Origin of the sequence: Arthrobacter oryzae (assembly GCF_031454875.1) — a bacterium.
GTDB classification, from domain to species: Bacteria; Actinomycetota; Actinomycetes; order Actinomycetales; family Micrococcaceae; genus Arthrobacter; species Arthrobacter oryzae_D.
Map to the genome: position 1 here is coordinate 112,694 of NZ_JAVDRQ010000003.1, position 226,673 is coordinate 339,366.

Consider the following 226,673-nt stretch of genomic DNA (forward strand, 5'->3'; position numbering starts at 1 on the left):
CCCGCTTCTTCTCGCCGCCGGAGAAGCCTTCGTTGACGTTGCGCTGGGCGAAGTCGGCGTCGATGCGCAGCTTCTGCATGGCTTCCTTGACTTCCTTGGTCCAGGTGCGCAGCTTGGGTGCCTCGCCGTCAATGGCGGTCTTGGCGGTCCGCAGGAAGTTGGTCATGGTGACACCCGGAACTTCAACGGGGTACTGCATGGCCAGGAAGACACCGGCACGGGCGCGCTCGTCGACGCTCATGGCCAGGACGTCTTCGCCGTCCAGCGTGATGGAACCGCTGGTGACGTTGTAGCGCGGGTGGCCGGCGATGGTGGACGCCAGGGTGGACTTGCCTGAACCGTTGGGGCCCATGATGGCGTGCGTCTCGCCGGTCTTGATGGTCAGGCTGACGCCCTTAAGGATCTCCTTGGTGCCCTGCTCCGTCTCAATGCTGACGTGCAGGTCCTTGATCTCAAGAGTAGACATGTGTCTTGTTCTCCTCTGCACCGTGCCTTCCGGCGGCGGTGCGGTTTCTCGGCTGAAAGTTTTCTAAAACGGGGTGCGGACTGCCTTGGTGGCCGGGCAGTCAGCTGAAGGTCGGGGCTTCGGCACCGTTCACCACATTGGTGACGTCCACGTAGACGTCATCGCCGTGAACGGCCACGGCAAAAACAGGCACGGGATCGTAGGCCGGCAGCTGGAGCGGCTGGCCGCTGCGGAGGTCGAACTGGGAGCCGTGGCCCCAGCATTCGATCTTGCAGCCCTCGATCTCACCTTCGGAGAGCGAGATGTCCGCGTGCGAGCACGTGTCACCGATGGCATGGATTTCGCCCATGGAGTCCTTCACGATGGCTACGGGGTAGTCGTCGATCAGGATCCGCAGCGCCTGCTTGAGTTGGATCTCGCTGGCATTGCAGACAAGCTCGCCTTTTGGCTGGTCAGTCATCTGGTGTGTCCGTTTCCTCTACTGCTGCACTAGTTATTGGTTGCCGCGAGTTCGCGCTCAACGGATGCGATGAGACGCTCTTCGATGGCCGGCACCTTGATGTGCTGGATGATTTCGTGCAGGAATCCACGGACCACGAGGCGGCGGGCCACGTCTTCCGGGATACCGCGAGCCATCAGGTAGAACAGGTGCTCGTCGTCGAGGCGACCGGTGGCGCTGGCGTGGCCGGCACCCTTGATCAGGCCGGTCTCGATCTCGAGGTTCGGAACGGAGTCAGCACGCGCGCCGTCGGTGAGCAGCAGGTTGCGGTTCGCCTCGTAGCTGTCGGTGCCCTCTGCCTCCTTGCGGATCAGGACGTCACCAACCCAGACGGCGTGGGCGTTGCGGCCCTGGAGTGCGCCCTTGTAGAGGACGTTGGACTTGCAGTTGGCCACTGCGTGGTCAACGAACAGGCGCTGCTCAAGGTGCTGGCCGGCGTCGGCAAAGTAGAGGCCGAGCATTTCAACTTCGCCGCCCGGGGCGGTGAACCGAGCTGAAGGCGTGACGCGGACCAGGTCCCCGCCGAGGCTCACCACGATGTGCTTGAACTTGGCGTCGCGGCCGATTTTGGCCTGCTGCGAGGAGGCGTGCACGGCGTCGTCGTTCCATTCCTGGAGCGAGATGACGGACAGTTCGGCGCCGTCCTCAACCACGATCTCCACGTTTTCGGAGACAACCGCGCTGCCCTGGTGGTCCAGGACCACAACGGACTTGGAGAACTTCTGCGCCACGATCACGAGGTGCTGGGCGGAAGCGTCCGTTCCCTGTCCGGTCAGGACGACGTTGATCTCGCCGTCAGATTCGAACTCTGCGGGCACGGTGATGACCGTCGCTTCGCTGAAGTTTTCCCAGGCGTTGGCGGAAACGCGGTCCTCGGGGATCGCTGCGGAGCCGATGCGCTTGTCGTCGCGGCCCACGGTCTCAACAATCACGGCGTCCGGCGCGGTGACGCCCACGCCGGGAGCCGTGCCGTTGAGGACAGCCGAGTGCAGTCCTCGCAGGCGCTTGAGCGGGGTGAACCGCCAGTCTTCCTCCAGGCCGGTCAGCGGCTTGAAGTCCGCCAGCTTGTAGGAGGTCAGGCGGCCGGCGCGAGAGCTGTCCGGGATGCCGACGCCGCCGCCGTGGGAGTGGCGCTTGACTGCCTCTCCCGCGAGCGGTGCCTTGGAGTCGGCGGCGTTGATGGGCGAAAGGCTTTCGCCTTCCTCGGTGAAACCGTTGATGAACGGCTGGGCTGACGGCGCGCCGATGCGGGCCTTTTCAGTAGTGATGTCAGTCATTAACCGACCGATCCTTCCATCTGCAGTTCAATCAGGCGGTTCAGCTCGAGGGCGTATTCCATCGGCAGCTCACGGGCAATCGGCTCGATGAAGCCGCGGACGATCATCGCCATGGCCTCGTCTTCGCGCATGCCGCGGGACATCAGGTAGAACAGCTGCTCTTCGCTGACGCGCGAAACAGTTGCCTCGTGTCCCATGACCACGTCATCCTCGCGGATGTCGATGTACGGGTAGGTGTCCGAACGGCTGATGGTATCCACCAGCAGCGCGTCACAGCGGACCGTGTTGGCCGAGTGCTTTGCGCCTTCGCGGACCTGGACCAGGCCGCGGTAGGCGGCACGGCCGCCGCCGCGGGCCACCGACTTGGAAATGATGGAGCTCTTGGTGTTCGGTGCGATGTGCACCATCTTGGAGCCCGTGTCCTGGTGCTGGCCTTCGCCGGCGAACGCGATGGACAGGGTTTCACCCTTGGCGTGCTCACCCACGAGGTAGACGGCCGGGTACTTCATGGTCACCTTGGAGCCGATGTTGCCATCGATCCATTCCATGGTGGCGCCTTCTTCGCAGATTGCGCGCTTGGTGACCAGGTTGTACACGTTGGTGGACCAGTTCTGGATGGTCGTGTAGCGGACGCGGGCGCCCTTCTTCACGATGATCTCCACCACGGCGGAGTGCAGCGAGTCCGAGGTGTAGATCGGCGCCGTGCAGCCTTCGATGTAGTGAACGTAGGAGTCCTCATCGGCGATGATCAGGGTGCGCTCGAACTGGCCCATGTTTTCCGTGTTGATGCGGAAGTAGGCCTGCAGCGGAATATCCACGTGGACGCCCTTGGGGACGTAGACGAAGGAACCGCCGGACCAGACGGCCGTGTTCAGCGAAGCGAACTTGTTGTCGCCCACCGGGATGATGGTGCCGAAGTACTCCTGGAAGATCTCCGGGTGTTCGCGCAGTGCGGTGTCGGTGTCCAGGAAGATGACGCCCTGGGCTTCGAGGTCCTCGCGGATCTGGTGGTACACAACCTCGGACTCGTACTGTGCGGCGACGCCGGAAACAAGGCGGCTGCGCTCGGCTTCCGGGATACCCAGCTTCTCGTAGGTGTTCCGGATGTCCTCGGGAAGGTCTTCCCAGGTAGCGGCCTGCTTCTCAGTGGAGCGCACGAAGTACTTGATGTTGTCGAAGTCGATGCCGGAGAGGTCTGCACCCCAGGTGGGCATGGGCTTGCGGTCGAAGTACTTCAGGCCCTTGAGGCGAAGGTCGAGCATCCATTCCGGCTCGCTCTTCTTGGCCGAGATGTCGCGGACGACATCTTCGTCAATGCCGCGGCGGGCATTGGCGCCGACATCGTTCTTGTCGGCCCAGCCGTATTCGTAGGTGCCAATACCGTGGAGCTCGGGATTCTTCTCCAGAATCTCCGAAATCACAGTAGTCTCAGCAACCTTGTTCTCTGATAGTTGGTCCGTCATCACGGCCTTTCTTGCAGATGGTTGGATACTTCGCCCAGGCTGTCCGTGGTGTGTCCGGGACCGTCAGGCCCCTTGGCGGCCGGACGGCCTGTAGGTATGTGGGTGGTGCAGACGTGACCGCCGCGTGCCAGCGTGGAGAGCCTGCGCACGTCGACGCCCACGAGCCGGGAAAACACTTCGGTTTCCACGTCGCAGAACACCGGGAACTTGGTGGCCAGCTGCTGGATGGGGCAGTGCCCCTGGCACAGCTGGACGCTGGAAAGTGCGGCGGGGAGCGGAGCTTTGGCCTCGATGGAGGCGGCGGAGGCCACGAACCCGTCCCGGCTTAGCGCTGCGGACAGTGCCTGTGCCCGGGCAGTGATATCGGGTCCGGCGGCGTCGATCTCCGGCGCGTAGCGGCGTTCCATGTCGGCAAAGCGCTCGACGGCGAACTCACGGACGGCGTCCGGTCCGGCGATCTCGCCGAGGCGCTGCAGCGCCAGGCCGGCAATGTCGAGGTAGTCGTCGCCGAGCGATGATTGGCCCTGTGAACTGAGGACATAGCGACGCGCCGGACGTCCGGCGCCGGTACCGGCCTTCGCCACACGCTTGACTTCGATCACGCCGCTGCGCGACAGGTGGTCCAGGTGACGGCGGACGGCTGCGGGAGTGAAACCAAGCAGGTCACCCAGTTCGGCAGCGCTGACCGGCCCATGCTCCAGCACGGCGCCCAGGACACGGTCCCGCGTGCGCTCATCCGAGTCGACGGCGGATACGTGCGGCGCCGACGTCGACGGCCGGAACGGACCGGAGGCGCCGGTGGGCGCGTCGGACCCGGTTCGGGGCGCAGAAAGTCGAGTGCTCATGGAATACACAACACAATCATGTCGTAATTTACTCCCCCGTTCCAGTAAGGTGAGGCTGGCCTACGGTCACATCGGGGGCGGGTGGCGGGCGTACTACATCGCGTAGAATGCTTTGGTGCGATCTCCCGATTCTCCCGTCCTGTCCATCACAGGACTCATTAAGGATGTTGGCCCGCTGGCCTCCCTTGACGGCAAGATGCTCCGGGTGGTCAGCGGAGTCTCCCTCGCCGCCGAACGCGGGCAGGTCACCGCCCTGCTGGGAGCCAATGGCGCCGGTAAGACTACCACCATCGAATGCGCGCAGGGACTCCAGCGCCGGTCCGGGGGTTCGGTTTCCCTCTTGGGCCAGGACCCCGACACCGCAGGTGCTGAACTCCGTTCCCGCGTCGGCGTCATGCTCCAGGACGGCGGGCTGCCGCCGTCTGCCCGGCCGATTCCGTTGCTGAAGCACATCGCCGGAATGTACCGGGACCCTTGGCCCGTTGACGAGCTGATCGAGCGCCTGGGCATCGACACTTTCAGCCGGACCACGGTCCGGCGCCTTTCGGGCGGCCAGCGGCAGCGGCTGGCGCTTGCTGCAGCCCTCGCCGGAAACCCCGAGGTGCTGTTCCTCGACGAACCCAGTGCCGGCCTGGACCCGCAGTCGCGGCAGCTGGTGTTCGAACTGATTTCCGAACTGCGGAACGCTGGCATGGGAATCGTCCTGACAACCCACCTGATGGACGACGCCCAGCGGCTGGCCGACTATGTATACATCATCGACGCCGGCAGGAACGTCGCCGAAGGCACGGTGGCGCAGCTGCTGCAGCGGAACATCGGCACTGACTCCGCCCAGGAACACGTACGGACACTGCTCTTTGAGTCGCAGCCCGGCCTTGACTTCACGGGCGTCCTGCCCGCCGCCGTCGATATCCGGGAGGCGCGGGCCGGGAGCTACGCCGTCACCGGAGTGCTGACGCCGGAAGACCTGGCCGCGCTGACAGCCTGGTGGGCTGCGCACGGCATCATGCCCGGTTCCATGAGCCTGGAGGCACGGAGCCTGGAAGACGTATTTTTGGACATTTCCGGAAGGGAGATCCGATGAGCCGGGTTCTCGGCAGCGCTCCCGCCCCGCTGCTCCGCCGCATTCTGCTCCAGGGCAAATACGAAGCACTCACGATGCTGCGGAACGGGGAGCAGCTCATCCTCGCCATCGTCCTGCCCCTGATGGCCCTGGTGGGCCTGACAGTCACCCCGTTGCTGGACGGCCTCGGCGGAAGCCGCGTTGACGTTGCGGTACCGGGCATCCTCGCCCTGTGCGCCATGTCCACCGCCTTCACCGGCCAGGGCATCTCCACGGGCTTCGACCGCCGCTACGGAGTGCTGCGCTTCCTCTCCACAACTCCCCTGGGCCGGGCCGGACTGATCGCCGGCAAGATCCTGGCCGTTCTCGCCGTGCTCCTCCTCCAGGTCCTGGTGGTCGGCGCGGTGGCTTTCGTGCTGGGCTGGCAGCCGACGACGGCGGGCTGGGTCCCGGCGCTGGGGCTCCTGGTTTTGGGGGCGGCAGCTTTCACTGCCCTGGGGCTTCTGGTCGCAGGAACAGTCCGTCCGGAGGCGACTCTGGCGATCACCAACCTCCTGTGGATCCTGCTCGGTGCCCTGGGCGGCATTGTCATCCCCGCGGAACGTCTGCCCGGCCCCGCCCAGGGACTGGTCCACTTCCTGCCCTCCGGGGCGCTGGGTGAGGCCCTCCGGGATGCTTTCCTCGCAGGCACCCTCAATGGCGGCGCCACCCTAATCCTGCTTCTCTGGACGGCACTCGCCGGCGCAGCAGCCATCCGTTGGTTCAAGTGGAATTGAGAAAACCGTGAGTACGGCATCGCGCCTCCCCCAGATTCTCGGACGGATGACGTCCAAGCTCCCCGTAACGGTTGATGCGACCGTTCGCCGCCTGGCTGTCCTGTCGCTCATCGGGCAGACGGTGCTCGTTGTGACCGGCGGGGCCGTCCGCCTCACCGCGTCCGGACTCGGTTGCCCCACCTGGCCCCGCTGCACGGATGCATCCCTGGTCAATACCCCCGAAATGGGCATCCACGGCTTCATCGAATTCGGAAACCGGCTCCTGACGTTTGCCCTGGCGGCCATCGCGGCCCTCATGCTGGTCTACCTGTGGAACCTCCGCAGGGAGCGCAGGGACCTCTTCCTCCTGGCTTTGGGGTTGCTGGCGAGCATTCCGGCGCAGGCCGTCATCGGCGGCATCACGGTGCTCACTCAGCTGAACCCGTGGGTGGTGGGGCTCCACTTCCTCGTCTCGATGGCCCTGGTTGTGTTCGCCACCCTGCTGGTCAACCGGGCTTACGGCCGGACGGGTCGTTTCCGCACCGTCGGGCTTGACGCTCTGCCGGGCGCCGCCCGGCCGGTGATGGCCGCCGTCGCGCTCTTTTCCGCACTGGCTGTGACCCTCGGAGTGGTGGTCACCGGCGCCGGCCCGCACGCCGGCGATGCCGATGCCCCGAGGAATGGGCTGGACTGGGACCTCTTCTCGCATATCCACGCCGTGCCCGCTTACCTGGTAACGGCCGGCGCCCTCTTCGGCGTGTTCCTCGTGTTCCGCGACCGGATCAGGGGCCCGTTCCGCACCGCCGTCCTGTTGCTGCTGGGAGTCACGCTGCTGCAGGCCGTGATCGGTTTCACCCAGTACTACAACGGCATCCCCGCGCTGCTGGTGGGGACCCACATGCTGGGAGCCGCGCTGCTGATGAGCGCAGCCACCAACGCCGCCGACGTCGCACGGTTCAGCCCTGTTAAGTAGGCGCGTTAAGTAAGCGCGCGTTAAGTAAGCGCGCGGCCGCGAAGCAAGACGCGGCCGCGAGGTAGGACCGTTCCGTCAACTAATACAGCCCCGACCCACGCACCCCGGCCCGCAGTTCAGAGGGACCGGGGTGCTTCGCTTTGCGGGCCGACGCTCTCGCAGATCCCGGGGGCTTTTCCCCGACGCTCTCGCAGATCCCGCACGCTTTCGGCCGGCGCTCTCGCAGACCCTGCGATTAAAGGGCAACGCTCCTTCACAAGGTGTGAAGGAGCGTTGCCCGATTCGTTGCGAAAGCTGAGAGAGCGTTGGCGGTTTTACCGCCGGAAGTGAGAGAGCGTCCTGAGGGGCGGTTGGTGCTAGCCCATGATGGCCGAGCCCACGAAGGGATCAACAGCCAGGGCGATGAAGAGCAGGGTGAGGTAGCTGATGGAGCCGTGGAAGACCTTCATGGCGCCCTTGTTGGAGACGTCGCCACCCTGCGCCCGGTTGTAGAGGGCATGTGATTCGTACAGGAACCAGGCGCCGGCCAGGACGGCCGTGACCGTGTAGACCCAGCCCGCGCCGCCCGCGGGTACCAGCAGCAGCGAGCACGCCACCATGGCCCACGCGTAGAGGACCACCTGGACGGAGACGACCTTCGCGCCGGCGATCGCACCCAGCATCGGCACGTTGGCGTTCCGGTAGTCCTCGCCGTAGCGCATGGACAGCGGCCAGTAGTGCGGCGGGGTCCAGAGGAAGATCACCATGAACAGCACAATGGCCGGCCATTCAACCGTGTTGGTGACCGCAGCCCATGCGATCAGCACGGGGAAGCATCCTGCCGCTCCGCCCCAGACAATGTTCTGGGCCGTGCGGCGCTTAAGGATCATGGTGTAAATGACCACGTAGAAGACGATGGCTCCGAGGCCGAGCCAGGCCGACAGCGGGTTCGCGCCAAACCAGAGGATGGCAATGGCGGCCGCCCCCAGCAGCCAGGAGAAGACGAGCGCTTCGCGCGGAGTGACCTCACCGGTAACGAGGGGTCGCTTTTCCGTGCGATGCATAAGTTTGTCGATGTCGCGGTCGATGTAGCAGTTGAACGCGCCGGCGCTGCCCGCGGCGAAGGCTCCGCCCACGAGGGTTGCCAGGATCAGCCCGATGGACGGGAATCCGCGTTCGGCGTAGATCATGGTGGGCAGCGTACTCACGAGGAGCAGCTCGATGACCCGCGGTTTCGTGAGGGCAAGGTACGCCTTGGCTTTGCGGGCTATCCCGATCTTTCCGGGGAGCCGGGAGGCGTTCAGCGGCGTATCTGTTGTGCTCACGGTGGCAGTCACTCTGTTCTGTCTGGCTGTTCAGTCCGGCTGGTTCTCGCAGCGGCGGGGGCCCAAAGCGGGCCCGCTCCCTCCGGCGGTGGCCTCCGAATATCATACCGTGGCTCTCCGGCCGCCAAAGCCTGCACAATTCCGGCAGGTTAACCGAAGCTCACAACCATAGCCGCGACGCGGTGATTCATATAAGAAAATTCAGTCCACTTAGTGAGATACACGCTGACCAGCCCTTGGAATGGGGCTAAGCTATCTGCAGATCAGCACGTAAGGAATGCCCATGGAATGCGCATTCCCGGAAACTCACACGCGACTGAATGATAGATCAACGTTTCAATGGTGAACGGCTGGTACACACCGCAGCGGCGCCATTGCGCGCCTCCGCTGCGGCCTGTCCGTACCACCTGCCGTCAGCACAGAGAGGGGCCCGGTTTTCGTGCCACATTTGGAAGAGCAAGAACTGTCATGGACCAGTTTGGACCAGCGCGCCGTTGACACGGTCCGCATTTTGGCCGCGGATTCGGTCGAAAAAGTAGGGAACGGTCACCCGGGCACCGCGATGAGCCTGGCCCCGGCCGCGTACCTTCTCTTCCAGAAGCTGATGCGCCATGACCCGAAGAACCCGGACTGGATCGGCCGCGACCGGTTCATCCTCTCCCCCGGCCACACGTCCCTGACGCTGTACATCCAGCTGTTCCTCTCCGGCTACGGCCTGGAACTGAATGACCTGAAAGCCCTGCGCACCTGGGGCTCGCTGACCCCGGGACACCCGGAGTACAAGCACACCGCCGGTGTGGAAATCACCACCGGCCCGCTGGGCCAGGGTCTGGCCTCCGCTGTCGGGTTCGCCTACTCCCAGCGCCGCCAGCGCGGCCTGTTCGACGCCGATGCTCCCGCCGGCGAGTCCCCGTTCGACCACACCATCTGGGTCATTGCCTCCGACGGCGACCTCCAGGAAGGCGTGACCTCCGAGGCTTCCTCGCTGGCCGGCCACCAGGAACTCGGCAACCTCGTGGTGGTCTACGACGAGAACCACATCTCCATCGAAGACGACACCGACATCGCGTTCACCGAAGATGTCCTCAAGCGCTACGAGGCCTACGGCTGGCATGTCCAGCGTGTGGACTGGACCAAGACCGGCGATTACAAGGAAGACGTGCAGGAACTGTACGCCGCCCTGCTCGCGGCGAAGGCCGAGACCTCCAAGCCCTCCATCGTGTCGCTGCGCACCATCATCGGCTACCCGGCCCCGAAGAAGCAGAACACCGGCAAGATCCACGGCTCCGCCCTGGGTGCCGAGGAAGTCGCCGCGCTGAAGAACGTGCTCGGCTTCGACCCCGCGAAGACCTTCGAGGTTGACCAGGACGTCCTGGCGCACGCCCGTGCAGTCGTGGACCGCGGTGCAGCCGCCCGCGCCGAATGGCAGGAAAGCTTCGAGGCATGGCAGTCCGGAAACCCGGAAGCCGCCGCCCTGCTGGAGCGTGTCGAGGCCCGCAAGCTTCCCGTGGAGCTCGACGGCGCCCTGCCGGTCTTCGAAGCCGGTAAGGACGTGTCCACCCGCGCCGCATCAGGCAAGGTCCTGAACGCCATCGGCCCGGTCATGCCCGAACTCTGGGGCGGCTCGGCCGACCTCGCCGAATCGAACAACACCACCATCGAAGGCTCCCCGTCGTTCGTGCCTGCCTCCAAGCAGACCGAAGCCTGGAAGGGCAACCCCTACGGCCGGGTGCTGCACTTCGGCATCCGCGAGCACGCCGCCGCCTCGATCGTGAACGGCATCGCCCTGCACGGGAAGACCCGCGCGTTCTCCGGCACGTTCCTGATCTTCTCCGACTACCAGCGCCCGGCCATCCGCCTCGGCGCCCTGATGGGTGTGCCGTCCCTGTATGTCTGGACGCACGACTCCATCGGCCTGGGCGAAGACGGCCCCACCCACCAGCCGGTGGAGCAGCTCGCCTCGCTCCGCGCCATCCCGGGCCTGGACGTTGTCCGCCCCGGCGACGCGAACGAGGTAGCCGCTGCCTGGAAGGTCATGCTGGAGAACCACGAGAACCCGGCCGGCATTGTGCTGACCCGCCAGAACATCCCGACCTACGCCCGCGGCGAAGGCGACGCCGAGGGCGACACCTTCGGTGCCGTGACCGGCGTCGCGAAGGGCGGCTACGTCCTGGCCGAAGCGTCCAAGGACGGCAAGACCGCCGAGGCCCAGGTCATCCTGATCGGCACCGGTTCCGAGGTCCAGCTGGCCGTGAACGCCCGCGAAGCCCTCCAGGCCGACGGCATCCCCACCCGTGTGGTGTCCATGCCGTGCGTGGAGTGGTTCAACAAGCAGGACGCCGCCTACCGCGACGCCGTCCTGCCCCCGGCCGTGAAGGCACGAGTTTCCGTGGAGGCCGGCCTGGCCCTGGGCTGGCGCGAATTCGTCGGCGACGCCGGCCGCTCCATCAGCCTGGAGCACTTCGGTGCTTCCGCCGATTACAAGCGCCTCTTCCAGGAATTCGGCATCACGGCAGAAGCAGTCGCCGCCGCGGCCAAGGAATCCCTCGCCGGCCTCTCCAACTGATCCACCCACGGTTCCGGGGGACCCCGGTCCCCCGGAACCCATGACTTCAAGGAGTTTGACATGACTACCCCCACACAGCAGCTCTCCGACGCCGGCGTCTCGATCTGGCTCGATGATCTTTCCCGCGGCCGCCTGGCCACCGGAACACTCCGGAAGCTGATCGAGGAGAAGAACGTCGTTGGTGTCACCACCAACCCGTCCATCTTCCACGCCGCCATCACCACCGGTCACGACTACGACGCCGTCATCGCCCGGGAAGCAGCAGCCGGCGCCACCGTCGAAGAGACCGTCTTCGAAATCACCACCACCGACGTGGCCGACGCCTGCGACCTGTTCGCCCCCGTCGCCGCGGCAACCAAGGGTGTTGACGGCCGCGTGTCCATCGAGGTGGACCCCCGCCTGGCCTGGGACACCGCCGGCACCATCGCCGAAGCCAAGCACCTGTACAAGAAGGTCGCCAAGGACAACGTCCTGATCAAGATCCCGGCAACCCTCGAAGGCCTCGAAGCCATCACGGCCACCCTGGCCGAGGGCATCAGCGTCAACGTAACCCTGATCTTCTCACTCGAACGCTACCGCGCCGTGATCAACGCCTTCCAGTCCGGCCTGGAGCAGGCCAAGGGCAACGGCCACGACCTGTCCAAGATCCACTCCGTCGCGTCGTTCTTCGTCTCCCGCGTGGACGCCGAAATCGACAAGCGCCTCGACGCCATCGGCACCGAGGAAGCCAAGGCCCTCAAGGGCAAGGCCGGCCTGGCCAACGCCCGCCTGGCCTACCAGGTCTACGAGGAGCTCTTCTCCACCGAACGCTGGGCACTGCTCGCCGAAGCCGGCGCGCTTCCCCAGCGCCCGCTCTGGGCCTCCACCGGCGTGAAGGACCCGGCCTACCCGGACACCCTCTACGTCACCGAACTCGTCGCACCCGGCGTGGTCAACACCATGCCGGAAAAGACCCTGGACGCCACGTTCGACCACGGCACCGTCACGGGCGACACCGTCACCGGCACCTACGCCGACGCCAACGCCACGCTCGACGCCCTGGAAGCGCTCGGCGTTTCCTACAACGACGTTGTGGCACTGCTCGAATCCGAGGGCCTGGACAAGTTCGTGGCCAGCTGGAAGGAACTCCTGGGCGACGTCGAAGGCGCCCTGGCCTCTGCACGGAAGGCTTCCTAACCCATCATGAGCACACTCAGCTATGACGCCAGCGGCGCAGCCCGCCAGGCACTTGAGCAGCACCTCCCCGCCCTGCTGGAAGACCGCGTCGCCACACGGATTTTCGCCAAGGACCATACCCTGTGGGGTCCGGACGCGGAGCAGGAATCCGCTATCCGGCTGGGCTGGGTCGAGGCGGCCACCGTCTCCCAGCCCCTGGTCAGCGACATCCTGGAACTCCGGGACGCGCTGAAGGCTGACGGCGTAACCCGCATCGTCCTCTGTGGGATGGGCGGCTCTTCGCTGGCGCCTGAAGTCATTGCGGGCACCGCTGGCGTCGAGCTGACTGTGCTTGACAGCACTGACCCCGAACAGGTCAGTGCCGCGCTGATGGACCGCCTTGCCGAAACAGCGATCGTTGTTTCCTCCAAGTCCGGCTCCACCGTGGAAACCGATTCGCAGCGCCGGATCTTCGAGCAGGCATTCACCGATGCCGGTGTCGACGCAAAGAGCCGCATCATCATCGTCACCGACCCGGGTTCGCCGCTTGACAAGGCATCCCGGGAGGCCGGCTACCGTGCCGTCTTCAACGCCGACCCCAACGTCGGCGGCCGGTTCTCGGCGCTGACCGCGTTCGGCCTGGTCCCCTGTGGCCTCGCCGGAGTGGACATCCAGGGTTTCCTGGATGAAGCCGAAGAAGCAGCCGAGATCCTCAACGAGGACGCCCCGGAGAACATCGGCCTTGCCCTTGGCACGGCCCTGGGCGGCACCAACCCGTTGCGCAACAAGATCGTCATCGCCGAGGACGGCTCCGGGATCGTCGGCTTCGCCGACTGGGCCGAGCAGCTCATCGCCGAATCCACCGGCAAGCTGGGCACCGGCGTACTGCCGGTCGTAGCCGGTCCGTCAGCACCGGAGGTCACCTCCGGCGCAGCCGACGTCCTGGTGGTGCGGCTGGTAGCAGCCGACGCCGACGACGTACAGCTGGGCGAAAACGAGGTCGCCATTGCCGGCGGCCTGGCAACCCAGATGATGGTGTGGGAATTCGCGACCGCAGTAGCCGGGCGGCTGCTGGGCATCAACCCCTACGACCAGCCCGACGTCGAGGCCGCCAAGGTGGCCGCCCGCGGCCTGCTGGACGCACAGCCGGAGCCCACCCCCGCCAATTTCGTGGACGGAGCCATTGAGGTCCGCGGCGGAGACTGGCTGGGCGACGCCTCCACCGCATCTTCTGCCGTGTCCGCACTGCTCGCACAGCTCGCTGATGACAGCTACCTCAGCGTCCAGGCTTACTTCGACCGGCTGGCGTACGCTCCGTTCGAAAGTGTCCGTGACCAGCTGGCCGCCGTCAGCGGACGCCCGGTGACCTTTGGCTGGGGCCCTCGCTTCCTCCACTCCACAGGCCAGTTCCACAAGGGCGGACCCGCTATCGGTGTCTTCCTGCAGGTGACGGCAGCCTCCGCCACGGACCTGTCCATCCCGGAGCGGCCGTTCACCTTCGGCGAGCTGATCTCTGCGCAGGCCGCCGGCGACGCCCAGGTTCTGAGCGATCACGGTCGTCCGGTCCTCCGCCTGCACCTGACGGACCGCGCCGCCGGCGTCAAGCAGCTGCAGGACGTCATTTCAGCGCTTGCCGGCCAGGCAGCATCCCACACTGAAAGCTAAGGCACCGAAGCAACCATGCCAGAAACTGAAAACGGCAGCAGGAAGTCAGCAGGGCGGGGCCGCAACCCGTTGAGGGATCCGCGGGACCGCCGGCTGAACCGCATCGCCGGCCCCTCTTCGCTGGTCCTCTTCGGGGTGACCGGCGACCTTGCCCGCAAGAAGCTCATGCCTGCCGTGTATGACTTGGCCAATCGTGGACTGCTGCCGCCGAGCTTCGCCCTGGTGGGCTTCGGCCGGCGGCAGTGGGACAACGAGGACTTCGCCGCCGAGGTGAAATCATCGGTCCAGGCGTACGCCCGTACCCCGTTCGACGAGGCGGTCTGGAACCAGCTGTCCGAGGGCATCCGCTTTGTCCAGGGCGAGTTCGACGACGACGATGCCTTTGAGCGGCTCGGCGACACGATCGATGAACTGGACGAGCAGCGCGGAACGCGCGGCAACCATGCCTTCTACCTTTCGATTCCGCCGAAGGCGTTCGAACAGGTCTGTCGCCAGCTGTCCAAGCACGGCCTGGCTCAGGCCGAGGGCGACAAGTGGCGCCGGGTGGTCATCGAGAAGCCGTTCGGGCACGACCTCGAGTCGGCCCGGCAGCTCAACGACATCGTGGAGTCTGTCTTTCCCCCGGACGCCGTTTTCCGGATCGACCATTACCTTGGCAAGGAAACGGTCCAGAACATCCTGGCCCTGCGCTTTGCCAACCAGCTGTTCGAACCGCTGTGGAATGCGAACTACGTGGACCACGTCCAGATCACCATGGCCGAGGACATCGGGACCGGCGGCCGCGCAGGGTACTACGACGGCGTGGGCGCTGCCCGCGATGTCATCCAGAACCACCTGCTCCAGCTCCTGGCGCTGACGGCTATGGAGGAACCCATTTCCTTTAACGCGGACGATCTCCGTGCCGAAAAGGAAAAGGTCCTGGCTGCGGTCAAGCTCCCGGACGATCTGTCCACCCACTCGGCCCGCGGGCAGTTCGCCGGCGGCTGGCAGGGCGGCGAGGAAGTCCAGGGATACCTGGAGGAAGAGGGCATTCCGGCCGACTCCACCACGGAAACCTACGCGGCCATCCGGGTGGACATCCACACCCGGCGGTGGTCCGGTGTGCCGTTCTACCTGCGCGCCGGCAAGCGCCTGGGCCGCCGCGTGACGGAAATTGCCGTGGTCTTCAAGCGCGCACCCAACCTTTTGTTCCGGGATCACGCCGACGACGACTTCGGGCAGAACGCAGTGGTGATCCGGGTGCAGCCGGACGAGGGTGCAACGATCCGCTTCGGCTCCAAGGTGCCCGGCACGCAGATGGAAGTCCGCGACGTGACCATGGACTTCGGCTACGGGCACTCGTTTACGGAGTCCAGCCCCGAAGCGTACGAACGGCTCATCCTGGACGTACTGCTGGGTGAACCGCCGCTGTTCCCGCGCCATGCGGAAGTGGAACTGTCCTGGAAGATCCTGGATCCCTTTGAAGACTACTGGGCCAGCCTCGGCGAACAGCCTGAGCCCTATGCGCCCGGAAGCTGGGGCCCCGCCTCCGCCGACGAGCTGCTTGCCCGCGACGGACGAACCTGGAGAAGGCCATGATCGTAGATCTTCCCGACACAACCACATCGAAAATATCCAAGAAGATCATGTCCCTGCGCGAGCAGGGCGGCGTGATCGCCCTTGGCCGGGTGCTGACACTCGTGGTGGTCACCAAGTCCGGGCTGGAAGAGGAGGCCATCGAAGCGGCCAACGACGCCAGCCGGGAACACCCCTGCCGGATCATCGTTCTGGCCGACGCCGGCGCCCAGGCACCCACACGGCTTGACGCCCAGATCCGTGTAGGCGGGGACGCCGGGGCCTCCGAGGTCATCGTGCTCCGCGGGTACGGGGAACTGGCCGAGGAAAGCGAATCCCTGGTCGCGGCCCTGCTGCTGCCCGACGCACCGATCGTGGCCTGGTGGCCGCACGGTGCACCCAAGAGCGCTTGCGAGACCTCCATCGGCCGGATCGCCCACCGCCGCATCACCGACTCGGCCAACGAGGAGGACCCGCAGCGTGCCCTGGATAACATCCGCAACACGTACAAGGCCGGCGACACCGACCTCGCCTGGACCCGCCTGACCAACTGGCGGATCCAGCTGGCCGCGGTGCTGGACCAGGTGGACTCCTCGCCCGTCACGGCAGTCGCCGTGGAAGGCGCCTCGGACTCCCCCAGCACCCTGCTCCTCGCAGCGTGGCTGACGCTGTCCCTGGACGCCCCCGTCACCATCGTGGCCGACCCGGCCGGCACCGGCATCCGCCGCGTCCGGCTGTCGCGTGCCAGCGGTGATGTCCAGCTGTTCCGTCCGGGGCTGTCCGTGGCTGAACTGACCCAGCCGGGCCAGCCGGCGCAGCGCATCTCGCTGCCGCGCCGCAGCCTCCGGGACTGCCTCGCTGAAGAACTGCGGCGTTTGGATCCCGACGAAGTCTTCGGTGAAGTGATTACTATTGGACTGCCCCGCACAAACCTAAGGAGTGTCCGTCCCAGTGAGCGCTGATCCCAGAGTAAGCATCCACCCTGACTCATCCGTACTGATGGCGGCCATCGCGGCGCGGCTCATCACCAAACTCGTGGACGTCCAGGACAAACACGGTGAGGCAACGGTGGTGCTTACAGGAGGCACTGTGGGCATCGGAACCCTCAAGGCGGTTGCTGACTCGGCAGCGGCGCCGGCCGTGAACTGGTCGAAGGTCAACTTCTGGTGGGGCGACGAACGCTTCGTTGGGAGCACCGACGATGACCGCAACACCCTCCAGGCCCACGAAGCCCTGCTCTCCCGCATCCCTGTGGACCCGGAACGGGTGCACCAGCCGGGCTCCACGGACGACTTCGACAGCCCGGAGGAGGCTGCGGCGGACTACGCGCGCCGCCTCGCCGAGGCCGCAGCCGCCGAGCACGCGGCCGACATGTCCGATGACCGACCGGAGGACCCGGGAGCACTGCCCCGGTTTGATGTGGTCCTGCTCGGTGTGGGTCCGGATGCCCACGTGGCCTCGCTCTTCCCGGAGCAGGCCGGTATCCGCGAAAAGGAACTCACCGTGGTGGGTGTGCGGAATTCGCCCAAGCCGCCCCCGGAACGGATTTCCCTGACCCTTCCCGCGATCAACACGGCCAGTGAAGTCTGGATGGTTGTTGCGGGTGAGGACAAGGCCGGTGCTGTGGGCCTGGCCTTGGCGGGGGCAAACCCTGTTCAGGTCCCGGCGGCAGGACCGACCGGACGCTCACGGACGCTGTGGCTGATCGATGAGAACGCCGCTTCAAGGGTTCCGGAGCAGCTAGTCCGTAAAGGTCCCGCGGGCTCTTAACCGTTCCAGCGCTCCAGCCAGTACGTCTTCGGCGTCCTGGCTGGAGCGTCGTTCTTTAACGTACTCAAGGTGACTTTTGTAGCCCTCATCGGGATGATGCGGGAGCTCCACCGGGGACTCATCGCGCGTCGCGGTGCCTCCGCAGCGGCGGCAGTCCCAGACGACCGGGATCTGGTCTTCCGGGAGCTTAATGAAAACGGGCCGCGTCTCGTGTCCTTTGGCGCACCAATAGGAGACACGAATACGCGGCAACTGTTCACCGACGACGTCGCTTGGCTGAATTTTGGGGCCTGACCCCTCCGTTACACCCACGCGGGTTCCCCGGAACCCTGAAGTAGCATGCACCATCGGGAACTCCTGGCTACTCGACTGACGGACTGTTGCAGGCAACAGCGCCAGTTTAGTTCGGAGTTCCCGACGGCGGCAGGGCCGTTAGTACCGGTCGTGTAAATTCCCGGGAAATTCCCGGCGCGGTTCTGTTTCCGGCAGGAACTGCTAGGAGTCCCCGCCTGAGGAAAAGCGCATCAGCAGGCCGAGGGCGATGATGACAACGCCCCAGGTGACGCCGAGGATGACAGTGAACCTGTTAAGGTTACGTTCTGCCACGCCCGACGAGCTGAGGCCCGAGCTCATGCCTCCGCCGAACATGTCCGACAGACCGCCGCCCCGTCCCTTATGGAGCAGGATGAGCAGCGTCAGCAGGAGGCTGGTGATGCCCAGGAGGATCTGCAGAATGACATGAAGAACGTCCACGACGGCCTTTCAGAAGTTGATGATTGCGGAGGTCAAGCCTGGTGTCCGGACTAGTCCGTCAGCAGGTGACTCTCGAACCTGACAATATTAGCAAACTCGGCGGGATCGAGGCTGGCGCCGCCCACCAACACGCCGTCCACGTCGGGCTCATCCAGGATGGCCGCCACGTTGTTGGCTTTGACCGAGCCGCCGTAGAGCAGACGGATCTTGGCAGCAACGTCTTCGCCGAACAGGGTGGTCAGTTCAGCGCGGATGGCCGCGCACATTTCCTGCGCATCCTCGGGGCCGGCCACTTCGCCGGTGCCGATGGCCCAGACGGGTTCGTAGGCAACCACGAGAGCGGCTGCCTCGTCGGAACCAAGGCCTTCGACGTCGGCGCGAAGCTGGTCCAGCGTGTGCTGGACGTGAGTGCCCGCCTGGCGGATTTCCAGGCCCTCGCCGACGCACAGCACCGGGGTGACACCGTGGCGGTACGCGGCTTTGACCTTGGCGTTCAGGACGTCGTCCGTCTCGTTGTGAATGGTGCGCCGTTCGCTGTGGCCCACCAGGACGTACTTGCAGCCCAGCTTATTCAGGAACTGGCCGGAGATGTCACCGGTGTAAGCGCCGGAATCGAACTGCGACAGATCCTGGCCGCCGTAGACGACCTCCAGCTCATCGCCCTGGACCAGGGTCTGGACGCCGCGAAGGTCTGTAAACGGGGGGAAAACAGCAACTTCAACGCGGCTGTAGTCGTGCTTGGCATCGGACAGGGTCCAGGCCAGCTTCTGCAGCAGCGTGATGCCCTGGACATGGTCCATGTTCATCTTCCAGTTGCCGGCAATGAGGGGCGTGCGGTCGAACTTGCCATTCGTTGACGTTGTCACGTGTTCTCCAAAAGGTGCTTGTCATGTGAAACAGCCGGCAGGGCGCCCGACTTTTCGTGCGGACGCCCTGCCGGCTGGAGGATCTAGCGGTCCAGGACGCTGAGGCCCGGCAGTTCCTTGCCTTCGAGGTACTCCAGGGAGGCGCCGCCACCGGTGGAGATGTGGCCGAACTGGTCGTCGGCGAACCCCAGGGTGCGGACAGCAGCTGCGGAATCGCCGCCGCCTACCACCGTGAAGGCATCCGCTTCGGTCAGTGCCTGGGCGATGGCACGGGTGCCGCCGGCAAAGGCTTCGAATTCGAAGACTCCCATGGGTCCGTTCCAGAACACGGTCTTGGCACCCTTGATCCGGTCCGCGAACGCCGCGGCCGACTCGGGTCCGATGTCCAGGCCGATGCCCTGCGCGCCAAAGCTGCTGCCTTCGATGGCGTCAGCCCTGACCGTCTCGTGGTCAGCATCAGCGGCAAACTTGGCTGCGACTTCAACATCCGTGGGCACGATGAACTCCGTGCCGGCGTCGGCCGCCCGCTTCAGGTAGTCCTGAACCACGGGGATCTGGTCTTCTTCGAGCAGGCTGCCGGCCACCTTGTGGCCAGCTGCAGCGAGGAAGGTGAACAGCATGCCGCCGCCCACCAGAATAGTGTCCGCCTTGCCGATCAGGTTGTCGATGACAGCGAGCTTGTCCGAGACCTTGGAGCCGCCGAGGACCACGACATAGGGCCGCTGGGTGTCTGTGGTGAGCTTGCGCAGCACCTCAACCTCGGTGTGGACAAGGTCGCCCTGGTAGGACGGCAGCCGGGTGGCGACGTCGTACACGCTGGCGTGCTTGCGGTGGACGGCGCCAAAGGCGTCGTCCACGTAGGCGCCGTTGTCGCCCGTCAGGGCAACCAGCTCATCCGCAAAGGCGCCGCGCTCGGCGTCGTCCTTGCTGGTTTCGCGGGCATCGAACCGGACGTTTTCAAGGACCAGCGCTTCGCCGTCCTGCAGCGAAGCGGCAAGCTCCTTCGCCGAGGCACCGACGGTGTCCCCGGCAAGGGTCACCTTGAAGGCGGCCAGCTCGGCCAGCCGCGTGGCGGCAGGCTTGAGGGAGTATTTTTCCTCCGGGGCGCCCTTGGGGCGTCCGAGGTGGGCTGTGACCAGCACGCGGGCACCGGCGTCCGTGAGCTTCGTCAGTACTGGCAGGGAGGCCTTGATACGGCCGTCGTCAGTCACTTCAGAGCCGTCGAGCGGCACATTCAGGTCACTTCTGACCAGAATGTACCGCCCGCGGACACCATCAGCGATCAGTTCGTTGAGGGTGTGGAATGTCATGTGTCTAACCCTAGCCCAGCTTGGATGCGACGAGCTCCGTGAGGTCGACGAGCCGGTTGGAGTAGCCCCATTCGTTGTCATACCAGGAAACAACCTTGACCTGGTTGCCAATGACCTTGGTCAGTCCTGAGTCGAAGATGGAGGAAGCGGGGTCGCCAACAATGTCCGAGGAGACGATCGGAGCGTCCGTGTAGGTCAGGATGCCCTGCAACGCGTCCGAATCGGCTGCCTTCTTCAGTGCGGCGTTGACTTCCTCGACGGTGGTCTCGCGGCCAACGGTGACCGTGAGGTCGGTGGCGGAGCCGGTGGGCACCGGTACGCGGATGGCATAGCCGTCCAGCTTGCCCTTGAGCTCCGGGAGTACCAGGCCGATGGCCTTGGCCGCACCGGTGGAGGTGGGGACCATGTTGATGGCGGCGGCGCGGGCGCGGCGGAGGTCGTTGTGCGGGCCGTCCTGCAGGTTCTGGTCGGCGGTGTAGGCGTGGACCGTGGTCATCAGGCCGCGTTCGATGCCGAATTCGTCGTTGATGACCTTGGCCAGGGGGCCGAGGCAGTTCGTGGTGCAGGAGGCGTTGGAGATGATGTTGTGGGCTGCGGGGTCGTACAGCTCGTGGTTCACGCCCATCACGATGGTGATGTCCTCGTCAGAGGCCGGGGCGGAGATCAGGACCTTCTTGGCGCCGGCGTCGATGTGCTTCTGCGCTGCGGCGGCCTTGGTGAAGAAGCCGGTGGACTCGATGACGATGTCAACGCCGAGCTCGCCCCACGGGAGGTTGGCGGGATCGCGCTCTGCCAAGACCTTGATGACGTTGCCGTTGACAACGATGTTGCCGTCCTTGACCTCAACGGTTTCGGTCAGGCGGCCGCCGACGGAGTCGTACTTGAGCAGGTGGGCCAGCGCTTCGGGGCTGGTGAGGTCGTTGACGGCAACGATCTCAAGGTCCGCACCCTGTGCAAGCGCAGCGCGGAAGTAGTTGCGGCCAATGCGGCCGAAGCCGTTGATACCAATACGGGTCGTCACTTTTTAGTCTCCTTGGTGCTTGAAGAAGCACAACTAGTTAAGCGGGCGTTCAAGCCAACTAACAGATCCCGCACGCCATTGGGCAGAGATGATTACCAGATCGGAGGGCGACCAGCCACATTGCTGAAGGCTAACCGCCTTCCGTGATCCATCTTACGTTTAAGAAGGTCCGCCCCCGCAAGTGCGGGGGCGGACCGTCCACGATTCGGCCCAAAACAGGCTAAATGTGAACTTTGTTACACGTGGATGTCTTCCACATCACACCTGAGCGGACCTGGCCGACGCAACTGGCCGAACGGAACTAAAGGGTAATGAGCCCTGTTGCGTTCTTGCGTGCACCGTCGAAGCGCTTGGCAACGTCGGCCCAGTTCACGATGTTCCAGAAAGCCTTGACGTAGTCGGCCTTGACGTTGACGTAGTCCAGGTAGAAGGCGTGCTCCCACATGTCGAGCATCAGCAGCGGGGTGGTGCCGAGCGCCACGTTGCCCTGCTGATCGTAGAGCTGCTCGATGACAAGGTTTCCACCGATGGGTTCGTAGGCCAGGAAGCCCCAGCCCGAACCCTGCAGGCCGAGTGCTGCGGCGCTGAACTGAGCGCGGAACGCGTCAAAGGAACCGAAGGCGTCGTCGATGGCTGCCGCCAGCTCACCCTCGGGCTTGTCCCCGCCGTCCGGGGACAGGTTGTTCCAGAATACGGAGTGGTTGACGTGGCCGCCGGTGTGGAAGGCAAGGTCCTTCGAAAGGCGGTTGATGTTGGCGAAGTCGCCCTTTTCGCGTGCCTCGGCCAGCTGCTTCAGCGCGTTGTTGGCGCCGGTCACATAGGCAGCGTGGTGCTTGCTGTGGTGCAGCTCCATGATGCGTGCGGAGATGTGGGGCTCCAGCGCTGCGTAGTCGTAGCTGAGTTCAGGCAGTACGTACTCGGTCACAAAATCCTCCAATGTCGTGGACAGGTTGTCCGGTTTGGTAACTCTCGGATTGTGCATCCGGATGACGGATCACCCGGAAATCTGTAGGGACGGGATCCAGCGCGGCTCCGGCCTTGGCTCCCAGGGGGCACAACCGCCGGTGACCGCGAGGTATTTCCGCCACCCGGTCTCGATTCTAGGGGCGCCGTTACTCGTCCAGCATTTCCGGCGTCACATTGGCCTCGGTCCCGGGAACGCCCAGGTCCAGGGCGCGTTTGTCGGCCATTGCCAGGAGCCGGCGGATCCTGCCGGCGATGGCGTCTTTGGTCATGGGCGGGTCAGCCAGCCGGCCAAGTTCGTCAAGGCTGGCCTGCTTGTGGGCCACCCGAAGCTCACCGGCATATTTGAGGTGGTCAGGGACATCGTCACCAAGGATTTCGAGGGCACGGTCCACGCGGGCGCCGGCGGCGACTGCGGCCTGGGCTGAACGGCGCAGGTTGGCGTCGTCGAAGTTGGCCAGTCTGTTGGCGGTGGCCCGCACTTCCTTGCGCATGCGGCGTTCCTCCCACACCATGAGCGCGTCATGGGCACCCATCCGGGTAAGGAGGGCGGCGATGGTGTCCCCGTCCCGGATGACCACGCGGTCCACTCCCCTGACCTCGCGCGCCTTGGCCTGGATGCCAAGCCGGCGGGCCGCGCCAACCAGGGCAAGGGCGGATTCCGGTCCCGGGCAGGTCACCTCCATGGCGGAGGACCTCCCCGGCTCGGTCAGGGACCCGTGGGCCAGGAAGGCGCCGCGCCACACGGCCTCGGCGTCGGCTGCCGAGCCGTTGACCACAGCCGACGGCAGGCCCCGCACGGGACGCCCGCGGGCGTCGAGCAGCCCGGTCTGGCGGGCCAGGGCTTCGCCGTCGCGCACCACCCGCACCACGTACCGGTTGCCCCGGCGAAGGCCGCCGCCGGAGACGACGATGATCTCGCTCTGGTGGCCGTAGACCTCGGCGATGGCTGCCCGCAGGCGGCGTGCCGTGGAGGCGAGATCGACCTCGGCCTCGATAACGATCCGGCCCGAGATAATGTGCAGGCCGCCGGCGAAGCGCAGCATTGCGGAGACTTCAGCCTTGCGGACCGAGGACTTCTTTATGTCCAGGCGGGACAGTTCTTCCTTGACTGATGATGTCAGTGCCATGGCACCTTCCTAACTGTTCCCGAAAATATCGTGGTACGCCGTTGCCAGACGCAGGGGGTCGTGGATCGGACGGCGGCTCGACGCCCCTACTTTACCCAACACCACCTCGGCACCGAGCATCCCCGCGGCCCGCTTGAACTCCTCCACGTCGGGTACGGACACCGGGTCCGCGAGCACGACGTCGACACTGAAGTCGGGCGCGTAGCTTCGCAGCACATTCAAGTGGTCGGCCGCGGACATCCCGGAAGTTTCCTTGGTGTCCGTGGCCAGGTTCATGGTCAGGCATCGTTTCGCCGGGGTGGCCGACAACGCCTGGCGCATTTCCGGCAGCAGGAGGTGCGGCAGCACCGACGTGTACCAGGAGCCCGGGCCGAGGATGACCCAGTCGGCCAGTTCGATGGCCGTCAGGGCTTCGGTGCAGGCCGGGGCCGACTCCGGCAGGAGCCGGACGCTCTCCAGGGAACCGGCCACCGCACATTTGGCCTGGCCCCGCACGGTCTCCACCGTGAAGCCTCCGTCCGGTCCCGGGATGCGGACATCGCCTTCGATGGTCAGCGGGACACTGGACATGGGAAGGACCTGCCCGCGGGCACCAAGGAGGGCACCCGCCCACTTCAGGCCGCCCACGGTATCGCCCAGCAGTTCCCAGAGGGTGACGATGAGCAGGTTGCCCATGGCGTGGTCGTCCAGGGAGCCGCCCCGGCCTTCTCCGGGCCGGAACCGGTGTTGCATGACGTCCCGCCAGGTCCTGCCCCAGTCGGTGTCGTCGCACAGGGCGGTGAGCGCCATCCGGAGGTCGCCGGGCGGGAGGACGCCGTACTCCTCGCGGAGCCGGCCGGAAGACCCGCCGTCGTCCGCAACGGTAACGATGGCGGTCAGCTCGGAGGTCAGCAGCCTCAGGGCTGACAGTGACGCTGACAGTCCGTGGCCGCCGCCGAGGGCGACGACGGACGGACCTTTGTCCAGCTGCCCGCCGCCGCTGGCCGGCGGTACCAAGGGCAGCGGTCCGGTAAGCAGTCCCATTATTCGCGGCCCAGGTCCCGATGGGTGGTGGTCACGGTGACGCGAGGATACTGTGCCAGCTTCTTGGACAGCTCCATGGCCACGGCCACAGAACGGTGCTTGCCTCCGGTGCACCCGACGGCAACTGTGGCATAGTGCTTGTTTTCCCGGCGGTAGCCGTCCAGGACAGGCTCAATGGCGAGTACGTAGCGGTCCACGAAGCTCTTGACGCCTTCGGCTTCCAGGACGTAATCGCTGACATCCTTGTCCAGGCCGGTGTGCGGGCGCAGCTGCGGAACCCAGTGCGGGTTCGGGATGAAGCGCGCATCGACCACAAAGTTCGCGTCCACCGGAAGCCCGTACTTAAAGCCGAAGCTCATGACGTTGAGCCGCAGGGCTACGGGGCCGGTTTCGCTGAAGAGTTCCGTGATGGCCGTGGCAAGGGCGTGAACGTTGAAGTCGGACGTGTCCAGAACGATGTCCGAGGAATCACGGAGTTCGTGCAGCAGTTCCCGCTCGGCGGCGATGCCGTCGAGGATCCTCCCGCCTTCCTGCAGGGGGTGCGGACGGCGGCCCTGCTCAAAGCGGCGCACCAGGACATGGTCGTTGGCGTCCAGGAACAGGACGCGGAACATCACGCCGCTTGCCTCAAGCGTTTTCAGCGCCGTGCGGATATCGGTAAAGAGGGCCTTGCTGCGGACATCCACCACCACCGCGAGCTTGGGAATGGACTGCGGGGCGTGGGACACCAGTTCGGCCAGCGTGCCGAGCATCTGCGGCGGAAGGTTTTCAACGACATACCAGCCATGGTCCTCGAGGGCGTCCGCGGCCGTACTCCGGCCTGCGCCGGACATCCCCGTCACCACGAGCAGCTCCGCTTCAACGGGCTTGACGGGCGTCATGCCGTCCTGTTCCGCTTCGGATCCTGCCGTTGACTCTGCCATGAGTAAAGCCCCATTCCTGCTATGTAATTCGACGCAACCGCGCGTTCCGCTTCCGGTCCTTACCCTAGCTAAGTTTCAATGATTTCGCCGGTCGTCATGTTGATGGCGGGCACGTCCGCACCGGAGGCCGGGCCGCCGCTGCCAAAATGACTGACGATCGCATCCGCCAGCGACGGGCCGATGCCCTTGGCCGTGGCCAGTTCGGCTGCGCTGGCGGTCCGGATGCTCTTGACCGAGCCGAACTGCGCCAGCAGGGCCTTCCGCTTGGCCTCGCCCAGCCCCGGGACGCCGTCCAGGGCGGACACCGTCATGGCCTTGCCGCGCTTCTGCCGGTGGAAGGTGATGGCGAACCGGTGTGCTTCATCGCGGATGCGCTGGAGCAGGTAGAGCCCCTCGGACGTCCGCGGGAGGATCACCGGGAAATCACTGTCCGGCAGCCAGACCTCTTCGAGGCGCTTGGCCAGGCCGACGACGTAGACGTCCTCGATGCCAAGTTCCGCCAGCGCGCGTGCCGCGGCGTTGACCTGCGGCTTGCCGCCGTCCACCACCACGAGGTTGGGCGGGTAGGCGAATTTGGCGCGGGGCGCCGGTGTGGTGGTGTCCTGCACGGAGGCCACCGCCATGGCGTCCAGCGCGGCCTGATGCCCCGGCAGCTTCGCCGCTTCCGCCTGCGCCGCCTTCTCCTGCAGGTAGTTCCGGAAACGGCGCGTGAGGACATCGTGCATGGCCGCGGTGTCATCCACGGCCGCGGCGCCGGTGATGGAGAACTTGCGGTAGTCGGACTTCTTGGGAAGCCCGTCTTCCACCACCACCATGGACGCCACAACGTTCGTCCCCTGAACGTGGGAGATGTCGAAGCATTCGATGCGCAGCAGTGCAATGGGAAGGTCCAGGGCCTCCTGGAGTTCCTGAAGTGCGAGGGACCGGTTGGTCAGGTCCCCGGCGCGGCGCGACTTGTGCAGTTTCAGTGCGTGCTCGGCATTTTCCCGGACGGTGGACATGAGCGCTGCTTTGTCCCCGCGGCGCGGGACCCGGATGTCCACCTTGGCGCCGCGCAGGCCGGAGAGCCACTGCGTGAGTTCGGTGGCGTTGCTCGGCTCTTCCGGAACCAGGACTTCCCGGGGCATCCGACCCTGGCTCTCGCCTTCCTCGCCGTAGACCTGCTGGAGCAGGTGTTCCACGAGGTCGGGAGTGGTGAAGTCTTCGACCTTCTCCACCACCCAGCCGCGCTGGCCCCGGACGCGGCCGCCGCGGACATGGAACACCTGGACGGCTGCCTCCAGCTCGTCCTCACGCAGCGCGAATACATCCGCGTCCGTGTCCTCGGCCAGGACCACGGCATTCCGTTCGAAGACCTTCCGCAGGGCGATGATGTCGTCCCGCACCCGGGCGGCGCGCTCGTAGTCGAGCTCGGCAACCGCCGCCGCCATGTCCTTCTCCAGCCGTGCGATGAAGCGCTTGGCTTCGCCGCCCATAAAGGCGCAGAAGTCCTCCGCCAGTGCCCGGTGCTCCTCCGGCGTCACCCGGCCGACACACGGTGCGGAACACTTGTCGATGTAGCCGAGCAGGCACGGCCGTCCGCTGGCCTGCGCCCGCTTCAGGACGCCGGGACTGCAGCTGCGGACCGGGAACACACGCAGCAGGGTGTCCATTGTTTCGCGGATGGCCCCGGCCGTGTACGGGCCGAAGTAGCGGGTGCCTTTCCGGCGTTCTCCGCGCAGCACCTGGACCCGCGGGAACTTCTCCCCCATGGTCACGGCAAGGTACGGGTAGGTTTTGTCGTCCCGGAACACGACATTGAACCGCGGCTTGAATTCCTTGATCCAGGTGTATTCCAGCTGGAGCGACTCCAGTTCGCTCCCGACGACGGTCCACTCCACGCTGCTGGCCGCGTGGACCATGGCGTAGGTCTTGGGCAGCAGGCCGCCGGGGTTGGCGAAGTAGGAGTTCAGCCGGGACCGCAGGCTTTTGGCCTTGCCGACGTAAATGACGCGGCCGTGCGGATCCCGGAAGCGGTACACGCCAGGATTGGTTGGAATTTCGCCCGTTTGGGGCCGGTAACTAGCTGGATCTGCCACGATTCAAGTCTACTGAGGATGCAGGCGGGTCCCTGACAGGTAGCCCAAGCAGGGGCTTCCCGGCAGACACCTGACAGGGAACGCCCCCGGCGCTACTCGGCTACCTTGCTCTGGTTGTAGCTGGTGGAGCGCTCCTGGCCGCTGAGCTCGGCGATGGCATCCATGATCCGGTCCGTCACCTGGCGGCGGGCGGGCAGCGAGTGGTCGGGGCCCGTCTTCTCGAAGTAAAGCGGTTCCCCCACCTTCATGGTGAAGTGCTGCGGCTTCACACCGTTCTGGCCGGCGGGCTGCAGGTTCTCGGTACCGATCAGGCCGACGGGAATGACGGGCGCGCCAGTGGTCAGGGCGAGCCAACCGACGCCGGTGCGGCCACGGTACAGGATCCCGTCGCGGGAGCGCGTGCCCTCGGGATAGATGCCGATTCCCTTGCCCGCTTCGAGGATGTCCAGCAGCGTCTTGAGCGCCGCCACGCTGGCAGCCTGTTCGCCGCGCTCCACGGGAATGGAGCCGACGGATTCGAAGAAGGATTTCATCACCTTCCCCTTCACACCGCCCGTGGTGAAGTATTCGGCCTTGGCGAAAAACGCCACCGGCCGGGGCATCAGGGCCTGGACAATCACGCTGTCCAGGAAGGAAAGGTGGTTCGGCGCGACGATGAACGGCCCGTCCTTGGGAACGTTCTCGAGCCCGATGACCGTCGGCCGGCAGCTTCCGGAGATCAGCGTGCGGGTGGTCCAGCGGATTGCATCAAACAATGCCATCGTTGTGCACCTCGCTCAGGACTCCGGTCCGGACGGCGTCCATGCCGTCAATGGCTGCCGCAAGCTCGATGGTGGAGTGCACGATTGCCGCGGCGCCGGCTACGTGGAGCTCGCCGTCGGGGGCAAATCCCCAGCTGACGCCGATGCAGTCGATGCCGTTGGCCATGGCCCCGGCCACATCCTGGGCACGGTCACCCACCATCACTGCGTGCTGGGTGCCGAGGTCGGACAGGGCTGCTGCCACAATTTCCGTCTTGCCGAGCGGTGCTGCGGCGGCGCCGGCTTCATCGGCGGCCGAACCGCGGATGAACCGGAAGGAGCCGGCGATGCCGTGGTGCTCGAGCACAATTTTTGCAAGCCCTTCCGGTTTCTGCGTCGCCACAGCAATGGGCCGGCCTGAGGCGGCGTAGCCCTCGACGAGTTCCCGGATGCCCGGGTACAGGCGGCTCTGGGCGATACCGGTTTCAAGGTAGTGGGCCCGGTAGACACGGATGACCTCGGCAAGCTGCTCGGGCGGAACGCCGGCGATATTCAGGAGGGAGTCACTGAGTTTCGGACCGATCATCGCGTCCAGTTGGGCCGGGGCCGGGACCCTGATGCCGAGTTGGGTAAGGGCCGCGGAGATTCCGCCCGTTATTCCCCCCGCCGGATCGACAAGAGTGCCGTCCAGGTCGAAGATCACGGGCACTGTTGAAAGGGTCACCGGCTTAGTTTCTCACGAGGACGCGAATGGCTGAAACTCGCATTCCCCGACGGGAATACTTCGTCCCGCCGGATCAGCAAGCTCCAGCCATTCGGTGCGCGCGGGGTCCGGACTAAGCCAGGATCTCCGCCAGGAACGTGGCCGTATAGCTCCGGGTGGACTTCGCCACCTGTTCCGGAGTACCTGTGGCGATGACCTGTCCGCCGCCGGAACCGCCGTCCGGCCCCAGATCCACGATCCAGTCCGCGCTCTTGATGACATCCAGGTTGTGCTCGATGGTGATCACGGTGTTGCCCTTGTCCACCAGCCCCTGCAGGACCATGAGCAGCTTGCGGATGTCCTCGAAATGCAGACCCGTGGTCGGTTCGTCCAGAACATAGATGCTGCGGCCGTTGGACCGCTTCTGAAGCTCAGCGGCCAGCTTCACGCGCTGCGCCTCGCCGCCGGACAGCGTGGTGGCCGGCTGGCCCAGCCGCACATAGCCCAGGCCGACGTCCACAAGCGTGCGCAGGTGGCGGGCAATCGGCGAGAAGGCGGCAAAGAACTCCGCGCCTTCCTCGATGGGCATGTTCAGGACATCTGCGATGGTTTTGCCCTTGTAGTGGACTTCCAGGGTTTCCCGGTTGTACCGGGCACCGTGACAGACCTCGCAGGGGACGTAGACGTCCGGCAGGAAGTTCATCTCGATCTTCAGCGTGCCGTCACCTGAACATGCTTCGCAGCGCCCGCCCTTGACGTTGAACGAGAACCGGCCCGGCTGGTAGCCGCGGACCTTGGCCTCGGTGGTCTCGGCGAAGAGCTTCCGGATGTTGTCGAACACGCCGGTGTACGTGGCCGGGTTGGACCGCGGCGTCCGGCCGATGGGGCTCTGGTCGACGTGGACCACCTTGTCCAGGTGCTCAAGGCCCTGGATGGACTTATGCCGGCCGGCCACCTGCTTGGCGCCGTTGAGCTTGTTGGCCAGCACCTTGTACAGAATTTCGTTGACCAGGGTGGACTTGCCGGAACCGCTGACGCCTGTCACGGCAGTCAGCAGTCCCAGGGGGAAGGCGGCATCCACGTTGACAAGGTTGTTTTCCCGGGCGCCGACGACCTTCAGCTCCCGCTTTTTGTCGTACTTTCGGCGCTTCTTGGGGATCTCAATCTTTTTCCGGCCGGAAAGGTAGTCGCCGGTCAGCGATTCGGTGTTCTCCAGGAGCTCCTTGTAGGACCCGGAGTGAACCACTTGGCCGCCGTGCTCGCCGGCGCCCGGTCCGATGTCCACGATCCAGTCGGCCTCCTGGATGGTGTCTTCGTCGTGCTCCACCACAATCAGGGTGTTGCCGAGGTCGCGCAGGCGGGTGAGCGTCTCGATCAGCCGGCGGTTGTCGCGCTGGTGCAGGCCGATGGACGGTTCGTCGAGGACATAGAGCACACCGACCAGGCCGGAACCGATCTGCGTTGCCAGCCGGATTCGCTGGGCTTCACCGCCGGACAGGGTGCCGGAGGGGCGTTCCAGGTTCAGGTACTCGAGGCCGACGTCGAGGAGGAAGGTGAGGCGGGCCTGGATTTCCTTCAGAACCTGGTGCGCAATCTGGGCTTCCCGGCCGGTGAGCACCAGGGTGTCCAGGAAGTGGGCGCATTCACGCATCGGCATCGCGGCCACTTCGGCGATGGACTTGCCGTTGATCAGCACCGAGAGTGAGGCCGGGTTCAGGCGGGCTCCATTGCAGGCGGGGCACGGGATCTGCCGCATGTACTCTTCGTACCGGTCCCTGGCCGAGTCGGAATCCGTTTCCAGGTGCTTGCGGTGGACGTATTGGACGACGCCTTCGAAGCCGGTGCTGTACTTACGCTCCCGGCCGAAGCGGTTGCGGTACTGCACCACCACCTTGTGGTCCTTGCCGTGCAGCACGGTCTGCCGGATTTCGTTGGGGAGTTTCTGCCACTGCGTCTTCATCGAGAAGTCGAGTTCCTTCGCGAGCCCGGACAGCAGCCTGTTCCAGTACTCGCTGGTGGCCGTACCCAGGGACCAGGGTGCAATGGCGCCCTCGCCCAGCGAAAGCTCCGGGTTAGGAATGATGAGTTCCTCATCCACCTCCAGCTTGGTGCCGATGCCGCTGCACGCGGAACAGGCTCCGAAGGGGTTGTTGAACGAGAACGAGCGGGGCTCGATCTCATCGATGGCGAGGGGATGTTCGTTGGGGCATGCGAGGTGCTCGGAGAACGCCCGGATGCGTTCTTCATCATCAGCTTCGAGGTCGACGAATTCGGCAAGCACGCGGCCCTCGGCCAATCCGAGCGCGGTTTCGACGGAGTCGGTCAGCCGCTGGCTGATGCCCTCCTTGACCACAAGCCGGTCCACCACCACTTCGATGGTGTGCTTGAACTGCTTGCCGAGCTTGGGCGGATCGCTCAGCTGGATAAGGTCGCCGTCAACCCGGGCACGCGAATAGCCCTTGGCCGTCAGTTCCTTGAAGAGGTCGACGAATTCGCCCTTGCGCCCGCGGACTACGGGAGCGAGCACCTGGAAGCGGGTACCGGCGGGCAGCTCGAGCAGCTGGTCCACAATCTGCTGCGGGGTCTGCTTGGCCACCGGCTCGCCGCAGATGGGGCAGTGCGGACGGCCCACACGGGCCCAGAGCAGGCGCATGTAGTCGTAGATCTCGGTGATGGTGCCCACGGTGGACCGGGGGTTCTTGCTGGTGGACTTCTGGTCGATGGAAACGGCCGGGGACAGGCCCTCGATGAAGTCCACATCCGGTTTGTCCACCTGCCCCAGGAACTGGCGGGCATACGCGGACAGTGATTCGACATAGCGGCGCTGGCCCTCGGCGAAGATCGTGTCGAACGCGAGGGATGACTTGCCGGACCCGGACAGACCGGTGAAAACGATCATGGAGTCCCGCGGCAGGTCCAGGTCGACGTTCCGCAGGTTGTGCTCCCGTGCCCCCTTCACCACGAGGCGGGAAAGGTCTGGGCGCGCCGGTTTGCCTTGGTTCAGGGGGACAACGGCGGGGCGGGCATCAACGGCTGGTTCTTCAGCTACGGCTTTAGGCACCCACTAATGCTAATCGAAAACTTCTTCGAATTTCCATGCCGGCGTTCATTCGGCGTCGTAGGCCGCCGCCAACAGCTGCACTGCCTCTGCAAAGCTTGCGCCCTGGGCCTTGGCCGCGGTGGCGAAATCAGCCGCGGCCGCCGTCAGCGAGGTCCACGCCTCGTCCCTGGCGCAGACGACGGTGCCGTGCCGGCCGCGGGTGGCCACAATCCCGGCCGCTTCCAGTTCCTTGTAGGCGCGTGCCACCGTGTGGGGGGCGACGCCCAGTGCCGTGGCAAGGCTCCGAACTGCGGGCAGCCGGGTACCGGGGGCAAGGGCACCGCTGTCCGCCCGCTCGATGATGTTCAGCCGCAGCTGCTCAAAGAGCGGGACCGAGCTGGCTTGGTTCGGCTTCCAGGTCCCCGGAAACTGATTCACGCCGCTCACTGCCCGGACTCCCCCGCGCGCAGGGCATCTTCCCTGCCGGAGAACTGGGCATCGTACAGCCTGCTGTAGTGCCCGTTGGCTGCGAGCAGCTGCTGGTGGTTCCCGTGTTCGACGATTCGTCCGTGGTCCATGACGAGAATTAGATCAGCGTCCCGCACCGTGGACAAACGGTGCGCGATCACGAAGCTCGTCCGGCCCCGCCGCAGCCGCTGCATTGCCTGCCGGATTTGCACTTCGGTACGCGTGTCCACTGAACTTGTTGCCTCATCCAGGACAAGGATGCTCCGGCCGGCAAGCTGGGCCCTGGCGATGGTGATGAGCTGCCGCTGGCCCTGGCTCAGGGTGTCGCCGTCGTTTCCCAATACAGTGCCGTAGCCGTCAGGGAGGGACCGCACGAAGTGGTCCACGAGCGTGGCTTCGGCTGCGGCGAGGATCTCGGCATCGCTGGCACCGGGCCGGCCGTATTCGATGTTCTCCCGGATGGAGCCGGTGAACACCCAGGCGTCCTGCAGCACCATCCCGATCATGGAACGCAACTCGTCACGGCTGCGCCCGGCAATGTCCGCCCCGTCGATCGTAATCCGGCCGGAATCGAGCTCATAGAACCGCATGAGCAGGTTCACCATGGTGGTTTTGCCCGCCCCCGTGTGGCCAACGATGGCCACGGTCTGCCCGGGCTCAGCGGTAAAGGACAGCTCCCTGACAACGGGCAGTTCGCTGTTGTATCCGAAAGTGACGGCGTCGAACACCACACGGCCGCCGGTTACCGGGGGATCCTCCGGGTCCGGCCCGGCCGGGTCCGCCACCCGGCCGTCGTCGTCGTGGCCGGCTTTGGACGGTTTGACCCGGGACCGCCCCGGCTGCACCCGCTCCGTGCCGTCGCGCGGAATCTCCGCCGCGTCCAGCAGGGCGAACACCCGTTCAGCCGACGCGAGGCAGGACTGCAGCAGGGTCAGCATGCCACCGATCTGCCCGATCGGCTGGCTGAAGAGCCTGCTGAACTGGATGAAGGCCTGGACCCCGCCGATGGTCATGGCACCGGCGGTCACCTGCAGAGCGCCGACCACGGCCACGGCAATGTAATTGAGGTTGGAAACGAAGACCAGGAGCGGCTGGACGGCGCCGGAAACATACTGGGCCCGTGCGCTGGTCCGGGACAGCCTGTCGTTGCTGTTGGTGAACGTTTCGGTGGCCATTCCCTGCCGGCCGAAGGCCTTGAGCACCTCATGCCCGGTGATGTACTCCTCGAGGTGCGCATTGAGCTCGCCGGTGGTGCTCCACTGCTCGGAAAAATGCGCCTGCGACTTTCGCGCCACGAGGAGGGTGACGACGGTGGAAAACGGCACGGTCACCAAGGCAATGACCGCCAGCAGCGGGGAAAGCCACAACATCATGGACAGGGCGCCGAGCAGCATCAGCACCGAAAGGATCAGCTGGTTCAGCAGCTGGTTCAGTGCCTGCGAGATGTTGTCGACGTCGTTGGTGGCGCGGCTGAGGACGTCCCCGCGCCGCTGCTCGTCGAAATGCGCGGACGGCAGCCGGTGCAGTTTGTCCTCCACCGAGGCGCGCAACCGGTAGCTCACCCGTTGTACGGCGGTGGCGGTGACGGCCCCCTGAATCCAGCTGAGGACTGAGGCGCCGATGTACATCAGGGCCACGAGCAGGAGCAGGGCGGCCAGTTTTTGCTGGTTGAAGGTCCCTCCGAAAACACCATCAACCACAACGTCGGTGGCGTCGCCCAGCAGTTTGGGGGCGGACACGTTGAGCGCCACAAAAGCACAGGTGGCCGCCACGGCAGCAAGCATCCGCCACCTGACGGGGCGCAGCAGTCCCAGAAGCCGCTGGCCGGTGGCCCAGGCGGAGGGCCCCGGGCGGGCGACCGCCGCCGTCGTCGTTGCGGTTTTTTTGGCGGTCGTGGTCATACCCTGCCTCCCAGCGCGAGCTGTGAGGCGGCGATTTCCTGGTAGACCGTCGACGTGCGCATCAGTTCACTGTGCGTGCCCTGGGCAACGAGCCTGCCCTTGTCCAGCACCAGGATGAGGCCGGCGTCGAGGATCGTCGCGATTCGCTCGGCCACGATGATGACCGTGGACCGGCGCGTGAGCGGGGTGAGCGCGACGCGGAGGCGGGCATCCGTTGCGTAGTCCAGCGCGGAGAGGCTGTCGTCAAACAGGTACACCGGGGCGTCGCGGAGCAGTGCGCGGGCAATGCAGAGCCGCTGGCGCTGTCCGCCGGAGAAATTCGTCCCGCCCTGGCTCACCGGTGCGTGGAGGCCGTGGGGCAGGTCGCGCACGAAGTCCTCCGCCTGGGCGGTACGGAGCGCCCGGCGTAGGTCGTCGTCGCTGGCGTCAGGGGCCGCAATCCGCAGGTTCTCGGCCACCGTGCCGGAAAAAAGGTAGGCGCGCTGGGGCACCAGCGACAGGCTGTTCCGGAGGAAATGCAGCGGAAGGGATTTCACGTTGTGGCCGCCGATCAGGACCTCCCCTGACGTTGCGTCCAGGAACCGGGGCAGCAGGTTGAGCAGTGTCGACTTTCCGCTGCCCGTCGAACCGATGATCGCGGTGAACGTGCCCGGCGATGCGGTAAAGCTGATGCGGTCCAGGACAGGCGCCTCTGCCCCGGGATAGGCAAAGGTGACGTCGCGGAATTCCACCGTGCCGCCCGCCGTGCGCTGTGCGTGCGGCAGCCCTGCCCGGGAGATCTCCGGATCCGCGATGGCGGGGCGGGTGTCCAGCACCGCCTGGATCCGTTCTGCGCAGGCTGCGGCGCGGGGCGCCGTCATCATGACGTACATGGCCATCATGATGGCGATGAGGATCTGCAGGATGTAGGCGATGAAGGCCGTCAGCGCTCCGAGCCTCATGTCCCCGGACTGGATCCGGTGACCGCCGAACCACACCACCGCCACCGATGACAGGTTGACCACGATCATGATCAGCGGCAGCATGCCGGCCACCAGCAGCGCGGACTGCAGGTTGTTGCGGGTCAGCTCACGGTTCACGACGGCGAACCGCCGCGCCTCGTGCGCCTGGCGGACGAACGCGCGAATGACGTTGGCCCCGATGATCTGCTCCCGCAGCACCCTGCTGATGCGATCGATCAGGATCTGGCCCTCCCGGTAGAGGGGCACCAGCCGGCGCACGATGAGGTACATGATGAGGACCAGCACGGGGACAATGGCCACCACGATGCCGGAGAGAACCACATCCTGGTTCAGGGCCAGGACGATCCCGCCAATGCCCATGGCGGGCGCCGCCACGAGCATGGTGAACACCAGCACGGCCAGCGCCTGGATCTGCTGAACGTCGTTGGTGGCCCGTGTCACCAGGCTTGGCACGCCGAAAGTACCCACCTCCTGGGAGGACAGTGCCTGGACCTTCACGAAGAGCTCCTGGCGCAGCTGGCGGCCAAGCTTCATAGCCACATTGGCACTGAAGTAGCCGGCGGCGAGGGCCGCCGCTACCTGCACGGCGGCAATTCCCGCCATCCAGCCGCCCAGCCGAAGGATGGTGCCCGTGTTCCCCGCAACGATTCCGTCGTCGATGATGGCGGCATTGAGCGTGGGAAGAAGGAGGTTGGCAGTGGTCTGCAGGAGCTGCAGGACCACTATGGCCAGCACCGCCGGCTTATGCGCGGCGAGCAGCCGCATCATCAGGCCTGGGAGCATAGAGCCTCCCTCTGCGGTAACGGCATGGTCAGCCCCGTTTCCGCGCGACTGCGAAAATCCTCCGGAACGGAAAGACAGTGCCGTGGGCAGACGCGGGGTAGGCGTCGTTGAGCAGCACCGAATACTCCGCGTCGAATTCCGCAGCCTCCTCCGGCGGGAGCGCTGCCAGAACCGGCCGCAGTCCTGCCCCCCTGACCCACTGCAGCACAGGATCGGGACCGTGCAGCACCTGCTGGTAGGTGGTTTCCCAGGCGTCCGCGTCGCAGCCGGCGTCGAGCATGATGTTCAGGTATTCGGCGGGTTCGGCGACGGAGTCGTCGTGCCGCAGGACGCCGTCAAGGGCCTCCCGCCAGCGGACGGAGTCTGCGAGCTGCCGCATCAGCACATGCGAGGGGGAACTGAAATTGCCCGGAACCTGCAGGGCGAACCAGGCGCCGGGCCGGAGGGCCTCAAGCCACCCCGGCAGCAGGGCGGGATGGCCGGGGACCCACTGCAGTGCGGCGTTGGTCACCACCACGTCGGTCCGGTCCGATGGCATCCACCCGGCGATGTCCGTCAGTGCGAAGGAGAGGTTGGCAGCCTCCGCTGCATGGACCTCCGCCTTCTGCAGCATCTCGGCGGAAGAGTCGATCCCCTGCACTTGGGCGCCGGGCCAGCGCTCCGCGAGGGTCGCTGTCAGATTGCCGGGTCCGCAGCCGAGGTCCACCACGTGCCGGGGACGGTCCGCATGGATGCGCGCAGTGAGGTCGAAATACGGCCGGTCACGGTGGTTTCCGAACTCCACATACTTAGCGGGATCCCATTTCAAGGACGTCCTCCAATGGCTCGAGCGGTTGCCGTCAGGGCGAGCCTAGCCCGGGCAGGCCCAGCGACCAAGGACCAACCACCCATTGGCCGGCTGGCACTAAGCTTGAAAGCAATGAAACTCGTTGAGCAGCTCCCTGTCCCGGCCAAACGTACCTCCAGCGGGACGGACCACGATCCGGATGGGCTCTACACCCGTTTCGTTGAGTGGACGGAAAGCCGCGGGCTGTCCTTGTACGCCGCACAGGACGAAGCCATTATGGAACTGGCTTCCGGGGACAACGTCATTCTGGCCACTCCGACAGGGTCCGGCAAGTCCCTGGTGGCCATCGCCGCCCACTTCCAGGCCATGGCGCGAGGGGACCGCAGCTACTACACGGCACCCATCAAGGCCCTCGTCTCGGAGAAGTTCTTCGCCCTGTGTGACATCTTCGGGGCCGAAAACGTGGGGATGATTACCGGCGACTCCGGCGTCAACCAGGACGCGCCCATCATCTGCTGCACCGCAGAAATCCTGGCCAACATCGCGCTTCGTGAAGGCGCCGGGGCGGACCTGGGTGCGGTGATCATGGACGAATTCCATTTTTACTCCGACCCGCAGCGCGGCTGGGCCTGGCAGGTGCCGTTACTCGAGCTCCCCCAGGCGCAGTTCCTGCTGATGTCCGCGACCCTGGGCGACGTGAGCCGCTTTGAGGCCGGCCTGACGGAACTGACAGGACGCCCGACGACGACCGTCAGTTCCGTTGAACGTCCCATTCCGCTGCATTACTACTACGAGCAGACGCCTGTCCACGAGACCCTCGAGGAGCTGCTCTCCACGAAACAGGTCCCCGTCTACGTGGTCCACTTCAGCCAGCTCGAGGCAATCGACCGGGCACAGAACCTGATGAGCATCAACGTCTGCACCCGCGAAGAGAAGGACAGGATCGCCGAGCTGATTGCCGGCTTCCGCTTCGCGGCAGGCTTCGGCAAGACTCTCAACCGGCTGGTGCGGCACGGAATCGGGGTACACCACGCCGGCATGCTGCCCAAGTACCGGCGGCTGGTGGAGCAGCTGGCCCAGGCCGGGCTGCTCAAGGTCATCTGCGGCACCGACACCCTGGGCGTGGGCATCAACGTGCCGATCCGCACCGTGCTGCTCACCGCCCTCAGCAAATACGACGGCGTCCGCACCCGGCTGCTGAACTCGCGCGAGTTCCACCAGATCGCCGGCCGTGCAGGGCGGGCCGGCTATGACACCGCCGGTACGGTGGTGGTGCAGGCGCCCGAGCATGTGACCGAGAACGTCAAGGCGATGGCAAAGGCCACCGCCAAATTCGGCGACGACCAGAAAAAGCTGCGCCAGGTGGTCAAGCGGAAGCCGCCGGAGGGCTTCGTGTCCTGGGGCGAACCCACCTACAACCGGCTGGTGGGTTCCGTGCCGGATCCGCTGAACTCCAGCTTCACCGTCACGCACGCCATGCTGATGAACCTGATGGAGCGCCCCGGCGACCCCTTCAAGGCGGCCCGCCGGCTGCTCACCGAAAACCATGAACCCCGCGCCTCGCAGCTGCAGCTGATGAAGAAAGCGCTGGGCATCTATCGGGAACTGCTGGCCGCAGGCGTTGTGGAACGGATTCCACCCGAGGAACAGGGCCCCGACGGCAGGACCGTCCGGCTCACGGTCCACCTGCAGGCCAATTTCGCCCTGAACCAGCCGCTCTCCCCGTTTGCGCTGGCGGCGCTGGAACTCCTGGATCCGGAGTCGCCGTCGTACGCCCTTGACGTGGTGTCCGTGATCGAATCCACCTTGGAAAAGCCACGGCAGATCCTGTCCGCCCAGCAGAAGAAGGCACGCGGCGAAGCCATCGCCGCCATGAAGGCCGACGGCATCGAGTATGACCAGCGCATGGCCATGCTGGAGGACGTGACCTACCCCCAGCCGCTCGCGGAAATCCTGGGTGAGGCCTTCGACGTCTACCGCAAGGCCGCGCCCTGGATTGGTGACTTCGAGCTTGCCCCCAAGTCCGTGGTCCGGGATATGTACGAGCGGGCCATGAACTTCGGCGAATTCGTCCAGTTCTACGGCCTGGCGCGCTCCGAGGGCATTGTGCTGCGGTACCTCGCCGATGGCTTCAAGGCGCTCCGCCAGACTGTCCCGCAGGACTCCCTCCGGGAAGACCTCGAGGACCTGATTGCCTGGCTGGGTGAACTGGTCCGGCAGGTGGATTCCAGCCTCCTGGATGAATGGGAGGAGCTGACCTCCGGAGCCGCGCCCACCCCGCACGACGCTCCCCCGCCTCCGCCGCCGTCGCTGACGTCCAACATCAGGGCGTTCCGGGTCATGGTCCGGAACGAGATGTTCCGGCGCGTGGAACTGTTCGCCGACGAGGCGGCCACGGAACTCGGCGAGCTCGACGGCGGCACGGGCTGGGATGCGGACCGCTGGGAAGACGTCCTGGATGACTACTTCGACGAACACAACGACATCGGCACCGGCCCGGACGCGCGGGGGCCCGGGCTGCTGATCATCACCGAAGAGCCGGGGACATGGAAAGTCCGCCAGATCTTTGACGATCCTGCCGGGAACCACGACTGGGGGATCTCGGCGGAAGTGGACCTGGCGGCGTCGGATGAAACCGGCACGGCCGTGGTCCGGGTGACCGACGTCAACAGGCTCTGACCCGAGGCCGAACGCCCGTCTCCGGACACCCGCCGTCAGCCCAGGGCAGCAGCCACCGTGTCAGCCCACAACCGCTGTCCCGCGGAATTCGGGTGGACATCGTCCGTCAGCAGGTCCGGCAGGCCTCGGTGGACGCGAAACGCTTCGTTGACATCAATGGTCGGATAACCGGCGCCAGGCGCCCAGGACCGAAGGGCGGCCACGCTGTCCGCTGTCTGCTTTTCCCACAATCCCTCCGACGGGTTCTGCAGCACAATCGCTGCCGGGACCCGGGCGGCCCACTTGGCGTCAGCAGCTGCCAGCAGTTCCGCCGCACCCCGGTCGGCCCGTTCCGGGGCCGGATTGTGTCCGAAGCTGAGCACGGTAAACGAAGGTCGCGAGGGCTGGATGCGGTCCAGGTGCTCCAGCGGATAGGCATGGCTGGCACCCGAACGGGAACCGTTCCAGACCGTGATGGCGCGATCCGGTCCCGGATACACGATCGGATGCGCTTTCCAGTCATTGGTGGCTGCGTCCCAGAAGTGCAGCGTAACGGTGCCTCGCTTCGAAAGGTGCCGGGCCCATAAGTCGACCCATTCGCCCGGCTCATCGCCGGTCGAATCCCCCAGAACGCTGATGGTCAGCGCGTCGGTACCGCTGACCATAGTCTGCAGGTCCCGAACCGTCACGGCGTCTTCGGGGGCCGCCTGGGGCGGGACCGCGGCGGATTCCGACGCGGTTCCGGCCGGCTGTACCGGCGACTTTCCGGCATCCAGCACCTGAAGCAGCGCTATGCCTGCCAGCACGGCTAGCCCAACTGCCAACACGATGACGAGGAGGCCAACCCCCCGGATATTCCGCTGCTTTTGGCCGTTCATTGCTCCCCGTCGGTAGCTGTTGCGGGACTGCCTGGATCCCGCGGCGCCGAGCAGCGTGCCCGCAGAAGTCAGTAGAGTGGACATCAAGCCAGAGTTTCCAGAAATACCCTCGAGCAGGGAGAGACGAGAACCCAATCATGAGTGTAATCCGGCCAGCCACTGTAGATGACGTCCCCGTGATCCTCCAGATGATCCACGAACTGGCCATCTACGAAAAGGAACCCCACGCAGTCCGGAACACGCCGGAAATGCTGACGGACGTCCTGTTCGACGAAAACCCCCGGGTTTACGCCACGATGGCCGAGAACGAAGCCGGCGACGTGCAGGGATTCGCACTGTGGTTCCTCAACTACTCGACGTGGGAGGGTGTACACGGCATCTACCTCGAGGATCTGTACGTGACTCCGGCGGCGCGCGGCGAAGGCCACGGCAAGGCCCTCCTGCAGCACCTGGCCGCAATCGCCGTCGAACGCGGTTATGCGCGCGTGGAGTGGAGCGTCCTGGACTGGAACGAACCGTCCATCAACTTCTATAAGAACCTGGGCGCCTTCCCCATGGAGGAATGGTCCACCTTCCGGCTGACCGGGGAAGCGCTCGAATCCTTTGGAGCCGTCCGGGAGGCACACGTCCGTGGCTGACCTGCCGATGACCGGCCTGACCGCCATAGCGATGCTGGAGGCCGGGTCCAGCCTTGCCAAAGTTGTTCCGCACACCATCCGGGCACGGCACGAATACCGCGGGATGCGCACGGCCGAACACTTTTTCCAGGTGCCGCTGGACCACTTCAATGGCGGTGCCGGGGAGACCATCACCGTGTTTGCGCGCGAGTACGTCTCCACGGACCACAGCCAGGAGGAGGCCGCCCAGCTGCCCTGGCTGCTGTACCTGCAGGGTGGGCCGGGCGGGCGCGGCAACCGGTTCCCCGCTCTGGGCGGCTGGAGCAAAGCAGCCGCCAGGGACTTCCGCATCCTGATGCTGGACCAGCGCGGTACCGGACTGTCCACTCCGATCGACCGCAACACACTCCCGCTGCGGGGAAACGACACGGCACAGCTGGACTATCTGACGCATTTCCGGGCCGACTCCATCGTCGCGGACGCCGAGGCCATCCGGCACGCCCTGGGATCCGGGCCGTGGACCATCTACGGCCAGAGCTATGGCGGCTTCTGCGCGCTCAGCTACCTTTCGTTCGCCCCGGACGGCCTTCGTGAGGCGCTCATCACCGGCGGCCTCGCGCCGCTGCACGGCCCGGCGGACAGGGTGTACCAGGCCACTTTTGGCCGGGTCGCCGCCCGCAACGCCGAATACTTCGCCTCATATCCCGAGGACCGCGCCACCGTCAGCCGGATCGCCCGCCACCTGCGCGGGACCGAGGAGCACCTGCCCGACGGCGAGCGGCTCACCGTGGAGCGCTTCCAGATGGTGGGGTCGTTCCTTGGCGGCAACACCAGGGTGGACGCACTGCACCACCTGCTGGAGGACGCCTTTGTGCCGACGCCCGACGGCGAACGCCTCTCGGACACGTTCCTGGAACAGGTCCGGAGCATCGTCTCGCGGGCCGCCAACCCGCTGTATGCCCTCATGCACGAATCCATCTACGGCCAGGGTGGCGCCACCGACTGGGCGGCACACCGTGTGCTCCAGGAGTTCCCGGACTTCCGCCCGGACGCCGCCGAGCCGCTGCTGACCGGCGAGATGGTCTACCCCTGGTACTTCGAACAGGACGCTGCGTTGCGCCCGCTGCGGGCCGTTGCCCGGCTCCTGGCCGCGAAGCCGGACTGGAAGCCGCTGTACGACAGGGAACGGCTGGCAGCGAATACCGTCCCCGCGGCCGCTGCCGTTTACAGCGATGACATCTACGTTGACCGGGACCTGTCCCTGGAAACGGCCTCCGCCGTCCGCGGGCTCCAGGTCTGGGAAACCTCGGATTTCCACCATGACGGCATCGCGGACGACGGTGAAGGCATTTTCGGCCGTCTGCTGGGAATGGTGCGCTCAGTCCGCAATTGAGCGGCTGCCGGGCTTGCCGGACACCCCGGCGGTGCCGCCGCCTGCCCTTGCCGGCAGGAGGGCTGTAACCGCCGCGCCAAGAACAACCGCGGCCACCAGGCCGCCCGCGAGGTTAAGCCCCGGGTAACCCGCCCAACTCAGGATGAGGCCCGAGAACGCGCCGCCCACCGCACCGGCCGCGCCCATCAGCATGTCGGAAACGCCCTGGACCACCACGCGGTCCTCCTGGCGCACGCTTTCGGCCAGGAGCGTGGATCCGGCGATGGTGGCGGCGGACCACCCGAGCCCCAGAAGGACCAGCCCCACGGCCACAGCAGTGGTGGACCGCTGGCCGAAACCTGCCACTGCAACGGCTGCCACCAGCATGGCGAAGCCCAGGACAATGGTCTGCCTGCGTCCGGCCTTGTCCGTCAGCCACCCGAGCACGGGCGACAACGCGAACATCCCCGCGATATGCAGTGAGATGGTGAAACCAATGATCACCAGGACGTCGCCGGCTGCCGTGTGACTGGCGTGGGAGGCGCTGCCGGGGCCGGCAACGAGTTCCTGCAGATGCAGCGGCGTCACGGACATAACACCCACCATGACGGCATGCGCACCGACCACGGCGGCCAGCGCCAGGATGGCGGACGGTGAATGGCGGGCGGCACGCAGTCCCCGGCGAAGGGCTCCGCCCCGGGATGCCGACGGCGGCTGGTGCCCGCCCGCGTGGGCGTCGCTTACCGGTATCCCGCTTTCAGGGGCCCCGCTTACGGGTGGCCCGCTTACGGGGGCCTCACTTGCCGGGGCCGCACCGGCAGCGGGACCTGCCGGGTCGTCCCGCCGGGCCTCCCGGACGGCACCGACGGCGTCCGCTGCAAGTTGCCTGGCGTAGAGCAAGGGGTCGGGGCGGAGTCCCGCGAGCAGCAGGGCGCAGGCAAGGACCAGACCGGCCGCAGAAATGACGAAGGGACCGGCGATAGGGGGCAATCCGACGGACTGGCCCACCACGGCGCCCGGCTGGATGAGGTTGGGCCCCGCCACTGCGCCGATGGTGATGGCCCACACGACGGCGGACAGGGCCCGGCCGCGGTGTTCATCATCCGCAAGGTCCACAGCGGCAAAACGGGCCTGCAGGTTGGATGCTGTGCCCACGCCCACACCGGCGGTCCCCAGGAGCAGCAGCACGAAGATTCCGGAGACCACGGAAACCACGATCAACACCACACCTGCGAGGGCAGCGGCCAGGCCCGTCACCAGGCCCGTCCGGCGGCCTCGGCGTTCCGCCAACGAGGCCAGGGGCAGGGCCGAGAGCGCCGCCGCCAGCGTCATGACGGTAGCCACCGAGCCTGCCCAGGCGCTGGAACCGGCAAGGTCCACCGCAAGCAGCGAACCGATGGAAACGGTGGCCCCGGTGCCGATTCCACTGAGCAGCTGCGCCGACCCGAGGAACACTACTGTGCGGCGCTGGACGGCATGGCGTTGCAGGGGGCGCCGCGGATCGTGGCGCACACCGGGCTCCGCCCCGGAAGTGTTTGCCATCCTCAGAGCATAGCCCTGCACGTGTCCGCGAAGACAGGGCTCATGAACGGGCTTGACTGGGCGGATGGCCCGGTGAACGCAGACAACCCCGGCCAACGGTGCGGCCGGGGTTGCCTGGTGCGTGCTTGAAGCGGTGCGGGTGCCTAGTCGGCGTCGCTCATGCTCTTGCGTGCGTCCTCTTCGAGACGGGCATCCACCTTCGCCTGGGCGGCTTTCGAGCTCACCAGGCTGGCGATGACGGCCACGATGATGGTGCCCACGATGACAGCCAGGGATACGAAGGTGGGGATCTCGGGAGCCCACTCGATGTGGTGGCCGCCGTTGATGAACGGGAGCTCGTTCACGTGCATCGCGTGGAGTACCAGCTTGACGCCAATGAACGCCAGGATGAAGGACAGTGCGTGCTTCAGGTAGATCAGGCGGTTCATCAGCCCGCCCAGCAGGAAGTACAGCTGGCGCAGGCCCATGAGGGCGAAAAGGTTCGCGGTGAAGACAATGAACGGGCTCTGGGTCAGGCCGAAGATCGCCGGAATGGAGTCAACAGCGAAGAGCAGGTCGGTCAGGCCGATGGTGACGAAGACGATCAGCATCGGGGTGAAGACCTTCTTGCCGTCCACCACCGTGCGGAGCTTGCCGCCGTCGAACTTCTCCGACATCGGAATCACCTTGCGGAGCTTGGCGATCAGCGGGTTTTCCTTGTCCTCTTCGTCTTCGCCTTCATCCTGGGCCTGCTTCCAGGCGGTCCAGAGCAGGAAGGCGCCGAAGATGTAGAAGACCCAGCTGAACTGCTCGATCACGATGGCACCGAGCAGGATGAAGATGCCGCGCAGGATAAGCGCAATGATGATGCCCACCATCAGCACTTCCTGCTGGTACTTACGGGGCACCGAGAAGCGAGCCATGATGATGATGAAGACAAACAGGTTGTCGATGCTGAGGCTGTATTCCGTCACCCAGCCGGCAACGAACTGTCCGCCGAACTCCGGGCCGGTGAAGGCAAACATCGCGCCGGCGAATACCAGGGCAAGGGTGACGTAGAACGCCACCCACAGGCCGGCTTCCTTCATCGACGGTTCGTGGGGGCGCCGGATAACCAGGAGGAGGTCGATGGCGAGGATGAGGCCGAGGACGACAAAGGAGCCGACCTCGAACCATACGGGCAAATCGAGCACAGGGTGGCCTTTCGCAGGGTACGGAACAGTGGTGTAAGTCTCTCCGACCGCCAGTGCACTTTGTGCTGAATCGGCGGCCCGCTACGCCCGGCAGGGCATCAGTGCCGTGCGTGTTGACGATCGTAGCGCTTGGGATACTCCCCTACGTGACAACAACCATACCCTAGGCATGGCCCGCGGCCTGCATCTGGCGCAGTTCCTTCTTCAGATCCCCCACTTCGTCACGCAGCCTTGCTGCCAGTTCAAACTGCAGTTCGCCGGCCGCGGCGTGCATTTGTTCGGTCAGCTGTTCGATGAGACCCACGAGATCCTCCGCCGGTGCGGCCGCAAGACCGTCGGCCCGCACCGTGGCCGCGCCCTTGCCCTTGCCGCGTGTCTTCCCCGCGGTGGCGAGCAGTTCGCGGGTGTCCGCGTCTTCCTTGGCAAGCTGGTCCGTGATGTCCGCGATCTTCTTGCGCAGCGGCTGCGGGTCAACGCCGTTCTCCGTGTTGTAGGCCACCTGGATGGCGCGGCGCCGGTTCGTTTCGTCGATGGCGTGGGCCATGGAGTCGGTGATGCGGTCCGCGTACATGTGCACCTGCCCGGAGACGTTACGGGCGGCGCGGCCGATGGTCTGGATCAGGGAAGTCGACGAGCGGAGGAAGCCTTCCTTGTCCGCATCCAGGATGCTGACCAGGGACACCTCCGGCAGGTCGAGGCCTTCGCGGAGCAGGTTGATGCCCACCAGGACGTCGAAGGTGCCCATCCGCAGTTCACGGAGCAGTTCCACCCGCCGGAGGGTGTCCACGTCCGAGTGCAGGTACTCCACTTTGACTCCGTGGCCCAGCAGATAGTCGGTGAGGTCCTCGGCCATCCTCTTGGTGAGGGTGGTGACGAGGACACGTTCATTCTTCGCCGTCCGGGTGCGGATCTCGCCCAGCAGGTCATCGATCTGGCCCTTGGTGGGTTTGACGACGATCTCGGGATCGATCAGGCCGGTGGGACGGATGATCTGCTGCACGAAGCCGTCAGCCTTGCCGAGTTCGTACTTGCCCGGAGTGGCGGACAGGTAGACGGTCTGGCCGACGCGTTCGAGGAATTCGTCCCATTTGAGCGGCCGGTTATCCATGGCTGAGGGCAGGCGGAAGCCGAAGTCCACGAGGTTCCGCTTGCGGGACATGTCGCCCTCGTACATGGCGCCGATCTGTGGCACGGTGACGTGGGATTCGTCGATCACCAGCAGGAAGTCGTCAGGGAAGTAGTCCAGGAGGCAGTGCGGAGCGGTTCCGCGGGCGCGGCCGTCAATGTGCGACGAGTAGTTTTCGATGCCGTTGCAGAAGCCCATCTGCTGCATCATTTCCAGGTCGTAGGTGGTGCGCATCCGGAGCCGCTGGGCTTCCACGAGTTTGTTCTGGCTTTCCAGGACCTGGAGCCGTTCGGCGAGTTCGTCCTCGATCCGCTTGATTGCACGGGCCATCCGCTCGGGCCCGGCCACGTAGTGCGAGGCCGGGAAGACGTACATTTCCTCTTCGTCCCGGATCACCTCGCCGGTCAGCGGATGAAGTGTATGGATGTTCTCGATTTCATCCCCGAAGAATTCGATCCGGATGGCCAGTTCCTCGTACATGGGGATGATTTCGACGGTGTCGCCGCGGACCCGGAAGGTGCCGCGGTGGAAGTCCATGTCGTTGCGCGCGTACTGCATGGCGACGAATTTCCGGAGGAGGTCGTCCCGGTTCATCTCCGCCCCCTTGCGGAGCGTGACCATGCCGGCGATGTACTCCTCCGGCGTGCCCAGGCCGTAGATGCAGGACACTGTGGCAACCACGATGACGTCGCGGCGGGTCAGCAGGGCGTTGGTGGCGGAGTGGCGGAGCCGTTCAACTTCCTCGTTGATGGAGGAGTCCTTCTCAATGAAGGTATCCGTCTGCGCCACATACGCCTCGGGCTGGTAGTAGTCGTAATAGGAGACGAAGTACTCCACCGCGTTGTTGGGCAGCAGTTCACGGAACTCATTGGCCAGCTGGGCAGCGAGGGTCTTGTTCTGCACCATCACCAGCGTTGGCCGCTGGACCTGCTCGATGAGCCAGGCGGTGGTGGCGCTCTTGCCCGTACCGGTGGCACCGAGCAGGACTACGTCCTTTTCACCGTTTTTGATCCGTTCGGTGAGGTCAGCGATGGCGGCCGGCTGGTCGCCTGCCGGCTTGAACTCACTGATGACCTCGAAGGGAGCCACGACACGGTTGATTTCCTGGGCAAGACTCATGAATATAATCTACCGCCGGGCACTGACATCGTGGTCCGATTCAGCTTTGGGCGGTAGCTGCGGCAGCTCCGGCGGCTGCCAGCCGGTGCGCTGCACCCACGCCTCCATCCGGACGGCGGCGTACTCGTTGAACCATGCCTCCTTGTCCGCGGCGTACCCGGCCGTCGACTTGTCCACGCTGTGGAGGGCTGCGACCCTGCGCTTCTCCAGAAGGTAGTCGCTCCTCGCTGCCGCGTCATCACGCAGCCAGTCCCGGAAGCACAGGGCGAACCGCCACCCGGGCGAACCGGCGGCCCGGACGTGCAGGTTCACCGGACGGCCCGGGTCCGCATTCCCGTGCAGGCGCTTGGCCCAGTCTGCCGGGTCGGGGTGTGAGGGTTTCGGGTTGTCCGCCACTACCCCGGGCCACAGCGGGAACCCGGCAGCTGCAAGCAGCGGCGCGATCCGGTCCGCGGTCGCCAGGTCGGCAACGGTCAGCTGGAGGTCGATGATGTCCTTGGCATCGAGTCCGGGAACCGCGGTGGAGCCGATGTGGTCAACCGCCAGGATCCCGGCCGCGGCCGCTTCGAGGCGGGCGGCCAGCCGCGCTGCCTGGGCCGCCCACGTCGGGTCGGCCTGGGCCAGCACGGGCCCGCCCCTGCGGGGAGCCGTCCGTTCGTGGCTGATGTTGCTCGCAAAGGGTGCCAAACGGTGGCTCCACAGGGCGTCCACCGAATCCCTCAGCTCCTGCACGGTGCCGACGTTGTCCAGCACCACGTCCGCTGCGGCGAGCCGGACATCCCTCGCGGCCTGCGCCGCCATCCTGGACAGGGCCTGCTCTTCGGTCATGTTCCGCTGCTCCACCATGCGCTGCACCCGCACGTCATCCGGAGCATCCACCACGACAACCAGGTGGAAGTTGCTGCCCTGGCCTGTCTCCACCAGCAGTGGGATGTCCTGGACGACGACGGCGCCGGCGGGGGCGGCGGCGATCATCGCCGCGGCCCGCTCCCGGACGAGGGGATGAACGATGCCGTTGAGGGCCGTGAGCCTGGCGGGGTCGCCGAAGACCAGGGCGCCAAGCTTCGCCCGGTCCAGCCCGCCGTCGGCTCCCAGCATTTCCGCGCCGAAAGCCTCCACCACCTGCGCGAGCCCGGGGGTGCCCGGTTCCACCACTTCACGGGCGAGTGCGTCGGCATCGACCAGCACCGCCCCCAACTCCCGCAACCGTGCGGCGACAACTGACTTCCCCGAGGCGATTCCGCCCGTCAACCCAATCTTCAGCACCCCACCAGACTAGTCCCCACCGCCCCCCTGGCCTCGCTCCGCTCGCCCAGGGAACCCTGGCGGCGTGGGCCCATCCACCGCCCCCCTGGCCTCGCTCCGCTCGCCCAGGGAACCCCGGCAGCGTGGGCCCATCCACCGCCGCTTGACCTCGCTCCGCTCGCCCAGGGAACCCTGACGGCGTGGGCCCATCCACCGCCCGGACTAGACTTGTGCGGTGCAAGCGCAAGAGAGCAGGGCAACTTCCTACACCACCCTTGCTGACGGGCCTGACTTCCGCCATGAGCTGGAGGTCAAGCGGTCACGGTTCATCACCGTGATCCGTCGCACCGGGGATGAGGACGGCGCGAGGGCGCTGGTGGCCGGACTGCGCAGGGAATTCCACGACGCCCGGCACCACTGCTCCGCTTTCGTCCTGGGACCGGACCGTGACATTCAGCGTTCCAGCGATGACGGTGAACCGTCCGGAACCGCCGGCATCCCGATGTTGGAGGCCCTTATCCGGCGGGAAACAGCGCCCGGGGTGACCGACCTCAGTGACGTCAGCGCCGTCGTCGTCCGGTATTTCGGCGGGATCCTCCTGGGGGCTGGCGGACTGGTGCGGGCGTATTCGGAATCCGTGTCCTCTGCGCTGGAACTCGCGCCGCTGGTCCGGCGCAGCCGGCTGCGGGTGTGCTCCATTGAGGTGGCGCATTCGGGGGCAGGAAGGCTGGAGAATGACCTCCGCGCGGCCGGCTACGTGATGGCGGAAACCAGCTACGGGGCCAGGAATACCGTCCTCAGGATCGCCCTGCCGGACCGGGCCGATGAACTGGGCCGCGCCGCCGAACGGCTCGCGGCCATGACAGCCGGCAATGCCGTCCTCGTCACGGGGGGAACGGAGTGGATCGATGTCCCCTGCTGACCACACCTTCCCGGCAGGCCGCGTGCAATTGCTCGACGTCACCGCCGAGATCCTGGAGGAGCTGCTCGACGTCGCGGTCACGGACGCCGCGCCCGACGACGTCACTCCCCCGCTGGGGGATGCAGACGGCTGGAACCCGGAACGGATCCGCTGGTTCCGCGACTACCACCGCGCCGCTGCCGCCGGGCTGGACGGCCCGGCAGCCCAGAAGGCGTGGGCGATCAGCTGCGACGGGCAGATTGCCGGATCCATCCGGCTCAAGCGCCCTGGAACGGCACCGACGGCGGGCAGTCCGCTGGAGACCGGGGTGTGGCTCGGCCGCAGTTTCCGTGGCCGGGGAATCGGCCGGGAGGCGCTCACGCTGGTCCGGAACGTGGCAGCACGCGCCGGCGCCTCGATGCTGCAGGCCGAGACAACTGCCGGCAACCTGGCCGCACAGGCACTCTTGCGCTCAGCGGGTGCCGAGTTGGAGGACGAAGCTGGGGCATCGGGGGTGACAGCGCGGATCAGCCTGTCCTGACGCCGGCCCTCGTCACGCGGCGGGGCCGGTGGTTGGATGGAAGAGTCCAACCGACATGAGGAGGCAAGCCGATGGAAGATCCCTTCGACCTTGAGCGGTTCGTCCTGGCCCAGGACGCCGGTGGAACCTACCACCAGGCCCTGGAAGAGCTCCGCAACGGGTTCAAGCAGACCCATTGGATGTGGTTCGTCTTTCCCCAGGTGGCCGGCCTCGGGCAAAGCCCAACCTCCAGGAAGTACGCCATCACGTCGTTGGCGGAGGCGGAAGCCTACCTGCTGCACCCTGTACTCGGTCCGCGGCTGGTGGAGAGCGCCGAGGCCGTTGCCGCCCACGCCGGGCTCAGCGCCGTAAGGATTTTTGGCGGGACCGACGCCCAAAAGCTGCGGTCATCCATGACCCTGTTCCTCCGCGCCGCTCCAGCGGAGCCCGTGTTCCAGGAGGTCCTCGACCTGTTCTTCGACGGCAGCCCCGACGCCGCGACCGACCGGCTGCTGGAGTAGACAAAAAGGTGGCCGCCCCCTTTCGGGGACGGCCACCTTCAGCGTGCTAACTTCCCAGGTCCTGAGGACTCACGCCCTCGGGAACACCGGAAATTAGTTGCCGGTCAGCTTCTCGCGCAGTGCTGCAAGAGCCTCGTCCGAAGCAAGCGTGCCTGCACCGGTCTCGGCTGCAGCCGGCTCGGAGGAGTAGCTGGTGGTGCCGGAATCGCTGTCACCGGACGTTGCAGCTGCAGCGTCGTCGGCAGCGTGCTGGGCAACCTGCTTCTTGTGTGCTTCCCAGCGGGTCTGGGCGTCAGCGTACTGCTGCTCCCAGGCTGCGCGCTGGTTCTCGTAGCCTTCAAGCCACTCGTTGGACTCCGGGTCGAAGCCCTCCGGGTACTTGTAGTTGCCCTCTTCGTCGTACTCAGCGGCCATGCCGTAGAGTGCCGGATCGAATTCGGTGCTGTCGGCGTCAACGCCCTCGTTAGCCTGCTTGAGGGAGAGGGAGATGCGGCGGCGCTCGAGGTCGATGTCGATGACCTTGACGAACAGCTCGTCACCAACGGAGACAACCTGCTCAGCCAGCTCAACGTGGCGGACAGCCAGCTCGGAGATGTGAACGAGGCCTTCGATGCCGTCTTCGACGCGAACGAACGCACCGAACGGAACGAGCTTGGTGACCTTACCCGGAACAACCTGGCCGAGGGCGTGGGTGCGGGCGAAGGTCTGCCACGGATCTTCCTGCGTAGCCTTGAGCGACAGGGAAACACGCTCGCGGTCCAGGTCGACTTCGAGAACCTCGACGGTGACTTCCTGGCCAACTTCGACAACCTCGGACGGGTGGTCGATGTGCTTCCAGGACAGCTCGGAAACGTGAACCAGGCCGTCTACGCCGCCCAGGTCCACGAATGCACCGAAGTTGACGATGGAGGAAACGACGCCGGGACGGACCTGGCCCTTTTCCAGCTTGTTGAGGAACGTGGAGCGGACCTCGGACTGGGTCTGCTCGAGCCATGCACGGCGGGAAAGCACAACGTTGTTGCGGTTCTTGTCCAGCTCGATGATCTTGGCTTCGATCTGCTGACCGATGTACGGAGCAAGGTCGCGCACACGGCGCATCTCGACGAGGGATGCGGGCAGGAAGCCGCGCAGACCGATGTCGAGGATAAGACCACCCTTGACAACCTCGATGACGGTACCGGTGACGACACCGTCTTCTTCCTTGACCTTCTCGATGTCGCCCCAGGCGCGCTCGTACTGAGCACGCTTCTTGGAGAGGATCAGGCGGCCTTCTTTGTCTTCCTTGGTGAGCACCAGGGCTTCGACCTGATCGCCAACGGAGACGACGTCTCCGGGATCAACGTCGTGCTTGATGGACAGCTCGCGGGAGGGGATGACACCTTCGGTCTTGTAACCGATGTCGAGCAGAACTTCGTCGCGGTCGACCTTGACGACGGTACCTTCGACGAGATCTCCGTCGTTGAAGTACTTGATGGTGGCGTCGACTGCTGCGAGGAAGTCCTCAGCGGTACCGATGTCGTTAATCGCGACTACGGGGGTACCGGGCTTCTCGGTGGAGGTGATGGTCATGTAGTAGGGGCTCCGTTGTGGATAGTTAGTCGGTCAGGCGGACCGCCGCACACCCGTATGGACGGGGGCGCGGGTGATGACAGACCACATGGATCTGCCAGGTTCATCCTGATTTGTGGATTCTAGATACGTGCACGTAGTACACGCCCGTTCATTCTAGTCGTACCCTCCAACGCCGGTCAAAGCGGCCGGCATCCGTGCCGGCTGCGTTCATGCAGGTCAGGCCGCCGGACTGCCGGCCGGGTGTCCGGCCTAGAAGTGCGTCAGGCAGTGGGGTGACCGCTCGACGGCGAACATCAGCTGCGCCTGGAGCGCGGCACCGGGTTTGTGTTCCAGGATCCGCCCGGCGGCCTTCAGCGTCACGGGACAAACGGCGCCGAGGTAGATGGAGGCGAGGTCAGCCACGTCCATCGACAGGTCCGGCCGCGTGTCCGGAGAAGCCGCCGAGACGCTGGCCTCGCCGTCTTTGACGTCAACCAGGAACGTGCCGCCGGCGAAGCCCAGGGCATCCTCTATGCCCAGGACCAGCGTCCCGTCCGCCGAGTAGCGCCGGGCACCCAGGGCGCGGACGCTGTCCAGGATCCTGAGCCAGAGCATGTCCCGGTGGTCGGAAGCTTCGACGCAGCGAGGGTCCGACAGCGCCCAGACCAGCGGATCGTCCACCGGCGCATCCGCCCAGCTGATCCGCTGGATGAGGTCGATGCTGCCGAGGAACTGCCAGAGCTCCAGGTAGGCCGCGTCCGTTCCTGCCACGAGGTCCACGAGCTCCACCGTGTAGGGCTTGGTGTCCCAGCCGGCAAATTTGTAGGAGGCGTATCCGTCCACCGTTCCGTCGGCGTCGTAGTGCAGGGCGCACTTGATTGCTTCATCTTCCTTGCCGTCACGGCCTACGGTTCCGGACACGTTCTGCCGGTAGGCATCCTGCCGGACGATGGACCCCGGGGTGTGCCGGTGGACGCGTTCGAAGATCTCCGGGGCAAGTTCGAGCAGCACCTTGCGGTCCGCGATCTCCACCGTCCCGGACGGCTGGTGACGGAGACCGAACCGGGGCCCGGTGTCCACCTTGACGCTGCGCTCAAAGGTTGCCACGCCGTAGCCGAACCGGCCGTAGATGGAGCCTTCCGACGCGGTCAGTGCGGCCATGGCGAGGCCGTCAGCTTTGGCCGCGGCGAGGTCCTCCGTCATCATGCGGCGGAGCAGGCCCTGGCGCCGGTGGGTGCCGCGCACGGTCACCGCCGTGACCATGTGCGTCCGGAGCTGGCGGCCATAGCCGACGTTCAGGTCCTTGCGGAGGGTACCGAAGGTGGCCACGGGAATGTCAGCGCCCAACGAATGCTTCGCGACCTCGCCTGTCTGGTAGACCCCTGTCAGCTCGCGGTCATCCTGCCGGTACATGGCCATGATCTTGTCCACGAATTCGTCATCCCGGCGGGTGTCGTGGAAGCCGAAGCCTACGGCCTGAATCCAGTCGGTTCCCCGGGCGTAATCGGGCGCACCCTTGTCCGCTGCCCTGAACCGCCTGATCTCATACTTGTCTGCCACGTACTGCTCCCCCTTGAACTGAATGAATGACACGCGCAGGGCCCCAGGTCCTGGCGCCCTGCGCGTCGTGCAACTGCTAGTGGCCGGCGTCGTACCAGCTCGGACCGACGCCGATCTGGACTTCCAGCGGAACGCTGAGGTCCGCGGCGGAGCCCATCTGTTCGGTGACAAGCTTCTCCACCGCCTCGCGCTCCCCGGCCGCGACTTCGAGGACCAGTTCGTCATGGACCTGCAGGAGCATCCGCGATTTGAGGCCCTGGGCCTTCAGTTCGGCATGCACGCCAAGCATGGCCCGCTTGATGATGTCGGCCGCCGAGCCCTGGATGGGCGAGTTCAGCGCAATGCGTTCCGCGTTCTCCCGCAGCTGCCGGTCCGTGCTGGTGAGGTCCGGGAGGTACCGGCGGCGTCCCTCGATGGTGGCGGTGTAGCCGTCCACCCGGGCCTGGTCCACCACGCCGCGAAGGTAGTCGCGTACGGCGCCAAACCGGTCGAAGTACTCCTTCATGAGGGTCCGCGCCTCGTCGACGGAAATCTCCAGCTGCTTGGAGAGGCCGAATGATGTCAGGCCGTAGGCGAGGCCGTAGGACATGGCCTTGACCTTGGAACGCATGGCGCTGGTCACCTGGTCCGTGGGCACATGGAAGATGTTGGAGCCCACGAACCGGTGGAGGTCTTCGCCGTCCTTGTACGCCTGGATTAGGCCGGCGTCCCCGGAGAGGTGGGCCATGATGCGCATTTCGATCTGCGAGTAATCCGCCGAAAGCAGGCAGTCATAGCCTTCGCTGACCACAAAGATGCCGCGGACGCGCCGGCCTTCCTCGCTGCGGATGGGGATGTTCTGCAGGTTGGGATTGTTGGAGGAGATCCGGCCCGTGGCCGCGACGTTCTGAGCATACGTGGTGTGGATCCGGCCGTCCTCCGTGACGGATTTCTTGAGCGTCTCCAGCATCTGGCGCAGCTTCGACGACTCGCGGTGCGCCATCAGCTGGACCAGGAATTCGTGCCCGGTCTTCTCCAACAGGTTCTTCAGTGACGCGGCATCGGTGGTGTAGCCGGACTTGATTTTCTTGGTCTTCGGCAACTGGAGTTCGTCGAACAGGACGGTCTGCAGCTGTTTAGGCGATCCGAGGTTCACCTCGTGGCCGATCGCCGCGAACGCAAGCTCCTGGGCGTTGTCGATCACCTTGGCCAGGTCCGCCAGCTGCTCGTCCATGCGCGGCATGTCGATGGCGATTCCCGCGAGTTCCATGTCGGCGAGAACCCGGCTGACGGGCAGCTCCAGGGTGGCCAGCAGGTCCGCGGCTTCGCGTTCCTTCAGTTCGGATTCGAAGTATCGGCTGAGGGCCTGCACGACGGCGGCCACCCGGACCAGTGCGCCAGCCGCGGCGGCGTCGTCACCGTCGAAGGACAGCTCCAGCTGGCCTGCCTTGGCGGTCTCGGGCGAAATGCTGATGTTGAGGTGGTGCTGGGCCAGCTCGGCGAGCTCGTACGTGCGGCGGTCCGGCTGGATGAGGTATCCGGAGATTGAAGTGTCATCCACCACCCCTTCCAAGCCCAGGCCCCGGCTGGACAGGGCCTTGATGGCAGCCTTGTACCCGTGCATGACCTTCGGTGCTTCCCGGTCCTGCAGCCAGCCCGCCAGGACATTTTCGGCTGCGGCGTCCTGAGTGGCGAGGTCGATGTAGACGGCGGCATCGTCACGGACGATCGCCACGGCTGCGGCGTCTTCGCCGATACGTCCCGGAACGAGGTCGACGGCGACGGCGGACCGCTGGCCTCCGCCTGCGGCCAGGAAGGCGCTCAGCTCCGTTGCATCGGCGGGGGTGACGAAGTCCGGCGTGTCGATACTCTCGCGCTCAGCGGGTTCCAGTTCGTCACTGCCGTAGAGGGCAAAGAGCCGGGTGCGGATGGTTTTGAATTCAAGGTCGTCGAACAGCTGCTCCAGGGCGGCCTCGTCCGGCCGCGGTTCCGCGAGTTCGTCCAGGGTAACGGGGAGGTCCAGGTCGGTGTGCAACCTGTTCAGCCGCCGGTTGCGCTTGACGTCCTCCACGTTCTCGCGCAGGGCGTCCCCCACCTTGCCGCCGATGGCGTCAAGGTGCTCCAGAACCCCCTCCAGCCCGCCATACAGGTTGATCCACTTGGCCGCCGTTTTGGGGCCGACGCCGGGAACGCCGGGGAGGTTGTCCGCGGACTCCCCCACCAGCGCGGCGAGATCCGAGTACTGCGGGGGCGTCACAAAATACTTCTCCTGGATGGCGGCAGCGTCCAACCGGGGAATGTCGCTGACGCCTTTCCGTGGGTAGAGCACAAACACGTTGTCGGTGATGAGCTGGAAGGCGTCGCGGTCGCCTGTGACGAGAAGGACCTCGTAACCGGCCTTCTCACCCATCGTGGAGAGTGTTGCCAGGATGTCATCGGCTTCATAACCGGGCATTTTGATGGTCTTGATGCCCCACGCCTGCATGACTTTGTCGATGAGGTCGATCTGACCGCTCATCTCCCGCGGCGTTTCGTTCCTGCCGCCCTTGTACTCGCTGTACTCGGCCTTGCGGTGGGTGGTTTCATCCGAGACGTCGAAGGCCACAGCGATGTGGGTGGGCTTTTGCTCCTTGATCAGGTTGATCAGCATGGACGTGAAACCGTGGATCGCGTTGGTGTGCTGCCCATTTGCAGTGGAGAACTTGTCCGCCGGCAAGGCGAAGAAGGCGCGGAACGCCATGGAGTGCCCGTCCAGCACCAGGAGGCGAGGCTGGTCGGTGATGGGAATCACGGGGGCCTCGGTGGCGGAAACCGACTCTGCGGTCCGACTGGTTTTGCGGGCTGTCGTGGCAGCAATCACCGATTCGGACTCAGTCGCCGGGAGGATGTCTGCTGCAGTGTCTGCAGAAAGGGGGGCTAGGGCCGGTTTGGTAGTTTCACTCACAGGTGCCAGCCTAGTTCCCATGATGGACAATTTCACGCCCGGCCGGTTCGCTGACGAACTGGAGGCCGCCGGCATCCCGGCAGAAATGCATGAATGGCTCGGAGAGTACGGTGTTGGGGCGCTGGTGGTGAAGATGGGCATCCACTTCCTCGAAATGAGCCCGGAACGCACTGTGGCCACCATGCCGGTGGAGGGCAACACCCAGGTGGCCGGGATCCTGCACGGCGGCGCCCACGTGGTGCTGGCCGAGACCCTCGGCTCCTTTGCTGCGGGGATGCACGCCGGACCCGGCCGGCAGGCGGTCGGAATCGAGGTGGGGGCGACGCATCACCGCGCGATTTCATCCGGCACCGTGACAGGAACCTGCACGGCGATCCACCTTGGCCGGACGCTGACCACCCACGAAATCGTGATAACCGATGAAAAGGGGCGCCGGCTATCCACGGCCCGCATCACCAACCTGATTCGGGACATGGCTTCCTGAGCACGGCTGCTTGACCAGGGGCGGCTTGACCAGGCCGCCCGGGCGAGGCTCAGCCCGACGCTGCGTCGCCGGGTTGAGTGCTGTCCGACGGCGCGTCCTCGGAGGGCGCGGCGCCGAGCCGGTACCGCAACTCGACGATTCCCCTGCCCATGGCGTTGGACGCCACCAGTTCCATCGGGCGGGTGGGGCCGGCCTTGATCGGCAGCACGGGCTTACCTGCGCCCAGCACCACCGGAATGATGGAGATGATGATTTCGTCCAGCAGGCCGGCGTCGGCGAACTGGGCCGCGAGCTCTCCGCCGCCCACCAGCCAGACGTTCTTCTCCCCAGCCTCTGCGGTGAAGTCATCCATGAACTCGCTGACGGCACCCCGGACGAACGTGATGTTGGCCCCCCGCGGCGCGGAGTGTTCGTGATGCGTGAAGACCCAGCACGGCGTGTCGGGATACGGCCAGTTGCCGGGCTCGTGCTCCATCAGCCAGGCGTAGGTTTCCCCGCCCATCACGATGCAGCCGACCTCGGCCATGAACGCTTCGTAGCTTTCCCGGCCGCCTTCGAATCCGTCGAACTCGAGGAGCCAGGCCAGGTTGTCGTCGGACGTGGCGATGTATCCGTCAAGGGATGAAGCCACGAAGTACTGAAGACTGGACATGGCCCCAGCCTAGTCATTTCGACTCGGGGTTCCCATACTCCACACGCATGCCCGGATCATCACGGAGCACCACCACCTTGCCGCTCCGCAGCGTCCAGCCCTCGTTGAGCAGGAAGATGCGTCCGCCGCTCACCACCAGGAGCCGGAGCCCGGTGTACTGGTAGACAGGCTGCTCTGCCGTGCCGCTGGACTGTTCGCGCACATTGGGGGCACTGATACCCAGCCGGTCCTTGCTGTAGACAACCGCTGTAGGCAGGAGCATGGACCGCTGCTCATAGCTCACCGCCAGTCCCCGGCCCAGCGCCTGGGCGTAGTCTGACGTCCCCCAGAAGAGCAGCAGGCTAACCAGGCAGAAGATGAGCGTCTTTTCGGATCCGCGGGAAAGCGCGGCAATGCTGCGTCCGGGCCCCTCCGTTGAACGCCTCCACAGGCTCAGGCCCCACGCGGCCAGCAGTACCCCGGCAGCCATGATGTAGGGGACGAACAGCACGGTCCGTTCCGGCTGGAGGATCACCACCAGCCACATGGCCGCGGCACAGCCTAGCCCCGCAATCAGGATCACTGCGGCTAGCCGCCGGATGCCCGCGGCGCGGCCGGCTGCGAGGTGGCCGTCCAGGAACCGGTCCAGGGCAAGCCAGAGGACCGCCACAATCAACAGCCAGACCAGCGGGATGAACAGTGACGGAATACTCCGGAGGACAAAATCCTGCACGGTGTAGCCAAAGAGGCTGACGTCCAGCCCCATGGCCTTTGCCTGGGCGTCCGTCCGCGCCCAGCCGAAGTAAACGAGCAGGGCCGTCGAAATGGTCAGCGGCGGGCCGATGACCGCCAGCATGTCGACGGCGCGTTTCCAGCGGGGATCCGCCACCGGTTCGCTGCTCATGACCGCGCTCATGACGACGGCGACAGCGGCGCTTGGTCTGCCGGCGGGCCGACCGTAGGCAGTCCGGTTTCCGCCGGCGGGGACGTGGTCGGAGTTGTAGGCGTGGGATCCGGGGGCGGGGCAGCATATAGCAGCACGGCTTCACCGGATACCGGGGGTGTCGCCTCCACCGTCACGCTCGCGGACACGAAGCCGGCTGCGGGCGGGGCGTAGAACACGAATGGGCCGAACTGCGGGCCCTCGAATTCAACCGGTTGGCCGTTCACCAGAACGTTGTCCACTCTCACGAAGAACCCCTCCAGCCGGACCGGCGTTCCGCCGCCGGACGGCACCGTCGGAGCGGACGCACCGGTGTGGGGCCCGCCGAGCACGGTGAGTCCGGTCAACTGACGGGGGCAGTCATCGCCGGCGCCTGCGGCGTTCACCAGGAGCTGGACTCCCGGGTGTGCTGCCCGCAGATCCACGGCCTGTTGCAGGGATTCCGTGACCTTGATTTCCCAGCACCTTCCGGGCGGCAGGCTGGGGACACCGGCCAGCGCCGCCTGTGCCCGTTGCCAGTCCTGGGGCAGGTCTGTGGCCAGTGCCGCGCAGGTCGCCTCAGCGGCGCTCCACACTGCAGGGAACGCCGTGTTGAGGGTGGAGTCCCGCAAACCTGAACAGTCCCGCTGGCGGAGGAGCTCGTAGAGCGTTCCCTCGGGCGGGTCGGTGGGGGCAGCGGGTCCGATGGGGATCCAGCGGATGACGGGGGCGGCCTCGGGCGGCGGTCCATCGCCCGGTCCCGGCAACGGCGCAGCCGTTGGTTCTCCGTTGGCCGAGGCACTCTCCGAAGGCTCCGTGGCGGAGGGGGACGACGCCGTCGTCGTGGTTTCCGTGGGTGAGGGGGCCGGCGGAGCGAAGCATCCACTGGTGAGGAGCAGCAGGCAGACGGCCACCGCGGTTCTTACTGTTCGGGCAGTCGCCCCGGTTTGACTGTGCATGACAGACCCACCTGCTTGCGGTTCCCGGCAGGGGAACCGGCCTGGATAGAACCCTTCGGGATGGCTCCCGGCATGGACCGGCGGCGGAGCCGGACCAAACGCGCTGAAACAGTGTTAACTATTCCCCCGATGGGCGATATCCGCCAGAGCCGCCATTGCGCACCAGAGATCAGCCCCGGCAGCTATTTGCTGAAGTACGGAATGATCAGGTAGAGCCCGAACAGCACCGCGAGGCCGCACAGGCCGAAGCAGACGTACGCGAAGGATTTGATCCACCGGGGCGTGGCCTGCTCGGGATCACCGGCAATGGCGGTAAAGCGGACCCCCACGGAGTAGAGCACCACTACCGTGACAGCTGCCACCAGGGTGGCTCCGGCCACCTGGATCAGTTCGATCCACTTCATGACTGGACATCCTTCGACTTGTTGGCGCGGCCGGCGGCCATTGCTTTCTTCTTCCGGAAGCGGACCGCCTGTCCGGCTTCTTCGACTTCGACGGCGTTGTGGTGGCCCACATGGGATTTGCGGGACTGGAAGAACATGAACAGGACTGCGCCGGTTCCGGCTACGGCGGCGATCAGAACGCCCACAATGCCGGTCTTGACCAGCAGGGCGGTGAGGGCGCCGACGATCCCGGCCGCGGGGAGCGTGAAAAGCCAGCCGATGGCGATGCGGCCGGCAGTGCCCCAGCGCACCGAGGTGCCCTTGCGGCCCAGTCCGGAGCCGATCACGGATCCGGATGCAACCTGTGTGGTGGACAGCGCGAAGCCCAGGTGCGAGGAAGCCAGGATGGCTGAGGCCGTGCTGCTTTCCGCTGCGAAGCCCTGGGCCGGTTTGACGTCGGTGAGGCCCGAACCCATGGTGCGGATGATCCGCCAGCCGCCGGCGTAGGTGCCGATGGCGATGGCGAACGCGCAGGCTGCGATCACCCAGAACTGCGGGCCGGAACCAGGCTGCTGCGTTCCGGCGGCGATCAGCACCAGGGTGATGATACCCATGGTCTTCTGCGCATCGTTGGTTCCGTGCGCGAGTGCCACGAGGCTGGACGTGAAGATCTGGCCGGTGCGGAAGCCGCCGCGCTTCTGCGTGAGCTTGCTGCCGGTCTCCGGGTCGTGCCGGGAGGTCAGCGCGTAGGCAAGGCGGGTGCAGATGTAGGCCACGCCGGCCGCGATGAGCGGCGCAAAGATGGCCGGGAGGATGACCTTCTGCATCAGGGACTCGAAGTTGACCGAATGAATGCCGATTCCGGCGATGGCCGCGCCGATCAGGCCGCCAAAGAGGGCGTGCGACGAACTGGACGGGAGCCCTTTCAGCCACGTGATCATATTCCAGAGGATGGCGCCCATCAGGCCGGCAAAGATGATGTCCGGGGTGATCTGGATGCCGTCGGAACCTTCCTTGATGATTCCGCCGGAAACGGTTTTTGCCACTTCCGTGGACAGGAACGCTCCGACCAGGTTCAGGACGGCTGCAAGGGCAACTGCCGTCTTGGGCTTGATGGCACCGGTGGCAATAGGCGTAGCCATTGCGTTTGCGGTGTCATGAAAGCCATTGGTGAAGTCGAAAAATAGTGCCAGCGCTATTACCAGCGCCACCATGAAGGTGATTTCCACCTGTTGCCCAATCTGCAGAGTCGACGGTCAGCAGTTCCACTTTCCCCGTGCCCCGGCCGCACGCAGCGTTATTCCGGTGTTTGCCGGAATTTCAGGTGGTGTTGTTCGGAAGGGGCTTGAAACCCTATCGATCGTACGCGTCAACGCCGTAAGGACAAAACACCGTGCGCTCACAGGAAAGCCCGCACTGCGTCCAGCTCCGCCCTGGACAATCCCATCCTGGGATGCGGTGAAATCAGCAGCAGTCGGGTGCCGATGATCGATGCCCAGGCGCGGGCCTCGGCTTCGTAGTCGAGCTGGTCATCGATCCACACCGCACGGTCCGGCTCTGACGCTTCAATGTCCCGCTGCAGGGCCTGGAGTTTCCACCAGCTTCCGCCGCTGGCCAGTCCATCACTGGCCAGGACGGGCCATTCGTGCCCTGCGAGGCCGATCGCCGGGCACAGGTATTCGGGCGCCATCTCCTCCCAGCTCGTCAGCCAAACACACCGGAGGCCGGGTGTCCTGGACAGCGTATTGAGGGACTCGACGAGCTCCGGGGCGTAGGCCACCTCAAGCAGCCCGGCGTCGGAAACCTGCCACCGGCTCCCCCAATCAGTGACGCCTGTCGCCCCGAAAGGGCAGATCACACCGTCCACGTCGAGGTACAGGGAGACATTCATCACTGCGATGGTCGGTTCCGGAGTGCCGGCACGATTCGGCTGCAGCCGCTATTCCTCGTGCTTGACCTTGCGCACCAGGGTGACAACCGTCGGGCACGGAACGCGCAACAGGACTGCGTGGGCTGTGGAACCGAGCAGGAGCCTGCTGAACCCCCCGCGTCCCCGGCTGCCAATCACCAGGAGCCGGGCGCTGGCCGCCGCCTCAACGAGGGCCTTTGCCGGATCAGTGTCTTTATCGAGCCGCTGATTCACCACGAGGTCCGGATACCTGTCCCGCAGGCCCGCGACTGTTTCCGCGAGCACGATTCTGTCCTCTTCCTCAATGACTTCTGCCAGGCCGCTGGCGGGCAGCCCGCTCTGGACCCAGCGGGCGGGGCGCCGGAAGGCCAGCAGCGCAGTCAGCTCGTCCCCCTCGCGGTCCGCCTCCGAGGCGGCAAATGCAACAGCCTGCAGGGACTCCTCCGAACCATCCACGCCGACCACCACGCCGCGGCCCTCGGGCCCTTGGCCCTGCGGAATAACGGCCACCGGGCTGTCCGAAGCGGTAACGATCTGAAGTGCCCGGTCCGTCATCGGCCCGCCGTCGGCCCAGTGGCGATGATGCGACCCGATGACCACCATGGACGCGTCCTTCGACATTTCCTTCAGGGCCGAGCCCGCGCTGCCGTGCCGCAACTGCACGTCGACCGCCACGCCGGGCTCCTTTTTCGCGGCGTCCTCCTGCACCTGGCGCAGCAGTTCCATGCCTGATTCCCGGATGAGTTCGTGATACTGGAAGTCGGGCGACATCCACCGGTCATCCACCGCGTGGACACCGATCACAGGCAGCCTGAGCCGGGACGCCCGGTGAAGTGCCCAAGACATCGCGGCCTCGCTGCCGGCGGAGCCATTAATGCCGACGACGATTGGTTTGCTCATTCTGGGTCCTGCTCTTCTCCATCGAATTTCCCGGGATCAGCACGCCCACCCGCCGCTGACACCTTCAGTGTGCTCCGAGGGAAACACAGGGGTTAGGGCCTTAAGGCCCCGCAGGAACGCGGGGAGGATCCGTTCAGGCGCCCACTTCGCTGCGATGGAGTAGGTGCTGAACGGATCCTGCTGCCGCCGGTTTTGCTTACTGCTGGGCGCCGGCGATGTTCACGAGCCAGGCGACACCGAACTTGTCGGTGCACATGCCGAAGGTATCGCCCCAGGGCGCCTTTTCGAGCGGGACTGTCACGGTGCCGCCGTCGGACAGCTTCTCCCAGTAACCGCGGAGTTCAGCGTCGTCCTCGCCGCTGAGGGACACGGAGAAGTTGTCGCCCGGGCTGTAGCTCATGCTGTTGGGCGTATCGGCCCCCATGAGGACCAGTCCTGATTCGGTGGTCAGCATGCCGTGCATGATCTTCTCCTGCTCGGACGCGTCTTCGCTGGCGTTGAACTCCCCGAAAGTGCTCAGTGCCAGTTCGCCTCCAAAAACGGACTGGTAGAAGGTCATGGCGTCCCGTGCATTGTCCTTGAAGCCGAGGTAGGGATTGAGCCTGGTGGTCATAGTCAAGTGTCCTCTCGTACCGGTTAATACCCGGACCGCCTGCGGTTCAGGGGCCACCCGGGCTTGGAACACTTCATATGTTGCCCCAGTCCCGCAGCACTGCATAGGGGCGGGCCGCGTGGTCAAGTGCGCAATTCCCTGCCGGGCCATAAGCTCAGGGCATGGCGAGATATTTTGATGTGCATCCCGACGATCCCCAACCCCGCGCGGTAGGCCAGATAGTGGAGCTGGTGCGATCGGGCGGGCTGATCGCCTACCCCACAGACTCCTGCTACGCCCTTGGTGCGCAGCTGGGCAATCGTGAGGCCCTGGACCGCATTCGTGCCATCCGGCAGCTGGACAGCAAACACCACTTCACCCTGGTCTGCAAGGACTTTGCGCAGCTGGGCCAGTTCGTGCAGATCGACAACGACGTGTTCCGCAGCATCAAGGCGGTGACGCCGGGCAGCTACACGTTCATCCTTCCTGCCACGAAGGAAGTGCCCAAGCGCCTGCTGCATCCGAAGAAGAAGACGGTAGGTGTCCGGATCCCGGACAACGCCGTGGTTCAGGCGTTGCTGGCCGAACTGGGCGAGCCGCTGCTCTCCAGCACCCTGCTGCTGCCGGACGAGGAGGACCCGCTGACCCAGGGCTGGGAAATCAAGGAACGGCTGGACCACGTAGTGGACGGCGTCGTTGATTCCGGTGACTGCGGGGCGGAGCCGACGACGGTCATCGACTTCTCCGGAGGATCGGCGGAAGTGGTGCGGCGCGGCATGGGCGATCCGTCCCGGTTCGAGTAGCCGCCTTTTAGGTGGCAGGCGTCCCCGAGCGGGCGCTGCCCCTGTCAGTTCGCCTGCGGTCAATCCTTCTTGCGCGCGCGGCTCGGCTGCACGCGCGGCGGTTCGCCGGGCATCTTCGGGTAGTCGGGCGGGAACGGCAGCTCCCCCAGCCCCGAAGAGACATCGCGTTCCCACCACTCGAGCAGGACGTCGATTTTTCCCGGTTTGGCGTTCATGTCCGCCCACGGGTCCCCGACGGACTTCAGCCTTTCCGGGACGGTAAGAATGGTGAAGTTCTTCGGATCGGCGCTTCCCAGTTCATCCCACGTGATGGGGCAGGAGACGGGGGCGTGCGGCAGTGCCCGGGGGCTGTAGGCACCGGCTATGGTGCGGTCGCGGTTGGCCTGGTTGAAATCCACGAACACCCGTTCGCCGCGCTCTTCCTTCCACCACGCCGTGGTGACCTTGTCCGGCATCCTCCGCTCCAGTTCACGGGCGGCGGCGATGACGGCGTGGCGCACCTCCAGGAATTCGTGGGTCGGTTCCACCGGCGCATAAACATGCAGCCCCCGGTTGCCCGAGGTCTTGATGAACGTGGTGAGGCCCGCTTCCGCGAGCACGTCCCTCAGCGCAAAGGCCGCCGGGACGGCGTCGTCGAAGTCCGTTCCGGGCTGGGGGTCCAGGTCGATTCGCAACTGGTCGGGATTGTCCGTGTTTCCGGACCGCGACGGCCACGGATGGAAGACCACCGTGTTCATCTGCACTCCCCAGACCGCGGCGGCCGGCTCGTCGAGGACCAGCATGGGATGCGAGCGCGCGCTCGGAAAGACCACCTTCACGGACCTGATGAAGTCCGGGGCGCCCTTCGGCGGATTCTTGGAGAAGAACTGCTCTCCGTCGACATTGTCCGAAAACCGCTGCAGCGCCACCGGCCGGTCACCGTTCGCTGCTATGAACGCCTCCCCCACCTCCGCCATGTAGCGCGCCAGATCCAGCTTGGTCAGGCCGGCATCCGGCCAGAGGAGACGGCCGGGACTCGAAATGCGCATGTCGCGGGGGCCGTTCGGACCGTCAACGGTGAGAGTGGTCGCTTCGCTCGCCATGGGGACAACCTACCCCGCCCGTCGCGCGGCGTCAGCAGTTGGCGCCCGAAACGAAGAAACAAGTTCCTTTTCACTGGGCACGTTCCGGTCCGTCTGTAAGGATGTGAACGGACCGGACGCCGCACGGCTCCCGGCATAACGTCGAAGGAGACCCGTTTCATGGTTGAAGCCGCTGGTGTGGACCAGGCATCGAGGCAGCACGCTCTGAGCGCATTGGGTGAGCACGCGGACCTCCTGCCACGGGGGCGGGGAAACGCCGAGTTCCAGCAGCGCTTCGACCGTCATTTCCCGGACCTGCACCGGCTCTTCCATTCCCTGTACGGCATGCGCCCGGACTTCCAGGAGCAGCTGACTGCGCTTGTCCTCCAAGCCGCCCGCTCGTGGAACGAACGCCCGGCGGAACTCAAGGCACTGGATGCCGAGCGGGAGCACAACACCGGCTGGTTCCAGTCCAACAGCATGCTGGGCGGCGTCTGCTACGTGGACCGGTATGCGGAAGACCTGGAAGGAGTCCGCGCCCGGATCCCTTATTTCAAGGAGCTCGGCCTCACCTACCTGCACCTCATGCCCCTGTTCCTGGCACCGGAACCCCATTCCGACGGCGGGTATGCGGTCTCCAGCTATCGTGACGTGAACCCGAAACTCGGCACCATGGACCAGCTGCGGGACCTCGCTGCAGAGCTGCGGGCCAACGGCATCAGCCTGGTGGTGGATTTCATTTTCAACCACACCTCGGATGAGCATGTCTGGGCAAGGCGTGCTGCCGAAGGCGACCCCGAGTTCAGCGATTACTACTGGATCTACCCGGACCGGACCATGCCGGACGCCTTCGAAGAAAACGTCCGGGAGATCTTCCCGGACGACCACCCCGGCTCCTTCGTGCAACTCCCCGATGGACGGTGGGTCTGGGCCACGTTCCATACCTTCCAGTGGGACCTGAACTATTCCAACCCGGACGTCTTCCGGGCCATGGCCGGAGAAATGCTCTTCCTGGCCAACCAGGGCGTGGAGATCCTCCGGATGGACGCCGTCGCCTTCATCTGGAAGCAGCTCGGAACCCCGTGCGAGAACCTTCCGGAGGCCCATACCCTGCTGCAGGCCTTCAACGCCGTCTGCCGGCTTGCGGCGCCGTCGATGCTTTTCAAGTCCGAGGCGATCGTCCACCCGGACGAAGTTGCCCTGTACATCGATCCCGCAGAGTGCCAGCTGTCGTACAACCCGCTCCAGATGGCCCTCATCTGGGAGGCCCTGGCCACCCGCGACGTATCGCTGCTGTCGCAGGCGCTGGAGCGGCGGCACAACATTCCTGCGGGCACGGCCTGGGTGAACTACGTGCGGAGCCACGACGACATTGGCTGGACCTTCGCTGACGAGGATGCCGCGGAGCTGGGCATCAACGGTTTCGACCACCGCCGCTTCCTCAACTCCTTCTACGTCAACCGCTTCCCGGGCAGCTTCGCCCGCGGAGTCCCCTTCCAGGACAACCCGCGGACGGGTGACTGCAGGATTTCAGGCACGACGGCGTCGCTCTGCGGACTGGAGGACGGCACTGCCGAATCAGTCCGCAGGATCCTCCTGGCGCATTCCGTGACGGTCAGCACCGGCGGGATCCCGCTGCTGTACCTTGGCGACGAAGTGGGGCAGCTCAACGACTACGGCTACGCCCTCGAGGAAGGCCACGGAGCAGACAGCCGGTGGGTGCACCGGCCACACTACCCCGCAGACCGGTACGCGAACCGCCACGATCAGGCGACCCCTGAGGGCGCGGTCTATGAAGGGCTGCGGTCCTTGATCGCCGCGCGGGCCCGAACTCCGGAATTCGCCGGAACCCGCCTCGTTCACTTCGACACCAACAACCGGAGCGTCCTGGGCTACCAGCGGCCCGGAAGCAGCACACTCATTCTCGCCCTTGCCAATTTCAGCGACCAGGACCAAACAGTGACCGCCGAAACTGTCTCGGGATTCGCAGCGCAGGCGGTGGACATCCTGACCGGCAAGCCGGCGCGCATCAGTGAAGGAATCATGCTCCGGCCGCAGGAGTTCGTCTGGCTGCGGGTCACTCCGGCACGCAGCTAGGTGCTGGCATCATTGACTCATGCCCGTTCCCGAGTCCCCCGTAACCATCAGCGTCGGAGATCTCCAGGTCTCCGGCCTCTATGCCCGACCGGACAACCCGTTCGCCACCCTCGTCCTAGCCCATGGGGCCGGGGCCGGAATGGAGCATCCCTTTATGGGCGGCTTCACCCAGGCATTGAACGACGACGGCGTGGCCACCTTGCGCTTCAACTTTCCCTACCGCGAGGCGGGACGGAAGTTTCCGGACAGGCCGCCCCTTGCGATCGCCACATGGCGCGCGGCCATGGAGGAGGCCTCAGCCAGGGCGGCAGCGCACTCCGACACCGGCCCGCTGTGGGCGGCGGGCAAGTCCTTCGGGGGCCGCATGGCCTCGATGGCTGTTGCCGAAGGAATGCCGGCGGCTGGCCTGGTCTATCTCGGCTACCCGCTGCATCCCCCGGGTAAGCCGGAAAAGCTTCGTGATGAGCACCTGTACGGCCTGACCCTGCCGATGCTGTTCCTGCAGGGAACCCGGGACACGTTCGCCACCCCTGAACTGCTGGAGGGAGTGGTAGCCCGGATCGGGCCTAACGCCACGCTTTCCTGGTACGACGGCGGCGATCATTCGTTTGCGGTTGCGGGCAAGAAGCGAAGCGCCGACGAGATCGGTTCCTCCGCGGCGGCGCCGGTCACGGCGTACCTGCGCTCCCAGGCTGCGGCTCCACCGTGGCACGGAACGCACAGCTAGCCAACGCCGGGGCTACCAACTCACTGCCGCGGCGCGGTGTGGGCCATATTAGGGGGCAGCGGCTCATGGCGCAGGTAGGTGCGCCGGAAGCGGCCGGTGCCTGCCGTCAGTGCGCGGAGTTCCACTGCGTAGCGCAGCAGTTCCTGTTCCGGTATCTCTGCTTTGATCTCGGTGCCCGTGCCGTCCGCCGATTCGGTTCCCGTCAGTCGGCCGCGCCGGGAGGACAGATCACTCATCACCGCTCCCACGTATTCGTCGGCGACGCTGATGGTGACCGCCAGAACGGGTTCCAGGAGCTGGATCCGCCCCGCCGCTGCCGCCTCACGTAACGCCAGGGCACCGGCGGCCTGGAAGGCCGCATCCGAAGAGTCCACGCTGTGCGCCTTGCCGCCGGTGAGCGTCACACGGATGTCCACCACCGGGAACCCTGCTGATACGCCCTTCTGCATCTGGGCCCGGACCCCTTTCTCCACGGAACCGATGTACTGCCCCGGGATAACCCCACCTACGGTTTTGTCCACGAACTCGAAGCCCGCGCCGCGCGCCAGGGGCTCGACGTCGATGTCACAGATGGCGTACTGTCCGTGGCCGCCGGACTGTTTGACGTGCCGGCCGTGGCCGGACGCGGGTGCCACGAACGTTTCCCGCAGCGGCGTGATCACCGGTACGGTCTGCAGCTTCACCCCCTGGTCGCGCAGCCTGTCCAGCACCACTTCGCCGTGGGCTTCGCCCATGCACCACAGGATCAGCTGGTGGGTTTCGGAGTTCCGTTCCACCCGCAGCGTCGGATCGCCGGCCGCCACCTTGCCCAGGCTCTTGGCGAGGGCGTCCTCATCGCTGCGCGAGGCCGCCTCCACCGCCAACGGCATCAGCGGTTCCGGCATGTCCCACGAAACCACCAGCAGAGGTGCCTCTTTGGCGGACACGGTATCGCCTGTCTCCGCGCTGGCCAGCTTGGCGATCGCGCAGATGTCCCCTGCAACGCAATGGGGAACCGACTTCAGGGTGGACCCCACCGGGGAGTAGAGGTGCGTCAGGCGCTCGTCGCTGTCGTGGTCCTCATGGCCGCGCTCGGACAGCCCCCGCCCGCTGACGTGAACGGCGGAATCTTCCCTTAGCGTGCCGGAGAAAACCCGGACCAGGCAGACCCTGCCCAGGAACGGGTCTATGGTTGTCCGCACCACCTCGCCGGCCAGGGGACCCTCGGGATCGCAGGCCAACGGGGCTGCCGGTGCGCCGGAAAGGCTGGTCACCTGCGGCAGGCTGCGCTCCAGCGGAGAGGGAAATGCGCGGGTGAGCATTTCCAGGAGCTCGGCCACGCCCAGGCCTGTCTCGGCGGACGTGGCCAGCACGGGGAAAAAAGTGCCGCGGGAGACGGCGGTCTCCAGATCGCTGACGAGGGCGTCGACGTCGATCTCCTCACCGCCGAGGTAGCGGTCCATCAGGGTTTCGTCCTCGCTTTCCGAGATGATCCCCTCAATGAGTGTGCCGCGTGCGCTGTCGGCAGCAGCGAGTTCCTCCGTGCTGGCTGCGCGCACGTCCGGCGTCGGGGAGCCGGCGGAATAGTCCGAAACTGTTTGCGAGAGCAGCCCCAGCAGCCCCGTGGTGGCACTCCCGGTGCGTACGGGGAGATAGGCCGGCACCACGGAGTCCCCGAACGCACGCTGGCAGCCGGCAACTGCCGCCTCGAAGTTCGCGCGCGGGTGGTCCAGCCGGCTGACTACCACCGCCCGGGGCATACCCACCTGGTCGCATTCGGCCCACAAAGCCGTGGTGGCGGCGTCGATGTCGTCGATGGCGGACACCACGAACAGGGCCGCGTCAGCGCCCCGCAGGCCTGCCCGCAGTTCACCGGTGAAGTCGCCATAGCCCGGTGTGTCGAGAATATTGACCTTGATGCCGTCCACCACAAGGGGCGCTACGGAGAGCACCACCGAGCGCTGCTGGTGCACCTCGGAGGGCTCGGCGTCACTGACAGTGGAGCCGTCCTCGATCGAACCCATCCGTGAGATGACGCCGGTTGCGGCCAGCAATGCCTCGAGCAACATCGTCTTTCCGGCACCGGAGTGGCCCACAAGAACCACGTTGCGGACTTTCTCCGGTGCGTCGGCAGCAGCCCCGGCGGTGTCCGCCCGCCGGGAATCAGAGGTGCCGCGGGCGGGGCTCTTGGCCCTGCCATTAGTGCTTTTTACCGACATGAGCAACTCCAGGCGTCTTAGTCGTGAGCCGCCGCGCGGCCTCTGTAAGACGATTCGACACCCTGAGGCTGCCGAACTTCAAGAGGAAGACGTGTCGCCCTTGCTTGTATGGCTAGGGTTCGTCGTGCCACCACCCTTCCCAGGGGGTGGAGGAGAGCTGGCCGCTGGGGAATACGCCCATGGAACCGGCCCCGCCAACGTGCGGATCCTTGTCCTTCCAGCCGGCATGAAGGGAAAGTGTCATAGTGCTCAGAAGCGTCATCATGGTGTGTCCTTTCGTTCGCTGCGTGGACCCCGATGTCCAGGTAGGTATGAGCGTAGCTGCGCAATGTTTCACCGCTACGACACAACATTTCCGGCGTGTATCAGTTACCTCACATGGCCGCTTCGAGCCTTTTACTCCTTCCCCCTCCTGTCACTCCGCGAGGATGAGGTACAGCGCCCGGCGGGCCTCATCGATCTTGTCGACAGCGGCCAGGCGCTGTTCGTCGGTCGCGGCGACCCTGAACTGATGAATGACGCCCATGAGCTTTCCCACGCTCTGATGAAACACGGGCACGGAACCCTCGGGATCGTTGTTCCAGGCGTTGCCCAGCTCCTCGGCGTGCCCTTCCACGTACGCTTTGCCGGCATCGGTGAGTGTGAACTCGGTGCGCCTGCCCTCACCCACAGGTGTGATGAGGTCTTCGTCCACGAGCTGCTGCAGCGTCGGGTAAACGGAACCGGGGCTGGGACGCCAGGCCCCGGAAGTTTTTTCCGCGATAGTGCGGATCAGCCCGTACCCGTTGGACGGGGCTTCGGCGAGCAAGGAGAGGATAGCGGCGCGAACGTCGCCCCTGTTGGCGCGGCGCGGGCCGCCCGGGCCGAACCCTGGCCCGAATCCCGGACCAAAGCCCGGTCCGAACCCCGGACCAAAGCCGCGCCCGAAGCCGCCCCCGCCGTGTCCATGGGGCCCTCGGCGGCTCCGGCCTCGCTCGAAGCGGCCCCGTTCCGGGCCGTTGTCTGAGAATTTGTCGTGAATGCCTCTCATGGTGGCATCGTCCTTCCGAATATGGCTGTCGCCGACCATCGGCGATACTTAACGATATATCGCTAAGTATCGCCGGTCAATGGCCAGCCGTTGTCCAACGGGGGCATGAGTTTCTTGAGCTTGTCCCAGGCGAGCAGGTGAATCTGACCTGGCACGAGGCGATGCAGGAAGAATTCTCCATCGTTGCCGACCGCATCGAACGCGTCCAGCGAACCTTCCGGGGCGCCGGAATCTGAGACAACGGATGACGGGGCCCAGGCGAGGCAACAACGGATCGAGTAAATCCAATATCGTTGAGCGGGTGATTGATCAGCGCGCGGCGACGAACAGCGGGTGGGTGGACGTACCCCGGGCGAAGATCTACTGGGAAGCCACAGGAAATCCAAAAGGTGTGCCGGTCCTATACCTGCATGGAGGCCCTGGCGGGTCCCTCGGCAAAGGCGGTTACCGCACGCGACACGACTCCTCCCGGTTCTGGACGGTGGGCCTTGACCAGCGCGGATGCGGCAAAAGCACTCCGTTAGCTCAGGACGACCTCGAAGGCCTGGCTCAGAACACCACGCAAGCGTTGATTGACGACCTCGAGGCTGTGCGAGAGCACCTGGGCATACCGAAGTGGATTGTTACCGGTGTGTCCTGGGGCAGCACACTCGCTCTGGCCTATGCCCTCAAACACCCGGACCGGGTGCACGGAATTGCCCTCGTGGCAGTAACAACAACAAGCCGCGATGAGGTCCAGTGGATCACTGAAGACGTCGGACGCATCTTCCCCGAAGCCTGGAAGGATTTCTCGGATTCCGCCAGGGCAAACCCGGGTGAACGTCTGGTCAACGCCTATGCCCGGCGGCTGTCTGGAGAAGACCGCGACGATGCCCGCCAAGCCGCACTTGCCTGGGACCGCTGGGAATCCACGCACATCGCCCTGGACCCGCTGTGGCAGCCGGGTGCGATGTTCGACGACGAACGCGAACGTATGACCTTCGCCCTGCTCGTCACGCACTACTGGTCCAATGACGGATTCCTGACCGGCGGGCAGGAAATCCTGTCCCGGATTCAGGAGTTGGACGGGATACCCGGCTACCTCATTCATGGCCGCCGGGATATCAGCGGACCAGTTGTTACTCCGTGGACGCTACACCGGCGATGGAAAAGCAGCCACCTCATCGTTGTTGAGGACGAGGGGCATGGAGGCCCTAAATCCATGCAGGCACTGTCGCGGGCGGTCGAAGAAATCGCCGCCGAACTTTGACTGGGCCGCGGTGCCATAGCCGCTGACCATGTCCCCGCTGACGCAGCCGTTCGACCGCCCCTACATCCGGTTCTTGGTCCGCGCGGTGGCCGGCGCCGTCCACGGGTCCTCCGGCCAGGGATGCTTCGGGTAGCGGCCACGCACCTCCGCCCGCACCTGCGCGTACGGCCCGGACCAGAAGGAGGCAAGGTCGTCCGTCACCGCGAGGGGCCGCCTCGCCGGTGAAAGAAGGTGGAACAGGACCGGAACCCTGCCGCCCGCCAATCGTGGTGTCTCGGCCCACCCGAAGCACTCCTGCAGCTTGACCGCCACAACCGGCCGGCCGTCGTCGTGTTCTGCATCCGGGTAGTCGATCCTGACTCGCGAACCGCTCGGTACTTCCAGCGCCTCCGGTGCCAGGTCACCCAGCCGGGCGGCCTCCGGCCACGGCAGCAGCCGGCGCAGCGGTTCGGTGAGGTCCACGCCGGCCGTGGCAGCGCCGCCGGCAAGCGCTTCGAGTTCGGGAGCCAGCCAGTCGTCAAGCCGGGACAGCAGCGCCTCCTCGGAAACGTCCGGCCACGGATCGCCCAGTTCCCGGCGCAGCAGCGCGAGGCGGCGGCGCAGGGCATCCGCCGCCGTCGACCACCCAATGGTCCCCAGCCCTTCCTTGGCCAGAGCCCGGGCCACAGCTGACCGTCCCTCAGCAGCTGACGGTCGCACCGGCGTCGAAGAGAGCACGATGGCTCCCAGCCGGCGTTCCCGCCGGGCCGTGACCCGTCCCTGGCTGAAGCCGGCTTCCACAGCGTCACTTAGCAGGTGGCGGGCTGCGGCTTCCGCCGTGTCAGCGGTCAGCGGCGCGGCGGACCGGATGACGGCGCCGGTTCCTGCGGCGTCGCGGCCCTCCGCGCGTGAAACCTCCGCGACTGCCAACCATTCGCGCCCCGACAACGGACTGCCGGCCGGAAGGCCTGCCCGCGTGCCTGAGGACAGCAGATACCGCTCCCCCGCGCCGGGGACACGGCGAGCCACACGGTCCGGGAACGCAAGCCCGACGACGAAGCCCACCGCCTCGGCAGCCGTCACCGGCGGAACCGTTTGGGGACGTACGACGGCGGCATCGCCCTTGCGGACGATCGCCTCCATCCGCCGGACGTCCTCCTTCCAGCGCCGGACTGCCGGGTCCTTGCCGGAACGCAGCGAAGCCAGCAGGCGCGTCAGGTCGGCGCCGGGAGCGCGCTGGTCACCAGCCACGACGGCGACCGTCTCGGCAGCAAGCCGGTGGCCCACGGTTGCGGCGCCGTCCAGCAGGGCACGGGCCAGCCTCGGGTCGGCGGGAACCCTGGCCAGCGTCTTACCCAAATCAGTGGCGAGGCCGTCCGGTCCCACCGCACCCAGTTCGCGGAGGACCTCCACAGCATCACTAATCGCTGCCGCGGGCGGGGCGTCGGGAAGCGCCAGGCCGCGTCCGCCGGGCGATCCCCAGCAGGCCAAAACCAGCGCTGCGCCTGTGAGGTCAGCCACCGCGATTTCCGGGGTCTGATGCGCGGGGGCGGCACCAAAGGTCCTCTGGTCATAGCAGCGGACCACCCTGCCCGGCCCCTGACGTGCGGCGCGCCCGGCACGCTGATCTGCAGAGGCGCGGGAACAGGACACCGTGACGAGGCCGGACATGCCGCGGTTCGTGTCGCGCCGCGGCTCGCGGGACAGTCCTGAGTCAATGACCAGGCGGACTCCCGGGACGGTCAGGGATGATTCGGCGAGCGCGGTGGAAACAATAATCCGGGCACGTCCGCCAGGTTCCCGTCCGGAGACGGCATGGTCCTGTTCTTCCGGGGTTGCCTGGCCATGCAGCTCCAGCACCTCGGCGGACACCCGGCTCCGCAGGCGGGCGGCGACATGGGACACCTCCCACGCCCCGGGAACGAACACCAGGGCGTCCACACCCGCATCCGCAGTAAGCGCTTCGGCATGTGACGCCGCCGCCATGTCCGCCACATGGTCAAGGAAGGCTCGGGTCACTCCTCGGGTATCCAGCCTCGCTGCCGCCGCCGGCGCCCACTCCGTTTCCAACGGGTACAGCGCGGACGGACAGTCGACGACGGGGGCCGGGCCGCCGCCGTCGTGCTTGCCGCCCTGTCCCGAGCCGATCAGCGCGGCGAATCGGGGCGCGTCCAGGGTGGCGGACATAACGACGAACGTGAGGTCCCCGCGCAGCTCGCGGACTTCGGCGAGCATGCCGAGAAGCAGGTCTGTCTCAAGCCCGCGTTCATGCACCTCGTCGAGGATCACGGCATCCGCTGTCTCCAGGCCCGGATCCGTGAGGAGCCGCTGCAGCAGGATGCCGGGGGTGACGAACTCGATCATGGTCCCGGCACTGCAGACGCGTTCACCGCGGACTGTGTAGCCGATCCGGTCCCCGAGCCGGCTCCCGTCCAGGGTGGCCAGGCGCCGCGCGGCCGAACGGGCGGCGACGCGGCGGGGCTGGGTCACCACGACGCGCGGGCCGCGGTCGGCCGCCATGCTGGCGACCAGCGCCATGTTGGCGACCAGCGGGGGAACCAGGGTGGTCTTGCCCGTGCCCGGAGGTGCCTGGACCACGGCGGTCCCCGCAGCGCCTCCATCACGCAGTGAGTCGGCCAGTTTCCCCAGTGACTCGGCAAACGCCAGGCCCGCGCCGATCACAGCCAAGTCGAAGGGCCCGTTGGGGCGTGCGGCGGCCGGAGGGAGGAGCGGAGAAGTCACGCCTCCATTGTGCTTCAATAGCACCCGGGAGCACGCGCTCCCACGGCTGATCAGCTGTCCCCGGCCCTTAGCTCACGGCCCTCTTCACGAGCGCGCTGATCCTTGCCTCGTCGGCGGCGGTCAGCTCCTTGAGTGCGAAGGCGGCCGGCCACATGGTGCCGTCGTCGAGGTTCGCCGAGTCGTTGAAGCCGAGCGTTGAGTACCGTGTCTTGAACTTATGCGAGCTTTGGAAGAAGCAGACCACCTTGCCGTCCTTGGCGTAGGCGGGCATCCCATACCAGGTTTTCGGGGTGAGATCGGGCGCGCTGGCCTTGATGATGGCATGGAGCCGTTCGGCAATGCGCCGGTCGGATTCCGGCATCTCGGCGATCTTCTCGAGAACGTCGCTTTCCCCGTCAGCTTTGGCGGCCCGCGGTCCGCGGCGGGCCGTCTTCTTGAGTTCCTGTGCGCGCTCCTTCATCGCGGCCCGTTCTTCGTCCTCGAATCCGTCGTATGTCTTGGTGCTCGTGCCGGTCTTTTCCGTATCGGTCATTGCGCGTTCCTTTCCGGGCGATCTGATGGGACTACCCCAATGCTAGGGAGCGACTGCCGCGGCGGCTTCTCCAGAGCTGCTCGATATGCCTATTTCCCGCCTTGACCAAGATACCCCTAGGGGGTATATTCAGCAGTGTTGTCAGTGAAGTGGTATGTCCCGGCAGTGCTCAGCACGCCTTCACAGCCGTTCAACCCCAGCACCCATTGATCCTTCCCAGGAATGGAAACTGACATGTGTGGAACTGAAAACCCAACCCAACTGCCTCTCGTCCCGTCTGCCCCGGGATGCAGCTGCTGCTCAACGGATATGTCCTCCGCCCCCGCCGGACCTACGGCCGCCGATGCCGCTGAGCTTGGCGTTGAAGGCCTGACCTGCGGGCATTGCGCCCAGACTGTTGAGAAGGCCGTCTCGGCCGTTGACGGCGTGGAATCAGCTTCGGTCGAGCTCGTCCCGGGCGGCCGTTCACGTCTGGTCATTGGCGGCAGTCCCGATGACGCTGCAGTGCGTGAGGCTGTCACCTCCGCCGGATATACCCTCATCAGCCACTGACCCCCTTTACGCCTCCTCTGGCAGGCCTTGGCGCTTACAGGATTGGCGTCTCCTTTAAGGAGGAACCATGGAAGACCACACGCAACACCACCTAGGCAACACACGCGCCGCCCACGACAACCTGCCCGCCCCCCACAGCGTTATCACTGCTTCGGGACCGGCGGTCGCGGACCACCCGCACAGCCACCATGAGGTCCATACCAGCCACGTCGGGCAGGACGACCACGCCGTGCACAGCCATGGCCAGCACGCCGGACACAGCACCGCCATGTTCAAAAACAGGTTCTGGCTGGCGCTGGCACTGTCCGTCCCGGTCGTCTACTTCAGCCCCATGGTCGGCCACATCTTGGGCTACATGCCGCCGATGTTTCCCGGCTCGAGCTGGATCCCGCCCATTCTGGGCACGGTGATCTTCCTCTACGGCGGACAGCCGTTCCTGAAGGGCGGGCTGCAGGAACTGAAGAACCGGCAGCCGGGGATGATGCTGCTCATCGCGATGGCCATCACTGTCGCGTTCGCCGCGTCCTGGATCACCAGCCTGGGCATCGGCGGATTCGACCTGGACTTCTGGTGGGAACTGGCCCTGCTGGTCGCGATCATGCTGCTGGGCCACTGGATCGAAATGCGTGCCCTCGGCTCAGCGCAGGGCGCTTTGGATGCCCTCGCCGCGCTGCTGCCCGACGAAGCTGAACGCGTCACCGACGACGGCACCGAAGCGGTCCCCGTCTCCGAACTGCGTGCAGGGGACACAGTCCTGGTCCGCTCGGGTGCACGGATGCCTGCCGACGGAACGATCATCGGCGGGCAGGCCGAGTTCGACGAGTCCATGATCACCGGCGAATCCAAAACTGTACCCCGCACCGCTGGCGACACCGTGGTAGCTGGTACGGTCGCGACCGATAACAGCGTCCGGGTCCGGGTCACCGCCGTCGGCGATAACACGGCCCTGGCCGGTATCCAGCGGCTGGTGGCCGAAGCCCAGGCCTCCTCCTCAAAGGCGCAGGCACTGGCGGACCGGGCAGCTGCATTCCTGTTCTACTTCGCCGCCGGCGCCGGAATCATCACCTTCATAGCCTGGACACTCCTGGGCAGTGTTCCGGAGGCCGTCACCCGGACCGTCACCGTCCTGGTGATCGCCTGCCCGCACGCCCTGGGCCTCGCCATACCCCTGGTCATCGCCATCTCCACCGAACAGGCTGCCCGGGCCGGGGTGCTGATCAAGAACCGGATGGCACTCGAACGGATGCGCACCATCGACGTCGTTCTGTTCGACAAGACAGGCACCCTCACCACAGGTGAAACGGACCTGAAAGACATCACCGCAGTGCAGGGCGTGGATGCCGACTCACTCCTGGCCTTGGCCGCAGCTGTGGAGTCCGACAGCGAGCACCCGGTGGCACGCGCCATCCTCCGGGCCGCCCGGGAAAGGGACCTAACCATCCCTCACGCAACGGATTTCAACTCCCTGACCGGGCGCGGGGTTCGGGCCACCGTGGACGGCCGGACCGTCCACGTCGGCGGGCCTGCGCTGCTGCGCGAGCTCGGCGCCGTCGAACCCGATGCCGTGGCCCGGTCCACCGAGGCCTGGATGGACCGCGGGGCCGCAGTGCTGCATGTCATCGACGAAGGACGCGTCCTGGGGGCGGTCAGCCTCGAAGACAGCATCCGGGCCGAATCACGGCAGGCCGTCGCCGCGCTGCAGAACCGCGGCATCAAGGTCGCCATGGTCACCGGGGACGCCCGGCAGGTCGCCCAAGCCGTGGCCGAGGAGCTGCACATTGATGGGGTCTTCGCTGAAGTCCTACCAGCGGACAAGGACAAGAAAGTCGCTGAACTCCAGGCACGGGGGATGAGGGTCGCGATGGTCGGTGACGGGGTGAACGACTCACCTGCGCTGGCAAGGGCCGAGGTAGGCATCGCGATCGGTGCCGGCACCGACGTGGCCATGGAGTCCGCCGGGGTGGTCCTCGCGGGAAATGATCCTCGGGCGGTGCTGTTGATGGTGGACCTGTCCCGGGCCAGCTACCGGAAGATGTGGCAGAACCTCATCTGGGCCACCGGCTACAACATCCTGTCCGTTCCGCTGGCCGCCGGGGTCCTGGCCTTCGCCGGGGTCGTCCTGTCGCCCGCCGCGGGCGCTGTCCTAATGTCGGCGTCCACGATCGTGGTGGCCTTGAACGCCCAACTGCTGCGGAGGGTGACACTCAATCCCGCCCAGGTACGTTGAGCCAGAAGCGCCGACCGGACCGTCCATGCCCGGCCGGTAGCCTTGACACACCACACGAAGGAGGAACGCCATGACCGCAGTATCCCGCGGCCCCGTCCCGGCGCTCCTCCTTCGTACCGGCATCATCGCCGCGGTCCTGGCCATGATCGCCGGGATCTTCGGCATGCACGTCATGACCGCCAACCACACCATGCACTCCCCCGCCGCCGCGCAATTAGCGGCCACGCTAACGAGCCCGGGTGACGGACACACCGGCCACCAAGGCGGGGCCGATGACGGCGTACCCGGCTCAACACAGGAGGCCGCAGGGAAGCCCGTCCCCGTTGGCTTAGGGGCAGGGGCAGCGGCGGCGTGCGCATGTTCGGCTGGATGCGCCGGCGCCGAGACGGGCGCCGCCTGCGTCCCGTTAGCCAAGGGAGGGACATTGGCCGCCCCCGAGGCCGGACAAGGGACCGTGGCGACGCGGAACCGGCGCGGGCTCCCGGACCGGATGAGTGTGACCTACTCCACCCTGTCAGGCAGTCCTTCACCGGGCGAGCTATCCATCAGCCGGACGTAAAACCGGGCACCTAGCCCCCACAGGGCGCAGCCCCGTTTTGAAGCGCGACTACAAGGCGCTTCCCGGCATCCTCCAAGATGCCCGCCCCCATTCACCGGCCAATGCGGCCGAGACCTCGAAGGACCAATCTCCCATGAACAAGAAATTCTTGGCCCTCTTTACAACGGCCATCGCAGCGGCCATCGCCCTGGCCGGGTGCGCATCCGGCGCCGGTTCCGGCTCCGAAAGCATGCCCGGCATGAACCACGGCAGCTCCAGCAGCGCACCGGCCGCCTCGGCCGAGCATAACTCCGCCGACGTGACGTTCGCGCGGATGATGATCCCCCACCATGCCCAGGCCGTGGAGATGTCCGACATGATCCTCGCCAAAGAGGCCATCCCCGCCCCCGTCACCGCACTGGCCACCCAAATCAGGGAAGCCCAGGGCCCGGAAATCCAGACCATGACGGGCTGGCTGAAGGACTGGAATGAACCGACCGAAATGGCTCCGGGCCACTCAATGACCGGCATGGTGGACGACGCTGGAATGAAGGAACTCGAGGCCGCGCAGGGCACAGAGGCAGCGAAACTGTTTTTGACGCAAATGATCGCCCACCACGAAGGGGCCATCATGATGGCCAACACCGAAACCAGGGACGGCAAGGACCCCAGGGCACTGGAACTGAGCAAGGACATCGTGTCGGCACAGGAAGCGGAAATCAAGGAAATGCAGGATCTCCTGGCCACGCTCTGACCAGACCCACCACCTGGCAGACCGTTGACGTGGGCTGCTTTCCCCGATGGGAACAGTGCCTCCACAGACGGACGGATGACCTTCCAACCCGCTGCTGCCCACGGACCTCTCAATCCGGGATAAAGGTCCGGGCTGTGGAACCTACGGTGGCGGGACTAGGGTGAAGGGGACGGCCGGGAACGGCCCGGCCGCCCTCTCGCCCAGCGACAGGAGCCGCACCATGAGCCACCACATCAGCGCCATGCTCAACGCCCATCCCCGGGGAGAGGCTGCGCCGAGCAAGGACAAGCTGGCTGAATGCATCGCCGCCTGCTTCGAGTGCGCCCAGACATGCACCGGCTGCGCGGACGCCTGCCTGGCTGAAGACATGGTCGCCGAACTGGCCAACTGCATCCGGACAGACCTGGACTGCGCCGATGTCTGCACCGCCACAGGAAATGTCATCACCAGGCAGACCGGCGGGCAGACCTCCATCACGTTGGCGGTACTGGAAGCTTGCCAGGCAGCGTGCGCCACCTGCGCTGAAGAATGCGAAAAGCACGCCGAGATGCACGAGCACTGCCGGATCTGCGCCGAGGCCTGCCGCCGCTGCGAAGCCGCCTGCGGGGTCCTTCTGGCCACCGGATAGGTCGTGCAGTGGGACTGGAGTCCCTCGGCAGGGCAACATGGGGCTGCAAGGCATTCGCACCCGGCAGTAGAGGTTCGGGCAATAGAGTGTCGAGCATGGACAAAGACCCTTGGGCATCCACTGAACTGGCCGAAGCACCCAGCGGGTGGATCCGTGCCACGGAAAACGGGTGGGGCGCACTGGTTGTGTGGGCAGCAGGGCAGGGAAACTTTGTGCGCGTCCCTGCAGCTGCCGGCGATCGGTACGGCAGGGCGGTCCACCGGCTTCCGGACGGCAGCGAACGATCAGAACCGTTCGTCCTGACAGACGCAGATCTGGACTCGATCGATGACGACATCGATTCCTACTTGGCCGACGCCGGACTTCCTCCCAGGCCCCGGGGGTACGACTGGTTTATCCGTCGCCTGCCCAACACCGAGGCCGGAGAAGATGCGTTCTGGAGTGCAGTCTGGGCCGCCGCCACGGCAACACTTCCCGACGGCGGCGTGCGCCCATCGGCGATTAAGGGCCTCGCCAAGGAGGCACTGGCCCGCATGTATCGGGGCCAAGGGTAGAGGCCGGCGGCAGCCCGGCCACGAGCGAGCCCTGCAGCCCAGGATCGTTTGCCCGCGACTAGAGTTGCATCATGGATTTACTGATAGTACTGGTGGCGGTGCTGGGGGCTCCGACTTTGGTGGCCGGCCTCTGGTTTTGGGCTGCGCGGGGGAACCGCCGCGGCGGAAGGCTGCGCGGTGCCGCCGGCGGCATGCTGGGCATCGCGGACGAGGTCTTCCGCCCGCAAACCCACCAGGCACAACAGGTCCAAATAACCCAGCAAGGGCTGCGCGCGCCGGCCCCGGCTCCCGGCGATTCTCCGCGTCCCGGTGTCTTCGGGGACTGAACGGAGCACTCCGCGATAGCCTTTTCGGATGCCAGTTGATCGTCTCGAGAATGTCCGGTCAGCCTACGACGCGGTCGCTGAGAGCTATGCGCGCTTGCTGCCTGACGCCAGTTTCGAGGCACCGGCGGACCGCGGGATGATCGAGGCTTTCGCCAGTTACGTGAAGGAAGGACATGCCCTGGCGGTCCTTGATGCGGGCTGCGGCACCGGGCGGATGACCAGGCTGCTTTCCCATCTGGGAGTCGATCCGTCAGGGATCGATGTCTCCGCCGGAATGGTTGACGTGGCCCGGAGGACCTCTCCCGGCCTCCGCTTTGAAGTAGCTGAGCTGCGGAATCTTCCCTATCCGGACAAGCACCTGGGCGGCGTTTTCGCCTGGTATTCCATCATCCATTTGGCCCCGGCCGATCTCACGGGCGTGTTTACCGAATTCTTGAGGGTCCTCGCACCAGGCGGCTATGCCATGGTTAGCTTCCAGGTGGGTGACGGTCCGCGCCACATGGCCCGCGCCTATGGGCACAACGTGTCTATGGACGCCCAGCTCTTCATGCCGGCGACGGTCGTCGAACACCTGACCCGCGCCGGACTCACCACGGTTGCCCAGATGTTACGCGAACCGGGACCCCGCGAGACCTCACCCCAGGCAGTGATCCTTGCCCAACGGCCCGCCGGCAACCGGCGCGGCGCATCGTCCCGTTGACAACAAAAGTGCAAAAGTGCCCGCCATTGCTTACCTGAAGGTGCCTATTGCACTTCAAAGTGCGTCATCGGGAGACGGAATTGTTCCCCCTGGAGGGCGGTTGGCCATTACGGAAGGCGCCGCTCCGGGCGCCCGGTAATCAAGGAGAATCACATGTCCATCGTTATTGCGGGAGCCACCGGCCAGCTGGGTCGTCTCGTCGTCGGGGAACTGCTGCAGCGCGGCGTGCCGGCCGGCCAGATCGTCGCCGGCGGAAGGTCCAACGAACAGCTTGCGGATCTGGCGGGCCTCGGCGTCAGGACCGCCTCGGTCGACTACAACGATCCGGCCAGCGTTGATTCAGCGTTGGGGGAAGGCGACACCCTGCTGCTGATTTCCGGCAACGATATCCAGAATCGCACCGCCCAGCACGAGAACGTCATCGATGCGGCCGTGCGGGCCAAGGTCGCCCACATCCTTTACACCAGCGTCCTGGCAGCGGACACCACCCCGGTCATTCTCGCACCGGACCATGTGAAGGCTGAAGAATACATCCGCGCCAGCGGCCTGCCGTTCACCTTCCTGCGCAACGGGTGGTACACCGAAAACTACGCCGCTGCTCTGGCTTCGGCGCGTGAGACCGGAACGTTGCTGGGGAGTGCCGGCGAGGGGCGCGTGGCCAGCGCCACCCGTGCGGACTACGCCGCTGCCATCGCTGCCGTCCTGACCACTCCGGGACATGAGGGCCGGGTCTACGAACTCTCCGGCGACCACGCCTGGACCTACGAGGAACTGGCATCGGCCTTCTCGACGGTCCTGGGTCGCACGGTCAGCTACCGCTCGGTGAGTTCGGCAGAGCACGCCCGTGCCCTGGAGGCTGCGGGCCTCGACCCCGCAACGGCCGGTTTCCTGGCGGCCCTGGACGGGAACATCCGGGAGGATGCCCTTGCCCTGACCACCGGCGACCTCGCCCGGCTGGCCGGCCGGCCCACGACTCCCCTGGTTGAGGGCTTGCGTCCCCTCGCAGGGTGACACAGCCCGTGGGCGGACTGCGGCCCTGCGGCGGATAATGGCTCCAGAGCCAACAGTCAGCGGGTCAGGAGGGGCCGGATGGAAACAGTTCCCCGCATTACGGTAGAAGCGCCGGTGCTCAGCATCGGGTCCGGCCCCTCGGATTATGAGGAACTGGGCGACTACGTGCACGCGTTGCGCAGGCAGCGGGGACTACACATGACCCTGCTCCATCTCGGGGTCCTGGACGACTTCTCCGAAGACGTTGCGGAGTGGACCAACGGGGTGACCAGCGCTGCGGTTGCCGCGCGCGGCACGTCCGCCTGGTTGCGGGAACTGCCGGCGCTGGACGGCTTTTCCGGCAGCGCCGAACGGCTGATCACCCTGGGCGGCGGCCGGGTGTCGGGGCTGGAAGTCAACGTCCCGGAGCACGTACATGGCTATCAGGTCTCCCTGGTGCAGGCCCTGCACCAACTCCTGGACGGCTTGCTGGTGGACAACGTGGATGACTTCATCCTCAGCTCACGCGCCTTGGGCTTCAGGTCCCCGCACTGGTTACCGCACGTTGCCGTGGGCAGCCCGAAATCGCGGGGCGGCGGAATTTGGGAAATTGAGCCACTGGTAATTCAGTTCGGCGAATCACGGATCAGGAACCGTCAGTACCTGCCGGGCGTCGGCCAGTAGAAACGGCAGCCGTTCAAGGTCCCCCACCACCGGGTGGTGGAGCTGCTTCACGCCGGTGCGGTGGAAACGGACGTTGTGGGCGGCCCGGCGGGTGCGGAATTCGTCACTCCGGGTAGCGAGTTCCCCGATCAGGTCGGTGAGGTTCTTGTCGTGCGGCCGCTGGCCCGCGTAGCTGCGGAGGATGGCGACGACGTCGTTCGCCACCTGTTCCCAATCAGGGTAAAAGGAGCGCGCCTGCGGGTTGAGGAAGACGAAGCGTGCACTGTTGGCGGGCCGCACCGGCCGTGACGGCGTCCAGGAACCGCTGGAGGCCGGGGCGCACCTGCTCCGGCGGCGCCGGACGACGACGGCGGGCCGGGCGCTGCTGCGCGGCACGGGCCAGGTCGAAGAGGTGCGCGGTTTCGGCTTCGTCCAGGCGCAGTGCGTCGAACTGACTGCGGGGGAACTCGCGGAAATCGAGGACGCCGCATCCAGAACCCAGGTGGCAGGCGGGCGTTACAACGAAGCCGCCGAAAGGATGACCAACCTCTAGGACCTCACGGGCCGCTCAGTTGCTAAGGTACGGATCATGAACGTTGAGACTACGGCGCAGGCCGCCACTATATCTTTGGAAGGCCGCGTATTCAGGGGCGTCGAGAATTCCGCCACCGGCGACGTGGGACAGTCAACCACATTTACCTACCACCAGGATGGCGAGGTGATTTGGGCAGAGTACGCCGGAGGAGCAGTTGTCCGAGGCTATCTCGTGGGCACGCGTGAAGCTGCCAGACTTAGCTTTCGCTATGCGCACCTCGGTACCAACAAGGAGACCTCAACCGGAGTCTGCGAATCAGTCATCGAGGTTCTTGGCGACGGCCGGGTACGCTTTCATGAATCTTGGGCTTGGGAGTCCCGGCCAGAAACAGGAACCAGCATCGTAGAAGAGTTGAAGCAACAGCGTGTTGGAAACTGCAGCTAGCAACTGGGCCCTAGGTAGCGCCAGGGGACCGCTCCCGCCGCGACCCAGGCACCTGTGACCTCGTTCTGTCGGCGGATGGGGCAGGCCATCGGGTACGAATTCGCCAGCCTGTCCAACACCGGGGTCCCCGCACTGCTGCCGCAGCGGCTGGCAAAGTACCGCGGCCTGGGCGGCCTCATGGCGAGTGATCAGCGGGCGGGACACTCCGCAGGCACCATTGCGTCCGTGCGGCGGCTCACCAACGCGTTGCCGCAACGGATGCGCGGTGGAAATCCGTGTGCCACACGCCGGTGTCCCGTCCGATTCCGTCGGTGACGACGTACTCCGGCCAGCGGTCGAAGGCGGAGCACGGGTGGGATATCCCGAAGTCCACCACATCCGTCACGTCCAGGCCGCTCATTCCGGTGAGCACCGCGTGATGGTCGTAGAGATTGCGCACAACAGCGGCTGTGCCGTCCTTCGGCGCGCCGTCGGCGGTCCTGACGGACAGGACCACCGGCAGTCGGACGTCGTAGGGAAGGTCCCGTTTGCCGGCCCCGACGACGGCGATCCCGTCTTCGGGGGTGGACAGCACAACGGCGCGGACTGTGAGCGCCGGGAGGAGGCCGGGCACGGGACTGACGCCGGCGTACGTGCCGTGGTCGTGCGTGACGTAGCAGCCTGACCTGAGGATCCTGCGTGTTCCGGGCACCTGGCTGTCGTCAGGGAGGTATTCCGCGACGCGGTCCGGGAAAGCTGACCCGCCCATGGAATAGATGGGCGCCGGCGTCTCGTAAAACCGGGCGGCTTCCAGGTACACGTCCCGAACCAGCCGGCAGTGCCCGTCAACGGCCGCGATTGTCTCTTCCGCCCTGCTGTTGGGCACGACGCCTTCGTAGCCGGCAACACCCACGAGCCTCAGGCCGGGCGCGGCGCGGACCAGCTCAGCGATCCGGACAGCCTCCTGCAGGCTGCGGATCCCCGTTCGGCCGCCGGGCGTTCCGACGTCGAGAAGGACTTCGAGGGCGGTGTCCGCTTCGGCGTCGAATACCTGCGCTGCTGCCTCGATACCGGCAGCCGAGTCCACGAAGCAGCGGATTTCCCGTCCGGAATCCTCCTCCAGCCAGGTGCGGAGGCGTGTCAGGCCTAACCGGTCGACGACCTGATTGGCGATGAGGACGTGCTGGTGTCCCCAGGCGAGAGCTGATCCGGCTTGATCCACGGTGGCGACGGTTACGCCCACGGCTCCGGCGGCAACCTGGCGGGCGATGATCGGTGCGGACATTGTTGTCTTCACATGCGGCGCGAGATCCACCTGGCGTTCCCGGCACCAGGACGCCATCACCCGAATGTTGTTTTCGAGGGAATCACTGTTGAGCCTCAGCTGCGGATAGGCCGGGGCGGCGGCTGCTGGTGCCAGGGATTCCCCGTCGGTGTCGCTGGTGCGTTGGATCGGGCTGCTCACGAGGCTCCTTTGCAGTTACGGGGGCGGGCCTGCTTTCCGCATGCGTCAGTGCGGTCCGCCCGGGCGCTGCGTCGATTCTTTCATAGGCGTAGGCTATCTATGCTTCCGCGTCGGGTTCGTGGTCCCCACCGGCTACAGCTTCAACCTCGACGGCGCCATCTACCTTTCGTGGCCGCCCTCTACATCGCCCAGGCCACCACCGCGGACCTGACCATAGGCCAGCGGCTGGGCCTGCTCGCGGTCATACTGCTGACCTCCAAGGGCGCAGCGGGCGTCGCCGGCGGCGGCTTCATCGCACTGACCGCCACCCTGTTCACGCTCGGCACCGTCCCCGCCGCAGGCATCATGCTCATCTTCGGCATCGACGAGTTCATGTCCGAATGCCGCGCCCTGGTGAATTTCACCGGCAATGCCGCCGCCACCCACCTCGACGAAGTCACCGACATCGACGACGACCTGACGGAGTACGGCGCGAACGTTGGTGTGCCCGGCCAGTCTTGGGGGGTCTGCAGGCAGTTCCACGGACATCGCCGTCCTTCCGTCAGAGGTGTGTCAGTTCCTCGAGCAGCCTGAATCCATGACGGTCGACGGATGCCGACGTCGCTGACATCAGGACTACTCCTGTGTTGGCGTCCCGGTCGAGGCCGAGCCAGGAGCTGAACCCGCCGGTGGCACCGTTGTGCCAGGTGACGGACCGGCCCTTGGCCTCAAGGGTGATCCACGCGGCCCCGATGCGGACTGCCGGGCCGGCGAAGTCAGCCACCGGATCCAGGGCGGAAATACCTGGAGCCGAACCGTCCAGCAGGGCGCGGGTCAGCCTTCCCATGTCACTGATGGACGCCCGGATGCCGCCGGCGGGAGCCAGGGCTTCGCCGGTCCAGGGTTGCTTTGGCCGGCCGAACCGGCTTCTGCCGGTCAGGGCGTCGGGTCCAAGGTTGGAGGCGGCGGAGGGCGTATATAGCGACGTGAGACACAGTGGCGTGCAAAGCCGTGTGGCCACCAGATCGCGGTAGGTGAGCCCGGCTCCGGCCGCCACGGCATGCCCCAGCAGTTCGAACCCGAGGTTTGAATATCGCGGGCGCGGATCCCGCAGCCGTACCGTTCGGGCCTGCATGAGCAGTTCCGCCAGGTCCTCCCCGTACGGGTTCGTCCCGCGCAGCAACAGTGCAAACGTGCGCCGCAGAGGGTGCGCGGCGCCGGGCAGTCTCGGCAGCCCGGACGAATGCCGGCTCACGGAGGCGAGCGTGACCTGTGCCGCCTCGCAGTCCCCCAGCGGCAGCAGCTCCCCCAGGGTCATGCCGGCTGAAATCTCCCCTCGCTCGCACGCGTCGGCGTAGAGCAACCCGGTGATTCCCTTGGAGATCGAGCCGATCTCGAAGTCGGCGTCGAGCGGCACGCCCACCGCAGCGACGCTGACGTTGCCGCCGGTGACGGCGGCCACCGCGAAACGTGAATGCCGGTTCCCCAAGACGCCTCCAAGCCGCGCCGCCAACGCCGGTTCAGCCTGCAGTCCGCTCACGCCGAAGTCCCGGCCCCGTTCGCCACGGCGGGCGTCAGCAGGCGGATCGGGCTGCCTCTGAGCCAGGCCTGTACGTCTTCGAAGGCGCCGCCGTAAAACTGCCGGTAGCTCTCTTCGGTGACATACCCCAAATGTGGCGTCAGAACTGTACGCGGTGCGGACAGCAGGCGATGGCCGGCGGGCAACGGTTCGACGTCGAAGACATCCAGGGCGGCGCCGCCGAGCCAGCCTTCCTCCAGTCCGCGGACCAGCGCGTCCTCGTCGACAAGGGGTCCGCGCGCAGTGTTGACCACAATGCCCGTTGGCCCCAGCAGCCGGAGTTCCTCTTCGCCGACGACGCCGCGGGAGCGCTCCGAAAGACGCACGTGCACGGAGACCACGTCCGACTCGCGGAAGAGAGCGTCCTTACTGACTTTCCGGGCGCCGGCCTGCGAGGCTGCCTCATCGGTGAGGTTGGGGCTCCAGGCAATGACGTCCATGCCGAAGGCCCGGCCGTAGCCCGCGATCCGGGTCCCGATTTTGCCCAGGCCCAGTACACCCAGGGTCTTGCCGGCGAGTTCAAAGCCGACAGTTGACTGCCAGCGGCCGGCGCGCAGGCGTCCGTCTTCGAAGGGAATGCTGCGGGCGAAGGCGAGAAGCAGTGCCCAGGTCAGTTCCGGCGCTGCCGCCGGGGAGCCGCCGGTTCCGCACACCACGACACCCTGTTCCTCAGCCGCCTGAAGGTCAATGGACTGGTTGGCCATTCCGGTGGTCACGAGCAGTTTGAGTCCGGGCAGCTGCCGCAGCCGTTCACGGCCGAAGGCGGTCCGTTCCCGCATGGCGATGATGATGTCGAAATCCCGCAGGCCAGTGGCTGCATCGTCGTCGTCCCGGAATTGCCGGGTGAAAACAGTGACCTCGACGCCGTCGGCCGCAAGCTGTTCCCACGGAGCGTAGTCAAGGGCGACGGACTGGTAATCGTCAAGAATGGCAAGGCGCATCATTGGTTCCTTCGGCGGTCCGGATAACGAGGGCTTCCTGCTGACAGGCTACCCTCGAACCCGGCCCAGGAGGCGTGCCCGCTGCCGGGTGTCCCTGGCGGCTGCCGCTGCTGCCGCCGCCAGACCGAACGCGCCGTCAAGCACCGCCCTGTCGGCGGATGCCGAAGACCCGTAGGCGGCGAACTCCGCCGTGTGATGTGCCGCGCCGCCCACGTCGTAGCCCAGCAGCGGGTGGATGCTTGGCACCAGCTGCGAGACGTTGCCCATGTCAGTGGAAGCCACCGGCTGTTCGTTGAATACAACGTCCCGTCCCCGGACACTCATCGCCTCGCGGTACGCCTCGGAGAGGAACCTGTCCTGCTTCAGCTCGGCATAGGAGTTGCCGGTAGGCGTGACCGCGAGTGTGGCGCCGCTGGCCAAGGCACCGGCCTCGAGGCAGCGCCGCACCCGGTCCTCGATTACACGCAGGGTCGCCAGGCCGGGCGAGCGCATCTCCACGCTGGCCCGGGCGCGCTCCGGGATGACGTTGACGGCGCTCCCACCTTCGGTGACGATCATCGAGACAATGGAACCGGACGGAAGCTGCTGACGTGCCAGGGCGATCGCCGTCTGGGCGACCACGAGCGCATCCAGGGCATTAATACCCTCAGCCGGTGCCGCCGCAGCATGCGCCGGGCGCCCCTCGTACAGCACGTCCCACATGCCCATGGCGAGGGATGAACCACCGACGACATCCTCGGCGGCGGCATGGGCCATCATTGCGAGGCTCACGTCGTCAAAGAAGCCTCCATCGATGAGGTCCACTTTGCCCCCGGTGGTCTCCTCGGCCGGGGTGCCGAGCACCTTGACCGTAATGCCGAGATCATCCGCCACAGCTGCCAGGGCGAGCGCCGCCCCCACGGCGCTGGCCGCGTTCACGTTGTGTCCGCAGGCGTGTCCGATATCCGGCAAGGCATCGTATTCGACGCAGAGGGCCACCACGAGTTCCCCGTTTCCGTACCGGGCGCTGAACGCGGCCGGGAGCACCGGCTGGGCAACGTCGAAGCTGAAACCGGCGGAGCGCAGCAGCCCGCTAACCCGTTTCGCTGCCCGGAACTCCTGGCCGCTGAGTTCCGGATCGGCGTGGATGGCATGGCTCAGGCGGAGGATCTTTGGCTGCCAGCGCTCCAATGCCGCGGAGATGTGGCCCTGGATCCCGGACCCGACGGCGGACGCAGCGTCCGCCGTCGTCGTCGCCGGGCTCATGCCCGAACCTCCGCCGGCTGCCGCTTGGGGTAGCGCGCGGAGGCCCCAGCCGCGACAAGGGCAGCTACGGCGAGCGCTCCCCAGATGGAGACGAGGCCGCCCTCCGTGATCCGTCCGGACTCGGCCGACGAGGAGGAAAGGAGCTTGACGACGGCGGCGCCCACCGCAATGCCGACTGAGAGTGCCAGCTCGTTGAGCCCGGCCGCCGTCGAGGTCTCCTCCAGGGGCAATCCCTCGACGGACAGCGAGCGGGTACCCGCCTGGTACATGCCGAGGCTCAGGTTGAACATGGCGAAACCGACGCAGTATCCGGCCAGCGAGGCATGCGCCGCGATCATCACCACGAAACCGCCGGCAAGGAGCAAGCCGGCGAAGACCAGGGTGGCGCGCTCGCCGAAGGCGTTCAGTGCCCGCGCGGTCAGCAGCGAGGACACGAGGGACAGTACGGAGGCGGCGGCAAGCACAATCGCGATCATGAGCGGGCTGAGCGCAAATCCGTAGCCGGTCTTGTCCGGGTTGGCGTGCAGGAAGATACCGTTGGTGCCGAAGTAGCTGATGGACGCAAAGCCGAAGAAGAAGGTGGCGACCGAAACTGCACGGATCCGCGGGTTTGCCAGCATCCGCAGGTCCATGAACCTCTTCCCGCGCTGCGCGCCTCCGGCATCGATCAGGGCCCAGAAGGCCAGCAGCGCCAGTCCGACCAGTCCGGAACCGAGCGTCCGCGGATCGAGCCAGCCCCAGTCCGGTCCCATCGACAGGGCCACAACGAAGCCGATCAGGCCAAGGGAGCAGGACAGCAGTGGGACCATGGCGAGCCTCTCCCCGGTGGGAGTACCCGCGTCGGGCAGCAGGAACGAACACACCAGGGCTCCCATGGCGAAGGGGACGGCGACCCAGAATCCAAGCGTAGGGTCGCTGACGCCCGCAATCCCCGCCAGCAGGCCGCCTGCGCCGACCATGATCATGAGCACCCCGATCATGACGCTGACTCCGGTACGTGTGTGGGCGGGGCTGCTGACCCGCAGGATTCCCATCATCAACGGAATGAAGCCCACAACGCAGGTGAGCAGGACAACCCCCACGGTCACCGTCCACAGGGATGGCCAGAGTGCCATCATGAGCACCCCTGCAGCGACGGCGGCAGTTGACCAGCGGAGCACCAGCCGGTATCCGTAACTGTCTCCGAGCCGGGAGATGATGGGCGTCAGGACGGCGAAACTGACATTGGCGACAAGGAAGATGCCGTTGATGGTCGGATCGTCTATCGCGAAGACGGGCCCGAGGGCGGGCAGGATGGGGTTCAGGTACCCCTGCGTGACTCCGCTCAGTGATTCAATCACGGCCATTGCCAGGATCATCCCCAAAATGGTCCTGCGGGTGAGGGCCGCCGTCGCCGGTGGCGCTGTTTTGCTTGTCATGTGCTTCCTTGGGATTCAGGGCGATTCCGCCTGGGTGATTCGAGTCACAACGCTAGAGGCAGCACCAACCGCGGCCCGCGAATCGCTTGCATTCACCAATATCGGCACAAATTTGAAAGAATCAGCCATGATCTCCGAACTGGACCTCGAAATAGTCAACGCGCTCCAGATCAACCCCCGGGCGGACTGGTCCCGGGTCGGGGACGCGCTGGACCTGTCCGGGCCAACCGTGGCCCGCCGCTGGAACGCGCTGCAGAAAGACGGGCTCGCATGGATCACTCCGTCGCCGGGGCCGCGCTACCTCAGTGCCGGCTGGTCCGCCTTCATCCAGCTGTCCTCAGTGCCGGGAGAGCATGAGGCCCTTGTCCGGAGGCTCTGCGCCGAGCCGGCCTTTGGAACTGTGTCCCTTGTCTCGGGCCCCCACGACCTGTTCGTGGACTGCTTCGCGTCAAGCCATGAGGAGCTGATGACGATTGTCACCGGCGCCTTCGCAGACCTGCCGGGGGTCACCCGCCGGGAGGTTGTTTTCGTCACGCAGCTTTACCGGCAGGCCTCGGAATGGCGCAGCGGAACCTTGGAACCGGCGCGGGCCCGGCTCATGGCGAAAGAGTCCGTGCCGCCGCCGCCGGCGTACGCCCCGGATCGGCTGGACGCCTCCCTGCTGGAGGGGCTGGCCGGCGATGGCCGGGCAAGTTGGGCGGAACTGGGCGCCGCCTGCGGCGTGTCGCCCCAGACAGCCCGACGGCGAGTGGAACGGTTCCTGGCGTCCGGATACATGACGATGAGGTGCGATACGGCCGCTACCGTCCAGCAGGGCCTGCGGGAAGTCAGCCTGAGCCTGAACGTTCCCGCGACCCATGTGGATTCGATTGGCCGGTACTTCGCCGGCCTGCCTAGCTGCCGTTTGAGCGCCCAGGTTCTGGGTGCCCAGAACCTGGTGGTCACGCTGTGGGTCCGCGACTACCTGGAAGTGCTGGGCCACGAACGTGAGCTGGCAGCAAGGGCACCAGGAAGCACTGTGATTTCCCGCCAGGCAGTGGTGCGCACCTACAAGCGTCTGGGCCACCTGCTGGACGAGTCCGGGCGCAGCCGCAGTGTGGTGCCCCTGCCTCTCTGGCGGGAGGGATGACCCCGGCAAATTCCGCTGGGCTGCGGACGTCAGCAGGCACCGGGGCCCCGCAGCTAACCCGGCGCCCAGGGAAGTCCTGCTACTGGCTCTGGTAGAGGTTCAGGATGTTGCCCTCGGTGTCCAGGAACCAGGCAGCTTTGCCCACGGCATTGGTGGCGATGCCGTTTTCAGTCTTCAGGCCGGGAAAATCGTATTCCTCGAAGGTGACGCCGCGGCTCCGCAGTTCTTCCATCTCGGCTTCGATATTGTCCGTCCCCCAACCCATCTGGGTGTTTTTTGCGGTGCCGGCGTTGTCGGTCTGGTACAGCAGGAAAGAGGTTCCGTTCCCGCAGCGGTACATCAGGTTTTCGTCGTCCATGACCTCGGGGGCGTCGAGTCCCAGCACGTTCTGATAGAAATCACGTGCCCTGGCAATGTCCTTTGCCGGGAGCACCGCGGCGACCGCACGATCCTTGAGCATGATGAGTTCTCCTTACTTGGAGTGGCGGGGATATCTGGCCCCGCAGGCGGTGCCTGTGGGGCGGCGTGGGCCGGCTCTGCCCGGCGCCCGGCTGTCGCAATGATGCGATGCACCGGGACTGTCGAGGGGCCTTCGCGGCCGTGTCATCGGCCTGCACGAGAGTCTCCCTGGCGTTCATATCGCCATTATGGACGCAAAGCACCTCCCCGGATATAGGGCGGCGGATGGGCGGGCCGGGAACCGTCTTGCACCGGCAGTGCCCTCTCCGCCGGCCGTTATCCGGGGTCAGTTCCGGCGTTGGTCCGCCTGTTGATCAACCAGGTGATGAACCACAACACGACGCCGATCGCCATCAGTCCGCCGGCGATCTGGTACTGGATGACGTTTCTGCCCACCCATGGGCCGGCGAGAAAGGCACACAGCAGAGCGGCGACAAGCGGCAGCTGCCCCGGCGAGGTGAAGAACACCTCGCGGTTGGGGTCCCGCTTGCGGCGGAGTACCAGGCAGGCCACGTTCACCACCGTGAAGACGCACAGCAGCAGGAATGCGGTGGTGCCGGAGAGGTTGGCCACAATGTTGCTCTTAGGATCGCTGGTGACGTACCAGATCAGGCCCAGCGCCAGCGCCGTGGAGAACAGGATCCCGGCCCAGGGGGTTCGGCGCCCTGGAAGAACCTTTCCCAGCGGCCGGGGCAGGACGTGCTGGCGTGCCATGCCGTAGATCAGGCGGCTGGCCATCAGCATGTTGATCAGCGCGGTGTTGGCGACAGCGAACACCGCCAGGAACGGGAAGATCCTGTCGATCGGGAAGTCAGGCGAGCCCTTGTGCACCACTTCCAGGAGCGCGGCGCCTTCGGCCTCCCTGATGTTTTCCAGCTCGGTGGGTGAGAGAACGCTGACCACGGACACGGCAACCAGCATGTAGAGGATCACCGCTATGCCAAGACCGGTCAGCATGGTCCGGGGGAAGATCTTCTCCGGGTGCTGGGTCTCCTCCACCATGTTCACGGAGTCTTCGAAACCGACCATCGCGAAGAAGGCGATTGAGGTGGCTGCCGTGACCGCCAGGAACAGTCCCTTGTCCTGGTAGTCGTTGAAGACGAAGATCTCCCCCGCGTTCCCGGTGCCCTGGGTCATGACGTAGAAGCCGACACCGATCACAATGCACAGGGCGGTCATCTCCACCACGGTCAGCACCACGTTGAACTTCACGCTCTCACCCACGCCGCGCAGGTTGATCGCCGCCAGCACCAGCATGAACCCCATCGCCACCGCGGTGATCACGCCCTGCCCGGGCACACCCATCCAGCCGTTGATCTCGAGGCCGCCGAAAAAGTTCTGGGCGAGCACGTTCGCCGAGGTGGACGCGCTGGTGATGCCGGAACAGACGACCGCGAACGCGACCAGGAAGGTGACGAAGTGGATCCCGAACGCCTTGTGGGTATACAGCGCCGCGCCGGCCGCCTGGGGATACTGGGTAACCAGCTCCAGGTAGGAGAACGCCGTGAGGGTCGCGACGACGAAGGCCAGGAGGAACGGGAGCCAGACAATGCCGCCGACGGTGCCGGCCATCGTCCCTGTCACCGCATAGACGCCGGCGCCGAGGATGTCACCGACAATGAACAGGAGCAGGAGCTTGGGTCCCAGCACCCGTTTCAGCTCGGGTGCATCGCCTTCGGGCGTGGCATCGAACACTTCGTCTGTAGTCGCGCTCATAAAGGAACTGTGGCCCTGTCGGGTCAGTTTGGCAACAACCAATCAGCCATCCAGCTGCTCGCTGAACAGAATTCCTTATGGATGATCGCCGGCAGGCGTCACGACGTCCTCCAGCATTGATCTGTCGAAGAATCGGACTTCGCCCGTTGCTTGAAAGAACACGGGCACAACTGAAGTGCTTGGATCCTTCGACGTTTCATAGATCTCGGCCCCGCTCCCGTGTTTACGCGCGATGGTTCCAACCAGGTCGGTGCCGCGAACCCGGACGGTACGAAATTTGTAACTCATGTGGACCCCTTCGTCAGCTAAGGCAAACCCTACCCCCGCCGTCACGAACCGGGACGCCGGCGGCGTCCGCTGCCACTGGTTTTGCGGCGCGCCAGCTGCCGGAACGTGGCATCTGGAGGCCGCGGGACCGTTTGCGGGTCATCACGGTGACGCCGGCGGCGGAGCTCAAGGGCAAGACTCTCCTCGCCTCGGGCCATCGCCCAGCGGTGGTTGGCAGCAAATGCCGGTTTCAGGAGCCACGTCAAACGCCTCAGCAGCGGCTTTTCGGCACTGACCCGCCAATCGAAGGTGATTACCGTTTCCGGCCCGTCCTGCTCAAACCTCCAGCGTCCTGTTCCGTTCAGGTCCCCTGCCGCGGCGATGGCAAACCCGCGGCTGGTGACCGGTTCGGTGACCGTCAGGGTCCAGCGGAGTGTGTAGGGCAGCCAGCCCTTCGTGTGCAGCCGCACCGGCCGGGAGTTGCCGGGCGCCGGGCCGCTCCCACGTGAGCCGCCCACGGGCGCGGCGGACAGGTAGACCGACGGCCACCAACGGGGAAGGGAGCCGGCATCACCGAGGACGGCCGCGACCTCCTCCGGTGTACCGGCCACCCGCCAGACGGTCAGGAATTGGTAGTCCGCGCTGCCCATGGCGGCCGCCAGGCTACGGCGACGGGTTGACGACCATCGCAGAGCCCCCGCCGCGCCGCACTGGCTCGGCGGCGGCGACCATGCGCCCGTCGGAGAGGAATTCAATGGCCGTGGCCGCACCGATCTCTGCTGCCGAGGTGAATGCGTCACCCGAGGGGGTAAACACGTGACCATACGGCGTAAGGGCGCTTCCGTAGACCTCGATGAACCCGGGCTCCGCCGTCACATTTACCGTGTTCCGCTGGGACGCCCGCGGCGCAGCAACCGCGTCGGAGATGTTCATGCCCAGGTCCACGCGGTTCACGATCGTCTGCAGGACGGTGGTGATGATGGTCGATCCGCCGGGCGAGCCGAGGGCGAGGTACGGGTCCCCGTCCTTCAGGATGATGGTGGGCGACATGGACGAGCGCGGGCGCTTCCCCGGCTGGATCCGGTTCGGATCGTTCTCGTTGTACACGGTGGAGAAGTCGGTGAGCTCGTTGTTGAGCAGGAATCCGCGTCCGGGGACGACGATGCCCGAGCCGCCGGTCTGCTCGATGGTGAGCGTGTACTCGACCACGTTTCCCCACCTGTCCGCAACCGTCAGGTTGGTGGTCGAGATGTTCTCGGTGTCCTTCTCATCGGCGGGCGCCGCAGCAGCCGCGGGGCACGCGCCGTCGTACGCTGAGACGTCCCCCGGTGCGACGGGCTTCGTCGCCGCCCTCACCGGGTCGATCTGGCACGCGCGTTCCTTGCCGAACAGCGGATCGGTGAGCTGAGCGGTGGGAACGTCAACGAACGCCGGATCACCCACGTACTTGGCACGGTCCGCAAAGGCGAGTGCACTCGCCTCAAGGTAGTGGTGCAAGGCTGCCGGCTTGGACATCTCGGAAAGGTTGGACGTATCCAGGATGTTCAGCGACTCGCCGACCGTGGTGCCGCCGCTGCTCGACGGCGCCATGCCGTACACGTCCAGGCCGCGGTATTCCACGTGCGTCGGTGCCTGGTCCAGCGCCTCGTAGGCAGCCAGGTCCGCCGTCTCCATGAACCCGACAGGGACGGGCAACGCGGTGCCCTCCGCCTTCGGCGGGGCCTTTACGGCGGCAACGATCTCTTCTGCCAGCGGGCCGCCGTAAAAGCCGTCCGTGCCCTCGTCCGCGAGGAGCTCGTACGTCGCGGCGAGGTCGGGGTTCTTGAAGACACTTCCGACGGCGGGCGCGTCGCCGTCCGGGAGGAACAGGCTGCTGGTGGACGTAAACGCCGCAAAGCGTTCCTTGTTGTCGAGGGTCTGCTGACGGAACGTTTCGTCGATCAGGAAGCCGCGGGTCGCAACATCGATGGCCGGTTCTAGGGCGTCGTCGAGGTCCAGGGTTCCCCAGCGCTTCAGGGCACGCTCCCAGGTGGCCGGTGTGCCGGGAACGCCAACGGACACGCCGCTCGTGACCAGCTCGGGCGTGAACCGGTACGGCTCGCCGGTCGCGGGGTCGATGAACGCGTCGTTGTGCATCGCCGCCGGCGCGGTTTCGCGGCCGTCTATGGTGCCCACCCTGCCGTTCCGTGCGTTATAGAAGACGAAGTAGCCGCCGCCGCCGATCCCGGCGCTGTACGGCTCGGTCACGCCCAGGGTCGCGGCCGCGGCGACGGCGGCATCCACGGCGTTGCCGCCGTCGCGCAGGATTTCGATGGCCGCGGCGGATGCCTCCGGGTCCACGGTGCTCACAGCGCCGCCGTACCCGGTGGCGGTTGCGGTCTTCTTAATCTCGTGCGGAACGACGTCCCCCGGATCGGCGAACGCGGGACCGGCGACTGCGCCGCCCGTCACGCTCATGGCCAGGGCCGCCGTGAGGGCGGCAAATCGACTTCTCACATTAGGCATGGTCGCTCCCGAGTCAGGGTGATGCGAGCTGGAGGGGTGAGGGTCACGTTACTCCGCGGCAGTGCGACCTTCAACACTTTCCCGTAGGGCCGGGTCAGCGGGGCAGGAGCCCCTTGGCGTCGGTGCCGACGAAGGCACCCTGTCCTTCCGTTGCGAAGATTTCGGCAAGCAGCCGGTCCGAATCGGATTGTCCGTCGCGGCTGAAAGAACCACCCGTAACCAGCAGCTCGTCTGCCGCGGACGCCCCGAACAGCCGCCCGAGGTGGGACCGGACCTCGGCGGGCGTACCGTAGACCGAATTGGCCAGGCTGCCTTCAACGGCGTCCAACTCCCTCGCGCTCAGCCCCGCCCATTCCGCCGGACCCACCTGCGCCAGAGGAGCGAATTCGCCCGTGGTCCTCGAACGGGCGAGCGCAACAGCTTCGGGCAGAAGCAACTCCCTGGCAGCCTGCCGGGAAGCCCCCACCGCCACGTTGGCGGAGATGATGACAAAGGGCCTGCCGAACCACGGTGACGGACGAAACCGTGCGCGGTACCTTTCCAGCGCCGCCAGCTTGCCGCCCGGATCGTGTTCAAACACGGCCTGGCCGCCCAGGACCACACCGAGGCCGGCCCGGGCCGCGATATCGACTCCCGCCCCATTGGCCAGCACGAACACGGGCGCTGCCGATGCGTTCTGCGGCCTGGCGGTGACAGATGCTGTTCCGGAAAGATAGTCCAGGAGTTGGCGCAGGTCGTCTTCGAACCGCTCCGCCTCCGGTTTCCCGGCGCGGAGCGCGCTGCGTACTGCCGGTGTGAACCCCACCGACCGGCCAAGGCCCAGGTCGATTCGCCCGGGGTGAAGGGCCTCCAAGGTGGCCGCCTGCTCGGCCACCACGAGGGGCTGATGGTTGGGGAGCATGATTCCGCCGGAGCCTACCCGGATGGAGCGGGTCCGGGCGGCGATGGCGGCCATCAGTACTGCCGGAGCAGAGCCGGCGATGCCCGGGACCGCGTGGTGTTCTGCCACCCAGAAGCGGTGGTAGCCCAGGTCCTCAGCCCTTTGGGCGCGTTCCAGGACGCGGTTCAGGGTTTCTGCACCCGTAAGCCCGTCCAAGTAATTGGCGCGGTCGAGAATGGAAATCCGGGGAAAGGGCATATTGCTGGAACCACGCCGCTCCGGGAGGAATTCCCCTGCCCCGCCCCGCCCTTGAGGGGAATTCCTGGGGGGGCGGCTCCGTCATCCACCCCATGCCTATACGGCCTGCCCGCAGGGATCTGCTTACAATCAAAGCTCCAGCATCTAACAAGGGAACCATGAAGAAACTCACCACGGCCCTGCTCGCCGCCGGCCTCATCCTCTCCGCGTCCGCGTGCTCGGCGCCGGCGAAACTGACCACCGAACAAACGTGCGACCGGATCAAGATCGTTGTGTCCAACCCCAGCGCCAGCGCCGGAAAGACCGGAATGAACATCCTGGCTAACCGGCTTCGCCCGATCATCGGTGGCGCCTCGGACGAGCTGAAGCCCTCCGTGGAAGCGATCGTAGCTTGGGCCGACGAGTCCGCGAAAGAGAGCCCCGATGAGGAGAAGCTCGGAAAACTGACGGCTGACTACCAGACGGCCGGCACTACTTTTGGCCAGCTCTGCAACTAGTCGCCGGCCTTAAGGTCGCCCGACTTTAAAAGAGTCGGTGCTATGGCGGCGGGGATTCCGCGTTCGCTGTGCCGGCCGCGGCGCTGGCCAGGTCGGCCGGGGGTCCCTGCCGGCGGCTCGCCAGCAGGAACGGCACGGCGATCAGCTGGATCACGCCGCCGATGACCAGCGAGGCCGGGTAGCCGTAGACGTCGGCGGCCCGGCCGAGCAGCGGCTGCACCACCACGCCGCCGCCTGATCCAATCAGCGAGTCGAAGCTGAGCACCGTCGCCCGCTGCTTCGAGGCGATCATGTCATTCAGGTAGGCCTGCCGCACCGGGGTGCCGGCTGCGTCAACCAGCGCCCAGAGAGCCAACAGCGCCAGCGCCGCCCAGAACACCGTGGTGAACCCGAGTACCACCAGGATCACGGCGCTGACGCCGCCGCTCAAAATCAGCACTGTGGTGCGTTTGCGGACAAGGCGCCGGATGCGGGGCGCCACCCAGCCGCCGAGCACTTCGGCTCCGGCCACGATAGCGGCAGCCAGGCCCGCCACGGAGTATGCACGCGGATCGCCGAAGAGCTCAAGCAGGTAGGGCTGCAGGGCGTAGAAAACATAGATTCCGACACCGGCGCTGAACGGGGCGGCCAGCATCACGTAACGTACGGGCGGATTCTTCAGACCGTTCTCGATCGAAGCAGTCAGTACCGCACGGGTAGCTTTAAGCGGGTGTGTGGAGCGCTCGGGCGTGAACCCGACGTCGTGCATGAGCCAGAAGGCGACCATGAACATGGCCAGGAGCACGCCGACGCGCAACAGAAACGGCACACCGAGGTCAGTGACCTGGGCGATCACGCCGCCCGCCACTGACCCGGCGAGCATCGCGACGCCCGATACCATCACGCCGCGCCCGAGCACCGCCTCCAGACCGCCTTCATAGCCGGAGAACCGCAGCGCATCCACGAGCCACGCCTCCACGGCGCCGGAGAAGAACGTGAAACCCAGCCCGAGCAAAACCGAGACTACGGCCCACGACCAGAACGGGGCCGAAAGCTGCCAGAGCAAGTAGTACAGGTAGGTGGACCCGGCCAAAGTCACGGTGCCGAGCAGGAATGAAACGCGCCGCCCCCAGCCGTCCGCCACTACCCCGGTGGGCACCTCGAACAGCACCATACCGGCGGTGAAGAAGGCGTTCGCGGCAAAGGCTTCAAGGTTGCTCAGTCCGGCATCCAGGAGGAAGAGGGTGTTGATCCCCCAGATGAACGAGGCGGCAAGGGTATTGCCCAGCGTCAGCGTGAGGTAGATGCGCTGGATCTTGCGGGCGTCGGCGTTCATCGCGTCGGCGTTTCCGCCGTCAGGCAGAGGGGGAAGCACGTGCCCATTCTCGTCCCGTTGGTCCCCGCGCACCAGAGCAGACGCGGTCAGCTGCCATGAGTGGCCTGCTCGGACTTGTGCGGGGACTTCGGCGGGTACGTCAGCAGGGACTAGGCGAGGCGGCTCCGGACGATCTCGCTGACGGTCTTGCCGTCGAAGCGTCCGGCGACCTTGGCGGTGACCGGTTTCATGACGGCACCCATCTGGCGGATGGACGGCTCCTGGCCGTCCGCCTTCAGCCCTGCGATGGCCTCGTCGACGATGGCCTCCACCTGGTCACGGGTCAGGGCCTTGGGCAGGTACCCCTCGATGACCTCGGCTTCGGAGATTTCGGCGGCGGCCCGGTCCGGCTCGCCGGCCTCGGTGTAGATCTTTGCGGTGTCGCGGCGTTTGGCTGCTTCCTTTTGGAGCAGCGCTGTCACCTGCGCGTCGTCCAGTTCCACCGGGGTCTTGCCGGACTTCTCGCGAGTTTCAATCTCGCCCAGGACATTGCGCACTGTGGTGAGTGCCACCTTGTTCCGGTCTTTCATGTGGGTCACAACGTCGCCGTGGAGGCGTTCTTTGAGGGTGGTCATGGTGCTCTCGTTTCGTTGGGCTTTGTTCCATTGTCCCCGGGACGACTTCCTCCCGGCCAGGACGGGCCCATGAAATGCCGGGCTAATGTATTTGACCTTATGTCAGAACAAAGTCTTGACTCTGTCGTTAGAGCGCTCTAACGTTGTTGGCACGTGACCTGGCGCACTCGCCGGAGTCCCCTACCAACGGTCCAGACGTTCGGGCCATACGATCCGAGGAAGTCAACAATGTCGTTGCACGCAGCAAGCCCCGCAGCCCCGCGGAACACGCCGGGTTCCAAACATCGCGGGTATCTCACCCGCCTTACCGTCATTTCCACTCTGGGCGGCCTACTGTTCGGCTACGACACCGGAGTCATCTCCGGTGCGTTGCTCTACATGCAGGACTCACTGTCCATGAGCCCCGTTGAAGAAGCCACCGTGGTGAGCGCACTGCTGTTCCCCGGCGCGGCGGTCGGCGCGCTCAGCGGCGGCCGGCTGGCCGACACCCTGGGCCGGCGCGGCACGCTCCTTGTCTGCGCACTGCTCTTTCTGGTCGGCGCTCTGGGCTGCGCGATGGCCCCGACAGTCGGCTTCATGGTGGTGGCCCGCGTCATCCTGGGCCTGGGTGTTGGCGCCGCAGCCGTTACCTGCCCGCTCTACCTGGCAGAAATGGCCCCGGCCCATCTCCGCGGACGAATGGTCACCATCAACGAGCTCATGATCGTGACCGGCCAGATGCTCGCCTTCGCCATCAACGCCCTGCTCGACGCACTCATCCATGACCCCCAGGTCTGGCGGCTCATGCTGGGCGTGGCATCCATCCCGGCCATCGCACTGCTGATCGGAATGCTCGTCCTGCCCGAATCGCCCCGCTGGTTCGCGCTCCGGGACCGCTTTGCCGACAGCCGCCGCATCCTTGACCTCAGCCGCAGCCCGGACGAAGCCGATTTCGAATACAAGGAAATCACTGAATCCGCCACCACCGCACGGAACGAACGGTCCCACGCCTGGCGTGACCTGAAGAACAACCCGTGGATGCGCAAGCTCCTGTGGATCGGCATCGGACTGGCAGTAGTCCAGCAGGCCACCGGCATCAACACGGTGAACTACTACGCACCCTCGATCCTGGAGCGCAGCGGACTCGGCGTCAGCGCATCACTGGTGGCCACGGTCGCGGTAGGCGTGACATCGGTCCTGATGACTGTCCTGGGCATCTACCTGCTCGGCTTCATTGGGCGGCGCCGCATGCTGGTCATCGGATTCTCCGGCGTCGTCGCGTCCCAGTCCATCCTGGCCGTCGTCTTCATGCTGCCGCAGTCGGACTTCGTCAGTTACACCATCCTTGCCGCCATGATGTTGTTCGTCGCTTTCGTGCAGTGCTTCATCGGCACCTGCGTCTGGCTGCTCCTTTCGGAGATCTTCCCGATGGCCATCCGCGGCTTCGCCATGGGCATCGCCGTCTTTGCTCTCTGGACGGTCAACGCCGCCATCTCCTTCCTATTCCCGATCCTCGTGGTGGCCCTGGGCTCGACCGGAACCTTCGCCGTCTTCGTGCTGGTGAACATTGCCTCCCTGGTGTTCGTGTCAAAGTTCGTTCCCGAAACGAAGGGCCATTCACTGGAAGAACTCGAGGTGCACTTCCGCACCGGCAGCCTGCCCGTCGTCGTACCGCCGGCAGCATCAGGCGAGAAGGCGGCGGCCCTGTGAGGTTCAGCGCCTCCACCACCGGGCCGCAGTGACCATGGCTGACGGGGCGGCAGGCTGCCGCCCCGTCCGCGATACGCTTTCCTGCAGCAAGCGGCCGATCGTCGGGGAGTTGAAGTGATGCACCAGGATGCAACCAAACGCGCCACCATCTACGACGTCGCGCGCGTTGCCGGCGTCTCCCGCGCCCTCGTTTCGCTCGTATTGCGCGGCTCCCCCAAGGTCAGTGCTGAAAAGAAGCAGGCAGTTGCCGAGGCCATAGCAGCGCTCGATTACCGGCCCAGCAACGCGGCCCGGTGGCTCGCCAGCGGGCGCACGGGAATCGTTGGCGTCCTGCTCGATGATCTGGCTAATCCCTGGTTCGTGGAACTGCTCGATGGACTGCAGAGCATCCTCGGTGAGCAGAACATGCGGATGATCCTGAGTGACCCCACGTATCTTGCCCGGCCCGGGGAAAGCCCGGTGTCCGCATTCATGGATCTCCGTGTCGACGGGCTCGTCATTGCCGGAGACATACCGGCCGATGACACCCTGCTGCGCGCCACCACCCAGACTCCGGCCGTTGTCGCCGGAGTCCGCGCCTTTCAGCTGCCCTCCGCGGACGTGGTCACCAATGACGACGTCGCCGGAGCACGCATGGCCGTCGAACACCTGATCAGTCTCGGCCATCGGGACATCACCTTTCTCACGGCCCCCACCGGGTCTGCAGCGCTGCGGGCAAGCTCCTATCGGGACACAATGACCCGTCACGGCCTCCAGGGACACATCCGCGAAATCCAAACAGACCTGAGCGAACATTCGGGCTTCGAGGCCATGAACAGCCTCATTGAATCCGGTCGGCCTCCCACCGCAGTCCTCGCAGCGAACGACGTCCTCGCTGTCGGGGCACTTTCGGCCGCCGACGGTCACGGCATCACCGTCCCGTCGCAGCTATCACTCGTCGGGTATGACAACACCTATCTCGCGGGAATCCGGCACCTGTCGCTGACCAGCGTGGACCCTGTGAGCCGTGACGTCGGCATCCGCGCCGCGCAACGGCTTCTCGAACGCATGGCCGACCCCTCCCTGCCGCAGCGCACAGACGTCCTCACTCCGGAACTCGTCATCCGCAACAGCACGGCCCCCGCCGCAAGAGGACGCACCAAAAGCCCCGACTGACGCGTGGTTGCGCATCAGCCGCCCTCAGCCCCGAAGATCGAGCGCGTCCAGGAGCCGCCTGACCGAGCCGCCGAGGTTCCACTCGGTGGCGAGCCGTTCCAGTTCTGCGCGGGATTCGCCGACGACGGGGTGCAGCTGCGCGCCCGCCTCCTCGAGCGTGGGCACGTCGAGGTCCTGCACCACCTTGACGACAGTGGGTGCGACCTCCAGGTAATCGGCTGCCGCGGCCAGCTTGGACCGCACGGACGCGGACACCCCGCCTGCCCCGTCAGCTGCCGCCGCGAGCAGCCTGTCGAGGGTGCCGTACTCGCCGAGCAGCGAGGCGGCGGTCTTCTCGCCTATTCCGGCCACGCCCGGCAGCCCGTCGGAGGCATCGCCGCGCAGGGTCGCGTAGTCGGCATACTGCTCCGGCAGCACGCGGTATTTTCCGACGACGACGACGTCGGTCAGGACTTCGAGGTTCCTCATCCCGCGTGCGGTGTAGATCACCCGCACCTGGCGGTCGTCGCTGACGAGCTGGAAGAGATCGCGGTCACCCGTCACTACGTCGACGGGAAGCCCGGCATGGCTGGCGTAGGTGCCGATGACGTCGTCGGCTTCATGCTCGGCAACCCCCACGACGGCGATGCCGGCGAGGTCGAGTACCCGCCTGATCATCGGAATCTGCACCTCCAGCGCGTCCGGCACGACTTCCACGTCGGCGGCACCGGCCACCACCGTGGCGACCCGGTGCGACTTGTAGCTCGGGATCAGGTCCACCCGCCACTGCGGACGCCAGTCGTCATCCCAGCACGCAACGAGATGGGTCGCACCATAGTCGGTGGTGAGCCGTGCGATCATGTCGAGCAGGCCGCGGACGGCGTTCACCGGCGTTCCGTCGGCGCGGCGGATCGTGTCGGGCACGCCGTAGAAGGCACGAAAGTACAGCGACGCAGTATCAAGAAGCATCAGGCGATCAGGCATACCTGATCCTGACACGGCCGCGTTGCAACGCGAAGGATCTCCACGGTTTTGAGTCCGGCACGCATGCTGCCTTGACGGCGGAATGCTGGCGCTGCGGATGGCGCCGGCAACGGCCTGAGCAGCGGGGCCGGCCGGCGACGCGTCAAGCGATGCCCGGCCGCCACACCGCCGGGCATCGCTTGTGCAGCCGGGGACGTCAGGCAGAATGTGCTCCATGGGGCGTTGGAACGAGGAGAGGGTGATCGGCGCCGCGCCCGACGCACCTTCACTCGCGGCCGCGCGAAAGCTGGCACGCCCGGGGCCATGGTCCGATACAGGCAGTAACGACGTCCTGGTCTGGGGCAAGTGCCAGGGCAGCGGAAAGACTCCCTATCAGGTGAGCGTGGATATCGCCGCTCCCGCGTATCGATGCTCGTGCCCAAGCCGGAAGTTCCCGTGCAAGCACGCGCTGGCGCTGCTCCTCATGTGGGCCAGGGGCGAAACGGCCGAGGCCGGCTCGGAGACTGCCGGCTTCGCTCAGGAATGGGCGGCCCAGCGTGCGGATCGGGCCGCTGCCCGGGATCGCCGCCAGTCGGAGCAGCAGACGGATCCGGCAGCACAGGCCAAGCGGCTGGCCGACAGGATGGCTAAAATGGATGCGGGAATCGCCGATTTCGCCCGCTGGCTGACGGATCTGGCCCGGACCGGACTGGCCTCGGCCCATAACCAGCCGTATGCCTGGTGGGACGGTGTCGCCGGGCGCCTGGTGGACGCCCAGCTCCCCGGTCTGGCCGAGCAGGTGCGGGCCATGGGTTCGGACGTTCACGCCCGGGCGGACTGGGCCGACCATTTGCTCTTACGGACCGGGCGCTGGTGGGCAGTGACCAAGGCCTGGAGCAGGCGGGACGAACTGAGCGCCGCTGAGTTTGCCGATCTCCGGGTGGCGGTAGGGTGGGCCATGGCGTCTGCTGACGTCCAGGCCGGTGAATCACTTCCCGGGCCGTGGCTGGTGCTCGGTGCCCACCGGAGCGATGACGGGCGGCTCCAGCAGCAGCGAACGTGGCTTCGGGGACCCGACGGAACGGTGGTGGTCGTGCTCGATTTTGCTGCCCAGGGTGAAGCACTTGCGACACCCCAGCTCGCCGGCGCCCTGCTGGACGTCACCGTTGCACGCTATCCCGGCTCCGCACCCCAGCGGGCGATGTTCACCAGTCCCGTGGCCCCGCGGGGATTGGCCAGCAGCCTCGGTACTGGTTGCCGCATCGCGGAGGCATTGGACCAGGAATCGGCTGCGGTGGCGCTGTCCCCGTGGCGTGAGCGCCACCCAGTGCTGTTCGCGGAGGTTCGCGTCTGCCCGGGCGGGTCCGGCTGGCTGCGGGACGGTTCCGGCGCCGCCCTCCCGCTGATCGGGGCGTCCGTTGACTCCCTGCTGGCGCTGACCGGCAGCCATCCCGTCCATATTTTTGGAGAGCTGGAGGAAGGCCGCGTGCGGCCACTCTCCGTCGTCGTCCACGGAACGGTGGTGACGCCGTGACCTGGCTGTCAGACCTTCGCAGTTCAGCGCTGGTCGGCACGGGGCGGCACGCTGTACCCGCTCCAGCCGCGGAGTTGGAGTTCCGCCCGCCCGATGGCCTGTCGCGGGAGGAGTTGCTGCTCGACCAGGCGGCCCTGGCCGACGTCGTCACCCGTGCTGCCCGCCAGGCGAGTGTGGTGGACACTGCCAATCTTCCTGATCCGGCACCCCCGGATGATGCTCCGCCGGCCTCCGCTGAAGCCGTGCGGCTGTTGGATCTGCTGCTCAACCAGCCCCCTGTCGGCCCTGACCTGCGCCCGCAGCTGGTGGCCGACTGGCTGCAGTTCGCGGCTGCGTCCGGACAGCGGGTTCCGCATCGCCTGCTCCCAGCACTTCTTGCCCTGGCTGACGCAAAGCCGGGCGTGGCGGAGCATCTGCATCCGGCCATCGGAACCCGGGGCCGCTGGCTTCAGGGGCTCAGGCAACAGGGGCCAGGGCCACAGCGAACGGCTCCACAAGGGCCCGGTCCGCAGAGTTCCGGTGAGGAGCCCGGGGAAACGGCCGACTGGGCCGAGCTGAGGACGGCTGACGCCGCAGCGGAACTGGAACGGCTCCGGCGTGTGCAGCCTGGCGCTGCCCTCGACCGGCTGCGCACGCACTGGGACGCGCTCAGCGCCAGGGAACGCGCCGCCCATCTGGCCACCTTCGCCATCAATCTCGGACCCGCCGACGAAGACATGCTCGAAATTGCGCTGGACGACAAGGCAAAGAGCGTGCGGGACGTTGCCGCCGGCCTGCTTGACCGGCTCCCCGCAAGCGCCCGTGCCAACCGCATGGCCGCCCGGCTGCAGCCGCTGCTGCGCGTCAAAGGCCTGTTACGCAAGCAGTTCGAGATCGAGCTGCCGCCCGAGCCGGACCCGGCAGCCCTGCGCGACGGGATCACCGCCGCACCCCGCACCGGTGAACCTGACCGGCTGGGGCGGCTGGACACGATCATCCGCGGTGCCCCGCTCGACGTATGGACGACGGCCACCGGCCGCAGCGCCGCCGCCACACTGGCCATGCTTGACGGCGAGACACGTGCAGTCGAAACAATAACCGCCACCGCGGCCGTCCGCGCCGACACAGAGTGGGTGCGCGCACTGCTCGAAATCCGCACCGACGCGCGGCTGCTGGAATGCCTGCCGCCAGCCGACCGTGAGCACGCGCTCCTGCGCCATATCCGCACCGGTGCGGTACAGCCGGTGACGCTGGTTCCCCTGTTGCGCGACCTGCCCAGGCCGTGGGGAACTCCATTGGCAAACGCAGTCATCGAGCTGCTTGCCGCAAAGAACGGCGGCCAGCTGGCCACGATGCTGTCTGCGTTCCTGCCGATGGCACTGCCGCCCGACACGGCAGATCAGTGCCGCCGCCTGCTCCAGCGTTCCGACGACGGCGCCCCCGGACGCCGCGTCTTCCGTGACGTTGTGCAATACCAATCGTTCCGACAATCGCTGACGGAGGCTTTCCAATGACCGATGCCCAGACCGCTGCCCCGGAGATTCTCCGCGCCCACGCGGAAACTGCCTATGCCGACGAACTCCGGGCGCTGGCCGCCGTCGATGATCGTCCCCGGCCGCCGAGCTGGCGGCTGTCCCCCTGGGCGGTGGCTACCTACATCCTTGGCGGCACGCTGGCCGACGGCACACAGATCAGCCCGAAGTACCTGGGGTCGGCGCGGCTGGTGGAAATCGCGGTGGCGTCCCTTGCCACTGACCGGGGCCTGCTGCTGCTCGGGGTGCCGGGGACGGCGAAGACCTGGCTCGGCGAGCATCTGGCGGCGGCCATTTCGGGCACCTCCAAGCTGGTGGTGCAGGGCACCGCAGGCACACCGGAAGAGGCGTTGCGGTACGGCTGGAACTACGCGCGGTTGCTCGCCGACGGCCCGTCCCGGGCTGCCCTGGTGGCGGGACCGGTGATGCGTGCCATGGAGTCCGGCAGCCTGGTCCGGGTGGAGGAGCTCACCCGGATTCCGTCGGACGTGCAGGATTCGCTCATTACGATCATGAGCGAGAAGACACTGCCGATCCCCGAACTCAACACAGAGGTGCAGGCGATCAAGGGATTCAACGTCATTGCCACGGCGAACAACCGCGACAAGGGCGTCAACGACCTGTCATCGGCCCTGCGCCGGCGGTTCAACACCGTGGTCCTGCCGCTCCCGGACAGCCTTGACCGGGAGGTCGAGATTGTCACCACCCGCGTGCGCAGCCTTGGCGCAGCGCTGGAGCTTCCGGCCGATCTTGCGGCACTCTCGGAGATCCGGCGCGTGGTCACGGTGATGCGGGAACTGCGCGCCGGCGTCACCCAGGATCAGCGCACCACCCTCAAATCGCCGTCGGCAACCCTCTCCACCGCAGAAGCGATTTCGGTCATGACGAACGGCTTGTCCCTGGCTGCCCATTTCGGCGACGGCAGCGTCCGCGCCGAGGACGTGGCGGCCAGCCTGGTGGGCGCGGTGGTCAAGGATCCCGTTCAGGATCGGGTGATCTGGCAGGAGTACCTCGAAACCGTGGTCCGCAACCGGCCGGAATGGAAGGACCTCTACCGGGCCTGCCGCGACCTCGAAACCGTGAACTGACCCATGACAGACGTCCACGTGCTGGGAATCAGGCACCACGGGCCCGGTTCAGCGCGCTCGGTGGCCGAGGCCTTCGCGACCCTCCGGCCGGACCTGGTGCTGGTAGAAGGGCCGCCCGAGCTCGACCAGATCGTCCCGCTCGTTTCCGACCCGGCAATGGTTCCGCCCGTGGCGGCGCTCATCTACGCCGCCGACCAGCCCCGGCTGGCGTCGTTCTACCCGCTGGCGGCCTTTTCCCCGGAGTGGGTGGCGTTCCGTTGGGCTGCTTCGACGGGAACCCCGGCGCGGACGATCGACCTTCCCGCGGCGCACAGCTTCGCGCTGCACATAGCCGTCCCGCCCGCAGTCGAGGACACTGCAGTGGCAGATACCGCAGCGGAGGACACCAAACCTGGGGACGCCGAAGCTGCTGCACCGGCACAGCTGCCCTACCGGCCCGATGCGATTGCCATGCTGGCCCGGGCAGCCGGGTACAGCGATGCGGAGCGCTGGTGGGAGGATGCCGTTGAGCACCGCATTGCCGACCCCCTCGACAGGTTTGCGGCCATTACCGAGGCCATCGCGGAGATCCGCGCCGTTGACGACCGGCCCGCCGACCACCCGGATGTCGTCGAGAACAACCGGCGTGAAGCCGCAATGCGGCGGCTGCTGCGCGCAGCCCTCCGCGAAGGGCACGCACGGATCGCCGTGGTGTGCGGCGCTTACCACGCCCCCGCGCTGGTTCCGGCGAACTTTCCTCCCGCCGCAGCGGACAACAAGGTACTTGCCGGCCTGCCCAAGACCAAGGTGGCTGTCACGTGGGTGCCGTGGACGTCGGCTCGGCTGAGCCTGCAGACCGGGTACGGCGCCGGCGTCACGGCGCCCGGCTGGTACCAGCATCTCTTCGCCCACTGGACAGCCCCGGACTCGGCGGCTGATGTGGCCACCACCTGGCTGGTCCGGGTGGCACAGACCCTGCGCCGGGAAAAGCTCGACGCCTCGACAGCGTCCGTGCTGGAGGCCAGCCGGCTGGCCAACGCCTTGGCCGCAGTTCGCGGCCGCCCTAGCCCCGGCCTGGCGGAGCTGGACGACGCCGCGCAGGCCGTTCTCTGTGACGGCTCGCCCCTCCCGCTGGCACTGGTGCACCGCGAGCTCACCGTGGGACACGATCTGGGCAGCGTGCCGGAATCCGCGCCCACCGTCCCGCTGGCCGCTGACCTGGCCGCAACCCAGCGCCGACTGCGCCTGCAGCCCAGCGCCCTGGACGAGCTACTGACAATAGATCTCCGCAAGCCGAACCAGCTGGCCCGTTCGGTTCTGCTGCACCGGCTGGCACTGCTTGGGGTTAACTGGGGCACCCCCGCCGACACCGGCCGGACGAAGGGCACTTTCAAGGAAGCCTGGACCCTGCACTGGCAGCCGGAACTCACCATCGCCGTGGTGGAGGCCAGCCGGTACGGCACCACCCTCGCGACGGCAGCGTCAACCTGGGTTGCCGAACACGCCAGGATTTCCGGCAGCCTGGCCGACCTCAGCGGGCTGCTCGCCAGCTGCCTGCTCGCCGATTTGCCGGACGGAATCAGCGCCGTCGTGTCGGTACTCGCCGACCGAACCGCGGTGCAGCAGGACGTGGTCCCGCTGCTGGAAACCATAGCCCCGCTGGCCCGAACCTGCCGGTATGGCAATGTGCGCGGAGTGGACGTCACCGGGGTACAGCGGATCCTCGATGCAACACTGGTGCGGGCCTGCGTTGGCCTGCCCACTGCGTGCGCCGGGTTGGACGACGCCGCCGCGACCGCCATGCGGCGCGCCATCGACTCAGCGCAAGACGGCCTGTCCTTGTTGCCGGAGCTGCCCCTGGACGACTGGCACCGGGCGCTGGCCGCCGTCGCCGGTTCGGACCGGATCCATGGATCCGTCGCCGGCCGCGCCACGCGCCTGCTGATGGACGCAGGCCTGGTCAAGCGCGATGAGGTCGCGGCCCGGCTTAGCCGCCGGCTCTCGGTCGCCACGCCGGCGCCCGAGGCGGCTGCCTGGCTGGACGGTCTTCTGTCCGGCGACGCGGTGCTGCTGATTCACGATCACCACCTCCTGCAGCTTGTCGACGACTGGGTCGCCGGAGTGCGGGACGAGGTTTTCGACGACGTCCTGCCGCTGCTGCGCAGGACATTCTCCGCCTTCAGCCGCCCTGAGCGGCGGGAGATCGGCGAACAGGTGAGCCGCGGACGCAGGCCCGCACAAAGCCCCGGCGTCACCGCACTCGAGATAGGAAGCGCCGGACCGGCCGTCCGCACGATGGCCAGATATCTGGGATGGGAGGCGATCGCGTGACCGAGGCAGACACTGACGGCCGTGACGGCCGCGACCGGCTGAGCCGCTGGCGCATGGTGCTCGGCGGTCACGAGGCCGACGGCATCAGCACTGACGACGGCCGGCAGGTGGTGCTTTCGGCCGCTGATGCCCGCCGGGACAAGGTCCTGGAGGACCTGTACGGGGCGTCGAAAACAAGACCGGGAGGCCTCGGCTCGTCCAGCCCGCGGGTGGCCAGGTGGCTCGGTGACATCCGGGGCTACTTCCCGTCCAGCGTCGTCCAGGTGATGCAGGCCGACGCCATGGACCGGCTCGGCCTGCGCCAGCTGCTCCTCGAACCGGAGATGCTCCGCACCGTTCAGCCCGACATCAGCCTCGTCAGCACGCTCGTTGGACTCGGACGGGTCATCCCCGAGCATTCCCGCGAGACCGCCCGCGCGGTGGTCCGCCAGGTGACCCGCGAGTTGGAGGATCGCTTACGCGCCAAGACGGTTCAAGCCGTGTCCGGAGCGCTCAACCGGGCGGCCCGCACCCGGCGGCCCCGGCACCGGGACATCGACTGGAACCGCACTATCGCCGCGAACCTCAGGAACTACCAGCCGGAGTATCGCACCGTGGTACCGGAGCGGCTGGTGGGCTACGCCCGGCGCAGCACCGAAGTGCAGCGCGAGATCATTCTGTGCATCGACCAATCCGGATCGATGGCCGAGTCGGTGGTGTATTCCAGCGTGTTCGGGGCGGTGCTCAGTTCGCTGAGCTCCGTGCGCACCCGCCTGGTGGTCTTTGACACCGAAGTGGTGGACCTGACGGACGACATGGATGATCCGGTGGATGTGCTCTTCGGCGTGCAGTTGGGCGGCGGCACGGACATCAACCGGGCGCTCGCCTACTGCCAGGACAGGATCACCCAGCCGGCCGAGACGATCCTGGTATTGATCAGCGATCTCTACGAGGGCGGAATCGCCGAGGAGATGCTGCGGCGTGCCGCCGCAATCGTCGGAACGGGAGCCACCATGATCGCCCTGCTGGCCCTGAGCGACAGCGGCCACCCGACGTTTGATTCGAACCATGCCGCGGCCCTTGCCGGAATCGGGGTGCCGGCCTTCGCCTGCACCCCGGATCTGTTTCCCGAGCTGATGGCCGCCGCGATCGAACACCGGGACGTCAGCGAATGGGCCGCCTCGCACGGCATTGCTACGACCCACGGGAAGTAGCGCCGGCGTCGGCCTTCGCCTGATAGTGCTTATCGAAACGGTCGCGCCCCATGCGTCCCAGCTTTTCGACCGTGTGCCAACTGACCACCGCCAGCAGCAGGGTCAGCAGGATTGCGGCCACGGCCACCAGCGGCGGCAGGTCTGCCGTCGATCCGCCATTGAGCCAGAGAATGACCGGATAGTTCCAGAGGTACGCGGCGTAGGAAACCATGCCCAGGAGCTGCAACGCGCGCGTCCACCCTGGCATGATGCGCGTGCGGGAGGCGGCCAGTATTACCAGGGCGGCCGCGGCAGCCATGGCCAGCGGTCCTCCAACAAAGAAGAAGGCCGGCGATTCGTTGGCCTTGGGGAAGAACACCAACCCGGCCAGGACGAGGATTGAGCCAGCCAGGGCCACCCGTCTGGTCCGCGGGCCGGAGAACCAGCTGAACATCCGGACCCTGTACAGGCGCACTGCCGAGCCGATGATCAGCCCGAGACCCCACGTGGTCGGAAGCGCGTAGACCAAGGAGTGAAGATTAGGAGCCAAAATCAGCATCGCCAGAACGCTGGCAGTCATCAGTGAGTAGACCACCGTTGCAGACCAGCCGATCAGCCGGCCCTGGCGGTTCCTCCGCAGGGCCATGACCAGTAACGCCGGCCAGATCAGGTAGAACTGTTCTTCCACTGCCAGAGTCCAGAGCGGCCCAATGGCCATGCTGACATCGAAGGGCAGCGGCAGGTCTTTGAGGTAGCCGAAACCGGCGAGGAGGGTGTAGCCGATGATTCCCTTGGACCGGTCCCCGAGGACGTCGGCCGTCAGTTCCACCACGGCGTACACGCCAAGGAAGGCCATGAGTGCAGGCAACAGGCGGAAAGCCCGGTGCGCGTAGAAGCGGCCATACCGGATTCTGCGGTGCCGTTCGACGTCCCTGATCAGCACGCCCGTGATCAGATACCCGCTCAGCACGAAGAAGACGATCACACCGACGATGCCGGCGCCTTGAAATACCCCGGGCCACGAATGTCCCATCAGGACCAAACCAACGGCAGCACCCCGAAGGACATCGAGGCCGTCCAGCCTTCGTCGCACCAAAGGCCGTCCGGCGGTTTGCCCAGCGCTCTTCCCGGCAGCCGCCTCGACGGCTCCATCAACCAGCAACGTCATATGCCTCCCGTAGCTATTTCCGGCCGGTTCCAAGAGTCAGCTGAATCAAGGCAATAACCGGCACTTGCGTCTTGACATGGAATTTGAGTGCGGGCGCCAGGCCACGCGACGTCTACCAGTATTCCCCGCCTGGCTGGACGAAACCTGACCTCCGGCAGTGGAAGGCCCGACGCCCGGGCATTGCTGGGGCCGTAGGCTGGACCGTCTAATGTCGCGCTCATCCCATTGTGGGGACCCCACAAAATCTTGCCTCCTGTGGCGAACTAGCGTCGGTTCAGAGGAATAACCGCAGCCAGCAAAGCGCAAAGGACCTATCGATGACGATTCAGGCAAACCCCGCCACAGCCTACGAAATATTGGAGACCGCCCGCCGGCAGGTCCTCGAAGAGGGCATCGGACTGACGCAGGCGCAGCTCGAGGAAGTGCTCCGCCTGCCCGATGAAGCCCTGCCTGCCGCCCTCCAACTGGCCCATGAAGTCCGGCTGAAGCACTGCGGCGAGGACGTCGAAGTCGAAGGCATCATCTCCATCAAGACCGGCGGCTGCCCCGAGGACTGCCACTTCTGCAGCCAGTCCGGCCTGTTCGACTCCCCCGTCCGCGGCGTCTGGCTGGACATCCCCGAACTCGTCAAAGCCGCCAAGGAGACCGCCGCCACCGGCGCCACCGAGTTCTGCATCGTAGCCGCCGTCCGCGGCCCGGACATCAAGCTCATGAACCAGATCAAGTTCGCGGTCGACCGTATCAACGAAGCCGTGGACATCAACATCGCCTGTTCCCTGGGCATGCTCACCCAGCGCCAGGTGGACCAGCTTGCCGAATGGGGCGTGCACCGGTACAACCACAACCTCGAAACCGCCCGCAGCTACTTCCCCGAGGTTGTCACCACCCACAGCTACGAAGAGCGGCTGGACACCTGCAACATGGTCAAGGCCGCCGGCATGGAACTGTGCTGCGGCGCCCTGATCGGTATGGGCGAGACCCTGGAACAGCGCGCCGAACTCGCCGCCCAGCTCGCAGCCCTGGAACCGCACGAGGTCCCGCTGAACTTCCTCAACCCGCGCCCCGGCACACCGCTGGAAAACCAGGGCATCATGGACGGCAAGGACGCCCTCCGGGCCATCGCCGCGTTCCGCCTGGCCATGCCCCGCACCGTGCTGCGCTACGCCGGCGGCCGGGAACTGACCCTGGGCGACCTCGGCACCCGCGAGGGCCTCATGGGCGGCATCAACGCCGTCATCGTGGGCAACTACCTCACCACCCTGGGCCGCCCGGCCACCGCGGACCTCAACCTGCTCGTCGAGCTGAACATGCCCATCAAGGAACTCCAGAAGACGCTATGATCCCCAACCCCTCCCTAACCTCGCAAGTCCCCACCGGCTCCCAGCCTTCGCAAGCTCAGGCCGGGTCCCTCACCGGTGTGGGCCCACGGCCAGGGAACCCGGCGGTCGTGGCCCCGGTTTCGTCGGGCTCAACCAGCGTTACGTTTTGTGGGCACTGCGGTGAGCCGTCCGACGGCGGCGCCGGCCCGGCGTCGGACGTTCACCGCCGCTGCGGCGAACTACTCGCAATGGAGCCGCCGCGCTACTGCGCCGCCTGCCGCCGGCGGATGAAGGTCCAGGTGACGCCGCTGGGCTGGTCCGCGGAGTGCTCCCGCCACGGGGTGCTTGCACCATGATGGGCGCGGCGCAGCCGGGCCTGATCCAGCGGGACCGCGCGCGGCTGTGGCACCCGTACGCCCCGGCGTCCCCGGGCCTTCCGCTGTGGGAGGTTGAGGCGGCCGACGGCGTGCGGCTGCGGCTTCGGGACGAGGACGGCGCACGCCATGACGTGGTGGATGCGATGTCCTCGTGGTGGTCGGTGATCCACGGCTACCGCCACCCGGTGCTGGACGCGGCTGCCCAGGGGCAGCTGGAGCGTTTCAGCCATGTGATGTTCGGCGGCCTCACGCATGCCCCGGCGGTGGAACTGGCCGAGCGGCTGGTGGATCTGGCCCCGTCCGTGTCCGGGCGGCCGGCCTTGGAGCGGGTGTTCCTTGCGGACTCGGGTTCGGTGGCCGTGGAGGTTGCGCTGAAGCTGGCGGTGCAGTTCCAGACAGCATCCGGGCACCCACAGAGGCAGCGGTTCCTGAGCATCCGCGGCGGATACCACGGCGACACGTTCGCGGCGATGGGGGTCTGCGATCCGGTGGACGGCATGCACTCCGCCTTCCCGGGCCTGCTGGCCGGCAATGTGTTTGCGCCGCGTCCCCCGGCAGCCGCGTCGGCCACCCCCGCGGACATGCAGGCGTGGGTAGCCGCGCTCGGGGACATCGCGGCAGCGCACTCAGGGGAGCTGGCTGCGATCATCGTCGAGCCGGTCCTCCAGGGTGCCGGCGGCATGCATGCCTATCCGGCTGAATGCCTGACGGCACTGCGGCAGGCGGCGGACCGGCACGGTCTGCTGCTCATCTTCGATGAGATCGCCACCGGCTTCGGGCGCACCGGGGAGCTGTTCGCTGCCGATCATGCCGGCGTCGTGCCGGACATCATGTGCGTGGGCAAGGCCCTTACCGGCGGATACCTGACGCTGGCCGCCATGCTCTGCACGTCCGATATTGCCGCCACGGTATCCAATGGCCGGGCCGGTGCCCTGCTGCACGGCCCCACTTTCATGGGCAACCCCCTGGCATGTGCCGTCGCCAACGCCAGCCTCGGCATCATCGGCGACGGCGGCTGGCGGGCAGACGTTGCCCGGATCAACACCGGCCTGGTGTCGGGGCTCGCCCCCGCCCTGGACCTTGCGGCCGTCCGGGAGGTCCGCACCATCGGAGCGGTCGGAGTCATCGAACTGCACGACGGCGTGGACGTCACCGCAGTCACTGCCGCCGCCATCAGGCACGGGGTCTGGGTCCGGCCGTTCCGGAACCTCGTCTACACGATGCCCCCGTACATCAGCACGGCGCTGGACGTTGAGCGGATCACCGCGGGCATGACGGCGGCCGTCGCCGAAGTCCACGAGCGCGTCCCGGCCAGCTCAGGAAGCTCGTCATGAGCACCTCCATGACACAGTGGCTCGAGCGGCAGGCCGCAGTCCGGGACCGCCGCGGCCTGGTCCGCCGCCCGGTCCCCCGCGCCGCGGACGAACATTTCATCGACCTGGCCAGCAACGACTATCTGGGGCTCGCGGCGGACCCCCGGGTTGCCGGGGCAGCGGCGGCGGCCGCATCCGTGTGGGGAGCCGGCGCCACGTCCTCGCGCCTGGTGGCCGGCACCACCCGGCTGCACCTGGACCTGGAGCAGGAACTGGCCATGCTGGCCGGGATGGAGTCGGCGCTGGTGTTCTCCTCCGGCTACCTCGCCAACATCGGTGTCATCACAGCGTTGGGCGGCCCGGGGACCCTGATCGTCGCGGATGAACACTGCCACGCCTCGATGATCGACGGCTTCCGGCTCAGCCGCTCACGCACCGAATCGTTTACCCACAACGGCGTGGAGGAAGCCGGCCGCCTGCTCGCTGACCGCCCGGAGCCGCGCGCGCTGATCGCCGTCGAATCCGTCTACAGCGTCCTGGGTGACGAAGCCCCGCTCGCCGGGCTGCTGGCCCTGGCCGAGCAGCACGACGCCGTGCTGCTCATCGATGAGGCCCACAGCCTCGGGGTCACGGGCTACGGTACCTTCCACGGCCACGGCTCGGTGGCCGGGACAGCCCTCGCCGGGCATCCGAACGTTATCGTGACTGCGACGCTGTCCAAGGCCCTGGGCAGCCAGGGCGGAGCGGTCCTGGGCTCCGCCCTGCTGCGGGAACACCTCGTCAACAGGGCCCGCAGCTTCATCTTCGACACCGGCCTGGCCCCCGCCTCCGCCGCTGCGGCCCTCGCCGCGGTGCGGATCATCCGGGACGAGCCGTGGCGTGCCGGAGCCGTCAGGAACAACGCAGCTGCGCTGGCTACCGGTCTCGCCCCCGCCCTTGCAGGCCGCGGCGCCTCCGGCGACCCGCCGGCCGTCCACCCGCGCGTCGAGCAAGCATCGGGAGCTGTGCAGTCCATCGCCATGCCCTCCGCCGAATCAGCCCTGGCGGCAGCGAGGGCCGCGCGCACGGCTGGCGTCCGGATCGGCTGCTTCCGTCCGCCGTCCGTTCCGGACGGAATTTCCCGGTTGCGGCTCACTGCCCGCGCCACCCTTACCCCCGAGGAAATCGAAGACAGCTGCGCAGTGCTGCGCGGCATTTTGGAGGAACTTCCATGAACCTGCCCGGCATCATCCTGGTCACCGGAACGGACACCGGCGTCGGCAAGACCATCACGACGGCGGCCCTCGCGGCCGTCCTGCACGGAACGGGGCGCCGTGTCGCGGTGTACAAACCGTGCCAGTCGGGAGCCGCTGACGGCGATTCCGATGCAACCGAAGTTGTCAGGCTGGCCGGTGCCGTGACGGCAGAAACGGGTGTCGTTCTGCAGCAGCCGCTGGCGCCCGTCGCCGCTGCCGCCGTCGACGGCACGCCGCTCCCTCCGGTTGCTGCGCATGCTGCGAGAGTCCGTGAGCTGGCCGCGTCGCACGACCATGTTTTGGTGGAGGGCGCAGGCGGCCTTTTGGTGGAACTGGATTCCGACGGCGGCACGCTGGCAGGCCTCGGATCGCTCCTTGCGGGGGCATTTGTGCTCGTGGCCCGGCCGGCCCTCGGCACCCTGAACCACACCGCCCTGACCCTTGAAGCGCTGGCTGCACGGGGCCTTCCGGTGCTTGGCGTCGTGCTTGGCAGCTGGCCTGTCAGCCCGGGCTTCGTGCACCACAGCAACCGGCAGGTGCTCGGATCGCTGCCGGTGCCGTTGCTCGGCGCCCTTCCCGAGCAGGCCTCGGGACTGTCCCCGGAAGATTTCCGTGCCGCGGCGGTTGCCTGGCTGAACGGGCTGCCGGCATGAACCCGGCGATGGCCGCAGCGGGCTCCGCGGAGACGCTTTTGCCGGGAGAGCCGGGACAGGCTGGGAACACGGGACCGATTGGCGGCGCCGACGGCGCCCGCTGCCCGTACCTCGTGGTGCGCCATCCGGACGCGGTCCGGGACGTGCTGCACCGGCCTGCCGACTTCAGCCCCGCGAATGCCCTCGTCGCTGTTACTCCGCTGGAAGGGCGCGCCCTCCGCGTGCTCCAGCGCGTGGGCTTTGAGTTGCCTCCGGTGCTGGCCAGCAATGACACGGAAACTCACGCCGGGATCCGCAAGGTGGTGGCGGGTTTTTTCACGCCTGCCACCGTTGCCGCGATGGAGCCGCGGATCCGGGAACTGGCCCGCGAGGCAGCACGGAAGGCGGCGGACCGGCTCGGAGCATGCGGCCATGTGGAACTGGTGCAGACGGTCGCGGCGTTTCCCCCGGCGGTGGTGATGCTCGAACTCCTCGGGCTGCCCGTTCGGGACCTCGCGGACCTCAAGCGGTGGGGCCTCGACTCCATGGAGCTGTTCTGGGGCTGGCCGGGCAAGGACCGGCAACTCGAGTTGGCCTGCAATGCCGCCGAATTCTACGTCTGGCTGCGGAACCTCGTCGCGGAATCCCTGCAGGCACCCGGACGCAATCTGTTCAAATCGCTGGCCGAACACGGCCTGTCCACGCCTGAGTTGTGCTCGCTGGGGTATTTCCTGCTGATCGCAGGACAGGAAACAACCAGCCAGCTGATCAGTACCACCCTGTTCCGGTTACTTGAGGGATCCGCGCCGGTGGGCTGGATGGACGCGGCGTCCGATGCGGGCGCCGAGGCCATGGTCAGGCACGTGCTTTCCACGGAATCATCCGTCCCCACCTGGCGCCGGGTGGCCGCCCACGACACGAACCTTGCTGACGGTCTGATCCCCGCCGGGGCCGAGATCCTCCTGGAACTCAGCGGCAACCACGTCACGTCGCCGTCGGGGCCGGGCCAGTCCAACGCCTATGGCCTGGTGTTCGGCTCCGGCATTCACCGGTGCCTCGGGGCCAAGCTAGCGGAACTGGAGGCTGCTGTCACCATCCAGGAAACCGCGGCAGCGCTGCCCGGCATCCAACTGCGGGACCACAAGCCCGAATGGATCCGTCTCCTGTCCTTCCAGGCCCCGAGGACAATCACGGTGACTGGAAGCCATGGAGAATGAAGCCATGGGTGGATCGATGTATGAGCGCAAGGACCCATCAGGGCCGCCGCACTCCTCGCTGCGTGATCGTATTTGGACGGAACTCGCGGCATTCGGCCCGTTTGCAGTCCACACGGATACAAAGGGACTCAATTCTGGCGGCGTATCCACACCCGTACGGCGAGCAACGGGTGGTGAAACGGTCATCGCGCGCTTTGCCATCGAATCAGGACCGGGCGCCGGAGCCGACGCCCCCGAATGCCTGGCTACGTTCAAGCCTGATCGGCCCGGTCCTCACCATGCTGCGTTTCTCATTACAGTCCTAGCCAATGAGTTGACTGAGTTTGTCAGAGCCAGGTTGCTCTCCGGTCTCGCCCAAACCATCAGATCAATCAGTTTGGTCCAAGGCACGGCTCACAGAGTGAACGTCGATGGAGTCCCGGTCCTCGGGTGGGTGTTACTAGCGGACGGTGCAAGCGGGATTGTCTGTGAGCATCGCGACCGGATATTCATGTGGCTCGGGACGGAGCACGCAGCCATACCCCGCTCGATCTCCACAAAGACAATGACCAGCAAAGGGTGGCAGGAAGACAACTACTGATTGCCAACCTGGCGGTACGACCCACGGCCCAACCTTAGCGAGACGGAATCGGCATTCGTTTCATTGAGGTGCTTCATCCACAATTCGGTAGTCAATAGCGGTGTGGCCGACAACGTCGTTGGAGCCGAAGCCGAAGGCTGCCACCGTCATGATTGTTCGTTCGCCGATGACCAGACCGGTGTCCGGGTCAATGATCATCTCTGCCCTTTGTCCTGCACGAAGAGGCTCCGTGCGGCCGATCGCTATGCCCACCTTGCCGTCGAAGTTCGCTTGTTCGCTGGCGGTCACTCCCGGTATCAGGGCCAAGGCCTCGTAGAGCCCGGCGCGGAGGTCAGCGGGGACGAGTCCCAGTCTGAGAAGGTCGGTGATTCGGACGAAATTGTCCTCGTCCCGGGAGGCGGAGCCGCCCTGATACTGGGCGTTGAAGTGGTCGTATAAAGCCTGCCCGTCCCGCGGCAGGGCGGCGAGCTGCTCGGCATCAAGCGGGCTCCAGGGACCCCCGTAAAAATGTCCATTTTTGGCCCGGATTACCCCGTTATCCATGGGTGCAGGGCCCGCGTCTCCCCAGTCACGATCGAGCACCCAATCCTCGTCCCCGTTCCCGGGGACGTAGACGTCGATAGTTTGAGCATTCATCCGTGTGCTGATGTTCCCGGATGCGTCCACTCCGGTGACACTCCAGTTGGCGTGCGTGTGGACGAGCAAATATTCCCCCGGCTTTGCTACCGGATCCACAAACGTCATTGTCTGCTCCGCCGTGGCCCGGAGGACTCCAGCCGCATGGGCGGTTTGGGCAGTAACGCTGATCTGTCCTACGGCAAGAGTGCCGACAACCGCCGCGGCGGCTCCAAGCAAGACACGCCTGGCGATTCTGGGACGAGGCGCCGGGTTGTTTTTGACCGGCAAGCGGGAATTTTGGTTCCGGTGGCCGAGAGTCGTTGTTTTCCCAGGCCTATAACGGACCGGATCTTCGGCGCCGGCCAGCGTTGGCAGCTCGACGAGCTGCTTTCGCAAAGCCTCCCGCCGGTCAGTTTGGAACTGGCGTGTGCTCATGATGTTCTCCAACCGAGAGTGGTTCGGGCGTCAGGTTCTTCTTCATGCATGACCTGGTTGTACAAGGTTCCGAGTCTGGATTTGGCGCGGTGGAGTCGGGACTTCACCGTTCCGTCGGCGATACCTAATGCAGCACCAGCCTCCTTTGCTCCCATTCCCTCCAGGATGCACAGCGTGAGAACGTCCCGTTCCGGGGGTCTGAGCTGAGCGAATGCTTCCTTGAGTGCAGAGGCCCGGAGCTGGGATTCATCAGCCTGGGCGATGTCTTCGGCGATATCGGCTGAGTGTTCGGGTGGTGGGAGCTGAGTGAGGAAATGTCTGTAGCGGCGCTGCTGGCGCACATGATTGCGCAACGTGTTGTTGGCGGTGATCAATAGCCACGGAAGTATGGACTCATTGACCATGCGGACATTGGCCCGTCTCCGCCATGCCTCATAAAAGACCACAGCGACGACGTCCTCCGCGACATGGGCAACTCCTAGGACTCTGAGGGCGTGCCGCCAGACCCTGTCATAGTGCCGGTCGAAAAGCACCCCGAACGCATCACCGTCTCCGTTGACCACCCGATGCCACAACACCTCGTCCGAGACACCCAATTCCTCGCCCATACCTCATAGTGTCCGGTCGCCCCTGCCGGTTCCATGATTTGAGAAGAAAATTCAGCGAGGTCAAAAACTTGGGATCGTTTCGACCAAACGCCTTCCCGTGCCCATCTCAGGAAGGTCGAGCGGGACGCTTACTCGGGATTCCTGAACCTCATGCGGAGACAGAACAGCGGACGGACCGGGAAATGCAACACCCACGCCAGGAGCCGCCGGCTCGTCTATCCCACTACCCCCGCAGCAGCCATCAGCTCAAGCCCTGGCTCGATCAGTAGCACCCCGCCCCAGGAATCGTGTGCGGCGTTCCTGCCTTCGAACCCGTGCACCAGGTACAGCAGCGCCGAACAAGCAGCTTGGGTGCCTTAACGAAGTAGGCATCGCGCAGAATTACAACATGACAGGCGAATCTTCAGCTCACCACAGCTCCGGACGTGTCAAGTGATGGCGCGCAAAGGAATGGCGACGGCGGCCTTGGCCGTGACCGGCATCTTGCTGGCCGGATGCGCCACTCCCGATGTTGCGCGGCCGGGAGGCACGACACCGGCAGACACGCGTTTGGAAGCCTCCGGCACGACGACGACAGGACCTGACATGACCATGGATTCCCCTGCCCCCGGCGACGCAAGCAGCCTGGCGGCTTCGCTTTTTGCACCGCTGGACCTAAGCCTTCCGGCGAGTGCCGACGGCCTTGCGGTGGACCAGACTCCGCTTGATCCTTTTACCGGTGCTTCCCTGACGAGTTTCACGGCCGACACTGAGGAGATGAAGTCCATCTGTGTGTCGGCGGGTTCGATGGTGGCCCCCAATGCGGAGATCGTTGCCCAGGACGCGAAGGTGCTGCGCGGCGTCGGGATTGAGCCAGGTTCCACCCTGTGTTCCAAGGACACAGACTCCGGACGGGGGCCGGCATTCCGGGTAGTCATCCCGCCGAAAGACTCGGGAAAGATCCACGTGGCGATCTACCAGCTCCCCGCTGGGCGCTGACGACCTCGCCTGCATGCCTTGAGTGACTGCCGCGGAGCCGTGGGATCACCCTCGAAGCCTGCGCCTACTGGCGAGTCGCGTCGCGAGGGCCGCTGGAAAGTCTGCCGACTGTCCGGGCTGCGATGGTGAAGAGGCTGACTGTTCCGGCCAGGACCAGCAGCGCGGTGAAGGCGAGGAGTTGGCTGAGGAACATCAGTGCTGCCACACCGAGCGTGCCGGCGTAAGTCAGGGCGGAGCTGAGGTTCGTGGTTTCGTTCACTGGTTGCACCGGCTGTCGGATTTATCCGGCATGCCCCCGATATTGGGGCCGCTTTCGATGACCGGACGCGTTTGTACTTCCACAGCTCCCCCAAGCTCGACGAGCTTCTACTCTACGGGGCAGATGCGGTTGGGGACGCCCCGCCACGGGGATCGGTGGTGCTAGTGCTCTGCCGGCGGGGCGGACGGAGGCCTGTTTTGGGCGCCGAACGGATCAGGTCGGCTGCACGGCCTGAACCAAGCGCCTCTCTTAGGAGGGTGGAACGGGCATGAGTGCAGCGTTTAGGCTACCGCACTCCCAAGGACGTGGTTACTCTTAGTTCCACAAGATGCTGGGGGGAGCAAAACATGAAACCAATTACTGTTGACGGCGGCAAGGGCACGGTGGAACTCGGTGCCGAGGGAGTTCTCCACCTTGTGTGGAAGCCGGCCACTGTTCTGGTGGCCGAGGATGTACATGCTGCGATGGCCAAGGTCAATGAGGTTGCCGGCGATGCCGAGTATCCGATGTTGATCGACATAACGAACACCCAAATGGTGACTCGTCAGGCCAAGTCCGTTTTCAGTACCCGGTGCGCCGCTTCGCGAATTGCCCTGCTTGGTTCAAACCCGGTGAATCGTGTTATTGCCAACTTCGCTATGGCCCGGCGGACCCTCCCGTGTCCCACCCGGTTTTTCACCTCCCGCGATGAGGCCATGACCTGGCTTCTCGGTACTCCGCTTCCCTAATCTGGATCGTTGTGTGAGGGCGGAGGGCTTTCACCGGAGGAGGCGTTTCAATCCTCCGGATGAGTGTCCCGATCATTCCTTCACCATCGTTATGCCACGCTCTCCAGCGCACCGGCCCGGGACTGAACGCCAAAGTAGTCGCCCTTGAAAAACAGCAGCGGTTCCGCGTCACTGCGTGCGCTCAGCGCGCGGACAGCCCCCACCACAATAGTGTGGTCGCCGCCGTCGTATTCCGAGTGCAGTTCGCAATCCACCCAGGCCAGGGCCTGGTCCAGCACCGGGTTTCCCAGCGGCGATGGCGAATGGTCGACACCGGCGAACTTGTTGGTGCCCGAACGGGCGAACTGACCCGCCAGGTGCTGGTGTTCAGCCGGCAGGATGTTCACGGTGAACCGTCCCGCTTCCCGCAGCAGGGGCCACGTAGTCGAGGACCGTGCCGGGCTGAACGTCACCAGTGCCGGTTCCAGTGACAAGGACGAGAAGGACTGGCACGTGAAGCCGGCCGGGCCGTCCTTTGTGGCGGCGGTGATCACCGTCAGGCCGGTCGCGAAATGGCCCAGGATGGTGCGGAGTCGGCGCGGTGTGAGATCAGAATGTTCCGTCATGGCAGGTCCTTTCGAAGCTTGTCCACCCCAATCAATCACCCTGCTTACCGGTTCCCAACCGCGGCTGAAACGAACGGACGCGGGGGGAAACACGGGTTCACCCTCCGAAGCATGGCGTAAGAATCACGTCCGCCGCGGGACCACCCACCCCTTGTCCATCTTTTCGGTCGCTGCCTCCCGGTGCCGGCCGGCGTGGTATTAGTGCCGGCCGGCGTCAGTGACGTGCTTCAGCGGCCCGGGTAGACCACGGCTTTGAGCTGGCCGGGCTGCTTGCCGGCTTTGAGTGCGTCGTCGGAGTCGGCGAGTGCAAACTTGCCGGTGACCAGGACGTCCAGGTCCACTTTGCCGTCCGCGATCAGCTGGATGGCGAGGGGCCAGGTGTTGGTGTAGCGGAACACGCCCGAAAGCCAGATCTCACGGTTCTGGATGTATGAAACGGGGAGTTCGACGTCGTCCGCTCCCAACCCGACCAGGATGACCTTTCCGGCCGGTCCCACGGCTTTGATGCCGGAACGTACCGCCTGTGGCGCGCCGGAAGCGTCGATGAACGCATCGACGTCGAGCCCTTCCAAACTGTCCGTCCTGGCGTTGAGCGCGTGGGTCGCCCCGTGCTCCAGCGCAAAAGCCAGCCGGTCCTCGGCGATGTCGCTGATGTAGATTTCGGTGGCGCCGAACGCGCGGGCGGCCTGGGCGGCGATGATGCCGATCGGACCGGCTCCGGCGATCAGGACCCGGCTGCCGGGCCTGATCTCCGCCCGCTCGCAGGCCCAGAGACCGACCGAGAGCGGTTCGATGAGCGCAGCCGCCTCGTCGCTGACGCTGTCCGGGATGTCGAACGCGAAGTCGCTCTGGATGGTCACGTATTCCGCGAACGCGCCGTCGATCGGCGGGGTGGCGTAGAACTCGATGTCCGGGCACAGGTTGTAGCGGCCTGCTTTGCACTGCTTGCAGGTGCGGCACGGGCGCTGGGGTTCGACGGCGACCCGGTTGCCGATGCGGGCAGGGTCCACGGCGCCTCCGACGGCGGCGATCCGGCCGGAGAGTTCGTGGCCCAGGATCAGCGGGTGGTCCACCACGTAGTCGCCGATCCGGCCGTGCTCGTAATAGTGGACGTCGCTGCCGCAGACGCCGACGGCGGCAACCTGGACCAGGACCTGGTCGGCGTCGAGCTGCGGCAGGGGCAGAGTTTCCATGGCCATGTCGCCCTGGCGTTTCAGGATGGAGGCGCGCATGGTGGTTGGCAGCTCCGGCTGTCCGAGGGCCGCGGACTGGGCGGTCGATGTTGTCATTGGTGTAGTCCTTTTATGAGATCGGAAGTGGTGGGGCCGGCTACTTGACGGCGCCGAGTGAGAGGCCCTGGACGAGCTTGTCCTGGGCTGCGAAACCGGCGAACAGCACCGGGAGGGAAATCACGACGGCGGCCGCGCACACCTTGGCGAGGAAGAGGCCCTGGCCTGACACGAAGCCCGTCAGGAAGACGGGGGCGGTACCTGCCACCACGCCGGTGAGGACCCGGGCCAGTAGCAGTTCGTTCCAGCTGAAGATGAAGCAGATCAGGGCGGTCGCGGCGATGCCAGGCATGGCCACGGGGGCGATGATCCTGCGGAGGGTGAGGAGGAGGTTGGCGCCGTCGATCTGGGCGGCTTCCAGCATTTCGACCGGTACTTCTGCGAGGAATGACCGCATCATCCAGACCGCGATGGGAAGGTTCATGGACGTGTACATCAGGATCAGGAACCAGATGTTGTCGAGGGCCCCGACCGTCCTGGCGAAGAGGTACAGCGGCAGGATCGCCGCCACCACCGGCATCATCTTGGTGGAGAGGAAGAAGAACATCACGTCGGTCCACTTCTTCACCGGCCGGATGGACAGGGCATACGCGGCCGGGAAGGCCAGAAGCAACACCAGGACCGTGGACAGGATCGACGCGGTGGCGGAGTTGATCAGTGACGGCCACGGGCTGACGCCGGAGGTTTCACCAAAGAACTCCCGGTACGCGTCCAGGGTCAGGTTCGCGGCGATGGACGGCGGGTTCGTTGCCGCATCGGTCTCGGAGTGGAACGACGTGAGGATCATCCACAGGACCGGAACGGCGAACAGCAGAGCGAGCAGCCAGGCCGCGATGCCGGCGGCGGTGTTATTGCGGGTGGGGTCCATACGGGTCTTGCGGCGTTTGCGGCCACCGGTGTTCAGTGCGGTAGGGCCCGGAGGTGTGCTCTGCGGTGCAGCGGGGGTGAGGGTGCTCATCGTGCTGCCTCCTTCTTGAAGAGTGAAAAGACGGTGCGGAGTGCGAAGGTCGCCACGATGATGGTGCCGATGACCACCACGACGCCGGCGGCGGACGCCAGGCCGTATTCGTTGGCGAAGTAGAACGTCTGGTAGATGGCGTAGGGCAGGTTGGCCGTGCCCAATCCGCCTGCAGTGAGGGTGAAGACAGCGTCGAAGTTCTGCACGATGTAGATCGCGCCGAGCAGGCCGCCGAGCTCCAGGTACTGGCGCAGGTGCGGGATGGTCAGGTGGCGGAAGATCCCCCAGGGTGTGGCGCCGTCCATTTGGGCAGCTTCCACGGTGTCCATAGGGCGGGACTGCAGGCCGGCCAGCAGGATGAGCATCATAAACGGGGTCCACTGCCACACCAGGGAGAGGATCACAGCCATCATGGGTGCCTGCGAGAGCAGGTCCAGCTGGGGTGCTGCGGCGCCGCCGAAGAGGGACCAGACCCAGGTCAGGATGCCGTTGATCAGCCCGTAGGTGGGGTTGAGCAGGGCATGCTTCCAGATCAGGGCCGCCGCCACGGGAACCACCAGGAACGGGGCGATCAGCAGGGTCCGTGCCAGTCCGCGGCCGATGAACTTCTTGTCCAGCAGCAGGGCCAGGCCGAGTCCGATGAGCAGGCTGATCAGCACCACGGAGACGGTGAGGAGGATGGTGGTGAAGATCGCTTGGCGTAGGTCAGGGTCCGTGAGGACCGTGGCGTAGTTTTCCAGGCCGGCGAACGCGGTCTTGTCTGGGCTGAGGCTGTTCCAGTTCATGAACGAGATGATCAGCGTCACCACGAACGGAAGCTGGGTGACCAGGATGAGGAAGACCAGGGCAGGCAGCAGCGGTGCTCGCCGTGCCCAGGCCAGGGCGCGTTCCCGCGATTTGGCGTCTCGTGAAGGTTTGGCTGCGGTGTGTCCCGGGCGGGAGATGCGCGCCGTTGCGGTAGTCATGATGTTCTCCTGCGTTTCGGTTAGGGCTGCTTGTACTTATCGGCAACTTTTTGGGCGGCTGCTTGGCCCTTGGCCAGCGCATCGGCCACGGTGCCCTGGCCCGCGATGGCGGAGCTGACCCCCCGGGAGACGTTGGTGCCCAGGGCAGCGAACTCGGGAATGCCCACAAACTGGATGCCGACGGCGGGACGTTCCTGCGCGCCCGGGTTCTTCGGGTCGGCGTTCTCGATGGCGAACCGTTCGGCCTCGAAGAACGGAGCCGCCTTCTGGAACTCGGCATTCTCGTAAGTGGAGATGCGCTTGCCGGACGGAACCTTCGCCCAGCCCAGCTCGGAGGCGACCAGTTCTTCGTATTCGCTCGAACTGGCCCAGGCGATGAACTTCCCGGCGGCATCCTGCTTCTTTGATGCCGCCTGCACAGCCCAGGACCAGGTCCACAGCCAGCCGGAGGACTTCGTTTCCTTTACCGGGGCCTGGGCGTAACCGACCTTCCCCTTCACAGGTGACGCTTCGGCTTCCAGTGCACCGGCGGCGGATGTTGCGTCGTACCACATGGCCACTTTGCTTTGGCTCATGTTGTTCAGGCACTCGGTGAAGCCGGCCTGGGCGGCGCCTGCTTCGCCGTGCTCGCGGACCAGCTGGGTGTAGAACTCGACTGCTGCGGTGAACTCCGGGGAGTTCACCTGGGCGTTCCAGTCCTTATCGAACCAGGTCCCGCCGAACGTATTCACTACGGTGGTCAGCGGCGCGAAGACCTGGCCCCAGCCTGGCTGGCCGCGCAGGCAGATGCCCTTCATTCCCGGGGTTGCGCCGTCGACTTGCGCTGCTATGGCCGCGACCTCATCCCAAGTGGGCTTCTCCGGCATGGTCAGGCCTTTGGCCTCCAGAATGTCCTTCCGGTACATCAGGAAGGAGGATTCGCCGTAGAACGGTTCGCCGTAAAGCTTGCCGTCCTCGCCGGTGAGGGACGCCGTGTAGGCCGGCAGGATGTCGTCCTGGTCAAATCCGGGCGCCTGGGCCACATTGTCCAGCGGCGCGAGCCAGCCGTTGGCGGAATAGAACGGGATCTCGTAGTTGGACAGCGACGCCACGTCGTACTGGCCTGCCTGGCTGGAGAACTCCTGGCTGATCTTGGCCCGGACATCGTTCTCGGGCAGGATCGTGTAGTTGACCCGGATGCCGGTTTCTTTAGTGAAGTTATCCGCGGTGAGCCGCTGCAGGTCCTCCATCTGGGGATTGTTCACCATCAGGACATTGATGCTGTTCGGGTCTCCGGCGGAATTGCCTCCGCCAGCACCAGCGCAGGCCGAGGCACTCAGCGCGACGCACAGGGCGCCGGCGGCCAGGGTCGCAGCACGCATTTTTGGGCGCATTAAGGACTCCTTTGTTCTTCAGGGGGTGCACGGTCACAGGATTTCGACTGCTGCGTCGAAGTGCCGGACCGGGGTGAGGCAAGTGACCGGGAATTCCCGGTGTTGCTCGTTGATGTTCCTCAAGATTAGGCGGGAGGCATAGGTCACAACTAGCGCCGTGGTTGCCGATTTCTGATACTTATTTTCCGCAGACGTTCCCTGCGGCAGGCGCTATTCTGGGGTAAGCGCCTCAGACGCTGTCCAGATTTCATAAACACCCGATCCGGAGAGAACCACCATGACTGCCGCGGACCCCATCGGCGGAGCAACCGCCAGACTGGCCGAAAGACTGCTGGGGATGCGCGCGAACCGGGAAGTCATCCCGCCTGACCCCAACCACTCAGTTCGGTGGAACCAACACGACTACCCCAGCCCGGTGGCACGGTGGAACTACCATCCCGAGTACGAGATCCACCTCATCCGGAAGGGCACCGGGAAATTCATCGTCGGCGACCACATCGGCACTTTTGAGGCCGGCCACGTGTCCATCGTTGGATCGGGCCTCCCCCACGACTGGGTCAGCGACCTTGAACCCGGAGAAGTACTGAAGAACCGGGACGCCGTCATCCAGTTCGACGGCAGATGGGTCGAGCAGGCCGCAGCCCTTGTCCCCGAGATGGCCGAGGTTAAGCCCCTGCTGGAACAGTCGGCACGCGGTATCGAATTCCTGGGCCGTTCAGCCGTGAGGGCGGCGGCGTGCATCGAGGCAATGGGGACCTCCACGGGCCTGGAGCGCCTACAGCACATGTTCGAACTCTTCGGCGTCCTCGCGAGGGCGCCGCAGGAAGAACGGCGCCTACTGGCCGAAGAATGGTTCCGGCCGCAGCTGGACAGCCAGGCTGCGGCTGTGGTGGACATCGTCCTGGAGTACGTGTTCACCAACCACGCCGGCACCGTCAAGATGTCCGAAGCCGCAGCCCTGGTGGGAATGCCCGAACCCACCTTCTCGAAGTACTTCAAGCGGGCCACGGGCCAGAACTTCAGCGACCTGGTCCGCAAACTCCGCCTGGCCCACGCCCGGCGCCTCCTCGAAAGCAGCGACAAAGCCATTTCCGACATCTGCTATGAAGTCGGCTTCTCGAACCTGTCCAACTTCAACCGGCACTTCCTCAACGACACCGGCGAAACCCCCCGGAACTACCGCCACCGGGCCCGGACCTGACCTCCAGGAAGCGCTCCGATTTCGCACGGTCCGGAATCGGGCGAGTGCGGGCCACCTGAATCATTGGTATTGCTCCTGTGGAGCCATGCGCCCAACACGGCCAGCGCACTGACCCAGGTTGTTCTCTGCCGTTTCAGGCCCGCACCGACGGGATGACAGGAGCCGTCCTGCCTCCCTAGGAAGACCCTACGCCTGCCTCTGAAGATCGTCGATTTTGCGTTCCAGTGCTGCCCGTTCGGCCGCATTCGTGCACAGGCGGACTGCCTGTTGAAGCGCGGACTTCGCTTCTTCACGCCGGCCAAGCCTGGTCAGTATCTCGCCCCTGACGGCCGGCAGCAGGTGCGAACTTTCCAGTTCGCCCCGGGACGCCAGCGCGTCCACCAGGTTCAGCCCGGCGGCCGGGCCCGAGGCCATGGCCACCGCCACAGCACGGTTCAATTCGATGATGGGCGACGGCGTCAATCGCCCGAGTGCCTCGTACAGGATCACGATCCGTTGCCAGTCCGTTTCCCCCACCGAGCGGGCCACCGCATGGCATTCAGCGATGGACGCCTGCAGTCCGTAGGCTCCCAGTCCCCGGCCCGCTGCCACCGCCGTCGCCAGCGCCGCACGACCGCGCCGGATCGCGGACTGGTCCCACCGCCGTCGGTCCTGGTCTTCAAGCAGAACCGCCCGGCCGGCCGAATCGAGCCTCGCCGGGAAACGCGCGGCCGTGAGTTCCATGAGGGCCAGCAGGCCAAATACTTCAGGTTCCGGGGCCAGCCGCACCATTACACGGGCCAGGCGACGTGCTTCGCCGGCCAGGTCCGTTCGCATCCAGGACTCACCGCCGGACGCGAACGAGCCTTCCGTGAAAATCAGGTAGACCACCTGGAGGACCGAACCCAGCCTTTCCGGTCTCTCGTGCGGTTCAGGGACGGCGAAGGGAACGTGGGCTGCGGCCAGTGTCTTCTTCGCCCGGGTGATGCGTGCCTGGATGGTGGGCACCGGGACCAGGAACGCCTTGGCGATCTCGTCGGTGCCCATGCCGCCCACGACGCGCAGGGTCAGTGCAATCCTCGCTTCCTTGGACAGCACCGGATGGCAGGAGATGAACATCAGGGCCAGCACGTCGTCGTCGATCGCTTCGGGATCGAAGAGGGAGTCCGCGCCCGGTTCCTCTTCAGACAGGTCCCGGGCGAGCATCGCGTACTTGTCATCCCGGGCGGCACGGCGCCGAAAGGTATCGATCGCACGACGCCGGCCGGTGGTCAGCAGCCACCCCACCGGTTCGTCGGGGACGCCGTTCACCGACCAGGAGACCAGTGCTTCGGCCAGCGCTTCCTGGGCGAGGTCCTCGGCCAGCGGGAAGTCGCCCGTATAGCGGGCAAGGGCGCCGACGATGCGTGCGGACTCAATGCGCCACACCGCTTCGACGGCGGCCCTTGCCTGGTGCGCTGACACTACAGATTCAGGGTTGCCAGGTCCAGGTTCAGAGCTGTCCGGCCTGCTCGCGCCAGGCCCGTTCCTTCTGGATCCATTCGTTGTCCTGCGGGAACTCATCGATTGAGGGTACCCGGCGGATTTCCGTTTTGGTTCCAGCCGTCATGGGTGCCCGCTTGGCCCACTCAATTGCTTCCTGCTTCGATGCCACATCCAGGATGTAGTAGCCGCCGAACAGCTCCTTGGTTTCGCCGTAGGGGCCGTCGGTGACCACGGGGGTTTCGCCGGTGAAGTCCACTACGACGCCCTCCTTCGGATCGTCCAGGCCCTCGGCTGCCAGCAGGACACCGGCGCGGATGAGTTCATCATTGAACTTCCCCATGGTCTCGAGCATTTCGTTGAAGTCGGCCTTCTCAAGGTTGGCGTACGACTCGTCGGTTCCGCGCATGATCAGCATGTACTTTGCCATTTCAATCTCCTAGGTTTTGGAAGGTCGCCCTTCGACCTTCTCACCCACAGGTCGAACAGCGCGAGGGCAAATCGACACGGACCCCGAAACTATTTCCCAAGTGGCCAAGGTGCTTTGCCGGGTGTGAATTATCGAGGTGCGGAGAGGAACGATGTGATGATTTCCGCCATGCGTTTGGACTGGGTCCAATGCAGGTAATGTCCGCCGTCGAGCGTGACGATTTCGTGGCGCCGGACGTTCTTTAGCAGTTCCTGTGCCGCCGCTTTCCTGGCTGAGGTCCTATCTGATTTGTCATCTGCGATGAAGGCCAGAACCGGCAGGCCATCAGGGTAGGCGACGCCCCTGAGGGAGGCTGCATTGTTTGCTATTCGGGCTGTTTCGTCGGCTACGGCAGGGTTGCCGTAATTCCAGCTCGCCATCAGGCGCATGCGTTCCAGTTCGTCAGGCGTGAAGGCGTCGCCCTCCGGATTGACCAGACCCGGTGCCAGCCATGCCACTGTGCGGACCAGTCCTGTGACAGAGAGCGCACGTTCCCAGTTGATGCCAGGCTGCGGGTCCTCAACAGGTTCGCCCGTGGCTTTCGGTATGGTCGCGTCGATTCCGATCACAGCAGACACTTCGGCAGGGTACCGGTTTGCATAGTCGAGGGTGTAGAAGCCGGCGATGGAGTGTCCCGCCAGGACGTAAGGTCGGCTCACGTGAAGTTTGGTCAGCACCTCGTGGAGTTCCGTGCTGATATTCGTGTTCGTCCGTTCACCGGCTGCCATGTCGCTGTACCCGTACCCAAAGCCCTCCACAACAATGACGTCGAAGCCACTGAGTTCACGGATCAAGGGAGCGAAGTCAAGGGCCGGCGCCGGTGTCCCCAAACCGCTGAGCAAAACAATCGGCTGGCCGGAATGCCCGTTGCGGTACACGTTGAGGGAGCCGCTGCTGACGGCGACCCGTTCACCGTAGGCGCTGATGCTGGATTTTTCCGCCCGCTCCAGGAGCAGGTTGATGGCCGTCGAGGCCAGCGTCAGGCCGAGTGCAATGAGTGCCGCAATACCAGCGACGCGCAGCAAACGGCGGGGCTTCTTCCGGGCGCCAGAGCCGCGATCTGATGGCTGCCCGGCGCGCCTTCGGGAAAACAGGCGCATGATGATCCTTTCGGTGCCGGAGTCATTAAAGTTGTGGGCGCCGTTGGAGTGCATCCTGCCCCCGAGTGATCGCCCGAGTCAATGGGCGCCACCGCCGCGAATTGCCGGGCAGAGCGGGCTAGCATGGGGTTCAGTGCGCACAACGGCGATGTCGCTGGCATCGGACAGGGAACTGCGCTCCGAACCCGGACAGTAAAGGACGAAATGCATACCCCAGGTGACATCCTCACTGGAACGGGAGTCAGCCCAGGTACTGCATCCGGCCCTGCGCGAACCGTTCACAACATTGACCAGTTCTCCGATGTGAAGCCGGGAGAGGTTCTGGTCTGCCGTACCACTGATCCGGCCTGGACACCGCTTTTCGCGGTGGCCTCGGCAATCATCACGGAAACAGGAGGAATGCTCTCGCACGCCGCCATCGTTGCCCGCGAGTACGGCATTCCGGCCGTTCTGGGCGTAACCGACGCCCTGACCCGCATCACCCCCGGAATGATGCTGGTGGTGGACGGAACGTACGGCACCGTCCGCGAGAATCCGGCGAGTTCCGGAACTGGCTCGTGATGAGCTCGCAGCAGGGGTCCATGCTGCTCACCCTCCACGCCGTGAGGCTGCTCGGATTCGCGGACACTGGTTCCATTGCCGAACGGTTCGGACAGGATCCGGACGACGCCGAACGTTTCCTGATCGACGCTGGTGCCAACGGGTGGGCGTTACGTTCCGCGTTCGCGGGTAGCCGGGGCTGGTCCCTGACGGTCGCCGGAAGGGCCGAAAACGAACGGCTCCTGGCTGCGGAGCTGAAGAGTGCGGGCGGCCGTACAGCGGTCTCCCGCGTGCACTCGGACTTTGTGTCCCTGAACACGGCTGTTGTCGCCGCCTGCAGCAGGATCCAGCTGCAAAGCCTCGCCGACGGTCATCGGCCAGACGGGATTGATGAACAGGCGCGGCACACCTTGGCTCAGGCGCTTTCGTCCGTGCGCGGCCTGGAAGCCCGCCTGACAGCGGTGGTCCCGCGGTTCGGCGGCTACGCAAAGCGCCTCGAGCTGGCCCTCGCGAATGCTGCCACGGAACCTGCCTGGCTCACCGCCACGGACCGAGATTCTTTCCACCGCATCTGGTTCGAGCTGCACGAAGACCTCATCGCCACTCTCGGCCTCCAGAGATGAGCAGCCACCGGCTGCTCGGTTGCTGTTGATTCAGCCTTGATGGAGACGTTACTGCTTTCCGTATTTGCGGTGGACGGCCTGCTTGCTGACCCCAAGGCACAGCGCGATCGCTTCCCAGGACAGTCCCGCCTGCCGAGCCTTCCGGACCAGCGAAGCTTCGGTGCGGCCGACTTCCTTCTGCAGTTCCGCTACCGCATATAGGGCCTCAGCGGGCCCTTTCCCGTCCATCGATGCCACCAGCGTTTTCATCCGCTCCACCTCCATGCGTCAACATTAGTTGACGTTTCGCCAGTCGTCAACATACGTTGACGACAGCTGCGGACGTCAACCGTTGCTTCCGCTGGCCAATTGGATGAATCCGATCTTGACCGTGGCAGCGGGGGGTGGATAGCGTCTGCGTACATGAGCACCGTTTTCGGCGGGATGGCTGTCAGCCTGGACGGATTCATCCGTTCAGAGAGCGGAGACTTGGCGTGGCTGAACAATGCCATGGCGAAGGACGAAGACTATGGCTTTGCGGCGACCGAGCTCAGGACCGGCGCCTTCGTCATGGGGGCCAACACCTACCGTGAAGTCGCGGGAATGGGCGGCGGCGGGAGCCCGTCGGTTCCGACCTACGTCGTGACCCATGATGAAACGCTTGCCGCTTCGGGGCAGGCCCGGCTCTTTTCCGGCGATCCGGGTGATCTTGTTGCCCGGATCAAGTCATCCATCCCTGCCAACAAGGATATTTGCGTCTTTGGAGGAGGCCAGCTGGTCACTGAATTCATCGAGTTGGGCCTGCTGGATGAACTCGGCGTCGCCGTCGTGCCCGTCATCCTCGGAGGCGGCGTGCCCTTCTTTGGCAGGATCAGCCGATGGACGAAGCTTGAACTCCTGGAGTGCCGCTCCTACCCGTCTGGCATTGTGCTGCTGAACTACGGGCTGAACCGGCCCGGCTGAACGCCTTCGGGGGCTTCCTTCGCAGCCTGCTGCTGCCCGCCGCTGATGAGGACGACGACGGCGATGCCCGCCGCTGCGAGGAGCGTCACCCCCCATGCGATGACAGTAGCGTCAGGGCGCACCACCGGCTGCCCGGCCAGGGCTTGCATCGTGAGCAGCGCCAGGGCTCCCAGATAAGATGCGACGAGAATCCGGATAAGTCCCAGGCGCGTCCTGGCGGCCCGCAACAGCGGAATCCTCCGGGCGCCCGCTTCCAGGAACAGGGCCGCGAGCGGGATGAGCTGGAGGGCGTGCATGCCCACGAAGTGGGGCACGCGAAGGTCGCCGGCCTCGGTGCTCCAGCCCAGCAGCGGAAGGCCTGGACCGCCGTCGGGACGGCCCACAGTGTGGGCGCCTGCGACGCCCTGGAAGCTGTTGAGCTGGTCCGCCGTGGGACCCGTCATCAGGAACGCCAGAGCCATCCCGATCAAAGCGATGATCAGCCCTCCGCGGATCGCCAGGGAACGCGCGGAGTCACCGAGCGGAGCCCTGAAGAGCAGCAGCGCCACGAGCAAGGCAGCAAGCCAAACGATGACGATCGAAGCGGCCATCACCGACCAGAGGCCCGCTGCAAGGGGCGTCGAGACGTTGAAATGGCTCGTGCTACCCGCCGCCGCCGCTCCCCCAATAATGACTATTTCCACTGCGAGGAAGACTGCGGTTACCGTACCGGCCCACCAGGACAGCCGCCGCCAGCGTGGCAGCTGGCCCAGCAGCCAGGACAGCGTCACCGCGTAGATCAGGATAGAGATGGAGAATTTGAAGGGCTTGGCCCAGAGCGGCGCCCCGTCCAGCATCCGGGGGTCGAAGATCAGTCCGGCCAGGGTCATGAGGGTCGCGGCTGCCATGCCGAGGCTGAGCCAGAGCAGTGGATGGTGCCAGCGGGTTTGAACGGAAAGAAACGACGTGGTTGCGCTCGTGGGCACTTTTCACTCCCGGGTGGGTGTGTGGGCGATAGGAACGGGATAACGCAGGGTAGAGACATGCTCCTGCGCGGCACGGCGAAGTCCGGAGAACAGGGCGTCGCCCAACACGGTGCCGATGACCACGGTTTCGGCCATGTCTTCGCGGCTGCCACGGGCTTCAACCTGGTCAAGGTCGGCCTCGGCAACCAGAAGGGCGGCGGCGGCGTATGAGGCGCAGCCTGCGCAGATGCTCCGCCTCGTAGCTCGCCTGGTTCGGTCCCGTCCGGGAATGTGGCAAGCCGCGCGCAAACGCTAGCGGGCCGGGCTGGACTGGGCGTCGTAGGCGGTGGCCCGGTCCCGCACCTGGCGCACATAGGACTCGGACTGGTTGTAGGAAAGTACCGCGTCCGTCCAGCCCCGGGCAGTAGTGAGATCGCGGCCGCCGGCGCACAGGTACGATGCAGCACTAAGTGCGGCGTCGTCGATGTTCAGCGGGTCGGCCGCTCCGTCCCCGTTTCCGTCGAGCCCCGCCAGTTGCCAGGTCGAGGGGATGAACTGCATTGGTCCGACGGCGTGGTCCCAGAGAGCGTCACCGTCAAGGGCGCCGGCATCAGTGTCGGGGATGGCCGCGAAACTGTCGCCGTTGAGGCTGGGCCCGATAATCGGCTGGTTCGATTGCCCGGTGGACGTCAGGCTTCCGCCTCCGTGACTCCCGTGCGCTGACTCGACGAAGCCGATGGCCGCCACCGTATTCCAGCCGATCCGGCACGACGGCGCGGCGGCGTTGGCCAGTTCAGCCGCTGCCGCGTAAGCCTGGAGCGCCCTCGCAGGTATGCCGGTCTGCGCCGCAGAGCGCGCCAGCCATTCTGCGTCGATCGAGCCCTTCGTGATGTTCACGGCAGGTGTGCTGATGCTGGAAAGCGCCGAGAGCTTTGCTCCTGACTGCGGCGGCGGGGACTGATCCCAAAGGGCCATCGCGCCTGACGGATGGCGGGCCCAAAAGAGGAGCCCGGTTATGACACAGACGGCGACGACGCAAAATACTGCCAGGCGCCTCAGGCGCAGCACGGACTGGCGCTGCCTATCGCCCTTGCCGCCTGCATGATTCTTGCTTCTGCCCGCTCGGTTCACCATTGCAACACTCCCCAGGTACCGCTAACACTTGTGCCGCTGATGGGTGCCGGCGTTCAGGAGGAGCTGGCCGGAAGAACTGCCGGAGAGCCCTGCTCTACCGGTTTTGCGAGTGACCACCACAGATAACGAATGGCACGTTCGACATTATCCGGGTCCGTGCCCGCGATGAGTTGGAGCACGAGGCCGTCCAGCGCGGCGAAAGTCGCCTGGGCCACCGCGTAGTCGCTGCTGGATCCCAGGTTGCGAAGCCCCTTGGACAGCGCGGCGATATAGCTTTCATAGAGACGGCGAACTGCCCCTGCCAGTTCCGGGCGCCTCCTCGCTTCGAGGATCATCTCGTACTGGAAGGTCTGGATGTCCGGATTCTCGCGAATGAGCTCCAGGATGCTGCGGCAGAATTCATCCTCCGTGGAGGGCAGGGATTCAAGCCCGGACTGGCCAATGGATTGGTTGACCGACCACTCCAACGCTGCCTCGATCAGGGCATCGCGGGTACCGAAGTGGTGCGCGACCAAGGTGTTGTTGACGCCGGCCAGCTCCGCCACGGCGCGATATGTGAGCCCGCGCAGGCCTCTCTGCGCAACGACATGCACTGTTGCGGCCAGCAGCGCTTCCCGGCCGGTGCCGTACCCGGCGTGCGAATACCCATTCATAGCAGCGAGTCTAGCCGCCCGCAGCCGGGTATTGACGGTTCGACTAAGCGGATGCTTAGATGTGATGCGTCACACAACTCAGCGTTTGCTGAATTCCATCTTTCTCTCTCAGGAGCAGGCATGACCGCATCAACGAACGCCATCGAATTCACCGTGCACGACGCCTTCGCTCCGGATAAGTACGAGCCGTTCATCGTGGGGCGGGTCCAATGGTTGCGGCGTCCAGGTGACGGAAACCGCCCGGCTCTCTCCGCCGGCTTCTGGCACGTCACGCTCGAGGAGGCACCGGAACCGTTCGACCTGGTCATCGAGGCGGATGAAACCATCCACATCATCGAGGGGCACCTGCACATCGATGTCGTTGACGGCGACACGTTCGACCTGAAACCGGGCTCGGCCGCGTCGTTCAACAAAGGCACCCGAACCCGGTGGACCGTCGTGGAAACCACCACCGAATTCTTCGTCTACTCCTGATTCCGGTTCCCCAAACACCACCAGGAAGGCTTTGTCATGACTGAACCGAACTCCCCCACCGCACCCGCTGACGTCGTCGTCATCGGCGCCGGCTTTGCCGGTCTTACCGCGGCCCGTGAGCTGCGCCAGGCGGGCCGGACCGTGATCGTTCTCGAAGCCCGGGACCGGGTTGGCGGACGAACCTGGCTGGACACCCGGTTGGGGCGCCCGCTGGAGATGGGGGGCACCTGGGTGCACTGGACCCAGCCCCACGTATGGGCCGAAATGAAGCGCTACGGTATCGGGACGGTTCAGAGCCCTGTCCCCGAAACGGCCTACTGGTGGGCAGACGGCAAGCGCCACCAGGGAGACCCGGAGCGGCTCCTGAACGACATCGATGCGTCCAACCGCGAACTCGTGAAGGACTCACGACGGTACTTTCCGGAGCCCTTCACGCCGTTCGCGAACCCGGAGATCACCGATGTTGACGCCACGCCGCTGCCCAAAAAAATCGCAGAACTGCCGGTGAGCGACTATTTGAAGGACATCCTGGCGTCCTTCTGGTCCCTGAACTTCAACGGCCCCATCGACGATGCAGCCTTCACCCAGGCCCTCCGCTGGGTGGCACTGACCAACGGCGACTGGAGGGTCAGCTTCGAAGCATGCGCCACCTTCAAGATCCAGGGAGGGACAGGCGCGCTGATCAACGCTATTGCGGCCGGCACGGATGTCCGGCTGAACACCACGGTCCTTGCCGTCGAGCAGGACCACTCGGGCATATCCGTCAGGGCAGCGGACGGCTCAATGCATCGGGGGAATCATGTGATCTGTACCCTGCCCCTCGGCGCCCTGCCCGGAATCACCTTCGAACCGCCGCTGCCGGATTCCAGCAGAAAGGCCGTTGCCAACGGTCAGGTTTCCAAAGGCATCAAAGCCTGGATCAAGGTCACGGGCGCACTGCAGCCGTTTGTAGCCCTGGGGTCCGCCGACTGGCCGCTCAATTTCGCCCAGAAGGAGTACGACCAGGACGGAGACACCATCCTGGTCGCGTTTGGCCCGCACTCCGACAAGCTGGACACCACCGACCTCAGGCAGGTTCAGGCCGCCCTTGACCTGCTCCTGCCGGATGCTGAAGTCCTGGACGTTGCCAGCCACGACTGGACGGCCGATCCCTTCTCCGGGGAGACCTGGCCGATGCACCGGCCCGGGTATCTCACGGAATCCCTCGCCGACTTCCAGAAACGACAGGGCCGCCTGGTGATTGCGGGAGCTGACTACGCCAACGGCTGGGGCGGATTCATCGACGGGGCCATCGAAAGCGGCCTCGAAGCGGCGCGCCGCATCCAAGACACGGCCGTGACCTGCAGCCTCTACAGAGCCTGATCCGGCGAAGCGGCTGTGTGCCTGCCGGAGGACGTTTTCTTTGTAACAGGCAATGGTGCTGTGTCGAAGAACTGGTATTCGGTAGCAGCGGGGACACGGATTGTTCCGGCGGCCTCGGCTTTCTCCCGGATAAAGTCGTGGTCAGCGCGCGAAAGTACGATCTGCCCGTGCGGGTCACACGCAAGTTCACCGTGTGCGTCCTTGCTGATTTTGGCCGACATGGCGCGGGGCACGATCAGGCATCCTGGATTTTCGAGAAGCCACGTCCTTGTCTCGGAATCGAGCCGGTCCCACTCGTCCTTGAGGCTCATGCCAGCCTTTACCGCCTTCCTGCGTTGCTTCCTGAAGCTGAATTCCGTCCAGATTACTCCTGACGCCAAGCGGACGATAGAACAAAGGCAAAAAGTGTGGCGACTCCCCGAGCCGGTCCGGGCTTGTGGAGTCGCCACTGTTTAGGACAGCGATGATGGACACCGCTGTTTCGCAGACTTACGGTGGGCACATGAATGACACGCAGAAGGGCAATGATCCTACGCCCGATGACACGGAACATCCTGGAGAGCTTTCCCCGGATGCCTTCTCGCCCGTGATTGATCCGGACTTTGCGCCTGATGCCCCGGGGGCAACGCCGGAGGAGAAGCGGGCACGCGAGCATCCTGAGGAAACAGGCAGCTAAGGGGGCCACTTACCTCTCCGGCGGATGCTCCGTTGCCAGGATCAAGTCTTCAGGTGCCGCTGCGGCGGTCAGACGCGGCTTCTGCGCGTGACGGCGCCGAAGATGAGAAGCACGATGACGGCGCCGAGAATGGACAGCAGCCAGGTCCGGAGGTCGAAGAAATCACCGAGGCCGCCGCCGAAAATCAGCGAACCAATCCACCCGCCAAGAACTGCTCCCACAACACCCAGAACCAACGTGAGCAGCCAGCCGCCGCCCTGCCTTCCGGGAAGAATGGCCTTTGCGATAGCTCCCGCAATTAAGCCGAGCAGGAGAAATCCGAGAAATCCCATGACACACTTCCTTCCAATGGCCGATCGTACTGCCGGCGCGGGGCAGAATCCCTGCCCGGGTGCCGGTGGGCCAAGTTTATGTACCGGCAGACGGCCTGTCACGAGTGGCCACCACCCGCGAATGTGCCTCACTACCTACAGCACGGGCCTGCGGTACGCATCTGCCTGATCCGCGTCAGATTATGAGCTAAAATCCGGGCCACCCCGACCGCACTAGGCTTCACCTTATGAACGCGAGGTCTGGCACCGGCCCGGAACCAGGCGAGCAACGGCGCGTCCAACTGTACGCAGAGGCGGGGATGGCGGGCGCTGTCCTCTTCGTGTCCGTCTTCACCATTTTCGGATGGCTGTCCCCCGGTTATTCGCCGACGCGAATGTTCGTCAGCGAGCTGTCTTTGGGACCTAACGGCTGGGTGCAAATACTCAACTTTGTCCTGACCGGCGCCTTGTTGCTGGTGTTAGGCGTTGCGCTCGCCCGGCACTTCAGCAGCGGCGCAGCGTCCCGGGCCGGCCCTGCCCTGATACAGGGCATTGGGCTCTGCCTGATGGCGTCCGGACCATTCACCACCGATCCGTCAGCTATGTTCGACCAACGCAGTGCCCCGGGCATCGTGCACGGCATCTTCGGTGCCCTTGTCTTCACGTTCGCCCCGATCAGTTGCTTCGTGTTCTACCGGCGCTTCCGCCGTGACCCGGCCTGGCGGCCCTTGGCCGGATGGACACTGGCCAGCGGCGTCGTCCTCGCCCTCGGGGTTGCCCTGCTCAGATTGAGCCAACAGAACGGGAGCGGACTTTTCGAGTGGAAAGGGCTGGTGCAGCGGATCATCCTGGTCACGTTCATGGCCTGGATCTTTGCAGTCGCAGCCCGCCTGCGACGCCACCGCGGAGGTGCAGGCGACGGGAACTACGGCTAGTGTCGTGGAATGGTGCCGGACGTTGCAGTGAGGGATGCAAAGAGCATTTTGCGCGCCGAGATTCGTCTCCGCCGCAGGGCCCGATCGGTGAGCGAGCGCGAGAGCGCAACAGCAGGCCTGACGGAGAACCTGGTCGCCCTGGTACTCGACCATTCCCCTACCTTGGTGGGTTGCTACTTGTCCAGCGCCGAGGAACCGAACAGGCGGCCGTTCCTGAGCTGGGCCCAGGCCCACGGCGTGGACGTCCTCGTCCCGGTGAGCAGGCCGGAGGGGCTCCTTGACTGGGTACATGCCCGTGGTGGGGCCGAACAGCCCGGCCTGTTCGGTATCTCTGAAATGGTTGGTGATGCTGTGCCGGCCAGTGTGTTCCGGAGCGTTGAGCTGCTGTTAATACCCGCGGCCGCCGTTGACTCTTCCGGAATGAGGATGGGGTGGGGGCGCGGGTACTTTGACCGGGCTCTTGCGTTGTTGGAGGAACAGCCTCCGGTGTTCGCGGTGGTCTATGACGATGAGCTGTTGCCATCGGTCCCAAGCGAGAAACACGACAGGCCAGTGGACGGGGTCATCACGCCTAGTCAGACGCGGCACTTCTGATCAGCCTGGCGCGGACGGACTTTCGCGGGATCAGACGGTTTCCGTCGGGGCGGCACGGTGATCGATGCCGGCAGTCAGTGTGTCGATTCGATCGAGTGCGGCGCTCAGGCGCTCGACCGTTGCCCACAGGTCCGGATGCTGTTCCCGGACCTGTTCGAGGGTCGCGCCCGCGGACGTGAGCGCGGCGAGGTCGAAACTCACGTTGGTTCGCGCCCCGGTCACCGCTGCCCTGAGGGCACCGAAGGCGACGACGACATCGGCAACGAGCGCCGGGTTGCCGTTTGCAGCAAGCCATCCCAGGTCGCCGATGGCGTTGATGGCCCGCTCGCCGAGCACGGCAGATGCCTTGGCAGCCTCTACTGATGCCTGATGTATCGCGTCCTCGCGCTCGGGCCCCGGCGCCAGCCGGAATGCGGCCCCGAAGGCTTCGGAGGCTGACGCATCCTCATCGGCCAGGTGCAGGGCGGCTTCCCGGAGAGAAAGCGCCCGTGCGTGGATGCTGGCGAGCTCGGAACGCTGGTACTCCTCAACCTCTGTGTATCCGGCGACCATCGACGTCAAGGACGCGGCGATGGCAAGCATCACTCCTGTCCCGGCTCCGCCGCCTGGCGAACCAACGGACTCTGCCAGAGCCCGCGTCCAGTCTTCAACCGTCGAGTGTCCGGTGGTAACCGCTTCAGAATCAGCCATGACATCAAGTGTGCTCCGAATTTGACCTCCTGTCCGCGGATCAGGTGAGCTTCGGTGCGCTGGAGAGGAGGGCGGCGCAGGGGTGAATTCCAAGGGTGGTTGCAACACTCATGGATAAGTCCACTGAGCCAAACCTGCAGCAGGCTCCCGTTCAGAAACTTCCGGACGAGGGCCTTCTCCGTGGGCTATATCGGAGTGTTCTAATGCAGACCGATTTCTGATTGGGACCAGTCCTGTCGAAATCCTCGCGAATGAGTATGAAATTCGGCAATAGCGATGCTGGATTCATTTCCCGATATGAATGCTAGTCTGCCCGCATGGCAAAACGAGTAATAACCACGCTTGAAGATGATCTGGATGGCACCGAAGCGAGTGAGACAATTACATTCGCTTTCGACGGCGCAGAATATGAGATTGATCTCAATGAAACCAACGCGCGCGAGCTCCGGACAGCAATGTCCAAATACACTTCTGTGTCGCGGAAATCTGCCCTCCGTGGCAGGCCTGCACGCAACGCGGGCGCCACAAAGGACACCAAAGCCGTCCGTGCCTGGGCGATTGCAAACGGTATTCCTGTCAGCGTCCGGGGTCGGGTTCCGGCAGATGTAATCGAGCGCTACGCAGCGGCCCACTAGAAGCAGGGCCACTAGGGTAGGCGAAGGAGAACACACGCCCCGGGCTCCAAGGCAGACATCAGACAGGATCTGACTGGACGCGCGAACAAACAGAATCTGGACCGGAAGTGCGACTACCCCCGGTTCAGATTCTGCCTTTTTTGTGGCCCATCTTCTGCGATTAGCGCCGCTGATAGGCTCCTCGGCAAACCGGACGGAATGAGCGGGCATAAAACCCAGCTCTCCCGCCAGTGGATTCACTTAACCGGGGAATCCTTGCAATGTTTATCCCGATAATCGTCATTGCTGCCAATTAGGGTTTCAAAACGTGCTGCGGGCAATTTGGGGGTCGGGCTGCGAGACTCGTGCCCAGCCATCGGCAAACGTAGTCACCGAGATCCTGCAGGAGTCGATCGTTAGCCCAGGCTCGATGTTTTACGCCGATTCGTCGCCTTTGTCGGTGGCGCCGGGATCCTCTTCCGGTTCGAAGGTATTGGCCTCCGCACCCGCGCCGATCCCGATGCCGTCTTCGGAGTTGGGGATGCCGTCACCCTCGTCCGGGGCCTGGGAACCTGGCGGCTTCTGCTCGCCGGCTGCGCCGTCCTCCCCGCGTTCCCTCTCTACCTCTTCTGCATTCATGTCGGCCTCCTGGGTCCTGTCGTGGGGATATTCACGCTAGCACCCGGGCTGTGGAACCGTAAGCCTGCTTCGAATCGGCCATCCAAGCAGATGCGCGTCCGACCAGAGCCTACATACTTCCTGTCGTGGCCGAAAACAAGGTCTGTTCCGACCCCGGGACGGACCATACAATCGGGGTGGACGCTACCGGCCAAGGCACCCCCGGGCAACGCCCGCGGGGGAACCACACCATGCTCCAGCGGTGCCGGCAAGGATGCGGACAATGACAGACATTCAGGGGCTCATCAACTCCCTCCAGCCCGAAGACCTCGCCGAACTTCAGGAGCGGGGCCCGGGCCAGCTCCTTGGCCCGGACATGCTGGATGCCATTGACCGGGCTGCCGGCGGCCCCGGAGAAGGCCGCGGCTATTACGTCGTCCGCGGCAGCCTGGAGCCGCTGGAGCAACGCCAGTACCACCTCCGCGACGACGTCGTCGCTGCAATCTTTGCCCCCTCGACACTGGAAGGCTCGGCTGAGGCGGACGCCTGACCGCCGGGACCTCCGCTGCGCCACTACGTTGGATGCGGTCGGAAGCGTAGCGAAACGAATTTTTGGTGAAGTCTTACACCATCAGGTCGATATCCGCGCCAGCTACGAATTCTCCTGTCTAGTCTGGGCTGGTGGAGTACTTTGAGTCGGAAGCGCTGATAAATGCCCGGGCCTCGACAGTATGGGAAGTCATCACCGATAGCGGGAATCTCACAGTCTGGGAGTCCGGAATCACCGCGATCGACGGCGAACTGCGCAACGGCGGCACCATCCGAATCAGGACCCCCGACGCGGGCGGGCGCACCCTCCGGCTCCGTGTGGAGCAGATGCCGGGAGAAGTCATGACCTGGACCAGTGGCCTGCCGCTGGGCCTGTTCCGGCGAGTACGCACTTTCACCCTGTCACCACGGGCCGGACTCACCCACCTCAAAGTCAGGGAAGAAGTCAGCGGGCTCTTAGCGGGGCTCCGCGGAGGTATCCGCCCGGACACCACCCGGTTGCTGTACGACTACTGCCGGGCAGTCACTAAACGCGCCGAGTTGCTTGACCGGAGCTCCTAAGAGCGACGCTTCCGGTAAGAGCCCCGGAGGAACGGCAAAGGAGGTGCCACTTAGGCGGCGGCCGGTTCCTCCCCGGGACCGTTCGGCCCGGTACCGGCACTGCGCACACGGACGATTTCAAGATCGGCCATGTCCAACAAACGACGCCCTCCGGTCAGCTCGTCAAGGATCCAGAACAGTCCATGCTCGGGAACCCTCTCCGTTACACTCCCCCGGTGCACGAGGGAACCCTTGTACCGGGCAACGATGATATCCCCGGCATCGAGTTCGTGGCAGCTACCAACAACAGTCTCTTCACCCATGGTCATGAGTCGCATCCTTTCCTAAGCTTCCGCTCTCACAGAGTGCACGCTCAAGGTTGCTCCAAAGTTTCCGCCGAATGATCTTTCTGTGCGAATGTGCAGCGTCCTCTCAGGAAGCTGACTCAATTGGGTCGGAAAGGTTCAGTCTCCGACGGCTTCGCGGCCGCGCCGCACGATGAGCGGGTCGGGGTCATACACAACCAGAGAGTCTTTGCCGTCGTAGTCGAATTGATTCAGGAAGAATCGGATGGCGTTGATCCGCCCACGTTTCTTGTCGTTGGACTTGATGGTGATCCACGGCGCGTGATCGGTGTCGGTGCGCACGAACGTCTCTTCCTTGGCCTCCGTGTACTCCTCCCACCGGTCCAGGGAGGCCAAGTCCACGGGCGAAAGCTTCCAGCGCCGCACCGGGTCGATCTGCCGGATGGCAAAGCGGGTACGCTGCTCGTGGCGGGTCACCGAGAACCAGAATTTGTTGAGGTGGATTCCGGAGTCCACCAGCATCTTCTCGAAAACCGGCGCCTGCTCCATGAAGGTGTGATATTCCTCGTCGGTGCAAAAGCCCATGACCCGTTCCACGTTCCCCCGGTTGTACCAGGAACGGTCGAACATCACGATTTCACCTGCGGTGGGCAGGTGCTGGATGTAGCGCTGGAAGTACCATTGACCCTGTTCACGGTCGGACGGTTTGCTGAGTGCCACGGTCCGGGCCGAGCGGGGATCCAAGTGTTCGGTGAATCGTTTGATCGTCCCGCCCTTGCCCGCGGCGTCGCGGCCTTCGAAAACGATCACATTCTTGAGGCCGTGGTCCTGGCCCCAATACTGGAACTTCAGCAGTTCGACCTGCAGGCGGTATTTCTCGAGCTCGTATTCCTCCCGGGACATCCGCGCCTCGTACGGGTAGTCCTCCCGCCAGGTCTCCACTGCAGAACCGCCGGGGTCGATGAGCTCCGGGTCTTCCCCCTGGCCGCCCCTCACGGTGTAGCCCAATTCCACCAGACGGTCGATGGCATGGCGGAGGTTGTCCCTGACCCACCACTGATCCCCGGGCGTCCACGGCTGTGCCTGTGCCATCCGGGTCTCCTTCCGGCATCGCCAAAGCGTCGACGGCAGTTTACAGGACGGCAGACAGCCCGAGAAGACAGGGGGGAAACCCGTCCCAGGCAGACGCTCGCCCGGAATCAGTGGACGGCAAGAATCAGGTAGAGGGCTGTGAGGACCAGCGCAGTGGGCGTCATAATGAGGCGCTCCGGCCTGCTGCGGGAGATCCCGTTCATGATCACACCGAGTGCGAAGTAGGCCGTCAGGACCCACATGGTGACCGACATGAAGCTCCCGCTCACCAACGGAGGAACCCAGCCGACTTTGGCAAGCGCCGCGTACCCGAAGAGAGCGTAAAGGACCATGGATACAGCGCTGCCCGCCCTTAGCCGGGCAGGCAGCACATCGTGCTGTCCGCCCCAAGCAAACCTGCCAAGGGAGGCCCCGCCGATCAGTGCCCCCTGAAAAACGGCCAGACCGGCCAGAACTGCACACGCGGCCAGCGCGGCGAACTGATCAAGCATCATAACAACCCCATCTTCCTGTCCTGCCGGAGACCGCTCTGCCCTGCCAGTTTTCCTTGAGTCCTCGCATCGAGGCCGCTGGCCAGCCCGCAGTCGCTGCGGAAATTAGCTGTACCAGAACAAGGTGAACACTGCGCCTCAGGATCAGTGATTGTGGATGGGAATCAACATTCCCGCCGCACCTGCGACCGAGAGGGCGGCGCGGATGTGATTGGCTGGAGTCCACGATTGCTGGAAGCTGTGCCACTGGCGATCAGGCCGGCCATCGCCACCCCTGTCCAGCCGGTTGTTCAGCGGCACGTTCACCATGATCGTGGATGCCCACCCAGCGAGATAGGCTGCCGCCCCGGCCACACGTACCGGCGACTGTGCCAGCGGGTCGGTAGCCGCAGCGACGGCGACCGCGCCGCAGGCGGCCGCGGTCCCGAAAAACACGATCATGAATGGAAGCCTGACGGCATTCCTGTTGATGGAGACCATAGTCGCGATGGCCTCCGTCGCTGGCTGCCTCCGAAGCGCGGGTATGACAACGGCGGAGAAAGCGAGGTAGAAGCCGCCCGCCACCGCGGAGCCGGTGCCGGCGATCAGTGGCAGCCACGTGTTCACGGCAACTCCGGCCAGCTCGTTTGTGAAGGTCATAACTCCAGACTGCCCGTATTTTGTTGGACGTTGAATACTTCACACTCCAATCTGCATACGCCAAGGTCTAGGATGCGAAGCATGGATCCCCTATCCCAGTTCCTCACGGGCCCCCGGGCACAGTCCGCGTTCACTCTGCGGGTGGTGATGGACCCGCCGTTCGCCATTGACGTTCAGGACGAGGCCGCCCTGACCGTAATTGTGGCAGTCCGCGGGAACGCCTGGATCAGCGCAGAGGGTAGCCCTCCGCGGTCGCTGGGCCCAGGACAAGCGGCCACCGTCCGCGGGCCCGCCCCATACATGGTCGCCGATGCCCCCGGCCGGCTACCCACCGTGGTGATCGACCCCGGGCAGTCCTGCCGCACCCCGGCCGGGGAACACTTGGAGCCCACCATGGCCCAGGGCGTGCGGACCTGGGGCAGCAGCCCGGACGGGAGAGTCGTCCTGCTGATTGGTACCTATCAGACGGCGGCAGCGGCCGGCCTGCTGGTTACAGCAGCCCTCCCCGCTTTGGCTGTCTTCGACGAGAACGAGGCCGATCCAGTCCTGCTGAAGCTGCTCGAGCACGAGCTTACCCACACGGACTTAGGGCAGGAGAGTGCCCTGGACCGGACCCTTGACCTCCTGCTTCTGCAGCTGGTTCGCGTCAGCGCCCGCCGCGCCGAGGGTGTGCTTCCCAGCTGGGCCGCAGGAACCCGCGACCCCATTGTTGCCGGGGCCTTAGTCCTCCTGCACCAGGAACCGGCGGAGCCGTGGACCGTCGCTGAACTGGCCCGGCGGGCGCACGTATCGCGGGCAACCATGGCCGCACGGTTCCACACCGCCGTCGGGCAGCCACCCATGGCCTACCTCACGGCCTGGCGCCTGGCGCTGGCAGCAGACCGGCTGGCTGCCAGCCTGGCCACTACCGCCGTCATCGCCGCAGAGGTCGGCTACAGCAATGCCTTCACCTTCAGCGCCGCATTCTCGAGGGTCTACGGCGTCAGCCCGACAAGCTACCGGCGATCCGCACAGAACACGGACCCTCTCGCGGACCGAGTGCATCCGAACTAGACCTCCGAGGCGCTCCTCCTCTATCTGTTCCCCGGGACAATGAGGACCGGACGCTGTTGGCTGTGCATCAGGGACACGGAAACTGATCCCTCGAGGAGTCTGTCCATCCATGCCAGGGATCCGGGCCGGTCAGCCCCGACAACGAGCAATGATGCGTTTGTGCTCTCTGCCAGCCGGACGAGGGCCTTGGAAACATCGCCGTTCAGTACGCGGAAGGACCACGTCTCCCCCGGCTGCCCGAGAATGGATTCCAGTTTCAGTTGGAGCTGCTTCGAGGGGTAGTCGGTCTCTTCGCTGACGATCGGCTCCAGCGAGAGAGCAGCCCTTTTGCCCTCCGGTTCCCATTCGGTCAGATAACTGGCTGGATCCACAAAGGCACAGACAAGATGCACCTCCAGAGCGGCCGCGAGCTCCATGGCTGTGCGGACCAGGAGCTCGGAAAATGTCCACCCGACTCCCAGCACAATTGGCCCGTCCAGCGATCCATCATCAGACACGGGAACCTCGGGCGGGCATGCCTAAGGCCCTGTGAGCTCCGCGTAGAGCTTCTGGACCCGGGCCTTGATGTCGTCCCTGACCAGGCGCATCCGTTCCATGCCTTCGATGCCGCGTTCGGAGGGTTCATCGGTTTCCCACACGTCGAAGCGGGTGCCTTCGTGCGGTTCGAGCTTCGCCTCGGTGCCGAGGATGATGACGGCGTCCACGGTTTCCAGGACCTCGTCGGTGACGGGTTTGGGGTGTTCGCCGGTGATATCGATGCCGAGTTCGGTCAGGGAATCCACGGCCTGGGGGTTGAGGGATTTTCCCGGTTTGGTGCCTGCGGAGTAGACGGTGACAGCTGCCCCGGCGAGCTGCTTCATCAGTCCCGCAGCGAGCTGGGATTTCCCGCCGTTCTTGCTGCAGACGAAGAGCACAGCAGGGGTCTTCTGCGCGTGGGATGTTTCCTGGGTCATGAGTGCGTTGCTTCCTTTGTGAGTGAGGCGACCAGGGTTTTGACCCGGTCGTGGATCTGGTCCCGGATCTCCCGGACCTTTTCGAGGGGCTGGTCGGCCGGGTCCGGCAGATCCCAGTCCTCGTAGCGTTTGCCGGGATAGATGGGGCAGGAATCTCCGCATCCCATGGTGATAACCACGTCGGAGGCCCGCACAACGTCGTCGGTGAGCGGCTTGGGGTAGTTCTGCGAGAGGTCCAGTCCCATCTCGGACATCACTGTCACGACAGCGGTATCGAGTTCGGCTGCCGGCAGAGAGCCTGCGGAGCGGACATGGATCCTGCCCTTGGCCTCGACGGTGAGCAGGGCGGCGGCCATCTGGGACCGTCCGGCGTTCTGCACGCAGACGAACAGGACCTCGGGCATCTCAGAGGCGATCGCTCCCTTCGATTTGGCCAGGGCGTTGAGCCTGTCGCTGGCGAAGTGTTCGGTGGTGGCGGGCAGATAGGTGGTGATCTTCGCTGTCCGGGCCAGCGCCGTGTAGGACTCGAAGACGTAGCGTTCGACGGTTTCGACGGCGAAGATCCCGGCGAATCTGTCAGCGAGGCGGGCGCTGATGCGGTGCAGGAGCTCGGTGTTGTCCTGCAGACCCAGGCTGGTTTGACGGTGTTCGGTCATGACGGCACTCCATTTGGTGGGATTACTGACGGATGATATTCAGTTGCTACCGGAGCGCCCGTGGGACAGGCCCGTGGGGAACCCCACCAGAACCGGTTCCGGAGCGGTGCAGCAGCCGTCCTCAGCTGACGGTGCGGCTGCAGCCGGGACGTCACAGCTGGTGCCGGCATCGGAGGAGCAGACCCCGGTCTCGGGGAGTTCAAGCTGGACGGTATCTGCCGCTTCCCGGTCCCCGGCCAAGGCTGCCGCCACTGAGCGGACCTGTTCGTAGCCGGTGGCGAGCAGGAAGGTCGGCGCCCGCCCGTAGGACTTCATGCCGACGATGTAGAAGTCTTTGTCCGGGTGGGCGAGCAGCTTGGCACCGTGTGGGGGGACGGTACCACAGGAGTGGAATTCGGGGTCGATCAACGGGCCCAGCTCCCTGGGAGCTTCGACGGCGGGATCAAGTTCGAGGCGGAGTTCGCGCAGGATCTCCAGGTCCGGCCGGAAGCCTGTGCACGGGACAACGATGTCGGCCTCAAGGATCCGGCCGTCAACCGATCCGACGGTCACCTCTGAGTCGAGGGATTTCAGCGAGCTGATGCCGAAGCCGGTGTGCAGTTCGATGGTGCCTGCCTCGACGAGGCGGCGCAGTCGGGCACCGAGCTGGCCGCGGGCGGGCAGCCCGTCGGCGTCCCCGCCGCCGTAGACCTTCTCTGCGGACGCGCCGCGGACCGCCCACAGGATCCGGGTGTCCGGTTCTTCCTTGGCGAGATCGGCGAGGCTGATCAGAGTGTTGGCGGCGGAGTGGCCGGCGCCGACGACCAGGACACGGCGGCCGGCGAACGCTGCGCGGTCGCGACCGGTGACGTCCGGGAGCGGGGCGGAGATCCGATCGGCTGCGGCGTCCTCGCCGATGGCGGCCAGGCCCGAGGTGCCGAGCGGGTTGCGGATGGACCACGTGCCGGAGGCGTCAATGACTCCGGCCACGGTGTGGTCGCGGGTTTCTCCGTCCTCGTGCTGAACCCGGACGACGAAGGGTGTGGTGTCGCGGTTGCTGGTGTGGGTTTTGTCCATGCCGGTGCGGGTCACGGCGAGTACCTTGGCGCCGGTCTGCAACCGGGAAGCGATCTCAGGAAGGGCGGCCAGCGGTGTCAGGTACTGGTCGATGAGTTCGCCGCCGTAGGGAAGGGCCGTGGGCCGGGGTGATTCCCAGCCGGTTGCCTCGAGCAGGCGCACGGCGGCGCCGTCGATGTTGAACCGCCACGGGGAGAAGAGGCGGATGTGGCGCCATTGCTCGATGGCTGCGCCCGCTGCGGGCCCGGCTTCGAGGATCAGGGGTTCGAGGCCGCGTTCGAGCAGGTGGGCGGCGGCGGCCAGACCCACGGGGCCGGCGCCGATCACTGCAACGGGAAGGCTTTTTGCGGAATCCATGGGTCCTCTTTCAGCGTAGGTATCGGCGTAAGTTGCCCAACTAGATAGCAGTAGATGTCGTTTTGACGGTTCATAACGACACCTGCTGCTACCTAGTTGGGTCGGGCGGGAGGGTGTTAGCAGCAGCCCTGATCGTTGTCGCAGCAACCGTCGTCGCAGCATCCGGTGTTCATTCAGCTCACCCCCTCTCGGTCCTTGGGTCAGGCGTGGGTGGGTTCTTCCACCAGGGCGGTGGCGATGCTGTCCGCGTCCGCTAAAGCGGCGAGGTAGCGTTCGGCGTCGAGGGCGGCGGCGCAGCCGGTGCCGGCGGCGGTGATGGCCTGGCGGTAGCGGTGGTCCACGGCGTCCCCGCACGCGAAGACCCCGGTGAGGTTGGTGACCGTGGTGGGGGCATCAACCCTGATGTAGCCCTCGGCGTCCAGGTCCACCTGCCCGGCCACGAGTTCGGTGCGCGGCAGATGCCCGATCGCCACGAAAATACCGGTGGCCTTCTGTTCGCGGGTTTCGCCGGTGCGGGTGTCCTTCAGCGTCACGCCGGTGACCTTGCCGTCGCCGTGGATGGCGCTGACGGCAGAGTGCCAGGCGAAGCTGATCTTCGGATTGTCCTTGGCGCGCTGGGCCATGATCCGGGAGGCGCGGAGTTCTCCCTTGCGGACCACGACGGTCACGGACCGCCCGAAGCGGGTCAGGAAGGTCGCTTCCTCCATCGCCGAGTCGCCGCCGCCGACGACGATGATGTCCTGGTCACGGAAGAAGAACCCGTCGCAGGTAGCGCACCACGAGACGCCGTGGCCGCTGAACGTCTTCTCCTCCGGCAGGCCCAGTTCCTTGTACGCGGAGCCGGTGGCGAGAATGACCGCCGGGGCCTCGTGCGCGTCGCCGGCGCCGGTGACCACCCGCTTCAGGTGCCCGGTCAGCGTCACCTCCGTGACGTCGTCGAACACTACCTGCGCGCCGAACCGTTCCGCCTGCTGCTGCAGCCCATCCATGAGTTCCGGTCCCTGGATGCCGGCGGGGAAGCCCGGAAAGTTCTCCACCTCGGTGGTGTTCATCAGCGCACCGCCGGCGGTGACCGACCCGGCCAGAACCAGGGGCTTCAGACCCGCCCGGGCAGCGTAGATCGCTGCAGTGTAGCCGGCGGGACCGGACCCGATAATGATCAGCTGCTGGGCGGTCACTTCTTTGGTGCTCACGAAAGACTCTCCTGGTGTCCGGGCGGTGTTACTTGGCGGCGGGGATGAGGGATTCGATCAGGCCCTCGATGCGGGTCTTGATCTCGTCCCGGATCGGGCGGACAGCGTCCACACCCTGACCGGCCGGGTCCTCCAAGACCCAGTCCTCGTAGCGCTTCCCCGGGAAGTATGGGCATTCGTCGCCGCATCCCATGGTGATCACCACATCCGATTCCTTCACGGCCTCGGTGGTGAGAACCTTCGGAATCTCGGCGGACATGTCGATGCCGAGCTCTGCCATCGCCTCGACGGCGGCCGGGTTGACCTTGTCCGCAGGCTGGGAGCCGGCGGAGCGGACTTCGACCTCACCTTTGGCAAGGGTGGTCAGGAAGGCGGCGGCCATCTGGGAGCGGCCGGCGTTGTGGACGCAGACGAACAGGACGGAGGGCTTCTTGGCGGTTTCGGTGCTCACGGGTTCTCCTGGAATCAGTTGAATGAGGATGGGTATTGATGAGGTCGTCGTCCCCGTACCACTTCACTGACTAGACATTGATACTTGTCGATGCATGCAGTATCGAACAATATATCGATGCTTGTCAATATGAGGGAGTTTCGGGATTCAGGCGGCATGCAGGCGGGGTGCCAGGTCGCTAACCCGGCGGGCGATGTCAATGAAGGCGCCCTCGAAAGCGTCCTCGGTGTTCAGCCGAAGCGGATCCGGAACGGACCAGTGGACCCCGCCCAGGCCGGGGATTTCCTCGTGGGCGTTGTCGCACACGGTCACGACGAAGTCTTCATCGTGCGCCACCTCATCGAGCCGGCGCGGGGGAACGTCCGCGAGGGCGACGCCATGGCGGCGGGCGACTTCAAAGGCCCCTGCGGCGATGCGGTCCCCGGGGTGTGTGCCAGCGGAGGTCGAGGGGATTTCGCTGACCTGGCTCCAGAGGGCGACGGCGAGCTGCGACCGGGCGCTGTTCCGGGTACAGACGAAGAGGACACGACTGGCCCCGTGTTCACGACCGGGAGCCAGTCCCTCCAACGCACCGGCGGCGAGCCGGATATAGCTGCGGCGCTTATCCGCCTCCGAACGGTGCCGGACCGTCAGCCCGGCGGCTTCCAGCGCGCGCAGATGATGGGACAGCAGGTTTGAGGGCATCCCCAGTTCGACCTGCAGCTCCGTGGGGGAAAAATCTCCCAGCGTCAGCAGGTCCACAATCCGCAGCCGCGCAGGATCTGCGAGGGCCGCATGCTTGGCGACTCTCGCCCGAAAGACTTCAACTGGGTCAGTATGCATTGATTCAATTTTGACTGAGTAAATTTCTTGGGTCAAGCTGTTGGTATGACTTCTCAACAACCGCCGCTGTGGCGCCGTGCCGTCGCCGAATTGCTCGGCACGAGCCTGCTTGTGATGATTGTTGTCGGCTCCGGGATCGCCGCCCAGCAGCTCTCCCCCAACGACGTCGGCCTGCAGCTGCTCCAGAACAGCACCGCCACAGTACTGGGCCTGACGGTCCTGATCCTGGTACTCGGGCCTGTCAGCGGCGCCCACTTCAACCCCGTGGTCTCGCTGGTGGATTTTGTTCTGGGGCGGCGCAGCGGCACCGGGCTAAGCCTGCCGGACCTTGGGACGTACATCGTGGCGCAGACAGTGGGCGCGATCAGCGGCAGCGTCGTGGCGAACGCGATGTTTGAGGTGGGCACCTCCATCTCCGCCAAGGAACGGGCAACGGCTGGACACCTGCTGGGCGAGGTCGTCGCCACCGCGGGCCTCGTTCTGCTGATCTTCGCCCTCGCCGCCACCAAGCGGGGCGTCCTCGCGGCTCCCGCCGTGGGCGCTTACATCGGGGCCGCGTACTGGTTTACGTCCTCGACGTCGTTCGCGAACCCGGCGGTGACCGTCGGCCGCATGTTCAGCGACACCTTCGCGGGGATAGCCCCGGGCTCTGTTCCAGGCTTCGTGATCGCGCAGCTGATCGGCGCTGCAGTTGGCCTTGGGATCCTACTCGTCCTGTTTCCCTCAGCGGACCGCGCCGCCGATGACGTCGTCCTCCCGCACAGTTCCGAAGCGACCAGCCCAGGGCCATAGGTTTGGGCCGGTCGCCCACGGCCCGAAACCTCGCAGCTCATACATTGATGATTATCAATGTTGCGGCATAATGGGTACATGAACTTGCTGCCCGTACTCGAGCCGGTCAAGGTTGAATCCTGCTGCGCCCCGGCAGGTGCGCCTGCGTTGGGCGCTGAGGAGGCGAAGCAGAAGGCCCTCGTCTTCAAGGCTCTGGCCGATCCGAACCGGCTGCGGCTGCTCTCCATTGTTAAGGCAGAGGCCTCCGGTGAATCCTGCGTCTGCGACCTGACCGGTCCGCTGGACCTGGGCCAGCCCACCGTCTCCCACCACCTGAAGATCCTGGTCGATGCAGGCCTGCTGCACCGGGAAAAGCGCGGAACGTGGGCTTATTACTCTTTGGTTCCTGGGGCCCTTGAACAGACGGCCGGACTCATAGCCACCCTGTGACCGTGCCGGTATTGCCATCGGCGTAGCCTCCCGTCAGCTTGCGGGGAGCTGCGTCCGCCGGGGCGGTCACTCAGTCCGAGGGCGCACGATCAGTTGCTTCGGCAGCTTCCGGCCTGGGGTAGGACTGCCGGGGTAACTCCGTTTGCACCTGCTCCAGAATGGTCCGGGCGGTCTCATCGTCGCCGAGGATCCGGAAGTGTCCGGCTGCCTGGAGCCGGATGTTCGTGGCTCCGGGAAGGATGCTGCCTTCGGGGATATGCGGATCATAGACGCCGTAGACGGATGTGATCCGGTGATTGACGCCTTCTTCCCGGGCCATTTGCAGCGTCAGAGCGTTGCGGGGTGAGAAGACGCGGAGGCTGGGGATGAGCAGGTAGCGGGCGTAGCGCGATCCGGAGAAGGGCGTGCACACAGCGATCATCCGATCAATGCGCTCGTCCGGGTCAAGGGCGAGCATGATGTATTTGCCGATGAGGCCGCCCTTGCTGTGGGCGACGATCACGGCGTCGCTCAGCCGGGCAGTGGCGATGTGGTCAGCCACGAGCCTCGCGGCGACGGCCACATCGAGTCGGTTTCTCTGCAAAAGGGTCACGACGTGGACGGGATGCCCTGCGCGGTGCAGGGCTGATATCAGGGGCAGCATGAACTGCCAGTTCTCGTACACGCCCGGGATCACCACAATGGGACTGCGGTGACCGCCGTGGAAGGCATCGGCCGGGATGCGGGACACCGCGCCGCGGACCTGCCACCCGGCTGCATAGGCGTAGTCCTGGATCCACCAGATCGCCCGCCGGATCGCTCCGCTCATATCAGGGCCTCCTCTCCTTAGGCCTCCGCTGGCGGCCCCTTTCCTGTCCGGAAAACGGGCCGCCACCAGGAGCCTGCCAGGGTGCCGTGTGCCCCTGCATTCCTTTTCGAGCCGGCTACGTCTTGGATTGCTTGGGAGTCTTGGCCTGCTTGGGAGCGTGCGCTTCCTTGGGACTGTTCGCCTCCTTGAGTTCGACTTCCGCGGTGGCCTGAATAAGTGCGAGCAGCTCCGGGTCAAGCCCCGGCGCGAACTCTTCGCGTCGTTCCGGTGAGATGGTCATCGGGAAGCCCTGGGGCATCACATCGGTAGTCAGTTCCGTACCGTCATTCGATGGCGAGGCGCCGCGGTACAACTTGCCCGCCTCACTGAGGTTGTCGGCACTGAAGGTGTATTGGATGCTTTGCAGGCCGGTGTCCAGCAACTTCTTCACTTCCGGGAACTGCTCGGCGTTGGTCTTTGGAATCGGGAGCACCTTGCCCCAATTCACGCCGAGGCTTTCCAGGGCCTTGGCGAAGGCGTTCTCATGCGCCTGGTCCCGGACGATGAGGTACGCGATCGTAGAACGGGCCGTTTTGTTTTCCGTCATCTCGTAGATTCGGCATTTCTGCAGCCGGCCGGTGGATTCGAGCATGAGGTTGTAGAGGAGGTCCAGGACCAGGTTGCCGCTGTTGTAAACATAGGACCCGCTCCACGGATTGCCGGCAGCATCCACGGGAAGGGCGCCCTGGGCACCGACGAGGTAGTGGTGGATATTGCTGGTGTCCAGAGCGATCTTAAGCGGCGTGGCCCCCTTGGCGCCGGGCTGGTCCACGGGGTCGGTCTTCTTGCCCTGATACCGCGGGGAGCCGTCCAGAAGCTGGGAGATGGTGGTTCCGATGAGTTCGACATGGCTGATCTCCTCGGTGCCGACGCCCTGGAGCAGGTCCTTATAGGGCTTCGCGGCAGCGTCCCCGCGGAAGTTCATGCTCTGGAACAGGTACTGCATCATGGTGCGCATCTCGCCGAATTGCCCGCCCAGGCCCTCTTGCAGGGCATTGGCTGCCGCGGGATCCGGCTCATCGGCGGCGATTTCGTTGATCAGAAGCTGGGTGTGCAGGTACATCGTTGTTTCCTCACGGTTCGATCTGCTGCTGTGCTGGGCTCAGGAGCCCACGGCACGGGCCGCCTCATCGGCGCCCGGGGGTGGTTACGGTATGCGCGGTTCGTCCTTGTACTGCTCGAACGACGGCGGTGCCCGGCACGTCGCGTCCGGGGAACGCTGGTCCCTGGACGCACTTGACTGGATTCGGCGTGGCGGGCGCAGCGGCGGGACCGGCTCCGTCATGCCGTCAAGCGTCGTCCCTGCGATCACGTCGCCTCCCGGGTCGGTCTCTGTATTGGCCCGGTTGTTCGCGTTCCGGCCAAACACACACCGCTACCATAAGCATGCTTAGTATCTTTGGCAAGGAGTTCCTCCGCAACGCATTACGCACCAGCCGGTTAGTGCATCCGTGCAACACTTATGAAATGGATCTGGAGGTGTCGCCGGCGCTCACCATTCCCACGTCGGAACTCAGCTGGAGGTTCTCGCGTTCATCCGGACCCGGCGGCCAGCACGTGAACACCTCGGACAGCCGGGTGGAACTCTCCTGGAATGTCGCGGATTCGGCGGCGCTCTCCGACGGACAGCGGATGATGCTGACAAGCCGCCTCGGACGACGTCTCATCGCCGGGGTAATCACCGTGACCGCTTCCGAACGTCGCTCTCAACTCCGCAATCGTGAGATCGCGCTGGGCAAACTCGCCGACCTTGTCACCGAGGGTCTAGCGCCGGAAGCCGCTCATCGCCGTCCGACCAAGCCCACCCGGGGCTCGGACCGGAGGCGCCTCGCCACAAAGCAGCAGCGGTCAGTGACTAAACGGCAGCGCCGGCGTCCGTCCGCCGAATAGCGCCGAACTTTTCTACTACGCTGAATCCCACACGTGGCGAAAAGGAGGCTGAGGTGGCCGAGACGACTGTGGCCGAGGTGATGGCCGAACTGGCTACACTCGAGGACCCAAGAACACGCGAAGTGAACGAAAAGCACGGTGACGATCACGGCGTGAACCTCGGCAAACTGCGCGCCGTTGCGAAGCGGTTGAAAACGCAACAGGATCTCGCACGCAAGCTCTGGGACACGGATCAAACCGCAGCAAGATTGCTGGCCATCCTCATCTGCCGCCCCAAAGCGTTCGATCGAGACGAGCTGGACGCCATGCTGCGCGCGGCGCGAACCCCCAAGGTCCATGACTGGCTCGTGAACTATGTGGTGAAGAAAACCCTGCACGCCGAAGAGCTGCGTCAGGTCTGGTCCGCGGATCCGGATCCAGTGGTTGCAAGCGCCAGCTGGGCGCTGACCACCGAACGCGTAGCGAAGAAGCCCGCAGGCCTCGACCTTGCAGGATTGCTCGATGTCATCGAGGCAGAGATGAAAGCCGCCCCGGATCGGCTGCAGTGGGCGATGAACCACTGTCTGGCTCAGATCGGGATAGAGCATGCCGAGCACCGCGCCCGGGCAATCGGCATCGGTGAACGCCTGGAAGTGCTCAAGGACTACCCGACTCCGCCGAACTGCACGTCTCCATTTGCGCCCACCTGGATCACCGAGATGGTGCGCCGACAGCAAGTTGAGTAGGAGGTTGGACGGGGCGCTGGCGCTCACGTCCAGCAGCTGGGTACAGCGGAAATTGATTCAAGTCTCCGGCGCGCGCCGCCCTACTTCCGGTTTGCCGGGTGCGCCGGTAAATTTGAGGCGATGATTCAGATTGACCACGACGACCCCGCACGTGGGGACGTCCACCAGCTCCTGAGCGAGCACCTGGCAGACATGTTTGCGACCTCTCCGGCCGAAAGTGTGCACGCGCTGGACCATTCAGCGCTGTCCGTACCGTCGATCACGTTTTGGACAGCCCGCGAGGAAGGCCAACTCCTCGGCTGCGGGGCGCTGAAAGTCCTCGATTCGCCGGACGGTGCCGCAAAGCACGGCGAAATCAAGTCCATGCGGACCACGGCAAATGCGCGGGGGCGCGGCGTCGCCACCCTGATGCTCAGGCACATCCTGGACGAAGCCCGAAGCCGAGACTACGGGCGCATCTACCTGGAGACGGGAACGGAGGAGTATTTCGCTCCCGCACGGCGGCTGTATGTCCGGAACGGCTTCACCGAGTGCCCGCCCTTCGGCGACTACTCCCTGGATCCGAACAGCGTTTTTATGGAACTCCGCCTCTGAGCACAAACGAAATGCGCGGGATCATGTTAAGCGTGCAGGATCTCCGTGAGGTCAGCGGGTGAGCCGCGGATACCGCAGAGAACGTCAGGATGGACGGCTGGCAGGCGGCGATAGTATGTGCCATGAATGACAGGGTTTCGAAGGGCGACGTCATGGCTTTTCGTCTGGGCGCCCATCATCTCACCGAACGGTTGGGCAAAGGCGGGCTGCTCGACGCGGCCGGTCGGTGCGGGATCCAGAACAGCCCGCCCGGGTCGGCGTTGCTGGCCTTGCATGCCAGGGTGCGAAACCTCACGCAGGAACAGGTGGACAATGCAGTCGCCGAGGAAAAGACCCTACTGCAGACCTGGTGCATGCGCGGCTCGCCGTTCTACTTCCCGGTCTCGGATGCGCCGCTCTTCACCACCGGTGTGCTTCCGCCGACGGAGGAGGCGCAGCGTCATCTCGTACCTGGCGTGGAGCCTGCGTTGGACAAATTGGACATGGGCCTGATCGAGGCGGTCGAACTGATCGCCGCTGAGATCCACGACGTACTTTCCGGGCGCAGTCTCGCCATCAACGAGCTCGGTGCGGAGATCGCCACTCGGACTGCCCGCAGGCTGCCGAAGCGACAACGCGTCATCTGGGAGGAACAAGGTCCCTATGCCCCCGGGCAACCGCTCGGTGAGGGCGTCGTACATTTCTGTGTCCGCATCCTCACGTTGCGGCGTGTAGTCTGCTTCGCGCCGCGCGCCGGAAACAAAGCGCCGTTCGTCCTTGTCGATGAGTGGCTTGGCCATCCGATCCCGGAGACCGACCGGGACGTCGCGCGCGCCGAACTGCTTCGCCGCTACCTGCGCTGCTACGGACCGTCCACACGCTCAGACTTCGCCGCATGGTTGGGGATCCAGCCCGGTGACACTGACCCTTGGTGGAGTTTGGTCACGGACGAGCTGACCCAGGTCGAGTTCGGCGGCACGGCCTGGCTCCTCACTGAGGATCTCGATGCCCTGCGGTCGGCTTCGATGCCAAAAGGCGCGCGCCTGCTTCCGCCACATGACCCATATACCCAGATGCGCGACCACGAGACGATCGTCGACAAGAAATACCAGCGGGACGTCTGGAAGGCGGTCAGGGAACCAGGCACGGTCCTCGCAGGCGGCAAAATCACCGGCACGTGGCGTCTCCGCAAGACCGGCCGTAGACTGACCTTCGCCATCAAGACGTTCGGCCCGCTGACGGACCGGAACAAGAGGTCAATACAGGGTGAGGCCGAGCAGATCGCGCCGTTGCGGGGCGCATCGTCCGTGGACGTCGAAATCGACACGTACTGACCCTCCCCGCCCGAGCGCTCCCCCATTCCCCTGCGGGACGACACCTGGGCTAAAACGCTCGAGGACCGGCTGTTGTGTGCGGGCCATCACCCGCACACAACAGCGCACTGATCCTGAATACGGTGAATCTCTCCGCAATTGTTGCGGAGCTACAGGTTCGCTTCCGCATAGATGCGCAGGGCGTCCCGGACGAAACCGGCTCCGGACTCGCCGCCATAGTTTGCGCTGAACCGAGGATCGGCGACGTACATTTCACCGAGGCCGATCACGTAACCCTTCACGTCACCGCCCGGCGCTGCGGCTGGGGTCCCGGGGATACCCCGAAGCCATTCCACCTGTCGTCTCGCAAGATCTTGCGCCTCGTCGCTGTCGGCTGCGATGCCCGCGCCGGCCGCGGCAATCCAGTCGCTTCCGAGCTGCTGCGAGCGTTGCTTCCAGGCGGCCTTTTCCGTGGCGTCCATTCCACGCCACCAGGCGTCGCTGCTGGCGTAGGCATCCTTGCCCCAGCGTTCCTCCACTTCCTCCTTGTACTTCGTGTGGTCAAAGCCGTCGAACATGTTCTCTGCCATAACTTCTCCACCTCCTTTCACTGCCTCGAGGGTGCGCTGGACCGACGCGATCTGCCGGTTCAGTCTGTCCTGTTCCTGCCGAAGCCACTTCAGGTGACTGCTCAGGGCCTTGGCGGCGTCCGACTCGTTGCCCACAACTTCGGCGATCACCGGCAGGGCGAGGCCCAGTTCGCGGAGCAGTAGTATCCGCTGCAGCTGGACCAGCGCCTCCTGGTCGTAATGCCGGTAGCCGTTATGGGCAATCCGGCTCGGCTTGAGCAGGCCGATGTCGTCATAGTGCCGCAGGGTCCGGCTCGTGGTGCCCGCGATCCGCGCAATATGTTGGATTGACCAGTCCATGCGTTCCTCCTTCCGTGGCACCGCCCGATAAGCCGACTCTAAAGGTTGACGCAACGGGAAGGTCAAGGGCATCCGTCGGAGGCATCAGGCCCGGTCACAGCTGGACGGTCAAGGTGCACAACCATTCCGACCCCACAGGTTCTATACTGCGCCTATGCCTGATATCAGACTCTGGCCCACCGGCCGCCTGCTGTCGACTGCAGCGCGGCTCGTCGAGCACGCCTGGAACGAGAAGCTGGACGATATCGGGCTGACCCATGCCGGGGTGATCGCCTTGGACGTCCTGGCGGCCAACGGCCCCATGACCCAGTCTTCCCTTGCACAGATCGTGAGGGTGCAGGCCCAGACCATCGGCAAAACCCTCATGCGTTTGGAGGCCCACGGGTACGTTATTCGCCAGCGCAGCCAATCCGACCGCCGCAGCCAGGTCGTGTCCATCACCGTCGCCGGCACTTCTGCACGCGAAGGGGCACGCGACTTGGAACGCTCGGTTCTGGCAACCGCGGAGGTCGATACTGACCTGCTCCGTGCAGAACTGCAGACCATCGTGCGTGCCCTCGCAGCCAGGGAGGAAGCACCAACAACGCAGGAGGCCGAACAGAGCGATCCAGGACGCTGATTATGAGAGTGCGGTCACCGCGGGCACTGAGCTTCCGCCGCCTGGGAAGCCCGTCCTCCTACATCCCAGGTTAGAGCTTCACGAGAAGGCGATGCCCGCATCGAGCACTTTGGTTGGCGCAGGCCATCGAGTCACGTTTCTCATCCTAGGTGCCACCGATCGTTCGCTCCGGGGACCGACTCCCGCCATACCGGGAATTCGTTCGACAAAAGCGAAAACGGACGTGCCTGCCCACTAACGTCCCGGGCTGGCAGCGGATAAAATCAGGGTCCCACGGTCCATCACCCGACGCCCCGGCAGTTCGGCAAGGCCGACACCTCGCCGGGCCGAGCAGAGAGGCCAGCCATGGACTTCGCCCCGGCCAGCGATCATCCGCTGGATCCCTTTCCCCAGTACGCGAAGATGCGCGAAGCCGCACCCGTCTTTCATGACGAGCAATCGGGGAGCTGGCATGTCTTCCGGTACGACGATGTGCAGCGCGTGCTGTCTGAACATGCCAGCTTTTCCTCACGGATGGGCGGGGACGATCCATCCGAGACAGGTCAGCTCTTCGCGTCGAGCCTGATCACCGCCGACCCGCCGCGGCACCGGCAGTTGCGCTCCCTGGTGACCCAGGCGTTCACGCCGAAGGCTGTGGATGCGCTGGCTCCCCGCATCGCACAGCTCGCGGTGGAGCTTTTGGAGGGGATAGCTCCCCGCGGAACAGCGGACCTCATCCGGGAGTTGGCCTACCCGCTGCCCGTCATCGTGATCTCGGAACTTATGGGCGTCCCCTCTGACGACCGTGACCGCTTTAAGCAATGGTCCGATGTCATCGTCAGCCAAACGCGGGCCGGCACAACAAATGAGGAACACCACGTCACCAACCGGGAAATGACCGAGTACTTCCTGGACCTTATCGAACAACGTCGGACCCGGCCCGGCAACGATCTGATCAGCAACCTGCTCTCAGCCGAGATTGACGGGCAGAAACTGAGCGTTGCCGAACTGTTGGGCTTCTGCAGCCTGCTGCTTGTCGCCGGCAATGAAACAACCACCAATCTGATAGGAAACGCGGTTCTTTGCTTTACTGAAGTGCCCGGCACCATCGACCGATTACTGAAGGAGCCATCACTGCTCCCCCAGGCAATCGAAGAAGTGCTTCGCTATCGATCTCCTGTTCAGTCCATGTATCGGGTGAACGTGGCGGACACCAGCCTGGCTGCCACTCAGATTCCGGCCGGCGCCCCGGTGGTGGCTTGGATCGGCTCTGCGAACCGCGACGAGCGGCAGTTCCAGCAGCCGGCCCGGTTCGACATCGACCGGGGCCAGATCCGGCATCTGGCGTTCGGCCACGGCATCCACTTCTGCCTCGGCGCCCCGCTGGCAAGACTCGAAACAAGAATCGCGCTGGAGGCCATCCTGTCGCGGCTGCCAGGGCTCACCCTCCCGCCGGAATCGCGCCTCGAACGGATGGACAGCACAATCGTCTACGGGCTGAAGGCCCTCCCGGTCACTTGGCAGGCAAGCTGACCGCCGGGGCGTCCGGTCACCGACGGCCCTTTGATTCGAGGCTTACGGCCGGACCCACGGTCGACTGGTTTGACTTACGTCGGACCGCTGCCCGGCGGACTGCTGAGCACCGTGGGGACGTACTCGAGCAGCTGGAGCCGGCCGTCGAAGGTCCTGCTGGCCACCATCTCGAGCGAGACGTCCGGATAGCCGTCGTAAATCCGCTCCCGCCCCGTACGTCCCGTGATCACAGGGAAGACGACCAACCGGAATCTGTCCACGAGCCCGGCGGTCAGCAGCGACCGGCACAGGCTGAGGCTGCCGAGGGTACTCAAGGGCCCCGTCCCGGTCCGTTTCATCTCCGCCACGGCCTCCACCGCGTCCGTGGTCACAAGCTCCGAATTCGGCCAGGTCAGGGGCGCCTGCAGCGTGGAGGAAAAGACAACCTTGGGCACGGCGGCAAGGCCGGTGAGGCTGGCCCCCTCATCCTCCGAAAATTCCGAGCCCTCGGCCGCGGCCTCCGCTGACATGCTGGACATCAGTCGATATGTGTTCGCCCCGAGAAGGAAGGTGTAGCCCTTCTCCCCCTCCTGTTTGAGCCAGGCCAGGTATTCGGGCCCCTCCAAACCCCACCAGCCCGGCCATCCCTCGGCCGAGGCATATCCGTCCAGGGATATGATCAGGTCGACCATCAGGGACCCTGATGGCGCTTCTGCAGTTGCCTCGCCCATAACTGTCTCCTCGAGCTGACCGGCGCACAGTGCACAGGTGTGCCTTCGACGCCTGTGCCGGTCATGCTATGCCCGGAGCGATCAGACGTTCAAGGGAAGGCGTGGACTCCAGAAAAGGGTTCCTTGCGGTGGGAAAGAACCTGCCTTAGCTTTCACATTCGATGCAGTAGGCGTGGCCATTCTTTTCACGGGCAATTTGCGAGCGGTGTCGGACCAGGAAACAGGAGTAGCAGGTGAACTCGTCGGCTGCCTGAGGGATGATCTGGACAACCAGTTCCTCGGCGACAAATTCTCCGCCGGGGATGATGGCGTCATCCATCGCATCCGCTACATCGAGCTCCCGGACCACGCTGCTGGCATCCGGGGCGTTCGCGGACTGCAGCTCTTCGAGCGAGCTGTTCTGCGATTCCTTGACGTCGGAACGTACTTCGTCGTAATCGGTTGCCACGGGGCTGGCTCTCTTTTCTGGTGTTGTGCCCTACAGAGGTGGAACGTACATCGGAGCGGCGTTGTTCCAGCCGCGCGGTTAGTTTTCTCGCGCCTTCCGGGTTGCGGCGTCGTTGGCCTTCTGCAGGGCCTGGACGAGCTCGTCCTTGTTCATTTTGGAACGGCCGTCGATGTTCAATTCCTGCGCAAGCTGATACAGATGTTCCTTCGACGCGTTGGCATCCACACCTCCCGCGGTGGGTTGAGTTGAATCAACTCCCTCCTCCGCGTGTTTGTCCGAGGGGCCGCGCTTCTCCTTCTGCTCCCAGTGGTCGCCCACCTTCTCGTAGCTGTGCTTGAGCGCGGCGTAAGCGGTACGTGCAGCCCGACTCTCGTCGTTGTCGTAGGACTCGAGGGCGGAATCATAGGTCTTGGCGAAAGTGTCCTGGGCTTTCTGCTCTGAACGCTGCAGGGTCGAGGGAAGCTCGTCTTTGCGGGCATGATCGTTCTTGCCGGTTTTAGGCACGCCGCTCACTCCTATCCGCAGGTTGATCCTTTGTAGATAGAACCAGCCCAATTGTCAATATGCAGCCCTTCCGGCGACCCCGGGTCGGCAATGCCCTCCACCACCTGCCGGAACGCCGGAAGCGCGCCGCCGCAAGGCGGCCACGGCGGACCAGTCCGGGACCCTGTTGACGCTTGATGTGATGCCCGCTACAGTAGACCCAGTTATACGAATAACTCGCTCATGCAAAAGGCCCGAGGAGGTGCCCATGGCTGGATCACGGCCAAAGTCAGGACCGACGATGCACGACGTCGCCGCTGCTGCCGGCGTCTCACAGGCCACAGTGTCTTTGGTGCTGAATTCAGCCTCAGGGTCGCGCTTCTCCGAGGATACCCGGAAGCGCGTCCGTGATGCGGTGATCCGGCTGGGTTACCGCACCAACGCCCACGCCAAGGTTCTCCGCGAAGGCGTGGCCGGCATGATCGGGTTCATCGGCGATTCGGTGGCCACCTCACCTTTTGCCGGCGCCATCATTGAGGGTGCGCAGCAGCGGGCCTGGGAGGACGGACTCCTCCTGCTCACGGTGAACACCGGCGGCGACAAGGAACTTGAGGCCGCATCCCTGGACGCCATGCTGTCCTACAAGGTTGCAGGCGTCGTCTATGCCGCCATGTATCACCGGCGACTGGAGGTCCCCGCAGCTTTGGAGGGTGTCCGGTCAGTGGTGCTGAACTCCCAGGACCGCGCCGGCCGGCTGCCAAGCGTCGCTCCCGATGAAGTGAAGGGCGGTTACACCGCTACGCGCCGGCTCTTGGACGCAGGCCACAGCCGCATAGGTTTCATCAATATCGAAACTTTGGAGAGCGGGCTACCGGCTGCCGTCGGCCGCCACGAAGGCTACTTGGCGGCGCTTCAGGAGGCGGGGCTGGAATCGGACCCGGACCTGGTCCGATTCGGCGGGGGCGGGGAAGAAGACGGCTACCGGTATGCAATGGAGCTCCTGACCTCCGCCACGCCGCCTACCGCCATTTTCTGCGGGAACGACCGTGGAGCCTGGGGTGCCTACCAGGCGGTGTCTGACCTGCGGCTGTCAATCCCCGGGGATGTATCCATCGTGGGCTTCGACAACCAGGCCATCCTGGCCCCGCACCTTCGTCCGGGTCTGACCACCCTCGACTTGCCGTTCGTCGCCATGGGCCGGCGCGCGGTTGAACTGATCCTCCAGGAGGCGGAACCCGAAGGCCGGGTCGAGCTGATGGACTGCCCTCTCGTTGAACGCAAGTCAGTGACACATCCTAAGGAGATGCCATGAGCCGCACCATCCCGGCCCGACGCGGGCGTCCGTCGGCGGCGCCGTTGCCGCAGCGAAAAATTTCTCTTTGGCTCCGCCTAAAGAGATTTTCTCGGGCGTGGCAGTTATACGTATTACTAGCCCCCGCCGTCGTGTACATCCTGGTCTTCAAGTACTGGCCGATGTACGGCGTACAGATCGCCTTCAAGAACTACAACCCCGTGGACGGGTTCACGGACAGCCCGTGGGTGGGTCTGACCCACTTCATCCGGTTTGTGAATTCCTACCAGTTCGGCCAGGTCCTCGGGAACACCCTGTGGATCGCGGTCCTGGGCCTGTTGGTGGCGTTCCCGATCCCCATCATCCTGGCGTTGCTGGTCAACCAGCTGCAGAGTGAAAAGTTCAAGAAGTTCACCCAGACAGTGCTCTACTCCCCCGCTTTCATCTCGACCGTCGTGGTGGTGGGCATTATGTTTGTGGTCCTGTCCCCCAGATCCGGACTGGTGAACAACGCGATCCAGCTGGCCGGCGGCGAGCCGATCTTCTTCATGGGTTCGGCGGAGTGGTTCCGTCCCATCTATGTGATCTCGGATGTCTGGCAGAACGCCGGGTTCTCCATGATCGTGTACCTGGCGGCCCTGGCCGGAATCGACCCGGCGCTTCATGACGCGGCCAAGGTCGACGGCGCCTCGAAGCTGCAGCGGATCCGGCACATCGACCTGCCGGGCATCATGCCCGTGGTGACGGTGCTGTTCATCCTGGCCATCGGCAACCTGCTCAACGTCGGTTTCGAGAAGGCGCTGCTGATGCAGACGCCGCTGAATCTCTCGTCCTCGGAGATCATCCAGACCTACGTCTACCACGCGGGACTGCAGCAGGCGCAGTTCAGCTACTCGGCCGCCATCGGCCTGTTCAATTCCCTCCTCAACCTGGCGCTGCTCCTCTTCTTCAACACGGTGGCACGCCGGGCCAACCAAGCGACCCTGTGGTGATGCCGACATGTCATTGACAACCAACCCCCGCACTAACGACCAGCCCACCCGGACCGTCAGTCCGGCCCACCTGCCCCGCCCGAGGCTGACGCTCAGGGACAGGTACGGTGACCGTGTCTTCAACATCGCCGCAACCGCTGTCCTGCTGCTGTCCATCCTGGCGGTGGTGTACCCGCTGTACTTCATTGTCATCGCCTCGATCAGCGACCCCAACGCCGTCTACGAAGGCAAAGTCTGGCTGTTCCCTTCCGGGATCACCACCGAAGGCTATGAGCGGATCTTTGCCGACAGCCGGATCTGGAATGGCCTGGGCAACACTGTCGTTTACACCGTGCTCGGCACAGCCATCAGCGTCTGCACCATCCTTTGCGGGGCCTACGCGCTGTCGCGCAAGGACATGCCCGGCCGGAAAGTCCTGATGCTCCTGTTCGTGATCACGATGTTCTTCGACGGCGGGCTCATCACCAAGTACCTGGTGGTGCGTGACCTGGGCATGCTGGACACCGTCTGGGCCGTGGTCCTTCCCGGCGCAGTGGGCGTGTGGAACCTGATCATCGCCCGGTCATTTTTTGAGCACACCATCCCGAACGAACTGCGGGAAGCCGCCCAGATGGACGGGGCAACCGACTTCAAGTTCTTCTTCAAAATGGTGCTGCCCCTCTCCAAACCCCTGATCATGCTCATGGTCATGGTCCACGTTGTGGCCCACTGGAACTCGTTCTTTGACGCACTGATCTTCCTCAACGATGACTCCAAGTACCCCCTGCAGCTCGTCCTGCGCAACATCCTCATCCAGTCAGACGTCTCATCCACCGGCACCACCGGCGGAGACATCGAGTCCTATGCGGCAGCGCAAAGGATCGCAGAGCTCACCAAGTACGCCATGATCGTCGTCTCGAGCCTGCCACTCATGATTGCCCTGCCATTCATGCAGAAGCACTTCACCAAGGGCGCCATGATCGGCGCCGTCAAATAGACGCTCCTCCCCCATATCGGCCGCCAAAGGCAACCGCTCCCGGCCGGCCGCAAACCCACCTCAGAATAGGAATGACCATGGCATTCAGCCGCAAATACGCCGCCCTCGGGGCAGTCCTGGCCGGAACATTGACGTTCACCGCCTGCTCCGGCGGCGGCTCCGGCACCACGGAAATCAAAGACGCCTCCGCGGACTTCGGCTTCCAGGAAACCGGCTTCCCGATCGTCAGCCAGCCACTCGACCTGACCTTCTCGGGCACCAAGGCCGCCCTGGCCCCGGACTACAACACCATGACCGTGGTGAAGGAATGGGAAAAAACCACCAATATCCACATCAACTGGGAGAACCTGCCCGAAACGGTCTTCCAGGAAAAGAAGAACCTCATCCTCGCCAGCGGTGACTTGCCCGACGCTTTTTTCAACACCGGCCTGACCGACGCCGAGATCGCCACCTACTCCGCCAGCGGCACCCTCATCCCGCTCGAAGGCCTGATCGAGAAAAACGCGCCCAACCTCTCCAAGCTGCTCTCCGCACGTCCGGACATCAAGGCAGCCATCACCTCCTCGGACGGGCACATCTACTCCCTGCCGTCCGTGGAAGAACTCGGCCTGGTCCAGTTCCCCAACGAACTGGCCATCAACACTTCCTGGCTGAAGAAGCTCAACATCCCGATGCCCAGGACCGTCGATGAGTTCCACGACGCACTGCTCGCGTTCAAGACCCAGGACGCGTCAGGGACCGGAAAGACAATCCCGCTGAGCTTCATGCCCGGCTCGTGGTGCGGGGACATCGTTGACCTGATCGCAGCCCTCGGCGGAGTGCCCGACAACATGGACCACCGGATCGTCCAGGACGACAAAGTCATCTTCACAGCCACCCAGGACGGCTACAAAAAGGCCATCCAGACCCTGCACCAGTGGTACCAGGAGGGCCTGATCGACCCCGAGTCCTTCTCCCAGGACGACAAGGCCTACCTGGCCAAGGGCAAAGCCGCCACGGAAAACCTTGGCTCATTCGTGTGGTGGGAAGTCCCCGAGATGGTCGGCGCCGACCGCGCCGGCAACTACGCCCTGGTCCCGGTCCTTGAAGGCGTGGACGGCAAACGGATCGCCAGCCAGTCCAACAACCAGGAGATCGCCCGCGGTGCGTTCGCCATCACCCGGAACAACAAGTACCCGGCAGCCACCATGCGCTGGGCAGACAACCTCTACGACCCCATCCAGTCAGCCCAGGCCAACTGGGGACCGATCGGTGAAACGCTGCAGAAGGACGCCAGCGGCCTGCTGACCCAGATCCCTGCAGCCGCCGGAACCAGCGAGGGCGAACGCCGCCAGAAGGTCGCCCCGGGCGGTCCGAAGGCCAACACCGCCGAGAACTTCACAGCCGTCGTCGCCCCCGAACCGCGCGCCGCCGAACGCCAGAAGACCGTCAACGAAATCTACAAGCCCTTCGCCGGAAACGACGGCTACCCCCCGGTAGCCCTGTCCAACGAGGAACTGCAGCAAATCAGCAGCATCCAGGCAGACACCACGTCACTGGTCAAGCAGAACCTCGCCAAGTGGATCGTCTCCGGCGGAATCGAGCAGGAGTGGGACGGCTACGTCACCCAGCTCAAGAACATCGGCGTCGAGAAAATGATCGAGGTCTACCAGCAGGCCTACGACCGCTACCAGAAGAACTCCTAGCCCTGACCCGCCGGCGGGCCGGTGCGTATCGCGCACCGGACCGCCCGGCCCCACGGACCCCGCGCACCCACGGGTTCTCCGCAAGACCCGCATAGAAACGAGATGTCACCTTCATGACTGCCGCGACCGCCACGACAGCCGAGACCTTCCGTCCAGCGCTCCACTACGCCGCACGTAACACCTGGCTCAATGACCCCAACGGCCTGATCTTCCATGATGGCGTCTACCACCTCTACTACCAGAACAACCCCCTGGACAACGTCTGGGGAAACATGTCCTGGGGACACGCTACCTCCCCGGACCTGCTCACCTGGACCGAGCATCCTGTGGCCATCGCCTGCGACGAAGAAGAAGATATCTTCTCCGGCAGCATCGTCTTCGACCGGGACAACAGCAGCGGCTTCGGCACTGACTCCGCACCGGCCCTGGTCGCCGTCTACACCAGCGCTTTCAAGCAGGGCTCCGCGCACCCCGGCATCCAGGCCCAATCCTTGGCCTACAGTCGGGACGGCGGCTACACCTGGACCAAACACACCGCCAATCCCGTGCTGAACCGCGGGTCAGCCGAGTTCCGCGACCCCAAGGTCATTTGGTACGACGGAGCTGCCGGCAGCTACTGGGTCATGGTCGCCGTCGAAGCCACGGACTTCCAGGTTGTGCTCTACAAGTCCTACGACCTAAGCAGCTGGGAACTGCTGAGCACCTTCGGCCCGGCCAACGCCACCGGCGGGGTCTGGGAATGCCCTGACCTCTTCACCCTCCCGGTCGACGGCGACCCGGGAAACCTCAAGTGGGTCCTCACCGTCAATCTCAACCCCGGCGGCCCGAACAGCGGCTCGGCGGGGCAGTACTTCGTCGGAGACTTCGACGGCACCACCTTCACGTCGGCCACCACTGTCACCGAAGGCCCCCAGGATCCGGACCGGCTGGGCGAATACCAATGGCTCGACTGGGGCCGGGACTACTACGCCGCAGTCTCTTTCAGCGACGCCCCCGAGAACCGCCGGCTCATGATCGCCTGGATGAACAACTGGGAGTACGCCAACCACATCCCCACCTCACCCTGGCGCAGCCCCATGACACTGGCCCGCGAAATATCTCTCCACACCGTCGGGGGAAATCCGCGGCTCGTGCAAAAGGCAGCCGGAGATTTTGCTTCGCTTGCCGGCCTGGCACGGACGTTCAGCCTTATGGACACCGAAATATCCGACGGCACCCACATCCTGGACGGTGCAGCGGGCACCGTCCAGCGCATCGACGTTACCCTGACTTGCGGAAGCGCCACGGAATTTGGACTAATAGTCCGCGGCGACGGAGACCAAGGAACGCGCATCGGCATCAGACACCTTGACGGCGCACTGATTGTCGACCGCCGGAACTCCGGGCAGACCGATTTCCACGAGGCTTTCGCCTCCATCGACAGTGCCCCTCTCCAGGCAGCGAACGGGTCCTACGAGCTCACCATCTACGTCGACCACTGCTCCGTGGAGATCTTCGCCCAGGGAGGCCAGGTGACCATGACGGAGCTGATCTTTCCGGCACCCGGTAGTAGCGACCTGGCTGTCTACGCCAGCGGTGGAACGGCAACGATTAATAGCCTGCACGTCACGCAGTACTCGTAGCGCTCTGCTTGTCGCTGTGGGCAGCTATGGCCGGTCCAGATGTGCGTCCCTGATGTCAGTGCGTGTTGCGCCCTGGATAACCCAGCGGTTGCCGTCCGGGTCAGCAAAGTAAGCAAACTGCACTCCGCCCATGTCCTGAATTTCACTGATATCGGCCCCTCGGCGCAGGAGCTCTGCACGCACGGCCCCCAGGTCAGCGACAACGAGCTGCAGCCCCTCGAGGCTGCCAGGGGTCATGCCGGTCATTCCCGTTCCGATCACGATGGATGCGGCGGAGCCGGGCGGGGTCAGCTGCACGACCCTCATCCCGGGGATGTGCTCCACATCGTGATCGAGAATGAACCCCAGTTTCCCGGCATAGAACGCTTTCGCCCTGTCGACGTCGGCTACCGGTACCTGCACAACTTCAAGGCGCATCTCCATGCGCTTCACAGTACCGTCCTGGCGCCACGCGATAGCGCTCAACACCCGTGGCGCTTTCCTTGCTTCGAGTTCCTTACTCAGAGCACAACGTCTGGTAAGCGTTCGGTGACCGGCGTAGATTCAGATCACTTGACAGGCGGTGTGCTTCAAAGGAGCCAGCGATGGCCGGATGGAATGCAGACAACGCGGCGGGTCCTGTTGGGCAAGGTGCCGTGACACTGGTGGAGGGATCGTCGTTCTGTATATCGCTGCAGAACGGAGATATCTTTCCGTATCACCCTCACGGAGTCTTCCACGAGGACACCAGGATTCTGTCTCGCTGGTGCCTGACCGTCAACGGTCAGCCCATGGAGGCCTTGGGAGCCTGGACGCCGGCGCCGTACCAGGGAATGTAGGTCGGGAGGGGTGTCCGTACCGATGGCCGGGCAGATAGTCCGCTGACGGTGGAGCGCAAGCGGGAACTCGGCAGGGGCATTCACGAGGACATCACGATCCGCAACCATTCCCTTCAGCCAGCCGCCTGCGACGTCGCGCTGTTTGTAGACACAGACTTTGCAGATCTGTTTGAGGTCAAAGACGGGCGGTTTCACCGGCAATGGGAACAGACCCGCCGGAGCGGGGACGGCACGGTGACAATGGAGGCCGCATGGCAGGACGTGACGAAGGGCGTCATCATTCGAGCACCTGGCGGTGAGGCAGGAGCGGAAGGCCTCCTCTTCCACCCCGTAATTCCGGCCCATGGGGAGTGGACCGTCCGGGCGACCGCGGAGCCGATGCCCGACGCCGGCGCTCCGGCCCCACCGCCCCTCCACACCGGTTCGGACACCATCTCACCGCAGTCCCGGCGGCAGCAGTCCTGGGACGCCAGTATCCCACCCGTCCGAATAGGCAACAGGTCCCTCGAGCGAACCGTTTACCGCAGTTACGCTGACATCGGCGCGTTGCGCATCGTGGACCCGCAGCATCCCGAGCGGATGGTCGTTGCCGCCGGGGCACCGTGGTTCATGGCACTGTTCGGCCGGGACTCATTGCTGGCCTCCTTCATGGTGATGCCCATCAACGCACCGCTGGCACTGGGCACGCTGCAGACCCTTGCGGAGCGGCAAGGAGTTGTGGTTGACCCACTAACCGAGGAACAGCCGGGACGGATCCTGCACGAGGTACGGCTCGGCGTCGGCACCGGCCTAGCACTAGGCGGGAAGTCTGCCTACTACGGCACCGCCGATGCCACTGGGCCGCCGCCGCCGCAGGATCCCTGCTGAACAACGACCTGCTCATTATCACCGGCGCCAGGTTCGGCATCCACCCCGTCGCCGGACGGCTTCCCGGGCACATGAACGTGCTCCTCGCGGAGGCAAAAGTCCCCTACGACATCGTCCTCGAAATGGACGAAATTAACGAAGACCTAGGCTCGACCTCGGTCGTCCTCGTCATCGGCGCCAATGACACCGTCAACCCCGCCGCGGCCGAGGACCCCTCCAGTCCCATCGCCGGAATGCCCGTGCTGCGGGTCTGGGAAGCCGAGAACGTCGTCGTGTTCAAACGCTCCATGGCCGCCGGCTACGCCGGCGTCCAGAACCCCTGTTCTTCCGCGACAACTCCCAAATGCTCTTCGGCGACGCCAAACAACGCGTCGAAGACATCCTCCGCGCGTTCTAGAAAAGCGCTTTCCGGGCTGCCTTGGTCCCGGCTTCCTCAACCGTCAAGAAAATCTGCGCGCCGCTGAGGCAGCGTCACTATGAAGGGCCATTTTGATGACCAGAATGTTGATTATCGGACCCCCGGGTTCCGGCAAAGGTACCCAGGCGGAGCGGATCTCTGAGCGCCTCGGCGTCGTTGCGATTTCCACCGGGGACATCTTCCGGGCGAACGTCAAGGGCGGGACGCCCGTGGGTGTCGAGGCCAGGAAGTACATTGATGCCGGCGATTTCGTGCCGGACAGCGTCACCAACGAGATGGTACGCGACCGCCTCAGCGGGGACGACGTCGAAAGCGGCTTCCTCCTGGACGGGTACCCCCGGACCTCGGCCCAGGTCGATTACTTGGATAAGATCCTGGCCGATCGTGATCAGAGGCTCGACGTCGTTTTGCAACTGACCGGCGGCGACGAGGAACTCGTTGGACGCCTGTTGGGCCGTGCCAAGGAAACCGGCCGCAGCGACGATCATGAGGCCGTTATCCGCCACCGACTGGATCTGTACCACGAACAGACCGAGACAATTGTGGCCAAGTACGCCGCACGCGGAATCCTGGCGCAGGTGGATGGCATCGGAAGCTTGGTCGAAGTTACCGCCCGCCTCATGCAGGCCATCAAGGCGCCCCAGAGAGCCTGAACGAGCCCAACAGTTCCTGCGGCAAGGTCGAATCCGCCTTTTTCTCGATCTCGTAGCGCAGCGGAACGACACTGAACCCCGTTGACCGGGTTGGGGCCGGCAGGGCACGCTGTGAGGACATGTACGGCAAGGAGACCATGATGAAGAACGGGCGCACCTTAGCCGTCGTTGCGGCGCTGCTCGGGTTGGCCCTTTCAGGGTGCCAGCCGGCTACGGGGCGCCTCACGGCGGGCTCATCCGCAGTGGCGCCCAGCCCGTCGTCGGCCCAGCTCGCGGCCATCGTCCAGGCGGCTGTCGAGGATCGCAACGGCACAGTCCTCGATCCTCCCGCGGCCCCGCGCCTCGCCGATGGGCAGACGACGGCTGCCTACCGGGCCAAGCGTGAGCGGGACCTCCGGGTGGTGGCCCTGTCGAAGGCCGGATTCAAGTCAGCCGGTTTCTGGTACACGTCTTTTTCGACGACCGTGACGGTGGAGTCCATCGAAGTGACAGGTTCGGAGGCGAGCGTCCACTTCAAGGAATTGACCGAGGAATATCTCGCCTCGACCGCGAATGGGCCGAGCAACGTCCCGTCGGGCTACTCGTTGCCGCAGATCGCAACGTTCCGGGCGTCCGCAGACGGCTGGCAGCTCGACAGCATCGCCCCTTCCGTGCGCGGGGGCGGCATGCCGATGTCCGTCGTTGACAGCTGAGAACTCACCGTGGCAGCTCCTTGTGATGTTTGCCGTCCTTTGAGATGTCCCATCGAGCACGCGGCGCCTCTTGCATGAAGCCGGAGCCAGAAGGGACCCACCCGTCAACGGTGAGCAGGCCAACATGGAGCCGACCCTTGCTGGTGATGCTCACGTCTCAACTGACCAAGTGCCCGTCGAGTCCTCGTTGCTGCTGTTGGCCACTGATCTCTTGCTTACCGAAGTACCCAGTCAGAACAAGCACCAATGCGGTGCAGGACAGGACACCGTCCACAAGCCCTGCCGGAAGCATGAAAATCATGAGTGCCATGGTGACCGAACAGTTGATGATGGTCAGCGCGAATCCCCACATCCTGTTCTTCAGGAGCCCGATAGCGCCAATAAGCCGGATCACGCCGAACACACCGCTCATCAACATCATCAGATACAGGTTTTCCTGCAGATACGGCACGATGAAAGAAAAGTGGGTTGCGGCGCGATCCTGTTCAATTCCTAGGGCCAACAACGGAATCAACGCCAGACAAACTCCCAGTTCCATGAGCCCGCCTTGGATAATCAACAAAATCGCGGCTGCCTTATATCTTTTGATTGTTGCCCCCAATTGGCTGGTGCGGAATTCCATCTGCCAGTTCCAGGTCGACTCTACCTACATCGATCAGGCATCCAGCACCGCCCGGCAGCCTCAGTGCCTAAACGGTCCCGGAACTGACCTTTCTCTGCGCGGACAGGCCGATCATTGACCACACGAGGAGTGCCGCGGCTGCAAGGGGTGCGATGAAGGCGGCCATCATCACCAAATTCAGTCCGATAATGGAACCGGCGAGACCGAGCACCGCCGTCACGCCAATGCGCACCGGCGCGCTCCGAGGACGAGACGAAAGGTAGCGCCACCGCGAAGCCCATCAGCGTTGCTGCAGCAAGGATCAGCGGCCACTGCGTGGGATTCCCGGCCCCGAGAAGCTGCGCGATCGCAACCACGATCAGACTTGCGCAACAAAGGAGGGCCGACCAGCGCATGACGCTGCCAAACCGCGGCGTAAGGACCATCGCGCCTGCGAGGGACACAGGGATGGCGGCCAGTGCACCGCCAGCTAAACCAAGGTTCATGGCGTGGGTGGAATCAGTGATCATTGGTGCCCAATTGCTCCCGGTAAGGGCAAACACTGCGCAGCCAAGTCCCACTATCAAGGTCACTAGCGACGCTGCGCCGGCTGCGGCGCCCCTCCACCGGCTCCAAACCGGCGCCCGTGTCGGCGGGGACGGCTGCACCGTTGCCCGAACAGTCTGACGCATTGCTGACGGGCGCTTGGGTCTGCCGAGCCGCAGCGCTACGACAAGCAGGACGGCAGCACCAAGTGTGCCGAGCATCGGTGCCATCAGTGTCAGAGCGCCGAGGATCAGCGCGACAGGTACTGCCAGGACAATACTTTGCACCAGGCGGAGGGGCAGGGAGCGACGTTTCTCCGTCATCGAGCTGACCGGTGCAACGAGAGCGATCGTGCCGGCACTCCAGGCGAGGATGAGAAATACAAGCGTCGAGGATCCAAACCAGCTGCGCCCCGCACCGGCATCGGCTTCCTCGAAACCGACTGCCCAGCTCGCTGCAGTCAGGGCCGCGAATCCGCATGCCGGGAGAGCGCCGGCCGCGGTGGAAAAGGCCGCAGGGGCCGAAAGCCGCCCGGCCTGGTGGGGCCTGGTCCTCATCCTGTGGGCCATGGTTCTCGCCGGACTCGGTGTCGGAGCCGCAACGTTGTCCGGCCCTGTGTCCAATTCAGTTTCGATTCCGGGTACTGAGTCGCAGCGTGCGTTGGACTTGCTGTCTTCGCGGACGGGGGCCAACGCGGACTCGGCTATAGCAAGGGTGGTATTTGCCGCCGCCGACGGCACCACCTTGGCCACACCGTCAGCGAAGGAGGCAGTCCAGACAGCCGTGAAGAACCTCTCAGAGCTTCCTAATGTCAGGGCGGTGGCAGATCCCTTCGTTTCCCGCACGGTTTCAGCTGACGGGCGCACGGCGTTCGCCATGGGGCGCGGGTGGTCACTGCCGCGGCCCTGATCATGGTTGGCGTTTTCGCCGGGTTCATCACGGCAACCGAGCCCGTGGTCAAGTCCATCGGCTTCGCCCTTGCCGTTGGAGTATTCGCGGACGCGTTCCTGATCCGGATGACCCTGGTCCCTGCCCTCATGTCCCTGCTCGGCAACAGAGCGTACTGGCTGCCCCGATGGCTCCAGCGTGTTCTGCCCGACCTCGACGTGGACGGCAGCAACCTGACCAAATCACTTGATACGACTCCAGAGACCCCCGCCCCGGTCGGGAAAACAGAAGAAAAGAACCGCGAAACCGCGACATTGCAGAGCTGATATCTGCGTCCAGATAGGATTTGCTCTCACACCGGTGGGCCGTCTGGCTCGGTACCAAAACAAGTGACGCGATCAAGTTCGCCGGTCCGATCGACTGGGGCGACCTCGCTCTGGACAGCTGGCCGCTACCGGCCGATGATTTCTTACAAGAGCGACAGCTCACGACACGCTAATTTGGAGGCACCCCAAAGCAAGGAGAGCCCCGTGGGCAAGGTGGTCATGTACAGCTCGGTGTCGGTGGACGGCTTCATCGCAGATGAGCACGACCAGCCGGGACCGCTGTTCGACTGGTTGTCCAGCGGTGACGTGCCGTTGGACGAGAGCGGCGAGTTGAAGGTGTCGCAGACGTCCTACGACTACACCCGGCCGTACTGGGACCAGATCGGGACGACAATCGCCGGCCGCCACGTCTTCGACCTGACCGACGGCTGGGACGGGAAGCCTCCGAGCGGGATCGACCACGTGGTCGTCGTGACGCACCGCCCGCAGCCCGAGGGCTGGGACCCCGAGGCGCCGTTTCACTTCATCGACGGCGTCGAGGCAGCCATGGCCAAGGCGCAGGAGCTTGCGGGTGACCGCATCGTCGAGGTCGCCGCTGGCGACGTCGGTGGCCAGATGCTTGCCGCGGGCCTGGTCGACGAGGTGCGGATGGACGTCGTACCCGTCGTGTTCGGGTCCGGCAAGCGCTACTTCGGGTCGGTCCACGCACAGCACCTGTTGGAGGATCCCGACGTGGTGATTCAGGGCAACCGGGTACTTCACCTGCGCTATCGGGTGCGCCGTTGACCAATCTGAGCGGGTACATGGACAGGGGCGCGGGTCGAGCCCAGACGCAACTGCATGGCCTCGTAACTGAGATCCAGGGCGCCCACATCGGGGTGGTGGAATAGCTTCTTGCCCGCGACGGGATGCGCCCTGATTCAGCGCGGAGCAAGGCGACAATTTGCTCCGACGAATCGTTCCACTCGCGATAGGCCACCCTGGCTCGGGGATCGAGGAAGAGGAATCGGGCGAAGGTCAGCGCCCTTGCTGCGGCGGGTTAGAAGTTGTGGTGTTCCTGGGCGTGAGCGGTGTCAATGGGGCCGGTCTTTTCACCGGCTGTGAGCAGCCGCAGTTCGATGATGTCTTCGGCCAGGCCGGCGTCAGCCGCCGGCTGGTCGAGTCCAAAAGCTGAATTGTCACCAGCACTACCCCTTGACGCGGAGTAGACTCGCCGAATCGATCAAGAGTGGGGGACTCAAAGGATGTCAGCAGCAGCTTCACCGGCGGCGGCCGGTTACAACCGTATGGCTATCCTGTCCCTGGCTTGTGCCGCGGTTGCCGTAGCCGGATTCATCTTCGGAGGGTTCAGCGTCCTGGCGGTCTTCGCCGTCGGAGCGGGTCATGTTGCCCTCAACCAGATCAATCGCGACGGCGGCCAAGGCAGCCAGCTCGCACGGGCGTCCCTCGCCATCGGCTATGCCATCGCAATCTTCGGGCTACTCATCACAGTCATGTCTGTACTGGGCCTCTACACCTAGGAGCTGATGTAATTCGGGGCTGGTGTCCCTGGGTGTCCAACCTCGAGCTCCAAAGTGCTGCGCCCGCGCCAGCGTCAACGCGGCCAGCGGCGCGCCGGCAGGGAAATGAAGGGCCCACTGGGAACCCTCTAACAACCGGTGCCCTCGGGGGCCGCTCCCTTGGCCGGCCAGGAGCGGTCAGACTCCGTCGTAGGCGGCCTGGAGTTCGGCGATTTCAAGCTTCCGCATCCCCAGCATCGCCTCCATGGCCCGCTGCGCGCCCTCAGGATCCGGACCTCCCAGCAGTTGACTGAGGACCGACGGCACAACCTGCCACGAAACCCCGAACTTGTCCTTCAGCCAGCCGCACTGGCTCTCCGAGCCGCCCGCGGTCAGCGCCGACCAGTAGCGGTCCACCTCTTCCTGCGAGGAGCAGTCGATCACGAAGGAAACAGCCTCGCTGAACGTGAATGCCGGTCCCCCGTTGAGCGCCAGGAACTCCCGGCCTTCAATCTCGAATTCAACCGTCATGACCTGTCCCGCAGGCCCGGGGCCGTCGTCGCCGTAGCGTGCCGTGCTGAGAATTCTGGACCCGTCAAAAACCGAGACGTAAAAGTCCGCGGCTTCCTCGGCCTGGGTGTCGAACCACAGGCAGGTGGTGATCTTTTGACTCACGTTGATCCCTCGTCTCACTGGCTGCGCCGGAAAGGATTCCCGACGGCGGTCCTTCGGTTGCGCTTGCGAGCCTAGCCGCGCGTGATTCCCGGCACAATGCCACGGCCGCAGCATCCTGCGATACGCCGCGGCTGCAGTCCGGCCGGACCGGCAACCGGGTCTGGTTATCATCGAGTATGTCCGTTCCTGAAGCCCTCCTCCAGTTCGCCGTGGTCGCTGCCCTGCTGACCATAATTCCCGGGCTCGACACCGTGCTGGTTCTCCGCACGGCGATCAGCCGGGGCCGCGGTCCTGCTTTTGCAACGGCGGCGGGAATCTGCACCGGCACGGTGGCTTGGGGCGTTGCCGCCGCGCTGGGTGCGTCCGCGCTCCTGGCTACTTCAGAGACGGCCTTCACGGTGCTGAAGATTGCCGGCGCCTGCTACATGGCATGGCTCGGCATCTCGATGCTCATCAGGACTTTCAGGAACAGACCTGCGGCGCCCACGGAACTGCCGCAAGCAACCGGCAATGCAGGGGCGCCCTACCTGACGGGCGTGACCACGAGCCTGCTGAACCCCAAAGTGGGCGTCTTCTACATGGCCATGATCCCCCAGTTCCTGCCGCAGGACGTCCCGCCCCTCCTGATGGGGGTCCTGCTGCCCCTGGTGCACAACGTGGAAGGCATGCTCTGGTTCGCGGGCATCATTGCAGCCACCCACTACGCTCGGCGGTGGCTGCAGTCCCCGGCGGTGGGCAAATCAACGGACCGCATTGCCGGCGTCGTACTTGTGGCCTTTGCCGCGAAGATTGCGGCAAGCAAAGCCTGACAGCTATTGCGGCAACTGGCTGACCAAACCCACGGTGTTGCCCTCGCTGTCACGGATGAATGCCATCCATTCGTCTGTCCCGGCCGGGCCCAGGCGGTCATTTGCGTGGCTGAAGATGACCTGCGGTTCGGCCACGATCTCCACTCCCCTGCCCCGGAGCTCGGCCACGGACTCCCTGACGTCGGGAACCGCGAGGTAGACCAGGGATGACGGCGCCCCGGACTCGAGCAGCAGCCGCACGCCGTCGAGGTCGAAGAACAGGAGTCCGGGCGGGTCGAACACAGCCCTGGCTTCGGCGCCGAGCAGGGCGGCATAGAACACTGCCGCCCGCTGAAGGTCGCTGGCATGTTGCGCAATCTGGACAAGTCTCATGCTGCCCTCCGGGATGTGGCGGCGGAACACGAAGCGCCGGGAAACGGCTCCGGTCACAGTGTACGGCGGTCGCCGGAAACCGCGTCGGATGGTGGCAGCAGGCTGCGTGGTCAGATCGTGACAGCGAAAATCCTTGACTACTCTGGAGGCATGCCTTCACGCACCGATACCGCCCCCGTCCGCGCAGCCGCCAGGAGCTCCGTGGCCATTGCCGCCCTCGCCGATGCAGCGCTGATCCTGGTTTTCGCCGCCATCGGCCGGGACGCCCACCAGCGCGGGGATGTGATTGCCGGCGTACTCCTGACGGCCTGGCCGTTCCTGGCGGGTGCGGCCATAGCCTGGCTTGGGTTGCGCGTCTGGCGGGCGCCGTTGCGCGTCTGGCCTGCAGGCGTCTGCGTGTGGATTGGAGCCGTAGCTCTGGGCATGGCGCTCCGGGCCGCGACCGGCCAGACGGTTGTCCTGCCGTTCATCATCGTGGCGTTGCTCAGCCTGGGTGTTTTCCTCCTGGGCTACCGGCTCATCGTCGCCGGATTCCGGCGGCTGGCGGGGCGCCGGCAGCGCCGCTGAAGCATCCCTGATGTACTAGGCTGGCAACACACAGCAACGCCTGCGTTTTCCGCAACGGCGCACCCGATCCGAAAGGTCAAGAGTGATCACCGCATTCGTCCTGATCAAGACAGACGCCTCGCGCATACCGGAGACGGCAGAGGAAATTTCGGCGATTCCTGGCATCAGCGAGGTTTACTCGGTGACCGGGGAATGGGACCTGATCGCCGTTGCGCGGGTGGCGAAGCACGACGAACTCGCGGACGTCATCGCGGACAAGCTGTCCAAGGTCCCTGCTGTTGTGCACACCACCACGCACATCGCATTCCGTGCCTACTCCCAGCACGACCTGGATGCGGCCTTCGCCCTCGGCTTCGAACAGTAAGCCCGGCCCGAGTGGCCTAGCCCTGGGTCAGAGCCACCCATTTTTCCAGCACGGCCGCTGCGGCGCCGGAGTCAATGGCCTCTTCGGCGCGTTTCAGCGCAGCTGCCATGCGGTCCGTCAACGGACCCTCGGCCCGGACATCGAACGCCACCAATCCCGCAGCGGCGTTCAGCAGGACGGCGTCCCGCGCCGGTCCCGGGCTGCCGGCCAGGACATCACGGACGACGGCGGCATTGGCTGCGGCGTCCCCGCCGCGAAGTTCCTCCACTGTTGCCGGACGAATGCCCAGCGCCTGCGGGTCAAAGCTCTGTTCCCTTACTTCGCCGTCCCTGATCTCCCAGACGGTGGATGGCCCGGTGGTGGTCAGCTCGTCCAGTCCGTCGCTTCCCCTGAAGACCAGTCCGCGGCTTCCACGCTTGGCCAGTACTCCGGCAACCAGCGGCGCCATCCGTGCGTTGGCCACACCAACTGCGGACGCCTGCACGCGGGCCGGGTTGGTCAGCGGGCCAAGGAAGTTGAACGCCGTAGGGATGGCAAGTTCCCGGCGAGGCACGGCGGTGTGCCGGAAGGACGGGTGGAATACCTGCGCGAAGCAGAAGGTGATTCCGGCCTCTTCGGCGTTACGGGCCACGCGATCGATAGTGAGATCCAGCCGGACCCCCAGGGCCTCCAGGACGTCCGCTGAGCCCGATGAAGACGACGAGGCGCGGTTGCCGTGCTTGACCACCTTAGCGCCGGCTCCCGCACAGACGAGCGCCGCCATGGTGGAGATGTTGACCGTGTTGAGCTGGTCACCCCCGGTGCCCACAATGTCCAGCTTCTCCCCGCCGATGTCGATGGGGTTTGCGTGCGCCAGCATCGCCTCGACAAGGCCCGCAATCTCATCCACCGTCTCGCCCTTGGCACGCAGCGCTACAAGGAATCCGGCGATCTGGGCGGGCGTGGCTTCACCGGACATAATCGTGTCCATCGCCCACTCCGTGTTGTCAGCCGTAAGGTCCGAGCCGTTGATCAGAGCGGAGATGAGCCGCGGCCAGGTGTTGCCGGCCGGCTGTGCTGATGCCTGTGAAGTCACCTCCTGATGCTATCGAGGCACCCGCCCCGATGACCAATATGAACCGGCTCGGGAACTTTTCCGCGCGATTTCGCGTCTTTGTAGAAAAAGTCCCCGCAAAAGGCGGTTTGCATTGGGCAGGACGAACTTTTACAGACATAATGTCTATGTGACATCTGCGACCCATGCCCCCAGTACCCCGGCGCACCCGACGCTGAACCGCCCGAATATGGTTTCCGTAGGAACCGTTGTGTGGCTGTCCAGTGAGTTGATGTTCTTCGCCGGTCTCTTCGCCATGTACTTCACACTCCGTTCGACTTCCGGACAGATGTGGGCCGAAGAGACAGCAAAGCTCAACTTCCCCTTTGCGCTCGTAAACACGATCGTCCTCGTGGCAAGTTCATTCACTTGCCAGATGGGCGTCTTCGCCGCTGAGCGGCTCCAGCCGCGCCGCACCGGCGGTCCCCTTGCCTTTACGCGTTGGGGGATGAACGAATGGTTCACCCTGACGTTCGTCATGGGTGCCTTCTTCGTTGCCGGCCAGGCAACTGAATACGCCATGCTCGTTTCGGAGCATGTGTCGCTGTCGTCGAACGCGTACGGCTCGGCCTTCTACATGACCACCGGCTTCCACGGCCTGCACGTCATCGGCGGCCTGATCGCCTTCCTCTTCATCATCGGCCGTTCGTTCGCCGCCAAGAAGTTTGGTCACTTCGAAGCCACGTCCGCGATTGTCACCTCTTACTACTGGCACTTCGTCGACGTCGTGTGGATCGGCCTCTTCCTGGTCATCTACGTCCTCAGGTAGCCCTGACTTGACTCTTTTTCTACAAGAGGCAGAATTTCAAGAAGCGGCTCCCGGAGCCGACGCACGATCGAAAAAAGGAACCACCACGTGAAGGCACTCTCGCAGAAGCGACGTCACCCACTGGCAGCCATTGCGCTGTTGCTGATGGGCCTCCTCCTCACTGGTGGGCTGTACGCCGTTGCCACCACCGTCAACGAGGCAAAGGCTTCCACCACCAGCTTCAGTGCGAACGACACTGAAGAGGGCGAGAAGCTTTTCGCCGCCAACTGCGCCACCTGCCACGGCATGGGCGCGAGCGGAACCCAGGACGGACCCTCACTTGTAGGCGTCGGTGCTGCCGCCGTTGACTTCCAGGTAGGCACCGGGCGCATGCCCATGCAGATGAATGGCCCGCAGGCTTACAAGAAGCCCGCTCAGTTCAACGACGAACAGACCCACCAGCTGTCCGCTTACGTCGCTTCGCTCGGGCCCGGCCCGTCCCTCCCCGAAGAGCACCTTCTGGACGCCCAGGGCAACGCCGCAGAAGGCGGCGAGCTCTTCCGCGTGAACTGCGCCATGTGCCACAACGCAGCAGCAGCCGGCGGCGCACTGACGCGGGGCAAGTTCGCTCCGGCCCTCGCGGATGTCTCTGAAAAGCACATCTACGAAGCCATGGTCACCGGACCGCAGAACATGCCCGTCTTCAGCGACGCCAACGTCTCCCCCGAAGGCAAGCGCGACATCATCACCTTCCTGAAGCAGATCGAAGCCAACGGATCACCCGGTGGAGCCGATCTCGGCGCACTGGGCCCGGTCTCCGAAGGCCTGTTTGTCTGGATCGCCGGCCTGGGCGTCATTATCGCCTTCACGATTTGGCTCACCTCCCGGACGTCCTAGCACCGTCCGCAACTGTAAGAACTCCTGCTGACGAGTCAGCAGTATGGAATTGAAAACTAACCCGGCACTGGCCGGGACGAGAGAAGGATGAGGCGAATTATGGGCAACCATAGTGACGGCAGTCCGAACCACTCGGGCACCGTAGCTACGGCTGGTCAGAATGAGGTGGAGAAGTTCCAGGATCCTGGAATTCCCCCGCATCGTTTGCGCCTGGCTGACACGGACCCGAAGGCCGCAAAGCGCGCAGAACGGCAGGTAGCCGTTCTGTTCGGCAGCTCCGTTGTGGGCACCGTGATCTTCCTGGTGGCGTACTTCGCCATCGATCTTGGACCTGACTCCACGATCGCCACCATCCGGCTGCAGAATGCACTGCTGGGCATCGGCACCGCCTTTGCCATGCTCGGCATCGGCACCGGCATCGTCCACTGGGCCAAGGCCCTGATGCCGGACCACGAAGTTTCGGAAGAGCGCCACGCCGTCCGCACCGAGGACGACCGCCAGGCGGCAGTCCGCATCGTTGACGACATTGTCGAGGAAACCGGCATCAAGCGCCGGCCGCTGATCCGCAATACCCTTCTCGGCGCCGTCGCCCTGGCACCCCTGCCGGCCCTGGCCGTCTTCGGTGACCTCGGTCCCCGCCCGGACGACAAGCTGGCCCACACCATGTGGGCCCCGCAGGAGGGCAAGCTCAAGCGCCTCACCCGCGACCCCGATGGCACGCCCATCAAGGCTTCGGACGTGACCATCGGTTCGGCTTTCCACGTGATTCCGGAAGGCCTGAACGAACTCCACGAAGGCAAGCTGAACGAAAAGGCCAAGGCCGTCGTCCTGCTCATGCGCCTGAACCCCGAGTCCCTCAAGCCCTCCGCGGGCCGCGAGGACTGGAGCTACAACGGCATCGTTGCCTACTCCAAGATCTGCACCCACGTTGGTTGCCCTGTTGCCCTGTACGAGCAGCAGACCCACCACCTGCTGTGCCCGTGCCACCAGTCGACCTTTGACCTGACCCAGGAATGCAAGGTTATCTTTGGCCCGGCCAGCCGGCCTCTCCCCCAGCTGCCCATCGCAGTTGACGCCGAGGGCTACCTGGTCGCTACCAGCGACTTCAAAGAACCCGTAGGACCGAGTTACTGGGAGCGTGATGAGCATGAGCGCACATTCAACAGCTAATGCCCCCGCCTTCGTCGCCAAAACCAAAGGCGGCCGCATTACCGACTTCGTTGACCAGCGTGTTGGCGGTTCCGGCATGCTCCGCGAGTTCGGCCGGAAGGTCTTCCCGGATCACTGGTCCTTCATGTTCGGCGAAGTTGCCCTGTACTCCTTCGTCATCCTGCTGCTCTCGGGCACGTTCCTGACGTTCTTCTTTGATCCGTCCATGGCGGAGACGCACTACGACGGCTCCTACACGCCGCTCAAGAACGTCGAAATGTCCGTCGCTTACAGCTCCTCGCTGGACATCTCCTTTGACGTCCGCGGCGGTCTGTTCATGCGCCAGGTGCATCACTGGGCCGCGCTGCTCTTCGTCGCTTCGGTCTCCGTGCACATGCTGCGTGTGTTCTTCACCGGCGCATTCCGCAAGCCCCGCGAGCTGAACTGGGTGGTGGGCGGTGTACTGCTCATCCTCTCCATGGCCGCAGGCTTCACCGGCTACTCACTCCCCGATGACCTGCTCTCCGGCAACGGCCTGCGCATCATCGACGGCGTCATCAAGTCGATCCCCGTCATCGGTACCTACATCTCGTTCTTCCTCTTCGGCGGCGAGTTCCCGGGCACCGTGATCATCGGCCGCCTCTACATGCTGCACATCCTCCTGGTGCCGGCACTGATCCTGCTGATGATCGTGATCCACCTCTTTATGGTGGTCGTGCACAAGCACACCCAGTACCCCGGCCCGGGACGCAACGACGGCAACGTCGTCGGCTACCCCCTCGGCCCGGTTTACGCGGCCAAGGCCGGCGGATTCTTCTTCATCGTGTTCGGTGTCATCGCCCTTATGGCGGCGTTCTTCACCATCAACCCGATCTGGAACTACGGCCCCTACGACCCCTCACCGGTTTCAGCGGGCACGCAGCCTGACTGGTACATCGGCTGGGTTGACGGTGCGCTGCGCCTCATGCCGGGTGTCATCGGAGACTTCCACTTCGAGTACGTCATCTTCGGCCAGGTTCTGACTCTGAACGTGCTGCTTCCCGCCCTGGTACCTGCCGGCCTCGTGTTCACCGTGCTGTTTATGTACCCGTGGATCGAACGCTGGATCACCAAGGACGACCGCGAGCACCACGTCCTGGACCGCCCGCGCAACGCTCCCACCCGTACCGCCATCGGCATGGCCGGCTTCACGTTCTACTGCGTGATGTGGGCTGCTGCCAGCTCCGACCTCATTGCAACGCACTTCCACGTATCACTGAACGACGTGACGTACTGGCTGCGGGCGCTGTTCTTCATCGGCCCGGTCATCGCGTTCGTTGTGACCAAGCGTGTGGCCCTCGCCCTGCAGCGCAAGGACCGCGAAATTGCCCTGCACGGCCGCGAAACCGGCCGCATCGTGCGCCTGCCGCACGGTGAGTTCATCGAGGTCCACGCACCGCTGGACGACTACAAGCGCTACAAGCTGGTGGGCTTTGAGTCGCCGGTACCGCTGCCTGCAGTTCCCAACGAGCACGGCATTGTGACGCGTAAGGAAAAGCGCCGCGCGGCACTGTCCCGCTGGTTCTTCGAGGACCGCGTTGCACCCGCTTCGCCGGCCGAACTCGAGGCGGCCCATGGCCACCACGGCCAGCATGAAGCGGTCGAATCGGCCGAGGCTCAGAAGACCCTCAGCCACTAGTTCGAGCCCTACGGCAGCAATGAAAGAGGCCCCGTCCGACAGGACGGGGCCTCTTTCATTTCCTATTGGTTTCGGTAGCCGGAGGCGTAATTACGCGTAGGCCTGACGCCTGGACGCTGCAGCGGAACCCACAACTTGTAGCGGTCCGCACGGTAGTAGGACACAGAGTAGTCCACCATCGAACGGGCAACGAAGGCGTGACGCTGGATCTTGAGAAGCGGCGAACCGACGTCCACGTTCAACAGCCGGGCCGTGGACGGCGAGGCAGCGGTGGCCTCGATCATGTCCTCCCCCCATTCCATGACCAGGCCGAACCGTTCGCTCAGGACGTTGTACAGGGACGTCGGCGGTTCACCGTCGAGCAGCCCGGGAACCCGGTGTGCAGGGATGAAGTTCTCATCCACGCTCATGGGTTCATTGTCTGCCAGCAGGAGCCGCCTGAACCGCACCAGTGGCGTGCCTTCGTCGAGCTGCAGTTCACGTGCGAGGAACGCACTGGCGCTGATCTGCTCGAAACTGAGCACCTTGGCTGCCGGGACCATACCGCGGCGCTGCATTTCCTCGCTGTACGAGGTGAGCTTCACCTGCAGGTCGAGTTTTGGCTTGCGGACGAACGTTCCGAGGCCCACCACCCGTTCAATGACCTCCTCGCCTACCAGTGCGTCGATGGCCTGCCGGACTGTCATGCGGGCCAGGCCGAACCTTTCCGCGAGGTCCCTTTCGGAGGGCAGCGATGACCCCGGCGGGCAGGAAGCCGCAATGTGGGTGCGCAGAAGTTCCCTGAGCTGAACGTAGATGGGGACGCCGCTTGCACGGTCGATCTCCCCCACCATCTTGCTTGCGTCAGAGGCCGCCATGGCCATGCTCCAGATAAACTTTCATGCCTTTAAGCGTAGGGCACCGAAGCGGCAGGTCTAGACCACCCTTGCAATGGTTTCTGGGTCGGCCCACGCCGCGGCTACGCTTGTTCAGGAATGCAGTCAAGACGGCCGAGTCCCGTCGGAACAAAGGAGTCCTGTTGCCAGTGCGTAAGGCAATCGTTCAATCACCCATCGGCCTGCACGCCCGGCCGGCTGCCATCTTTGTTCGGGCTGTCACGGACTCCGGACTGCCGGTCAGGATAGGCAAGGACGGGATCCTGCCCGTCGATGCCAGGTCCCTGCTGGAGGTGATGACGGCCGATTTCTACTATGGCTGTGAAGTGGAGCTCTCCGTTGACCCGGAGGCCCTGCCTGCCCGCTACAGCGTTGAATCAGCCGAAGCTGCACTGGAAGGCCTGACCGTGCTGTTGGAGTCTGGCGCGGCCGCCTAGGCAGCTCCGGCGGGCCGCGGGGGCCCGGGCACACATCGCCGCACCCCGCGCCCGCAAACGCTCCTGCCGGCAAAGCACAAGCGGACATAGGGCAAACGACGGCGGGCCCCACCAGTTGGTGGGGCCCGCCGTCGTTAATCCGTAATGCAGTTGAGGCTAGTGGGCGTGATCGCCGCGGCTGTATTCGAAGACCCAGCCGACGAGGGCTACGGTCGCGAGTCCTGCTGCGATGTACACAATCCAGAACCCGACGGCCAGGCCGAGGAAGCCCGCCGCGCAGGAAAGGCCCAGGACCAGCGGCCACCAGCTCCAGGGGCTGAAGTGGCCCTGCTCACCGGCGCCCTCGTGGATCTCGGCGTCGTTGCGGTCTTCGGGTCGCATTCCCACGCGCTTGCCGGTGAAGCCGAGGTAAGCGCCGATCATGCCGGCAAGGCCGCCCACAAGCAGGATGCCGAGGATGCCGACCCATTCAGACCAGTTGGTCAGGAATCCGTAGACCACCGAGACCGGTACGAAGAAGAAGACTCCGGCTCCAAAAATCCATGATTCGATCTTCACTTGGCGGTGTCCTTCTGGTCGGCGTTGCCGAGCACGGCTGCTGCCGGTGCCGGTGACTCAACGGTGTGTGACTGGGCGAGCTCCGGGTGGTGGAGATCCAGGGCCGGACGCTCGGAACGGATGCGCGGCAGCGACGTGAAGTTGTGGCGCGGGGGCGGGCAGGACGTGGCCCACTCCAGCGAGGCGCCGAAGCCCCAGGGATCGTCCACCTCGACCTTTTCGGTGCTGCGCCAGGTGATGTACACGTTCCAGAAGAACGGGATCAGCGAGGCACCGAGCACGAAGGAGGAGATGGTGGAGAACTGGTTCATCCAGGTGAAGTTGTCCTGCGGCATGTAGTCAGCGTAGCGGCGGGGCATGCCCTCGACGCCGAGCCAGTGCTGGATCAGGAAGGTTCCGTGGAATCCGAGGAACAGGAGCCAGAAGTGGATCTTGCCGAGGCGCTCGTTGAGCATCTTGCCGGTCCACTTCGGCCACCAGAAGTAGAAGCCGGCGAACATGGCGAACACCACGGTGCCAAACACCACGTAGTGGAAGTGCGCCACCACGAAGTAGGAGTCCGAGACGTGGAAGTCCAGCGGCGGTGAAGCCAGGATGATGCCGGTCAGGCCGCCGAAGAGGAACGTCGCCAGGAAGCCGATGCTCCACAGCATGGGCGTCTCAAAGGTGATCGAACCCCGCCACATGGTGCCGATCCAGTTGAAGAACTTCACGCCGGTCGGTACGGCGATCAGCATGGTCATGAAGGAGAAGAACGGCAGCAGGACCGAGCCGGTCACGTACATGTGGTGCGCCCACACGGTCACGGACAGCGCCGCGATGGCGATGGTTGCGTAGACCAGGCCCTTGTAACCGAAGATCGGCTTGCGGCTGAAGACCGGGAAGATCTCCGAGACGATGCCGAAGAACGGCAGGGCGATGATGTACACCTCGGGGTGGCCGAAGAACCAGAACAGGTGCTGCCAGAGGACGGCGCCGCCGTTCTCCGGATCGAAGATGTGCGCACCGAAGCGGCGGTCGGCGCCCAGGGCGAACAGGGCTGCTGCCAGCGGCGGGAAGGCCATCAGGACCAGAATGGCGGTAACCAGCGTGTTCCAGGTGAAGATCGGCATGCGCCACATGGTCATGCCCGGGGCACGCATGCAGATGATGGTGGTGATGAAGTTGACCGCGCCGAGGATGGTGCCGAAGCCGGACAGCGCGAGGCCAAAGACCCACAGGTCACCGCCGACGCCGGGGCTGAAGGTGGTGTTCGACAGCGGAGCGTACGCGAACCATCCGAACGACGCAGCACCCTGCGGGGTGATGAAGCCGGAGACGGCGATCGTGGAGCCGAACAGGAAGAACCAGAAGGCCAGGGCGTTCAGTCGCGGGAACGCCACGTCCGGGGCGCCGATCTGCAGCGGCATGATGACGTTGGCGAACCCGGCGAACAGCGGGGTGGCGAACATCAGCAGCATAACCGTGCCGTGCATGGTGAACAGCTGGTTGTACTGCTCCTTGGTCTGCAGGATCTGCATGCCGGGCTCGAAGAGCTCGGCGCGGATCAGCAGCGCCATGACGCCGCCGAGGCAGAAGAACACGAAGGACGCGATCAGGTACATGTACCCGATGGTCTTGTGGTCCGTTGTGGTGATCCAGTTGACGACAATGCGTCCCTTGGACTTCGGTACTACGGGCGCCTCAAGGGTCCCGACAGGTGCGGATTGAGTGTAAGTAGCCACGTCGCTCCCCTTACTTAATTTCGTTCAGGTTCGGGTTGCGGTCGTACTCTTCGCCGAGCAGTCCGGTGTTACCGTCCTGGCGCAGCTGGTCCATGTGAGCTTGGAACTCCGATTCGGAGACAACCTTCACGCGGAACAGCATTTCGGAGTGGTATTCCCCGCAGAGTTCGGCACACTTGCCGTCATAGGTGCCCTCTTTGGTCGGGGTGAACCTGATGTAGTTCGTCTTGCCGGGGATCATGTCGCGCTTCTGCAGGAAGGCGGGAACCCAGAAGGAGTGGATGACGTCACGCGAGTTCAGTTCCAGGTCAACAGACTTGTTAACCGGGAGGTACAGCGTGGGCAGCTTTTCCTTGTCCACTTCGGCGCCGGTGAGGTGCGCCTGCACGCCCGCTTCGTGGACATCCTCGGTGATGACCTCGCCCTGCTTGTAGTTGAAGTCCCAAGCCCACTGCTTGCCGCGGACGTCTACGACGACGTCGGCCGGCTCGGAGCGGTTATCAATCGCCTGCTGGTCGCGGTCGGTGAAGTAGAAGAACACCAGCACCATGAACAGCGGGATGGTCAGGTAAAAGACCTCGAGGGGAAGATTGAAGCTGGTCTGCCGCGGGAATCCCACGGTGCCCTTACGGCGGCGGTAGGCGACAATGCACCAGACCAGGAGTCCCCAGGTAATGATGCCCACGACCAGTGCGGCAATCCATGAGTTGACCCAGAGGTCCATGATGCGGTCAGTGTGATTGGTGGTGCCACGCTCGGTGGGCAACCAGCCTTTCTGTACCTCTGGTGAACATCCAGTCAAAGCCAACGCGCCGGCTAGTGCCAAGCCAGTGATCGTAGTGATCTGTTTGCGTCGGCTGCCGGTTCGGTTCTGCGAACTCACAGACGGCCCTTCCTACTTGTTGCTGTTGCCCGGGCCGTAGATGGCTCCCCGGGCACACTAAAAGTTTTACTACTCGATGTAGAGCTTACCGCTCCCCGGGGGTTTTCGCCCACATGTCGGCACAGTGCGTCGGCACCGGTAAAAACCGGTGCCGAATGCAAGCTGTCACGGGCAAAACAGCCAGGTTAGTGGAATGAATCTCCGCATGCGCAGGAACCGCCGGCGTTCGGGTTGTCGATGGTGAATCCCTGCTTCGAGATGGTGTCTTCGAAGTCGATGCTGGCGCCGCTCAGGTACGGAACGCTCATCTTGTCCACTACGACCTCGACGCCGTCGTAGTCACGCACGGCGTCCCCGTCGAGCAGCCGCTCGTCAAAGTAGAGCTGGTAGATCAGCCCGGAGCAACCGCCCGGCTGGACAGCAACGCGCAGACGAAGGTCGGTACGGCCTTCCTGCTCCAGCAGGCTGCGAACCTTGCCGGCGGCGACGTCGGTCAGCTGGACCTCGTGCGTAGCCAGTTCTTCGCTTGCGGTGCCGGTGGCTGCGTTGCTGTTTTCATTGGTTGTAGTGCTCATTGGCCTACCTTCTTACGACGGTGGTGGCGACTCGGCTTTCGCGTTGCCCGCCCCTACGGAAACGGTATGGGCTATAGCTACATGCTACGTCGATCCTGCCTGTAGCTCTAACTTCTGACGTAACCGTGGCCATAGCCTGAATGTTCCCTGACGAATCCGGAACGGACCCGCCAGGGAACATCCGGCCCAGGCACCAAGGGCCCAGGTATCAGCGCAGGCCCTCATGGTTTAGCCGGGCAAGCAGGAGCGCTTCGGCCACAACGGCGTTGCGGAAGTCCTCCAAATGAAGGGACTCATTGGCGCTGTGGGCCCTGGAATCCGGGTCCTCGACGCCGGTCACCAGGATCTGCACTTCCGGGTAGACCTCGGTGAGGTCCGCGATAAAGGGAATGGACCCGCCGATCCCCATTTCCACGGCCGGAACACCCCAGGCCTCGCCGAGGGCCCACATGGCCATGCCGGCTGCAACGGAATCCGTGTCCGTGAGGAACGGGTTTCCGCTCTCCCCCGGCGTGAACACCACTTTGGCACCGAAGGGGGCATTGGCCTCGACGTGGTTCCGCACGGCGGCCATGGCGTCAGCAGGGTCCTGTCCCGGGGCAAGCCTCAGGCTGAACTTGGCCCGGGCGCGGGGCAGCAGGGTATTGGATGCCACGTCCACGGCGGGAGCGTCGAAGCCGATGATGGAGAGGGCGGGCTTGGTCCAAAGCCTGGAAGCGATGCTCCCGGTACCGGCCAGACGGACGCCGTCGAGCACTGACGCGTCGGCGCGGTATTCAGCTTCCGTCAGGTCGACGGTTACGTCGTCCCTGCTCAGCAGGCCCTGCACCGCGACGCTTCCGTCGTCGTCGTGGAGCGTGGCGATGAGGCGGGACAGCAGCGTGGGAGCGTCAAGCACTGCCCCGCCGAACATCCCGGAGTGGACTGCGTGTTCCAGGACCTGGACCTCGATCGTCCCATCAACCAGGCCGCGCAGGCTCGTGGTCAGGGCGGGTATGCCGACCTTCCAGTTGCTGGAGTCAGCCACCACAATGACATCGGCGCGCAGCAGTTCGCGGTGGGTTTCGAGGAAGGTGCGGAACGTCGGCGAGCCGGCTTCCTCTTCACCTTCGAAGAAGAACGTTACCCCCAGGCCCAGTTCATCGGCCAGCACGTCGGCGACCGCGGCGTACGCTGCGATGTGGGCCATGATGCCTGCTTTGTCATCGGCCGCGCCCCGGCCGTAAAGCCTGCCGTCGCGTTCGACGGCGGTGAACGGTTCGGTTTCCCAGAGCGCCAGGTCTCCGGTCGGCTGGACATCGTGGTGGGCGTACAGCAGGATCGTTGGCTTTCCCGCAGCCGCGGTTCTCCGGGCCACGACCGCCGGCCCGCCCGGAGTGCCGTCCTCCTTGTCGCAGCGCAGGATCCTGACATCCTCAATTCCGGCCGCCCGGACCAGGTCGGCCACAGCCTCAGCGCTGCGGTCCAGCGGGGCGGGATCGAAACTCGGCCAGGCAATGCCCGGGAGCCGGACAAGGTCCTTCAGGTGTCCAACAGTGGTGTCAAAGGACTCGTGTACGGCCCGGCGCAGGGCGTCGACGTCGATTCCGCCGCCTCCTGCGCTGAATTTTTGCGGGGTCCCCGCCGGTGATGAAGTCATGGCCAAAACCCTACCTGTGTCCGGGAGCACAGGAAACACTCCGGAGGCGGCCGGCCGCCGCCTCGTTCCGTCGCCGGCACAGTGCTGTGACTTATGACTTTTCGCGAGCGTGTGCAAGGTATTCTGTAGGGGTGTTTGGACGTAAAAAGGAAGCGCCGACGGCGCAGGACATAGTTGACCAGCAGGCGGCCGAGGCATTGGCCCGCCAGGATGCAGCCCTTGGCAAGGGCGCGCCCACGCCCAAGCGCAAAGCCCAGGAAGCAGCGCGGAAGCGTCCCTTGGTACCGGAGGATCGGAAGGCCTCCAAAGCAGCAGAGCGGGCGGCCGTCCAGGAGCAGCGAATCAAGATGCGCCAGGCCCTGGACACCGGCGACGAAAAATTCCTGCCCCTTCGGGACAAGGGCCCGCAGAAGCGCTTTGCCCGCGACTACGTGGATGCCCGCTTCAGCCTGGGCGAGTACCTGATGTTCGGCGCCCTGGTGTTCGTCATCGTCTCGCTCCTGGTGCCGTCCACCAGCGAGTCAATGATCTATGTCCTGGGCGGCTTCTGGGTCATGTTCCTAGCTGTGTTCGTCGACGTGTTCATCCTGTCGCGGAAGCTCCGGAAGCGCCTCACCGAAAAGTTCGGCGAGGTGGAACGCGGCACCGTCTGGTACGGATCCATGCGGTCCCTCCAGTTCCGCAAGCTGCGCCTTCCCAAGCCGCTCGTCAAGCGCGGAGAATTCCCCGCCTGATACAGGCGCAAAAAGCCCCCGGCAGTCTCCGACTGCCGGGGGCTTTTTCGCTGTCAGGCGCCGTATGGCGCAGACCGGGCTAGCGTCGCGAGGGGTGCTTGGCCAGCTGCCGGTTGATGCGCGCTGCCCAAAAGGGTCCTTCATAGAGGAAGGCGGTGTAGCCCTGCACGAGGGTGGCCCCGGCATCGAGCCTTTCCTGGACATCCATGGCGGTCTCCACGCCGCCGACGGATACCAGTGTGAGTGAACCGCCGGTTGCTTCCCTGAGGCGGCGCAGGACCTGGAGGGACCGTTCCTTCAGGGGCGCACCGGAGAGGCCGCCGGCTCCGCAGTCCTGGATTTTTGCGGCGTTGGCGGTGAGCCCCTCGCGGCCGATGGTCGTGTTGGTGGCGATGATTCCGTCCAGCTTCAGGTCCAGCGCCAGCCGCGCGACGTCGTCGATGTCTTCGTTCGTCAGGTCCGGGGCGATCTTCACCAGCAGCGGGACGTGTCTTCCGGCAGCCTTGTCCGCCTCCTCCCCCACTGCCTTAAGCAGTGGCCGGAGGGTTTCCACGTTCTGGAGCAGGCGGAGCCCCGGCGTGTTGGGGGAACTGACGTTGACTACGAGGTAATCGGCTGCGGGCGCAAGGTTCCGGGCGCTGATGAGGTAGTCGCCTGCGGCATCCTCGAGCTCCACCACTTTGCTTTTGCCGATGTTGACGCCGATCACCGGGCGGACGGCCGGGTGCCGGCGCTGCAAGGCAGCCCTCGCGGACTTGAGCCGGGGGGCCACGGCGGTGGCGCCGTCGTTGTTGAACCCCATCCGGTTGATGACTGCCTTGTCCTCGACGAGGCGGAACAGCCGGGGCTTTTCGTTGCCGGGCTGGGCCTGCCCGGTGATGGTGCCGACCTCCACATGGCCGAAGCCGAGCTCGGTCAGTGCCTCGATGCCGTGGCCCTCCTTGTCAAAGCCCGCGGCGAGGCCGAACGGTGAGGGGAACGTGAGACCGAAAGCGGAGGTCTGCAGCGACGGCGCGGGCGCGGTGAGCTTCGCCAGAACCTTGCCCGCCCCGGAAGTGTGGGCCAGCCTGATGGCCCGGAAGCCGATCTTATGGGCGCGTTCGGCGTCCATCCATGAAAAGGCCAAGCGGAAAAAGGTGGGATATACGCGCATGACTCCAGTTTTCCGGTTCCGGCTGCGCAGACCAAACCGGCGCGCAGGTCCGGCCGCGGTGTGACGCATCCTGCAGGCACCGTGGTTGCTCGCTGCTGCCGCACGCGTTGTCTAGGCTGGGCAGATGAAGTGGCACACAGACATCCTGGGGGATGATTTTGAAGCCTGTCCCTACCAGGCGACGGGCGACGACGGTGTGGAGCGCACGGCAACCCTGGTGCGCCACGTCCCAAAAGCCGGAACGGAACGGCCGGGCCAGCCGGTTCCCCGTCCACTCCCCCGACGGGCCATCCTGTTCCTGCACGGTTGGAGCGACTACTTCTTCAATGTGGAGCTTGCCCGGTTCTGGACAGGCAAGGGCTTCGAGTTCTTCGCGCTGGACATGCACAACCACGGGCGGAGCCTGCAGCCCGATACCCCCGGCGGCTTCGTGGCCGATCTCGATGACTACGACGCCGAGATCAGCAAGGCGATCGGAATCATCGGCTCACTCTGGCCGGAGGACGCCGGCGGGCCGTCACTGACGCTGATGGGCCACTCGACCGGCGGCCTTGTTGCCGCCCTCTGGGTCAGCCGCCACCCCGGAGTTGCCGCCCAACTGGTCCTGAACAGCCCGTGGCTCGAAATGCACGGCAGCTCCCTGGTCCGCCGGGCAGCCCGGTCCATGGTCGGGCCGCTGGCGCACTACCGGCCGGAAGCGGTGCTGCGGCTGCCCGAGCGCGGATTCTATTGGCGGAGCATCAGCAGCGAGGCTGAAGGCGAGTGGACACTGGACAACAAATACCGGCCGCCCATGGCCTTCCCCGTGCGGGCCGGATGGCTCAGGGCAGTCCTGGCCGGGCATTCCCGGGTGGCCCGCGGGCTGCGGATCGAGATCCCCATCCTGGTGTTGCTGTCCGGGGCCAGCGAGACCGGCATGTTCTGGACCGAAGCGATGCGCAGGACCGACGCCGTGCTGGATGTGAACACCATCGCGATCCGTGCCATGGCCCTGGGGCGGTCGGTGACGCTCGAACGGATCGACGGCGCACTCCACGATGTGTTCCTGTCGCCGGCCCAGGTCCGGGCCGACGCCTACGCCCGGCTGAGCCGCTGGATCCGCGGATACATCCTGGACGACGGCGGCACGGAATGAACGGGGTGGTACCGGACCCGCCGGAGTGGAAGCCCGACCAGCTCGGTGACGGGTTCGCGCACGTGGAACTTCCACTGGCCGACGACGACGAAGGCGCAGTGTGTGCCACGCTGGTGCGGTACGTACCCCCGCAGGCACCGCCGGCGTTCCTGGCCGCCCTGCGCAGGAACGTCATCCGGAACCTGGAATGGCCGGGATGGGAAGCACGGACACCCAACAGATCCGTACGCCCTCGGGTGGTCCTCTACCTGCACGGCTGGGCGGACTACTTCCTGCAGGCGGAACTTGCGAAGTACGTCGGGGCTCAGGGGCTCCACTTCTATGCCCTTGACCTGCGGAAGTTCGGCCGCAGCCTGCGGAACTGGCAGACGCCCGGCTACACCACCGACCTGGCCGTCTATGACGAGGACATTGCGGCCGCGCTGGCAGCAATCAAGGCGGACGTTTCACTGCGCACCGGTTCGCCGGCGAACCCTGCCGTCCACATGCTGGCGCATTCTCTCGGCGGCCTGATCGGTGCGCTCTGGGCCGACCGCCATCCCGGCACCCTGGAAACACTCATCCTGAACGCCCCGTGGCTGGAACTCCAAGGCAGCAGCCTGATCCGGAACATTGCCATGCACCTGGTGGAGCCGTTCGCTCGCACGGATCCCAAACGGCCCTTCCATTTTCCGGAAATGCCGGGCTATTGGCAGAGCGTCAGCGACCAGGCCCACGGCGAATGGTTCCTTGACCCGCAGTGGCGCCCGACGGCGTCGTTCCCCATCCGGGCGGGCTGGACCCGGGCTGTCCTTGCCGGACACTCGGCCGTCGAACGGCGGCTGGCCATCGATTCGCCCGTCCTGGTGATGCTCTCGGACCGCACCAGGATCCAGCCCGAGTGGTCCGAGGAACTGATGCAGGTGGACGCGGTGATCGACGTCGAGCAGACCGCCCGCCGCGCCCTGGGCCTCGGCCGGCGCACGGCCGTGTTCCGCTACCCGGGCGCCATCCACGACATCTTCCTCTCGCGCCGTGAGGTGCGGCAGGAAGCATACCGGGACCTGGTCGCCTGGCTGCATTCCTATCCGGGCTGACCGGCTGGCGGGTCAGTTCGGATCAGTGCTCCGCGGGCTCCGGTTCCTGCCCGCCGCTCAGCGGCCGTGCCGCATCCACGGCACCGCCGTACCGGCGGTCCCGCCGGGCATAGACTTCGACGGCGTCCCACAGGGTCCGGCGGTCGACGTCGGGCCACAGCGTGTCCATAAAGACGAACTCCGCATAGGCGGACTGCCACAGCATGAAGTTGGAGAGCCGCTGCTCGCCGGAGCTGCGGAGGAACAGGTCGACATCCGGAAGATCAGGTTCGTCCAGGTACTTCTGGATGGTCCGTTCCGTGATGGCACCCGGTTTGAGCCTGCCGGCCGCAACATCCTCGGCAATCGCCGAGACGGCATCCGCGATCTCAGCGCGGCCGCCGTAATTAACACACATGGTCAACGTGCACGTGCTGTTGCCCCGGGTGTAGTCCTCGGCCTCCTCCAGTTCCCGAATGACCGAGCCCCACAGCCTGGGCCTGCGCCCTGACCAGCGAATGCGGACGCCCCACTCGTCAAGCTGGTTCCGCTGGCGGCGTAGCACGTCCTTGTTAAAACCCATCAGGAAGCGGACTTCTTCCGGGGAGCGGCGCCAGTTCTCCGTGGAAAAGGCGTACACCGTGACGTACTTGATGCCCATTTCAATGGCACCCGCAACAACGTCCAGCAGCGCCGGCTCACCCGCCTTGTGGCCTTCGATCCGCGGCAGCCCCCGCTGGTTGGCCCACCGGCCGTTGCCGTCCATCACGATCGCAACATGCCGGGGAATGAACTCGTCCGGAATCGACGGGGGCACGGCCCCGGAACGATGCGGGTACGGTGCGGTCACCGGCGTGGTCCGCTGCCGGACGGGAATTTTCTTCTTTCCAAGGGCCACTGTCAGCTACGCTCCACATGTTTGAGGGATTTCAGCACTCGTTCAAGATGCCATTGCAGGTAGCTGGCCACCAAACCGGCAGCCTCCCGACGGTGGGCCGGAAGGGAGGCATCCGCCGTCGTCCAGTCCCCCGTGAGCAGCGCACCGAGAAGGAAGACTGTTTCAGCAGCGGGTGCGGGCGAGCCCGGCGGACGGCAGTTGGCGCAGACCATGCCGCCCAGCGGCGCCGAAAAGGCCGTGTGAGGGCCTAGCGCGCCGCAGCGGGCACACGCCGTGAAACTTGGCGCCCATCCCCCGGTGGCCAGCGCGCGCAGCAGGTATGAGTCAAGGATGAGTTCCGGGGTGTGCTCACCACGGCTCAGGGAGGCCAGGGCCCCGACCAGGAGGTTGTACTGAGCGGTTCCGGACTCGCCGTCCACGTCCGTCAGCTTCTCGGCTGTCTCGGTCATGGCGGCGGCAACGGTGTAGCGGCCGTAGTCTGCCGCGATGTTGCCGCCATACGCTCCCTTGGCCACGGCCTGGGTGACGATGTCCAATGTCCGGCCCGAAATCAGCTGCAGGTCCGCCACCATGAACGGTTCCAGGCGGGCACCGAAGCGGCTGCTGGTGCGGCGAACGCCCTTTGCCACGGCACGGACCTGGCCGTGGTGCTTGGTGAGGAGGGTGATGATCCGGTCGGCTTCGCCCAGCTTATGGGTGCGCAGCACGACCGCATCATCCCGGTACGCTCGCGATGAAAAGGAGGATTGTTGGGCCACAGTTAATCTTCGCACTGACCTTCCGGATAACACGGCTGCTGCGCCCCCGGAGTGAACCGGGGGCGCAGCAGGTCAGCGATGCGGGTGATTGTTTAGGCCGCCTGCGCGTCCCGGACGGCGCGGTTGACTGCAGAAATGACGGCCTTCAGCGAGGACGTGGTGGTGTTGGAGTCAATGCCGACGCCCCACAGAACCCGCTCACCGACAGCGCACTCAACATATGCCGCAGCACGGGCGTTCCCACCTTCAGAGAGCGCGTGCTCGCTGTAGTCCAGGACCCGCACGTCCACGCCATCTTCGCCCAGGATCTCCAGCAGCGCCGCGATCGGGCCGTTGCCGGATCCGGTGCGGCGGACCTGGACACCATCAACGGTGAGTGTCGCGTGCAAGGTCATGGCGCCGTCATCGTCCGTTTCGGTGCTGAACGAGCCCAGCGAATAGCGGCCCCACTGGCCGTCCTCCTTGCTGGAGGGCAGGTACTCGTCCTGGAAGAGCTGCCAGAGCTGGGCGCCGCTGACCTCGCCGCCCACCGTGTCCGTCTGCTTCTGGATCACGCCGGAGAACTCGATTTGGGCACGGCGCGGCAGGTCGAGGCTGTGCTCGTTCTTCAGCAGGTAGGCCACCCCGCCCTTGCCGGACTGGGAGTTGACCCGGATCACGGCTTCGTAGCTGCGGCCCAGGTCCTTGGGGTCCACCGGCAGGTACGGAACCTGCCAGGTGTAGTCGGCGACATCCTTGCCGGCGGCCGCGGCGTCCTTCTCGAGGGCTTCGAAGCCCTTCTTGATGGCGTCCTGGTGGGAGCCGGAGAAGGCCGTGAACACGAGGTCGCCGCCGTACGGCGAACGCTCCGCCACCGGCAGCTGGTTGCAGTACTCCACGGTCCGGCGGACGTCGTCGATATCGGAGAAGTCGATCATGGGATCGACGCCCTGGACGAACATGTTCAGGCCCAGGGTCACCAGATCCACGTTGCCGGTCCGCTCGCCGTTGCCGAACAGGCAGCCTTCAATGCGGTCCGCGCCGGCGAGGTAGCCCAGCTCGGCAGCGGCAACGCCGGTGCCGCGGTCGTTGTGCGGGTGCAGCGAGAGGATGATGCCCTCCCGGGGGTGCAGGTGGCGGCTCATCCACTCGATCGAGTCGGCGTAGACATTGGGGGTGGCCATTTCCACCGTGGCCGGCAGGTTGATGATGACCTGGCTGTCGGCGGACGCTTCGAAGACATCAGCCACTGCGTTGCAGACGCGGACTGCGTATTCGAGTTCCGTTCCGGTGAAGGATTCCGGCGAGTACTCGTACGTGATGTGCGTGTCCGCCAGGGTTTCCTCGTACTTCTTGCACAGCCGTGCGCCCTGCAGCGCGATGTCCAGGATGCCGTCCTCGTCCTGGTTGAAGACCACGCGGCGCTGCAGGACCGAGGTGGAGTTGTACAGGTGGACGATGGCCTGCTTGGCGCCGACCAGGGATTCGTACGTCCGCTCGATCAGGTGCTCGCGGGCCTGCGTCAGCACCTGGATGGTGACGTCGTCCGGAATGTGGTTGCCTTCAATCAGCTGGCGGACGAAGTCGAAGTCAGTCTGCGAGGCGGACGGGAAGCCCACCTCGATCTCCTTATAACCCATGCGGACCAGCAGATCGAACATCTTCATCTTGCGGGCCGGGCTCATGGGGTCGATCAGGGCCTGGTTGCCGTCCCTGAGGTCCACGGCGCACCAGCGCGGGGCCTTGGTGATGACTTTGTCCGGCCAGGTCCGGTCCGGCAGTTCAACAGTGATCTGGTCCTGGAACGGGACGTAGCGGTGGACGGGCATTCCTGAGGGCTTCTGTGCGTTTCGCATTACAATCGGGGCCTTTTCTGTGGTTCCTGTTTGAAAGGTGGCCGGGCAACACAAACTCCGCGACGAGGATGGGCCTTGCGCTAGATCGCGTCTGAGGCCTCGCCGCGGCAGCTAAGAAGAAGCAGTTCTGCGCGCACCATTTCACAGTAACACGGGTGCGTAAGATGAAGGAGCAACACCTCCAGCAACGTCCACTATGCAGACGCTGCCACCGGTGCCAGCGCCGGAGGCAGCCCTCACCTGAAGGAGCACTTGTGCCAAACTCGGGGATCGACCTGTCCAATATCGACCACAGCGTGCGGCCGCAGGATGACCTGTACCAGCACATCAACGGCGCGTGGCTGAAAAGCACAACCATCCCGGACGACCGGCCCCTTGAAGGCACTTTCACGGCTTTGCGGGACGGTTCCGAGCTGGCGGTCAGGGAAATCATCGAGGAAGCCGCCGGACGCGGCGAAGACGCCAGCGGCATCGAGCGGAAGGTCGGCGACCTCTACAACAGCTTCATGGATGAGGCCACCGTGGAGGCCAAAGGCATGGAGCCCATCCGGGAACGGCTGGCCGCAGTGTTCGCCACAACCTCCAGCCGGGACGTCATCGAACTCGCCGGACGGCTGTTCCGTTCTGACGTGTCCGGGCTTTTCTACATCTACCCGGCTCCTGACGCCGGCAACCCGGACCGGATCCTGCTGTACACCGGCCAGGGCGGCCTCGGCCTGCCGGACGAGTCCTACTACCGCGAAGAGAAGTTCGCCCCGATGGTCAAGGCCTACGGCGAACACGTGCGGACCATGCTCAGCCTCGCAGGGACAGCCGATCCCGAGGGCGCCGCGGAACGGGTGGTCGGGCTGGAGACGGCCCTGGCGGCCCACCACTGGGACAACGTGACGCTGCGGGATCCGCAGAAGACCTACAACCTCAAGTCCGCTGCCGAGGCCGTAGAGCTTTTCCCGCTGATGGACGCCTGGTTCGATGCAGCCGGAATCACGCCGGAAAAGCGCGAAGAGCTGGTGGTCAGCACGCCTGACTTCTTCGCCGGGGCGGCCGGCCTGCTCGAGTCCGAACCGTTGGCAGCATGGCAGGACTGGCTGGCCATGCGGGTGGTCAGTTCCGCCGCCCCGTACCTTTCGTCCGAATTCGTGGACGCGAACTTCGCTTTTTACGGCACCACCATCAGCGGAACGCCGCGCAACAAGGACCGCTGGAAGCGCGGAGTCGCCGTCGTCGAAGCTTCCCTGGGCGAGGCCGTCGGGCAGATCTACGTCTCCCGGCATTTTCCTGAAACCCACAAGGCCCGGATGCAGACGCTGGTGGCCAATCTCATCGAGGCGTACCGGCAAAGCATTACGGGCCTCGCCTGGATGGGCGAGGACACCAAGCTGGAGGCGCTGAAGAAGCTCGACGCGTTCCGCGCCAAAATCGGCTACCCCGACGAGTGGATCGACTACTCCGCTGTGGAGATCGACCCGTCCGACCTGCTGGGGAACGTCGAGCGGGCCCACAACGCCGACGTCGACCGTCACCTCGACGAGGTGGGCAAGCCGGTTGACCGGAACAAGTGGCTGATGACGCCGCAGACGGTCAATGCGTACTACCACCCGCTGCTCAACGAGATCGTCTTCCCGGCGGCGATCCTCCAGGCGCCGTTCTTCACGGCGGACGCCGACGACGCCGTCAACTACGGCGGCATCGGCGCCGTCATCGGTCACGAGATCGGTCACGGCTTCGACGACCAGGGCTCGCAGTTCGACGGCGGAGGTACCCTCCGCAACTGGTGGACCGAGGATGACCGGAAGGCTTTCGAGGCCCTGACGTCCAGGCTGGTGGCCCAGTTCGACGCGCTCTCCCCCACCGCAGCGCCGGGCCACCACGTCAACGGCAAGCTCACCCTCGGCGAAAACATCGGCGATCTTGGCGGGCTCACCATCGCGTACAAGGCCTATCTGATCAGCCTTGACGGCGCGGAACCGCCGGTGCTGGACGGCCTGACCGGGCAGCAGCGGTTCTTCGCGTCCTGGGCTGCCGGCTGGCGGCAGGTCATCCGGAACGAAGAGGCCATCCGCAGGCTGGCCACCGACCCGCACTCCCCCAACGAGTTCCGCACCAATGCCATCGCCAGCAACCTGGATGCCTTCCACGAAGCATTCGGCACAGCGGAGCAGGACGGCATGTGGCTGCCGGCCGAAGAGCGCGTCAGCATCTGGTAACAGAGGGAAAGCGAAAGGCCTGCGGGGCCGGCCACGCAAGTGACCGGCCCCGCAGGCCTTTGGTATTGCAGGCGCCTGGTTTTGCAGACGACGGTTTTTGCAGGCGCGGCTAGCGCGTGATTAGCTCCGGATTGGCCTGCTGGCAGACGGCGTCCCCAGCCGTCTGGTTGACGATGTCGGTCGGGAGGGCCACGCCCATCTTCGTGCCGGACATGAAGTCCGCACCGAGGTAGACCTGCACACCGCCGACTCCGGCTGCGGGAAGGACCTGCGTGGCCGGAATTTCCATCAACGCCGCGACGTCCGCTGCAACGTCCTCAAAGCCCGGTGCATAGTAGACCGCAGTCTTATCTACCGGCTGGGCCACGAGCTCAGCCACTTGGGTGAAGCCGCCGGCAATGATCGCCTGGGTGATTTCCTGGGCGCGTGCCGGAACTCCCGTTCCATTCGCCACGCTGACCGGCTGCAGCGCCTTGTCGTAAGCGGGCGGCGCGGGGTCCGTCGCTGTGGGCGACGGAGCAGGAGCTGACTCGCTCGGTGCGGCCGTGGGGCTCGGCGTGGCCGTCGGGTCAGTGAGGTCAACATCCTTGCGCAGCGCGGCGAAGAGCTGGGATCCCGCCGGCTCGGCAACGGCCAGCCTGTTGGGATCGGCAGGCGACGGGGTGGTCGGTACGGCCACGAACGCGACCTTGCTGACGTCAATGTTCTTGAGCCGGTTGCCGACGGTCAGGAGCGACGGGACCGATGCCAGGCCGTCGTCCACGGTAAGGTTCTGCGTCACGACGTCGGCGATCTTGAGCATCTTCTGGGGATCGGACAACGTGCCGTCATCCTTGATCTTCCGGGTGAGGGAAGACAGGAAACCCTGCTGTGCCTTGATCCGGCCCAGGTCGCCGCCGTCAGCGAACGCATGCCTGGTCCGCAGGAACGCCAGCGCCTGTTCGCCCTGTACCTGCGAGTTCCCGGCGGGGAGTCGGAGGCGGGAGTCGGGGTCGTAGACGGCGTCGCTGATGCAGACTTCCACCCCGCCCACGGCGTTGGAGAGCTCCTTCACCGCGTTGAAGTCCGCCATCATGAAGTGGTCGACTTCCAGTCCCGTGATTTTGTTCACCGTATCCACGGCGCAGCCGATCCCGGCCTGCTTCATGGCCTCGTTGATCATCACGCCGCCCTGGGCAGGGAACACCTCTTTGGTCTTTTGGTCGGTGCACTCCGGAATGTCCACCAGCAGGTCACGCGGGAAGCTGATGACGCTGACCCGCTTGTTGTCCGCCGAGATGTCCATCATCATCATGACGTCCGACTGGCCGTAGCCGGTGGAATCCTCCGTGGTGCCATATTCGGAGTTCTTGCCGTCGCGGGTGTCCGAACCCAGGATCAGGATCTGCATCCGGTCCGTGGAGTCGTTGACCGGCTCCTCCGTCCGGTTGCTGCCGGCCCCCAGCGGCGCCTTGCTGATGTTCATCTGGAAACGGACCACCCAGAAGGCGGCGAAGGCCAGGCCTCCCACCAGGATCAGCGCAAGGACGGCACTTGCCACCTTGAGCCAGGCGGGCTTGCCGCGCATGGCGCCCAAGTGCCGGGCGGGACCCATGGCTTTGGTGTCCGAGTGCCGGGCGGCGGCGTCGGACACTGGCGAACCAGCGCCTTGTCCGGGTGTGTCTCGGCGTCGCACCACGTGGTGTTACCTTCCTCTAAAAAACGGGGTTCGGTCCATTTTAGTGGCCGAGACTGGGAGAATGCCCGATACGCCGGAGCGGCAGGCTGCCGGGCACGCTTCTGTGGGCTGCCGGCAGGCTGCCGGGCACGCTTCTGTGGGCTGCCGGCGGGCTGCCGCTTGGCTGCCTGAAATCCGGGGAGCTAGAAGCCGAGCTTTACCAGCTGCTTCGGATCCCGCTGCCAGTCCTTGGCGACCTTGACGTGCAGGTCGAGGTAGATCCGCGTTCCAAGAAGCGCTTCGATCCCCTTGCGGGCATTGGTGCCGACCTCCCTCAGCCGGGCGCCGCCCTTGCCGATGATGATGGCTTTCTGGGACGGCCGCTCGACGTACAGGTTCACCCGGACGTCCAGGAACGGGCTATCTTCGGGCCGGCCCTCGCGTGGCACGATCTCCTCAACCACCACTGCCAGGGAGTGCGGAAGCTCGTCCCGGACGCCTTCGAGGGCGGCTTCACGGATCAGCTCGGCGACCATGACTGCCTCGGGCTCGTCCGTCAGGTGGCCGTCCGGGTACAGGGGCTGCGACGGCGGCATGTGGCTGATGAGGACGTCCGCCACCGTGCTCACCTGGAAACCGTCCGTGGCGGAGACCGGAACAATATCCTTCCAGCCGTCTTCACCGAGGACTTCGCGGCCAAGGGCAGCAACCGCGAGCAGCTGCTCCGTCAGTGCCTGCCGGTCCACAAGGTCGGCCTTGGTCACGATGGCGATGATGGGCTTTTTGCCCACCGCTGCCAGCTGGGCGGCAATGAAGCGGTCACCGGGGCCGATCTTTTCGTTGGCTGGAAGGCAGAAGCCGATGGCGTCCACCTCGGACAAGGTGTCGGCAACAAGGTCGTTCAGGCGTTTGCCGAGCAGCGTCCTGGGCCGGTGCAGGCCCGGAGTGTCCACCAGGATCAGCTGGGCGTCATCGCGATGGACGATCCCCCTGATGGTGTGACGGGTGGTCTGCGGCTTTGCCGAGGTGATGGCCACTTTCTTGCCCACCAAGGCGTTCGTCAGTGTGGACTTTCCGGCGTTGGGCCTGCCCACGAGGATCGAAAATCCGGCACGGAAGCCGCCAAAGGCCTCGCCGCCGTCCGTTTTATTCTGCTTGCTCACGTGGAACTCCCTGTTGCGTTGTTTCGGCCTCGTCGAGTAGGTCTTCAAGGTCAGTTTCTTCTGGTCCGGCGCCCTTTGCAACGGGTGCCGCGATGATATGGCTGACCCTGTTGCGGCGGCCCTCCAGGCGTTCGGCCCGCAGCGAGACCCCGTGGACTTCAACGGTGCTCCCCACGATGGGAACCCTGCCGAGGGCTTTGGCCAGCAGGCCCCCAACGGTGTCCACTTCGTCGTCGTCGAGTTCCATATCAAAAAGCTCACCGAGGTCATCGATGCTCATCCGCGCGCTGACGCGGTAGCTGCCGTCACCCAGCGCAACGGCCTCGGCGCTCTCGGTGTCGTACTCGTCCACGATCTCGCCGACGATTTCCTCGATGAGGTCCTCGAGGGTGACCAGCCCCGCAGTGCCGCCGTATTCGTCGATGACGATGGCAACATGCGTGGATTCTTTCTGCAGTTCGCGAAGCAGGTCACTGACCTGCTTCGACTCCGGCACGTAACGGACTTCACGGGCGAGCTCATCCACGATGGGCGGTTCCTCGCCCGGGGCGAGGCTGTGCAGGGCCGCGGCCACATCCTTCAGATACACGATTCCCAGGATCTGGTCCGTGTTATCGCCGATGACGGGGATCCGGGAGTACCCCGACCGCAGGAAAAGGGACATGGCACGGTGCAGGCTCGAGCCGGCATCAATGCTGAGAATGTCCGTCCGGGGCACCATCACAGCACGGACCAGCGTGTCGCCGAAGTCGAACACCGACTGGATGAGCTCGGCCTCGTTGTCCTCGATCATGTCCGATTCCGTGGCGCGGTCCACCAGTTCGCGGAATTCCTCTTCACTGAACGAAGCCTCGTCGCCGCCGCGGGCGCCCGGAGCCACCGCGCTCCCCAACGCGACGAGCCATCCCGGGATGGGGCCCAGTACCCAGCACAGGAAGCGGATGACCGGTGCTGTGAACCCTGCGACCCCCGCTGCATGGGCCCGGCCCAGCTGGCGCGGCGAAACCCCAACGATCACGAAGCCCACGACGGCCATGATGCCGGTGGCGGCCAGCCCGGCTAGCCACACACTGTCCAGCAGGCTGTGCAGGAGGACGGCAACTGCCACTGCCGAGGCCATTTCGAACCAGATCCGCCAGAACCTCAGGGAGCGCATGTGCGCCACCGGCTGGTCCAGGATGCGCTTCAGGGCCTGGCCGTTGCCTCGAAGCATGGCTTCTTCAGCGTCGTGGCGTGGCAGGAAGTTAAATGCGGCCTCGGCCGCGGTCAGCAGGGCGGCGAAACTGAGGAAAACCAGCGCCATGCCGACAAGGATCAGTGGGGTCACTGAATCGTCTCTGACGGGGCTTCTTTACCGGTGAAGCCCTCAAGCAGTTCGCGCTGGAGGCCGAACATCTCTTCTTTTTCCTCGGGATCAGCATGGTCGTAGCCCAGCAGGTGAAGAATTCCGTGCGTCGTCAGCAGCAGCATTTCGTCCTGGGTGGAATGCCCGGCGTTCCGCGCCTGGACCTCGGCCACCTGCGGGCACACGGCAATGTCGCCAAGCATGCCCTGGGGAGTCGGCTTGTCCGGGGTGCCCGGAGTCAGTTCGTCCATGGGAACAGACAGGACGTCGGTGGCCCCGGGCTCGTCCATCAGTTCGATGTGGAGCTTTTCCATGGCCGGCTCGTCCACCAGCAGGATGGACAGTTCGGCCTGGGGATGGATGTAGAGGCGTTCGAAAACAAACCGGGCCAAGGCAACCAGCTGGGCTTCATCGACCTGGACGCCGGATTCGTTGTTTACTTCGATGCTCATGCGTGCTCTCCCCGCTTCTCCCGGGTCACGGAATGCTTTACCCGGTTCCTCTGTGCTTCGTCCCAGATGCCGTAGGCGTTGACGATATCGCCGACGAGGCGGTGGCGGACCACGTCCGAGGCATCCAGGACGCTGAAATTTACGTCGTCGATGCCCTGCAGGATTTCCTCCACGATCCGGAGGCCGGACCGGGTGCCGAAGGGCAGGTCCACCTGCGTCACGTCACCGGTTACCACCATTTTGGAGCCGAATCCAAGCCGCGTCAGGAACATCTTCATTTGTTCGGGCGTGGTGTTCTGGGCCTCATCGAGGATGATGAACGCGTCGTTGAGGGTGCGGCCACGCATGTAGGCCAGCGGAGCCACTTCGATGGTGCCCGCCGCCATCAGCCGCGGAATCGACTCGGGATCCATCATGTCGTGGAGGGCGTCATAGAGCGGCCTCAGGTACGGGTCGATCTTGTCGCTGAGGGTGCCGGGCAGGAAGCCGAGCCGTTCACCGGCTTCAACAGCGGGCCGCGTGAGGATGATGCGGCTGACTTCCTTCTGCTGCAAAGCCTGGACAGCTTTTGCCATGGCGAGGAAGGTCTTGCCGGTACCGGCAGGACCGATCCCAAAGATCACCGTATTGGCGTCGATCGCGTCCACATAGTTCTTCTGGTTCAGCGTTTTTGGCCGGATCGTCTTGCCACGGCTGGAGAGGATGTTGTAGGTCAGGACCTCAACCGGGTTTTGGAGCGACTGGCTCCGGAGCAGGGCCGCGAGCTGTTGGAGAACTGCCGGCGTGATGACCGTTCCCCGGTCAACGAGCCCGCGCACTTCGTGGAGCAGCCGCATGATCCGGGGAACATCCGCGGCGGGGCCACTGATGGCGAGTTCGTTGCCGCGGACGTGGAAGTCAACTGCCGGGAACTGTTCCTCTATGAATCGGAGGGCCTCGTCGTGGCTGCCCAGGGACTGGACCATCTGCTCGGAGTTGTCAAAGATGACCACCTCCGTCCGGACACCGGGAAGACTATGGGGAAATTCACCTGTGGTGCGCTCACCGGCGCTGAACCGGGGCCTTCCGTTTGTTGCTTCAGTCATGGTGCCGGCCTGCGGGCCTCTGGTCCCCTCCAGTTAGGAAATTTGTCGCTCTGCCTGATCAGTTCGCCTTCGCTGCTACAGCGTCGGCCTCCGCGCCGGGCCGAGTCCTTATATCTTACGCCAGTACGCCGTGCGAAGGCCGCGGAGCCTGGCTGTCCGCCGGTCCGGCCGCGACCGTTTCGTTGCAGGTTCCCGTAATTAGGTATCAACTTTGTATCGGCCTCATATCGTTCCCGTTGCAGTTCCACCGACCGTCCGCAAACGCCGCTGAGGGCCGGGGACTCCATGTAATGCTGGAATTCACCGCAGGATGCGACACACAGCAGGCTGCGCCAAAAGCATTTTTTATACACACACGTTTACACGGACAGGGCGGAGGAACCCGGAAGCACCATGGAGATCTGGAAGCCACGACGCCGGAAGACAGCAGGAGGCAGGCGGACGCGTTCCGCGGCGCTCCTGTTTGCGCTGCCCGCCGCCTTGGTGCTCTCCGCCTGTGTGGCCACTCCGCAGCCGCCCGCCACCACAGCGGCCAGCACGCCCCAGACCATGGCGGGAACCGCCACCGCCGGTGTTCCCAGTACGAGTGCACCGCTGGAAACCACGCAGGCGTCGAACAAGGCTCCGGTGTACTGGATCGGCCGCAGCAACGAGAACGTCTTCCTCTACCGTGAATTCCGGGACGTCCCCGAGCAGGAAAATCCTGTCACCCGCGCCCTGCGTTCGATGATGTCGCAAAAGCCGCTGGACCCGGATTTCTTCACCCCGTGGCAGAACCCGAAGAAGCTTGCCACCTCGATCTCCGGCAAGAACGTCATCACGGTGGATGTCTCACCGGATGCCTTCAACAGCAATCTCGACGAGGACATGGCCAAGCGGGCCATCCAGCAGTTGGTATATACGGCCACCGCGGCCGGTGCGAGCTCGGGGCTGGTGGACTCCGGCCAGCAGATCCAGGTGGTGATCCTCGTCGACGGGCACACCGATTACCTCGCGTTCAACCATGTCAGGCTGGGTACGCCCACGCCACGCGGCGCTGGCATGGTGGCGCCTGTGTGGATCATCGATCCCCAGGAGGGCGTGGGCGTGGCTGACGGCAGCGTCAAAATCAGCGGACGGAGCACGCTCCCGGGGGGCAAACTCCGGTGGAAGATCCTGAAGGTCGAAGGCACCAGCGACAAGGCGGCCTATTTGAGCGGCGACGTCACGGCCTCGGCCGAGGCGGCAGAGTCGGGGCTCTTCGCCCTCAACGTCAACCTGGCACCGGGCAACTACGAGGTCCGCGTCTCCCAGATCGACCCCGGGGCGCCCGACCGTGAAATGAATGTGGACACCCGCGGCTTCACGGTCGAGTAGCACCTGAGCGTTTCGGGGGGGCGGCCCTGAGGCTGCGGATGCTGCTACCAGCGCCCGAGGATATCGCTGGCGAGCACCGTGGCGGCAGGCCCGGCTGTGGATGACCGGAGCACGTGATGGCCCAGCAGTGCAGTCACTGCACCGGCGCTGCAGAGCTTGGTGACCTCTCGGGGGCTGATTCCGCCTTCGGGTCCCACAATGAGCAGGATTTCTCGCGGCCCCGGACCGCGCGTCGAGGCACCGGAATCCCCGGCGCCGGAATCCCCGCCGTCGGAATCCCGCCAGGCCTCCAATACGGCGCGCAGCGGCCGGACCGCGTCTTCGTGGAGGATGATGGCCAGGTCCGATGCGGCGACGGCGGCCTGCAGCCCTGCACCGTCGACGGCGGCGCGGACCTCGGGGATCCAGGCCCGGCGTGCCTGTTTGGCCGCCGCAGTCACCACGGACTGCCACTTGGCATGCGCCTTGGCGGCCCGCTCACCCTTCCACCGGACGATGGAGCGCTCCGACTGCCAGGGGATGACCGCATCGATCCCCAGTTCGGTGGCGGTCTCAGCGGCGAGTTCGTCGCGGTCACCCTTGGCCAGCGCCTGAACCAGGACAAGGCGCAGGTCGGGGCGCTCTTCGGTTTCGAGCGCCGCGCACTCCACGGTCAGCTCGCCCTGCCCCACGGCGGCGACGGTCCCGGTCAGTCTTTTGCCGGCGCCGTCGGCGATGTCAACGGATTCCCCTACGGAAATCCGCTTGACCGTGACGGCATGCCGGGCTTCAGCTCCCTGCAGGACGAACTGCGAACCGGGGACCTGGTGGTCCAGTGCTCCTGGTGTTGCGAAAAAGACCGGGTTGCTCACCGCTACAGGTTACCGAGCCGGTCCCGCAGCTTAGCGAAGACACCGCCGCTGGCGGTGAGTTTACCCTCCGTGTACTGCTCGCCCCGGAGTTTGGCGAGCTGCCGGAGGAGGTCTTCCTGCGCGGGGTCCAGCTTGGCCGGTGTTTCGACCTGCAGGTGGACCTTGAGGTCGCCGCGGCCGTAGCCCCGGAGGTGGGTGACGCCGAGACCACGCAGGGTAATGACCTCGCCGGACTGGGTGCCTGCCTTGACGTCGATTTCCTGCTGGCCGTCGAACGTGTCGAGGCTGAGCTCGGTGCCAAGGGCAGCGGCGGTCATCGGTATGTGGAGGGTCGCGTGGAGGTCGTCGCCGTCGCGCACGTAGGTGGCGTCATTGTTGACCCGGATCTCCACATACAGGTCGCCGGAGGGGCCACCGGCAGGACCGGCTTCGCCCTGGCCGCCAAGCTGGATGCGGGTTCCGGTGGCTACACCGGCGGGGACCTTGACCGTCAGCGAACGGCGGCTGCGGATGCGGCCCTGGCCGTTGCACTCGTTGCAGGGATCCTTGATGACGGTTCCGAAGCCCTCACAGGAGCCGCAGGGAGCGGCCGTCATGACCTGGCCAAGGATGGAGCGGACAGCCCGCTGGACCTGGCCGCTGCCGCCGCAGATGTCGCAGCGCTCGGGGTGGCTTCCGGGCTGGCAGCAGGAGCCTTCACAGGTGGGGCACGTTACGGCAGTGTCCACCTCAAGCTTCTTGTTGACGCCGAAGACGGCATCCCGAAGGTCGATCCGGACGCTGATGAGGGCGTCCTGGCCCCGGCGGACGCGCGAAGCGGGACCGGCCGAGCCGCCGGCGCCGAAGAACGTGTCGAAGATGTCCTGGAAGGCGAAGCCCTGGCCCGAGTAGCCGGCACCGCCGAAGCCGTTGTCGGTGCCGTTCTCGTTGCCGGTGGTGTCGTAGACACGGCGTTTCTGCGGGTCGGACAGCACTTCATAGGCGTGCGTGACGGCCTTGAAGCGGTCCGAGGCATCCTCGCCGGGGTTGACGTCCGGGTGCAGGGTTCGCGCAAGCTTTCGGTAGGCCTTCTTGATCTCTTCGCCCGTCGCTTCGGGTGAGACTCCAAGAACGTCGTAGTGGCTGCTCAAAGTTCGTATCTCTTCCTGGTTGTACTGCCTGTAATGCCTTGGGGTGTCTATGGTGCTGCTGCCGTTTTCCCGGAGGCCGGGATGCGGAGGCCTGGTTGGCTGATAAAGGACCGGTTAAGGTCCGAGGATCCTGGAAAGGTAGCGGGCCACGGCACGGACCGCGGCCATGGTGGTGGGGTAGTCCATCCGGGTGGGGCCAAGGACGCCCACCTTGGCAGTGGAGCCGGGGCCGTAGCCGGTGGCCACCACCGAGGCTTCCGCGAGTCCGTCGTACGGATTCTCGCGGCCGATGCTGACGGTCACGCCGCGGGGGTCCTGCGCCATTTCGCTGAGCAGGCGGAGCATGACCACCTGTTCCTCGAGGGCCTCGAGGACGGGGCCAATGCTCAGCGGGAAGTCAACGTTGGATCGTGCGAGGTTGGCGGTTCCGGCCATGACCATCCGCTCCTCGCGGGTGCTGCTGGCGAGTGCGTCCAGGCCTCGGGCCAGCGCCTGGGCGGCATGCCGGCGCGACGGTTCACAGCCGGCGACGACGGCGGGCAGCGCCTGCGGGAGCAGGCTCAGCGGTGTGCCGGACAGGCTCTTCAAGAACCGGGCACGAAGGCTGGCGAGAACGTCATCGCTGAGTTCCTGACCCACGTCGATGACCCGCTGTTCGACTTTTCCGGTGTCCGCAATCAGTACGGTCAGGACCTGTCGCGGTGCCAGCAGCACAAACTCAATGTGCCGCACCATGGCGCGGCTGAGGTGCGGGTACTGCACCACGGCCACCTGGTTGGTCAGTTGCGACAGCAGCCGCACCGTGCGCTCCAGGACGTCGTCCAGGTCATCTGACCCCTCCAGCAGGGACTGGATGGCGCGGCGTTCCGCCTGCGAAAGCGGCTTGACCGCAGAAATCTGGTCGACGAAGAGCCGGTACCCCTTGTCCGTTGGGATGCGTCCCGCACTGGTATGCGGCGCCGTAATCAAGCCCTCGTCCTCCAGCGCTGCCATGTCATTGCGGATGGTGGCGCTGGAGACACCGAGGTGGTGCCGTTCCACCAGCGCCTTGGAGCCCACAGGTTCGCGGGAATGGACGTAGTCCTCCACGATGGCGCGCAGTACTTCAAGCTTGCGTGGTTCGCTCATTCTCCACCTCCGATCGGCTGCCCCGGGCCGCAGCCCGGGCCTTGCGCCAAGTGCATACCCTGTTACTCGTTAGCACTCGTCATGTCTAAGTGCTAACCAGTCTAATATGAGACGCCGCGTTGTTAGCATTGGTACCGCTCCGGGCGAAACTCCGGTGCGGAACCGGGCGTGTACCTTCCCGAAGGCGCGTCCGGCCTGTTTTCCCTCCTCCTAGTGCAAGGCAGTGTGTATCGGATGTCGTACCAGAACTGGGGCCCGCAGGACATTACCGCTCCGCGGAAATCCGAACTTCCCGAAGTTCCGGTTGAACGCGGCATGGTGCTGGAAGACGTGCAGTCCGGCTGGGTCGGCGCTGTCACCAGGGTGGAGAAGTCCGGCGGCATGCATGTGGTGGCCCTTGAGGACCGGCGCGGTAAGTCGCGCACTTTCCGCCTCGGCTACGGGTTCCTACTGGAGGGCCTGCCCATCCGGCTGATGCCGCCTGCCCCACGCGCGCAGCCAGTCCCCGCAGGATCCAACCGGACGGCCTCCGGTTCCGTTCGGGTGGCGGGCCAGCGCGCCCAGGTAGCCAAGGCCAGCCGCATCTGGGTGGAAGGCAAGCACGACGCCGAACTCGTTGAAAAGGTCTGGGGCGACGACCTCCGGGTGGAGGGCATCGTCGTCGAGCCTTTGCACGGCATCGACGACCTCACAGCGGCGGTTGCCGCATTCAGGCCGGGCCCCGGCCGGCGCCTGGGCGTCCTGGTGGACCACCTCGTTGCCGATTCAAAGGAATCGCGGATCGCCGACGCCGTCATGGCGTCCCCCGGCGCGGCGGGCAACGTGCTGATTGTGGGCCACCCCTACGTGGACGTGTGGCAGGCTATCCGGCCTGCCGTGCTCGGCATTGACGCCTGGCCCGTTATTCCGCGGGGCGTCGACTGGAAGACCGGGATCCTGACTGCCTTCGGATGGCCGCACGAGACGAAGGAAGACATCGGACTGGGCTGGCAGAAGCTGCTGGGGGCCGTCCGCAGCTACGCAGACCTGGAACCGTCCCTGCTGGGCCGGGTCGAAGAGGTCATCGACTTCCTCACAGTGCCGTAGCCCGTACTTCCCAGCGCCGTAGCCGGAACTTTCACGGCGCCGCAGGCGCAGGTTGGACCCTCCGAATGCTGACGACCCGGTATTCTTGATACGGCGGTTGTTGCTGTTGTTTTGCAGCGCCCGCTTTTCCGGGATCCACCGCACCACTGCAATCCGAAGGACGACACCGTGGCAGAAGACGCACGTGAACAAAGGGACAACCAGGCCGGCCATGGCCAGCCCCAGTATCATGGCGTCCCCGCCAATGCACTGCCGCTCACAGCCAACGAAGACCGGCAGTGGGCTACGCTCGCACACTTCGGCGGCATCCTCGGATGTGTCCCGTCGCTCTTGATCTACCTGATTTTCAGGGACCGCGGGCCGTTTACGGCGCAGGAGTCCAAGGAAGCGCTGAACTTCACCCTGCCGCCCACCATCGCCGCGGTCATCTGCAACATCCTCGTGTTGCTGCCCGTGGTAGGTAACATCTTCGCGGTGCTGGCCACGCTGATCTGGATCGCCGTCACCTGCTTCTCGGTGGCAGCCGGCATCCACGTGAACCGGGGCCAGCCGCACCGGTACGACTTCAACCTGCGCTGGATCAAGTAACCGGCTGAACCCGGCCGGCTCAGTCCGGGCCGCTCAGTCCGGGAGGATCCTTCTGACCACGGCGTCGGCGAGGAGCCGGCCCTTGAGGGTGAGGATGAGCCGCCCCTTGAACGCCATGGCGGGATCCACCAGGCCATCGGCGATCAGCCCCGCGACGGCGTGCCGTCCGGACGCTCCCAGCCCGTCAACATCGAGTCCGCTGCTCAGCCGGGCTTCCAGCATGACGCGCTCAACGTTCCGGGTTTCGGCGTCGAGCGTTTCCCTGCCTGCTGCCGGCGACGCGCCGCCGGCGAGCCGGCCGGCGTAGGCAGTGGGGTGCTTGACGTTCCACCAGCGGACGCCTCCGACGTGTGAGTGTGCGCCGGGACCAATCCCCCACCAGTCGTCCCCGCGCCAGTACGCCAGGTTGTGCCTGCATGCCTGCTCCGGCGTCCGCGACCAGTTGCTGACCTCGTACCAGCCGAGGCCGGCGGCACTGATGAGTTCGTCCGCGAGTTCGTACTTGTCGGCGTGGTCGTCGTCGTCGATTCCAGGGACTTCGCCACGGCGGATCTGCGCAGCCAGCTTAGTGCCGTCCTCCACGATCAGCGCATAGGCGCTGATGTGGTCGGGGCCGTAGGACAGGGCTGTCTCCAGGGAGTACCGCCAGTCCTCCAGGGACTCCCCCGGCGTTCCGTAAATGAGGTCAAGGCTGACCGCGAGGCCCGCGTCCCGTGCCCATTGCACCACCTGCGGAACCCTGCTGGGCGTGTGCGTGCGGTCGAGGACCTTGAGGACATGCGGCACTGCCGACTGCATCCCGAAGGAAACGCGAGTGAAACCGGCATCCGCCAGCAGCTGGAGGGACTCCGGCGTGACGGAATCCGGGTTGGCTTCGGTGGTGACCTCGGCGCCGGGCTCCAGTCCCCATTCGCCTATCGCTGCAGTGAGGATGCGGGCCAGGTCCTCGGCGGGCAGCAGCGTGGGCGTGCCGCCGCCGAAAAAGACAGTGCTCATCCGGCGGTCCGGAAGTCCGCTGGCTTTCAGGGCATTGGCGGCAAACCCCACCTCGGCGATGGCCGTGGAGGCATAGGCGTCCTGGGACGCCCCGCCGCCGAGCTCGGTAGCCGTGTAGGTGTTGAAGTCGCAGTACCCGCAGCGCACCGCACAGAAGGGGATGTGGACGTACAGCCCGAATCCTCGCCCGGCAGCGCCGTCGGCAGCCTGCGCTGGAAGCAGACCGTCCGACGGCGCGGGGTCACCAAGGGGTAGAACGCTAGGCATTGCTGCGGCCTCCGGAGGTTCCGGCCACGGTCATCACTACTTTTTGGCCTTGTCCTTGGATTCGTCCGTGGTGAGCGCGGCGATGAAGGCTTCCTGGGGAACCTCAACGCGGCCCACCATCTTCATGCGCTTCTTGCCTTCCTTCTGCTTTTCCAGAAGTTTGCGCTTACGGGAGATATCGCCGCCGTAGCATTTGGCCAGGACGTCCTTGCGGATGGCGCGGATGCTTTCGCGGGCGATGATCCGCGAGCCGATGGCGGCCTGGATGGGAACCTCGAACTGCTGGCGGGGAATGAGCTCGCGCAGCTTGCCGGTCATCATCACACCGTAGGCGTAGGCCTTGTCCCGGTGGGTGATGGCGCTGAAGGCATCCACCTGTTCGCCCTGGAGCATGATGTCGACCTTGACGAGGTCGGCAACCTGGTCGCCGTCCGCTTTCCAGTCAAGAGAGCCGTAGCCGCGGGTCTTGGACTTCAGGATGTCGAAGAAGTCGAAGACGATTTCGGCCAGCGGCAGGCGGTACCGGATTTCCACCCGGTCCTCGGACAGATAGTCCATGCCGCCCATAATGCCTCGGCGGCTCTGGCACAGTTCCATGATGGCTCCGACAAAGTCATTGGGCGCCAGGATGGTGGCGGACACCATCGGCTCCCGGACCTCGGCGACCTTGCCGGTGGGGTATTCGCTGGGGTTGGTGACGTGGACAACCTTCTTGTCCTCCAGTGTCACCTCGTACTCCACGTTGGGTGCTGTGGAGATCAGGTCCAGGTTGTACTCGCGTTCGAGCCGTTCACGGGTGATTTCCAGGTGCAGAAGCCCCAGGAAGCCCACACGGAAGCCGAAGCCCAGGGCGGCCGAGGTTTCCGGCTCGTAGATCAGGGCGGCGTCGTTGAGCATCAGCTTCTCCAGCGCATCGCGGAGCACCGGATAGTCGGTGCCGTCCAGCGGGTAGAGGCCCGAGAAGACCATCGGCTTGGCATCGGCATAGCCGGGCAGCGACTGCGCGGCAGGCTTGGCCAGGTTGGTGACCGTGTCACCCACCTTGGACTGGCGGACGTCCTTCACACCGGTGATCAGGTAACCCACTTCGCCGACGCCCAGGCCCTTGGAAGGCGTGGGTTCCGGGGAGCTCACGCCGATTTCGAGGAGTTCGTGCGTGGCGCGGGTGGACATCATCTGGATCCGCTCACGCGGGTGCAGCATGCCGTCGACAACGCGGACGTAGGTGACGACGCCACGGTAGGTGTCGTACACGGAGTCGAAGATCATGGCACGGGCGGGGGCATTGGGGTCGCCCACCGGGGCCGGCAGGTCGCGCACGATCTTGTCCAGGAGGACCTCGACGCCGGCGCCGGTCTTGCCGGAGACCCGCAGCACGTCGTCGGGGTCGCCGCCGATCAGGCTGGCGAGCTCCGCCGCATACTTCTCGGGCTGGGCCGCGGGAAGGTCGATCTTGTTGAGCACCGGGATGATGGTGAGGTTGTTCTCCATCGCCAGGTACAGGTTGGCAAGCGTCTGGGCCTCGATGCCCTGGGCTGCGTCCACCAGCAGAACCGCGCCCTCGCAGGCTGCCAGCGAACGGGAGACCTCGTAGGTGAAGTCGACGTGGCCGGGGGTGTCGATCATGTTCAGGGCGTAGCTCGTGCCGTCAACTTCCCATGGCATGCGCACAGCCTGGGACTTGATGGTGATGCCGCGCTCACGCTCGATATCCATGCGGTCCAGATACTGGGCCTTCATGTCGCGGGACTTAACGACGCCGGTGTACTGCAGCATGCGGTCGGCCAGAGTGGATTTACCGTGGTCAATGTGCGCAATAATGCAGAAGTTCCGGATGATGGCCGGCTCTGTTGCGGCGGGCACCGGGGCGGTGCGGGCCATGGGAGACACGCAGGGTCCTTACTGTTGGCATTTCGCGGCTGTGATCAGGATGGCCGAAGCCATCGCAGGACCTGCCGCACGTGAACTTCTAGTGTCCCACGTCCGGCCGCCAGTCAGTGCATTGTTTGCATGCCAAGGTTTGCGTGACCGGGTTTGCGTCTCCTGCAGGCGGCAACGCAATGCCTGTCCCGGCCGTCGCAGTATCGTTGCAGGATGGCACTGAACCTCCGCTCCCTCGCCAACGCCGTACGCGCCGCAATTCGTTTCCTGGAAGGGCGCCCGGGCAAGGATCGTCCTGGCGGCCAACCGCAGGTCCCCGCCGCACAGGGCAGCCCAACACCGCGGCGGCGTCCGACGCCGGGTGACGCACCGCAGCCGCGGGCCGCTGCAGGCGGGGCTGCCGGCGGAATCAGCGGAAAGTATCCCGGCGACTTCCAGGGCGTCGCGAGCGTGAAATACGCCCCCTCCCCCAACGGGAAACCGGAACCGGGTGAGGTGGTCTGGACGTGGGTCCCATACGAGGAGGACCACTCCCAGGGCAAGGACCGGCCGGTGCTGCTGATCGGGAGCCGCGGCCGGTTTCTGCTGGGGCTTATGCTCACCAGCAAAGACCACGACCATGACCGCCGTGATGATGACAACTACGTGGACATCGGCACGGGCAGCTGGGACCGGCAGCACCGGCCCAGCGAAGCGAAGCTCGACCGGATCCTCCAGATCAGGCCGGCCGACATCCGCCGGGAAGGTGCCGTCCTGGACCGGAAGCGCTTTAACAGCGTCTCCGCGGCCCTCCGTGAGCTGCACGGCTGGAGTTGAGGGCGCGAACCGCAAGAGCGCCGGGAACCGGCAACGGCGGGAACAAGCCGTGGGTCGGCGGCATTGCAGTGTGTCTGCTATTATTGACAGCTGTGTGTCCGTGCAGGTCGACGGCCACTGATGGTTGGCCGCCATAGGTATCCCCACGCCGCTCAGTCAATGGCCAACCTGAAAGCCCTCTAGACCATTTCCGCATTAAAAAGAGAGTTCACACGTGGCTAATATCAAGTCCCAGAAGAAGCGCATCCTCACCAACGAGAAGGCTCGCCTGCGTAACAACGCAGTCAAGTCCGAGCTGAAGACGGCCATCCGCGCCGTCAACACCGCCGTTGAGTCCACCGACAAGGATGCTGCTGCTGCTGCGCTGGTTGCTGCTAGCCGTAAGCTGGATAAGGCTGTCAGCAAGGGCGTTCTTCACAAGAACAACGCTGCAAACCGCAAGTCGGCGATCTCCAAGAAGGTCAACGCACTCTAAGGTTTTCCAGTTCAACTGAACTGATGATCGTGGCCGGCACCCCTTGGGGTGCCGGCCACATCCGTTTAACCCGCCACGTCCATTACACAGTTGCTCGCGCCTTCCGCTAGTGCGGCTTCAACCGAGCCGCCAGCAAGGCGGTTTGCCAAACTAGCCGCGGCGGACCGACGTCGCGATGACGGTGACGGCGTGCTCCACGGCGTACACCGGGTCGCGGGAGAGCCCCTTGACCTGGGCATCCGCCTCGGCCGTCACCTGGATGGAGCGGACCAGGCCTTCGGGTGTCCAGCGCCGGACATCACGCTGTGCCTGCTCCACCAGCCACGGCTGCATGCCGAGCTGCCGCGCGATCTGGGCCGAGGACCCCTGTGCGCCGGCCACCTTTGCCACAGTCCTGAGTTTGGCGGCCAGTGCGGCCACCAGGGGCACGGGGTCCGCGCCGGTGGCGAGGGCGTGGCGGAGGGTGGAAAGTGCGAGCGGACCGTTCCCGGCCAGCGCCGCATCAGCGACCTTGAATGCTGTTGCCTCAATCCGGCCGCCGTAATACCGGTCCACCATGTCCGTATCTACCGCCGTAGCCGCGTCCGCGATGAGCTGGCTGCAGGCGGCGGCCAGCTCCGAAAGGCTGGCGCCCACCGCATTGACCAGGGCGTGGACGGCCTCCGGTTCAATCCGCCGCGAGGCCGCTTTGAACTCGGCTACAACGAACGCGGACTTGTCGGCGTCCTTTTTGAGGGGCTGGCAATCCACCACCGGCCACCCGGCGGCCTTGATGGCATCGAGCAGCTTCTTACCCCGGACCCCGCCGCCGTGGCGGACCACCAGGACGGCGTCGGGCTCGGGGCTTGCAAGGTATTTGAGGGCGTCCGCAAGGAAAGCGTCATTCATGGCTTCCGCGGATTCGACTTCGATGAGCTTGGATTCCCCGAACAGTGACGGGCTGACGTTCATGGCCAGGGATCCGGGTTCGTAGCTGCCCGCGTTGAGCCTGGTGATCTCCACATCCGGCTCGGCGGCGCGGACCTGTGACCTGACGCGGTCCATGGCACGGATGCCGAGGTACTCCTCCGGCCCGCCGATCAGCACCACAAGGGCAGGGGTCACATCACGCCAGGTGGCCGTCGCTGACGTCGCCGGCTTGGGGCGTGCTTTTTGCGCAGCGGCCACTCTTGGTTCCTCCCGGAAATCGGATTAATACCTCTAAGCCTCCCACGGCGGCGGTGCTGGTCCAAGCCAGGGAATGGCAGCCCTCGGTCCAGGAAATTGATGGTCTTTCGATGCGCGGCCAAGACCAGTCCTGACACCGCCCGCGGGTGCAGGACGAGCCACAGAAGCAGCAGGGTGCAAGCGGACAGCGACACCATGGTGGCCGCGCCGAACGGCCCTTCCGGCCAGGGCAGGGCAGCGCCGGGCAGGGCCGCGAAAAACCTGGCGACGCCGGCGACCCCGGCGGCGCAGACCCCGGCCACCGCCATGGGAACTGCGGCTGCCCACGGGGCCAGTGGCACCAGAGGGACGGCAGCGGTGCCAAGAATGGTGACCGGTGCCACGAGCGGAGTCGCCACCATGTTCGCCAGCAGCGCGAAGGACGAAAACTGCGGCTGCAACAGGACGATCACCGGCCCGCAGAACAGCTGCGCGGAAAGGGGAACCGCGAGTGCGGCGGCAAGCCAGCGCGGAACGAGCTGCGGAAGCCAGTCCATGATCGGCGGCCCCGCCATCACAATGCCAAGCGTTGCCAGCACGGACAGGAGGAAGCTGAAGCTGGTCCCGAGTGCGGGATCAGCCACGAGGAGACCGATCACCGCAAGGCAGAGGAAACTGAGTCCACGTCCTGCCCGGCCACCGGACAGGGACGCCAGCCCGATGGCTCCCATCAGCGCGGCACGGAGGACACTGGCGTCCGGGCCCACCATCAGCACGAACAGCACCAGTCCCGCGAGTGCTGCCCCAGCAGCGGGCGCCCGTGGCAGGCGAACGCTCCGGGCAGCCAACAGCAACGCGCCCAGGATCAGGCTGCAGTTTGCCCCGCTGACGCCCGTCAGGTGGGTCATCCCGACCGTTTTCATCGCACTTTCAAGCTCCTCATCCAACAAACTGGTGTCACCGGTGACCATTCCAGGCAGCAGGCCCCGCGCATCGCCGCCGATCCACTCCGCGGCGGCGGCAAACCCGCCGCGCAGCGCTGCCGGCCCCTCCTGCCATCCCGAAGGGGCAACGGCGGTGGCCGGGCCGGTGCTGGCGGACAGGACGCCTGCCTGCGCCTGGCCGTCTTCGGCAGGCCTCAGCTTTCCGGTGGTCCGGATCCGCTGGCCGGGGACCGCATGCTGCCAGTCAGCACCGCCCATGATCAGCAGTTCGGCCTCCCCGCGGATCAGGTCACCCTTGGCGATGATCGTCAATGCGGTGGCAGGGACGGCCCAGCGGTCCGCGCCGGCACGGCCGGGAGACTTGAGCTGGCGTGGCGGCCCCGCGATCTCCGCCTCGACCACGACGGCGGAACGGGAAGAGACCGCTTCTGCCACGGCACCATCGTGCTTCTGAGACGCGGCTATTGCGGAGTGGGACGCGACAGCAGCCGCCAGCCCCAGTGCAATGAGGAGTGTGGTCAGGAAGCTGCGTGCAACGCGTCCGTCTCCTGCTCTGCGGCGCCGGCTCCGGCGCCGGCGGTGGAACACAACCAGCAGCGCGGCCGCACTCCCAAGAAGGCCAACAACAACCACCCCCAGCACCGGCAGCGGCAGCCACACGCCGGCGACGGCAGCCGCCCAGGCGAGAAGGGCTGGAAGGGCCAGGCGCAGGTCGGTGCGGCGCCGTGGCCGGTCCCCGATTCCGGATGCAGCGTGTTTGGCTGCTGCCTGCGTACTGTCCGCCAGGGCAGGAAAGAGCCGTGCGGCCAGGAGTGCCGGCAAGCCGCCGGCCGTGCGCGGGACAATGCCGCGGACACCGGCGGAGTGGACCTCCGTGCCAGCGGGCAACCTTCCCGGTGATCCTGCCGTAGCCTGCCGCGGTTCCGGGGCGTCAGACCGGACAGCTGAGTCAACGAAGCGTTGCCACCGACTGGGCCGGCCCATCTCAGGACACCCGCACGAGCGGCAACAGCGTTTCCAGCATCTTGGGTCCGACACCGTCCACGGCGTCAAGTTCCTCAACCGTGCTGAACCGCCCGTGTTCTTTGCGCCAGTCGACTATGCGCTGGGCCAGTACGGGACCTACCCGGGGCAATGCCCCCAGTTCCTCCACGGACGCCGAGTTCAAGTCGACCTTGCCGCCGCCCGGTCCCGCTTCGCCGGCGCCCGCCCCGCTGTCCGCGGGTGCCGTGTCCTCGGGCGCAGAGGCGTCGACGTCCGGATCTCCGATCAGGGGTACGATGATTTTCTGCCCGTCGGCCAGGACCGCGGCAAGGTTCAGGCGGTTCAGGTCCGCCCCGGCAGCGCTGCCTCCCGCTGCGGCGATCGCCTCGTGGATCCGGCTGCCCTCCGGTAGTTCCACAACGCCCGCCCTGTTGACGGCACCGGCTACGTGGACGACTATTCCTGCCGCGGACGGCTTAGCCGAAGCCTGCCCTCCGGCCGAGGAACCGCCGGCAGACTCCTGCGGCTGCCCGAGGGCCGCCGCACTGCTGAACTCGCTCAACGGCGCAACGTGCGGACTGCTGGCCGCGACGTCCCACCAGAACCAGCATCCCAGGAAAAGGCAAAGCACCCCCAGCAGTACCGCGACGCGCAAGCCGGTGCGCCACCTGAATCTCGAAGGTCCGTGCGCCCCGCCGTCGGAAGGCAAGGCCGACGCCTGAGAAGGCTGCGCACCGCCGTCGTACCTGAACGGCCGCCCGCCGGGCCCGGTGCCGTGCTCCAAAAGGCCGGGGGCGGACGCCGCGCCCCCGGCCCACCCGTCGCTGCCATCCCCTTCCCCGGCCGGTCCGAGAGTGGCCGCCAGCCGGCGCCGTGCACGGCGGGCCGCGGCAGGTGCTCCCGCTTCCGCGTCCCGGCGTGACATACCCCCACGCTATGCAAACGAACACACCGCAGACAGCGCAAATGACTGTATGTGGATACTCGGAACGGGCGCGTTTCACTACTATTTACACATTGACGCGGAGCGCCGTCACGGGCCGGACGTTCTGCCAGACCGGCACGGAACGGCACATCGAGGTGGGGACGCCAAGCGGCGTCCATGGAGGAGCCAATGAGGTCCCGCCCGACGGGGCGCTCAAGCCTGGGCGGCCCGGCCTGGGACGGCCGGGTTGCCCGCTACTTCTGGTACGTAATGTAGGCCTCGTACTGGACCCGCCAGGCCTCCGGGGCCTTGGGGTCGGGGACCGTCGTGGTCAGGAACTGGACGCTCGTGACCTGGCCCTTGAGATACTTCAGCCAGTTGGTCACTTCTTCCGACACATCCCTGTCGAATTGTGCAACGTGGTGGACCTGCATTGTCATGGGAGCCTCCTTGCCCGGTGGGGAGACTGTACTACCAGCGCAGGGATTGAACCAGTGGCGGCTAGCGGCTGGCTTCCGCACGGCCGGTCACCGGGTGCCGGCCAAAGGATCCGTGGCGGGTGTGCTGCTCTCCCCCACGATCACGGCAAGGACTCCCAGTCCCGCGTGAGCGGCGAGCACTGCCGGGAGCGAGCTGATCTGCGCCGTAGGTGCTTCCGGAAGCGAGGCGGCCAGCCTGCTTGCGAGTTCCCCGGCTTCACCGGGGTTGCCGAAGTGATGCACTGCAAGCCGGGCCTGGCCCGCAGGCCGCGCTGCGGCGTCCGCAACGACAAGTTCCTCGAGGCGGGCCACTGCCCTCGCCGCCGACCTGACCTTTTCCAGCGGCACGATTTTCCCGTCGTCCACGGCAAGGATCGGCTTGATGGCAAACACCGTTCCCCACAGTGACGCTGCTGCCCCAATCCGGCCCCCACGGCGCAACTGCTCCAGGCTGGGAACATAGAAAAAGACTTTGGTGCGGGCCAGCCGCTCTTCGGCAAAAGCACGCACTTCCGCTGCCGGGCGGCCATCCGCGGCCGCTACCACTGCGCTTTGCACGCCCATGCCCAGTGCCATGCCCACGGTTTTCGAATCGACCACTTCCACGGGGACCCCGACGCGGGAAGCCGCCAGCCTGGCGGAATCGGCGGTGCCCGAAAGCGCTCCGGAGATATGCACGGAGACCACGGCTTCGTAGCCGCGGCGCAGCGCTGCCAGATACGCCTGCTCGAACTGGCCGGGCGATGGCCGTGACGTTTTGACCGGCGTCCCGGTGGCCAGCGCCACCGCGATCGTGTCGGTGATGTCGTCTTCGCCTTCGCCGTAGATCTCCTCGCCCACCATCACAGGCATGGGAACCACGGTCAGACGCCCGTCGGCCGTGAAGTCCCTGACCCAGTCTTCGGGAAGCGCCGCTGCCGAGTCGGTAACCACCGCAACGCGTACGACGGCGGGAGTACCCGCTGCTTCCGGTGCAGCTCCCTGTCGGGTGGCCTGTCGCAGGCGGACCAGCCGCTCCCTCAGCCACGGCCAGCCGGCCGGCTCCCGGTCGTTCACGGCGTCCCCCTGCTGTTCCGGTCAGACATCATGGCCGGCCGCCGGGAATGCCGGCGGCCGGTGCCCCGGCTAAGCCGGGACGATGTTGACCAGTTTAGGGGCACGCACGATGACAGTGCGGATACCCCGCCCGTCAAGGGCGCGCTGCACGTTCTCCGACGCCATGGCAAGTTCGCGCAGCTCGTCCTCGCCGATCTCCGGCGAGACTTCAAGGCGGTCGCGGACCTTGCCCTGGACCTGGACCACGGCGGTCACGGTCTCCTGCACCAGGAGCGCTTCGTCATGCTCGGGCCAGCCGGCGTTCGCCACCGACGCGGGATGCCCCAGCACGTTCCACATGTCCTCGGCCGTGTAGGGCGCGAAGAGGCTCAGGATGACTGCGACGGCTTCCGCTGCTTCGCGGACGGCGGGATCCGACCCGCCCGCCCCGGAGGCCGCATCGATGGTTTTGCGTGTCGCGTTGACCAGCTCCATCAGCT

General features: G+C 65.3%; 228 protein-coding genes and 4 pseudogenes (2 of these 232 running past the window's edge). 102 read left to right on the forward strand and 130 right to left on the reverse strand.

What is annotated here, in order from left to right; all coding sequences use genetic code 11:
• From sufC to J2805_RS06395, 5 genes are all read right to left on the reverse strand, one after another.
• Positions 1–466, reverse strand: partial view of a Fe-S cluster assembly ATPase SufC gene (sufC, locus tag J2805_RS06375; protein ID WP_309970930.1) — the 5' portion only. It extends 320 nt beyond the left edge of the window; 466 of the gene's 786 nt are visible here — the first part of the coding sequence; it begins with the start codon at positions 464–466; the stop codon falls past the left edge of the window.
• A gap of 100 nt (positions 467–566) precedes the next feature.
• The gene (locus J2805_RS06380; protein WP_309970934.1) at positions 567–926 is read right to left on the reverse strand and encodes a non-heme iron oxygenase ferredoxin subunit; all 360 of its coding nucleotides are present in this window, start codon (positions 924–926) and stop codon (positions 567–569) included.
• A gap of 29 nt (positions 927–955) precedes the next feature.
• Positions 956–2,242 (reverse strand): Fe-S cluster assembly protein SufD, encoded by a 1,287-nt coding sequence (sufD, locus tag J2805_RS06385; protein ID WP_309970937.1) that lies wholly within the window; start codon positions 2,240–2,242, stop codon positions 956–958.
• Positions 2,242–3,705: a Fe-S cluster assembly protein SufB gene (sufB, locus tag J2805_RS06390; RefSeq protein WP_309970939.1), complete on the reverse strand. Its 1,464-nt coding sequence runs from the start codon at positions 3,703–3,705 to the stop codon at positions 2,242–2,244. Before sufB ends, sufD begins: the two co-directional genes overlap by 1 nt.
• The gene (locus J2805_RS06395; RefSeq protein WP_309970942.1) at positions 3,705–4,550 is read right to left on the reverse strand and encodes a helix-turn-helix transcriptional regulator; all 846 of its coding nucleotides are present in this window, start codon (positions 4,548–4,550) and stop codon (positions 3,705–3,707) included. Before J2805_RS06395 ends, sufB begins: the two co-directional genes overlap by 1 nt.
• 115 nt (positions 4,551–4,665) lie before the next feature.
• Between J2805_RS06395 and J2805_RS06400 the strand changes: the two genes are divergently transcribed.
• From J2805_RS06400 to J2805_RS06410, 3 genes are read left to right on the forward strand one after another with little or no spacing between them, the layout of a single operon-like run.
• On the forward strand, positions 4,666–5,634 hold the full coding sequence (locus J2805_RS06400) for an ABC transporter ATP-binding protein (protein WP_309970945.1): 969 nt from the start codon (positions 4,666–4,668) through the stop codon (positions 5,632–5,634).
• Entirely contained in the window at positions 5,631–6,389 is a 759-nt protein-coding gene (locus J2805_RS06405) for an ABC transporter permease (protein WP_309970949.1), read from the forward strand. The genes J2805_RS06400 and J2805_RS06405 overlap by 4 nt, the downstream gene beginning before the upstream one ends.
• A 7-nt stretch (positions 6,390–6,396) precedes the next feature.
• Entirely contained in the window at positions 6,397–7,341 is a 945-nt protein-coding gene (locus tag J2805_RS06410; protein ID WP_309970951.1) for a COX15/CtaA family protein, read from the forward strand.
• A gap of 356 nt (positions 7,342–7,697) precedes the next feature.
• On the opposite strand, the gene J2805_RS06415 is transcribed toward J2805_RS06410, so the two are convergent.
• Entirely contained in the window at positions 7,698–8,657 is a 960-nt protein-coding gene (locus J2805_RS06415; protein ID WP_307047152.1) for a heme o synthase, read from the reverse strand.
• A 436-nt stretch (positions 8,658–9,093) separates the two neighbouring features.
• Between J2805_RS06415 and tkt the strand changes: the two genes are divergently transcribed.
• The 6 genes from tkt to pgl are packed head-to-tail and all read left to right on the forward strand — an operon-like array spanning position 9,094 to position 17,355.
• Positions 9,094–11,211, forward strand: a complete 2,118-nt coding sequence (gene tkt / locus J2805_RS06420) for a transketolase (RefSeq protein ID WP_309974848.1) — start codon at positions 9,094–9,096, stop codon at positions 11,209–11,211.
• 60 nt (positions 11,212–11,271) lie between these two features.
• Positions 11,272–12,387, forward strand: a complete 1,116-nt coding sequence (gene tal, locus J2805_RS06425) for a transaldolase (RefSeq protein WP_309970956.1) — start codon at positions 11,272–11,274, stop codon at positions 12,385–12,387.
• 6 nt (positions 12,388–12,393) lie between these two features.
• Positions 12,394–14,031, forward strand: a complete 1,638-nt coding sequence (locus J2805_RS06430) for a glucose-6-phosphate isomerase (RefSeq protein ID WP_309970958.1) — start codon at positions 12,394–12,396, stop codon at positions 14,029–14,031.
• A gap of 15 nt (positions 14,032–14,046) precedes the next feature.
• On the forward strand, positions 14,047–15,609 hold the full coding sequence (gene zwf / locus J2805_RS06435; protein WP_309970961.1) for a glucose-6-phosphate dehydrogenase: 1,563 nt from the start codon (positions 14,047–14,049) through the stop codon (positions 15,607–15,609).
• Positions 15,606–16,547, forward strand: coding sequence for a glucose-6-phosphate dehydrogenase assembly protein OpcA (locus J2805_RS06440; RefSeq protein WP_309970964.1), 942 nt, complete (start codon positions 15,606–15,608; stop codon positions 16,545–16,547). The genes zwf and J2805_RS06440 overlap by 4 nt, the downstream gene beginning before the upstream one ends.
• On the forward strand, positions 16,537–17,355 hold the full coding sequence (gene pgl / locus J2805_RS06445) for a 6-phosphogluconolactonase (RefSeq protein ID WP_309970965.1): 819 nt from the start codon (positions 16,537–16,539) through the stop codon (positions 17,353–17,355). The genes J2805_RS06440 and pgl overlap by 11 nt, the downstream gene beginning before the upstream one ends.
• Here the strand turns inward: pgl and J2805_RS06450 are convergent.
• From J2805_RS06450 to J2805_RS06530, 17 genes are all read right to left on the reverse strand, one after another.
• Positions 17,326–17,703, reverse strand: a complete 378-nt coding sequence (locus J2805_RS06450; protein WP_309974850.1) for an RNA polymerase-binding protein RbpA — start codon at positions 17,701–17,703, stop codon at positions 17,326–17,328. The two genes, pgl and J2805_RS06450, sit on opposite strands and share 30 nt — an antisense overlap.
• A gap of 147 nt (positions 17,704–17,850) precedes the next feature.
• Entirely contained in the window at positions 17,851–18,108 is a 258-nt protein-coding gene (gene secG, locus J2805_RS06455; protein WP_309970967.1) for a preprotein translocase subunit SecG, read from the reverse strand.
• Between the two features lie 50 nt (positions 18,109–18,158).
• The gene (tpiA, locus tag J2805_RS06460) at positions 18,159–18,974 is read right to left on the reverse strand and encodes a triose-phosphate isomerase (RefSeq protein WP_309970969.1); all 816 of its coding nucleotides are present in this window, start codon (positions 18,972–18,974) and stop codon (positions 18,159–18,161) included.
• 83 nt (positions 18,975–19,057) lie between these two features.
• Complete coding sequence (locus J2805_RS06465) at positions 19,058–20,284, reverse strand: phosphoglycerate kinase (protein WP_309970971.1); 1,227 nt, start codon at positions 20,282–20,284, stop codon at positions 19,058–19,060.
• A gap of 10 nt (positions 20,285–20,294) precedes the next feature.
• Positions 20,295–21,305 carry a type I glyceraldehyde-3-phosphate dehydrogenase gene (gap, locus tag J2805_RS06470; RefSeq protein WP_309970974.1) on the reverse strand — a complete coding sequence of 337 codons (1,011 nt, stop codon included), beginning with the start codon at positions 21,303–21,305 and terminating at the stop codon, positions 20,295–20,297.
• Positions 21,306–21,606: 301 nt separating this feature from the next.
• Positions 21,607–22,230, reverse strand: coding sequence for a superoxide dismutase (locus tag J2805_RS06475; RefSeq protein ID WP_309970978.1), 624 nt, complete (start codon positions 22,228–22,230; stop codon positions 21,607–21,609).
• A 187-nt stretch (positions 22,231–22,417) separates the two neighbouring features.
• Positions 22,418–23,398, reverse strand: a complete 981-nt coding sequence (whiA, locus tag J2805_RS06480; protein WP_309970981.1) for a DNA-binding protein WhiA — start codon at positions 23,396–23,398, stop codon at positions 22,418–22,420.
• Between the two features lie 9 nt (positions 23,399–23,407).
• A complete protein-coding gene (locus tag J2805_RS06485) occupies positions 23,408–24,421 on the reverse strand; it encodes a gluconeogenesis factor YvcK family protein (RefSeq protein WP_309970984.1) in 1,014 nt (337 codons plus the stop codon).
• Entirely contained in the window at positions 24,421–25,344 is a 924-nt protein-coding gene (rapZ, locus tag J2805_RS06490; protein ID WP_309970987.1) for an RNase adapter RapZ, read from the reverse strand. Before rapZ ends, J2805_RS06485 begins: the two co-directional genes overlap by 1 nt.
• Before the next feature lie 68 nt (positions 25,345–25,412).
• A complete protein-coding gene (gene uvrC, locus J2805_RS06495; protein WP_309970989.1) occupies positions 25,413–27,422 on the reverse strand; it encodes an excinuclease ABC subunit UvrC in 2,010 nt (669 codons plus the stop codon).
• Between the two features lie 92 nt (positions 27,423–27,514).
• On the reverse strand, positions 27,515–28,183 hold the full coding sequence (locus tag J2805_RS06500) for a lysophospholipid acyltransferase family protein (protein WP_309970991.1): 669 nt from the start codon (positions 28,181–28,183) through the stop codon (positions 27,515–27,517).
• Entirely contained in the window at positions 28,170–28,886 is a 717-nt protein-coding gene (locus tag J2805_RS06505) for an HAD hydrolase-like protein (RefSeq protein ID WP_309970994.1), read from the reverse strand. The genes J2805_RS06500 and J2805_RS06505 overlap by 14 nt, the downstream gene beginning before the upstream one ends.
• A 112-nt stretch (positions 28,887–28,998) precedes the next feature.
• A complete protein-coding gene (gene uvrA / locus J2805_RS06510; protein ID WP_309970997.1) occupies positions 28,999–31,926 on the reverse strand; it encodes an excinuclease ABC subunit UvrA in 2,928 nt (975 codons plus the stop codon).
• A gap of 45 nt (positions 31,927–31,971) precedes the next feature.
• On the reverse strand, positions 31,972–32,352 hold the full coding sequence (locus tag J2805_RS06515) for a GntR family transcriptional regulator (RefSeq protein ID WP_309970999.1): 381 nt from the start codon (positions 32,350–32,352) through the stop codon (positions 31,972–31,974).
• The gene (locus tag J2805_RS06520) at positions 32,349–34,274 is read right to left on the reverse strand and encodes an ABC transporter ATP-binding protein (RefSeq protein ID WP_396134242.1); all 1,926 of its coding nucleotides are present in this window, start codon (positions 34,272–34,274) and stop codon (positions 32,349–32,351) included. The genes J2805_RS06515 and J2805_RS06520 overlap by 4 nt, the downstream gene beginning before the upstream one ends.
• Complete coding sequence (locus tag J2805_RS06525) at positions 34,271–36,019, reverse strand: ABC transporter ATP-binding protein (RefSeq protein ID WP_309971002.1); 1,749 nt, start codon at positions 36,017–36,019, stop codon at positions 34,271–34,273. Before J2805_RS06525 ends, J2805_RS06520 begins: the two co-directional genes overlap by 4 nt.
• Before the next feature lie 28 nt (positions 36,020–36,047).
• The gene (locus J2805_RS06530) at positions 36,048–36,827 is read right to left on the reverse strand and encodes a trans-aconitate 2-methyltransferase (protein WP_309971006.1); all 780 of its coding nucleotides are present in this window, start codon (positions 36,825–36,827) and stop codon (positions 36,048–36,050) included.
• 111 nt (positions 36,828–36,938) lie between these two features.
• On the opposite strand from J2805_RS06530, the gene J2805_RS06535 reads away from it, so the two are divergent.
• Positions 36,939–39,485, forward strand: a complete 2,547-nt coding sequence (locus tag J2805_RS06535; RefSeq protein WP_309971009.1) for a DEAD/DEAH box helicase — start codon at positions 36,939–36,941, stop codon at positions 39,483–39,485.
• 35 nt (positions 39,486–39,520) lie between these two features.
• Here the strand turns inward: J2805_RS06535 and J2805_RS06540 are convergent, their stop codons facing one another.
• Complete coding sequence (locus J2805_RS06540) at positions 39,521–40,426, reverse strand: SGNH/GDSL hydrolase family protein (protein ID WP_309971012.1); 906 nt, start codon at positions 40,424–40,426, stop codon at positions 39,521–39,523.
• Positions 40,427–40,479: 53 nt separating this feature from the next.
• On the opposite strand from J2805_RS06540, the gene J2805_RS06545 reads away from it, so the two are divergent.
• Complete coding sequence (locus tag J2805_RS06545) at positions 40,480–40,980, forward strand: GNAT family N-acetyltransferase (RefSeq protein ID WP_309971015.1); 501 nt, start codon at positions 40,480–40,482, stop codon at positions 40,978–40,980.
• Between the two features lie 31 nt (positions 40,981–41,011).
• Entirely contained in the window at positions 41,012–42,352 is a 1,341-nt protein-coding gene (locus J2805_RS06550; protein ID WP_309974856.1) for an alpha/beta fold hydrolase, read from the forward strand.
• Here the strand turns inward: J2805_RS06550 and J2805_RS06555 are convergent.
• From J2805_RS06555 to coaE, 4 genes are all read right to left on the reverse strand, one after another.
• Positions 42,338–43,873, reverse strand: a complete 1,536-nt coding sequence (locus tag J2805_RS06555; protein ID WP_309971018.1) for an MFS transporter — start codon at positions 43,871–43,873, stop codon at positions 42,338–42,340. The two genes, J2805_RS06550 and J2805_RS06555, sit on opposite strands and share 15 nt — an antisense overlap.
• Before the next feature lie 143 nt (positions 43,874–44,016).
• On the reverse strand, positions 44,017–45,045 hold the full coding sequence (locus J2805_RS06560) for a TerC family protein (protein WP_309971022.1): 1,029 nt from the start codon (positions 45,043–45,045) through the stop codon (positions 44,017–44,019).
• A 163-nt stretch (positions 45,046–45,208) separates the two neighbouring features.
• Entirely contained in the window at positions 45,209–47,290 is a 2,082-nt protein-coding gene (uvrB, locus tag J2805_RS06565) for an excinuclease ABC subunit UvrB (RefSeq protein ID WP_309971025.1), read from the reverse strand.
• A 9-nt stretch (positions 47,291–47,299) separates the two neighbouring features.
• Complete coding sequence (gene coaE, locus J2805_RS06570; protein ID WP_309971028.1) at positions 47,300–48,556, reverse strand: dephospho-CoA kinase; 1,257 nt, start codon at positions 48,554–48,556, stop codon at positions 47,300–47,302.
• Positions 48,557–48,770: 214 nt separating this feature from the next.
• Here coaE and J2805_RS06575 point away from each other — a divergent pair, with 214 nt between their 5' ends.
• The 3 genes from J2805_RS06575 to J2805_RS06585 all read left to right on the forward strand — a co-directional run bounded on the left by J2805_RS06575 (position 48,771) and on the right by J2805_RS06585 (position 50,477).
• Positions 48,771–49,457, forward strand: coding sequence for an IMPACT family protein (locus J2805_RS06575; RefSeq protein ID WP_309971030.1), 687 nt, complete (start codon positions 48,771–48,773; stop codon positions 49,455–49,457).
• Positions 49,444–49,977 (forward strand): GNAT family N-acetyltransferase, encoded by a 534-nt coding sequence (locus J2805_RS06580; protein ID WP_309971032.1) that lies wholly within the window; start codon positions 49,444–49,446, stop codon positions 49,975–49,977. Before J2805_RS06575 ends, J2805_RS06580 begins: the two co-directional genes overlap by 14 nt.
• Before the next feature lie 71 nt (positions 49,978–50,048).
• Complete coding sequence (locus J2805_RS06585; protein WP_309971037.1) at positions 50,049–50,477, forward strand: DUF1810 domain-containing protein; 429 nt, start codon at positions 50,049–50,051, stop codon at positions 50,475–50,477.
• A 93-nt stretch (positions 50,478–50,570) separates the two neighbouring features.
• On the opposite strand, the gene rpsA is transcribed toward J2805_RS06585, so the two are convergent.
• The 3 genes from rpsA to polA all read right to left on the reverse strand — a co-directional run bounded on the left by rpsA (position 50,571) and on the right by polA (position 56,532).
• Positions 50,571–52,046, reverse strand: a complete 1,476-nt coding sequence (gene rpsA, locus J2805_RS06590; RefSeq protein WP_011691911.1) for a 30S ribosomal protein S1 — start codon at positions 52,044–52,046, stop codon at positions 50,571–50,573.
• A gap of 252 nt (positions 52,047–52,298) precedes the next feature.
• Complete coding sequence (locus J2805_RS06595; protein WP_309974859.1) at positions 52,299–53,588, reverse strand: GNAT family N-acetyltransferase; 1,290 nt, start codon at positions 53,586–53,588, stop codon at positions 52,299–52,301.
• 76 nt (positions 53,589–53,664) lie between these two features.
• Positions 53,665–56,532: a DNA polymerase I gene (polA, locus tag J2805_RS06600; protein WP_309971042.1), complete on the reverse strand. Its 2,868-nt coding sequence runs from the start codon at positions 56,530–56,532 to the stop codon at positions 53,665–53,667.
• Between polA and J2805_RS06605 the strand changes: the two genes are divergently transcribed.
• Positions 56,531–56,995, forward strand: coding sequence for a hotdog fold thioesterase (locus J2805_RS06605; protein WP_309971045.1), 465 nt, complete (start codon positions 56,531–56,533; stop codon positions 56,993–56,995). The two genes, polA and J2805_RS06605, sit on opposite strands and share 2 nt — an antisense overlap.
• Positions 56,996–57,044: 49 nt before the next feature.
• Here the strand turns inward: J2805_RS06605 and J2805_RS06610 are convergent, their stop codons facing one another.
• The 8 genes from J2805_RS06610 to J2805_RS06645 all read right to left on the reverse strand — a co-directional run bounded on the left by J2805_RS06610 (position 57,045) and on the right by J2805_RS06645 (position 63,312).
• Positions 57,045–57,647 carry a dihydrofolate reductase family protein gene (locus J2805_RS06610; protein ID WP_309971048.1) on the reverse strand — a complete coding sequence of 201 codons (603 nt, stop codon included), beginning with the start codon at positions 57,645–57,647 and terminating at the stop codon, positions 57,045–57,047.
• A gap of 13 nt (positions 57,648–57,660) precedes the next feature.
• Positions 57,661–58,530 (reverse strand): hypothetical protein, encoded by an 870-nt coding sequence (locus tag J2805_RS06615; RefSeq protein WP_309971053.1) that lies wholly within the window; start codon positions 58,528–58,530, stop codon positions 57,661–57,663.
• 8 nt (positions 58,531–58,538) lie between these two features.
• A complete protein-coding gene (locus J2805_RS06620) occupies positions 58,539–59,507 on the reverse strand; it encodes a hypothetical protein (protein WP_309971056.1) in 969 nt (322 codons plus the stop codon).
• A 182-nt stretch (positions 59,508–59,689) separates the two neighbouring features.
• Positions 59,690–59,911 (reverse strand): hypothetical protein, encoded by a 222-nt coding sequence (locus J2805_RS06625; protein ID WP_309971059.1) that lies wholly within the window; start codon positions 59,909–59,911, stop codon positions 59,690–59,692.
• Positions 59,908–61,119, reverse strand: a complete 1,212-nt coding sequence (locus J2805_RS06630; protein WP_309971062.1) for an inorganic phosphate transporter — start codon at positions 61,117–61,119, stop codon at positions 59,908–59,910. The genes J2805_RS06625 and J2805_RS06630 overlap by 4 nt, the downstream gene beginning before the upstream one ends.
• A 170-nt stretch (positions 61,120–61,289) precedes the next feature.
• A complete protein-coding gene (locus J2805_RS06635) occupies positions 61,290–61,781 on the reverse strand; it encodes an HAD domain-containing protein (RefSeq protein ID WP_309971064.1) in 492 nt (163 codons plus the stop codon).
• A 48-nt stretch (positions 61,782–61,829) separates the two neighbouring features.
• Entirely contained in the window at positions 61,830–62,699 is an 870-nt protein-coding gene (locus J2805_RS06640; protein WP_309971069.1) for a universal stress protein, read from the reverse strand.
• A 196-nt stretch (positions 62,700–62,895) separates the two neighbouring features.
• A complete protein-coding gene (locus J2805_RS06645) occupies positions 62,896–63,312 on the reverse strand; it encodes a VOC family protein (protein WP_309971072.1) in 417 nt (138 codons plus the stop codon).
• Between the two features lie 161 nt (positions 63,313–63,473).
• Here J2805_RS06645 and J2805_RS06650 point away from each other — a divergent pair, with 161 nt between their 5' ends.
• Complete coding sequence (locus J2805_RS06650) at positions 63,474–64,094, forward strand: L-threonylcarbamoyladenylate synthase (protein ID WP_309971075.1); 621 nt, start codon at positions 63,474–63,476, stop codon at positions 64,092–64,094.
• Between the two features lie 59 nt (positions 64,095–64,153).
• Here J2805_RS06650 and ligD read toward each other — a convergent pair whose 3' ends face one another.
• Positions 64,154–65,176 (reverse strand): non-homologous end-joining DNA ligase, encoded by a 1,023-nt coding sequence (ligD, locus tag J2805_RS06655; RefSeq protein WP_309971080.1) that lies wholly within the window; start codon positions 65,174–65,176, stop codon positions 64,154–64,156.
• Between the two features lie 159 nt (positions 65,177–65,335).
• On the opposite strand from ligD, the gene J2805_RS06660 reads away from it, so the two are divergent.
• Positions 65,336–67,252 (forward strand): amylosucrase, encoded by a 1,917-nt coding sequence (locus J2805_RS06660; RefSeq protein WP_309971084.1) that lies wholly within the window; start codon positions 65,336–65,338, stop codon positions 67,250–67,252.
• 19 nt (positions 67,253–67,271) lie between these two features.
• Positions 67,272–67,979: an alpha/beta hydrolase family protein gene (locus tag J2805_RS06665; RefSeq protein ID WP_309971087.1), complete on the forward strand. Its 708-nt coding sequence runs from the start codon at positions 67,272–67,274 to the stop codon at positions 67,977–67,979.
• A gap of 20 nt (positions 67,980–67,999) precedes the next feature.
• Here J2805_RS06665 and J2805_RS06670 read toward each other — a convergent pair whose 3' ends face one another.
• The 3 genes from J2805_RS06670 to J2805_RS06680 form a co-directional block, all read right to left on the reverse strand.
• Positions 68,000–70,177, reverse strand: a complete 2,178-nt coding sequence (locus J2805_RS06670) for an elongation factor G-like protein EF-G2 (RefSeq protein ID WP_309971091.1) — start codon at positions 70,175–70,177, stop codon at positions 68,000–68,002.
• Between the two features lie 112 nt (positions 70,178–70,289).
• Positions 70,290–70,442: a hypothetical protein gene (locus J2805_RS06675; RefSeq protein WP_309971094.1), complete on the reverse strand. Its 153-nt coding sequence runs from the start codon at positions 70,440–70,442 to the stop codon at positions 70,290–70,292.
• Between the two features lie 150 nt (positions 70,443–70,592).
• Positions 70,593–71,207, reverse strand: coding sequence for a PadR family transcriptional regulator (locus J2805_RS06680; RefSeq protein WP_309971097.1), 615 nt, complete (start codon positions 71,205–71,207; stop codon positions 70,593–70,595).
• Between the two features lie 301 nt (positions 71,208–71,508).
• Here J2805_RS06680 and pip point away from each other — a divergent pair, with 301 nt between their 5' ends.
• On the forward strand, positions 71,509–72,456 hold the full coding sequence (gene pip / locus J2805_RS06685; RefSeq protein ID WP_309971100.1) for a prolyl aminopeptidase: 948 nt from the start codon (positions 71,509–71,511) through the stop codon (positions 72,454–72,456).
• Between the two features lie 60 nt (positions 72,457–72,516).
• Here pip and hrpB read toward each other — a convergent pair whose 3' ends face one another.
• Together hrpB and J2805_RS06695 are read right to left on the reverse strand one after the other, a co-directional pair.
• Complete coding sequence (hrpB, locus tag J2805_RS06690) at positions 72,517–75,177, reverse strand: ATP-dependent helicase HrpB (protein ID WP_309971103.1); 2,661 nt, start codon at positions 75,175–75,177, stop codon at positions 72,517–72,519.
• Positions 75,178–75,244: 67 nt separating this feature from the next.
• Entirely contained in the window at positions 75,245–75,709 is a 465-nt protein-coding gene (locus tag J2805_RS06695; RefSeq protein WP_309971106.1) for an iron chaperone, read from the reverse strand.
• A gap of 309 nt (positions 75,710–76,018) precedes the next feature.
• Between J2805_RS06695 and J2805_RS06700 the strand changes: the two genes are divergently transcribed.
• From J2805_RS06700 to J2805_RS06745, 10 genes are all read left to right on the forward strand, one after another.
• A complete protein-coding gene (locus J2805_RS06700; RefSeq protein WP_309971108.1) occupies positions 76,019–76,261 on the forward strand; it encodes a heavy-metal-associated domain-containing protein in 243 nt (80 codons plus the stop codon).
• A gap of 67 nt (positions 76,262–76,328) precedes the next feature.
• Positions 76,329–78,488: a heavy metal translocating P-type ATPase gene (locus J2805_RS06705; RefSeq protein ID WP_309971110.1), complete on the forward strand. Its 2,160-nt coding sequence runs from the start codon at positions 76,329–76,331 to the stop codon at positions 78,486–78,488.
• 70 nt (positions 78,489–78,558) lie between these two features.
• A complete protein-coding gene (locus tag J2805_RS06710; RefSeq protein ID WP_309971113.1) occupies positions 78,559–79,047 on the forward strand; it encodes a hypothetical protein in 489 nt (162 codons plus the stop codon).
• 133 nt (positions 79,048–79,180) lie between these two features.
• Positions 79,181–79,780, forward strand: a complete 600-nt coding sequence (locus J2805_RS06715) for a DUF305 domain-containing protein (RefSeq protein WP_309971117.1) — start codon at positions 79,181–79,183, stop codon at positions 79,778–79,780.
• A gap of 220 nt (positions 79,781–80,000) precedes the next feature.
• A complete protein-coding gene (locus J2805_RS06720) occupies positions 80,001–80,408 on the forward strand; it encodes a four-helix bundle copper-binding protein (protein ID WP_309971121.1) in 408 nt (135 codons plus the stop codon).
• A gap of 95 nt (positions 80,409–80,503) precedes the next feature.
• Positions 80,504–80,962 (forward strand): DUF5956 family protein, encoded by a 459-nt coding sequence (locus J2805_RS06725; RefSeq protein ID WP_309971124.1) that lies wholly within the window; start codon positions 80,504–80,506, stop codon positions 80,960–80,962.
• 71 nt (positions 80,963–81,033) lie between these two features.
• On the forward strand, positions 81,034–81,288 hold the full coding sequence (locus J2805_RS06730; RefSeq protein ID WP_309971127.1) for a hypothetical protein: 255 nt from the start codon (positions 81,034–81,036) through the stop codon (positions 81,286–81,288).
• Positions 81,289–81,316: 28 nt separating this feature from the next.
• Positions 81,317–81,988, forward strand: coding sequence for a class I SAM-dependent DNA methyltransferase (locus J2805_RS06735; RefSeq protein WP_309971132.1), 672 nt, complete (start codon positions 81,317–81,319; stop codon positions 81,986–81,988).
• A gap of 153 nt (positions 81,989–82,141) precedes the next feature.
• Entirely contained in the window at positions 82,142–82,999 is an 858-nt protein-coding gene (locus J2805_RS06740; protein WP_309971135.1) for an SDR family oxidoreductase, read from the forward strand.
• 78 nt (positions 83,000–83,077) lie between these two features.
• On the forward strand, positions 83,078–83,662 hold the full coding sequence (locus J2805_RS06745) for a hypothetical protein (RefSeq protein ID WP_309971137.1): 585 nt from the start codon (positions 83,078–83,080) through the stop codon (positions 83,660–83,662).
• 12 nt (positions 83,663–83,674) lie between these two features.
• On the opposite strand, the pseudogene J2805_RS06750 reads toward J2805_RS06745, so the two are convergent.
• A pseudogene (locus tag J2805_RS06750) lies at positions 83,675–84,086 on the reverse strand (MmyB family transcriptional regulator); the annotation flags it as partial.
• A 144-nt stretch (positions 84,087–84,230) separates the two neighbouring features.
• On the opposite strand from J2805_RS06750, the gene J2805_RS06755 reads away from it, so the two are divergent.
• Complete coding sequence (locus J2805_RS06755; RefSeq protein ID WP_309971140.1) at positions 84,231–84,620, forward strand: hypothetical protein; 390 nt, start codon at positions 84,231–84,233, stop codon at positions 84,618–84,620.
• A 235-nt stretch (positions 84,621–84,855) separates the two neighbouring features.
• Here the strand turns inward: J2805_RS06755 and J2805_RS06760 are convergent, their stop codons facing one another.
• Positions 84,856–86,064 (reverse strand): alanine racemase, encoded by a 1,209-nt coding sequence (locus J2805_RS06760; RefSeq protein ID WP_309971142.1) that lies wholly within the window; start codon positions 86,062–86,064, stop codon positions 84,856–84,858.
• 109 nt (positions 86,065–86,173) lie between these two features.
• On the opposite strand from J2805_RS06760, the pseudogene J2805_RS06765 reads away from it, so the two are divergent.
• A pseudogene (locus J2805_RS06765) lies at positions 86,174–86,535 on the forward strand (cation:dicarboxylate symporter family transporter); the annotation flags it as partial.
• 70 nt (positions 86,536–86,605) lie between these two features.
• On the opposite strand, the gene J2805_RS06770 reads toward J2805_RS06765, so the two are convergent.
• The 4 genes from J2805_RS06770 to J2805_RS06785 are packed head-to-tail and all read right to left on the reverse strand — an operon-like array spanning position 86,606 to position 91,226.
• Positions 86,606–87,583, reverse strand: a complete 978-nt coding sequence (locus J2805_RS06770) for a serine hydrolase domain-containing protein (protein WP_309971145.1) — start codon at positions 87,581–87,583, stop codon at positions 86,606–86,608.
• Positions 87,580–88,563, reverse strand: a complete 984-nt coding sequence (locus J2805_RS06775; protein WP_309971147.1) for a D-2-hydroxyacid dehydrogenase family protein — start codon at positions 88,561–88,563, stop codon at positions 87,580–87,582. Before J2805_RS06775 ends, J2805_RS06770 begins: the two co-directional genes overlap by 4 nt.
• A 48-nt stretch (positions 88,564–88,611) precedes the next feature.
• Positions 88,612–89,808: an amidohydrolase gene (locus J2805_RS06780; protein WP_309971149.1), complete on the reverse strand. Its 1,197-nt coding sequence runs from the start codon at positions 89,806–89,808 to the stop codon at positions 88,612–88,614.
• Positions 89,805–91,226: an MFS transporter gene (locus J2805_RS06785; protein WP_309971151.1), complete on the reverse strand. Its 1,422-nt coding sequence runs from the start codon at positions 91,224–91,226 to the stop codon at positions 89,805–89,807. The genes J2805_RS06780 and J2805_RS06785 overlap by 4 nt, the downstream gene beginning before the upstream one ends.
• A 127-nt stretch (positions 91,227–91,353) precedes the next feature.
• Between J2805_RS06785 and J2805_RS06790 the strand changes: the two genes are divergently transcribed.
• On the forward strand, positions 91,354–92,355 hold the full coding sequence (locus J2805_RS06790) for an Lrp/AsnC family transcriptional regulator (protein WP_309971153.1): 1,002 nt from the start codon (positions 91,354–91,356) through the stop codon (positions 92,353–92,355).
• Positions 92,356–92,434: 79 nt separating this feature from the next.
• On the opposite strand, the gene J2805_RS06795 is transcribed toward J2805_RS06790, so the two are convergent.
• The 6 genes from J2805_RS06795 to J2805_RS06820 form a co-directional block, all read right to left on the reverse strand.
• A complete protein-coding gene (locus tag J2805_RS06795) occupies positions 92,435–92,815 on the reverse strand; it encodes a VOC family protein (protein ID WP_309971154.1) in 381 nt (126 codons plus the stop codon).
• Between the two features lie 275 nt (positions 92,816–93,090).
• Positions 93,091–94,530 (reverse strand): APC family permease, encoded by a 1,440-nt coding sequence (locus J2805_RS06800; RefSeq protein WP_309971156.1) that lies wholly within the window; start codon positions 94,528–94,530, stop codon positions 93,091–93,093.
• A 75-nt stretch (positions 94,531–94,605) separates the two neighbouring features.
• Positions 94,606–94,818, reverse strand: a complete 213-nt coding sequence (locus J2805_RS06805) for a hypothetical protein (RefSeq protein WP_309971158.1) — start codon at positions 94,816–94,818, stop codon at positions 94,606–94,608.
• A gap of 41 nt (positions 94,819–94,859) precedes the next feature.
• Positions 94,860–95,447, reverse strand: a complete 588-nt coding sequence (locus tag J2805_RS06810; RefSeq protein WP_309971159.1) for an SRPBCC family protein — start codon at positions 95,445–95,447, stop codon at positions 94,860–94,862.
• Positions 95,448–95,460: 13 nt separating this feature from the next.
• Positions 95,461–97,302 (reverse strand): gamma-glutamyltransferase, encoded by a 1,842-nt coding sequence (gene ggt, locus J2805_RS06815; protein WP_309971161.1) that lies wholly within the window; start codon positions 97,300–97,302, stop codon positions 95,461–95,463.
• Between the two features lie 94 nt (positions 97,303–97,396).
• Entirely contained in the window at positions 97,397–98,440 is a 1,044-nt protein-coding gene (locus J2805_RS06820) for an MsnO8 family LLM class oxidoreductase (protein WP_309971164.1), read from the reverse strand.
• Between the two features lie 158 nt (positions 98,441–98,598).
• Between J2805_RS06820 and J2805_RS06825 the strand changes: the two genes are divergently transcribed.
• Positions 98,599–98,937 carry a hypothetical protein gene (locus J2805_RS06825; RefSeq protein WP_309971168.1) on the forward strand — a complete coding sequence of 113 codons (339 nt, stop codon included), beginning with the start codon at positions 98,599–98,601 and terminating at the stop codon, positions 98,935–98,937.
• A gap of 40 nt (positions 98,938–98,977) precedes the next feature.
• Here the strand turns inward: J2805_RS06825 and J2805_RS06830 are convergent, their stop codons facing one another.
• Together J2805_RS06830 and J2805_RS06835 are read right to left on the reverse strand one after the other, a co-directional pair.
• On the reverse strand, positions 98,978–100,252 hold the full coding sequence (locus J2805_RS06830; RefSeq protein ID WP_309974862.1) for an MFS transporter: 1,275 nt from the start codon (positions 100,250–100,252) through the stop codon (positions 98,978–98,980).
• A 149-nt stretch (positions 100,253–100,401) separates the two neighbouring features.
• The gene (locus tag J2805_RS06835; RefSeq protein ID WP_309971171.1) at positions 100,402–100,866 is read right to left on the reverse strand and encodes a GatB/YqeY domain-containing protein; all 465 of its coding nucleotides are present in this window, start codon (positions 100,864–100,866) and stop codon (positions 100,402–100,404) included.
• Between the two features lie 228 nt (positions 100,867–101,094).
• On the opposite strand from J2805_RS06835, the gene J2805_RS06840 reads away from it, so the two are divergent.
• Positions 101,095–102,555 (forward strand): sugar porter family MFS transporter, encoded by a 1,461-nt coding sequence (locus J2805_RS06840; RefSeq protein ID WP_309971174.1) that lies wholly within the window; start codon positions 101,095–101,097, stop codon positions 102,553–102,555.
• A gap of 117 nt (positions 102,556–102,672) precedes the next feature.
• Positions 102,673–103,710: a LacI family DNA-binding transcriptional regulator gene (locus J2805_RS06845; RefSeq protein ID WP_309971177.1), complete on the forward strand. Its 1,038-nt coding sequence runs from the start codon at positions 102,673–102,675 to the stop codon at positions 103,708–103,710.
• A 24-nt stretch (positions 103,711–103,734) separates the two neighbouring features.
• Here J2805_RS06845 and J2805_RS06850 read toward each other — a convergent pair whose 3' ends face one another.
• Positions 103,735–104,673, reverse strand: coding sequence for a 5'-3' exonuclease (locus tag J2805_RS06850; protein ID WP_309971179.1), 939 nt, complete (start codon positions 104,671–104,673; stop codon positions 103,735–103,737).
• Positions 104,674–104,887: 214 nt separating this feature from the next.
• On the opposite strand from J2805_RS06850, the gene J2805_RS06855 reads away from it, so the two are divergent.
• Genes J2805_RS06855 through J2805_RS06875 form a run of 5 tightly spaced genes read left to right on the forward strand, consistent with a single transcriptional unit; the run spans position 104,888 to position 112,288 of the window.
• Positions 104,888–106,186, forward strand: coding sequence for an SWIM zinc finger family protein (locus tag J2805_RS06855; protein WP_309971182.1), 1,299 nt, complete (start codon positions 104,888–104,890; stop codon positions 106,184–106,186).
• Positions 106,183–107,679, forward strand: coding sequence for a DUF5691 domain-containing protein (locus J2805_RS06860; protein WP_309971184.1), 1,497 nt, complete (start codon positions 106,183–106,185; stop codon positions 107,677–107,679). The genes J2805_RS06855 and J2805_RS06860 overlap by 4 nt, the downstream gene beginning before the upstream one ends.
• The gene (locus J2805_RS06865; RefSeq protein WP_309971187.1) at positions 107,676–108,785 is read left to right on the forward strand and encodes an ATP-binding protein; all 1,110 of its coding nucleotides are present in this window, start codon (positions 107,676–107,678) and stop codon (positions 108,783–108,785) included. Before J2805_RS06860 ends, J2805_RS06865 begins: the two co-directional genes overlap by 4 nt.
• Before the next feature lie 3 nt (positions 108,786–108,788).
• Positions 108,789–111,095, forward strand: coding sequence for a DUF5682 family protein (locus J2805_RS06870; protein WP_309971190.1), 2,307 nt, complete (start codon positions 108,789–108,791; stop codon positions 111,093–111,095).
• Positions 111,092–112,288, forward strand: coding sequence for a VWA domain-containing protein (locus J2805_RS06875; protein ID WP_309971193.1), 1,197 nt, complete (start codon positions 111,092–111,094; stop codon positions 112,286–112,288). Before J2805_RS06870 ends, J2805_RS06875 begins: the two co-directional genes overlap by 4 nt.
• On the opposite strand, the gene J2805_RS06880 is transcribed toward J2805_RS06875, so the two are convergent.
• Positions 112,269–113,435 (reverse strand): acyltransferase family protein, encoded by a 1,167-nt coding sequence (locus J2805_RS06880; protein WP_309971195.1) that lies wholly within the window; start codon positions 113,433–113,435, stop codon positions 112,269–112,271. The two genes, J2805_RS06875 and J2805_RS06880, sit on opposite strands and share 20 nt — an antisense overlap.
• A 317-nt stretch (positions 113,436–113,752) precedes the next feature.
• On the opposite strand from J2805_RS06880, the gene bioB reads away from it, so the two are divergent.
• Genes bioB through J2805_RS06905 form a run of 6 tightly spaced genes read left to right on the forward strand, consistent with a single transcriptional unit; the run spans position 113,753 to position 119,528 of the window.
• Positions 113,753–114,775, forward strand: coding sequence for a biotin synthase BioB (bioB, locus tag J2805_RS06885; RefSeq protein WP_309971198.1), 1,023 nt, complete (start codon positions 113,753–113,755; stop codon positions 114,773–114,775).
• Positions 114,772–115,110: a biotin synthase auxiliary protein BsaP gene (bsaP, locus tag J2805_RS24055; protein ID WP_463675095.1), complete on the forward strand. Its 339-nt coding sequence runs from the start codon at positions 114,772–114,774 to the stop codon at positions 115,108–115,110. Before bioB ends, bsaP begins: the two co-directional genes overlap by 4 nt.
• A complete protein-coding gene (locus J2805_RS06890; protein ID WP_309971200.1) occupies positions 115,107–116,465 on the forward strand; it encodes an adenosylmethionine--8-amino-7-oxononanoate transaminase in 1,359 nt (452 codons plus the stop codon). The genes bsaP and J2805_RS06890 overlap by 4 nt, the downstream gene beginning before the upstream one ends.
• A gap of 8 nt (positions 116,466–116,473) precedes the next feature.
• A complete protein-coding gene (locus J2805_RS06895) occupies positions 116,474–117,658 on the forward strand; it encodes an 8-amino-7-oxononanoate synthase (RefSeq protein ID WP_396134260.1) in 1,185 nt (394 codons plus the stop codon).
• Positions 117,655–118,332 carry a dethiobiotin synthase gene (gene bioD, locus J2805_RS06900; protein WP_309971205.1) on the forward strand — a complete coding sequence of 226 codons (678 nt, stop codon included), beginning with the start codon at positions 117,655–117,657 and terminating at the stop codon, positions 118,330–118,332. Before J2805_RS06895 ends, bioD begins: the two co-directional genes overlap by 4 nt.
• On the forward strand, positions 118,329–119,528 hold the full coding sequence (locus J2805_RS06905) for a cytochrome P450 family protein (RefSeq protein WP_309971207.1): 1,200 nt from the start codon (positions 118,329–118,331) through the stop codon (positions 119,526–119,528). Before bioD ends, J2805_RS06905 begins: the two co-directional genes overlap by 4 nt.
• A 640-nt stretch (positions 119,529–120,168) precedes the next feature.
• Here J2805_RS06905 and J2805_RS06910 read toward each other — a convergent pair.
• The 3 genes from J2805_RS06910 to J2805_RS06920 all read right to left on the reverse strand — a co-directional run bounded on the left by J2805_RS06910 (position 120,169) and on the right by J2805_RS06920 (position 122,356).
• The gene (locus J2805_RS06910) at positions 120,169–120,843 is read right to left on the reverse strand and encodes a hypothetical protein (RefSeq protein WP_309971210.1); all 675 of its coding nucleotides are present in this window, start codon (positions 120,841–120,843) and stop codon (positions 120,169–120,171) included.
• 314 nt (positions 120,844–121,157) lie between these two features.
• Positions 121,158–121,769 carry an RNA polymerase sigma factor gene (locus tag J2805_RS06915; RefSeq protein WP_309971213.1) on the reverse strand — a complete coding sequence of 204 codons (612 nt, stop codon included), beginning with the start codon at positions 121,767–121,769 and terminating at the stop codon, positions 121,158–121,160.
• A 428-nt stretch (positions 121,770–122,197) separates the two neighbouring features.
• On the reverse strand, positions 122,198–122,356 hold the full coding sequence (locus J2805_RS06920) for a hypothetical protein (protein WP_309971215.1): 159 nt from the start codon (positions 122,354–122,356) through the stop codon (positions 122,198–122,200).
• Between J2805_RS06920 and J2805_RS06925 the strand changes: the two genes are divergently transcribed.
• Positions 122,355–122,747 (forward strand): hypothetical protein, encoded by a 393-nt coding sequence (locus J2805_RS06925; protein WP_309971218.1) that lies wholly within the window; start codon positions 122,355–122,357, stop codon positions 122,745–122,747. The two genes, J2805_RS06920 and J2805_RS06925, sit on opposite strands and share 2 nt — an antisense overlap.
• 64 nt (positions 122,748–122,811) lie before the next feature.
• Here the strand turns inward: J2805_RS06925 and J2805_RS06930 are convergent, their stop codons facing one another.
• The gene (locus J2805_RS06930) at positions 122,812–123,006 is read right to left on the reverse strand and encodes a hypothetical protein (protein WP_309971220.1); all 195 of its coding nucleotides are present in this window, start codon (positions 123,004–123,006) and stop codon (positions 122,812–122,814) included.
• 347 nt (positions 123,007–123,353) lie between these two features.
• On the opposite strand from J2805_RS06930, the gene J2805_RS06935 reads away from it, so the two are divergent.
• Positions 123,354–123,734 carry a DUF7793 family protein gene (locus tag J2805_RS06935; protein WP_309971223.1) on the forward strand — a complete coding sequence of 127 codons (381 nt, stop codon included), beginning with the start codon at positions 123,354–123,356 and terminating at the stop codon, positions 123,732–123,734.
• Positions 123,735–123,823: 89 nt separating this feature from the next.
• Here the strand turns inward: J2805_RS06935 and J2805_RS06940 are convergent, their stop codons facing one another.
• The 5 genes from J2805_RS06940 to J2805_RS06960 all read right to left on the reverse strand — a co-directional run bounded on the left by J2805_RS06940 (position 123,824) and on the right by J2805_RS06960 (position 128,924).
• On the reverse strand, positions 123,824–124,339 hold the full coding sequence (locus J2805_RS06940; protein ID WP_309971225.1) for a flavin reductase family protein: 516 nt from the start codon (positions 124,337–124,339) through the stop codon (positions 123,824–123,826).
• A 227-nt stretch (positions 124,340–124,566) separates the two neighbouring features.
• On the reverse strand, positions 124,567–125,628 hold the full coding sequence (locus J2805_RS06945) for an NAD(P)-dependent alcohol dehydrogenase (RefSeq protein ID WP_309971228.1): 1,062 nt from the start codon (positions 125,626–125,628) through the stop codon (positions 124,567–124,569).
• A 40-nt stretch (positions 125,629–125,668) separates the two neighbouring features.
• Positions 125,669–126,586, reverse strand: a complete 918-nt coding sequence (locus J2805_RS06950) for a carbohydrate ABC transporter permease (protein WP_309971231.1) — start codon at positions 126,584–126,586, stop codon at positions 125,669–125,671.
• Positions 126,583–127,551, reverse strand: coding sequence for a carbohydrate ABC transporter permease (locus J2805_RS06955; protein ID WP_309971234.1), 969 nt, complete (start codon positions 127,549–127,551; stop codon positions 126,583–126,585). Before J2805_RS06955 ends, J2805_RS06950 begins: the two co-directional genes overlap by 4 nt.
• Before the next feature lie 20 nt (positions 127,552–127,571).
• Positions 127,572–128,924 carry an ABC transporter substrate-binding protein gene (locus J2805_RS06960; protein WP_309971237.1) on the reverse strand — a complete coding sequence of 451 codons (1,353 nt, stop codon included), beginning with the start codon at positions 128,922–128,924 and terminating at the stop codon, positions 127,572–127,574.
• 277 nt (positions 128,925–129,201) lie between these two features.
• Between J2805_RS06960 and J2805_RS06965 the strand changes: the two genes are divergently transcribed.
• The gene (locus J2805_RS06965) at positions 129,202–130,125 is read left to right on the forward strand and encodes an AraC family transcriptional regulator (RefSeq protein ID WP_309971239.1); all 924 of its coding nucleotides are present in this window, start codon (positions 129,202–129,204) and stop codon (positions 130,123–130,125) included.
• A gap of 186 nt (positions 130,126–130,311) precedes the next feature.
• Here J2805_RS06965 and J2805_RS06970 read toward each other — a convergent pair whose 3' ends face one another.
• The 3 genes from J2805_RS06970 to J2805_RS06980 form a co-directional block, all read right to left on the reverse strand.
• Entirely contained in the window at positions 130,312–131,568 is a 1,257-nt protein-coding gene (locus J2805_RS06970) for an RNA polymerase sigma factor (protein WP_309971243.1), read from the reverse strand.
• Between the two features lie 28 nt (positions 131,569–131,596).
• Positions 131,597–132,016, reverse strand: a complete 420-nt coding sequence (locus tag J2805_RS06975) for a YciI family protein (protein WP_214970804.1) — start codon at positions 132,014–132,016, stop codon at positions 131,597–131,599.
• Positions 132,017–132,144: 128 nt separating this feature from the next.
• Positions 132,145–133,080, reverse strand: coding sequence for an alpha/beta fold hydrolase (locus tag J2805_RS06980; protein WP_309971247.1), 936 nt, complete (start codon positions 133,078–133,080; stop codon positions 132,145–132,147).
• A 279-nt stretch (positions 133,081–133,359) separates the two neighbouring features.
• Between J2805_RS06980 and J2805_RS06985 the strand changes: the two genes are divergently transcribed.
• Entirely contained in the window at positions 133,360–133,716 is a 357-nt protein-coding gene (locus tag J2805_RS06985; protein WP_309971250.1) for a PEP-utilizing enzyme, read from the forward strand.
• On the forward strand, positions 133,716–134,318 hold the full coding sequence (locus J2805_RS06990) for a hypothetical protein (protein WP_309971253.1): 603 nt from the start codon (positions 133,716–133,718) through the stop codon (positions 134,316–134,318). The genes J2805_RS06985 and J2805_RS06990 overlap by 1 nt, the downstream gene beginning before the upstream one ends.
• 48 nt (positions 134,319–134,366) lie before the next feature.
• Here the strand turns inward: J2805_RS06990 and J2805_RS06995 are convergent, their stop codons facing one another.
• The gene (locus J2805_RS06995; protein WP_104174334.1) at positions 134,367–134,582 is read right to left on the reverse strand and encodes a transcriptional regulator; all 216 of its coding nucleotides are present in this window, start codon (positions 134,580–134,582) and stop codon (positions 134,367–134,369) included.
• A gap of 138 nt (positions 134,583–134,720) precedes the next feature.
• Between J2805_RS06995 and J2805_RS07000 the strand changes: the two genes are divergently transcribed.
• Positions 134,721–135,260, forward strand: a complete 540-nt coding sequence (locus J2805_RS07000; protein ID WP_309971257.1) for a dihydrofolate reductase family protein — start codon at positions 134,721–134,723, stop codon at positions 135,258–135,260.
• Here the strand turns inward: J2805_RS07000 and J2805_RS07005 are convergent.
• Positions 135,236–136,225, reverse strand: a complete 990-nt coding sequence (locus tag J2805_RS07005) for a hypothetical protein (protein WP_309971260.1) — start codon at positions 136,223–136,225, stop codon at positions 135,236–135,238. The genes J2805_RS07000 and J2805_RS07005 overlap by 25 nt on opposite strands.
• Before the next feature lie 57 nt (positions 136,226–136,282).
• Between J2805_RS07005 and J2805_RS07010 the strand changes: the two genes are divergently transcribed.
• Entirely contained in the window at positions 136,283–136,435 is a 153-nt protein-coding gene (locus J2805_RS07010) for a hypothetical protein (RefSeq protein WP_309971263.1), read from the forward strand.
• 81 nt (positions 136,436–136,516) lie between these two features.
• On the opposite strand, the gene J2805_RS07015 is transcribed toward J2805_RS07010, so the two are convergent.
• The gene (locus J2805_RS07015; protein WP_396134261.1) at positions 136,517–137,272 is read right to left on the reverse strand and encodes a lytic transglycosylase domain-containing protein; all 756 of its coding nucleotides are present in this window, start codon (positions 137,270–137,272) and stop codon (positions 136,517–136,519) included.
• Between the two features lie 119 nt (positions 137,273–137,391).
• Positions 137,392–137,991: a TetR/AcrR family transcriptional regulator gene (locus J2805_RS07020; RefSeq protein WP_309971269.1), complete on the reverse strand. Its 600-nt coding sequence runs from the start codon at positions 137,989–137,991 to the stop codon at positions 137,392–137,394.
• Between the two features lie 120 nt (positions 137,992–138,111).
• On the opposite strand from J2805_RS07020, the gene J2805_RS07025 reads away from it, so the two are divergent.
• Complete coding sequence (locus J2805_RS07025; protein ID WP_309971272.1) at positions 138,112–138,465, forward strand: cupin domain-containing protein; 354 nt, start codon at positions 138,112–138,114, stop codon at positions 138,463–138,465.
• A gap of 36 nt (positions 138,466–138,501) precedes the next feature.
• Positions 138,502–139,827, forward strand: coding sequence for a flavin monoamine oxidase family protein (locus J2805_RS07030; protein WP_309971275.1), 1,326 nt, complete (start codon positions 138,502–138,504; stop codon positions 139,825–139,827).
• On the opposite strand, the gene J2805_RS07035 is transcribed toward J2805_RS07030, so the two are convergent.
• Positions 139,815–140,138, reverse strand: coding sequence for a hypothetical protein (locus tag J2805_RS07035; protein WP_309971278.1), 324 nt, complete (start codon positions 140,136–140,138; stop codon positions 139,815–139,817). The two genes, J2805_RS07030 and J2805_RS07035, sit on opposite strands and share 13 nt — an antisense overlap.
• Positions 140,139–140,329: 191 nt before the next feature.
• Between J2805_RS07035 and J2805_RS07040 the strand changes: the two genes are divergently transcribed.
• Positions 140,330–140,503, forward strand: coding sequence for a hypothetical protein (locus tag J2805_RS07040; protein ID WP_309971281.1), 174 nt, complete (start codon positions 140,330–140,332; stop codon positions 140,501–140,503).
• 68 nt (positions 140,504–140,571) lie between these two features.
• On the opposite strand, the gene J2805_RS07045 is transcribed toward J2805_RS07040, so the two are convergent.
• Positions 140,572–140,835 carry a GlsB/YeaQ/YmgE family stress response membrane protein gene (locus J2805_RS07045; RefSeq protein WP_307046836.1) on the reverse strand — a complete coding sequence of 88 codons (264 nt, stop codon included), beginning with the start codon at positions 140,833–140,835 and terminating at the stop codon, positions 140,572–140,574.
• 227 nt (positions 140,836–141,062) lie between these two features.
• Between J2805_RS07045 and J2805_RS07050 the strand changes: the two genes are divergently transcribed.
• Together J2805_RS07050 and J2805_RS07055 are read left to right on the forward strand one after the other, a co-directional pair.
• Complete coding sequence (locus tag J2805_RS07050; protein ID WP_309971287.1) at positions 141,063–141,749, forward strand: DUF998 domain-containing protein; 687 nt, start codon at positions 141,063–141,065, stop codon at positions 141,747–141,749.
• Between the two features lie 9 nt (positions 141,750–141,758).
• A complete protein-coding gene (locus J2805_RS07055) occupies positions 141,759–142,343 on the forward strand; it encodes a 5-formyltetrahydrofolate cyclo-ligase (protein WP_309971291.1) in 585 nt (194 codons plus the stop codon).
• Between the two features lie 30 nt (positions 142,344–142,373).
• Here the strand turns inward: J2805_RS07055 and J2805_RS07060 are convergent, their stop codons facing one another.
• The gene (locus J2805_RS07060; protein ID WP_309971294.1) at positions 142,374–143,033 is read right to left on the reverse strand and encodes a cyclodeaminase/cyclohydrolase family protein; all 660 of its coding nucleotides are present in this window, start codon (positions 143,031–143,033) and stop codon (positions 142,374–142,376) included.
• Positions 143,034–143,350: 317 nt separating this feature from the next.
• Here J2805_RS07060 and J2805_RS07065 point away from each other — a divergent pair, with 317 nt between their 5' ends.
• Positions 143,351–143,668: a histone-like nucleoid-structuring protein Lsr2 gene (locus tag J2805_RS07065; protein WP_309971296.1), complete on the forward strand. Its 318-nt coding sequence runs from the start codon at positions 143,351–143,353 to the stop codon at positions 143,666–143,668.
• Positions 143,669–144,082: 414 nt separating this feature from the next.
• Here J2805_RS07065 and J2805_RS07070 read toward each other — a convergent pair whose 3' ends face one another.
• Positions 144,083–144,286 carry a hypothetical protein gene (locus tag J2805_RS07070; protein WP_309971298.1) on the reverse strand — a complete coding sequence of 68 codons (204 nt, stop codon included), beginning with the start codon at positions 144,284–144,286 and terminating at the stop codon, positions 144,083–144,085.
• A gap of 262 nt (positions 144,287–144,548) precedes the next feature.
• Between J2805_RS07070 and J2805_RS07075 the strand changes: the two genes are divergently transcribed.
• Entirely contained in the window at positions 144,549–144,815 is a 267-nt protein-coding gene (locus J2805_RS07075) for a hypothetical protein (RefSeq protein WP_309971300.1), read from the forward strand.
• 131 nt (positions 144,816–144,946) lie between these two features.
• Positions 144,947–145,375 (forward strand): SRPBCC family protein, encoded by a 429-nt coding sequence (locus J2805_RS07080; protein ID WP_309971302.1) that lies wholly within the window; start codon positions 144,947–144,949, stop codon positions 145,373–145,375.
• Between the two features lie 50 nt (positions 145,376–145,425).
• Here the strand turns inward: J2805_RS07080 and J2805_RS07085 are convergent, their stop codons facing one another.
• The 4 genes from J2805_RS07085 to J2805_RS07100 form a co-directional block, all read right to left on the reverse strand.
• Positions 145,426–145,683 (reverse strand): hypothetical protein, encoded by a 258-nt coding sequence (locus tag J2805_RS07085; RefSeq protein ID WP_309971304.1) that lies wholly within the window; start codon positions 145,681–145,683, stop codon positions 145,426–145,428.
• Between the two features lie 135 nt (positions 145,684–145,818).
• Positions 145,819–146,751, reverse strand: a complete 933-nt coding sequence (ppk2, locus tag J2805_RS07090) for a polyphosphate kinase 2 (protein WP_309971307.1) — start codon at positions 146,749–146,751, stop codon at positions 145,819–145,821.
• A gap of 107 nt (positions 146,752–146,858) precedes the next feature.
• The gene (locus J2805_RS07095) at positions 146,859–147,245 is read right to left on the reverse strand and encodes a hypothetical protein (RefSeq protein ID WP_309971309.1); all 387 of its coding nucleotides are present in this window, start codon (positions 147,243–147,245) and stop codon (positions 146,859–146,861) included.
• Positions 147,246–147,386: 141 nt separating this feature from the next.
• A complete protein-coding gene (locus J2805_RS07100) occupies positions 147,387–147,881 on the reverse strand; it encodes an anthrone oxygenase family protein (protein ID WP_309971312.1) in 495 nt (164 codons plus the stop codon).
• 81 nt (positions 147,882–147,962) lie between these two features.
• Between J2805_RS07100 and J2805_RS07105 the strand changes: the two genes are divergently transcribed.
• Positions 147,963–148,934: an AraC family transcriptional regulator gene (locus J2805_RS07105; protein WP_309971314.1), complete on the forward strand. Its 972-nt coding sequence runs from the start codon at positions 147,963–147,965 to the stop codon at positions 148,932–148,934.
• 20 nt (positions 148,935–148,954) lie between these two features.
• On the opposite strand, the gene J2805_RS07110 is transcribed toward J2805_RS07105, so the two are convergent.
• The 7 genes from J2805_RS07110 to J2805_RS07140 all read right to left on the reverse strand — a co-directional run bounded on the left by J2805_RS07110 (position 148,955) and on the right by J2805_RS07140 (position 154,422).
• A complete protein-coding gene (locus J2805_RS07110) occupies positions 148,955–149,431 on the reverse strand; it encodes a universal stress protein (protein WP_309971317.1) in 477 nt (158 codons plus the stop codon).
• Between the two features lie 21 nt (positions 149,432–149,452).
• Positions 149,453–149,887 carry an arsenate-mycothiol transferase ArsC gene (locus J2805_RS07115; protein ID WP_309971320.1) on the reverse strand — a complete coding sequence of 145 codons (435 nt, stop codon included), beginning with the start codon at positions 149,885–149,887 and terminating at the stop codon, positions 149,453–149,455.
• Positions 149,884–150,543: an arsenate reductase ArsC gene (locus tag J2805_RS07120; RefSeq protein ID WP_309971324.1), complete on the reverse strand. Its 660-nt coding sequence runs from the start codon at positions 150,541–150,543 to the stop codon at positions 149,884–149,886. The genes J2805_RS07115 and J2805_RS07120 overlap by 4 nt, the downstream gene beginning before the upstream one ends.
• A 39-nt stretch (positions 150,544–150,582) precedes the next feature.
• Positions 150,583–151,956 (reverse strand): FAD-dependent oxidoreductase, encoded by a 1,374-nt coding sequence (locus J2805_RS07125; protein WP_309971327.1) that lies wholly within the window; start codon positions 151,954–151,956, stop codon positions 150,583–150,585.
• A gap of 200 nt (positions 151,957–152,156) precedes the next feature.
• Positions 152,157–153,134, reverse strand: a complete 978-nt coding sequence (trxB, locus tag J2805_RS07130) for a thioredoxin-disulfide reductase (protein WP_309974865.1) — start codon at positions 153,132–153,134, stop codon at positions 152,157–152,159.
• 43 nt (positions 153,135–153,177) lie between these two features.
• On the reverse strand, positions 153,178–153,600 hold the full coding sequence (locus J2805_RS07135; protein ID WP_309971330.1) for an arsenate reductase ArsC: 423 nt from the start codon (positions 153,598–153,600) through the stop codon (positions 153,178–153,180).
• Positions 153,601–153,747: 147 nt separating this feature from the next.
• Positions 153,748–154,422 (reverse strand): arsenate reductase/protein-tyrosine-phosphatase family protein, encoded by a 675-nt coding sequence (locus J2805_RS07140; RefSeq protein WP_309971332.1) that lies wholly within the window; start codon positions 154,420–154,422, stop codon positions 153,748–153,750.
• Positions 154,423–154,467: 45 nt separating this feature from the next.
• Between J2805_RS07140 and J2805_RS07145 the strand changes: the two genes are divergently transcribed.
• Together J2805_RS07145 and J2805_RS07150 are read left to right on the forward strand one after the other, a co-directional pair.
• Complete coding sequence (locus J2805_RS07145; protein WP_309971335.1) at positions 154,468–155,214, forward strand: MIP/aquaporin family protein; 747 nt, start codon at positions 154,468–154,470, stop codon at positions 155,212–155,214.
• 78 nt (positions 155,215–155,292) lie between these two features.
• Complete coding sequence (locus J2805_RS07150; RefSeq protein WP_309971338.1) at positions 155,293–155,643, forward strand: ArsR/SmtB family transcription factor; 351 nt, start codon at positions 155,293–155,295, stop codon at positions 155,641–155,643.
• A gap of 70 nt (positions 155,644–155,713) precedes the next feature.
• On the opposite strand, the gene J2805_RS07155 is transcribed toward J2805_RS07150, so the two are convergent.
• On the reverse strand, positions 155,714–156,451 hold the full coding sequence (locus J2805_RS07155) for an esterase/lipase family protein (RefSeq protein WP_309971341.1): 738 nt from the start codon (positions 156,449–156,451) through the stop codon (positions 155,714–155,716).
• A gap of 115 nt (positions 156,452–156,566) precedes the next feature.
• Positions 156,567–157,553, reverse strand: coding sequence for a manganese catalase family protein (locus J2805_RS07160; RefSeq protein ID WP_309971344.1), 987 nt, complete (start codon positions 157,551–157,553; stop codon positions 156,567–156,569).
• 404 nt (positions 157,554–157,957) lie between these two features.
• On the opposite strand from J2805_RS07160, the gene arfB reads away from it, so the two are divergent.
• From arfB to J2805_RS07180, 4 genes are all read left to right on the forward strand, one after another.
• The gene (arfB, locus tag J2805_RS07165) at positions 157,958–158,380 is read left to right on the forward strand and encodes an alternative ribosome rescue aminoacyl-tRNA hydrolase ArfB (RefSeq protein ID WP_309971346.1); all 423 of its coding nucleotides are present in this window, start codon (positions 157,958–157,960) and stop codon (positions 158,378–158,380) included.
• 53 nt (positions 158,381–158,433) lie between these two features.
• Positions 158,434–159,105, forward strand: a complete 672-nt coding sequence (locus tag J2805_RS07170) for a DNA alkylation repair protein (protein WP_396134247.1) — start codon at positions 158,434–158,436, stop codon at positions 159,103–159,105.
• 120 nt (positions 159,106–159,225) lie between these two features.
• A complete protein-coding gene (locus J2805_RS07175; RefSeq protein ID WP_309971348.1) occupies positions 159,226–159,699 on the forward strand; it encodes a GNAT family N-acetyltransferase in 474 nt (157 codons plus the stop codon).
• 122 nt (positions 159,700–159,821) lie between these two features.
• Complete coding sequence (locus J2805_RS07180; protein WP_309971351.1) at positions 159,822–161,012, forward strand: winged helix DNA-binding domain-containing protein; 1,191 nt, start codon at positions 159,822–159,824, stop codon at positions 161,010–161,012.
• Between the two features lie 149 nt (positions 161,013–161,161).
• On the opposite strand, the gene J2805_RS07185 is transcribed toward J2805_RS07180, so the two are convergent.
• The gene (locus tag J2805_RS07185) at positions 161,162–161,920 is read right to left on the reverse strand and encodes a MerR family transcriptional regulator (protein WP_309971354.1); all 759 of its coding nucleotides are present in this window, start codon (positions 161,918–161,920) and stop codon (positions 161,162–161,164) included.
• A 154-nt stretch (positions 161,921–162,074) separates the two neighbouring features.
• On the opposite strand from J2805_RS07185, the gene J2805_RS07190 reads away from it, so the two are divergent.
• Both J2805_RS07190 and J2805_RS07195 read left to right on the forward strand, forming a co-directional pair.
• Positions 162,075–162,539, forward strand: a complete 465-nt coding sequence (locus tag J2805_RS07190; RefSeq protein WP_309971357.1) for a MarR family winged helix-turn-helix transcriptional regulator — start codon at positions 162,075–162,077, stop codon at positions 162,537–162,539.
• Positions 162,540–162,884: 345 nt separating this feature from the next.
• On the forward strand, positions 162,885–164,051 hold the full coding sequence (locus J2805_RS07195; RefSeq protein ID WP_309971360.1) for a cytochrome P450: 1,167 nt from the start codon (positions 162,885–162,887) through the stop codon (positions 164,049–164,051).
• A 74-nt stretch (positions 164,052–164,125) separates the two neighbouring features.
• Here J2805_RS07195 and J2805_RS07200 read toward each other — a convergent pair whose 3' ends face one another.
• From J2805_RS07200 to J2805_RS07210, 3 genes are all read right to left on the reverse strand, one after another.
• Complete coding sequence (locus J2805_RS07200) at positions 164,126–164,761, reverse strand: dihydrofolate reductase family protein (protein ID WP_309971364.1); 636 nt, start codon at positions 164,759–164,761, stop codon at positions 164,126–164,128.
• A 145-nt stretch (positions 164,762–164,906) separates the two neighbouring features.
• On the reverse strand, positions 164,907–165,209 hold the full coding sequence (locus tag J2805_RS07205) for a DUF4193 domain-containing protein (protein WP_309971367.1): 303 nt from the start codon (positions 165,207–165,209) through the stop codon (positions 164,907–164,909).
• Between the two features lie 78 nt (positions 165,210–165,287).
• Positions 165,288–165,713 carry a ChaB family protein gene (locus tag J2805_RS07210; protein ID WP_309971370.1) on the reverse strand — a complete coding sequence of 142 codons (426 nt, stop codon included), beginning with the start codon at positions 165,711–165,713 and terminating at the stop codon, positions 165,288–165,290.
• Between the two features lie 247 nt (positions 165,714–165,960).
• Between J2805_RS07210 and J2805_RS07215 the strand changes: the two genes are divergently transcribed.
• From J2805_RS07215 to J2805_RS07235, 5 genes are all read left to right on the forward strand, one after another.
• On the forward strand, positions 165,961–167,004 hold the full coding sequence (locus J2805_RS07215; protein ID WP_309971374.1) for a LacI family DNA-binding transcriptional regulator: 1,044 nt from the start codon (positions 165,961–165,963) through the stop codon (positions 167,002–167,004).
• Between the two features lie 131 nt (positions 167,005–167,135).
• Positions 167,136–167,975, forward strand: a complete 840-nt coding sequence (locus tag J2805_RS07220) for an ABC transporter permease (RefSeq protein ID WP_309971377.1) — start codon at positions 167,136–167,138, stop codon at positions 167,973–167,975.
• A 7-nt stretch (positions 167,976–167,982) separates the two neighbouring features.
• On the forward strand, positions 167,983–168,951 hold the full coding sequence (locus J2805_RS07225) for a carbohydrate ABC transporter permease (protein WP_309971381.1): 969 nt from the start codon (positions 167,983–167,985) through the stop codon (positions 168,949–168,951).
• 77 nt (positions 168,952–169,028) lie between these two features.
• Complete coding sequence (locus tag J2805_RS07230; protein ID WP_309971387.1) at positions 169,029–170,636, forward strand: ABC transporter substrate-binding protein; 1,608 nt, start codon at positions 169,029–169,031, stop codon at positions 170,634–170,636.
• A 113-nt stretch (positions 170,637–170,749) separates the two neighbouring features.
• Positions 170,750–172,258, forward strand: a complete 1,509-nt coding sequence (locus J2805_RS07235; RefSeq protein ID WP_309971390.1) for a glycoside hydrolase family 32 protein — start codon at positions 170,750–170,752, stop codon at positions 172,256–172,258.
• Positions 172,259–172,282: 24 nt separating this feature from the next.
• Here J2805_RS07235 and J2805_RS07240 read toward each other — a convergent pair whose 3' ends face one another.
• Positions 172,283–172,681 (reverse strand): VOC family protein, encoded by a 399-nt coding sequence (locus tag J2805_RS07240; protein ID WP_309974871.1) that lies wholly within the window; start codon positions 172,679–172,681, stop codon positions 172,283–172,285.
• A gap of 161 nt (positions 172,682–172,842) precedes the next feature.
• Here J2805_RS07240 and J2805_RS07245 point away from each other — a divergent pair.
• The 4 genes and pseudogenes from J2805_RS07245 (at position 172,843) to J2805_RS07260 (ending at position 175,706) form a co-directional block, all read left to right on the forward strand.
• A pseudogene (locus tag J2805_RS07245) lies at positions 172,843–173,943 on the forward strand (glycogen debranching N-terminal domain-containing protein).
• Between the two features lie 29 nt (positions 173,944–173,972).
• A pseudogene (locus J2805_RS07250) lies at positions 173,973–174,340 on the forward strand (NAD(P)(+) transhydrogenase (Re/Si-specific) subunit beta); the annotation flags it as partial.
• 104 nt (positions 174,341–174,444) lie between these two features.
• Positions 174,445–175,014 (forward strand): adenylate kinase, encoded by a 570-nt coding sequence (locus J2805_RS07255; protein WP_309974874.1) that lies wholly within the window; start codon positions 174,445–174,447, stop codon positions 175,012–175,014.
• A gap of 137 nt (positions 175,015–175,151) precedes the next feature.
• On the forward strand, positions 175,152–175,706 hold the full coding sequence (locus J2805_RS07260) for a hypothetical protein (protein WP_309971394.1): 555 nt from the start codon (positions 175,152–175,154) through the stop codon (positions 175,704–175,706).
• Positions 175,707–175,863: 157 nt separating this feature from the next.
• Here the strand turns inward: J2805_RS07260 and J2805_RS07265 are convergent, their stop codons facing one another.
• Both J2805_RS07265 and J2805_RS07270 read right to left on the reverse strand, forming a co-directional pair.
• Complete coding sequence (locus tag J2805_RS07265; RefSeq protein WP_309971397.1) at positions 175,864–176,328, reverse strand: DUF2127 domain-containing protein; 465 nt, start codon at positions 176,326–176,328, stop codon at positions 175,864–175,866.
• Positions 176,329–176,395: 67 nt separating this feature from the next.
• Positions 176,396–176,560 (reverse strand): hypothetical protein, encoded by a 165-nt coding sequence (locus J2805_RS07270; RefSeq protein WP_309971400.1) that lies wholly within the window; start codon positions 176,558–176,560, stop codon positions 176,396–176,398.
• A gap of 665 nt (positions 176,561–177,225) precedes the next feature.
• Between J2805_RS07270 and J2805_RS07275 the strand changes: the two genes are divergently transcribed.
• From J2805_RS07275 to J2805_RS07295, 5 genes are all read left to right on the forward strand, one after another.
• Positions 177,226–177,762 (forward strand): MMPL family transporter, encoded by a 537-nt coding sequence (locus J2805_RS07275; RefSeq protein ID WP_309971403.1) that lies wholly within the window; start codon positions 177,226–177,228, stop codon positions 177,760–177,762.
• Positions 177,741–178,067, forward strand: a complete 327-nt coding sequence (locus tag J2805_RS07280; RefSeq protein WP_309971406.1) for an MMPL family transporter — start codon at positions 177,741–177,743, stop codon at positions 178,065–178,067. Before J2805_RS07275 ends, J2805_RS07280 begins: the two co-directional genes overlap by 22 nt.
• 204 nt (positions 178,068–178,271) lie before the next feature.
• Positions 178,272–178,853, forward strand: coding sequence for a dihydrofolate reductase family protein (locus J2805_RS07285; protein WP_309974876.1), 582 nt, complete (start codon positions 178,272–178,274; stop codon positions 178,851–178,853).
• Positions 178,854–179,010: 157 nt separating this feature from the next.
• Positions 179,011–179,241 (forward strand): hypothetical protein, encoded by a 231-nt coding sequence (locus J2805_RS07290; RefSeq protein ID WP_309971409.1) that lies wholly within the window; start codon positions 179,011–179,013, stop codon positions 179,239–179,241.
• 70 nt (positions 179,242–179,311) lie between these two features.
• Entirely contained in the window at positions 179,312–179,587 is a 276-nt protein-coding gene (locus J2805_RS07295) for a DUF4190 domain-containing protein (protein ID WP_309971412.1), read from the forward strand.
• Positions 179,588–179,764: 177 nt separating this feature from the next.
• Here the strand turns inward: J2805_RS07295 and J2805_RS07300 are convergent, their stop codons facing one another.
• A complete protein-coding gene (locus J2805_RS07300; RefSeq protein ID WP_309971415.1) occupies positions 179,765–180,241 on the reverse strand; it encodes a VOC family protein in 477 nt (158 codons plus the stop codon).
• Between the two features lie 176 nt (positions 180,242–180,417).
• Here J2805_RS07300 and J2805_RS07305 point away from each other — a divergent pair, with 176 nt between their 5' ends.
• On the forward strand, positions 180,418–181,050 hold the full coding sequence (locus tag J2805_RS07305) for a LysE family translocator (protein WP_309974373.1): 633 nt from the start codon (positions 180,418–180,420) through the stop codon (positions 181,048–181,050).
• A 3-nt stretch (positions 181,051–181,053) separates the two neighbouring features.
• Here J2805_RS07305 and J2805_RS07310 read toward each other — a convergent pair whose 3' ends face one another.
• Complete coding sequence (locus J2805_RS07310) at positions 181,054–181,422, reverse strand: VOC family protein (RefSeq protein ID WP_309974375.1); 369 nt, start codon at positions 181,420–181,422, stop codon at positions 181,054–181,056.
• Between the two features lie 150 nt (positions 181,423–181,572).
• On the opposite strand from J2805_RS07310, the gene J2805_RS07315 reads away from it, so the two are divergent.
• Together J2805_RS07315 and J2805_RS07320 are read left to right on the forward strand one after the other, a co-directional pair.
• The gene (locus J2805_RS07315; RefSeq protein WP_309974377.1) at positions 181,573–181,989 is read left to right on the forward strand and encodes a DUF3054 domain-containing protein; all 417 of its coding nucleotides are present in this window, start codon (positions 181,573–181,575) and stop codon (positions 181,987–181,989) included.
• An 82-nt stretch (positions 181,990–182,071) separates the two neighbouring features.
• Positions 182,072–182,353: an Lrp/AsnC family transcriptional regulator gene (locus J2805_RS07320; protein ID WP_028269180.1), complete on the forward strand. Its 282-nt coding sequence runs from the start codon at positions 182,072–182,074 to the stop codon at positions 182,351–182,353.
• A gap of 16 nt (positions 182,354–182,369) precedes the next feature.
• On the opposite strand, the gene trpD is transcribed toward J2805_RS07320, so the two are convergent.
• Positions 182,370–183,428 carry an anthranilate phosphoribosyltransferase gene (gene trpD, locus J2805_RS07325; protein ID WP_309974381.1) on the reverse strand — a complete coding sequence of 353 codons (1,059 nt, stop codon included), beginning with the start codon at positions 183,426–183,428 and terminating at the stop codon, positions 182,370–182,372.
• A gap of 148 nt (positions 183,429–183,576) precedes the next feature.
• Between trpD and ctaE the strand changes: the two genes are divergently transcribed.
• The 4 genes from ctaE to qcrB all read left to right on the forward strand — a co-directional run bounded on the left by ctaE (position 183,577) and on the right by qcrB (position 187,918).
• Positions 183,577–184,215: an aa3-type cytochrome oxidase subunit III gene (gene ctaE / locus J2805_RS07330; RefSeq protein ID WP_463675096.1), complete on the forward strand. Its 639-nt coding sequence runs from the start codon at positions 183,577–183,579 to the stop codon at positions 184,213–184,215.
• Between the two features lie 87 nt (positions 184,216–184,302).
• Positions 184,303–185,091, forward strand: coding sequence for a cytochrome bc1 complex diheme cytochrome c subunit (gene qcrC / locus J2805_RS07335; RefSeq protein WP_309974387.1), 789 nt, complete (start codon positions 184,303–184,305; stop codon positions 185,089–185,091).
• 99 nt (positions 185,092–185,190) lie between these two features.
• On the forward strand, positions 185,191–186,261 hold the full coding sequence (gene qcrA, locus J2805_RS07340) for a cytochrome bc1 complex Rieske iron-sulfur subunit (protein WP_309974390.1): 1,071 nt from the start codon (positions 185,191–185,193) through the stop codon (positions 186,259–186,261).
• Positions 186,239–187,918, forward strand: coding sequence for a cytochrome bc1 complex cytochrome b subunit (gene qcrB, locus J2805_RS07345; RefSeq protein ID WP_309974393.1), 1,680 nt, complete (start codon positions 186,239–186,241; stop codon positions 187,916–187,918). The genes qcrA and qcrB overlap by 23 nt, the downstream gene beginning before the upstream one ends.
• A gap of 62 nt (positions 187,919–187,980) precedes the next feature.
• On the opposite strand, the gene J2805_RS07350 is transcribed toward qcrB, so the two are convergent.
• A complete protein-coding gene (locus J2805_RS07350) occupies positions 187,981–188,775 on the reverse strand; it encodes a GntR family transcriptional regulator (protein WP_309974397.1) in 795 nt (264 codons plus the stop codon).
• A 161-nt stretch (positions 188,776–188,936) separates the two neighbouring features.
• On the opposite strand from J2805_RS07350, the gene J2805_RS07355 reads away from it, so the two are divergent.
• A complete protein-coding gene (locus tag J2805_RS07355) occupies positions 188,937–189,230 on the forward strand; it encodes an HPr family phosphocarrier protein (protein WP_309974399.1) in 294 nt (97 codons plus the stop codon).
• A 156-nt stretch (positions 189,231–189,386) separates the two neighbouring features.
• Here J2805_RS07355 and J2805_RS07360 read toward each other — a convergent pair whose 3' ends face one another.
• The 5 genes from J2805_RS07360 to J2805_RS07380 all read right to left on the reverse strand — a co-directional run bounded on the left by J2805_RS07360 (position 189,387) and on the right by J2805_RS07380 (position 194,609).
• Positions 189,387–189,788, reverse strand: coding sequence for a cytochrome c oxidase subunit 4 (locus tag J2805_RS07360; protein ID WP_309974402.1), 402 nt, complete (start codon positions 189,786–189,788; stop codon positions 189,387–189,389).
• Positions 189,785–191,512, reverse strand: a complete 1,728-nt coding sequence (ctaD, locus tag J2805_RS07365; protein WP_309974405.1) for an aa3-type cytochrome oxidase subunit I — start codon at positions 191,510–191,512, stop codon at positions 189,785–189,787. The genes J2805_RS07360 and ctaD overlap by 4 nt, the downstream gene beginning before the upstream one ends.
• A 10-nt stretch (positions 191,513–191,522) precedes the next feature.
• Positions 191,523–192,395, reverse strand: coding sequence for an aa3-type cytochrome oxidase subunit II (gene ctaC, locus J2805_RS07370; protein WP_309974409.1), 873 nt, complete (start codon positions 192,393–192,395; stop codon positions 191,523–191,525).
• Positions 192,396–192,580: 185 nt separating this feature from the next.
• The gene (locus J2805_RS07375) at positions 192,581–192,970 is read right to left on the reverse strand and encodes a HesB/IscA family protein (protein ID WP_309974413.1); all 390 of its coding nucleotides are present in this window, start codon (positions 192,968–192,970) and stop codon (positions 192,581–192,583) included.
• Between the two features lie 208 nt (positions 192,971–193,178).
• The gene (locus J2805_RS07380) at positions 193,179–194,609 is read right to left on the reverse strand and encodes a dipeptidase (protein WP_309974415.1); all 1,431 of its coding nucleotides are present in this window, start codon (positions 194,607–194,609) and stop codon (positions 193,179–193,181) included.
• 131 nt (positions 194,610–194,740) lie between these two features.
• On the opposite strand from J2805_RS07380, the gene J2805_RS07385 reads away from it, so the two are divergent.
• A complete protein-coding gene (locus J2805_RS07385; protein WP_309974418.1) occupies positions 194,741–195,343 on the forward strand; it encodes a DUF3043 domain-containing protein in 603 nt (200 codons plus the stop codon).
• A 79-nt stretch (positions 195,344–195,422) separates the two neighbouring features.
• Here the strand turns inward: J2805_RS07385 and J2805_RS07390 are convergent, their stop codons facing one another.
• Complete coding sequence (locus tag J2805_RS07390; protein ID WP_309974420.1) at positions 195,423–196,496, reverse strand: quinone-dependent dihydroorotate dehydrogenase; 1,074 nt, start codon at positions 196,494–196,496, stop codon at positions 195,423–195,425.
• A 124-nt stretch (positions 196,497–196,620) separates the two neighbouring features.
• On the opposite strand from J2805_RS07390, the gene J2805_RS07395 reads away from it, so the two are divergent.
• Positions 196,621–197,631, forward strand: coding sequence for an alpha/beta hydrolase (locus J2805_RS07395; protein ID WP_309974422.1), 1,011 nt, complete (start codon positions 196,621–196,623; stop codon positions 197,629–197,631).
• Entirely contained in the window at positions 197,628–198,707 is a 1,080-nt protein-coding gene (locus J2805_RS07400) for an alpha/beta hydrolase (protein WP_309974425.1), read from the forward strand. The genes J2805_RS07395 and J2805_RS07400 overlap by 4 nt, the downstream gene beginning before the upstream one ends.
• 22 nt (positions 198,708–198,729) lie before the next feature.
• Here J2805_RS07400 and J2805_RS07405 read toward each other — a convergent pair whose 3' ends face one another.
• The 3 genes from J2805_RS07405 to leuA all read right to left on the reverse strand — a co-directional run bounded on the left by J2805_RS07405 (position 198,730) and on the right by leuA (position 202,177).
• Positions 198,730–199,584 (reverse strand): isoprenyl transferase, encoded by an 855-nt coding sequence (locus tag J2805_RS07405; protein ID WP_309974428.1) that lies wholly within the window; start codon positions 199,582–199,584, stop codon positions 198,730–198,732.
• 2 nt (positions 199,585–199,586) lie between these two features.
• Positions 199,587–200,357, reverse strand: a complete 771-nt coding sequence (gene recO, locus J2805_RS07410; protein WP_309974433.1) for a DNA repair protein RecO — start codon at positions 200,355–200,357, stop codon at positions 199,587–199,589.
• A 77-nt stretch (positions 200,358–200,434) separates the two neighbouring features.
• The gene (gene leuA, locus J2805_RS07415) at positions 200,435–202,177 is read right to left on the reverse strand and encodes a 2-isopropylmalate synthase (protein WP_309974435.1); all 1,743 of its coding nucleotides are present in this window, start codon (positions 202,175–202,177) and stop codon (positions 200,435–200,437) included.
• A 254-nt stretch (positions 202,178–202,431) separates the two neighbouring features.
• On the opposite strand from leuA, the gene J2805_RS07420 reads away from it, so the two are divergent.
• A complete protein-coding gene (locus J2805_RS07420; RefSeq protein ID WP_309974438.1) occupies positions 202,432–204,384 on the forward strand; it encodes a M13 family metallopeptidase in 1,953 nt (650 codons plus the stop codon).
• A gap of 109 nt (positions 204,385–204,493) precedes the next feature.
• Here the strand turns inward: J2805_RS07420 and J2805_RS07425 are convergent, their stop codons facing one another.
• From J2805_RS07425 to J2805_RS07445, 5 genes are all read right to left on the reverse strand, one after another.
• The gene (locus J2805_RS07425) at positions 204,494–206,062 is read right to left on the reverse strand and encodes an LCP family glycopolymer transferase (RefSeq protein WP_396134249.1); all 1,569 of its coding nucleotides are present in this window, start codon (positions 206,060–206,062) and stop codon (positions 204,494–204,496) included.
• 182 nt (positions 206,063–206,244) lie between these two features.
• Positions 206,245–207,204 carry a GTPase Era gene (gene era / locus J2805_RS07430; RefSeq protein WP_309974441.1) on the reverse strand — a complete coding sequence of 320 codons (960 nt, stop codon included), beginning with the start codon at positions 207,202–207,204 and terminating at the stop codon, positions 206,245–206,247.
• Positions 207,188–208,531 carry a hemolysin family protein gene (locus J2805_RS07435; RefSeq protein ID WP_309974444.1) on the reverse strand — a complete coding sequence of 448 codons (1,344 nt, stop codon included), beginning with the start codon at positions 208,529–208,531 and terminating at the stop codon, positions 207,188–207,190. The genes era and J2805_RS07435 overlap by 17 nt, the downstream gene beginning before the upstream one ends.
• Positions 208,528–209,001 (reverse strand): rRNA maturation RNase YbeY, encoded by a 474-nt coding sequence (gene ybeY, locus J2805_RS07440; RefSeq protein ID WP_307047286.1) that lies wholly within the window; start codon positions 208,999–209,001, stop codon positions 208,528–208,530. Before ybeY ends, J2805_RS07435 begins: the two co-directional genes overlap by 4 nt.
• Positions 208,998–210,086, reverse strand: a complete 1,089-nt coding sequence (locus J2805_RS07445; protein ID WP_309974449.1) for a PhoH family protein — start codon at positions 210,084–210,086, stop codon at positions 208,998–209,000. Before J2805_RS07445 ends, ybeY begins: the two co-directional genes overlap by 4 nt.
• A 393-nt stretch (positions 210,087–210,479) precedes the next feature.
• Here J2805_RS07445 and J2805_RS07450 point away from each other — a divergent pair, with 393 nt between their 5' ends.
• Complete coding sequence (locus tag J2805_RS07450) at positions 210,480–211,442, forward strand: GerMN domain-containing protein (RefSeq protein WP_309974452.1); 963 nt, start codon at positions 210,480–210,482, stop codon at positions 211,440–211,442.
• A gap of 44 nt (positions 211,443–211,486) precedes the next feature.
• Here the strand turns inward: J2805_RS07450 and J2805_RS07455 are convergent, their stop codons facing one another.
• The 3 genes from J2805_RS07455 to hrcA all read right to left on the reverse strand — a co-directional run bounded on the left by J2805_RS07455 (position 211,487) and on the right by hrcA (position 214,551).
• Positions 211,487–212,293: a 16S rRNA (uracil(1498)-N(3))-methyltransferase gene (locus J2805_RS07455; protein ID WP_309974455.1), complete on the reverse strand. Its 807-nt coding sequence runs from the start codon at positions 212,291–212,293 to the stop codon at positions 211,487–211,489.
• A gap of 2 nt (positions 212,294–212,295) precedes the next feature.
• Complete coding sequence (gene dnaJ, locus J2805_RS07460; RefSeq protein ID WP_309974459.1) at positions 212,296–213,423, reverse strand: molecular chaperone DnaJ; 1,128 nt, start codon at positions 213,421–213,423, stop codon at positions 212,296–212,298.
• 114 nt (positions 213,424–213,537) lie between these two features.
• The gene (hrcA, locus tag J2805_RS07465) at positions 213,538–214,551 is read right to left on the reverse strand and encodes a heat-inducible transcriptional repressor HrcA (RefSeq protein ID WP_309974462.1); all 1,014 of its coding nucleotides are present in this window, start codon (positions 214,549–214,551) and stop codon (positions 213,538–213,540) included.
• 234 nt (positions 214,552–214,785) lie between these two features.
• Here hrcA and J2805_RS07470 point away from each other — a divergent pair, with 234 nt between their 5' ends.
• A complete protein-coding gene (locus J2805_RS07470; protein WP_309974465.1) occupies positions 214,786–215,637 on the forward strand; it encodes a DUF3097 domain-containing protein in 852 nt (283 codons plus the stop codon).
• A gap of 168 nt (positions 215,638–215,805) precedes the next feature.
• On the forward strand, positions 215,806–216,225 hold the full coding sequence (locus J2805_RS07475) for a DUF4870 domain-containing protein (RefSeq protein WP_309974468.1): 420 nt from the start codon (positions 215,806–215,808) through the stop codon (positions 216,223–216,225).
• A 33-nt stretch (positions 216,226–216,258) separates the two neighbouring features.
• Here J2805_RS07475 and hemW read toward each other — a convergent pair whose 3' ends face one another.
• Together hemW and lepA are read right to left on the reverse strand one after the other, a co-directional pair.
• Positions 216,259–217,488, reverse strand: coding sequence for a radical SAM family heme chaperone HemW (gene hemW / locus J2805_RS07480; protein WP_309974471.1), 1,230 nt, complete (start codon positions 217,486–217,488; stop codon positions 216,259–216,261).
• A gap of 36 nt (positions 217,489–217,524) precedes the next feature.
• Entirely contained in the window at positions 217,525–219,378 is a 1,854-nt protein-coding gene (lepA, locus tag J2805_RS07485) for a translation elongation factor 4 (RefSeq protein ID WP_309974474.1), read from the reverse strand.
• 204 nt (positions 219,379–219,582) lie between these two features.
• Between lepA and J2805_RS07490 the strand changes: the two genes are divergently transcribed.
• Positions 219,583–220,185: a type II toxin-antitoxin system PemK/MazF family toxin gene (locus J2805_RS07490; protein ID WP_309974477.1), complete on the forward strand. Its 603-nt coding sequence runs from the start codon at positions 219,583–219,585 to the stop codon at positions 220,183–220,185.
• Between the two features lie 214 nt (positions 220,186–220,399).
• A complete protein-coding gene (gene rpsT, locus J2805_RS07495; RefSeq protein WP_011692086.1) occupies positions 220,400–220,660 on the forward strand; it encodes a 30S ribosomal protein S20 in 261 nt (86 codons plus the stop codon).
• Between the two features lie 150 nt (positions 220,661–220,810).
• On the opposite strand, the gene holA is transcribed toward rpsT, so the two are convergent.
• From holA to leuS, 6 genes are all read right to left on the reverse strand, one after another.
• The gene (gene holA, locus J2805_RS07500; protein WP_309974490.1) at positions 220,811–221,827 is read right to left on the reverse strand and encodes a DNA polymerase III subunit delta; all 1,017 of its coding nucleotides are present in this window, start codon (positions 221,825–221,827) and stop codon (positions 220,811–220,813) included.
• Positions 221,761–223,638, reverse strand: coding sequence for a ComEC/Rec2 family competence protein (locus J2805_RS07505; protein ID WP_309974493.1), 1,878 nt, complete (start codon positions 223,636–223,638; stop codon positions 221,761–221,763). Before J2805_RS07505 ends, holA begins: the two co-directional genes overlap by 67 nt.
• A gap of 97 nt (positions 223,639–223,735) precedes the next feature.
• Positions 223,736–224,659, reverse strand: coding sequence for a ComEA family DNA-binding protein (locus J2805_RS07510; RefSeq protein WP_309974495.1), 924 nt, complete (start codon positions 224,657–224,659; stop codon positions 223,736–223,738).
• A gap of 254 nt (positions 224,660–224,913) precedes the next feature.
• Entirely contained in the window at positions 224,914–225,099 is a 186-nt protein-coding gene (locus tag J2805_RS07515) for a hypothetical protein (protein ID WP_309974498.1), read from the reverse strand.
• 87 nt (positions 225,100–225,186) lie between these two features.
• Positions 225,187–226,194: a DegV family protein gene (locus J2805_RS07520; protein WP_309974501.1), complete on the reverse strand. Its 1,008-nt coding sequence runs from the start codon at positions 226,192–226,194 to the stop codon at positions 225,187–225,189.
• Between the two features lie 69 nt (positions 226,195–226,263).
• Positions 226,264–226,673 carry the 3' portion of a leucine--tRNA ligase gene (gene leuS / locus J2805_RS07525; protein ID WP_309974504.1) on the reverse strand. 2,122 nt of this gene lie beyond the right edge of the window, so the window shows 410 of its 2,532 coding nt (coding positions 2,123–2,532); the start codon falls outside the window, past its right edge; it ends in the stop codon at positions 226,264–226,266.

Bases quoted from the DNA above. Each gene is read 5' to 3' on its own strand.
- J2805_RS06380 (WP_309970934.1), bottom strand. From the start codon at position 926: ATGACTGACCAGCCAAAAGGCGAGCTTGTCTGCAATGCCAGCGAGATC.
- sufD (WP_309970937.1), bottom strand. From the start codon at position 2,242: ATGACTGACATCACTACTGAAAAGGCCCGCATCGGCGCGCCGTCAGCC.
- sufB (WP_309970939.1), bottom strand. From the start codon at position 3,705: ATGACGGACCAACTATCAGAGAACAAGGTTGCTGAGACTACTGTGATT.
- J2805_RS06395 (WP_309970942.1), bottom strand. From the start codon at position 4,550: ATGAGCACTCGACTTTCTGCGCCCCGAACCGGGTCCGACGCGCCCACC.
- J2805_RS06405 (WP_309970949.1), top strand. From the start codon at position 5,631: ATGAGCCGGGTTCTCGGCAGCGCTCCCGCCCCGCTGCTCCGCCGCATT.
- tal (WP_309970956.1), top strand. From the start codon at position 11,272: ATGACTACCCCCACACAGCAGCTCTCCGACGCCGGCGTCTCGATCTGG.
- J2805_RS06430 (WP_309970958.1), top strand. From the start codon at position 12,394: ATGAGCACACTCAGCTATGACGCCAGCGGCGCAGCCCGCCAGGCACTT.
- zwf (WP_309970961.1), top strand. From the start codon at position 14,047: ATGCCAGAAACTGAAAACGGCAGCAGGAAGTCAGCAGGGCGGGGCCGC.
- J2805_RS06440 (WP_309970964.1), top strand. From the start codon at position 15,606: ATGATCGTAGATCTTCCCGACACAACCACATCGAAAATATCCAAGAAG.
- J2805_RS06450 (WP_309974850.1), bottom strand. From the start codon at position 17,703: ATGGTGCATGCTACTTCAGGGTTCCGGGGAACCCGCGTGGGTGTAACG.
- J2805_RS06465 (WP_309970971.1), bottom strand. From the start codon at position 20,284: ATGACATTCCACACCCTCAACGAACTGATCGCTGATGGTGTCCGCGGG.
- whiA (WP_309970981.1), bottom strand. From the start codon at position 23,398: ATGGCACTGACATCATCAGTCAAGGAAGAACTGTCCCGCCTGGACATA.
- J2805_RS06485 (WP_309970984.1), bottom strand. From the start codon at position 24,421: ATGGGACTGCTTACCGGACCGCTGCCCTTGGTACCGCCGGCCAGCGGC.
- rapZ (WP_309970987.1), bottom strand. From the start codon at position 25,344: ATGGCAGAGTCAACGGCAGGATCCGAAGCGGAACAGGACGGCATGACG.
- J2805_RS06500 (WP_309970991.1), bottom strand. From the start codon at position 28,183: ATGGCATTGTTTGATGCAATCCGCTGGACCACCCGCACGCTGATCTCC.
- J2805_RS06520 (WP_396134242.1), bottom strand. From the start codon at position 34,274: ATGACCACGACCGCCAAAAAAACCGCAACGACGACGGCGGCGGTCGCC.
- J2805_RS06525 (WP_309971002.1), bottom strand. From the start codon at position 36,019: ATGCTCCCAGGCCTGATGATGCGGCTGCTCGCCGCGCATAAGCCGGCG.
- J2805_RS06535 (WP_309971009.1), top strand. From the start codon at position 36,939: ATGAAACTCGTTGAGCAGCTCCCTGTCCCGGCCAAACGTACCTCCAGC.
- J2805_RS06540 (WP_309971012.1), bottom strand. From the start codon at position 40,426: ATGTCCACTCTACTGACTTCTGCGGGCACGCTGCTCGGCGCCGCGGGA.
- J2805_RS06545 (WP_309971015.1), top strand. From the start codon at position 40,480: ATGAGTGTAATCCGGCCAGCCACTGTAGATGACGTCCCCGTGATCCTC.
- J2805_RS06550 (WP_309974856.1), top strand. From the start codon at position 41,012: ATGCTGGAGGCCGGGTCCAGCCTTGCCAAAGTTGTTCCGCACACCATC.
- J2805_RS06555 (WP_309971018.1), bottom strand. From the start codon at position 43,873: ATGGCAAACACTTCCGGGGCGGAGCCCGGTGTGCGCCACGATCCGCGG.
- uvrB (WP_309971025.1), bottom strand. From the start codon at position 47,290: ATGAGTCTTGCCCAGGAAATCAACCGTGTCGTGGCTCCCTTCGAGGTC.
- J2805_RS06580 (WP_309971032.1), top strand. From the start codon at position 49,444: ATGTCCCCTGCTGACCACACCTTCCCGGCAGGCCGCGTGCAATTGCTC.
- J2805_RS06585 (WP_309971037.1), top strand. From the start codon at position 50,049: ATGGAAGATCCCTTCGACCTTGAGCGGTTCGTCCTGGCCCAGGACGCC.
- rpsA (WP_011691911.1), bottom strand. From the start codon at position 52,046: ATGACCATCACCTCCACCGAGAAGCCCGGTACCCCCGTAGTCGCGATT.
- J2805_RS06605 (WP_309971045.1), top strand. From the start codon at position 56,531: ATGATGGACAATTTCACGCCCGGCCGGTTCGCTGACGAACTGGAGGCC.
- polA (WP_309971042.1), bottom strand. From the start codon at position 56,532: ATGGGAACTAGGCTGGCACCTGTGAGTGAAACTACCAAACCGGCCCTA.
- J2805_RS06610 (WP_309971048.1), bottom strand. From the start codon at position 57,647: ATGTCCAGTCTTCAGTACTTCGTGGCTTCATCCCTTGACGGATACATC.
- J2805_RS06615 (WP_309971053.1), bottom strand. From the start codon at position 58,530: ATGAGCAGCGAACCGGTGGCGGATCCCCGCTGGAAACGCGCCGTCGAC.
- J2805_RS06620 (WP_309971056.1), bottom strand. From the start codon at position 59,507: ATGCACAGTCAAACCGGGGCGACTGCCCGAACAGTAAGAACCGCGGTG.
- J2805_RS06625 (WP_309971059.1), bottom strand. From the start codon at position 59,911: ATGAAGTGGATCGAACTGATCCAGGTGGCCGGAGCCACCCTGGTGGCA.
- J2805_RS06635 (WP_309971064.1), bottom strand. From the start codon at position 61,781: ATGAATGTCTCCCTGTACCTCGACGTGGACGGTGTGATCTGCCCTTTC.
- J2805_RS06640 (WP_309971069.1), bottom strand. From the start codon at position 62,699: ATGAGCAAACCAATCGTCGTCGGCATTAATGGCTCCGCCGGCAGCGAG.
- J2805_RS06645 (WP_309971072.1), bottom strand. From the start codon at position 63,312: ATGACCACCAGGCTCAATCCCTACCTCGGCTTCAAGGACAATGCACGG.
- J2805_RS06650 (WP_309971075.1), top strand. From the start codon at position 63,474: ATGGCGAGATATTTTGATGTGCATCCCGACGATCCCCAACCCCGCGCG.
- ligD (WP_309971080.1), bottom strand. From the start codon at position 65,176: ATGGCGAGCGAAGCGACCACTCTCACCGTTGACGGTCCGAACGGCCCC.
- J2805_RS06660 (WP_309971084.1), top strand. From the start codon at position 65,336: ATGGTTGAAGCCGCTGGTGTGGACCAGGCATCGAGGCAGCACGCTCTG.
- J2805_RS06665 (WP_309971087.1), top strand. From the start codon at position 67,272: ATGCCCGTTCCCGAGTCCCCCGTAACCATCAGCGTCGGAGATCTCCAG.
- J2805_RS06670 (WP_309971091.1), bottom strand. From the start codon at position 70,177: ATGTCGGTAAAAAGCACTAATGGCAGGGCCAAGAGCCCCGCCCGCGGC.
- J2805_RS06675 (WP_309971094.1), bottom strand. From the start codon at position 70,442: ATGATGACGCTTCTGAGCACTATGACACTTTCCCTTCATGCCGGCTGG.
- J2805_RS06680 (WP_309971097.1), bottom strand. From the start codon at position 71,207: ATGAGAGGCATTCACGACAAATTCTCAGACAACGGCCCGGAACGGGGC.
- J2805_RS06695 (WP_309971106.1), bottom strand. From the start codon at position 75,709: ATGACCGATACGGAAAAGACCGGCACGAGCACCAAGACATACGACGGA.
- J2805_RS06700 (WP_309971108.1), top strand. From the start codon at position 76,019: ATGTCCTCCGCCCCCGCCGGACCTACGGCCGCCGATGCCGCTGAGCTT.
- J2805_RS06705 (WP_309971110.1), top strand. From the start codon at position 76,329: ATGGAAGACCACACGCAACACCACCTAGGCAACACACGCGCCGCCCAC.
- J2805_RS06710 (WP_309971113.1), top strand. From the start codon at position 78,559: ATGACCGCAGTATCCCGCGGCCCCGTCCCGGCGCTCCTCCTTCGTACC.
- J2805_RS06715 (WP_309971117.1), top strand. From the start codon at position 79,181: ATGAACAAGAAATTCTTGGCCCTCTTTACAACGGCCATCGCAGCGGCC.
- J2805_RS06720 (WP_309971121.1), top strand. From the start codon at position 80,001: ATGAGCCACCACATCAGCGCCATGCTCAACGCCCATCCCCGGGGAGAG.
- J2805_RS06725 (WP_309971124.1), top strand. From the start codon at position 80,504: ATGGACAAAGACCCTTGGGCATCCACTGAACTGGCCGAAGCACCCAGC.
- J2805_RS06730 (WP_309971127.1), top strand. From the start codon at position 81,034: ATGGATTTACTGATAGTACTGGTGGCGGTGCTGGGGGCTCCGACTTTG.
- J2805_RS06735 (WP_309971132.1), top strand. From the start codon at position 81,317: ATGCCAGTTGATCGTCTCGAGAATGTCCGGTCAGCCTACGACGCGGTC.
- J2805_RS06740 (WP_309971135.1), top strand. From the start codon at position 82,142: ATGTCCATCGTTATTGCGGGAGCCACCGGCCAGCTGGGTCGTCTCGTC.
- J2805_RS06745 (WP_309971137.1), top strand. From the start codon at position 83,078: ATGGAAACAGTTCCCCGCATTACGGTAGAAGCGCCGGTGCTCAGCATC.
- J2805_RS06755 (WP_309971140.1), top strand. From the start codon at position 84,231: ATGAACGTTGAGACTACGGCGCAGGCCGCCACTATATCTTTGGAAGGC.
- J2805_RS06775 (WP_309971147.1), bottom strand. From the start codon at position 88,563: ATGCGCCTTGCCATTCTTGACGATTACCAGTCCGTCGCCCTTGACTAC.
- J2805_RS06780 (WP_309971149.1), bottom strand. From the start codon at position 89,808: ATGAGCCCGGCGACGACGACGGCGGACGCTGCGTCCGCCGTCGGGTCC.
- J2805_RS06785 (WP_309971151.1), bottom strand. From the start codon at position 91,226: ATGACAAGCAAAACAGCGCCACCGGCGACGGCGGCCCTCACCCGCAGG.
- J2805_RS06790 (WP_309971153.1), top strand. From the start codon at position 91,354: ATGATCTCCGAACTGGACCTCGAAATAGTCAACGCGCTCCAGATCAAC.
- J2805_RS06795 (WP_309971154.1), bottom strand. From the start codon at position 92,815: ATGCTCAAGGATCGTGCGGTCGCCGCGGTGCTCCCGGCAAAGGACATT.
- J2805_RS06800 (WP_309971156.1), bottom strand. From the start codon at position 94,530: ATGAGCGCGACTACAGACGAAGTGTTCGATGCCACGCCCGAAGGCGAT.
- J2805_RS06805 (WP_309971158.1), bottom strand. From the start codon at position 94,818: ATGAGTTACAAATTTCGTACCGTCCGGGTTCGCGGCACCGACCTGGTT.
- J2805_RS06810 (WP_309971159.1), bottom strand. From the start codon at position 95,447: ATGGGCAGCGCGGACTACCAATTCCTGACCGTCTGGCGGGTGGCCGGT.
- ggt (WP_309971161.1), bottom strand. From the start codon at position 97,302: ATGCCTAATGTGAGAAGTCGATTTGCCGCCCTCACGGCGGCCCTGGCC.
- J2805_RS06820 (WP_309971164.1), bottom strand. From the start codon at position 98,440: ATGCCCTTTCCCCGGATTTCCATTCTCGACCGCGCCAATTACTTGGAC.
- J2805_RS06825 (WP_309971168.1), top strand. From the start codon at position 98,599: ATGAAGAAACTCACCACGGCCCTGCTCGCCGCCGGCCTCATCCTCTCC.
- J2805_RS06830 (WP_309974862.1), bottom strand. From the start codon at position 100,252: ATGAACGCCGACGCCCGCAAGATCCAGCGCATCTACCTCACGCTGACG.
- J2805_RS06835 (WP_309971171.1), bottom strand. From the start codon at position 100,866: ATGACCACCCTCAAAGAACGCCTCCACGGCGACGTTGTGACCCACATG.
- J2805_RS06840 (WP_309971174.1), top strand. From the start codon at position 101,095: ATGTCGTTGCACGCAGCAAGCCCCGCAGCCCCGCGGAACACGCCGGGT.
- J2805_RS06845 (WP_309971177.1), top strand. From the start codon at position 102,673: ATGCACCAGGATGCAACCAAACGCGCCACCATCTACGACGTCGCGCGC.
- J2805_RS06850 (WP_309971179.1), bottom strand. From the start codon at position 104,673: ATGCCTGATCGCCTGATGCTTCTTGATACTGCGTCGCTGTACTTTCGT.
- J2805_RS06855 (WP_309971182.1), top strand. From the start codon at position 104,888: ATGGGGCGTTGGAACGAGGAGAGGGTGATCGGCGCCGCGCCCGACGCA.
- J2805_RS06865 (WP_309971187.1), top strand. From the start codon at position 107,676: ATGACCGATGCCCAGACCGCTGCCCCGGAGATTCTCCGCGCCCACGCG.
- J2805_RS06870 (WP_309971190.1), top strand. From the start codon at position 108,789: ATGACAGACGTCCACGTGCTGGGAATCAGGCACCACGGGCCCGGTTCA.
- J2805_RS06880 (WP_309971195.1), bottom strand. From the start codon at position 113,435: ATGACGTTGCTGGTTGATGGAGCCGTCGAGGCGGCTGCCGGGAAGAGC.
- bioB (WP_309971198.1), top strand. From the start codon at position 113,753: ATGACGATTCAGGCAAACCCCGCCACAGCCTACGAAATATTGGAGACC.
- bsaP (WP_463675095.1), top strand. From the start codon at position 114,772: ATGATCCCCAACCCCTCCCTAACCTCGCAAGTCCCCACCGGCTCCCAG.
- J2805_RS06890 (WP_309971200.1), top strand. From the start codon at position 115,107: ATGATGGGCGCGGCGCAGCCGGGCCTGATCCAGCGGGACCGCGCGCGG.
- J2805_RS06895 (WP_396134260.1), top strand. From the start codon at position 116,474: ATGACACAGTGGCTCGAGCGGCAGGCCGCAGTCCGGGACCGCCGCGGC.
- bioD (WP_309971205.1), top strand. From the start codon at position 117,655: ATGAACCTGCCCGGCATCATCCTGGTCACCGGAACGGACACCGGCGTC.
- J2805_RS06905 (WP_309971207.1), top strand. From the start codon at position 118,329: ATGAACCCGGCGATGGCCGCAGCGGGCTCCGCGGAGACGCTTTTGCCG.
- J2805_RS06915 (WP_309971213.1), bottom strand. From the start codon at position 121,769: ATGGGCGAGGAATTGGGTGTCTCGGACGAGGTGTTGTGGCATCGGGTG.
- J2805_RS06925 (WP_309971218.1), top strand. From the start codon at position 122,355: ATGACCATGGATTCCCCTGCCCCCGGCGACGCAAGCAGCCTGGCGGCT.
- J2805_RS06920 (WP_309971215.1), bottom strand. From the start codon at position 122,356: ATGTCAGGTCCTGTCGTCGTCGTGCCGGAGGCTTCCAAACGCGTGTCT.
- J2805_RS06935 (WP_309971223.1), top strand. From the start codon at position 123,354: ATGAAACCAATTACTGTTGACGGCGGCAAGGGCACGGTGGAACTCGGT.
- J2805_RS06940 (WP_309971225.1), bottom strand. From the start codon at position 124,339: ATGACGGAACATTCTGATCTCACACCGCGCCGACTCCGCACCATCCTG.
- J2805_RS06945 (WP_309971228.1), bottom strand. From the start codon at position 125,628: ATGACAACATCGACCGCCCAGTCCGCGGCCCTCGGACAGCCGGAGCTG.
- J2805_RS06950 (WP_309971231.1), bottom strand. From the start codon at position 126,586: ATGAGCACCCTCACCCCCGCTGCACCGCAGAGCACACCTCCGGGCCCT.
- J2805_RS06955 (WP_309971234.1), bottom strand. From the start codon at position 127,551: ATGACTACCGCAACGGCGCGCATCTCCCGCCCGGGACACACCGCAGCC.
- J2805_RS06960 (WP_309971237.1), bottom strand. From the start codon at position 128,924: ATGCGCCCAAAAATGCGTGCTGCGACCCTGGCCGCCGGCGCCCTGTGC.
- J2805_RS06965 (WP_309971239.1), top strand. From the start codon at position 129,202: ATGACTGCCGCGGACCCCATCGGCGGAGCAACCGCCAGACTGGCCGAA.
- J2805_RS06975 (WP_214970804.1), bottom strand. From the start codon at position 132,016: ATGGCAAAGTACATGCTGATCATGCGCGGAACCGACGAGTCGTACGCC.
- J2805_RS06985 (WP_309971250.1), top strand. From the start codon at position 133,360: ATGCATACCCCAGGTGACATCCTCACTGGAACGGGAGTCAGCCCAGGT.
- J2805_RS06990 (WP_309971253.1), top strand. From the start codon at position 133,716: ATGAGCTCGCAGCAGGGGTCCATGCTGCTCACCCTCCACGCCGTGAGG.
- J2805_RS06995 (WP_104174334.1), bottom strand. From the start codon at position 134,582: ATGGAGGTGGAGCGGATGAAAACGCTGGTGGCATCGATGGACGGGAAA.
- J2805_RS07000 (WP_309971257.1), top strand. From the start codon at position 134,721: ATGAGCACCGTTTTCGGCGGGATGGCTGTCAGCCTGGACGGATTCATC.
- J2805_RS07010 (WP_309971263.1), top strand. From the start codon at position 136,283: ATGCTCCTGCGCGGCACGGCGAAGTCCGGAGAACAGGGCGTCGCCCAA.
- J2805_RS07020 (WP_309971269.1), bottom strand. From the start codon at position 137,991: ATGAATGGGTATTCGCACGCCGGGTACGGCACCGGCCGGGAAGCGCTG.
- J2805_RS07025 (WP_309971272.1), top strand. From the start codon at position 138,112: ATGACCGCATCAACGAACGCCATCGAATTCACCGTGCACGACGCCTTC.
- J2805_RS07030 (WP_309971275.1), top strand. From the start codon at position 138,502: ATGACTGAACCGAACTCCCCCACCGCACCCGCTGACGTCGTCGTCATC.
- J2805_RS07035 (WP_309971278.1), bottom strand. From the start codon at position 140,138: ATGAGCCTCAAGGACGAGTGGGACCGGCTCGATTCCGAGACAAGGACG.
- J2805_RS07040 (WP_309971281.1), top strand. From the start codon at position 140,330: ATGAATGACACGCAGAAGGGCAATGATCCTACGCCCGATGACACGGAA.
- J2805_RS07045 (WP_307046836.1), bottom strand. From the start codon at position 140,835: ATGGGATTTCTCGGATTTCTCCTGCTCGGCTTAATTGCGGGAGCTATC.
- J2805_RS07050 (WP_309971287.1), top strand. From the start codon at position 141,063: ATGAACGCGAGGTCTGGCACCGGCCCGGAACCAGGCGAGCAACGGCGC.
- J2805_RS07055 (WP_309971291.1), top strand. From the start codon at position 141,759: ATGGTGCCGGACGTTGCAGTGAGGGATGCAAAGAGCATTTTGCGCGCC.
- J2805_RS07060 (WP_309971294.1), bottom strand. From the start codon at position 143,033: ATGGCTGATTCTGAAGCGGTTACCACCGGACACTCGACGGTTGAAGAC.
- J2805_RS07065 (WP_309971296.1), top strand. From the start codon at position 143,351: ATGGCAAAACGAGTAATAACCACGCTTGAAGATGATCTGGATGGCACC.
- J2805_RS07070 (WP_309971298.1), bottom strand. From the start codon at position 144,286: ATGAATGCAGAAGAGGTAGAGAGGGAACGCGGGGAGGACGGCGCAGCC.
- J2805_RS07075 (WP_309971300.1), top strand. From the start codon at position 144,549: ATGACAGACATTCAGGGGCTCATCAACTCCCTCCAGCCCGAAGACCTC.
- J2805_RS07085 (WP_309971304.1), bottom strand. From the start codon at position 145,683: ATGACCATGGGTGAAGAGACTGTTGTTGGTAGCTGCCACGAACTCGAT.
- ppk2 (WP_309971307.1), bottom strand. From the start codon at position 146,751: ATGGCACAGGCACAGCCGTGGACGCCCGGGGATCAGTGGTGGGTCAGG.
- J2805_RS07095 (WP_309971309.1), bottom strand. From the start codon at position 147,245: ATGATGCTTGATCAGTTCGCCGCGCTGGCCGCGTGTGCAGTTCTGGCC.
- J2805_RS07100 (WP_309971312.1), bottom strand. From the start codon at position 147,881: ATGACCTTCACAAACGAGCTGGCCGGAGTTGCCGTGAACACGTGGCTG.
- J2805_RS07105 (WP_309971314.1), top strand. From the start codon at position 147,963: ATGGATCCCCTATCCCAGTTCCTCACGGGCCCCCGGGCACAGTCCGCG.
- J2805_RS07115 (WP_309971320.1), bottom strand. From the start codon at position 149,887: ATGACCCAGGAAACATCCCACGCGCAGAAGACCCCTGCTGTGCTCTTC.
- J2805_RS07120 (WP_309971324.1), bottom strand. From the start codon at position 150,543: ATGACCGAACACCGTCAAACCAGCCTGGGTCTGCAGGACAACACCGAG.
- J2805_RS07125 (WP_309971327.1), bottom strand. From the start codon at position 151,956: ATGGATTCCGCAAAAAGCCTTCCCGTTGCAGTGATCGGCGCCGGCCCC.
- J2805_RS07140 (WP_309971332.1), bottom strand. From the start codon at position 154,422: ATGCATACTGACCCAGTTGAAGTCTTTCGGGCGAGAGTCGCCAAGCAT.
- J2805_RS07145 (WP_309971335.1), top strand. From the start codon at position 154,468: ATGACTTCTCAACAACCGCCGCTGTGGCGCCGTGCCGTCGCCGAATTG.
- J2805_RS07150 (WP_309971338.1), top strand. From the start codon at position 155,293: ATGAACTTGCTGCCCGTACTCGAGCCGGTCAAGGTTGAATCCTGCTGC.
- J2805_RS07155 (WP_309971341.1), bottom strand. From the start codon at position 156,451: ATGAGCGGAGCGATCCGGCGGGCGATCTGGTGGATCCAGGACTACGCC.
- J2805_RS07160 (WP_309971344.1), bottom strand. From the start codon at position 157,553: ATGTACCTGCACACCCAGCTTCTGATCAACGAAATCGCCGCCGATGAG.
- arfB (WP_309971346.1), top strand. From the start codon at position 157,958: ATGGATCTGGAGGTGTCGCCGGCGCTCACCATTCCCACGTCGGAACTC.
- J2805_RS07175 (WP_309971348.1), top strand. From the start codon at position 159,226: ATGATTCAGATTGACCACGACGACCCCGCACGTGGGGACGTCCACCAG.
- J2805_RS07180 (WP_309971351.1), top strand. From the start codon at position 159,822: ATGAATGACAGGGTTTCGAAGGGCGACGTCATGGCTTTTCGTCTGGGC.
- J2805_RS07185 (WP_309971354.1), bottom strand. From the start codon at position 161,920: ATGGACTGGTCAATCCAACATATTGCGCGGATCGCGGGCACCACGAGC.
- J2805_RS07190 (WP_309971357.1), top strand. From the start codon at position 162,075: ATGCCTGATATCAGACTCTGGCCCACCGGCCGCCTGCTGTCGACTGCA.
- J2805_RS07195 (WP_309971360.1), top strand. From the start codon at position 162,885: ATGGACTTCGCCCCGGCCAGCGATCATCCGCTGGATCCCTTTCCCCAG.
- J2805_RS07200 (WP_309971364.1), bottom strand. From the start codon at position 164,761: ATGGGCGAGGCAACTGCAGAAGCGCCATCAGGGTCCCTGATGGTCGAC.
- J2805_RS07215 (WP_309971374.1), top strand. From the start codon at position 165,961: ATGGCTGGATCACGGCCAAAGTCAGGACCGACGATGCACGACGTCGCC.
- J2805_RS07225 (WP_309971381.1), top strand. From the start codon at position 167,983: ATGTCATTGACAACCAACCCCCGCACTAACGACCAGCCCACCCGGACC.
- J2805_RS07230 (WP_309971387.1), top strand. From the start codon at position 169,029: ATGGCATTCAGCCGCAAATACGCCGCCCTCGGGGCAGTCCTGGCCGGA.
- J2805_RS07235 (WP_309971390.1), top strand. From the start codon at position 170,750: ATGACTGCCGCGACCGCCACGACAGCCGAGACCTTCCGTCCAGCGCTC.
- J2805_RS07240 (WP_309974871.1), bottom strand. From the start codon at position 172,681: ATGGAGATGCGCCTTGAAGTTGTGCAGGTACCGGTAGCCGACGTCGAC.
- J2805_RS07255 (WP_309974874.1), top strand. From the start codon at position 174,445: ATGTTGATTATCGGACCCCCGGGTTCCGGCAAAGGTACCCAGGCGGAG.
- J2805_RS07260 (WP_309971394.1), top strand. From the start codon at position 175,152: ATGATGAAGAACGGGCGCACCTTAGCCGTCGTTGCGGCGCTGCTCGGG.
- J2805_RS07265 (WP_309971397.1), bottom strand. From the start codon at position 176,328: ATGGAATTCCGCACCAGCCAATTGGGGGCAACAATCAAAAGATATAAG.
- J2805_RS07275 (WP_309971403.1), top strand. From the start codon at position 177,226: ATGAGAAATACAAGCGTCGAGGATCCAAACCAGCTGCGCCCCGCACCG.
- J2805_RS07295 (WP_309971412.1), top strand. From the start codon at position 179,312: ATGTCAGCAGCAGCTTCACCGGCGGCGGCCGGTTACAACCGTATGGCT.
- J2805_RS07305 (WP_309974373.1), top strand. From the start codon at position 180,418: ATGTCCGTTCCTGAAGCCCTCCTCCAGTTCGCCGTGGTCGCTGCCCTG.
- J2805_RS07310 (WP_309974375.1), bottom strand. From the start codon at position 181,422: ATGAGACTTGTCCAGATTGCGCAACATGCCAGCGACCTTCAGCGGGCG.
- J2805_RS07315 (WP_309974377.1), top strand. From the start codon at position 181,573: ATGCCTTCACGCACCGATACCGCCCCCGTCCGCGCAGCCGCCAGGAGC.
- qcrA (WP_309974390.1), top strand. From the start codon at position 185,191: ATGGGCAACCATAGTGACGGCAGTCCGAACCACTCGGGCACCGTAGCT.
- qcrB (WP_309974393.1), top strand. From the start codon at position 186,239: ATGAGCGCACATTCAACAGCTAATGCCCCCGCCTTCGTCGCCAAAACC.
- J2805_RS07350 (WP_309974397.1), bottom strand. From the start codon at position 188,775: ATGGCGGCCTCTGACGCAAGCAAGATGGTGGGGGAGATCGACCGTGCA.
- J2805_RS07375 (WP_309974413.1), bottom strand. From the start codon at position 192,970: ATGAGCACTACAACCAATGAAAACAGCAACGCAGCCACCGGCACCGCA.
- J2805_RS07380 (WP_309974415.1), bottom strand. From the start codon at position 194,609: ATGACTTCATCACCGGCGGGGACCCCGCAAAAATTCAGCGCAGGAGGC.
- J2805_RS07390 (WP_309974420.1), bottom strand. From the start codon at position 196,496: ATGCGCGTATATCCCACCTTTTTCCGCTTGGCCTTTTCATGGATGGAC.
- J2805_RS07395 (WP_309974422.1), top strand. From the start codon at position 196,621: ATGAAGTGGCACACAGACATCCTGGGGGATGATTTTGAAGCCTGTCCC.
- J2805_RS07400 (WP_309974425.1), top strand. From the start codon at position 197,628: ATGAACGGGGTGGTACCGGACCCGCCGGAGTGGAAGCCCGACCAGCTC.
- leuA (WP_309974435.1), bottom strand. From the start codon at position 202,177: ATGCGAAACGCACAGAAGCCCTCAGGAATGCCCGTCCACCGCTACGTC.
- ybeY (WP_307047286.1), bottom strand. From the start codon at position 209,001: ATGAGCATCGAAGTAAACAACGAATCCGGCGTCCAGGTCGATGAAGCC.
- J2805_RS07445 (WP_309974449.1), bottom strand. From the start codon at position 210,086: ATGACTGAAGCAACAAACGGAAGGCCCCGGTTCAGCGCCGGTGAGCGC.
- J2805_RS07450 (WP_309974452.1), top strand. From the start codon at position 210,480: ATGGAGATCTGGAAGCCACGACGCCGGAAGACAGCAGGAGGCAGGCGG.
- hrcA (WP_309974462.1), bottom strand. From the start codon at position 214,551: ATGAGCGAACCACGCAAGCTTGAAGTACTGCGCGCCATCGTGGAGGAC.
- J2805_RS07470 (WP_309974465.1), top strand. From the start codon at position 214,786: ATGTCGTACCAGAACTGGGGCCCGCAGGACATTACCGCTCCGCGGAAA.
- hemW (WP_309974471.1), bottom strand. From the start codon at position 217,488: ATGCCTAGCGTTCTACCCCTTGGTGACCCCGCGCCGTCGGACGGTCTG.
- J2805_RS07490 (WP_309974477.1), top strand. From the start codon at position 219,583: ATGGCACTGAACCTCCGCTCCCTCGCCAACGCCGTACGCGCCGCAATT.
- J2805_RS07510 (WP_309974495.1), bottom strand. From the start codon at position 224,659: ATGTCACGCCGGGACGCGGAAGCGGGAGCACCTGCCGCGGCCCGCCGT.
- J2805_RS07515 (WP_309974498.1), bottom strand. From the start codon at position 225,099: ATGACAATGCAGGTCCACCACGTTGCACAATTCGACAGGGATGTGTCG.